We start from the raw sequence: 230686 nt of genomic DNA, 5'->3' as shown, positions 1-230686 counted from the left end.
AACGGCTGGGAAGTCGAGACCGACATCTCCCAAGTCCTGCCGCGATGGAACATCAATGTGGTCATGCCGGTCGGCGGCGAGTCCAGCTTCTATTCGGACTGGATTGCGGCGAGTAATACCAACGGCCAACAGCGGCCTTATGCCTGGGAGACCTTTCTCACCGACAACCTGCGCAACGCGCTGCGTGTGCGCCTCGGCTTCAATCCGCACGGCAACGGCGTGTTCGGCCTGTCCATGGGCGGCAGCGCCGCGCTCGCGCTGGCCGCATACCATCCCGACCAGTTCCGTTATGCCGGTTCGTATTCGGGCTACCTGAACATCTCCGCACCCGCCATGAAGGAGGGCCTGCGGCTTGCCATGCTCGACGCTGGCGGCTTCAACATCGACGCCATGTGGGGTCCGCCGTGGGATCCGCGCTGGTTACGCAACGATCCGTGCATGTTCGCGCCACTGTTGCGCGCCAATGGGACTCGGCTGTGGATCGCCACCGGCAACGGACTGAACGGGCCACGTGATGTGATCAACGCGCCGATCGACGTCTACCACCTCGGCAATGCGATGGCGCTGGAAACGATCGCGCTGGCCAACACCCGTGCGTTTGAAGCTCGGGTTAACAGTCTCGGTCCGAGCAACGCCGTGTTCGTCTACACGCCAGTGGGCGTGCACAGCTGGAACTACTGGCAAGAACAGGTGTTCCAGATGCTGCCCGACCTCAGCGCGAATTTAGGCTGAGCTTGAATTCGCGGCGCTCCCTTGGCCCTTCGTGGTTACGCCGCGCTGACTCCCTCGGGCCGGACGCTGTGCGCCGCAGCGGCTGACACTTCCGGCCATCAGGTGAAAATTTGGTGTTCCGGCACGACAATCACCGGGGGAACGCGATAGGGTCACCGCACCATCACAGATTGCGTACGGGCGGATTTCGGCCACCTGGTTGCCTCGGCCTTGCTAAGGCCACGGGTGTCGAATATCGTCCAGCGAGCGCAAGTGTGACCAGATCGTTGTTTCGCAGTCGCCTGTGCCGGAATGTCGGGGTCCGGTGCGCGGCGGTGTGCGTCTCGTTGGCAGCACTGGTGCGGTTGCGCCCCTCGCGGGGTCGCCGACGGCACCACAACAGGCAGAAAAGCAGAAAGAGAGCAGGATTCATGCGTTTCGGCAGGGCGGCCGCGCCGATGAGAACGAAGTCGGGACGGCGAGGCGCACCTCGTGGTTGGCGTAATCGAATTCTGGCTGTCGGTGCCGCGGTTCTGGCGCTACCGATCGCCGCCGGTGTGGCGGCCCCGATCGCCATCGCGGCGCCGGTGCAGACACCGGTATTGCGTACTCCCTCAGGTGGACTCGAAGATCTGATGGTCCCGTCCAGCATGGGCCCGATCAAGGTCCAGGTGCAGTGGGCAGCGCGCGGCGGCAACGCGGCGCTCTACCTGCTCGACGGACTGCGGGCCCGCGACGACCGCAACGCGTGGTCGTTCGAGACCAACGCGCTGCAGCAGTTCGGCGGCGACAACATCTCGCTGATCATGCCGGTCGGTGGTCAGTCCAGCTTCTACACGGACTGGTACACCACCAGCAACACCAACGGTCAGAAGACCACCTACAAGTGGGAGACCTTCCTGACCAAGGAGCTCCCTGCCTTCCTGGAGGGCTACGGCGTTTCCCGCACCAACAACGCGGTCGCCGGTCTCTCCATGGGTGGCAGTGCCGCACTGGCGCTGGCCGCTTACCACCGCGACCAGTTCAAGTACGCCGCCTCCTACTCGGGCTACCTGAACATCTCCGCGCCGGGCATGCGTGAGGCGATCCGCGTCGCGATGCTCGATGCGGGCCGCTACAACGTCGACTCGATGGCCGCGCCGTGGAGCCCGCAGTGGCTGCGGATGGACCCGTTCGTGTTCGCACCGCAGCTCAAGGGTCTGCCGATGTACATCTCGGCGGCCAGCGGCCTGCCGGGTCAGTACGACTCGCCGAACTCGGCGGTCGGCGTGTTCAACACCGGCAACGCGATGGCGCTCGAGGCCCTCTCGCTGGTCAACACCCGCGCGTTCCAGGCTCGCCTGGCCTCGCTCAACATCCCGGCCCAGTTCGACTTCCCGGCCCAGGGCACCCACTCCTGGAAGTACTGGGAGGGCGAGCTCTTCAAGTCCCGCAACGGCATCCTGGACGCCACCAACTCCCGGTAACAGCCGATTGACCACTCAGGCCGTACCCCGCGGGGTACGGCCTGAGTTGCGTTTCGGGACAGGTGGTTTCAACGGGTGCCCGGTGAGGTATCTATGTACTCACAAATCATTTGTCCCGGTAAGACCGCTTCGGCGCCGCGGCTTCCAGCACGGAAGCGGTGGCGCCGGATGCGTTGTGCGGGCTGGCAAAACGAAGATGGCGGTTTTCTTATCGTGCGTGTCCTCCACCGAACATGGTGCGGACCGGGGTAGAAAGCTCTTGTGGCAGGGATTCGGCGCGGCAGATGGGGGAGACGCGAGCGTCGTGGCGCTCGTCCGGCTCGCGGGCGGTTAATGCTGTTCGCCACCGTCATGGTGCTCCCGTTGGCCGCCGGTATCGCACCGGCGTCCGCGCAGCCTGCCGTCGCCCCGGCACCACCTCCCGCCCCGGCACCAGCCTCGAGTGCGGCTTCAGCCCCAGCTCCTGCGCTCGGCTCCGCCCCGGCCTCAGCCTCTGTACCTGGCTCCGCCCAGGCACCAGCCTCCGGTGCGGCCTCGGCCTCGGCCCCTGCACCCGGCTCCGCACCAGCTCCCGCGCCCGGTGCTGCGCAAGCTCCCGCGTCCGGTGCTGCGCAAGCTCCCGCGTCCGGTGCTGCGCAAGCTCCCGCGCCCGGTGCTGCACCAGCTCCCGCGCCCGGCTCCGCTCCCGCTCCGGACGCCGTCGCCCCGGCGTCCATCCAGAAGGTGGTCTGGCTGACCGACCGCCGGGTCGCGCTGTGGATCAACTCGCCGTCGATGGCAACGCCGATCCAGGTGCAGCTGCTGCTCGCCAGGGACTGGAACACCCGCCCCGACGCGCGTTTCCCGGTGCTGTACCTGCTCGACGGCCTGCGCGCCGAAGACGACGAGAGCGGCTGGACCAAGGACGCGGGCGCCGTCGATTTCTTCGCCGACAAGAACGTCACCGTCGTGCTGCCGGTCGGCGGCCAGTCCAGCTTCTACTCCGACTGGATCCAGCCCGACAACGGCAAGACCTACAAGTGGGAAACCTTCCTGACCAAGGAACTGCCGCCGCTGCTCGAAGGCGACTGGCGGGCCACCGATGTCCGTGGCCTGGAAGGCCTTTCGATGGGTGGCACGGCCGCCATGTTCCTTGCCGCCCGCAACCCCGGTTTCGCAAAGTACGCCGCGTCCTACTCGGGCTTCCTCACCACGACCACGATCGGCATGCCGCAGGCCATCCAGTTCGCCATGCGCGACGCGGGCGGCTACGACGTCGGCGCCATGTGGGGCCCGCCCGCCAGCCCGGAATGGGCCGCGCACGACCCGTACACGCTGGCCGACAAGCTCAAGGGCGTCAGCCTCTACGTCTCGAGCGGCAGCGGCGCCACCGGTCCGTTCGACCAGGCCTCCGGCATTCCCGGCGTCAGCACCAACTACGCCGGCATGGGACTGGAGATCCTGTCGCGGCTCACCTCACAGAACTTCGTCACCAAGCTCACCAAGCTGGCGATCCCCGCGCAGGTGAATTACCGTCCGTCCGGCACCCATTCGTGGCCCTACTGGGACTTCGAGATGCGCCAGTCCTGGACGCAGGCCGCGCAGGCGCTCGGCGTCGATCCCGGCAAGGCCGCCTGCACCGTCGGCGGCCAGATCGCCACGGTGGCCGCCGCGAACACCTGGCTCGGCGACTGCCAGTCGGCCGAATACCCGGTGGCGGGCGGTGTGGCCCAAGACTTCAAATCCGGCCGGGTCTACTTCGCCCCCGGCAGCGGCGCGCATCCCGTCGGCGGCATGATCGGCGGCGGATATCAGGCCGCCCAGGCCGCAGCCGGCCCGCTCGGCCTGCCGACCGGCGACGAACGCGGCCTGCCCGACGGCAAGGGCCGCATGCAGACCTTCCAGAACGGCTCGCTCTACTGGACCCCACAGACCGGCGCCCAAGTAGTGCGCGGCGCGATCCTCGACGAGTGGGCCAGGCAGGGCTACGAGGGCGGCCCCGCAGGCTACCCGGTCGCACCCGAGGTGAAGACGCCGAACCGAGACGGCGCCGTACAAGCCTTCGAGAACGGCCCGTTCTACTACAGCGCCAAGACCGGCGTACACCGCGTCCAGGGCATGATCCTCGGCAAGTACGCCCAATTGGGTTACGAGAGCAGCTCGCTCGGCTTCCCCGCCACCGAGGAACAGCCGCTGAAGGACCTCGGCCGATACAGCCGTTTCGAGGGCGGCAATATCTATTGGAGCCCGCTGTCCGGCGCCTGGGCAGTGAAGAACGGCCCGATCATGGACGCCTGGCAGGTCCTCGGCTACGAGAACGGCAAACTCGGCTACCCGATCAGTGACGAGTTCCCAGTCCCCGGCGGCGTACAACAAAACTTCCAGGCAGGCTTCGTAGTCATCAAAGACGGAAAACCAGAAGTACACGGCCTCTGATAGTTTGGCCGCGCCCACCACTGGCTAACACCAACCGAGACTCACCCTCTCAACTCACACCCCAACGGAGCGAGTCTTACGAGCGACCCGTTCGCGGCCCGTCTCGTTGCCGAGTGGTCGAAGCGCATGCGCCGCAGGCGCGAGTCTCGACCGCTCGGCAACGAGACTAAGGGGGCCGCGAACACGCCGCGCCCGCGCGGCAAATAAGACAGCTATGTTGGGGGGGCGACCTCCCCCGTTTGCGAACAGATCGAGGACAGAATTCATGCAGAGGACCCGTGGCAAGGTATTCGGCGTTGTCGTGGCGATTGCCGCGACCGGCCTGCTCGCCGCCTGTGGCGGTAACGACTCGACCGCGTCGAGCACGCCGACGCTGACCCGCACCACGGCGGCGACGCAGCCGCCCGCCTCGTCGACCCCCGGTGCCGATACCGGCCAGCAGGCTCCGGCGCCCGCGCCGCAGCCCGAGCAGCAGCAGCCGTCGCCCGAGCAGCCAGCTCCGGAGCGTCCGCAGCCGATGCCAGCTGAGTCCGCGCCGCCTTCGGACAGCTCGAAGCTCAGCGACAAGGACAAGAAGTACCTCGACGCGCTGAAGCAGCAGGGCGTCACCCCGTCTACCCCGGATATCGCGCTGAGCGTGGCGAACTATGTTTGCCAGGGCACTGCGTCCGGGGCGTCCGATCAGGATCTGATGACCTTCGTGACCGCGATGGCCGGTTCCGATCCGTCCTTCGATCCGGCCAAGATGCCGGTGGAGAAGGCCGGGCAGGTTTATATCAGCGCCGCTAAGCAGACGTACTGCAAGTGAACGCGCGCCGGGGCTCGACATCTCGCCGGTCAAGGCCGGTGGGGTGTCTGCTGCTGATCGGGATTCCCATTCTGATCATCATCGTGGTGCTGCTGTTGTGGTACCTGCTCGCCGGTTTCCTGCGGCACCCGAAGCCGGGACCGACGCTGCCGAAGGAGCCGACCTCGCAGTCGGCGAGCTGTCCGGATGTGCAGATGATCTCGGTGCCCGGCACCTGGGAGTCCAACAGCAACGATGACCCGCACAACCCGACGGCGAACCCGAACTCGCTGATGCTCAACGTCTCCAATCCGGTCGGGCAGCAGTTCCCGAAGGAACGCCTGGACGTATACACAGTCCCGTACGTCGCGCAGTTCTCCAATCCGATCGCGCTACCGCCGGACGGCCAGGCGTCCTACAACGACAGCCGGTCCGAGGGCACCCAGCGGATGGTCGACGCGATGGCCGCGCGCTACCGGGACTGTCCGCTGACCACGTATGTGATCGCGGGGTTCTCCCAGGGCGCGGTGATCGCGGGCGACGTTGCCTCCGATATCGGCCAGGGCAAGGGGCCGGTGCCAGCGAACAAGGTGCTCGGCGTGACGCTCATTTCGGATGGTCGGCGCACCGGCGACACTGGTCCCGGCCAAGCCGTCCAGGTCGGCACGGTGCCAGCGGGTGTCGGCGCGGAGGTCGCGCTGAAGGGCCTCAACGTCCCTGGCATCACGATGACCGGCCCGCGTCCTGGCGGTTTCGGCGAGCTGGCCCCGCGTACCTTCACCATTTGCGCGCAGGGCGATCTGATCTGTGACGCACCGCGACAGGCGCTGAGCCCGTTCAACATCATGGGCAGCGTCGGCGCGCTGGTGCGCGCGGCGGGTAATCCGGTGCACGCGCTGTACAACGGTTTCGTCGTCGAGGACAACGGGGCGACCTCTACCCAGTGGACCGTCAACTGGGCGAACGGTCTCATCGAATCGGCGCCGCATCCGCCGCATTCGTAAAGCGTGCGAAACACCGACACAGCGCGTTTTCGCACGACAGAACCGGGCGTCAGCGAGGCGCGGTCGGGAGAAGTCACAGTCAATGTCCGGGTCGGCACGCAGTACACCCAGTACTGCCCCGACAAGCGCGACTCCTGTTGGGCAGCACGCTGTAAAGTGCCGCTGGTGATCGCGACGCAGGCAACACCGGCGCCATGTCCGGGGTCCGACAGTCCTGCACCGTCGCGCCAGAATTTCCTTACAGCCAGGAGCATGAGTTCATGACAGAAGCCGCCGCACCAGCCGGTGAGTTGACCGCGCTCGGTACGCCGCTGCGCAGCTTCCGCTTCGGGGCAGCGGGCGAGGGAAACAAGCAAGAGGGTGGCGCCCGCAAGTTCGTCCAGACGGCGCAGCAGGCCGAGGAGTACGGGTTCGACACCTTCTTCGTGCCCGATCACCTCGGTGACCAGATCGGCCCGATCGCCGCGCTCGGCGCGCTGACCCAGGCCACCGAGAAGATCCGTCTCGGAACCTCGGTGCTCGCCAACGGTTTCCGGCACCCCGTTGTGCTTGCCAAGGACCTGGCCACCATCGACGTGCTGTCCAAGGGCCGCCTCGAGGTCGGCGTCGGTGCCGGCTGGAAGCAGGACGAGTTCCTCGCCGCCGGCCTGCCCTACGAGACGCCGGGCGTCCGGTTGGCGAAGCTGGACGAGACGCTGACCATCCTCGACGTGCTGCTGCGCGGCCAGGAGTGCACCTTCGAGGGCAAGTACTACCAGGTCAATGGGATCAAGGGCACGCCTCGGCCGCGGCAGGGGCCGCGCCCGCCGATCTGCACCGGCGGCGGTGGCCCGAGGATGCTGCGGCTGGCCGCCAAGCACGCCGACATCATCTCGATCGTGCCGGTGACCACCAAGAACGGTAAAGGCCTCTTGTCGGGTATCACGCTCGAGAAGACGATCGAGAAGGTGAACCTGATCCGCGAGGCCGCCGGCCCCCGGTTCGCCGAGATCGAGCTGAATTGGGCCATCACCGCGATCGTCATCACCGACGATCGCGAGAAGACCGCTGAGATGGCACTTTCCGCGATCGAGCGTGGTCTGCACCCGGATCTCGAAGTGGACGTGAAGCTTTCGGTCGAGGACATCCTCGCGTCGCCCTACGTGGCGATCGGCAGCTTCGAGGAGATCGCCGAGCAGATCCGTCGTGTGCGCCAACTCACCTCGATGTCCTATGTCGGGGTGTTTCCCACCCAGATGGATGCATTCGCCCCCGTAATTCCCCTGCTGCGAGACGAGTGAGCCGGGCTTCTCTGTAACATGACTCTGGTTTGAGTACATCTAGCCGATAGCGGTCACCGCGCAGACCGCCCAATAACTGCAGGCTGACTCGGGCACTTGGAGCCACCCGCGGGCGAAAGCGAGTCGGGGCCTCACAGGTAACAACGGCGTTGTCGCCGTCTTGCTGCGTGTGCCTCGGAGGAGAAGAAGGAATGGAAGAGACTTTCGACGACTACCTGGACGAGACCGGGAACATCCGAATTCCCGAGGATCACACCCTGGTCGATCACGTCGAGAAGCACACCCGGAACGACGCGAACACTCTGGCGTACCGCTACATCGATTACTCGCGTGAGCGTGATGGCGAGGCGCACGAACTGACGTGGCGTGAGTTCGGCATTCGGCTGCGCGCGGTGGCCGCTCGACTGCAGCAGGTGACCAACCCGGGCGACCGGGTCGCGATCCTCGCGCCGCAGGGCCTGGATTACGTGATCTCCTTCTTCGCCGCGATCTACGCCGGCACCATCTCGGTGCCGCTGTTCGACCCGGACGAGCCCGGTCACACCGATCGCCTGCACGCGGTGCTCGCCGACTGCGAGCCCGCGGCCGTGCTGACCGCCAGTTCATCGGCGGCCGGGGTGCGGCAGTTGTTCCGCTCGCTGCCGTTCGGTCAGCGTCCGCGCATCATCGCGGTGGACGCGATCCCGGATACTGTCGGCGAAACCTGGGTGCGTCCCGATATCGCCATCGATGACATCGCCTACCTGCAGTACACCTCGGGTTCGACCCGTACTCCGGCCGGTGTGGAGATCACCCACCGCGCGGTCGGCACCAACCTGCTGCAGATGGTCGACGCGATCAACCTGGACTGGAACTCGCGCGGCGTCACCTGGCTGCCGCTGTTCCACGATATGGGCCTGCTGACGGTGATCCTGCCCGCGGTCGGCGGCAAGTACATCACCATCATGTCGCCGAGCGCGTTCGTGCGCCGCCCGTACCGCTGGATCAAGGAACTCGCCGCGCAGGCCGACGGCGCCGGAACCTTCGCCGCCGCACCGAATTTCGCGTTCGAGCACGCCGCGGCGCGTGGCCTGCCGAAGAACGGCGAGGCGCTGGACCTATCGAACGTGATCGGCCTGATCAACGGCAGCGAGCCGGTGACGACCACCTCGATGAAGAAGTTCAACGAGGCGTTCGCGCCGTACGGCCTGCCCAAGACCGCGATCAAGCCCTGCTACGGCATGGCCGAGGCGACGCTGTTCGTGTCGGCGACCAAGGCCGAGGACGAAGCCAAGGTCACCTACGTCGACCGCAACGAGCTCAACGCGGGCCGCATGGTCAAGGTCGAGCAGGGCGCGGAGAACGCCATCGCGCAGGTCTCCTGCGGCTATGTCGCGCTGTCGCAGTGGGCCGTGATCGTCGATCCGGAGACCGTCGAGGCCGACGGCGGGCACGAGCAGCCCGACGGCCGGGTCGGTGAGATCTGGCTGCACGGCAACAACATGGGCATCGGTTACTGGGGTCGCCCGGACGAAACGTCCGCGACGTTCCAGAACAAGGTGCCGCACCGGTTGGCCGATGGCAGCCACGCCGAGGGCACCGAGCGCGACGCCAACTGGATGCGTACCGGCGACTACGGCGTGTACCTGGACGGCGAGCTGTACATCACCGGGCGGGTGAAGGACCTGGTGATCGTCGACGGCCGCAACCACTACCCGCAGGATCTCGAGTTCTCCGCGCAGGAGGCGAGCAAGGCGCTGCGGCCCGGCTTCATCGCCGCGTTCTCGGTACCCGCGAACCAGCTACCCGCGCTCGTCTTCGATCAGGGCAGCCATTCCGGCCTGAAGTTCGACGCCGAAGACGCCTCCGAGCAGCTCGTGATCGTGGCCGAGCGTGGTCCAGGCGCGGGCAAGGCCGATCCGCTACCGATCGCCGACGAGGTGCGCGCCGCGGTGGCGTCGCGCCACGGTGTCACCGTTCGAGACGTACTGCTGGTCCCCGCGGGTTCGATCCCGCGTACCTCCAGCGGCAAGATCGCCCGGCGGGCCTGCAAGGCCGCCTACCTCGAGGGAACGCTGCGGGGTGGTTACACCCAGCAGGCGTTCCCCGATGCACCGGAAGAGTAATTGCCCAGGGGTGGCCTCGGACTGCCGACATTCGCGGTGCGCCCGGTACGCAGACAGGTAGCTTGAGGAATTGATGGCTGACAACGAGGGCACGTCCACCACGACGACCGAAACCCTGCCCGCCGACGCGGACGCCGACCAGGCATCCGCGCAGGTGGCCGCTGCCTCCACCGAGGCATCCGGCGGGACCGACATGACGGTCGCCGAGCTGCGTGACTGGCTGCGCAACTGGGTCGCCGACGCGATCGGGCAGCCGGTCGAGCAGATCACGGTGGACCGGCCGATGGAGGAGTTGGGGCTCGCCTCGCGCGATGCCATCGCCCTCGTCGGTGACATCGAGGAACTGACCGGCGTCGTGCTCACCGCGACCGCCTACTTCCAGCATCCGACGATCGCCTCGCTGGCCGAGATGGTCATCAACGGCGAGCCGGAGACCGTCGAGGAGGCGTCCGGCGACGCCTTCTACACCGACGGCTTCACGCCGGGCGAGGCACACGACATCGCCATCATCGGCCTGTCGACCCGGCTGCCCGGTGCGGGCGACACTCCGGAGTCGACCTGGGAGTTCCTCATCGGTCGCGGCGACGCGATCCGCGAGTTGCCCGAGGGCCGGTGGGAGGAGTTCACCAGCAACCCGGCGGCGGCCAAGGCGATCGCCGAGGGCAACACGCTCGGTGGCTATCTGGACCAGGACGTGGTCAAGGGCTTCGACGCGGAGTTCTTCGCGATGTCGCCCTTGGAGGTCGAGCGGGTCGATCCGCAGCAGCGCCTGATGATGGAGCTGACCTGGGAAGCGTTGGAGCACGCCCGGATTCCGGCGAGCGAGCTCAAGGGCCAGCCGGTCGGTATGTTCGTCGGCTCGTCCACCAGCGATTTCATGTTGATCTCCGCGCTCGGTCTCGGCGCGGAGCAAGGCCCGAACGTACCCGCGTCCGCGCAGGCGTACGGAATCATGGGTAGTTCGAGCGGCATCATCGCGAACCGGATCTCCTATTTCTTCGACTTCCGTGGTCCATCGGTCACGGTCGACACCGCGTGCTCGTCGACCATCGTCGCGGTGCACCAGGCGGTGCGCGCGTTGCGTGAGGGCGATGCCGACGTGGCACTGGCCGGTGGCGTGAACATGATCCTGGCGCCGATGGCTACCCTCGGCTTCGACATGGGCGGAGGCGTCGCCAAGAACGGTCGGATCAAGGCGTTCTCCTCCGACGCCGACGGCATGGTCCGTTCGGAGGGTGCGGGGCTGTTCGTGCTCAAGCGCCTCGCCGACGCCGAACGCGACGGCGATCGAATCATGGCTGTGATCAAGGGTTCCGCGGTCAACAATGACGGCCGCTCCAACGGTCTGCTCGCGCCGAACCCCGAGGCCCAGGCCGACGTGCTGCGCCGGGCGTACCGGGACGCGGGCATCGTGCCGTCCACCGTCGACTACATCGAGGCGCACGGCACAGGCACCCCGCTCGGTGATCCGATCGAGGCCGACGCACTGGCCAAGGTGGTCGGCCGCGGTCGCGATGAGGACAAGCCGGCGCTGCTTGGTTCGGCGAAGACGAACTTCGGCCACCTGGAGTCCGGCGCGGGCGTGGCGAGCCTGGCCAAGGTGCTGATGGGCTTGCAGCACAACGTCATTCCGCCGAACATCAACTACGCGGGCCCCAACCCGTACATCCCGTGGGATCAGTCGCACCTGAAGGTCGTCGTCGAGCCCACGGAATTCCCGCGTTACAGCGGCACCGCCACCGTCGGCATCTCCGGCTTCGGCTTCGGTGGCACCAACGCGCATGTCGTTGTGCAGGAATACGTTCCGGCTTCGGCAAAGGTCGCGGCGGTCGAGCCGGAAGCTCCCCAGGCCGCGGTGGTCGATTCCGCCGCCGCGCTCGATGCCGACCTCGACGACGAGACGACCGATGTGATCGCGGAAGCGGACGCGGTTGTCGAAGAAGGCACCGAAATCGCCGCGCCTGCTGCGGAAGTCGCTGAGCCTGTCGCGGAAACCGTTGCCCCCGTTGCGGAATGGACCGCAGAGCGCACCGAACCACTGCCGGTGATCCTGCCGGTCTCCGGCTACCTGCCCTCGCGTCGCCGCCGGGCCGCCGCCGAGCTGGCCGACTGGCTGGAATCCGAAGCGGGCCGCGATGTTTCGCTCGAGGACGTGGCACGCTCGCTGGCCAAGCGCAGCCACTGGCGTTCGCGCGGCGTGGTGATCGCGAGCACGCACGACGAGGCCGTCACCGGCCTGCGCGCCATCGCGGCGGGCAAGCCCGGCGCCGGGGTGTTCACCGCGGACGCGCCCGCCACCATGGGCCCGGTTTGGGTGCTCTCCGGTTTCGGTGCGCAGCACCGCAAGATGGCCAAGCGGCTCTACCTGGAGAACTCGATCTTCGCCAAGGCCGTCGACGAGGTCGACGTGCTGGTCGAGGACGAGGCAGGGTACTCGATCCGTGAGCTGTTCCTCGACGACAGCCAGGACTACAACGTCGGCACCTCGCAGGTCGGCATCTTCACCATCCAGATCGGCCTCGCCGCGCTGCTGCGCGCACACGGCGCGCAGCCCGACGCGGTGGTCGGCCATTCGATGGGCGAGGTCGCCGAGGCCTACATCGCCGGTGGTCTGCCGCTCGAGGACGCGGTGCGGGTGATCTGCGCGCGCTCGCGGCTGATGTACGAGGGCGAGCAGATGATCACCGACGACGACGTGCGCAATATGGCGCTCGTCGAAAAGAGCGCCGAGGACATCGAAGAGCTGCTCACCGACTACCCCGACGTCGAGGTCGGCGTGTACGCGGCGCCGACCAACACCGTCATCGGCGGCCCGCAAGCCCAGGTCGAGGCGATCGTGGCGCGGGTCGAGGCGGAAGGCAAGTTCGCCAGGATCCTGCAGACCCGCGGCGCGGGCCACACCTCGCAGATGGACCCGCTGCTCGGCGAGCTTGCCGCGGAGCTGGCCGGTATCGAGCCGACCAAGGTGCAGGTCGGTCTCTACTCGACGGTGCACAAGGGCGAGTTCTACCGCCCGGGTAGCGATCCGGTGCACACCGAGGACTACTGGGTCAAGAACCTGCGCAGCAGCGTGTACTTCACCAACGCGGTGAAGCTCGCGGTGGACGCCGGACACTCCACCTTCCTCGAGCTCGCGCCGAATTCCGTCGCGCTGATGCAGGTGCTCGGCACCACCTTCGCGGCGGGCCTGCACGACGCACAGCTCATCCCGACGCTCAAGCGTAAGGAAGACGAGGCGAGCGGCGTGATCGGCGCGCTCGCTCAGCTGTACGTGCACGGCCACAAGGTCGACCTGTCGTCGCTGCTCGCTCCCGGCGCCTACGCCGACGTGCCACGAACCAGGTTCGTGCGCAAGGAGTTCTGGCCGAAGGTCTCGCTGGCCGCGACCGGAAACACCGGGGCGCCCGGCGCACACGTGGCACTGCCGGACGGCAGGCACGCGTGGGAGGTGCAGGCCGAATCGGCAGGCGATCTCGCCGCGCTGGTGAATGCCGCTGCGGCACAGGTACTCAGCGACGTGTCGCTGGGTGCGTCGATCGCGCACGGCGCTGTTCCCGCCGTCGGCACGCTGACCACCACGCTGACCCCGCACCCAGGTGGCGCGTCGGTGCAGGTGCACGCGAAGGAAGGCGCGACCTTCCGGCTGCTGTTCGACGCGGTGGTCACCTCCGGTGCGCCGCTGCCCGAATCCGTTGTGGCCGAGGTCGTTCCGGCCACCGCGGCGATCGAACCGACGGGCGGCACCGACCTCGAGGTCGTGGAGACCTTCGGTGATCGGTGGGACCCCACCGGCAACCAGTCGCTCGACGACCGGCTCGCGCTGATCGTCGCCGAGTCCATGGGCTACGCGGTCGAGGACCTCCCGATGGAGATCCCGCTGATGGAACTCGGCCTCGACTCGCTGATGGCCATGCGCATCAAGAACCGCGTCGAATACGAATTCGACATCCCGCAGCTGCAGATCCAGGCCGTGCGCGACGCCAACCTCCGCGAGGTCGGCAAGGTGCTGCGCTACGCCGTCGAACACCGCGAAGAGATGCGGGCGGTGGCCGAGCGGCAGGCCGCCGGCGAGGAGATCGTGGTCGACGGCGGGTTCATCGCCGCGGCGCGTGCCGCGGTCGAAGCCGGTGCGGATCCTGCCGACGCTGTCGCGAAAGCGGCTGCTGCCGAAGGTGTTTCGCTGGACATCGAGAGCACGTCGGTGGCGGCGGAGGCCGCGGAGATCGTCGCGGAGGCCGAGACGGCCGCTGGCATCACCGGCGCGGCGCCCGGTACCGCGACACCAGCACCGGTGTCGACCGAGCAGGCCGCCGCGGCGGACGCGAAGGAAGCGGCCATCGAGCAGTCGCTCGACAACGTGGACACCACCGCGGTGGGTGCCGCCGAAGCGGTTACCGCACAAGCGGCCCCGACGAAGCCGGTCTTCGGTGCGCCGTCCTCGGCCGACGAAGACGACGACGTACCACCGCGTGACGCCGCCGAGCGCCTGACCTTCGCCACCTGGGCGATCGTCACCGGCAAGTCGGCAGGCGGCATCTTCAACACCCTGCCGATCCTCGCGGAGGAGGTCGCCGAGAAGCTGGCGGACCGACTCACCGAGCGGGTCAAGGCAGAGATCACCATCGACGATGTGCTCGATTGCGAGACCATCGAGCAGCTCGCCGATGTCGTGCGCAACCTGCAGGACAGCGGCGCCGACGTGGACGGTTTCATCCGGCCGCTGCGGGCACGCGAAGACGGCTCGAACGCGGTGCCGGTCTTCGTGTTCCACCCGTCGGGTGGCAACACGCTTGTCTACGAGCCGCTGCTCAAGCGGCTCCCGGCGGGCACGCCCATGTACGGCTTCGAACGCGTCGAAGGCGACATCCTGGAGCGCTCGCAGCAGTACGTGACCGAGCTGCGCAAGATGCAGGGTGACGGCCCGTACGTCCTCTACGGCTGGTCGCTGGGTGCCGTGTTCGCGCTGCAGGTCGCGCAGTTGCTGCGGGCCGAGGGTGCCGACGTGCGCATCGTCGGTCTGATCGACCTGGCCATCCCGGTCGAGGACGAGGACAACAGCCCGGCCGAGCGAGTGCGCCGGATCGAGCGCTACCAGGTGTTCGCGAAGAAGACCTATGGCGTCGAGGGCGAACTCCCGCCGGAGCAGCTGCAGGAGCTTGCCGCGGCTTCCGATGAAGAGCAGTTCAAGATGATCAGCGATCTGGTCAAGATCAGCGGAACCAAGATTCCCGGCGGTGTGCTCGAGCATCAGCGCACCTCGTGGATCGAGGGACGGCACTTGGCCAAGACAACGCCGACGCAGTACGACGGCGATGTCGTGTTGTACCTCGCGGATCGCTACCAGGACGGCATGATCGAATTGGAGCCTCGTTACGCGGATCGGCGCCCGAATGGTGGTTGGGACGAATACATTCCAAACCTCGAGGTCATCCACATCCCAGGCGACCACCTGCAGATCGTCGATGAACCGCGGATCGGAAAGATCGGAGCCGACCTCACCGCGAAGCTTGCGGTGATTGCCCCCTAGGGGTGACTGACGAAAGGGGCCACGTGAGCGAGCGTCGCGAGCGAACCATGGGCACAGCGCCCGTGGGCACGGCGGAGCCGAGCGCTAGCGAGGTGGAGTCGTGAGCACTACTGCTGAGAAGCTTGCCGACCTGCGCAAACGGATGGATCTCGCGCAGGAACCGGCGGGCGAAGCGGGAGTGGCGAAGCGGGCGAAGAAGGGCATCCCCAGTGCCCGCGACCGGATCAATATGCTGCTCGATCCGGGCACCTTCGTGGAAATCGGTGCGCTGGTACGCAAGCCGGGCGATCCGACCGCGCTCTACGGCGACGGCGTCGTCACCGGGCACGGCCTCGTCGAGGGTCGGCCGGTGGCGGTGTTCTCGCATGACCAGACCGTGTACGGCGGTTCGGTCGGCGAGATGTTCGGCCGCAAGGTCGCCGGGATCATGGAGTACGCGGCCAAGGTCGGCTGTCCGGTGGTCGGCATCAACGATTCCGGCGGCGCGCGCGTGCAGGAGGCGGTGACCTCGCTCGCCTGGTATGCCGAGCTCGGTCGTCGTCAGGAGCCGTTATCCGGTCTGGTGCCGCAGATTTCGATGATCCTCGGCAAGTGCGCGGGCGGCGCGGTGTATGCCCCGATCAACACCGACGTGGTGGTGGCGACCGAAGAGGCGTACATGTTCGTCACCGGCCCCAAGGTGATCCGCGAGGTCACCGGCGAGGACGTGAGCCTCGAGGAGCTCGGTGGCGCGCAGAGCCAGGCCGAGTACGGCAACATCCATCACGTTGCCCCGGACGAGAAGTCGGCGTTCGAGTGGGTGCGCGACTACCTGAGCTTCCTGCCGACCAGCTGTCAGGAGCTGGCGCCGATCGTGAATCCCGGCATGGAACCGGAGCTCACCGATAGCGACCGGGAACTGAATTCCCTTGTGCCGGACTCGGATAACGCCGCCTACGACATGCACGACATCCTGCTGCGCATCTTCGACGACGGCGGTTTCCACGAGATCGGCGCCACCGCGGGACGCAACATCATCACCGGCTTCGCCCGCGTCGACGGTCGCCCCGTCGGCGTCGTCGCGAATCAGCCGATGGTCTACGCCGGTGCGTTGGATGCCAGGGCCTCGGACAAGGCGGCGCATTTCGTGCGCCTGTGCGACGCGTTCGAGATCCCGCTGGTCTTCATCGTCGACACCCCCGGCTTCCTGCCCGGCGTCGAGCAGGAGAAGATCGGCGTGATCAAGCGCGGCGGCCGGTTCCTGTTCTCCTTCGTGGAGGCGACCGTGCCGAAAGTTACTGTGGTGATTCGGAAGTCGTACGGCGGCGGTTACGCGGTGATGGGCTCCAAGCAGCTCGGCGCCGACGTGAACCTGTCCTGGCCGACCGCGCGCATCGCGGTGATGGGCGCCGAGAGCGCGGTGAGCCTGATCGGCGGCAAGCAGATCGAGGCAGCGCCGGAGGAGCAGCGGGCGGCCGTGCGCCAGCAGATGATCGACTTCTACAACGCCACCATCGCGACGCCGTGGGTTGCCGCCGAGCGCGGCTACATCGATGCCGTCATCGAACCGGCAAGTACCCGGCTGGAACTGCGCAAGGCCCTGCAGTTGCTGCGCGACAAGTCGCTGGCGCGCAATCCGCGCAAGCACCATCTGCTGCCGCTGTAAAACCGGAATCGGGCCGCATCCTGTTGTGGCGCGGCCCGATTCACCCGAGTCGGGCTACCTCAGCCGAGGCTGGCGGATTCGATGATGACGTCGTCGCGCGGCACGTCCTGGTGGCCGCCGGTGGTTCCGGTGGCGACACCGGCGATCTTGTCGACCACCTCGCTGCCCTCGATCACCTTGCCGAACACCGTGTAGCCCCAGCCGGAGGGGGTCGGCGCGGAGTGGTTGAGGAAGGCGTTGTCGGAGACGTTGACGAAGAACTGCGCGGTCGCCGAGTGCGGGTCGTTGGTGCGCGCCATCGCCACGGTGTACTTGTCGTTCTTCAGGCCGTTGTTGGCCTCGTTCTGGATCGGCGCCTGCACGCCCTTCTGCCGCAGGCCGACCTCGAAGCCGCCGCCCTGAATCATGAAGCCGGGAATGACACGGTGGAAGATGGTGCCGTTGTAGTGGCCCGCGTTCACGTAATCCACGAAGTTCTGCACCGTGTTCGGCGCCTTCTGGTCGTCAAGTTCCAGGACGATCGGTCCGTAATTCGTCGAGAGATTCACCTTGGTCATACCCACACCTTGCCAGCCCGCCTTCGCGCGCCTTTTGCCGGTCTTCGGATGCGGCGCGACTTTCGTCGGCGGCCTACGGCTTGGAACGGCGGCCGTACCGGGCGTGTCCGGCGAGTCGTCCGCGTCCGCGCATGATCAACTGTGACGTTTGTCCAGGTCGGCAGCCCTAAAGTTCATTTCGCATTTCAAACCATTTCAAATGGTGGAGAAACCGACAACTGATCTTGCGGACACCCTGGTAACTCGATGGGTACGCCGACAACGGGACTCGACACTTATCCGGCGGACGCCGACGAAACTTACCGCGCGACTAAGTCGACCTAAAGACTCGGGGCGGCGGACGCGCCTGGCCTGAAGACGTGACGGGGCCGGGGAGCTAGCATTGCCAATCGTGCCCGACGCCGCTACTGCTGTCCTGACGAAACCGCCCGCCGTGCCAGCGGCCTCTTCGGCCGATTTCCGCACCGCGCGAATCATCGCGCTGGTCGCCGGACTGCTCGGCGCGCTGTTCGCATTGGCCACCCCGTTCCTGCCGGTGACACAGACGACCGCCGCACTGAACTGGCCGCAGAGCGGGACGCTCGGCAATGTGCAGGCCCCCTTGATGTCTCAGGTCCCGATCGACCTGAGCGCCACCATCCCGTGCAGCGCGGTCGCGCAGCTGCCGGAACGTGGCGGCATGCTGTTGGCCACCGCGCCGCCGCAGGGCGACCGGGCCGCGCTGGAGGCCATGTTCATCCGGGTGTCGGACACCACGGTGGACGTGATCGACCGCAATGCCGTTGTGGTGTCGGCGCCGCGCTCGGACATGGGCCGGTGCTCGGCGATCGAGCTCACCTCCGACCACGACCGCACGCACGCGGAGTTCACCGGGCTGACCACCACGGTGACCAAGCCGGTCGAGGGCGCGGCGCCCGGGACCGAGCAGCAGGTCGAGGTGCCGCTCGAGGGCGCGCTCAACGGTGACCTGCGGCCGCAGGTGGTCGGCGTCTTCTCCGACCTGAAGGGCGCCTCGCCCGCCGGTCTGAACTTCCACATGACCGTGGACACCCGCTTCTCCAGCAGCCCGACCGTGATCAAGCTGATCGCGATGATCGCGGCGGTGCTGTGCACCCTCGTCGCGCTCGCGGCGCTTTCCCGGCTCGACGGCAGTGACGGGCGCGGGCACCGCCGGTTCCTGCCCGCGAACTGGCTGAAGCCGACCTGGGCCGACGGCGCGGTCATCGGCACGCTGCTGGTGTGGCATTTCGTCGGCGCCAACACCTCCGACGACGGCTACATCCTGAGCATGGTTCGGGTCGCGCCGCACGCGGGCTACATGGCCAACTACTTCCGCTGGTACGGCGTGCCGGAGGCGCCGTTCGGCTGGTACTACTACGTCATCCAGCTGTTCGCGGAGTTCTCCACCGCGAGCCCGTGGGTGCGCCTGCCCGCGCTGGCCTGCGCTGTCCTCTGCTGGATGGTGATCAGTCGCGAGGTGGTGCCGCGCCTCGGGCGCGGCGTGCGCAACAGCAAGGTCGCGCTGTGGACCGGCGGTCTGGTGTTCCTCGCGTTCTGGATGCCGTTCGACAACGGCCTGCGGTCGGAGCCGATCGTCGCGCTCGGCGCGCTGCTCACCTGGGTGTCGATCGAGCGGGCCATCGCGACCGGACGACTGTTGCCCGCCGGTGTCGCGGTCCTGGTCGCGGCGTTCACCCTTGCCGCCGCGCCCACCGGATTGATGTGTGTTGCCGCGCTGCTCGCCGGTATTCGGCCGCTGGTGTGGATCGTGGTGCGCAGGCGAAGGCAGTTCGGTTCGGCGGGGGCGAAGTGGTGGTCGACGTTGCCACTGCTCGCTCCGATCGCCGCGGCCGGTTTGCTGGTGTTGACCGTCGTCTACAGCGACCAGACCTTCGCGGCCATCCAGGAGGCCAACCGGGTGCGTCAGGTGACCGGGCCGAACCTGGCCTGGTACGAGGACTACCTGCGCTACTACTACCTGTTCGTGGAGACCGTTGACGGCTCGCTCGCCCGCCGGTTCGCGTTCCTGGTGATGCTGCTGTGCCTGTTCACCACCATGCTGGTGTTGTTGCGGCGCAGGCGGGTTCCCGGCATCGCGAGCGGGCCGACCTGGCGGTTGATGGGCGTCGTCTTCGGCACCATCTTCCTGATGATGTTCAACCCGACCAAGTGGACGCACCACTTCGGCGCGTACGCGGGCATCGCCGGTTCGCTGGCCGCGGTGACCGCGGTCGCGGTCTCGGCGTCGGCGTTGCGCGCACGGAAGAACCGCGCGATCTTCCTGGCCGGACTGTTGTTCGTGCTCGCGCTGTCGTTCTCCGGCATCAACGGCTACTGGTATGTGTCCAGCTTCGGCGTGCCGTGGTTCGACAAGCGGATCTCGCTGCACGGCTACCAGTCCAACACCCTGATGCTCGGGCTGTTCGGTCTCGCGCTCGCCCTGGTCGCCTGGCACTCGTTGCGCGAGGGCTACGCCAAACCGGAGGCCTCGCCGAAGTCCGCGCGCGGCAAGCGGATTCGTAAGTTCGCCGCGATCCCGCTGACCGTCGTCGCGGCGCTGATGGTGCTGCTCGAGGTGTTGTCGCTGGTCAAGGGCGCGGTCGCGCAGTACCCGGCGTACTCGCTGGCCAGGTCGAACTTCGACGCGCTCGGCGGCAGCAGCTGCGGGCTCGCCAATGACGTTCTGGTGGAACCGAATCCGAACGGCGGCACGCTGCAGCCGATCGTCGATCCCGCGCATCCGCTCACCGATCCCAACGACCCGCTTGCTGGCACCGACCCGGTCGGCTTCGATCCGAACGGCGTGCCGAACGATCTGTCCGCCGACAGCGTCGAGGTGAAGCCAGGCACCGGTAACACCTCGACCCAGTCGGTCGGCGCCGCGTTCGCCGAGGGGCAGAGCGCGGGCACCGGCGGTGGTCAGGGTGCGCGCGGCGTGAACGGCAGCACCGTGGCGCTGCCCTTCGGGCTCGACCCGGCGACCACGCCGATCCTCGGCAGCTACCAGAACAATGTGCAGCAGCCCGCGCACGTCACGTCGAGTTGGTACGGGCTCGCGCCGCGCTCGGCGGACAGCCCGCTCGTGGTGATCTCCGCCGCCGGTCGCATCCTGTCGGTCGACGACACCGGCGACACCAAGTACGGCCAGTCGCTCACCGTCGACTACGGCAAGCGGCAGCCGGACGGCAGCATCGAGAAGCTCGGCACCTACCTGCCGCGCGATATCGGCCCGTTCCCGTCCTGGCGCAACCTGCGCGTCCCGCTCGCCGAGATCGCGCCGGACGCCGACGCGGTGCGCATCGTCGCCAACGACCCGATCCTGATCGGTGACCAGTGGCTGGCGTTCACCCCGCCGCGCATGCCGAAGTTGCAGTCGCTCAACACCTTCATCGGTTCCGAGCAGCCGGTCCTCGAGGACTGGGCGGTCGGCCTGCAGTTCCCCTGCCAGCGTCCGTTCGACCACAAGAACGGCGTCGCCGAGGTTCCCGGCTACCGCATCCTGCCCGACCGCCCGCTGGCCATCAGCTCAACCAACACCTGGCAGGCTCAGGAATTCGGCGGCCCCCTCGGCTTCACCCAGATGCTCGCGAGGTCGGTAACCGTCCCCACCTACCTCAAGGACAACTGGGCCCGCGACTGGGGCTCCCTGGAGCGCTACGAGCAATACGACCGCACCGCCCAGCGAGCAAACCTCGACACCGGCACCGCCACCCGCTCCGGCTTCTGGACCCCAGGCCGCCTCCGAGTGTTCTAGTACACAGCGAACGACCGCAGGCCCGTCGCGAAGGTATCCAGCCTTCCCGACGGGCCTGCGCTCGTTGGTGGCTAGACCGATTCGCCGTCGTAGCGGGACTGGGCTGTGAGGACGTCGTTCATGCGGTGTTCGGCCCAGGATTTGATGGCGCGCATGACGGGTTCGAGACTGTGGCCTAGTTCGGTCAGTTCGTAGTCGACGCGGACGGGGACCGCCGCGGTGATGCGGCGTTCGAGGAGGCCGTCGCGTTCGAGGGTGCGCAGTGTTTGCGTGAGCATTTTGGGGCTGACGCCCGCGATCGTGCGGCTGAGTTCGGCGTAGCGGAGGGGGCCATCGGCGAGCGCGGCGAGGACGAGGCTGACCCACTTGTCGCTGATGCGGTCGAGCAGGCGGCGGGCGGGGCAGTCCGCCATGAAGGCGTCGTACTGCTCTTTTGCCTGTTCTCGACGTTGGGCCGCGGTTGTTGTCGGCACTAGCTCACCTCGCTGTTCGGTACGCACTCGTAGGTAACTACTACCTATTGGATAGTAGCTCGGCTTACGTTGGTCGAAGTCGAACAGGTAAGGAACATCATGCGTGCAGTGGTCGTCCGTCAGCCAGGTCCTGACGGTGTCGTCGAGATTGTCGAGGTGCCGACGCCGGAGCCGGGGCGCGGCGCGGTCCGGGTGAAAGTCGCCGCGGCGGCGGTCAATCCGGTGGATCTGCTGGTGCGCCGTGGCGTGGGCGGCACGGCATTCGCCGCCGCGCGGGACCAATGGGGCATCGGCTGGGATGTCGCGGGCACCGTCGACGCCGTCGGCGCGGACGTGCTGGGTTTCGCGCCGGGGCAGGCGGTGATCGGGATCAGCGACCGGCTCGACGTATCGTTGGCGGCCCAGGCGGATTACGTCGTGCTCGAGGCCGGAAACATCGCTCCCGCACCGACTTCGGTTGCCGCCGTCGCGGCCGCGACCATTCCGCTCAATGGGCTGACCGCGGTGCAGGCGCTCGCCGCACTCGGGCTGCGGCGGGGCGAGACGCTGCTCGTGACCGGCGCCGCCGGTGCGGTCGGCGGTTTCGCTGTCGAACTCGCTGCGGCGCAGGGGGTTCGGGTGATCGCGTCGGCGGGTGTCGCTGACGAGTCGGTGGTGCGTGCCCTCGGTGCGACCGATTTCGTGCCCCGCACGCAGAATCTGCCGGACGCGGTTCGCGAGATAGCCACCGGTGGTGTCGACGCGGCCTTGGATGCGGCGGCGCTCGGTCCGGCGGCGTTGGCCGCGGTGCGCGGTGGTGGCAGGTTCATTTCGGTGAGCGTGCCGGCGACCCCGATTCCGTTGCGCGGCACCACGGTAACGACCGTTCTGGTGCGCGCGGATCGTCGCCAACTGGATGAGCTGGTTGCCAGGGTCGATGCGGGCGAGCTGACGCTGCGGGTCGCCGAGACGCTGCCGTTGGCCGCGGTGGCGACCGCGCAACGGCGGTTGGCGGCGGGCGGGCTTCGTGGTCGGCTCGTTCTGGTGCCGTGAGGTGCCGGGCGTGACCTGCTCGGTGCGGATCAGGCGGCGCGGACAGTCGCCGGAGGTTTGCTCAGACCTTTGTCATACGCAGACCGAGTTCGCGGCGGAGGACCTCCTGCGAGGGGAGGCGGTCGAGTACGCGCAGGATCGCTGGGCGCAGTTCGCGTTGCTCATCCGCGGTGAGCAGACCGACGAGGTCGCGCAGATCCATGTGGTCGAAAGCCGACGTCATAGTGCACAGGTTACGGATTTCTGTGGGTTTCGTCCTGCGATCCTGCGGTGTTTTTGCCGTCCAACCGGTCTGTTTACAACATCTTTGCGGCCCCGCAACACCGAACCGGCTGGTTCGGTGTCGCGGAACGGCAACGGCGCCTAGCGAACCCGGATCGGATCGTCCTTGGCAAGGCCGGTCCGGCTCTGCACGGTGACACCGATCTCAGCGGGTGCGGATTTCGTGTCATAGGGGGTGAACTTCTCCAGCGAACCCCAGTCGCGCGACCAGTCGTGATCGAGGTAGCTGGGGATGGTTTCCGACTTCAGCAGCAGCCCGGTCCAGCCGAGCGGACCGCCGCCGATATCGTCCTGCCACGCGTTGGACGCGTCCGAACCGACCCGGTCGGGCAGGATGCGCCAGTCGGGCACCTCGGCGACGCCGTCGTGGTGGTTGAACGGGCGCTGGCACGGGAACGCGAGCCCGACGTGCCAGTCGAGCAGCACCGGATTGTCCGAGCCGACAACGGAATTCAGCGTGGCCAGCTTGGGCAGCCGGGGCGGCGTCACCGCGAGCCACTGCTTCGGGGTGATGTCGTTGTCCACCGCGACCAGCCGCACCGCGTTCGCCTCGATCGGCAGCTGGCTCAGCGGCACCCGCAGGTTGCGCCAGGACGGCGCGGGCCCGATATCGATCGGGTCGACCGAGCCGAGCTTGCGCACCGACCCGTCCGCCTCGTGCACGCCGTACTCCAGGTGCAGCTCCTGCCCGTAGGTGACGACGCCGTCCGCGTCGACGTGCCGGATCCGGCCCGCCGCGGTGAGCGCGAGCACCTGGTAGGCGGGGTCGTTGCGCATGCTGTCGGTCAGGTCGAGGTGATACCACTGGGAGGTCAGCGAGGCCTGCTGCTGCTCGCCGTCCTGGTAGCTGCCCATGATCGGCGTTGTCGCCGGGTCGAGGCCGAACGGCAGGGCGACCGCGCTGCCGTTGACGCCGGTCTGCGTGGTTGTCCCGCCGCCAGTACCGGCGCCGGTGGTTTTGGTGGTCTTGTTCTTGGCGTCGGAGTTGACCGAGTTGGCCCCGCCTGCCACGGTCTCATCCGCGTCGGCGGTGAGATCGCTCGCGACACCGTTTGGCGTGAATCCCTTCGACTCCGCGGCCAATCCGTCAGCTGGCGAACCCGAGTAGGGCAGCAGCAGCGAGTTCTTCGTGTCGGTCTCCACCAGCACCTCGTTCGCGAGCGCGCACGAATCTCCCTGCAACGACTGGAGATTCGACTTGGCGACCGAGTACGCCGGGTACTGCGCGACCGCTGCCTTGGCCAGCGACGCCACTTCGAACAGCACGAGAATCGCCGCGGCGATGGTCAGCGGCGCGGTCGCGAACCGATCGAAACGCTTTGGCGTAGTGCGTGGTCGGCGATACGGCTCGCGATAGTGCAGCCACACCGCGACAACCAGCGCGACCCCGCTGAGCCCGAGGAACAACGTGGAGAAACCCTTGCCGGCGAACAGCGGCGCCTTGTCCCACCACGGCACGCCGTAGCTGGACACGTACCACCAGCCGTTGGACCCGGTGAACGTAATGGCGAGCAGGAAGAGCACCGCCGCCGCGAACAGCGACCGGTTGCGCGGCGAGCGAATTCCCTCGCCGCCCACCGCAACCGCCGCGAGCGCGGCCAGCGACCCGGCCAAGCCCGCGTACACACCGAAGTGGTGCGTCCACTTGGTCGGTGTGAACATCATCAGCACCAACGAACCGAAGACGATGCCGAGAATCCGCACCGACGGCCCGCGCGACGTGCCTGGAATGCGTCCCTTGCGCAGCACCTGCAGCACGCAGACCAGCAGGCACAGCAGCATCACCAGCACACCGAACCGGCGAGCAAGCGACCCGTCCGGCGAGAGCATCAGCAGCGAATCCCACCGCGTGCGTTCATCGAACCAGGCCACGTTCGGCCCGACGATCGTGCGCACCCGGGTGGCTTCCAGCACGGTCGACAGCGTCTGATCGGCGAAAACCACTACCAGCACCAGGGTTCCGGCGGACAGGCCCGGCGCGAGCAGTGCCAGATAGCGGAACAATGTTGTCGCCAAGGACGGTCGACGCGCTGCGGTATTCGTTGCCGGTCCGTCCTCGTCAGCGGTATCGAGTCCCATTGACCCCGAAGGACTTTCGGCCACACCGCCGCCGATCGCGGGAACAACTCCGCGCGCCCGCTTGATGATGATCTGCAACACCGGCCGCGAGCCCGCGATCAGCGCCGCGATGCAGATGAGCCCGGTCGGCCCGGCGGCAAGCGAGAACCCCGCGATCAACACCGCGACGGCGGCGGGCAGCAGCCGCCCGGTGGCGATGGCACGTTCGATCGAGCACCAGGTGAGCAGCGCGCCCGCCGCGATCAGCGGCTCAGGGCGCAGGCCGTTGTCGTAGGGCAACCAGAAGGCGAGGAATACCAGCCCGGCCGTCCAGAGCGCGACCTTGTTGCGTCGAACCCGAGCACCCAAGCGCGGCAACACTTCCCGGCTGATCACCAGCCAGCAGGCGACGCCGGCGAGCACGGCGGGCAGCCGCATCCACGGGCTGGCATCGGAGATCCTGGTCATCCAAGCGAGCACCTCGTACGACCAGCCGAACGGCGCCTCTGGCACGCCGAACCAGCGGTAGTAGTTCGCCATGTACCCGGCGTGCCCGGAGGCACGCGCCATGTTCAGGATGTAGCCGTCGTCGGAGGTGTTGGCGCCGATGAAATGCCACAGCGCAAGCGTCCCGAGGACCGCACCGTCGGCCACCGTGAACCGCCACCAGTGTGCGGGTAGGAATCGGCGGGCCCGCCGCCGGTCGCTGGTGTCGAGCAGGTGCAGCGCGAGCAACGCGATGATGGTGCAGACCACGGCCGCGATGATCGCGGCCAGCTTCAGCGCCGTCGGCGACGAGGAGAAGCGCGAGTCGATGTCGGCGTGCAACCGCGCACCGTCCAACCGCCCGGCCTCTAGATCGGTGAACACGCCGACCACCTGCGGGCGGATATCCCGAGTCACGGTGTTACGGAACGGCGTTCCGTCCTTGCGGACCGCGCCGGTGATCTCGGTGGTGGTCGCTGCGGCCGTCGAGTCGATGGTGAGCGCGCTACAGCCCGCCGCGGTGATCTCGGCGACCGGCGCGGACAGCAGCGGAACGTCGCGCAGCACCACCGACAGCGTTCCGTCGGCGACCGCGACAACGAGCCCCTTGGTGGCCGCCTGTCCCGACGCCACGGGCACGGTGGACAGCACCGTGCCCGATCCCACCGCTTGCACCAGCGAGCACGGCAGCGTCGCATTCAGCCGCAGCGGCTGATACGACACCAGCGGCGCCTCGACGCTGCTGACGCCCGCTTGGGGCCAGTCCAGCGTTGCCCGGTCCTGCCGCACCGGCAATAGCGGTGTCAGCAGCGCCAGCACGAATCCGAGGAGCCCGGAGACGAGGGCGATCAGGCGGTAACGGGTGAACGCTCGAGTTGATCGGTCCGGTCGCACGGGGGTTGATGCTAGCTACCCGGTGCGCCGGAGCCGGTGATCACCACTATCGCCGACCGCTTCGCCCGATTATCGCAGCGCGTGAACGTCCCAAACCCACACGTCAGCCACCCGCTTCGGCTCGAAGCCGAGCAGCTGAGTCACGGTGGTGCGCAGCGTGTCGCCGTTCCAGGTGGTCGGCAGCACCAGCACGTCGGCCCGCCAGAAGGCCAGGTCGGTCCGGAGCTGTTCGCGCGCCTCGTCGGTGATCGGCGGCACGTTGCCGGTGTTCTGCGCCTCGACGAGCAGCGCGGTGGTCGGCCGGAACTCTGGGCCGTAGATGCCCTTCTTCTGGGTACTGGTCGGGCCGACGAAATAGCCGCCGGCGAGCGGGAAGTCGAAGTTCGCGTCGGCCTGCCAGCGCAGCGCGCCCGCGTCCATCGGCCGGGACGGCGGCACCATCACCACGGACCCGTTGTGGACGTAATCGCGCACGGTTCCGTCCGCGAAGAAGGCGGGCGTCGGCGGGCGCTGCACCACCGGAAGGACGGTCGGTATCAGCGGAAGCAACGCGAAAAGCAGTGCGCCGAACCAGGCAAGCGGTCGCCAATCGACCGGCGACTCGCGCCACCAGCCGATCGCCCGCTGGGTCGCCAGAGCGAGCACCGCGGCAATGGCCGGGATCGCCGCCATGGTGAGCCGGGTTTCCAGCACGGTGTTCAGCAGCGGGACGTGTTCGGCCCAGCGCCAAGGCAAGGTGATGCCGGTGTCCTGCTTGCCGACCATGGCGACCGCACCGAGCGACAGCACGCCGAACACCGCGATCACCACACCGGCGGCCCGCACCACCCGGTCGCGCCAGAGCAGCGCGATGGTGGCGGCGAGCACCAGCAGCAGTGGCCAGCCGAAGTAGGCGTTCTGCTCGGTCTCGTTGATCGCCACGTACTGTCCTGGCGAGAAGATCCCGCCGAGCGACTCGGACGGGAACTGCGTGATCGCCTTCAGGTCGTTACCCATCGGGCCGTGATCGATCGAGTGGTAGCTCTGCGGCCCGAAGAACTGCCACCACAGCGGAATCACGGTGCACACCAAGGCGATCGACCCGGCGAGCATGATCGCCGGTGCGATCCCGCGCAACACGCGCAGACCCTGCCGCGGTGTGTGCAGGTAGTACACAACGGTGAACAACCCGAACGACAGCGCGAAGATCAGCAGCGGTTCCTCGCCGAGCGCGATCTGCAGTGCCACAAGGAATCCCAAGAGGACGGCATCGCGGACACGCCAGCGTCGCCGGTCCGCGGCGCGGACACCGGCTCGCCTGCCCATCCGGATCAGCAACCCGGCCATGATCGGAAGCAGAAGCAGCACAACGAAATTCGGGTGCGCGTTGGCGTGGGAGATCATCGCGGGCGCGAAACCGCAGACCAGGCCGCCGATTACGGCCGCTACCTTGGACTCGACCAGTTCGCGGGAGAAAAGCCAGTACCAGGCCAGCGCGGTGGTGCCGAGCCCGAGGGTCAGCACCAGCACGAACGTCACGGTCGGCCCGAACAGCAGGGTGATCGGCGTGAACGGCACCCCGACCCCGAACATGGCCGTATTGGCCATCATGTTCACCCCGGCCGGGAAGTTCTGCAGGGTCGTGCCGAGCGGGTTCTCCAGATGCGCCACCGAATGCGCGGTGACCGCGAAGAACCATTCCCACATCGTCTGGTCCTGACCGCTCTTGATCAGGTATCCGCTCTGCGTATTGCGCCACTGCCCGGACAGGACGACGACTGCCAACGCCAGGTAACCGAAGGCGGGGATCAGATCGACCGGGTTGACCCGGATGCGGGGGAGTCTTCGCTTGCGAACCGGGGTCGTGGTGAGCACTCCGGTCGCGGTGGCTTCCCGGTCCGCGACCCCCACCGCCGACCCGTCCAGCCTGTCCAGATCGACCTGTTGCGCCCGTACCACCTGCAAACTTCTCCTATAACTAGCTTCAACTCAGTCGCCCACGCTACCCAAAGACACGGTGTCGCGCCTGGCAACGGGAGCTGTCGGCCGAGCAGGACACGGCAGCGGCGCAGGTCGGGGCGCGCTTCTGCCGTATTCGATGCAAAGCTGCTATCGGTGGATGGTGACCAGGGTGAAGGGGCCGATGTCGGTGCTGGTGAAGTGCGGGTCGGCGAAGAGTGCCTTGGGGAAGGTGACGGTGTAGCGCTGCACGTTGGGATCGTTCGGGTAGACGTCCTTGGCGAGGCGCAACGTGTAAGCGTCGCCACTGTCGCGGAACAGGATGGCGTCCGGAGCGCGCCACGGGCTTGCCGTCAGCGCGTCGAGCAATGCGCCGGAGGACTTCAGCTTGCTCCAGCCCTCGATGGTCGCCGCCCGGCCGGCGAAGTCCGCGAGCGGGTTCGCGTAGTGCGAGGTGAGCGCCTGGAAGCCGTAGTACGGGTAGAAGGACAGGAAGCTGGTGTCGGCGGTGAGGACCACCGTGTCCGAGCGCGGCCGTCCGGTCTGCGCGGTGAGTGCCGCGTCCACCTCGCCGTAGTGCGCGACGGCTGAGGGGGCGCGCTGGTCCGCACGGTTGCCGTTGCCGTCGGTATCGGTGTACGCGGTGGTGATCTCCGGCGCCAGGATGTGCGGGATGTTCTGGGTGAACGCGAGCGCGCCGACGATCGCGACCGCAACGGCCGCGAGCCGGAACCGGCTCGGCTCGCCGAGCGCCTGATAGACGGCCCTGGCACCCTCGACGAAGCCGAACGCGCCCGCCGCCGCGAGCAGCACGAGCAGGACCGGCTCCAACCGGAACGACAGCAGCGTGGTCCCGGCCGCGGTCGCGGCCATCGACAGCAGCGTCCAGAGGTAGATCGCCAGCACGCCGATGCCGAGCGCCTGTGCCCGTCGTGACGAGGCCGCGCGTACAACCAGCCATATGAGTCCGACCAGGCTCAGCGCACCGGTCAGTGAGAACTCGGCCATCGGCAACGGCAACTCGGAACCGGACTCCGGCAGGTAGTGGAACGCGGAACCGGAACTCGTGGGAATCCCGTGCAGTGCCTTCAGCAGAATCGGCAACCACACGATCAGCGCGACCAGCCCGGCGATCGCCGCGATCACCACCAACCGCACCAGCGGTGCGATCGCCGCCCGCCACGCCGGACCCACCGTGTCATCGGCGGTGCGTGCGCGCCGAGGATGACCGGCGACATACCGTTCCCGCACCGCGAGCGCCGCCGCCACCAACCCCATCAGGCCGACGGCGAAGGCCGCGACACCGAAGTACAGGGTGTAGAAAGTCGCCGCCAGACCGAGGAACAGCCCGGTGCCGATCACCGCGCCCCACCCCCGGGCGGTGCCGCGACCGTTCTCATCCGGCCGGTGCAGCGCGCCCCACGCGAGAACCAGCGCGGGCGGCAACAGCAGCACGATCACCGAGCTGTACGCCTCCGGTGACGCGTACGCGACCGTGAGCACGGTGCCGGCCGCCGCGACCGCGATCGCCCAGTCCGCGCGAATCAGCTTGGACCACAGCACAAGTGCGATCACCGCCGCCACCGCGATCGATCCGATCGCGTACGGCTTGAACGCCTCCCACCCGTCCATCCCGAGCACCGTGGCGACTCGCCCGCCGATCCAGAACCACCCCGCCGGATAGAACGGCGGCAGATCCGCATAGGTCATATCGTGCAGCGACGCGGAATCGGTGAGCCGAGTCAGGTATTCCGTCCGGAACTCCTGATCCACCGAGACACCGAGCAGGTACAGCTTGGTCGCCGCCAACGGCATACCGAGCGTGAACGTGACGAACGTCGAAATACCAACCCACGAAAGAAGTTTCGCGACCCACGGCCGAGTGAACCACTTGCCGGGCCGCGGCCCGAACCGCACCAGCGCGATCGCCGCGATCAAGAACACCGCCGCGACGACCTGTCCGACCGTCGTCAACGCTCGAGTCACGTTGGAGGAGTTGAACGCGGGCCACTTCACCATGGCGAACGCCACCAGGCCCACCGTGGTGACCACGATGGCGACCACCGTAGCCAGCGCGGCCTCACCGACTCCGGACCCGATGTGCCTGGCCAGCAGCGAACCTCGCCCACGCGTCGGGGCAGGCGTTTCGCCACGCTCGACGACCGTGGCGGTCATCGACCCGCTCCGGCGGCCTCGACGTGCGACGGGCACTGGCCGGTGCGACGTTCTCGGGCTACTCGCATGGCATCTCCGGGTTCACTCGCGTCGGCGCCGCGCCGACAGTTGCGCGGACGATCGGCGATCATGCTGCCAGGTCCGGCTTCGGATGTGGCGGCACGTAGCCGGTCGTGGCGAAACGAAAACCGCACCTCGCCGACCCACGCAGCGAATGCGGGGTCGGATCGAGGTGCGGCCAGGGGCAAAACTCAGATAGGGAGCTTGCGGAAGATCGGGCGCGGGATGTGGCGCAGGATCATCATCACGTAGCGGAAGGTGCCCGGCGCCCAGATGAGCTCCTTACCCTTCTGCGCGGCCGAAACCGCAAGCACCGCAATGTCTTCCTTGTCCACGGTGAGCGGCGCCTCTTTGACGTGCGCGGAGAACTTGGTCCGCACCATGCCCGGCCGGATCACCAGCACGCGCGGGCCGTGCGGGCGCAGCGCCTCGCCGAGTCCGAGGAAGAAGCCGTCCAGGCCCGCCTTGGTCGAGCCGTAGACGAAGTTCGAGCGGCGGACCCGCTCGCCGGCGACCGAGGACATGGCGATGATCCGCCCGAAGCCCTGCGCCTTCATCTTCTCGCCGACCAGCACGCCGACGGAAACCGATGCGGTGTAGTTGATTCCGGCGACCTGCACGGCCTTGCGCTGGTTCTGCCACAGCTCTTCGGGATCGCCGTCGAGTGCGAACGCGACGATGGCGATATCGATGTCGCCGCCGTCCCATGCCGCGTCGATCACCTTCGGGTGGCCGTCGGTATCGAGCGCGTCGAAGTCGATGAGATCGACCTGGCTCGCCCCGGCCGCCGTCATCTGGGCGACCGCTGCTTCGCGTAGCGGGTCATTCGGCAGTGCGGCAAGGACGATCCGCGCGGGACCCTTCTTCAGGTATTCCGCGCAGATCGCAAGGCCGATCTCGGAGGTCCCGCCGAGCAGCAGGATGGCCTGCGGGTTACCTACGGCATTGATCACTGCAGCTCCAGCCTTCTCGCCATATCGGACATGAAAACGCCTGTGGGATCGACACTTCGGCGGATCTTGATCCACTCGTCGATCCGCGGGTACATCTGGTGGAACGTCTCGGCGGTGGTCCGCGAGTCCTTCGCGGTGTACAGCCGCCCGCCGAACTCGAGCACCCGCCGGTCCAGCTCGCTGACCAGCTCGTTCAGCCCCGGCTTGATCGGGAAGTCGACGCAGATGTTCCAGCCGGGCATCGGGAAGCTCAGCGGCGCCGGGTTGCTCGCGCCGAAAAGCTTGAACACATTGAGCGCCGAGTAGTGCCCCGACCCCTGGATGTCGATGATGATCCGCTTGAATTCCTCGACCGCCTCGGTCGGCACCACGAACTGGTACTGCAGGAATCCGTTGGAACCGTAGCCACGGTTCCACTCCGCGATCATGTCGAGCGGATGATAGAACTGCGTCAGGTTCTGCACCTTGCCGGTGTAGTTGCCGCCCATCGCGTAGTACGCCTCGCCGATGGAACGCAGCGTCAGCTTGTTCATCGTCCAGTTCGGGAAGATGTCGGGCACCGTCATCAGTTGCGGCGCGTCGAATTTCAGCGGCTTCGCGCGCAGCCGCTTCGGCAGCTCGTCGACCTTGGCGAGGCGGCCGCGGGTGATGGTGGCGCGGCCGAGCTTCGGCGCCGGGCTGATCACGTCGAACCAGGCGCTCGAATACGTGTAGTTCGCCTCGCTGCCGTCGCTGTGTGCCGCGATCGTCTCGTCGAGCGTGGTGGTCTTCACACCGTCGTTGAGGAAGTACGCCGACTCGGTCGGCGTCATCTCGATGGTCGCGCGCAGGATGATGCCGGTGAGCCCGTTGCCGCCGACGGTCGCCCAGAACAGCTTGGCGTTGCGCTTCGGTGTGATGTGCTGCACCTGCCCATCGGCGGTCAGCAGATCGATCGAGCGCACGTGGTTGCCGAAGCTGCCCTCGCTGTGATGGTTCTTACCGTGGATATCGGAGGCGATGGCACCGCCGATCGTCACCTGCCGGGTGCCTGGCAGCACGGGAACCCACAGCCCGAACGGCAGCGCCGCCTTCATGAGCTGGTCCAGGCTGACGCCGCCGTCCACGTCGACGATCCGCGTATCGCGGTCGATCCGATGGATGTTGTTCAGCGCCGTCATATCGATGACGAGGCCGCCCGCGTTCTGCGCGTGGTCGCCGTAGGAGCGGCCGAGCCCGCGCGCGATCACGCCGCGGCGCAGATGCGGTGGCTTCGAGTCATTGTCCTCGGCGACCATGGCGACGGCCCTGGCGATCAGTTCGGGATCGCTGGTCGAGAGCACTTCGGATGAGGTTGGTGCGGTGCGACCCCACCCGGTCAACGTGCGGGTGTGCGTCGGCAGTGCGAACGCGTTCCCGGCGGCGGCCCCATCGTTTGTGACGGTGGTGCCGCTCTCGTTACCGGTTGTCGTGGTGGCGGTCGGAGCTTTCGTGGACATCGGCATAGAGGCTACAGGTATGACCGGACATCGGCGTCGATGTCTCTTACTCCGGAGTAGTGATCTACATATCGGTTTAGCGACCGCTACGCTCGTCGCGTGCATGCCGAACCCCACCTGCCGCTCCCGGCTGAGCTGCCGCTGGTCGATGAGCCGGGCGGTACCGACGTCGACCTGAAGACGCAGATCGTCCGGTTCACCCTGACCGGCGGCCTGTCGGCGATCGTCGACTTCGGGCTGTACAGCCTGCTGTTCAACCTGATCGGGCTGCCGCGCGAGGTCGCCAAGTCGCTCAGCTTCATCGTCGGCACCACGACGGCCTACCTGATCAATCGCCGCTGGACCTTCCAGGCGGCGCCGAGCCGAGCCAGGTTCGTCGCCGTCGTGATCCTCTACGCGGTCACCTTCGCCGTTCAGGTCGGTATCAACGCGGTGCTCTACGACGCACTGCCCGACGCCGCCTGGCGTCAGCTGCTCGCCTTCGTCATCGCCCAGGGCACGGCCACCGTCATCAACTTCGTCGTCCAACGCCTGGTGATCTTCAAGATCCACTGACACCGGTTGGTCAGCGCGGGACCAGCGCCGCGGTCCGGTCGCCGGTGTCGGCTTTGGCGCCGAAGTAGTCGCCGCCCTTGGCGCGGACGTTGTCGGTGCCCCAGTCGCGGCGCTCGCGGTCGGCGGGCACCAGGTGCGGAATGTGCTTGCGGCAGTGGATGTATGCCTCTTCGATGTCGACGACGACCCAGCGTTCGGCGGTGCGGCCCTTGACGTTCTCCGGCAGGCCGGGAGTCGCGTTGCGCAGGGTGGCGTCGGGGATGATCCGAGCCGAGCCGTTGATGTGCAGGCCGATCAGATCGCGCACGAAATCGATGAGCAGGATGCCGACGTGCGGGTTCTCCAGGATGTTGCCCAGGCTGGCCAGCACGCCGTTGCCCCGGTATTCGGGGTACGCGATCGTGCGTTCGTCGATGACGTGCAGAAAGCCGGGCTCGCCTGCGCGGAAGCTCGAATCGCATTCGCCGTGCTTGTCCGAGGTGGCGATGAAGGCCATCTCCATCCGGCCGATGAATTCGATCATCGTGGGATTCAGCTGTGCCAGCACCTGGTCGTGATAGAAGCGCGCGGCTCTTTCCTGCGTGCCGAACCGATCCTGTAGCTCGTGCTCACCGTCGCTGCCGCACTGATCACCGGGCATCTTCGCCACCCTCTGGTTGCCGGAGTCCGGATCCTTCGAGGGTCGACTTTGCGCCCGCGACTAAACCGAAATCCTGTCCATTTTAGTCCGTTTCGGCCTGGCAAAACTACGAAATCAACGTTGAGAATGCACCGAATGCGTAGTTAGCGCAAGGGTTTCCGTGCCTCGGCTACAAGCCGACCGGCCGGGATGATTGGCGTGCTCGGCCGGGTCGGAGCGCCCCGCGTCACACCGGGTTCAGTGTCACCGGGACGCCGTTGAAGACGGCGTTGCCCGACGGCACATCGACCATCGAATCATCGGTCAGCACATTGGCGTTGACTCCGGCATGCGCCTTGGCGACCGTCTGCGTGCTGTCGGCATGCCCCCAGCCGTGCGGCAGGCTCACCACCCCGGGCATGATCGTCTCGGTCGGCTCCAGCGGCACCGTCAGCATCCCCGCGGCCGACTTCACCACCGCGTGCTCGCCGAGCCCGAGCCGCGCCACATCGACCGGATTGATGTGCAGCGTACAGCGATTGGACCCGCTCACCAGCTGTCCGATGTTGTGCATCCAGCTGTTGTTCGACCGCAGCTGGCGCCGTCCGATCAACACCACGTCCGGCGCGATATCGGCGAGGCGGGCCCGCATCCTGGCCACGTCGTCGAGTAGCGGCGCAGGGGCGAGTTCCACCCGCTTCGACTCGGTCCGCAGCGCGCCGGGTAGCTTCGGCCGCAACGGTCCGAGGTCGATGCCGTGCGGATTGTCAAGCAGCGCTTGCAGATTCAGCGTTCCGCCGGTCCACTCGCCGTACGGGCCGAGGCGAAGCATCATGTCGATGCGCTGCTCGGTGGTGTCCCTGCCGACCAATTCGTCACGCCGGTCGGCCATTCCGGCCTTCTGTAGGGTGCCCGCGATGATCAGTTCATCGACGCCGGTGAGCGGGTCGATCCCGTCCGCGCTCTCGTGCGGCATGCCGGAGACCGCTGCGGCGAGGCGCGCAAGCACCGCCGATTCCGAGGGCCGATCGCCGAGCGGGACCAGCGGACGGGAGTAGCGCGCGTAGTTGTGCACCGCGAACTGCAGCAGAGCGAAGTCGTAGTGCGGCGACTGCACCGGCCGCGGCGGCGGCAGGATCACGTCGGCGTGCCTGGTGGTTTCGTTGCGATAGCGGTCGACGCTCACCATGAAGTCGAGTTGCGCGAAGGCCGCGTCGAGGCGGGCGCCGCTCGGCGCGGACAGCACCGGGTTTCCGGCGACCGTCACCAGCGCGCGGATCTGTCCCTCGCCCGGGGTGAGGATCTCGTCGGCCAGCGTCGCGACCGGCAATTCGCCCATCGCCTCTGGCAATTCGCGGACCCGGCTTGTCCAGCGCCCGAGCCGGAACGGCCTGCTGCGGGTGACGCCCGCCGCCGCGGTGGCGAACATCGCGCCGCCTGGGGAGTCCAGGTTGCCGGTCAGCGCGTTGATCGCGTCGACGAGCCACTGCGTGATGGTGCCGAATTCCGCTGTGCAGGTACCCATCCTGGCGTACACCGCCGCGGTCGGCGCGGCGGCGAGCTCGCGGGCCAGCCGAATCACCGTCGCCGCTGGCACGCCGGTGCGCAACGCCACCGAGTCCGGGCTGAATGCCGCTGCGGCCGTACGCAGTTCGTCGAGACCGGCGACCTCGACCCGAACGTCGGTGAGCTGCTCGGCGAACAGCGTGTGCACGATGCCGAACAACAGATACGCGTCGCTGCCCGGCCGGATGAACAGGTGCTCATCGGCCAGCTTCGCGGTGCGGGTGACGCGCGGGTCGACCACGACGAATCGGCCGCCCCTGCGCTGCAAGGCCTTCAACCGGCCGGGGAAATCCGGTGCGGTGCACAGCGATCCGTTCGACTCGAGCGGGTTCGCGCCGAGCATCAGCAGGTAGTCGGTGCGATCCAGGTCCGGCACCGGCACGGTCAGCGGATCGCCGAACATCAGCCCGCTCGCCACCTGTTTCGGCATCTGGTCGGCGGTACTTGCTGAGAAGATGTTTTTCGTACCCAACGCGCGCAGCAGCACGGGTACATACAGCGCGCCGGCGACGGTGTGTGCGTTCGGGTTGCCCACATATGCTGCGGCGGATTGTTTTCCGTATTCGGCGATTACCGAGGGGAAACGTTCGGCGATGAGATCGAATGCCTCGTTCCATGAGGCGGTGCGCCAGGTATCGGTCGCTCGATCTCGAATCAGCGGCTCGGTCACCCGGTCGGGATCCTCATCAAGATGGCCGAAACTCGCCCCCTTGGGGCAGAGAAAGCCCTTGCTGAAGGGATCCTGTTTATCGCCACGCACCGAGGTCACATGGTCATCGGCATCGAGGGTGATTTCGAGTCCGCACACGGCCTCGCACAGCGGGCAGGTGCGCAACAAGTTGCGAGATTCCGTGACATCGGCCATGCCCCATCCTCCCGCGCGATCGCTGATCTGAGAAGAGAACGAGCGATATGCGGTGGGGTGGCAACGACCGGTACCTGCGACGGCCGGCCAACGACAAAACGACCGATACCGCAGCGCCGAGGTTGTCGGCGCTGGTCGGGTATCGGTCGTGGTGGCCGGGCTGTGCGTATCAGCCCGGCCGTCGTTCAGTACCTCAGCAGGCGACGCTGGTGAGCGCCGAGCGCTTGCGTGCGGTGGCGGCCCGGACGGCCGCGCTGATCGCGACTACCGGCGGGACCCAGCGGGCCTCGGCGGGTGCGACGCTCCAGCAGGCCGAGCCGGCCGAGAGCTGGGTCGGCGGCAGCGGGACGCCCGCGCCGTCGGTGTACACGATGGCGCCGGCCGCGGTCAGCGCCTCGAGCGCCATCGCGGCCTTGCGGACGCCGGTGACCAAGTGGATCTCGCGACGCTCTGCGCCGGGCAGTTCGATGACCGGGCCGGACAGGTTGTTCGCCCGCAGGAAGCGGCGAACCTCGCCGGCCAGCTCGCCGCTGACCTCGATGGCGGAAAGGTCGTCATCGGTGATCAGGCAGAGACCGTTGGCCGTTTCTGCGACCGTCCATCCGCGCTGGGTGTAGTCCTGCGCAGCGGCGGTCATTGCGGCCGCCGAGACGGAAGTCGGAAACGTGGTGCGCACTGTTCTCTCCATTCCCCGGTAGATCTGGGTCCTGCATCTTCATGGGGCGTATCGGTGCCGGACATCCGGAGCGTTACGCGATCTTCAAAACTTCTTTAGGACTGTTGGCTACGTCTCTTTCAGATGAGCTTGAAAGCTAATTGCTATGACGTTGCTCGAACTACTCTGGTCTTGTTGTCCCGCCGCTACTTTCGGCCGCTGACCTGTTCTTTCGCTGTGCCGTTCCTGCGAGGCTGCTGTGGATGGTGGGACTCGTGTGGTCTACACAACGTCCCGGCTGGCCCGGATGTGGGATTACAGGGAGGATTTCGAGCATGAGTGATGAGTCCAACGGCACCGGCAGGGGAACTCCGCTGCCGGACCCGGAGGAGTATGAAGCCGAATCGCGGTGGATCACTTGGAAGGAGTCGGCGGCGCGCCGGTTCTCCCGCACCACCCCGGTCGCGGACGAGCAACCGCCGGAACCGTTCGAGAGTCCGCGCGCCTTCGGGCAGTGGAGCGTCGAGGCGGCGCGCGGTCTGCTCGATGTGCAGTTCCGCCGCACGGCGACGCGCACGCTGCTGCCGCTGGTCTACATGCTCGGGCTGGTGTTCGCCTTCGCGGTGCCGATCGCGCTGACAGTGTCGCTGTGGCGGGTCTCGGCGGTGCTCGGGGTGCTCGCGGCGCTGATCGGGGTTCCGCTCGGGTTGACCATCGCGGCCGCGGTGCGTCTCATCCTGGAATTCCTGGCGAACGCGTCCCGCCTGGCGACCAGGATGGAGCACATCAGCGAGCTGGCCGACGATCTGTTCCAGGCGCTGTCCGATGTCGCCGAGCCGGTCAACCAGCTCTCCGAAGACGTTCGCGCGGTGCAGTTCTGGCGTTTCCGCAAGGGCGGCTCGCGCAGGTAGTTGGCGCCGAACCGCGCTCGTCAAACATGTTTGGCGTCGTGAGGCCATCGGCCTAGCTGAGCCACTGATCGTGACCTATGTCCGATTTGCTGTGAAACAATGCTGTTTGGATGCCGGGATACCGAACCGGGCATCTGGTTAGGGATGGTCGCGAGGGCGAATCCGCGTGGGTTCTGGAGTGCGGCCGGTGCACGGCAACGAGGGGGGAACACCTATGGCTTTACCGCAGGGGACGACTGGATCGACTATGCCGAGGCGCCAGCTCGGACGCCAGCTGCGCGATCTGCGCAACCGGGCGAGGATGACGACCAGGACGGCGGCCCAGCAGCTGGAGTGGTCGGAGGCCAAGATCTGGCGGATCGAGACCGGGCAGACCTCGCTGCGCAGCCTCGATGTGGAGGCGATGTGCAAGGTGTACGGCGCGCCCTCCGACCTGATCGGTCCGCTCACGGCGTTGGCGCGCGAGACCAAGGCTCGTGGCTGGTGGACCGCGTACGGCGACGTGATCGCCGAGGGTTTCGAGGTCTACATCGGCCTGGAGGAGGCCGCCGCCCGGCTGTCGACCTACGAGAACGAGCTGGTGCCCGGCCTGTTGCAGACCGAGGCCTACACCCGCGCGATGCTGATCGCGGCGCGGCCCGAGATGCCTGTCGGCGAGCTCGATCGCCGGGTGCAGCTGCGCATGGCGCGGCAGGCGTTGGTCACCCGTGCCGATTCGCCGTTGCACCTCGACGCGGTGATCAGCGAGGCGGTGCTGTGGCGGCGCATCGGCGGTGCCGAGGTGGCCGCCGCGCAGCTGGAACATCTGCGGCACATGTGCGACCTGCCCAACGTCCGAATCCGGGTGGTGCCACCGGATTCCGGCTATCACGACGGCATGGATTCGGGCCGGTTCGTGCTGCTCGAGTTCCCCGAGTTGCGGGTCGGCGAGCAGCCGGAGCCGCCGGTTGTCTACGTCGAGGCGTTCACCGGACCGGTGTACCTGGACAAAGAGAACGAAATCGACCGGTACCGAAAGGCTTTCGCGAGCATTGGGTCGGTGGCGGTGGACGCGCGCGAAGGCATCGAGGAAGCGCGCGGCAGCTGTACGGTCTGAGCCGCGGCTCCGTTACGTGGCCGAGCGACCTTGGGCCTCAGCACTTTTGGCCGGGCGTACCCCAGGTCTCGCTCAGCACGGAGCGATGGGTCGGCAGCGCCCGTTCGTAGACCTCGCGACCCTTCTCGGTGAGGCAGACGAACACGGCGCGACGATCGTCGGTGCACATGGTGCGTGACACAAGTCCATCGCGCTCGAGCCGTGCCACCGCACGTGAGAGCGCGCTCTGACTCAGGTAGATGTCGTTGGCCAGATCGCTCATTCGATAGTCGCCGCAGTTGGCGTCGACCAGCCGGTCCAGCGTCTCGAACTCGCTGAGTCCGATCTCGTGCTGTCCCTGTAGCGCTTTTTCCAGTGCGCAACTCACCGTCGCGTGCCGGTCGAGCAGCTCACGCCACTCGCCAATCAGCCCGGTCGGCGCGACGGTGCGCCGGGCTGTCTCGATTGCCGACGGGTTCGACATGGCCCCATCCTAGTGCTCCTCGATGGTCTATGCAACTGCATTAAATGTGTTGGCATTTAATGCGTGCGCATGTAACGTACCCCGCATGACTTCACCAGCAACCCTGGCGGCCGCTTCCGCGACCGATCCGACCAGATGGACTACCCGCCTTTGGGGCATGCTGATCACGCTGTGCATCGTGCTGTTCCTCGACGGCCTCGACGTTTCGATGATCGGTGTGGCGCTGCCGTCCATCGGCAACGAACTCGATCTCTCGACCTCAACCCTGCAGTGGCTGGTGAGCGGTTACATCCTCGGCTACGGCGGCCTGCTGCTGCTCGGTGGCCGCACGGCCGACCTGTTCGGACGCCGCAAGGTCTTCCTCATCGCGCTGGCGATCTTCGCCGTCGCCTCGCTCGCGGGCGGTCTGGTCAGCTCAGGCCCGCTGCTGATCCTCACCCGTTTCGTCAAGGGCCTCGCCGCCGCGTTCACCGCGCCGACCGGCCTGTCGATCATCACCACCAACTTCGCTGAGGGCCCGGCCCGCAACAAGGCGCTGTCCATCTACACCGTGTTCGGTGCCGGTGGTTACTCGTCCGGCCTGCTGTTCGGTGGCCTGATGACCGGTGTCGGCTGGCGCTGGACCTTCCTGCTGCCGGTTCCGATCGCGTTGGCCGCGTTGGCCGCCGCGTGGGTGCTCGTGCCGAAGGACAAGCCCGCCGAGGGCGGCGGTCACGATCTGTTCGGCGCGCTGCTGTCCACCTCCGCCATGCTGCTGCTGGTCTACACCGTCGTCACAGCGCCGGAGGCCGGGTGGGCCTCGGCCCGCACGCTCGGCTCGTTCGCCGCGGTGCTTGTTCTGTTCGCCGGGTTCATCGCGGTGGAGAAGCGGGTCAAGCACCCGCTGGTCCGGCTGGGCATCCTGCGTAAGGTGTCGCTGGTTCGGGCCAGCCTTGCCATCGTCGCGGTGGCCGGTTCCTACTTCAGCTGGCAGTTCATCGTGACCCTGTACATGCAGGACACCCTTGGCTGGTCGCCGCTGAAGCTGTCGATGGCGCTGCTGCCGGTTGGTCTGATGGTCGCGCTGTCCGCGGTGTTCTCCGACAAGCTGGTCGACCGGTTCGGCACCGGACCGATCATCGGCATCACCATGGCCGTGATGGCCGTCGGCTATCTGTTGTTCCTGCGGCTCGATACCGCGCCGTCGTACTGGACGATGCTGCTGCCCGCGATCATGCTGATCGGCATCGGCTGGGTTGGCTTCCCCGCCATCAACATTCAGGCGACCAACGGGATCGACGACGACGAACAGGGTCTCGCGGCGGGCGTGCTGCAGACCTCGATGCAGGTCGGTGCGGCCATCGTGCTCGCGGTGACCACCGCGATCATCGCGTCGGGCACCCACGGTGAGACCTCGCCCACCGCGATGCTCGACACCTACCGACCCGCCCTGATGTTCGCCGCCGCTGTCTCGATTGTCGGTGCGCTGGTTGCCCTTTCGGCCTTCTTCGGGAAGCGCAACAAGGTGGCGGCCGAGGTGACTCCTGACCCGGAGCTCGAACTCGTCGGCTGACCCTCGCCGTATAAAAGCCGACCGGCGCTACCGAAGGGTGGCGCCGGTCGGCTTTTCCCGTTGTTCAGGAGAAAGGCGGTGCCGCAGTGTCTTTGGCCGACCGGATGAAGGTCAGCGGGCGGCCGTCGCGGTCGACCGTCGGCCACTCGATGCCGAGTCGCGGGTCGAAAGCGTCGATGTCCCTGTCGAATTCGGGTGTGTACTCGAGCGAGCACAGGTAGGTGACGGTCGAGTTGTCGGCCAGCGAGAGGATCGCGTGCCCGAGACCCTCGGACAGGAACATCGAGCGCCGGTCGACATCGTCGAGCAGCACGCTGTCCCAGCGCCCGTAGGTCGGCGAGCCGGGACGCAGATCGACGACCACGTCGAGAAACGCGCCGCGCACACAGGTTACGTACTTCGCCTGCCCCGGCGGATCCTCGGTGTAGTGGATGCCACGCAGCACGCCGGCCGCCGAGACGGACAGGTTCACCTGCCGCAGATCGAACGGCCTGCCCGTCACCTTCTCGAACTCCGAAGCCTTGAAGCCCTCGAGGAACATGCCGCGCCCGTCGCCGAGCTGGCGCGGGGTGATCACCCAGGCTCCGGGCACGGAAAGCTCCCTGAACTCCACGTTCACCAGTCCCGGCCGCGTTCGAGGATATCGAGCAGGTAGTTCCCGTAGCCCGAACGGACGAGCGGCGCGGCGAGCTCGGCCAGCTGTTCGTCGTCGATATAGCCCATCCGCCAGGCGACCTCCTCGGGCACGCCGATCTTGAGGCCCTGCCGTTCTTCGATGGTGCGCACGTAGTTGGCCGCGTCGAGCAGCGAATCGAAGGTGCCGGTGTCGAGCCACGCGGTGCCGCGGGCGAGCACGTCGACCCGGAGCCGATCCTGTTCCAGGTAGGCCCGGTTGATATCGCTGATCTCGTATTCGCCGCGCGCGGAAGGCCGCAGCGTGCGGGCGATCTCGACCACGTCGTTGTCGTAGAAGTACAGCCCGGGGATGGCGTAGTTCGAGCGCGGGGTCTTCGGCTTCTCCTCGATGGACACCGCGCGTCCGTCGGTGAACTCGACGACGCCGTAGGCGGTCGGATCCGACACCCGGTAGGCGAACACCGCGCCGCCATCGATCTCGGCGAAGCGGTCGAGGCTGGTGCCGAGACCGGGGCCGTGAAAGATGTTGTCGCCGAGCACCAGTGCCGCGTTGTCGGTGCCGATGTGGTCGGCGCCGAGCACGAAGGCGCGGGCAAGGCCGTCCGGCTCGGGCTGCACCACATAGCTGATCGAGACGCCGAACTGCGCGCCGTCGCCGAGCAGCCGCCCGAACGCGTCGGCGTCCTCCGGCGTGGTGATGACGAGGATGTCGCGAATCCCGGCGAGCATCAGGGTGGACAGCGGGTAGTAGACCATCGGCTTGTCGTAGACCGGGACGAGCTGCTTGCTCACCCCGCGCGTGATCGGATGCAACCGGGAACCGGTGCCACCCGCCAAGATAATGCCCCGCATGCCGAGGAGTCTGCCATTTCCGGTCGCACTCGGCGTCGGCGAGGTTCCGAGTGCTCGTCGAATTGATTACGGAATCGGCATTCACGGTTTCGCGAGCCGCCGATTCGGTGATTCTGTTGCTTAGGTCACACAACGCATGGTGTTCTGAAACGACACTATGTGAGATGTCAGCGCCGACAGCTCGCCTGGGACCGCTCGGTCGTGAACTCGGCGCGCCAGTTGGTGAGGTAGGTGCGCGATGGCAGCGACCAGCGTCGGCGAGCCCGGCAATGTGATGAACCCGGAAAATCTGAGTGCGCCCGCGCGCCTGGTGCTTGCCGCCTGCCTCGGCGTGGTCCGGCCGGCCCTGCGCGCCGCGCCGATCACCCGCGCGACCATCCCGATCGGCGCGATGGCGATCGACACGCTGGCCAGGCTGCGGCCGGAGCCGCGCGGCATCGATCGGGAGCAGGTGTCGCTCAATGGTTTCCGGATGGAGATCCTGCGCCCGGCGGGCGCGGCACGAGCACTGCGGCACGGTGCCCTGCTGTACATGCACGGGGGCGGATTCGCGGTATGTGGACTCCGTACCCACCGGCCGGTCGCGGCGAGCCTGGCGCGGCGCACGGGGCTGCCCGTGGTGAACGTCGACTATCGGCAGCTGCCGAACAAGCGCATCACCAATTCGATCGACGACTGCCTCACCGCCTACCGCTGGCTGCTTCGCCACGGCGCGGACCCGAGCCGGATCGTCTTCGCCGGTGATTCGGCGGGCGGGTACCTGAGCTTCGCCACCGCGTTGCGCGCGATCGAGGTCGGCCTGCCCGCGCCCGCCGGGCTGGTCGGATTGAGCCCGCTGCTCGATCTGGACTACGCGGCCAAGCGAACTCACGTCAATGTCCGCAAGGATCCGTACATCCCGCTGCTCGCGCTGGAGGCGGTGGTCCGGATCGGCGCGGAGATCGACGGCAAGCTCGATCCGCTGCTGTCCCCGGTCAACGGGCTACTGGCGGGCCTGCCGCCGGTGCTGCTGATCGCGGCCGAGGACGAGGTGCTGCGTTATGACTGCGAGCTGATGGCGCAGCGGCTCACCGCGGCGGGCGTGCCGAACGCGGTGGAGCTGTGGCGCGGCCAGGTGCACGCGTTCATGAGCATCGCGCCGAACCTGCCGGAGAGCAGGGCGGCGCTGGCCAGGGTGTCGCGCTTTGTCCGTGCTCGGATCGAGGAGGGCCAGCAGGCGCGGACCGCGTAACCGGTCCGCCCTGTCCAGGCGAGCCCCGTTCCGCTTGTGGCCGGGACGGGGCTCGCGCATGCCGGGACAGCGACGGCCGCACAAGATTTCGATCGGCAAGGCCGAATCCGCTTGGCCGAGAAAGGCGGAGCTGCCTGGATAACGAAAACCCCGCCCGGCCAGCGGCCGAGCGGGGTTCTGTGGCGTATTCGGTTGTGCGCGTTGCCTACTTGGCGGGCGCGGGCGCGGGAACCGACGGCTGCGCGAGCGTGGCGAAGTACTGGATCGCCGCACCGATCGCGACCGGGGCGGTCACCAGGATCTGGCCCGCGACGGTGCCGAGGGCGCCGACCGCGATGATGCCGCCGAGGCAGCCGATGGCAGCGGCCGGGATGAACGGGCCGAACATGCCGACGATGGTGGCCGACGCCGCGGTGGCACCGAGGATGCCGCCGAGCACGCAACCGACGGCAGCGCCGCCGAGACCACCCACGAGGGTGCCGATGGTGGCACCCATCGAGATGGTGCTGGTCATCCGGCTCCAGGCCGCCTGCTCACGGTCGTAATCGGACTTCCACGGCGCCTTGTCCTCGAACGGAAGGGCAACCGGCTTGTAGGTCGCCTTGTCCATCTCGAACTGCGGGGTCAGCGTCGCGGTGTTACCGGAGATGTTGGCCGCGATCGGGTACTCGAACTCGTCGACGCGGAACTTCAGCGGGGTGCCCGCGACCGTGGTGCCGTTGGCGGCCTTGATCTTGAACACGCCGTCTTCGATGACCATCGAGCCCGCATCGGTCTTGATGATGGAGGTCGAGTCGACGGCCTGGGCGGTGAAGTTGATGGCCTCGTCGCCCTGGGGCGCGGGCGCCGCGTTGACGGTGCCAGCGGTGACACCGAGCGCGGCGATAAGTAGGGCCGAGGTAGCGGCAAACTTCTTGGCAATCATGGTTTTAGGTCCTCATCCAGGTGCTTTTGGCAGGGGGGTGGGGGCCGGAAACTGAGGTCGCAAACTATCAGTAACTCGGCGGGGCTCGAGGAAGCCCGCTCGACACAGGGTCGGGCGGGCTCCTGGCTCGTCTTTTTCAGTTGTGCGAATTCAGTTGTGTGTCGTGCGAATTCAGTTGTGTAAGAGAGCTTCTCGACGTTACTTCGGCGCGGTGAACGGGCCGGAGGTGGTCGCGAAGTACTGGATGGCCGCACCGATGGCGACCGGGGCGGTGATCAGCAGCTGGCCCGCGACGGTGCCGAGCGCGCCGACGGCGATGATGCCGCCGAGGCAGCCGACGGCCGCGGCCGGGATGAACGGGCCGAACATGCCGACGATGGTGGCAGCGGCGGCGGTGGCACCGAGGATGCCGCCGAGCACGCAACCGACGGCAGCGCCGCCGAGGCCACCGACCAGGGTGCCGATGGTGGCGCCCATCGCGATGGTGTCCTTCATGCGGTTGAACGCGGCCTGCTCGCGGTCGAACTCGCTCTTCCACGGAGCCTTGTCCTCGAAGGGCAGGGCGACCGGCTTGTAGACCGCCTTGTCCATCTCGAACTGCGGGGTCAGCGTCGCGGAGTTGCCGGAGATGTCGGCCGCGATCGGGAACATGAAGTCATCGACCCGGAACTTCAGGTCGGTGCCCGCGAGGGTGGTGCCGTTGGCGGCCTTGATCTTGAAGGCGCCGTCCTCGACGACCATGGAGCCCGCGTCGGTCGAGACGATGGTCTGGGTAGGGGTGGAGCTCGCCGTGAAGTTGACGGCTCCTTGGTCGGCCTCGGGGGCCGGAGCCGCGTTGACGGTGCCAGCGGTCACGCCAAGAGCGGCGATCAGCAGCGCCGAAGTCGCGGCGAATTTCCTCATCAGCATTTTGTTGAGAACCTCGATAGGAAGCGTTCGGAGGGGACTAGACGATCGAAATCTAGACCAGCTAACGCGTGGTGAACCGGTTGTGACCTTTTATTCAAATTTTGTTCACCAAAGAGACCCATGGCATGGTGGGGTTGCGGAAATATGCACGCCTGCCGGGGTTTTGGGCCGCGAAGCAGACTGGGCGTCCTATATCTCTCCGAGAGTATGAGACCAAGGTCACAGATCGCAACTATGGCGTATGGGCCGAGATCGCCTGCCGTTGCGCCGAATCCGCCTTCGCGCACCCGCCGACGTAGAGTCATGGCGTGCGATTGCTTGTGACCGGCGGAGCCGGATTCATCGGAGCCAACTTCGTCAAGCAGACCATTGTCGACCGTCCCGACACCACCGTAACGGTTCTGGACGCGTTGACCTATGCGGGAAATCGCGCCTCGCTCGACCCGGTGGCCGACCGCATCGATTTCGTGCACGGCGATATCGCCGATCTGGATCTGGTCGACGAGCTCGTCAGCGGTGTCGACGCGGTGGTGCATTTCGCCGCCGAATCACACAACGACAACTCGCTGGCCGAGCCGTGGCCGTTCGTGCAGACCAATATCGTCGGCACCTATTCGCTACTGCAGGCCGTGCGCCGCTACGACGTGCGCTACCACCACGTGTCCACCGACGAGGTGTACGGCGATCTCACGCCCGACGAGCCCGCGTTCACCGAGCGCACCCCGTACAACCCGTCGAGCCCGTACTCGGCCACCAAGGCGTCCAGTGACCTGCTGGTGCGCGCCTGGACCCGCTCGTTCGGCGTCCGCGCGACCCTGTCCAACTGCAGCAACAACTACGGGCCCTATCAGCACGTGGAGAAGTTCATCCCGCGTCAGATCACCAATCTCATCGACGGTGTCCGGCCGCGGCTCTACGGCGCGGGCCATCAGGTGCGCGACTGGATCCACGTCGACGATCACAACCGCGCGGTGTGGGACATCCTGGAGCGCGGGCGGATCGGGCAGACCTACCTGATCGGCGCCGAGGGCGAGCTCGACAACAAGTCGGTGGTGCGAATGATCCTGGAGGCGTTCGACCGCGACCCGGACGACTTCGACCACGTCACCGACCGGCCAGGCCACGACCAGCGCTATGCGATCGACGCGACGCTACTGCGCACCGAACTCGGCTGGGCCCCGCGCTACGCCGATTTCCGCGCCGGCCTCGCCGCGACCGTCCAGTGGTACCGGGACAACGAAACCTGGTGGCGCCCATACAAAGCCAGCACCGAGCGCGCCTACGTGGCCGCGGGCGAGCAGACCCTCAACTAGCCGCACCCCTTCAAGCGTGCGGCTGTGGTTCAGCCCCAGACGATGTCGTAGTACTTCCAGGCCGCGCCGATCAATGCGATGACGGTGGCGACGATGACGGTGACCGCAGGGCCGAGCGTCGGGGTGCGACCGGCAATGTTGGTCAGCCGCAACGGCATCCAGCGCAGCAGCACCGCGAACGCGACGATCGCCAGCGGCACGAAGTAGCGGCCCTGCACGCCGTCGATGATGTAGTAGCCGACCGGCGAGAACGACATGTACAGCGTCACATAGATCATCGCCACGCTGGCCGCGACGGTCAGCGCGACAAGCAGGGTGCGCCGGAAGGTGGCGGCGTTCATCCGATCGGCGATACCGATGCTCACCGCGAACGCGAACAGGCAGGCCAGCATCGTCAGCGCGGGAACGTCGATGTAGGCGAAGCCGAGCTCGCCGAAGAACTGGCTGAACCACCGCTCGTCGCGCAGCGCGATGCTCTCGCCGAACACGTTGATGAAATGGCCTGGGTCGGTGAGGATTCCGCGCAGCTGCTCGCCCGGCTTCACCGAATGCCACTGGTGTTCCGGCCGCATCAGGCCCATGCCGTCGCCGGTGGGCGACGCGATCTTCATCCAGACGGCGAAGACCAGGCCGCCCAATGCCGCGAAGGCCAACGGGATTCCGCGCTTCCAGCCGGTGAATCCGAGCCGGTCCGCGGGTACCACCACCACGAGCATCGCGAGCAGCACGTAGGTCGGCTTGCTCACCGGCAGCAGGATCGTCGCGGCGAGCAGCGCACCGGTTTCCACCCGGCCGAGCCGGTCGCCGAGGAACAGCGCCTTCACCAGCAGCGCCGACACCATGATGGCCAGCGCATTGGTCATCGTGTCCGCGGTGACGGTGCCCGCCTGGAACACCGCGATCGGCAGCACCGCGACGGTGAACGCCAGCCACTGCACCCGATGCTTGCGCAGCGCGTACAGGCCGAAGCCGACCACGGTCAGGTAGGCGAGCAGTCCGGCGACCCTGGTCAGCTCGATGGTGCCGCCGACGTCGAGGCCGAACAGCTCGGCCGCCCGAATGCCAATGGCGGCAGGGATATACGGCACCGGCGAGTAGGCGGCGGTATTGGTGAACCAGACGGGTTCTGTGGTGTCGGATACCGCGGCGCCGCCGAGCCGGTCGTATCCGGCGGGATCCTCGACCATCGAGCCCGGCTCTTCCGGATTGGTCGTGTAGTCGCGCAGCGCGTAGCCCATCAGCGCGGTGATGCTGGTCGGCACGTCACCGCCGTAGGCGACGCCGCGATCGTCGTGGATCTTGTGCGGCAGCAGTCCGCCGTGCGCGACCTGGTAGGCCCTGCCGAACTGGGTGATCTCGTCGTGGCCCCAGAAGGCGGGTGTGAGCACCGTGAACAGGCCGCCGAAGATCGCGACGAGCACCGTGAAGGCGATCGTCGCCCCGCCGAGACGCGCCACGATCCGGCTGCCGAGATCGCGCGCCGATCCGGTCGACGTGCGCTCAGTAGTCTTGTCCGGCAATGACTTCGGAGTTCCATTGGCCGACGCTGGCGCCGGGTCGGCCAGCGTCTGAGCCGAATTCGAGCCGTTGTCCTCGGTAGTGGCGGTCACGGCCTGTCTCCGCCGGTGCGGGCGTCACCGCCGTTGCCGTTCGGATGGAAGTCGTCCGCGCTCACCGCGGAGTAGCGCAGGTACACCAGCCGTGCGGCCTCGTGCCGCGAGCGCCGGATGCCGTCCAGGATCAGGCCCGCCGTCCACGCCAGGCTGCCGAGCAGCAGCAGCGTGAAGGCGAGGAACAGCGTCGGGAAACGCGGCACCGTGCCCGTGTTGTAGAACTCGACGACGATCGGGATGCTGAGGATGATCGAGACCAGCCAGCTCAGCGTGCCGAACAGGCCGTAGAACATGACCGGCCGCTCGTGCCTGGCCAGGCCGATGATCAGCGCGAGGATCTTGAGCCCGTCGTGATAGGTGCGCAGCTTGCTCTCGCTGCCCGCAGGGCGGTCGCGGAAATCGACGGGCACCGCGGTCCTCGGCACCCGAAGATGCAGCGAGTGCACGGTCAGCTCGGTCTCGATCTCGAACTCGCGGGAGACGGCGGGGAAGCTCTTCACGAACCGGCGGGAGAACACCCGGAAGCCGCTCAGCATGTCTTCGACGTTCTCGCCGAACACCTTGCCGACCACACCGTTGAGCACCTTGTTGCCGGTCTCGTGGCCTGCCCGGTACGCCGAGCCGCTCTCGTCCTGCCTGCGCACGCCGAGCACGTGATCGTAGGGGCCGTCGAGCAGGGTCTTGATCATCAGCGGCGCGGCCGACGCCTCATAGGTGTCGTCGCCGTCGATCATCAGATAGACATCGGCCTCGATGTCGGCGAAGGCGCGGCGGACCACGTTGCCCTTGCCCTTGGTGGACTCGTGGCGCACGATCGCACCGGCCGCGCGGGCGCGTTCGGCCGTCTGGTCCGTGCTCAGATTGTCGTAGACGTAAACGACGATCCCCGGCACAGCGGCCTGTAGGTCGGCGACGACCTTGGCGACGGACGCTTCTTCGTTGTGGCACGGCACCACGGCGGCAATACGAAGCTCGGTGGAGTCCACCCGGGTCAATCCTCGCGATCGGTGGTGAATGTGGGAACACCGGGAGGGTACAGGGAACTCACAGTGGACGCGTGGCCGACCTCACCGCGTCGACGGGGGAATTTCCGGTCGAGCCATGCCGCGCGCGGGCTGCGGTACCGTCGGGCCGTGCCAACCAGTGAGTCGACCGCGCGGACGGGCGAGACCGTGCCGCCCGTCGAGGGATCGATCGTCCGCAAGGTGCTCACCGCGCTGCGGCAGGGCAGCGCGTTCCTGGTGGTCGGGGCGATCGGCTTCCTAGTGGACGCGGGCACCTACAACCTCCTGGTCTTCTGGGGCGGCGAGGGTCTGCTCTATCACTACCCATTGCCCGCCAAGATCATCGCGATCGCGGTGGCAACGGTGGTCACCTATTTCGGTAACAAGTGGTGGACGTTCGCGCACAAGAAGACCGACAACCCCGGGCGCGAATACCTTCTGTACGCGGTCTTCAATATCGTCGCGATCGGCCTGCAACTGGGTTGCCTAGGCTTCTCCCGGTACGTGCTCCACCTGTCCTCACCGCTGTCGGACAACATCTCCGGCACGCTCATCGGCCAGATCGTGGCCGTGATCTTCCGCTACTGGGCCTACGACAAGTTCGTCTTCATCGGCGCGCGCGAGAGCGGCGACGCGGCCGCTACCGGCGCGCCAGCGAACGATCAGCAACAGTAAAAGACACGGCGGCACCACGGCTGAGCAGGCAGCTAGCCACGGTGGTTGATATCCTCACCCCCGCCGCGAACGGCATCCAGGGGCAGTCTGTCCCGTCCGGCACGATAACGATTTCGAGGACTTCATGGATCAGTCGGCTACCCAGGCCGTTACCGAAACGAACGATCGAGCGCCGGCCGTTGACGCCCCGGCCTCGCTGCGCGCCGACCACCAGGCCCCGGATCGGCTGGTGTTGCAGCGCGGCATCTTCACCGGTCCGTCGGCGAAGGTGAGCGACGAGCTGTACGCCGTTGTCAAGGGTCGCGCGCATCGGGAACGCCAGGCGCTGCGGCTGGAGAAGGGTACGGCCGCGCACACCAACACCTACTTCGGCCGATTCGCCGCGAGCTACTGGCAGCGCTGGACCACCGTCACCGAGGTGCGGGTGGCCATGGTGCTCGACGTGACCAAGAAGGCGAGGGTCCGCCTAGTAGCCTCCGATATCGCGGGGCATCGGCGGATCATCGACACCGCGCAGGTCACCGAGAGCGGCCCGCTGACGCTCGCCGCGCCGCTGGATCAGTACGTCGACGGCGGTGCGATCTGGCTCGAATTCGACGCCATCGGCGGCGACCTCGGCATCACCGAGGTCAGCTGGACCACCGCGGCGCCGGACCACATTCGTCCCGTCGCGATCGCCATCTGCACCTTCAACCGGGCCGAGGACTGCGCGCACACAGTCGCGGCGCTGGCCTCCGACGAGGTCGTGCTCGCCGCGATCGACGCGGTGTACGTGGTCGACCAGGGCACCGACCTGGTGCAGAACCGGCCGCGCTACCAAGAGGTCGTCCCGGTCTTCGGCGACAAGCTGCGCTACATCCGTCAGCCCAATCTCGGTGGGGCCGGCGGCTTCACGCGCGGGCTCTACGAGGTGTCCGCGGCCAACGAGCACGCCGACGTCATCCTGATGGACGACGACATCCTGTGCGAGCCGGAAACGGTGTTGCGGCTCAACGCCTTCGCCAACATGACGGTGGAGCCGACCCTGGTCGGCGCGCAGATGCTGTTCCTGCTCAACCCCGACTACCTCAATGTCGGCGCCGAAGAGGTGCATCTGCAGCAGCTGCGGCACGGGCAGAAGGTGCCGAAGGCGTTGCGCAACACCAGCATGCTCAAGAAGAACCAGGAACGTCGCGTCGACGCCGGATACAACGCCTGGTGGACCTGCCTGATCCCGGCCGAGGTAGTCGCCAAGATCGGGCTGCCCGTGCCGATCTTCTTCCAGTGGGACGACGTCGAATACGGCATCCGGGCCCGCGAGAACGGGTTCGTCACGGTCACGCTGCCCAACGCGGCGGTCTGGCACGCGGACTTCTACTGGAAGGACTACGACGACTGGGCGCGCTACTTCAGCACGCGCAACTCGTTGATCGTCGGCTCGCTGCACACCGATCTGGACGCAAAGGCGATCACCCGCAAGCTGTTCCGTGAACTGGCCGAGCAGCTGGTCGCCATGCAGTACGGTCTGGTGCACACCACGTTGCAGGGCATCGAGGACTTCTTGCAGGGCCCGAAGGTGTTGCGGGACGGCGGCATCGACGCGCTGGCCGCCGCGCGCGGCACCCGTGCCGACTATCCGGAGACGATCAAGCATCCGGCCTCGACTCCGCCGGTGCGTTCCGGTGACATCCAATTACGCCGTGCCACCGGCGAACCGAGCCGTCCGGTGCTCGTGCTGATCAAGCGAGCCATCAACCAGTGGTTCGGCCGCACCCAGCACGGCGTCATCGGCGTCACCCGCGAAGACGCGTACTGGTGGCATGTTTCGCTGTTCGACCACGTGGTTGTCACCGACGCCTCACAGTCAGGCGTCCGAGTCCGGCAGCGCGACAAGGCCCGTGCCCGCCAGCTCCTGCGCCGCACCATCCACGTGCTGCGCCGCCTCCGCGACGAACTGCCCGCTCTCCAGCAGGAGTACCGCGCCGCGGTTCCGGACCTGACCAGCCGCGCCAACTGGGAACGGCTCTACGGCATCAAGCCGGAATAGGTTGCCGCGCGGGCACTTACCGAACAGCGACGGGCCACCTCATTCGATGAGGCGGCCCGTCGCTGTGCTGTGGTTCAGAGAAACAGGTCGGTGGTGAGTTCGCCGTCACCGGGGACGACGCGGTACTTGTCGAGGTCGGTGATGCCGTGGGCGGCCAGCACGTCGTCATCGATGAAGAAGTTGCCGGAGGTCGCCTTGGCTGGGGAGGTGAGCACCAGGTAGGCGGCGTCGGCGTAGATGTCGGGGGTGCGCGAGGTGGCGACCATCTCCTCGCCGCCGAGCAGATTCTTCACCGCGGCGGTGGCGATGGTGGTGCGCGGCCACAGCGAGTTGACGCCGATGCCGTCGCCCTTCAGCTCCTCCGCCAAACCCAGTGTGGTGAGCGACATTCCGTACTTGGCGATGGTGTAGCCCAGCGAGCTGCCCGCCCACTTGGGGTCGAGGTTCAGCGGCGGGGACAGGGTGAGGATGTGCGGGTTGCGGTCCGCCGCGGCCGATGCGCGCAGGTGCGGGATGCTCAGCTTGGACAGCAGGAAGCTGCCTCGGCAGTTGATGTCCTGCATCAGGTCGTACTTCTTCATCGGCAGCGTATCGGTGGGGGACAGATCGATCGCCGAGGCGTTGTTCACCACGAGATCGATGCCGCCGAACCGCTCGACCGTCTGCCGCACGGCCTCGGCCACCGACTCGTCGCTGCGCACATCGCCGAGGAACGGCAGCACCTGGCCGCCGGCCGCCTCGAGCTCCGCCGCCGCGGTATGGATGGTGCCGGGAAGCTTGGGATGCGGCAGATCGGTCTTGGCGATCAGCGTGATGTTCGCGCCGTCGGCGGCCGCCCGCTTGGCGATTTCCAGACCGATGCCACGGCTACCGCCGGACATGATCAGCGTCCGGCCCGCGAGCGGCTTTGATCCCGATTCCGTCATTGACCTGCTCCTGTCGTCAGCGCCGCAGGCAAGACCCCGCAGCCTTCCACCGTGTGCAGAATAAGCGTAAACCCTCGTCATATGCAACGGGTTGCATAGGGGGTCCGTCGCGCGGGGCGGGCGGTCGCTGATCGCCAACCGCGTGCCACCCGCTCCGCGCTTCTGGTTCAGCGGCGCGAGCTCCGTTCCCGGTAGCCCTGCCGCTGCTGTTTGGTGATGGTTCGCCAGTCGCGTTTGCGCTCGGCCTCCAGACGCTTGTCGGCGCGAGCGGCCATCCAGGCGTTCTCCTTGGCCAGCTTGCGGTAGCTGTCGAGGCGCCGCCGGGCGAGTTCGCCGGTATCGATGGCGGCCAGGACCGCGCAGCCCGGCTCGCCGTTGTGCGCGCAATCGCCGAATCGGCATCCGGCGGCCAGGGATTCGATGTCGCTGAAGGTCTTCTCGATCCCTTCGGCGGCGTCCCACAGCCCGATCCCGCGCAGTCCCGGCGTATCGATGAGCGTGCCGCCGTTGGGCAGCGGCCGCAGCTCCCGATGCACCGTCGTGTGCCTGCCCTTCTTGTCCGCCGCACGAACGGCGTTGGTGGCGAACACTTCCTGACCGAGCAGGGCGTTGGCGAGGGTGGACTTTCCGGCGCCGGACGGGCCGATCAGGGCGACCGTCCCGTCGAGCACAGCGGCGAGCACGTCAAGCCCGGTACCGTTGTTCGCGCTCACCGCGAACACGCTCGCACCCGGCGCGACGGACCGTACGTCGTCGATCGGAATATCCACTGCCGCATCGGCTTTGGTCAGCACTACGACGGGTTGCGCATTGCTCTCCCAGGCCAGCGCGAGCAGCCGCTCTAGCCGCCCGAGGTCGACATCCGCGTCGACCGCGGTGCAGATCAGCACCGTGTCGACATTGGCGGCGAGCACCTGCGCCTGCGACCGCCCGGACACCGATGACCGCATGATCGCCGACCGTCGCGGAAGCAGTTGCCGCACAGCGGGTTCGGCATCGATCGTCACCCAGTCGCCGGTGCACAGCCCGCTGATCTCGGAATCGACCCGGGGACACCGGGCCCGGACGACCCCGGTCGGCGTGGCGACATCACATTCGCTGCGATCCATCCGGATAACCCGGGCTGGTACCCAGGTTTCCTCGATCATCGAGGCATATTCGTCAGCTACGGCTTCGGTCCAGCCGTAAGGAACAAGAAGGTCGTACTCGACCATGATGGAAGAAGTCTTTCGTTGGGCACCGAGCCCAAGGCGGACTCAGCGACGGAAGAATGAGGTGGCGTCCCGTGTGGCGGCGTGCACAAGCACAGCTCGTCCGAACACGACAATCCGAAGGTTCCTAGCCACGGTCAACACCTCCTCGCCTCTCTCGCAGTTGCCCAACTTTGACATGGCTGCGCCACCCGCACAACCGATTTATTACCGCTACGGACGCTGGTCGGGTTTGCCGAATTGCTCGTGGCGGCCGAGGGAGCGCAGGTGGAACCATTCGCGCAGGCCCGCAGGGTCGCGGCGGGTGACGAGGAAGAACCAGGAGAAGCGGATCCATTCCTGGGGCAGCAGCTTGCGCATGCCGGGCTGGGACATGAGGTAGCCGCGGTTGCGGTAGGTGAAGTAGCGCTTTATCGGGTCGTCCGGGTACTGGGTGTGCATGCGGCCGCCGAGGATCGGCTTGAATTCGTCGGCGCCATTGGGGTGCAGGTACGCGGTCCGCAGGCAGGTGCCGAAGGGCAGGCCGGAGCGGACCAGCCTGCGATGCACCTCGACCTCGTCGCCGCGCACGAACAGGCGCAGGTCGGGCACGCCGATCACGTCGACGACCTTGGCGGAGATCAGGGCGCCGTTGAAGAGCGAGGCGATGCCTGGCAGGAAATCCTCGTCGCCGAGCTCGGAACGCCGCCGCCGCCACACCACGCCGCGGCGCAGCGGGAAGGCGAGCTGGTCGGGTTCATTGATGTCGCAGACCACCGGCGACACCTCGACGAGCCCGTGTCGTTTCGCGCAGTCCAGCAGGGTGGCAAGCACATCCGGTCCCTCGGGCCTGCCGTCGTCGTCGGCCAGCCAGACCCAGTCCGCGCCGAGGCTCAGCGCGTGCAGCATGCCGAGCGCGAAACCGCCTGCGCCGCCGAGGTTGTGCGCCGAACCGAGGTAGGTGGCCTCGATCGGCTGATCGCGCACCAGGTCCGCGACCTCGGACTCGTTGGCATTGTCGACCACGATCAGGTGATCGACCGGACGAGCTTGGGACGCAATGACTTTCAAGGACTCCGCGAGCAGCTCGCGCCGCTTGTGGGTCACCACGACGGCTACGATGCGCGCCCCGGGACCGGTCTCCGTTGCCACCTCGTCCGCTTGCGGCACTACGGATTTCGAGGCGGTCGCGGAATCGCCGACGGGCCCCGCCGCGCCACCCTGCTCCGGCGCGGAGTCGACCTGGGCATCCGCCCCGGTCTCGATCGGGGTGTCCTGCCCGGTCGGCTCACTCATGCCTTATTCCGCTCCAGTTCTCGTTCAGTGCCCATGGTCTTCTCGGCTTCCAATTCGCGCTCGGCTTCCAACTCACGCAGCACCGTCGCGACATGGTTGCCCGCGTCCGGACCCTCGTAGGCGCGCACCACTTCTTCGATACCGCCGCGCTGGCGGATCCGTCCGTGATCGATCCACAGCGCGGAATCGCAGAGCTGCGCGAGAAATTCGTTGGAATGACTGGCGAATACCAGGATGCCCGATCGGGCCACCAATTTCTGCAGGCGCAGCCGGGCCTTCTTCATGAATTCGGCGTCCACCGCGCCGATGCCCTCGTCAAGCAGCAGGATCTCCGGGTCGATCGAGGTCACCACGCCCATTGCCAGGCGAACCCGCATACCTGTCGAGTAGGTGCGCAGTGGCATGTACAGGTATTCCTCGAGATCGGTGAAATCGGCGATCTCGTCCATCTTTGCCAGCATGGCCTTGCGCGTCTGCCCGAGGAAAAGGCCGCGGATGATGATGTTCTCGTAACCGGAGATCTCTGGGTCCATGCCGACGCCGAGATCGAAGACCGGCGCGACCCGGCCGCGGATGCGCGCACTTCCCCTTGTCGGTTCGTAAATGCCGGCGAGCAGCCGCAGCAGCGTAGATTTGCCCGCGCCGTTGTGCCCGACCAGGCCGACCCGGTCGCCTTCCTTCAGCGACAGCGTGATGTCGTTCAACGCCTCGACCACAACGACATCGGACTGGTTGCGCCCGATCGCGCCGCCCGCCTTGCCGAGGAACGCTTTCTTCAGCGACCGCGATTTGGCATCGAAGATCGGGAATTCGACCCAGGCCTGACGGGTTTCGATACTCACATGGTCGGTCATCGATCCCCTCCTAAACCCAGTACGGCACGCGCGAACGGAACTGCTTCATCGCGAAGATCGCGACGAGCCAGCCGACCACGGTAATAGAGCCGACGATCACCCAGTGATACAGATGTTGATCCTCGCCGAGCAACGGCGCGCGGATGATCTCCAGGTAGTGGTACGTCGGGACGATCTCGGCCAGCTTCGCGCGGTCGCTGACCTGGCCACCACGATCGGTAAGGCTCTTCGCGCTCCACATCACCGGGGTCAGCACGAATAGCATCAGCGTGAGACTGCCGAGGATCGGCGCGATATCGCGGTAGCGGGTGCTGAAGATGCCGAACACGATCGACACCCACATCGCGTTGAGGAAAAGCAACCCGAGCGCGGGGATGGCGAATATCGCGGTCCAGTGCAGCTTCTCCCACACACCGAATGCGACGAGCACCACGAAATAGATCACCAGGTTGTGCGCGAAGAACAGCAGTTGTCGCCAGACCAGGCGATAGACGTGCACGCTCAACGCCGAGGGCAGCTGTTTGATCAGCCCCTCGTTGGCGATGAAAACATCGGCGCCCTCGAGAATGCTCGCGTTGATCACATTCCAGACGATGATGCCGACTGCCACATAGGGCAGGTATTCCTTGATCGGCTGGTTCAGCAGTGCGGCGTACAGCAGGCCGATCGCCGCGGCCTGCACACCGGTCGCGATGGTGATCCAGAACGGCCCGAGCACCGAACGCCGGTATCGCTGTTTGATGTCCTGCCAGCCGAGCGACAACCACAGTTCCCGCTGCCCGAAACCGATGCGGAAGTCCTTGAACGCGCGCCGGTAGGTCTGCGAATCCGAGGGAAGGGGTTCGGTGTCCACAGGTTCGGCAAGCACGGTTGCCGTCGAGGTCTCGCTTGGACTCACCGGATCCTCTTCCGCCGCGCTGTCATCGGCGCGCACCGCGCTGGGGTTGTCCGAGCGCACCGCGCTGTCGTCGGAGGGATCGTCCTCCGAGCGCGCGGATTCATCTGAGCTGTCATCTGAACGCACTGAGCTCTCTTCAGGACGCCCCGAACCCGTGTCCGAGTCGGGGCGAGCGGCAGCGGCGGGCACGGTGCTCGACACTACCCTTGGACATTCCTGCGTACCCGCCTGGCACACGCGGGTACGCACCTCACAAATACTGCCCGGAGCCGCCCGTCACATGGTTGGCAGGGCCGCCGCGGGGGTCGGCGGCATGGATGCCGGGTGGTAGCGCGCCCTGGCGCATCTGCTCGAGCTGCGCCCGCGCGGCCATCTGCTGCGCGAACAGCGCGGTCTGGATGCCGTGGAACAGGCCCTCCAGCCAGCCGACCAGCTGCGCCTGCGCGATCCGCAGCTCGGCGTCGGACGGAATCGCGTCGTCGGTGAACGGCAGCGTGAGCCGCTCGAGTTCGGCGCGCAGTTCCGGGGCAAGGCCCTGTTCCAGTTCGCGCACCGACGACTTGTGGATTTCCTTGAGCCTGCTGCGGCTCGCGTCGTCGAGCGGAGCCGCGCGTACCTCCTCGAGCAGCTGCTTGATCATGGTGCCGATGCGCATGACCTTCGCGGGCTGCTCGACCATGTCGGCGAGCGATTCGCCGGTATCGTCCCGGTCGTCCGACTCGTCCTTCTTGTCCTCATCGGTCACCACCTGCGCGGTGAAGGGCGCGTCCGCCGCGGCCTCCGCTGGGATGACCAACGGGCGGCCGTCCGGTCCGACAACGACGATGTGGTCCGGTGCCTCATCCGATTGCGTCATGGTCACTATCATGTCGCGTGACTGTCGAACGCGCTAAGTCGGTGTTCACCCCGCCCGCGGATAACCGGCTGCGGCCAGGTTGCCCGGTCCCCGTCATGGCGACCGGCCGGCGTTCTATTCTGTTCGGGTCGTGTGGTTCGGATTTGCTGAAAGTCGGTTGCCATGCTGAGTCCCAGGTCGCTGTGCCCCCGCTATGAAGCGGAGGGGAACGCGGTTACACAGGCTCGCCCGCTGCCCTTAGAGTGGCCAACATGACTTACGACGTCGCGAGGGTTCGGGGCCTGATACCGTCCCTCGGCGACGGCTGGATCCATCTCGACCCGCAAGCGGGCATGCTGGTGCCCGATGCGGTATCTCGCGCCGTCTCAACAGGATTCCGAACTTCCTCTTTTTCGCATATCGGTCGTAATGGTGCGGCGGTGCGCAGCGCCGCCATTCTGGACGCGGCCCGCGAGGCGGTGGCGGATCTGGTCGGCGGCGATCCGGCGGGCGTTGTGCTCGGCCCGGACCGGGCCGTGCTGCTCGCCTGGCTGGCCGAATCGTTGAGCTCGCGGCTCGGCCTCGGCACCGGCATCGTGTTGTCCAGGCTGGACGACGAGGCGAATGTCGCGCCATGGTTGCGCATTGCCAATAGGTACGGCGCGCACGTGCGCTGGGCCGAGGTGGAGATCGAGACCTGCGAGATGCCGTCCTGGCAGTTCGAGGAGTTGATCGGGCCCACCGCGCGGCTGGTCGCGCTCACCGCCGCCTCGCCGATCGTCGGCTCCGCGCCCGCGGTCCGGGTAGCCGCGGACCGGGTGCACGAGGTGGGCGGCCTGCTCGTCGCGGACGCCTTCGGCGCGGCGCCCTACGCGCTGATCGACATCGACGAACTCAATGCCGACGTGGTCGCGCTCAGCGCGCCCGCCTGGGGCGGTCCGCAGATCGGCGCGCTGGTGTTCCGCGATCCGGCCTTCCTCGACCGGATTCCCTCGATGTCGTTGAACCCCTACGCGAAAGGTGCCGAGCGGCTCGAGGTCGGCGGCCACCAGTACGCCCTGCTCGCCGGGCTGACCACCTCGATCGACTTCCTCGCCGGACTCGACGAGCGGGCTCGGGGCAGCAGGCGCCAGCGCCTGGAAATGTCGATCACCTCGCTGCAGGACTACCACGATCAGCTGTTCGAGCACCTGATGGACGTGCTGGACAAGATCGCGAACCTGACCGTGATCGGCCGCGCCTCCACCCGAATCCCCACCGTCAGTTTCACTCTCGCTGGCATGCAGGCCGAGAAGGTCGCCGCCAAACTCGCCGACAACCGCATCGGCACCCTCAGCGGAGTGCACGGCGGCAGCCGCCTGCTCGACGCGCTCGGCGTCAACGACGAGGGCGGCGCGGTCACCATCGGCCTTGCGCCCTACACCACCAAGTTCGAGATCGACCAGCTCGGCCGCGCCCTCGGAGCTTTGGAGTAAACCCCCACTGCCGCAGGGGTTTACGGTGTTCGGGTCAGAGATCCCGCACTCGCAGAACAACTTTGCCGAAGGCCTCGCTGGATTCCAGTAGGCGATGGGCCTCGCTTGCCTCGGCGATCGGCACCTCAGCGTGGATGACCGGCACAATGCTGCCGTCGGCGACCAGCGGCCACAGGTTACCGCGCACTTCCGCGATGATCTCGGCCTTGCTGCCGTGGCCGGTGACCGGCCGGTTGCGCACGTTGGTGGCGTGCACGGTGCCCCACTTGCGCAGCAGCGCAGCGACATTCAGCTCGCCGTTGACGCCGCCCTGCATGCCGATGATCGCCAGGCGCCCGAAATTCGCCAGTGCGTCGACATTGCGGGACAGGTAGGCCGCGCCCATGTTGTCCAGGATGACGTCGGCGCCGCCCTCGGCCTGCACCGCGGCGACGAAATCGTCCTCCCGGTAGTTGATCAGCACGCTCGCGCCGAGGTCCTTGCACCGCGCCAGCTTGTCGGCCGAGCCAGCGGTGACCGCGACCCGCGCGCCGAGGCTGCGCGCCACCTGGATGGCATGCGTGCCGATGCCGCTGCCGCCTCCATGGATCAACAGCAGCTGGCCCGACCGCAGCCCCGCCGTCATCACCAGGTTCGACCACACCGTCGCGGCCACCTCGGGCAACCCGGCGGCCGCGCCGAGATCAAGGCCCGCCGGTACCGGCAGCAGCTGCGTCGCGGGCGCGACCACCTTCTCGGCGTACCCACCGCCGGACAGCAGCGCGCAGACCCGATCGCCGACCTGCCAGTCGCGCACGCCGTCACCGAGTTCGGCGATGACACCGGACACCTCGAGGCCGATGATCTCGCTGGCACCCGGCGGTGGCGGATAAAGCCCTTGGCGTTGCATCGTGTCGGCCCGGTTCACCCCGGCGGCCGCCACCTCGATCAGCACCTCACCATGTCCGGGCACCGGATCTGGCGCGTCCGCCAACACCATCGCCTCGGGCCCGCCGGAACCATTCAGCTTGATTGCTCGCACGAGCTCCATAGTGCTCCCGCCCATCCCGCCGTGCGCCGCGGGGCCCTCGCGGGCGCGTGTCGGCGAGCGCGCCGAAGACACAGCGCGCCCTCGCGAGCGTCTTGCCCAATCCGGGCCCGCCGCCTTCCGCTGAGTGATACTTCTTTCCCCACAGGGAATTTCCGCAGTTGAGACCGACATAGAATGAGCACCGTGCATCCCGAACCGAGCAGTCCCGTGGCGGCCGAACCGAGGTGGCTCACCCCGGCGCAGCAGCGGGCCTGGCGGGCCTACATGGATGGGCACCAGCGCCTGATGACCGCGCTGAACCGTCAGCTACAGCGCGACAGCGACCTGAGCGTCGCCGAATACCGCATCCTGGTTCTGCTGTCCGAAGCCCCGGGCCGCGCCCTGCGGATGAGCGAACTGGCCGACGGCGTGCTCTCCTCCCGCAGCCGCCTCACCCACCAGATCCGGCGCCTGGAAGCCGAGCGCATGGTGCGCCGCAACACCTGCCTCGAAGACGGCCGCGGCGTCCTCGCCGAGCTCACCGAGGAAGGTCAGCGCCGCCTCGAAGCCGCAGCTCCCGGCCACGTCGAAGCCGTCCGCCGCGACTTCGTCGACCTGCTCACTGCGCACCAGCTAGAGGTCATCGCCGAAGTCTTCGCTCGCGTCGATGAGGAAATCGGCACGCGCCCCGCCTGAGCCGTCCGCTACCATCGTGATTCTGGAGACGTGGCAGAGCGGCCGAATGCACTCGCCTTGAAAGCGAGCGTCGAGAGATCGACCGGGGGTTCAAATCCCTCCGTCTCCGCTGAGAAGACCGCAGGTCGAGGCTGATTCTGCGGTTGGCGAGCAACGGAACCCGTTGTGTTCGAACGCTTTACCGGGCAGGATCCGGTCGTGTGATGAAAAGACGAATCCATGGAGCCATCCTGCTGGCCGCGTCCGCTACGGCCGTGACGTTCGCCCCCTTTACCGCAGCCCCCGCCCTCGCGGCCTCGCCGTTCCGGGCCCCCGATGTCACCTTCGAGGTCACCGCACCGGGCACGGTGACGGCGACGCTGCACAACCCGAACGACCGGGGCCAGTGCTGGGCGGAGGCCGGCGTCGGCCCCGACAAGAACCACGTCTTCTTCGGCGAGGGCAAGCTGGAATCGCTGGCCCAGCCCAATCAGACGATCAAGACCTCGCTGACCGGTCTCGAGCCGGGCTCCACCATCACGGCACGGGGCGGGTGCGCCGACACCAGCTCCGCGGGCGGATACGAGTTGGGTGATGGAGTCGACATCGTCGTCACCCCCGCCGCCCCGAAGCCGCCGACCGGTAGCTTCGGGAGCTAGCCTCCCTGGCTGACCGCCACGACGAGCGGCGCGGGCTCCGGCGGTGTCCATCGCCGACCCTCGCGCCCCTCGTCGGCGCTCGCCGCTTGCTGAAAACAGCCGCGCTGCTGGCAATCGGCGAGTTTGTCGCTCGCGACGTCGGGTAACCGGCCGTCGACTGGGCGATGTCGGGCTCCCCATGCGTCGAGCGTGACATCGAAACCATCAAGGACGGGAGACGCCGATGAGCGACGAGGAACATCGCGCCGACGACAGGACCGATGCCGACAAGCCGATCGTGCGCGGGCCGATCGACGAGGAGGCGCTGCGCGCGGATCGTGGCGAGGCCAGAGAGCAACTCGGGCAACCGGTTTCGGAGTCGATCGACAAGGGCCGGGCGGCGGACAAACCGAACGATACTGCGGATGCCGGGCGCGAGAAAGTACGCAAGGCCGTCGACTCTGCGCGGGAAACGGCCACTGAGACAACCGAAGCCGCCGCCGAGAAGGCCGGGCAGGCAAAAGAAGTTGCGAGCCGGACAACGGCCGAGACCAAGGCGGCCGCAAGCAAGAAGGCTGCCGCGACCAAGCAGGCCGCGAGTCAGAAGGCTGCGGAGACAAAGGAATCCGTGAGCCAGAAGGCCGCGGAGACAAAGGAATCCGCGAGCCAGAAGGCCGCGGAGACAAAGGAATCCGCGAGCCAGATCGCCGCCGAGGCCAAGGACTCCGCGAGCCGTAAGGCGGCCGAAGCGACGGAAGCCACCAGCCGCGACGCGGCCGAGGCAGCGGCGGCCGCGCGCGAGCAGGCCGCACAGGCGAAGGAATCCGCGAGCCGATCAGCGGCCCAGGCCAAGCAGGTGCTCGAGGAGAAGACCGAGCAGGCCAAGGCGCAGACGCGTGAGCTGGCCGACAAGGTCGAGGCCGCGACGCCCGAGCCGGTCGCCGAATACGGCAGGCAGGCTGCGGCTGTGGCCCGCCGACAGCCCGCCGCAATCGCCGGAGCCGCGGTGCTTGCCGCCCTGGTCGTCTGGTGGATCCTGCGCAGGCGGCTATCGTGAAGACGCGCTAGCTACGGCGGCAACCGCCTCAGTCCTGCGCGTCTCCGCTGAAATCCCGGCGGACGAAGTTGGGGCGGATATCGAGATCCGGCGGGTCGTAATACCGATGGAACGTCGGCGTCAGACCCGAGGAGATCGGCGGATTGATCCAACTCCAGTCGGTGGGGCAGGTGCGCCCCGCGGTCTCCTCCCGTTTGACGTGATCGCAGAACTGTTTGGCCACCGTGTGGTGGTCGACGATGTACACCCCCGCCTTACGGAAGCTGTGCAGCACCGCGCGGTTGAGTTCGACCAGGGCCGAGTCGCGCCACAGCGTGCGCTCGGATCGCGTGTCGAGGCACATCATCTCGGCGATCAGCGGCAGCATGTTGTAGCGATTGGTGTCGCTGAGATTGCGTGCGCCGATCTCCGCGCCCATGTACCAGCCGTTGAACGGCGCGAACGGGTAAGTGACGCCGCCGACTTCGAGGTTCATGTTGGAGACCGCGGGCAACGCGTGCCAGCGCAGGCCGAGTCCGGCGAACCACTCGAACTCCGGATGCTCCAGCTCCACCTCGCGGGCCAGCTCCGGTGGCACATCGAACCAGCGGATCGGCTCGTCCGGCGTGCTGATCAGTAGCGGCAGAATGTCGAATGGTGTTCTGGCACCGCGCCATCCGAGCTTCATGGCGAATTCGGTGAGCGCCACATTGGCCGCGTCGCCGATGACCGAGCCGTCGCCGTTGCGATATCCCGCGTATCGGATGAGCTGCGGGCTGACGACCCGGAATTCACGCCCGTCGGCCTGTCGCGGCGGCCCGACGGTGATCAACGATTGAATGGCGCCGCCATTGGTTGCCATTTGCAGATGCTGCCAGCAGACCTCGGCAAGCTCGCGTGCGGACCGCACCCGCCGCGCGTCGAGCAATTTCAGTGAGCGCCAATGTTTTCGGCCGACGCAGCGGGCGTGATTACGCCACGCGAGCTTGGCTCCGATCAGGATCTCCTCAGCGGTCTGCAGGTAGCCGCCGGTTTGTTCGAGTTGCTCCAGCGCGGTGCGGCGGCGCTGGGACGACAGGTGTGCCAATTCCGGCATGCGGAAGAATTCATCGCACTCGCGTAGCCGACGTTTCAGGTCGGTGCTGAAAGGCTTTGTGTCAGGTGAGTTTTCGAACGGTGGAACAGGTAACACAGGATTCACGGTTTTCTCCGGTCGGGCATAGGTACTGCGGTGAAACAGACGAGTTCGAGCGGGAGAATTCGCGCAGGCGCACGGCCGACACCGGCACTCGGCGGGGGGCCGCGCGAGCGGGTCGGCACTGTAATGCCGCGAAATAGCTTCGGCTCGACGATGAGTGCGATTGCGCCGGGTCTGTCCCGACTCCGTACCGAGCGGCCGGTCTGCTTGCTGTGCATACGCGCAGCGAGGTGACCTTGGTGCCGATGGTGCGGATCCACGATCATGCTCGTCCTTGTTCATGCCCGGAAAAGGCCCGGAGAGTAGCGTACGGCGGGTGTGCTGGCAGTGTGCCCAGATTTGCTGGATTTGCTGGGTTGGCCCAAGTCGCGGACTGAAATCGGGTGTCGTCGAGTCCCATTGACGACGAATATGGTTCGGGTAGCCGGGGTTTGCTGCGCGCGGAACGGCCATCGATATCGCGCCGCACAAGATCGGCAGGGCCGCGCGTGCCGGTCGGTCGGCTTATTGGTGATCTCGGCTACATCGGTGACGAACTCGTTTTGTCCACTCGGCGATCGCATTCGCGGTATCCAGCTCGGCTGGAGTGCAACGGCACTGGCAGCGGCGAATTACAGACCAAACGTGGTGCTGGTCACACCTGATGACGACCCGCTATTGCTGAACGGTTGATCTCCGCATTTCTGGCAGGATGGGTCGCATGCTGTCTCGGCGTGGGGTGCGGCGCTGGGTTTCCGGCGTCTTGGTCAGCGCGGCACTGGTTTCCGGTGCTGTGGTGTTCGGCGCTCCCCAGTCGTCGGCGACACCCTCGGACCCTTCCAAACCAAGCACCGGCTCCTCCGACGGCCCAGGCCCGGCCGAGCCGACCACGGACCGACCCGCGAAACCGGCGATCGACCACATCGAACCGATCAACGATCGGTGGCTGCGCGTCTTCGTCGACTCGCCCGCCATGAGCCGCACCGTCGAGGTGCAGGTGCTGCTGCCGAGGGACACGTCGAAACCGCGGCCGACCGTCTACATGCTCGACGGTCGCAGCGCGAACCCGACCAGCAACAACTGGACCGACCAGGGTCACGCGGACCGCTTCTTCGAGGACAAAGACGTCAACGTCGTGCTGACCGTCGGCGGCCCGGCCAGCTTCTACACCGACTGGAAGAAGCCCGATCCGGTACTCGGCACGAACATGTGGGACACCTTCCTGGCCCGCGAGCTGCCGCCGCTGATCGACGCCAAGTTCAAGGGCAACGGGCGCAACGCCGTGATGGGTGTCTCCATGGGCGCCGAGGCCGCGATGATGCTGTCCATCCGGCACCCGCAGCTGTACACGGCGATCGCGGCGCACAGCGGCTGCTTCTCCATGGGCACCGACCTCGGCCAGGCACAGGCAAGGGCCGTGATCGCCACCTATCAGGGCGAGCCGGACAACATGTTCGGCCCGCAGGACGACCCGGCCTGGCTCGACCATGACGTGACGCTGCACGCGGAAGCGCTGCGCGGCAAGACGATCTACATGTCCGTCGGCAGCGGTGTGCCAGGCATCCACGACGTGCCGGGCGAACCGGACGTCGACGTGCCGACCGCCATCAGCTTCGGCGGCCCGCTCGAGGCCGCGACCAATGCCTGCACACGTCGGCTCACCGATCGACTGCACGCCCTCGGCATCCCGGTGACCGCGGACTTCCGGGCGACCGGAACCCACTCGTGGCCCTATTGGGCCGACGAGTTGGTCCAGTCGTGGCCGGTCATCGCTGGCGCCCTCGGCACCCGCGGCTAGATCCCACGGCGCTCGGCGGCTAGATCGCTCGGCGCTGAATCGCTCGGCGTCCGCGGCTAGATCGCTCGGCCCTCGCGGCTAGATCGAGAAGCGTTCGAGCACAGCGGGATCGGTGGCGAAGCTCAGGAACAGATCGTTCTCGTGCGGGTCGCCGGTGGTGACCCGCACCCCGTCGGCGCCATAGGGACGCACCAGCACGCCCGCCTCCGCGCTCGCCTCGCCGAACTCGGCGCTGCGCTCGCCGAGTGGCAGCCAGACGAAGTTGGTCTCGCTCGGCGGCACCTGATAGCCCGCCGCCAGCAGCGCGTCGCGCACGCGGTCCCGTTCGATCACGAGAGTGTGTGTGCGGTCGAGCAATTCGTGCCGCGCGTCCAGCGAGGCGATCGCCGCGGCCTGCGCGATCCGGTTGACGCTGAACGGGATGTGCACCTTCATCAGCGCCGTTATCACAGCCGGATCGCCCACCGCGTAACCGGCGCGCAGCCCGGCCAGCCCGTAGGCCTTCGAGAAGGTGCGCAGCACAACGACATTCGGCCGGGTGCGACCGAGCTCGATGCCGTCCGGGTAGTCCTCGGTCGCGAGCCGCATGTACTCGAAGTACGCCTCATCGAGCACGATCAGCACCCGTTCGGGCACCGCGTCGAGGAAGCGGGTCAGCTCGGCCTTGCCGAGCGCGGTGCCGGTCGGGTTGTTCGGGTTGCAGACGAAGATCAGCTTGGTCCGCTCGGTGACCGCCGCGGCCAGCGCGTCGAGGTCGTGCGCGTAGTCCGGGGTGAGCGGCACCTGAACGGCGGTCGCGTTGCCGACCTTGGTGACGATCGGATACGCCTCGAACGAGCGCCAGGCGAACAGCACCTCGTCGGTCGGCGCGTCGCAGGTGATCTGCACCAGTTCCTGGCACAGCGCGACGCTGCCGCAGCCGACCGCGACGTTCGCCTGGGTGACGCCGAGGAAGTCGGCGAGCGCGTTGCGCAATTCGACGGCCTGGTTGTCCGGATACCGGTTCGCCAGCTCGGCCGCCTCGGCGATGGCCTTGGCGGCGGCGGGCAGCGGACCGAAGGTGGTCTCGTTGCTGGCCAGCTTGACCGCGCCGGGATGGTCGCGGCCGGGGACATACGCCGGAATCGAGTCGAGGTCCGGCCGGGTTGACGCTGTCACACACCAACCATAGGTGGCGCGTCACAAAGCATGGATCGCGTACCGGAATTTCTGCGGCGGATAGGCCCCCAACAGCAATTTCTACCGAAGATCACGAAGTCGCCCTACGCTGGTTTCATGTCGGGCACCTACAACGATCTTGCCCCTTTACGCTGCGACGAGCTGTCGCCCGAACTCGAGACCGACGCGAAACGCCGGGCCGCCGATACCCAGGTGCCCATCATCGTGGTCGAACCCGAGGGCAACGCCCGCGGCGGGATCGTGATGCTGCACGAATCCCGCGAGTTCACCGGCGCGCTGCTCGCCCTGATGAGCGCGCTCGCCTCCGAGGGCTGGACGGTCGTCGCGCCCAATCTGTTCCATCGGACCAGCCGCGACCCGGTCCGGGCGGTGTTCGGCGACGAACTCTTCGACGACTTCGACGCCTGCTTCGACTGGCTGACCCGGCACGGCGTCTTTCCCGACACCATCGGGGTGCTCGGCTTCGACTCCGCTGGCACCGCCGCGTTCCTGGTCGCCACCAACCGCCCGGTCGGCGCGGCGGTCAGCGTCGCGGCACCCGGCATCATCGAGCCACTCACCGAGCAGGCCGACGCCCTCGTCCGGGTGGCCCCGCACCTGCAGGCGCCATGGCTCGGCCTGTTCGGCGCCGACGACCCGGCCACCCCGCCCGTCGAGGTCGAGCGGCTGCGCGACGCGACCGGCCGTGCCGCCGTGGCGAGCCTGGTCATCAGCTACCCGGGCCTGCGTCATCGAGCCGACCATCCGGCCATCGAAGACGAGTACGGTCTCGTCGACTCACATACCCGGATTTTCGACTGGTTCGACAGCAACTTACGCTGATAACCAGCCGTTTTGCGATCTGGACAACGGCTACTGTAATCTTCATGCTCGGCGGTTCGAAAGGACCGGTGCCCTCGAAAGAGAAGGCTCCAGGAGGCGTGCCAGAGCGGCCGAATGGGACTCACTGCTAATGAGTTGTCCCTTCACGGGGACCGGAGGTTCAAATCCTCTCGCCTCCGCCACAACCCGGGAAACCGGTACACAACTGAATGACCATGCGGCTGTAGCTCAACGGATAGAGCATCTGACTACGGATCAGAAGGTTAGGGGTTCGAATCCCTTCAGCCGCACAAGATGAAAGCCCTGGCGATCCAACTGCCAGGGCTTTCGTCATTTCATGCAACATCGGCGTCGCCGAGAGCGGGCGCAATTTCGCCGTCATCCCGCACTTTCCCCGCAGTTGGATGCTCACCGGCGAACCGTTCCAAGGCCGGCGTCGAGTCGGGCACCAGCAGCTCCCGCTCGACGTAGCTCTCCTCGGTCACCTTCGAACCGCGCCGATGTCCCAGCTGCAAGCCCGCCTGACCGACACCGTATTCGCGGGTGATCACCGTCGCCACCGTCTTGCGGAACGTCTTCGGTACCACCCACGCGTAGGTCTCGCCGCGGGCATCGCGCCACGTTCTACGAAAGTTCGCCGGACTGCGCCAGGTGCCTGCACGAGACGGGAAGATCGGCGATTCGTCGTCCTCGCCCCAGTCCTCGGCACCCATCTCGATCAGCACCGTCACCGCGAAACCCGGAAGGACTGCCGAACGTTTCCCATCGTCTCCGGTTTTCGTGTGTGCTTGGCGAAAAGCGCCTACCCCTTTGCCGCCCTGTTTGACGGTGCCGAAGATGTCGATGGTCCACCGTTCGCCGGGCCGCTTCGGACGATGGACATCGCATTTGCGGAACCCCAGGGCTTCACTGGGGCGTGCACCGGAACCCAGCATCAAGTCACCGATCCGGACAATGTCAGGATCACGCGCCGGTCCATGGGTGTAGGCAGGTGTACCCGGAATGGCTTCCCCGCGTAGCCATGTGCGCAACTGGGCGCGCAGCCCTTCCAGCTGATCCTGTTTGAGCGATACCGGGTTGGTTCGATCGCGTCGGATGGGCTTTGTCCCGGAGACGGGATGATCACCGGGCTTGATCGCACCATGACGAATCGCCAGGTCCATCATCCCGGACACGATCACCCGATGAAACCGCGCCTTCTGCTTGAATCCAGCAGCCAGGATCGCCTTCTCGTGCTGGTCGTAGCGAGGTGCGGTGAGATCCTTCACCGACAGGTTCGCGAAAACGATCTTCACCCGCAGTGTGCCGGGCTTGTACCTGGCATCCGGCGTGCCGTCCTTTCGCAGACGCGGTGTCGACGGCTCGATCTCCTCTCGATACCGATTCACCGTGTAAGTGTCGATACCGTCGTCGGCCTCACATTCCTTCAGCCAGAGATCGGCCAGATCCGGGATCTTCGTGTCCGGGGTAATGAGGTTGCTGCCGCCGCCGACCTGCTCGTTCAGCTCCTTGATGTAGTTCTTCAGCGCTGCTTTGGCCGCTGCCTTGCTCGTGCCGGTCTTCTCTCGCTGGAGAATTACGCCGTCCGAGGGGCGACGCCAACGACCTCGGGCGCGATAACCCACGATCTTGCCGTTCTTCTTGATGGCGGTGTAGCTGATATCGCCAAGATCGCCCAACGGCATTTCTGGTCTGCCACCACGGGTACTCATCAGGCAGCTGCCTGGTACTGGGCGTCTTGCCAGGCGATGACGTCAGTCTCGCGGTAGCGGCACTTCCCACCGACCTTCACGAAGCGTGGCCCCTTCGGCGGTACCTCGACAGCCCAATTTGCCAGCGTCTTCACCGAGAAGCGCGTCCGTGCAGCGACCTCCGCGCGAGTCAGCCAGCACAAACCCGATAGTTCGCCCGCTGCGTTCACCGAACCTACTGAATTGCTCATGATCGCCTCCTACGCTGCTTGCCGAGTTGCCGAAGTTTCTGGCGGCTGTGGTGGACCGGCCGCTATCTGGGCTTTCAGTAATTCCGCGCGCCAGGTGGTGCGTTTGGCGATCGCGCCCATGATCAGGTGCTCACGCAAGGGCCGGGACTTGTCGCCCGGTTCGACCGGTGTCACGCGCAGGTGCGAGGTGTCGGGCTTGGTGATTCCGGCGTCGGCGAGCAGTTGCCGAACGAACTCGACACGGTCTTGCTTGTGATCCGGGAGGGTCTTGCCGGACCACTTGCGCGAAACCAGGACCCGCCGACCCGGCAAGCCCAAGGTGTCGCGGCGGTGTGCTTTGCCCCGGCAGCGACCTGGCACGGTTTTGTCGCTGGCGCCCTGGGGGACGATGCCGTATTTCAGCCAGACCGCGCACCGGGGCGAGCACGGGGTGTGCTGCAACTGGGCGTGCAGCCGGTCGTAGTGCTCTGCGGCACGGTCGGATTGCGGTTCGACGATTTCGGCGATGGACTTGACCAGGTATTTGGTGACGTAGCCGATGGTCCGGCCGGCCTTTTCTGTCCCGGCCGCGATACCGGTGATCTGCTTGCGGTCCATCTGCGACCCGAACCGCACTGTATGCGCAGGCTCGAGGTCATCGACAGCGTCGAGGATGTCCAGAGCGTCATCCCAATACGTCAGCGCCCGAACGGTTTCCGGGTCTACGAAGGTGGCCTTCTTGTGATCCCACACCGGCAGGTGCTTGCCGCCGTAGACCTGGTTCTCGGCATCGAAGCGAGGCCACCACACCTGGTGATAGGTAGCCGCGGTGACCTGCTTGAGAATCTCGCGGGAGATAACACCCCGGATCAGGATGTGCAGGTGCGGGGCACCCCGACGTTGCGGTTCCACGGTGGCGAAGTACTGCACGTCGTAGCCGACGCAGCGGCGCAGGTTCTGAATCCAGCGATCGACCAGCCGGGAGAAGAACACGATATCGCGTGCGGCACTGGGATAGTCGTAGCTGTCCGGGTCGACCGGGGACCCATCCGAGCAGGCTTGCCCCTTATCGTTGACCGCGCCGTCCGCATGGATCTTGCCGTAGCCGGGCATGGTGAGCGTGACGAACATCGAGGACAAGTGACCACCGATCGGAGCGCCGACCGTGCGTTTGGCGACCTTGCGCCGTGGCAGATCCGGCACGTCCTGGCGGCGACGAGTGGAGCGTCGACGCCGGTCCTTGCTAGTGGCGTCCAGGGCCGGGAGACGACCACGCAGCCCCGTTTCTCGCAGCTCGACGTCGAGGTCCCGGATCACCTCTACGATGCCGGCCGCTAGCTCCTCATCACCCTCAGCGACGGCTTGCCGGTATTGGGCGACGAGATCAGCTCGGGCGGTGAGCAATTCGACCTGAACGTCGGTCGGGTCACTGGACGGCTCGACAGGTTCGGTCGCAGCGTGCCAGCCCTCGCGGCACTGGGCGATCCGAAGCAGACGATTGGCCTTGGCGCAGGCGGGGCACACCGATTCGATGGTGGACTTACACGGCGAACCTTCGTAGGTGACCGTGCCCGTACGAGGGTCTTCTACCCGCATCGCGATCGGGCGTTTGCACACCTGGTACTGATCGGCCGCGGCTTGGGCGACCTCGTAGAGGTTGGGTAGGGCGCGGCGCTGAGCCGCTGTCCCCCCGTTCTTGGGTTCGGTGGTGGTGTCGGTCATCAGGCGGCGTCCTTCCGGAAGCGAGCGGCGTCGAGGGAGGGCACTTGGATCGGTTCGGCCAGGACATCGGCGTAGCGGAACACCAGCTCGATCACGCCGGGGCCGATGACGGTGGCGCGGCATTCCAGGGCTTCGAAGGTGTGGGCCAGGCGCTCGACGCGGTTTTCGTAGTCGGCGGGACATTGACCGTCGAGCATCCGCACCCGTATCCGGTCCACGCTGGGACCGATCTCGACCGAGGCAAGCCGCGGAACGACCGTCGACGCGGGACCGGGCAGGGTGAGTTTGCAGGCGTCTAGTCGCTTGTCCCAGCGCAGGCGGTAGCGCCACCAGAACAGGAACCGGGCACGGGCGCGGCCGGTGAGCCACCGCTCGAAGGTCTCCGGACTCCTACGGCGCCAGAGCACCATCCCCGCGATGAACACCACGACCACCACGACCGCCCACGGCCAGCCGAGGAAAAGGCCGGCCACGACAGCCAGCCCGATCGGGATCGAGACCATGGGGAACAACAGCGCCCACCACACCATCACCACAGCCAGTTTCAGGGTGTGCCAGATCAGCATGAGGAGGGCTTCGAGGACGACCTCAGCCGGGTCTTTGTGTGTGTCAGTGGTTTTCGGGGCCATCACGAGGTCTCCTTGTCGTACAAGTCCAGTGCCAGTTGGGTCGGCACCGGGGTTTCATCGATCCATTTGCGCCACGTCTCGGTATCGGAATCCCGGTACACGACCGCGGTTTTCGCCTTCCTGCGGGCCTTGAGGTTGCACACGTAGAGGACGGCGTCGGTGACGTTGCGGGCCTTGGGCAGCGGGCGCACCGCGTGACCGATCAGCACGCCCCACTGCACCGATGTCCGGGCGGAATCAGCACCCATCGGAGCGTTTCCCGCCGTCAGGACGCGGCCAGGTGCCGCAGCGTTCGCACTCCGGGTCGCCGCAGTAGTGCGGGTCGTCTGACTCCCAGGGCTCCCAGTGCCCGCACTCGTAGCAGTGCATGACCTCCCCGTCAGGCCACACGCTGACTCGTTCGATAGCCATCGGTGTGCCGCAGCACAGCGGCCCCGCAGTGGTATTCATGCTGCCCAGTCCCAATCGGAATCATCGGCGTCGTCGGCCTGGTCCAGGGCGTCGTCCCAGCCGGGAGCTTCACCGGTTTCGGCGAGCAGGTGGATGGCGATAGTGACCGAGTCCAAGCCGCGGCGTTCGAGGTGGCAGCGCCGTACCGAACGCAGGTGGGTGGCGGCGTCGATGTCGTCACGATCGAAGCCGTCAGCGAGGTCATCGATGAAGTGAATGGTCATGGCATGGCCTCGATTTCGGGGATGCCGCACACGATGCAGGTGCGCAGGCGAGTGGAGATGCCGAGCAGGCGTTTGGTGGCCTGCCAGGTGTCGGGGAATTGGTGGCCGTTGCGGTCGCAGTGATCGGCGGCGATGCAGCCGTCGCACCAGATCCGGTCACCGTCATAGATCCAGCCGACACCGGCCGCACGGAGCTGGATGTAGTCCACGGCCTGCTGCACAGTGTCGAAACAGATTGATTCGCCAGTGTTTTCGGTATAAACGTCCCCGCACATGTCGCAGTAGACGACCACATGAGCTTCGGTCACGAACCCTCGCTTCATGGTGCTCACCGCCCTTCGGAATCGGTAGGAAGCCACCGCAACGGACGCAGCGAACGCGGGGCGATCGAGGCATAGACGCGTACCTCGCGGTGGGTGTGGCGAGCCAGATAGTTGCTCTCCACGGTCAGGTCGAACCCGAGGGCTTCCAGCGCCGCCAGCAGGTCATTGACGAACGTCGCCGACCCGTTCAAGCGCAGGCCCACTGCCGGGCGTTCCGGGATGTCGCGCATGCTGGTCATGCCGCCACCCCATCCACGCCTTCGTCGCCGAGGTCATCCGGGTCGAAACCGCTGTAATCGGCTGTAGGACCGGTGATTTCCGGCGCCGGGGAGAACTCGTCCACGATCGCGTCGGCAGCGTCGTCGTTGACCCAGAACGCCCGCACCCGCACGAACCCGGTCGTGCCGTCTTCTCCGACGTAGCCGACACCGGGTGTGTGTTCGTTGATCTCGTCGCAGCGCGCACCACGATCCCGTGCACCCTGGCCGTGGACCATGGCGGTCTGGTTCGGCTCGTCCAGGCGCAGCCCGATCCGGGTCGGGAACAGCTGCCGGTTGGGCATCGTCTCTTTCGACGGGTCCTGCAACGCCGCGATCACCGACACCCCAGCCGCACGGCCCTTGGACAGCAGCAGTCCGGTCTGCTGACGGAACTCCTCCTGCTGAGCACGATCGGCATAGGACGACAGCGAGGCAGCCTCATCGATGATGACCAGGATCAGCGGCTCATCGGTGGTGGGCACGAGCTTGCGCAGCCCGGCACGACGCATCCGGACCAGCCGCTCATCCATCTCCGCGACAGTTTCTTTGAGCATCCCCAGGATCGAGTCGGTATCGACAGCGAAGCGGGTGAACAACCGGTCCTCACCACGCCCGAACTCCGCACCACCCTTCGGATCAGCCAGCCGCACGTCCACCAAACCGGCGAGGATCGCCACACCGAGACCGGCCAGGATCGACCAGATCACCGAGCCCTTCCCCGAACCCGTGGCACCGGCCAGCAGGATGTGGGAGTAGAGGACCTTGAGCCGCCAGGTGTCGTAGTCCTCGGTGATCCCGACCGGGACCGCCTCCAGGTCCACCACGTTGTGAACCGCGCCCGGCATCGTTGCCGGGGCAGCGAGGGTGTCGAACACCCGCACCTGAAGACGGACCCAGGACGGCCCCGGTGACGACGCTGTCACCTTCGGCACCCCCAGGTAGGTAGCGAACTGGTTCAACGTCTCGTCATCGGACCAGTCCTTGAGTGACTGGCCGCCGAGCATCAGTACGTCGACCTCGAGGCCGGAGCGGGAGTAGTCGTAGCGTTCGAGCTTGGGGAACCCGCCCTGCACCGAACCCAGATCCAGCGCGGCGAACATCAGATTCGTTTGCAGCGGATCGGCCAGAACCGAGACAGCGGTACGCAATTCGAGCGGAGCAGCTGCGGCGATGTCGGCAGCAGTGGCCGGCCGGGTACCGGCACCACGCGAACGCAGCCACCACAACCCACCCCCGCCCAGGACCGCGCCACCTCCGAGAACAGCGAGATCAGCCAGCATCACACCAACCCCCGCAACGGCTCGAACGACAGCGACACCGAATGCTCAGCGAGCACGTTCGGCAGCACCTCCGACAACACGCGGGCATCCTCGATGGACAGCCGGACTTCGGTGCCGCCGACCAGGAACGACATCCGAGCCGCGGACTCAACGGATTGGAACGGTGACGCCGCAACGTATTTCACGTGCCGCAACCCGCCGATGATCGGAGTACTCATCACCGTGTCCCCTTCGGCTTCGGGGTCTCGATGGGCTTGCACTCCCACAGGGTGAACCCGATCAACGGCGGCCCATCAGGGCAGTTGGCGTCACGGAACGACGCCTTCGGGACGTCCTCGCAGAACATCACGCACCCGTCCGGGCGAGGGCTCGCCTGATAGGACACCGGCGCCGGAGAACGGCCAGCGGTCAGCAGCACCGCTGTCGCCATGATCGCGACCGCAGGCACACCCAGCACGGCCACCAAGAACGGCGGGTGGACAGCGAATTTGGTAGTCGTGGACATCACGCCACCGCCTTCACATCAGCCACGGCCGCGTCATTCAGCGAGCGCAGATGACGAGCCATCATCACCAACGCGGCAGCCATTTCCGGATCACCATGCGCCGCAGCATGTTCGGCCAACACCGCGGGCAGATTCACCAGAACCGACTGAGCATCAGCGATGGACAGGTTCAGCCACGCTTGCCCTGAACCAGTCAGATCGATATCAACCGAAGCTGGTATCGATCCACCGCCGAAGCCCTCATACGGGCGGGACGGGCGATATCCGACCTTGACGCCGTCGGTGTCGACAGAACTCGTGGATACGCTCATGAAGGACATGTCAGTTACCCCCAACCGGGACAGCGATCGGCAGCAACTGTTGCTGCGCGGGTCGCGAAGAGTGAATGGATTGCACCGACGCCACCGAGGCAGCAGCCGGAGTCGGCGGGCGAGACTCGGCCGCCGTAGTGGCAGATTTGGGTTTGGACGCGTAGTTCGCTGCGGTGCGAGGCGAAACATCAAGCGCCTTACCGATTTCGGCGTAGGTCTTGCCCTCGGCGCGCAGCGCGGCAGCCCGAGCCACTTTGGCCGGATCGCGCCGCGGAGACACCGCACGACGCCGAGAAACGGAACGATTAGGGGCCTCTTGCGAGACCGGAACGGCAATTGGCTCGGAGGCCGGTTCCGGGATCGGTTCAGGCATCAATTCCGGCGCCGGGGCCGAATCGTGTTGTGCGGCACGGAACAACACCGCCAGCCCATGGGTGTCGACCAGCAGGGATATCGGGGCGATCGCCGCGACCAGGGCTGAGGCCCACCACGGCAGGATTCGGCCGGCCGCGACCGCGTGTAGCGAGTTGCCTGCGATCGAGACCATGGCTCCGGTGCCGAGCACCCACAGGAACCAACGTCGCTCCGGGGACTTCGCCAGTACCAGAGCCGACACCGTGGCCTGAATGATGGTGCCGTCCACGATCACCGGGAACAGCCACGCCCACCGCTTCGGAGTGTTGGCAAGAATCGCCAGATCGCGCAACGCAGCGAAGGACAGTACGAACGCAGCCGCCCCGATGATCACGATGATGACCACGGCGGACCAGCGCGCCCAACGCATCCCCGCCGACTGATCCGCCGCACTCATCAGCGTGCCTCGCAGCCGAACTCGAGGCCCCGAATCGGCAGCCGCGACGCCAGCGTCCGAATCTCTTCCGGGGTGTCCCGCAGTAGCATCCGCACCGCTCCGTCACTCGCCGCGAGGAGGTAATTGCCGTCCACTCCCAGGTCGGGATATTCGAGCGCGAACCCGCCCAACATCCCCAACTGGCTAGACAGCACCTCCAACTCCAAGCAGATCCGGTCCAACCGATCCAGCGTGCTCGACGCGACATCGGCCATGTGCTCAGCGGGAGTCCGATCGTCGGTCATGACTACGCGGCCTTAGACGGGCGCGACGCACCCGGATCAGCCGGAGCCTGCTTCGACCCGGAGTTGTCTCCCTTAATGCCGGTCGCACGGATGTTCCAGCCGATGCTCTTGAATTCACCCGAACCCGCAACCTTCGGCTTGATCTGCAAGCCCTCCAACTCAATTGGAGTCATGCCGGGCACAATCTCGGCCACCGCAGGCACCGGCTGCACCGGCGACGCGAAGATCACGTCGAAACTGGCGTTCCTCGCGTTCGCCGCATCCGGGTCGGTAACCGTCCCCTTCCACAACCGCCGGCCAGTCCCGTTGCCATCGGCATCCAGCTCCTGCTTCTGGATCTTGGGCGCGTTGCGATCGCTGCTGAACTCCGTCACCGGCGAAATCTCACCCAGCAGGAACAAGCCCCTGGGGAACGCCTCATGAAACTCCGGCGTGAACCACACATCCTTCAAAGCCATTTTCTTCTCCCTTGTCCGGCAGTACCTCTGCCTGTGTATACACAACAGCGTATCCGCAGTTGTGTATACACACAAGGGTTTGCGTATACACAGCGCGAGAATGGGGCTTGACGTGGGGATTTGCTGCATCGCGGTGCGTGTACGCTATGGCTTTGCGTATACGCAACTGTGTATACTGAATATCGTTGTCAACAACGAACGGCACGACTCGGAGGACTGAGCCCATGTCAGAACCGGCCTACGTTTCCATCGCGGGCGAGATTGCACGGGACATTCGCAGCGGTGTGCTCCGTCCGGGGACGCAGCTACGGAGCTACTCTGAGCTGGCCAAACGACACGGCGTGTCCGAAATCGTCATTCGACGGGTGGTGGATTTGTTGCTGCGCCAAGGACTCGTCTACACAGTCGAGCGGCGCGGGACGTTCGTCGCTGATCGGCCGACCCTGGTTCGTGTCTCCCCAGAGCGTCAGATGGAGGACCCCGAAGTCACCTTTGGCAACGAGTCGAGCGACGAAGTCCAGATCGAGCGTGACACCTCTCAGATCCAGGCCAACGCCGAACTCGCAGAGTCCCTCGGCATCGCTCCGGGTGACGGGGTGACGTACGTGGTCACGAGGGCTACGGAGGGAGGCCGGCCGATCTCCATCTCCGACACCTACCAACTGCCCGAGGTGGATGTAGCCGCGGCCGATATCTTGGAAGAGACCGTCGCGGACCGTCCCCCGGTGCCAGCACACGCCGAATGGCTGGGCGTCCCCTCAGGCGGGCTCGTAAAGACCGTCCACCAACGGTTTCTCGCGAACGACGGCCGCGTTCTCATGATCTCGGACGTGTCCTACCCGAAGGACCGCTACGACGCATTCGTGTTCAGGATGGCGCTCGACGCACAACCCTGATCGTTCACGAACCTGCTTCGCGCCTGGTCGGCCATTACCTTCGGAACCGACCAGGCGGAACAGGATCGCTACAGCTTGAGAACCCAGCCTTGCGCTACATCGGCGAGGTTCCACCACGAAACATGCTGCGCATCTTCTGATTCCAGCACCCACCGCTCTCCGAGGCGGTCGAAGAAGGCGTCATCGCCAGTCTTCCCGCCTTTCGGTTCGCCGATGAAGACCAGCCGACTGCCGCCCCTCGCTTCGAATTCCAACAGCGCCCGCGATGCCATCGATTCGCCCCACCCCGGCGGCCAGCACAGAAACAGCACCCCGTCACCGGTGAGTTCAGCCTCGAACGTCTCCAGTCCTGAGACCGGGTGCCATACGTCCAGCTGTCCCGCCGCGCCCGGAAACGACACATTCGTCGTACTGTCCGGTGGCTCTACGTCGAAGGCCGTGACGTCTACGCCTTGGGCGGCCAGTTGCCCAGCCCAGTACCCGCGTCCAGCACCAAGTTCGAACACCTGTCGCCCGCGGCTGAACTGTGTCATCCAGTCGATCGTTTCCGGCGAGGGCACTGCGTAGGCGTACGCCGCTTGCAGGATCGTCTGCGCAAACGCAAGCCGTGCACTTCCCTTCTGCCGGCCTCCGTTGACGACCCGCCGTCCATCGGCGTCGCCAACAGACGGCCCGACGATGTCCCAGTACGGATTCCCCGACTCCGACTCGCCACCAGTCATGTAGTGCACCAACCGCAGATCGAACGCCGCATCCGCAGCGGCATCATCCGTCCCCGGCAACATCGGAGCAGTATCGAGGTACTCCGCGACCTTCGGATACTCCAGCCGAAGCCGCTGCTCATCCTCCAGCAGAGCAGCAAGCTCCGTGCGTCGCTCGGTCGTCAGCGTCAGCCCAGTCATGGGCTCGATTCTCCTGGGTCTCCGGCGCTTTTGGGCTTGGTTGTCGTTTTCCAGCCATCCTTGATCAGCAGGCTCTACAGGCAGTCGGACCGGCTTTCGGGCATCCGGAGAACGCGCGGTAATGCCGAATTGAGTGCGTCCGACTGGTGCAAGACAGCGGTCAAGAGTGGTATTTTGCCGCCGATGCAGCAGCCGCCCCCTTCAGGAACCGGCCCGCCCAGGACCTGGAAGATCGACCAGGATTGCCGGTCCGGGGCCAGGCAGTACCTGCGGCGCTGCACCGCGACACGCGCTACCTCGTCAGCGATTTTGCCCGACCACGCAGTCGGCCGATGTGACTTTGTCCGGGACCGACACCTTAGCCCCCTCACACGTCCAGAAGTCGTCGCCGTCCTTGGGCCCGACGCTGAGTTCACCGGTGAGTGTTCCCTGCTCGGGGTTCTGGTTGTGCACCGCGCAGTTCCCGGTGCCAGTCAGTGTGTAATGCTTTGGTTTTCCGCTGATCTTTTTCACCTTGACTGTGTCGCACACGTAGTCGAACTCCGTTGGTTGCTGGGGTGCGGCCTGGGCCGCCGGAGCCAGGATGGCGAGGCCCACGGAGGCGATGACGCCGGAGGCGATCACCGCGGCGGCTCGAACTGGGCTGAAAGACATCGAGACTCCTATTCGTCGAGGGCGTACCAGCCAGTCCGGTTCACCGTACGACCATGTATTCGGACCCGCGAGGATTCCGGATGGGAACGTCGGCCGCGACCCTGAACGTCCGCTTTTGCCGCTGGGCGCGCGTTAGTCAGCCACCCCAGCCGGAACCGTTGGAACGCAGCCTTTCCACCGTCCGGAGCCGCGGCGATGTCTGATCAGGCTGCGCTAGTTTGGCCGGTCCAGGCTCCCGCACGCGCCTCACCAACAACGGTTGCTGCCGAATTCCGCCATTGAGGATCAAGAGCGGCGCTGCGCGCCGCCAGCGCGGCTACCGCCGCGCCGCGCCGCGCGACCGCCGGCCTCCGCAAGCTGCGGCAGGCGGGCGCGTCGGCACGTCGGTAACCGCGCTTGCGCTCACAACTGCCACTCCAGGACACTCTTGGTCGCTTTGGGCATATCCGAGTAAGTGTGGGCACGACGTGAGCCGTCCCCGACCTACCTCCGCCGCCGATCACGAGACGGCCAGCACTGCACGGGGTGACTGGCTGTGGTGCCGATCGTCGGAGGTGAGTACGGGATGCAAGCCGCGGTGAGATGGTGGCCATGGGTTACGTAGATCCCTGCCTCCTCATGGCCCAATTGTCTGACCTCACTCGGACGAGTCAAGGGAAAGAGCGCCCTTGACACGCCCTCCCTCCGCTCAGGGATGGCCAGTATGAGGAAGCGGGGGATGAAGTCACCTGCGTGGTAACTATCTCGAGGCAACCCCCGATTATCCAGTTATGGCAAATGAGCATGAGAAGGGCGAACAGGAGATCCGCATCACTCCCATCGTCGGTAGCGAAGAAACCGAGGGCATCGCGTCGATCCGCCATCTGACCGCTGGGGACCTTGATGAAACGCACGTCGGAAAGTACATGGGCTGCCACGACGCGCAACGCGGCGTGAACTATCAGGCCAAGATCATGAAGATCCAGCGTTACGAGACCGGCAAGGCCCCCTGGAGTCTCCATCTGGGTCCGCCACCCGGAGGTACTCGATCGTGCCGCGTACAACGACAGGATGCATTTGCCGTTCGACTCGGCGATCGAGATCCTGGAACTCACGGCCATGTAGCAGATGGGCTTCGGTCTTGGATCCGGTGCCCAGGGGAGAGCAGAAGCCCCATTATGGCGACGGCGATTCGAACCACTCCCACATTCGTCCCGCAGTTCACCATGGATTCGGCCGTACTCGGCGGGATTCGCCGGGAACCTCACACATCCGAAAACCGCTGTATCAGAGCGCCTTTCAGTGTCCGCGGGAAGTAGCGGGAATCGTCCGCCCTAGAACAGAAGGTTAGGGGTTCGAATCCCTTCGGCCGCACAGAGATAGAAGGCCCCTCCCGGTAGTTCGGGAGGGGCCTTCTCGTATGAAACCCGTAGCGCGCTAAGTGATTCCACGTGTCCAGTGGTTAGCGCGAGTCGGCTCGGAACGCCCTGCGGTAGGCACCAGGAGTCGTGCCGAGGGCGCGGAGGAAGCGCCTGCGGAGGTTGGTGGCCGAGGAGAGGCCGGTGCGGCGGGCGACGGCGTCCACGGGGAGGTCCGAGGTTTCCAGCAGTTCGCGCGCCGCGGCGATCCGCTGAGCGAGCAGCCACTGCCCGGGGCCGATGCCGAGCTGGTCGGTGAACCGGCGGGCGAGCGTGCGCGGCGAGAGGGCCGCCCGCGCGGCCAGGTCCTCGACCATGAGCGGTTCGTCGAGCCGACCGGTCACCCACTCCAGCAGCGGCGCCAACGAACCATCGATCTGCGCGGGATGCGGCGGCGCCGCGTACTGCAACTGCCCGCCCTCGCGATGTGGCGGCATGACCATGCTCCGCGCGACCTGCGCGGCGTATCCGGCCCCGTGATCCGTGCGCACCAGATGCAGGCACAGGTCGATGCCCGCTCCGGCGCCCGCGCTGGTTGCCACGTCGCCGTCATCGACATAGAGCACGTCGCGATCGATGTCGACGGCCGGAAAACGTGCGGCGAGTTCATCTGCGCGGGCCCAGTGCGTCGTCGCCCGACGTCCGTCCAACAGACCGGTGTGCGCCAGCGCGAAGGCCCCGGTACAGATGCTGACCAGCCGCGCGCCGCGGTCGTGTGCGCGCCGCAGGGACCGGATGACGGCCGGTGACGGTGCCTCTCCGACGGGCAACCACCCGGGGACGATCACAGTGTCCGCCCGATCGAGCGCGTCGAGTCCGTCGGTCACGAGCATCGCGTATCCGGCGTACGTCTCGACGGGTCCAGGATGCTCGGTGCACACGCTGAACGTGTACCGCGTCGGAACTCCGGGCCGCTCGAGCCCGAACACCTCTGCCGCACAACTGAGTTCGAAGGTCGACTGCGGTGGGTGGGCAAGGGCGACGACTCGATGCATGGCAGAAAAGTACCCTGAGACGTCATCATTGACACTCGGCTCTGGTGCGGCAGGCGGGAAGGCTGGTTGCATGACGACCAACAACATGTCCGGCTATGAATGGTCCACCGCGAAGGACGCCCCGGTTCGCGAGATCTTCCCCGGCATCCGCTCACGCTCGCTGTGGGCTGGGGACAACGGTGCGAAGGCATACGTCCTCGAGATGGATCCGAACAGCTGCTGGCAGGGCATCGACGTGCATGAACCGGGCCCCGAGGAGGTCTTCGTCGTCTCCGGCGTGTTCAACGATGGTGACCGCGACTATCCCGCTGGCTCGTTCATCCACGCCCCAGCTGGCTCCTCGCACATCCCACAGACGACGACCGGCTGCACACTGTTCGTCTTCTATCCCGAGGGTTAGGCCTCGGCCATCGCCACGGACGCTCGGCTCCACGAGACCTTCCGCTGACCCCGGAGACACGCGCCCGCCGACAACGAACAGCCCCTCCGATCGAAGGGGCTGTTCGCTTTTCAGCGACCGAGGCGAGTTACCCCGGCAGGCTTGGCCGGAACTGGACGTCCTTGCCCTTCTTGCCAGCGCCCGACTTACCCGACGCGGGTGGTGCAGCCGGGGACGCCGGTTTACCAGTAGCGGAGTCCGGCTCAGTCCCGCCCGGCTGCCGCATCATCAGGTCGAACATGCTTGGTGTGATCGCGGTCCCGCGCTTCTTGTCGGAGCCACCCTGTCCCGTGTTCATGCACAGCTCGAGTTGGAAGTTCTTACCCGATGAACTCGAGCACTGATCCGTAGCCTGGTCACCCTTGGTTGGCGTAGCCTCAGCGACCGCACTCGACAAGGCCACTGCCGCAAGCGTTCCGACGACTACTGGAAGAAACCGGTGAAGCACCTCGCGCATATCTATCCCCAATCACCACACTGGCCGATGGCACAGCGCGGAAGGTCTCGATAAAGCCGGACGTATCCCTGCTAGTTCGGTGCGGACGCACCAAAAGATGTGTGCACAAAGTCGGCCAGGTCGACTACTTCGGCTGAGTGGCAAGCGCGTCGTAGTCCAACCACGGGTTCTGGAGGAACTCGCGCCAGCGTCGGTCATGGCCGGTGCGCTTGACGCGGAAGTAGACGGCTCGGCGGGTCTGCTCTGCCGTGTTGCCACCGATGTTGTGGCCGAGCAGGTAGTGCGCGAGCAGCAGGTCACCGGCTCGGCCGCGGATCTGTACTGGTTCCGGTAGTGCGACAGGGGGATAGCCGCGTGCCTCGAAGAACGCGTGGGGTCCGTGCTGACGGAAGTACTTCGCGTGCGTCAGGTGAGTTCCGGGCCAAGCCCACAGGTTTCCCGCGTCTTCCTCGACCTGATCGGACATCAAGACACCGGCGAGCAACGTGAAGGTGCCCGGTCGGCCGTCCCGCTCGGGTGGGAACCCGTCGATGTGCGGTCCGCCCGGTCGATGGGCGTAGGGCGGAATGTTCAAGGCCACCTGCACCTGCTCCGGCACCACCAAAGTGCCTGGCTTGGTGAGTGATTCGGCCAGCGCGAACGCCGGACTGTCCGTCAGCAACGACAACAGCGCGGGCACCCGCCGCGCACGCGGCCAGTAGAAGTGCGGACCACGAACCTCGGTGCCTGGCGGTGCGGCGTCGATCAACCTATCGATCGATGTCGCCGCATCGGCGATCAGCTCGTGCGGAACCACCTGCGGCACCACGAGGAATCCTCGCTCGGCGAAGGTACGTAACTCCTCCTGGTCCAACACGGCCACCACGCTAGGCCCGGACAGTGGTCGCGCGCGAACCCTTTTCGGCGATTGGCCCCGCCTTCGGGCGGGACCAATCGCGCAGCGCTACTTCCAGGCGGGGAGGGGCGGAAGGTCGCCGGTCAGGTCGGCGCCGGGTGAGCGACCGAGGAGCCAGGCGGCGAGGGCGGACGAGGTGCCGGTGATGGTGTTGGTGGGGGAGCCGGTGCCGACGACACCGGTGAAATCGGTGTCGGTGGCGCGCAGTGCGAAGGCGGGGATCGGTTCGGGTGCGGCGGCGGTGATTCGGTTCATGTCGACGGTTGCCTGGCCGAGCACGCGCGCGACGAACGGGGCCGGCCAATCGGCGGGGGCATACCCGGCGCTCAGGTCGACGTGGTGGATCTCCACCTCCTGCAACCGCATCCAACACGCTTCGCTGGCCGGAATCGGGCGCCCTTGGCGGGTGCGGACTTCCGCGTGCCAGGTGGCATCGGTCAGCGAATGCGCCAGTGCCAGCAACCGTTTCGTCGCGGCCTCGTTGTCGATGAGTTGTTCGGCGGCGGGCCGAGGGGCACCGGCCTCGATGTCGAAGTCGCGCAGGAACATGCTCGCGTACTGGGTGATTTCCACGCCGGTGTGCGCCCACAGCAGCAGGTTGAGCATGCTGTCGGCATTACGGGCCACGTGCGCGAGCACATGCCCTCGGGTCCAGCCCGGCAGCAGCGACGGTTCGGCCACCTCGTCGTTGCTCAGCTTGCGGATGGTGTCGAGGAGACGATCGGTCGCCTCGGCGAGGGTGTCGAGTGAAACGGGATCTTCCGAAACAGCACTGGTCACCGCACCGACCCTAGCGACCTCGTTCGCGCCGCGCCGGACTTCGCGAAGCCCTACTCGCCGACGATGGCGTCGGCTTCGATTTCGACGAGCAGTGCGGGGGTGATCAGCGCGCTGATTTCGTACATGGCGGTGGCGGGGCGGATGTCACCGAAGACCTCGGCGTGCGCCTTGGCCACCTCGGGCCAGCGCGCGATGTCGGTGACGAAGATGCGGGTACGGACGACGTCGGCCAGGCTCGCACCCGCGTCGGCGAGGGCGGTGTCGATGCGGCGCAACGTTTCCCGGGTCTGTTCGCCGATGTCGTCGCCGCCGACCGCGGTGCCGCCGGTGACCGAGGCGGTGGTGCCGCTCACCGCGATGGTGTTGCCGACCCGGACGGCGCGGCTGTAGCCGACGATGTCCTCGAACTCGGAGCCGGAGGAGATGTTCACGCGCGCGGTCATGGCGACAGCATCGCACGGGGCTGATCTTGGCGCCAACGCCGTGAACTCGGCGCGGAGCGGCACCGAATTGTCACCTGCGCGTCGGCCAGAAGTCGGATCGGCGCGGTAGGCAGACCCGGTGAAAGCTCTTTCTCGTCCTCGCGTCACCGCCGTCGCCGTCCTCTGTGTCGGCGTACTGGCCGCAGGCTGCTCATCGTCGGACTCGACCGCGGACTTCACCGCGACCATGGACCAGCCGCTGGTGATCTCCCTGGATGACCTGCTCGCCAAGACGGGCGGCAGCGCGGCCGTCCGCATCGCCGATCCGGAACACGGCAAGCTGAGCCGTCGGGTGGACGGTGCGCTGGTCTACACGCCCGACGCCGGTTACATGGGATCGGACACCTTTAAGGTGACCACCACCGACGCGGTTCGCCTGTACACCACCGACATTCCGCCGATCGGCGAGTTCGGCGGAACAACGGTGCAGGGCAGCGGTTACGGCTCGGCTTGGGCGCCGGTGCCTGGCAGCAAAGACGAGTTCTACGGGCTGACCGATCGAGGACCGAACGTGGACGGTCCCGGCAAGAACGAGAAGCTGTCGCCGACACCGGGTTTCGTGCCGAAGATCGGCCGGTTCAAGCTGGTCGGCACCCGTGCGGTGCTGCAGTCCAGCATCGACCTGCACACCGCGGCGGGCGTTCCGTTCAACGGTCAGGTCGACGTCGCCGCGAGTACCGGCGAAACCATCAAGGACCTCGCCGGAAATGTCTTGCCGCCCACCGACCACGGCCTCGATCCCGAAGGTCTGGTCGCACTGCCCGACGGAACCTTCTGGGTCTCCGACGAATACGGCCCGTTCCTGGTGCACTTCGACGCCAAAGGTGGCGAGCTCGAGCGCCTAGCCCCGGGATCCGGCCTGCCCAAGGAACTTTCGCTGCGCACCCCGAACCAGGGCATGGAGGGCCTGACCATCACCCCCGATGGCAGCACCCTCGTCGGCCTGGTGCAGAGCGCGCTGAACACGCCCGGTCTCAGCGGATCCGCCAAGGACGTGCCGCTGACCCGCATCGTCACCGTCGACCTGAAGACGAAGGCGCAGCGGGAATTCGTTGTCCCGCTGGAGAATCCGAAGACAACCAAGGTCGCCGATTCGGAGATCACCGCGCTGAGCGCGACCACCTTCCTGATCGATGAACGCGACGGTAACTTGGCGCCAAAGGCGGACAAGAAGCTGTGGACCGTCGACATCGCCAACGCCACCGATGTCGGTCCTGACGCAAAGGTGCCCGGCGCGCACTACGATCCGGACCACGGCGGCCTCCAGGTCGACGGCAAAGCGCTCGAAACTCTGGTCGGCGCGGTCTCGACCACCGACGCCGTCGCCGCGCTGACCAAGGCGGGCGTCACCCCGGCAGCCAAGCCCAAGAACCTCGACCTCGCCGGCCTGGTCAAGGATCTCGACGCCGACGGAAAGTTCTTCGGCCACGACAAGATCGAGGGCGTCGCCACCCTGGACGGCGGCAAGACGCTCTACATCTCCAACGACAGCGACTTCGGCCTGCTCGCCAGCACGGGTGAGCAGCCGCCGTTCGGTCTGAAGCCCAAGACGCTGCCCAACGGCGTGCAGGACAGCGGCGAGATCCTCTTCGTCGACACCACCAAGCTGCCCGCGAAGACCGACGAGCACACGGTCAAGCTGAACGTGCAGTAGCTAGTCGCCAGGGTCGATCCATTCCCGGCCTTCCAGGATCACCGCCGCGGCCAACGTGATCAGCCACAGCGACATCGAACCGACCTGGATCCGCTGGGCGATCCCGAGCGCGTAGTCGCCGGGCAGGTTGTCGGCGACCAGCATCCACACGGTCGCCGACGACCCGACAACCAGCACGACGAGCCCGGCCTCGCGCAGGATCCGCCAGCGGTGATAGCGGAACGCGGCCAGGCTGAACGCGAAGGTCGCGACGGCGATCGAGGTGACCGCGATGGTGCTCGACAGTGCGTGCGGCTGGTGCAATTGCGGGAAAAGCTCGCTGCCGCCGCCGCACGCGCTGTCGTTCGGCACGCAGTCTTTCAATGGCAGCAACACATCGGCGATCGTCGCGGCGCCGAAGCAGAACAGCGCGACCCAGCCGATGGTTGTGAACCGGCGACGGGGGAACACCAGCAGTCCGGCGAGCGCGGCGGGGATGAGCATGGCACCGACGATCTTGTCCGCGGTCGCGAACACCGCACGATATGGCTTGCCCTCGGCGTCCAGCTCGCTGAGGAACGAGTTGACCGGGTCGACGTCGATCTTCAGTACGAACTCGAGCAACCAGGACGAGTAGCAGACTCCCGCGATCAGGATTGCCGCCGCGATCACCAAGGACGCCACCCGCACGCGCCGATCGGCGATCTTTTGGCTATCTGTCACGGATCCATTCTCCTACCTAACACTGGACCGATGATCAAACCGTAGGTCAGTGCGTCGGCAGAGTCATGGGATCACCTCCCGATGCGATCAAACACACGTCATTGCCAACCAGTGCACAGGCTGCTGTCAGGTTCGACGGACAAGCTGTCAGGGAAGCGTTCCCAAGGAGGTCCCCATGATCGGCTTCGCAACAGCCGCCGCCGGAGTAGCCGTGATGTCGGTGATGGTGGTGTCGAGCTACCTCGCCGCCCACGCGCCGCGCACATTGGTCCGGGTCAAGTCCCGCTAGATCGCAAGGCGGCCTGCACGCGATCGGCCGCCGCGACGGCGTCCTCGTGCTCCCACACCCGGATCACCCGCCAGCCCGCGTCGACCAGCGCGGCATCGGTCGCCCGGTCCCGCGCCACATTTCCGGCCAGCTTGGCGGCCCACCACTGCGCGTTGTTGCGCGGGTCGGTCGCGTGCCGCGGGCAGCGATGCCAGAAGCAGCCGTCGACGTAGACAGCCACCCGTAGCCGAGGAAATACCAGGTCGGCGCGCCGCCGCTGGCCGCGGATCGGCGCACGGTCGACGAAGTAGCGAAGCCCGCGTCGATGCAGTTCCCTGCGTAGCGCCAGCTCCGGTTTGGTCCCGCTGCGCCGCTGCCGCGCCATCCGCGCGCTCGTCGCCGCGTCGGTGGTCGGGCGTCGACTAGCGCGAGCGGATTCTTCGTTCGGAAATCGTTGTGCACCGTCGGGCGCGTCGTCGGGTGGTCCCTGCGCGGCACCCGTCGGTCCACTCATGCCGCCCAGCCACCCATCCGATGGAGATGACTCTCCACATCGTCGAGAAACCCCGGCGGAAACCGCAGGCTGCCCATGCCGGTCCGGCGCAAGAACCCGGCGGTCGCGCGCGCCGACAGCAGCCGCGAATCGGTGAGGAAGTTCCGCAGATCCTCGTACGGTTCGTGCACGGGCCAGGTCGACACCGGAACCCGATAGGCCACCCCGGCCCGCCCCCAAGCCGCCACCGGCCACGGCGTTCCCGCTGGTAGCGGCTGGTCGCCCGGGATCGGATCCAGCGGAGCGGCCAGCCGGGAGCCGACCCAGTCGGCCATCCGCACGCTCACCGCGTTGCCGACCAGCTTCCACCGATGCCCCTGCCGGATGCCGGGTACCTCACCAGCTGGCGCGGTCCAATCGGCAGCGAAACCTTGCAGCCGTTCCACATCGACGAGACCGGGCGTGACGATCTCCCCTGACGGCAGCCGCACCGCGGGCGGACTCGCGATACCGAGCGCCGACCCGCCCTTCACCGTCGGCACCGCGTTCACCGCCCAGCCGAGCCCGCGCACCCCCTCGGTCCAGTAGAACCCGCACGGATCGCTGTCGGCATCGCCGACGATCCTCGGCCCGGCGTCGTCGCCGAACAACACCCCGCGCGGGTCCTCGGTCCGGGAAGCCAGCATCAATACCCGCTGACGGCGCTGTGGCAGGCCGAACGCGCGCGCGTCCACCACCCGATAGGCCCAGGTGTAGCCGAGCTCCTCCAGGGCCGTGGTGATGTGCCGCATCGCGGCGCCGCGACCGAGCTGCAGCATGAACGGGACGTTCTCGATCAGCAGCCAGCGCGGCCCGCGCTGCCGGCGCACCAGCCGGAACACCTCGTCGACCAGGCCCGACCTTTTCCCGGTGATGCCGGCGGTGCGCCCGGCCTGGGACAGGTCCTGGCAGGGAAATCCGGCCGCGACCAACTCGGTGCCCGCGGGTAGCGCGCGCAGGCTGGTGATGTCGGAATGCAGTGGTACATCGGGGAAACGGGCGGCAAGCACCCCCTGTGCGCCCGCGTCGATCTCGCACAGCAGCTCGGTCTGCCAGCCGTTGCTGCCGAGGCCGAGCTCGAGCCCGCCGATCCCGGCGAACAGCCCGACCATCCGCGCGCCCGTCACCGACCGTCCCTTCCTCGCGTTATCGGCCGAGACGCCGCCGACGTCGCGCCCCGTGCCCGGGGAGAGGTTACTCGAGTTGCCGGGTGCCGTCCGCGCACAACGCCATGACGGCGCGACGCGGCGATCGCGACGGTGGCCTGGTAGCGTCCGCGTGTCAGCAACATGATCGGTCTGCTGCTGCTCGATAATGCTCATCGGCCGATCAATTCGCGGCCCTGATGACAGGCTCGGCAGGCTGATTTGCCTGCGCTCCAGCGCTATCCGCGCGGATGCCGCCCCACATGCTCGGCGGCGCGTCCGCATGCGAAACGTATTTGCTCCACAAATGTTCCACCGGGTTTTCGGCTCGACAAATTTCTTAGTCGTCACGCTAGGGAAAGTGAGCGAACATGCAGATACCTTCGAAAAACAGGAGCTTTCCCAACGTCGTCGTGACCAGCCTGGCCGCGACGACCTCGATCGCTGGCGACGTCGACTCGACCTGGAAGGGCCTGCTCAACGGCGAGAGCGGCATCGACGTCCTGGAAGACAGTTTCATCGAGCAGTTCGAGCTGCCGGTCCGCATCGGCGGGCACCTGAAGGTCTCGCCCGCCGACAGCCTCACCAGGGTCGAGGCGCGCACGCTGTCCTACGTCGAGCAGATGGCCACGGTGCTGAGCCGCGAGGTGTGGCGCAACGCCGGCAGCCCCGAGGTCGACAAGAACCGGCTCGGGGTCGCCATCGGCACCGGCCTCGGCGGCGGCGAGTACATCATCGACGCGCGGGACCGGATCAAAAACGGTGGCTACCGCAAGATCTCACCGCTGACCGTGCAGCGGATCATGCCCAACGGCTCGGCCGCCTGCGTCGGCATCGAACTCGGCGCCGGTGCCGGCGTCGTCACGCCGGTGTCGGCCTGCTCGTCGGGCTCGGAGGCGATCGCCAACGCGTGGCAGATGATCGTGATGGGCGACGCCGACATGGTCGTCACCGGCGGCGTCGAGGGTTCCATCCAGGCGGTGCCGATCGCGGCGTTCACCATGATGCGCGCGATGAGCACCCGCAACCACGACCCGAAGAGCGCCTCGCGCCCGTTCGACAAGGACCGCGACGGCTTCGTGTTCGGCGAGGCCGGCGCGATGATGATCATCGAGACCGAGGAGCACGCCAAGGCGCGCGGCGCGACGATCCACGCGCGAATCATGGGTGCTGGCATCACCTCCGACGCCTTCCACCTGGTCGCCCCCGACCTAGCGGGCAAGGGCGCGGCGCGCGCGATGACAAGGGCGATCGAGAAGGCCGGGTTGTCCAAGCGCGATGTCACCCACGTGAACGCGCACGCCACCGCCACGCCGATCGGGGATACCGCTGAGGCACAGGCTATTTCGTCGGCAGTGGGCAGTCACACCTCGGTCTACGCGCCGAAGTCGGCACTCGGACATTCGATCGGCGCGGTCGGCGCGCTCGAGTCCGTGCTCACCGTGCTCTCCATTCGGGACAGCATCGTCCCGCCGACCCTGAATTTGGACAATCAGGACCCTGAAATCGACCTCGACGTTGTCAAAGGCCAGAGTCGGCCGGGTCGAATCGATTACGCCGTGAACAACTCGTTCGGTTTCGGCGGACACAACGTAGCGATCGCCTTCGGGCGGTACTGAGCGCCGGAAGGCTGCGCACCTGCTAGCCTTCCCGACGCTTCGTTATCGACCTGTGTTCGGTGTAACTGCACGGCTGTGTGCGTGCTTTGGCAAAAGGATAAGGCGATGATCGACGAGACCTTCGACGACTATTTGGACGACCAGGGCAATATCAAAATCCGCGGTGACAAGACCCTGATCGACTTCGTCGACAAACACAGCGCGGAGAACGGCGACGACCTCGCCTACCGCTATATCGACTATTCGCGGGAACGCGACGGCGAGTACCACGAGCTGACCTGGCGGCAGTTCGGCGTACGGCTACGGGCCGTCGCCGCGAGGCTGCAGCAGGTGACCAAGCCCGGCGATCGGGTGGCGATTCTGGCACCGCAGGGACTCGACTATGTCGTCTCCATTTTCGCCGCCGTCTACGCGGGCAATATCGCGGTCCCGCTGTTCGACCCGGAGGAGCAGGGGCACACCGACCGGCTCACCGCGGTGCTCGGCGACTGCACGCCCTCGGCGATCCTCACGGTCGGCGCCGCGGCGGGCGGTGTGCGGAACTTCTTCCGTCATCTGCCCGCGGCGCAGCGGCCGCGGATTATCGCGGTGGAAGCGATTCCGGACAGCGTCGGCGCGACGTGGGTGCGGCCCGATATCAATATCGACAGCGTCGCCTACCTGCAATACACCTCCGGCTCGACCAGAACCCCCGCCGGCGTGGAGATCACGCACCGGGCCGTCGGCACGAATCTGTTGCAGATGATCGATGCCATTGGTGTCAAAGAGAATTCGCGCGGCGTCACCTGGCTGCCGCTGTTCCACGACATGGGCCTGCTCTGCGTGATTCTGCCGACCGTCGGCGGCGGATTCATCACCATTATGTCGCCGAGCGCGTTCGTGCGCCGCCCGTACCGGTGGATCAAGGAACTGGCCGCCGCCTCCGATGGCGCCGGAACCTTCGCCGCCGCACCGAATTTCGCCTTCGAGCATGCCGCTGCGCGCGGCAAGCCGAAGCCGGGCGAGGAGCTCGACCTTTCGAATGTGATCGGGCTGATCAACGGCAGCGAGCCGGTGTCGGTGTCGTCGATGAAGAAATTCAATGACACGTTCGCGCCGTATGGCCTGCCGAAGACGACGATCAAGCCCTGCTACGGCATGGCCGAGGCGACGTTGTTCGTGTCGGCGACCAAGGCCGAGGACGAGGCGCGGGTCGTGTATGTCGATCGCGCCCAACTGAATTCGGGCCGGATGATCGAGGTCGAGCAGGACGCCGAGAATGCCATCGCCCAGGTGTCCTGCGGGTATGTCGCGTTGTCGCAGTGGGCGACCATCGTCGATCCGGCGACCGGCGTCGAGCGCGCGGACGGCGAGGTCGGCGAGATCTGGTTGCACGGCGAGAACATGGGCATCGGTTACTGGGGCAAGCCCGCCGAAACCGCGGCAACCTTCCGGGCCAAGCTGGCCGCTCGTCAGCCGAAGGGCAGCCACGCGCAGGGCACGGCCGAGGACGCCAACTGGATGCGCACCGGCGACTACGGCGCGTACCTCGACGGCGAGCTCTACATCACCGGGCGGGTGAAGGACCTGGTGATCGTCGACGGGCGCAATCACTACCCGCAGGATCTCGAGTTCTCGGCACAGGAATCGAGCACGGCGCTGCGACCAGGCTTCGTCGCGGCGTTCTCGGTGCCTGCCAACGAGCTTCCGTCGCTGGTCTTCGCGAAGGACAGTCACTCCGGCCTCAAGTTCGACGCCGACGACAATTCCGAGCAGCTGGTGATCGTCGCCGAGCGCAACACCGGTGCTGGCAAACTCGAGACCGAGCCGGTCGCCGACACCGTGCGGGCGGCCGTTTCGCAGCGGCACGGCGTCACCGTGCGCGATGTGCTGCTCGTGCCGGCGGGTTCGATCCCGCGCACCTCCAGCGGCAAGATCGCCCGCCGGGCCTGTCGCACCGCGTATCTGGACGGCACGCTGCGCGGCGGATACCAGCAGCAGGCCTTCCCGGACGCGCCCGTCGAGCGGGAGTCCGAGAGCGCGGGGATTCGCTAGCGGCGCACGCACCTCTGAATTCACTGACCTCGGCGCCCACCATGTGGGCGCCGAGGTCGTTCGCGTCCCGGCAGGCTTGACCTCGAGATAACTCGAGGTTGTTGGCTGTACTCATGAAGGTGGACGCGACCTGCGAGCAAGCCGTGATGTCCGGCACGAACACGGGCAAGGGGGAATCGTCAACCCCGGAAAACCGGTTGGCTGATCGGGGGAATGCTGCCACCCTGAAATGTCGGACCTCAGTGGGAACATCACCGAGTATCCCGCTTCTCGACACCGCCATCCACAGACCTCTAGGGGGAACTATGTCAGTTGCACTGGACGTCGCAACGGCCGATCCGGAGGCCGACAGACCGCAGCGGCCCGACGCCGCCGCGCCGGGCCGCCTGCAATCGCTGCGGCGTTTCTGGCCGTACGTGCGCCCGTACCGGCGCGCGCTACTTGCCGCGACCACCCTGGCCGTCCTCTCCGCGCTGACCGCGATCGTCATCCCGCTGCTGATCGCCAGGATCATCGACGGACCGATCGCCCGGCGCGATTTCACCGGCGTTGTCGCGCCGGTGCTGCTCGTCCTCGCGCTCGGCCTGCTGGAAGCCATCGGTGTGTGGGGTCGCCGCTGGCTGGTATCGAAACCGGCGACCATGGTCGAGATCACCATGCGCGCCAAGATCTTTCGCAAGCTGCAGACGCTGGCGATCGGGCGCCACGACGCCTGGGAATCGGGTCAGCTGCTCTCGCGTGCGGTCGACGACATGGCCACCCTGCGCCGCTTCGTCTCGTTCGCCGGACCGTTCCTGATCATCCACCTCGTCCTGATCCCGGTCGGCCTGCTCGCGCTGATCGGATTGAGCTGGCAGATCGGCCTGATCTTCGCGATCATCGCGATTCCGTTGACCTACATCTGCGTTCGCTTCGAGCGGGAGTACGCGGTGGCGTCGCGGCGTTCCCAGGATCAGTCCGGCGACCTCGCCACCACCGCCCAGGAGTCGGCGCAGGGCGTGCGGGTGCTGAAGGCATTCGGGCGCGGTGTGTTCTTCGGCGGCCGGTTCACCGCGCAGTCGCGTGAATTGCAAAAGACCGAACTGCTCAAGGTGCGCCTCGACGCCAGGCTGTGGTCGGCCATGACCGGCATGCCGCAGCTGGCGATCGCGTTCGCGCTCGGCTACGGCGGTTACGCCGTGGTGCAGGGCTCGATGACGCTCGGCACCCTGGTCGCGGCGATCACCCTGGCCAACTTCCTGCAGTGGCCGATCATCTGGACCGGCTTCCTGCTCGCCGAGCTGAACGACGCACGCACGGCGGGCGACCGGTACTGGGAGATCATCGACACCCCGGTCGACATCAATGATCCGGCCGATCCGGTGCAACTGCCGGAGACGGTGGTCGGCGAATTGCGTTTGGAGGGCGTGAAGTTCGCCTTCCCTGACGCGAAAGAGGAGGTGCTGCACGATGTTTCGCTCAAGGTGCGTCCTGGCGAGACCGTCGCCCTCGTCGGCGCGACCGGTAGTGGAAAGACCGCGCTGCTCAACCTGATTCCTCGGCTCTACGACCTGTCCGGCGGCGTGATCACCATCGACGGCATCGACATCGCGTCCATGCGGCTGACCGATCTGCGCTCGCTCGTCTCGGTCGCGTTCGAGGAGCCGGTGCTGTTCTCGGCGAGCGTGCGGGAAAACGTCGCGCTCGGCGACCCGGCCGCCACCGACGCCGACGTGCGCCGGGCGCTGGATGTCGCGCAGGCCACCGAGTTCGTGGACAACCTGCCGTGGGGACTTGACACCAGGATCGGCGAGCAGGGACTCAGCCTGTCCGGCGGTCAGCGCCAGCGGCTCGCGCTGGCCCGCGCCGTGCTGAGCGGGGCGAACACCGGCAGCCACAGCCGGATCATGGTGCTCGACGACCCACTGTCCGCGCTCGACGTGGAAACCGAAGAGCGGGTGCAGGACCGGCTGCGCACCGTGCTCGCCGGTGCGACGACGCTGCTCGTCGCGCACCGGCCGTCGACGGCGGCGCTTGCCGACCGGGTCGCGGTGCTGGCCGATGGTCGGATCGTCGCCGAGGGCACACACGATCAATTGCTGCGCAGCAGCAGCCGATACCGCGAACTGATGGGAGGTGAACAGCAGTGAGCACGGAAACAGTGGCATCGAAAGACGCGGTGACAACCAAGGATTCGCCCGCGATCGACAACAAGCGCGACGAGGCCGCCGACTGGCGCGGCATCGCCAGCGAGGACAAGGAGGTCACCGAGGCCGGAAACCTGGCGCTGGCCGGGCGATCCCGGCGACTGCTGCTCGACCTGGTCCGGCCGTACCGCAAGCTGGCCGCGCTCGCGCTTGTGCTCATCGTGGTCGACAACGCCGCGATGGTCTCCGCGCCGCTGTTCATCGCGCACGGGCTCGACAACGGGATAGGCGAAGGGCGCAAAGGGAATTGGACCCCGCTGATCTGGGCGGTCGGCGGGTACTTCGGCGCGGTGCTGATCGGCGGGGCGACCACGTTCCTGTTCCTTCGGGTGTCCGGCAAGCTCAGCCAGAGCGTGCTGTTCGACCTGCGGGTGCGCTCGTTCACGCATATGCAGCGGCTCAGCGTCTCCTTCCACGAGAAGTACACCTCGGGCAAGGTCGTCGCGCGCCTCACCGGCGATATCGAGACACTGCAGGAACTGCTGGAGGGCGCGCTGAATCAGGCGCTCAGCGCGATCCTTTCGGTGCTGACCATCGCGGTGCTGCTGATCTATTTGGATCTGACGCTGGCCGCGATCGTGCTGATCGGCTTCGTGCCGCTGGTGTTCGTCACCCGCTGGGCGCAGCGCAGGCAGCGAGCGGGTTACCGCCGCACCCGCGGTGCCATCGCGAAGGTGGTCGTGCAGTTCGTCGAGTCGATGGGCGGCATGCGCGCGGTGCAGACGTTCCGGCGCGAGCAGCGCAACGAGTCGGTGCTCGCCCACGAGGACACCGAGTACCAGCAGGCGACAACCACCGCCATGCGTGGCATGGGCGACTACGCGGGACTGACCAGGCTGCTCGGCAACCTGACCACGGTGATCGTCATCGTGGTCGGCGCATGGCAGGTGATCGAGGGTCATATCGCGGTGGGCATTCTCGCCGCATACCTGTTGTACCTCAACGAGTTCTACGGTCCGCTCGACGAACTCGCCCAGGTGTTCAACTCGTATCAGTCCGCGGCCGCGGCGCTGGAGAAGATCTCCGGCGTGCTCGAGGAAGAGCCAACGGTGGCGGAGCCGACCGACCCGACGCCGCTGGCCAAGGCGAGCGGTGCGGTGCTGCTCGATCAGGTGTCGTTCGGTTACGGCGACGAGCGTGAGGTGCTGCCGGAGTTCACGCTGGACATCCCGGCGGGACAGGTCGTCGCGCTGGTCGGCGCCACCGGCGCGGGCAAGTCGACGCTGGCCAAGCTGCTGACGCGGTTCTACGACCCGTCGGCGGGCACGGTCACCCTGGACGGGGTCGATCTGCGCCGGATCGCCGACGCCGACCTGCGCCGCAATGTCGTGATGGTCACCCAGGAGTCCTACCTGTTCTCCGGTTCGGTGGCCGACAACATTCGGCTCGGCAGGCCGGACGCGACCGACGCCGAGGTGTTCGCGGCGGCCCGCGCGGTCGGGCTGTACGACTTCGTGCAGGCGCTGCCGGAGGGCTTCGGCACCGACGTGCGCAAGCGCGGCGGCAGGCTGTCCGCTGGTCAGCGGCAGCTGGTCGCGTTCGCCAGGGTTTTCCTGGCTGATCCCGCGGTGATCGTGCTCGACGAGGCCACGTCCAGCCTGGACATCCCGAGTGAGCGGCTGGTGCAGCGGGCGCTGGAAACGGTGCTGCGCGATCGCACCGCGGTGATCATCGCGCACCGGCTGTCCACCGTGGCCATCGCCGACCGGGTGTTGGTGCTGGAATCGGGGCGCATCGTGGAGGACGGCACCCCGGACGCGCTCATCGCGGGCACCGGCCGGTTCGCCAGCCTGCACGCGGCGTGGCGGGAATCGCTGGTGTGATGCGGGCTGGTGTGGTGCGGGCTACAGCTCGGTGTCGCTTACGGTAGATAGGTGACGATCCCAGCCCCCGAGAGCCAAGCCTCTGGCCCCGAGACGCCACCGGCCTCGCGTTGGCCGGCGATTCTCACCTGGCGCGCGCACAACGCGTCGCGGATGGAGTCGGTCCGCGTGACGTTGAACGGCAATCGCATCCGCGCCGCCGGTCGCATGATCGGCGGCGCGTGCGACGACCACCCGGCGTTCAGCGCGTCCTACGACCTGGTCACCGACGAGAGCGGCGCCACAAAGCGCCTCTCGCTGCGGACAACGACGGCCGCGGGCGAGCGGCACGCGTCCATCGCCAGGGACGAGGAGAACTACTGGCTGGTCGACGCGGGCGGCAGCCACGTTCGCTCCACCTTCGCGGGCGCGCTCGATGTCGACGTGGTGCTCAGCCCGTTCTTCAACACGCTGCCGATCCGTCGCTTCGACCTGCAGCACGCGGTGCACGACGTGCAGGTCCCGGTCGTCTACGTGCGCCTGCCCGACCTGCTGGTGCAGGAAGCGAGCCTCACCTACAGCGCGGCCGCCGACGGCATCAGCGTGCTCTCCCCGGTTTCCAGCGCGACCGTCACCGTTGACGCCGACGGCTTCCTGCTCGACTACCCCGGCCTCGCCGAGCGCATCTGACAATTCGCACGCTCAGTTCAACCGGGTGATAACCCCGCCGCGCTGTCCGGCATCACGCAAGTTCGCCAGCCAATTGTGGTCACCGGGGTGGATATCGGTGATTTCCCATCGCCGCGCGGTTTCGTAGCGTTCCCGCGCGTCATGTCCGGCCTCGACGAGATCGGCCAGGGAATTGTCTGCGCGCAGGCTGTCGCGGGCGGCGGCGAGCACCGTGAGCGTTTCCTCGAGGACCGCCAACAGGGCCGCGGAATTCGGTTCACAAATGGCGCGCACGAGCTCGGGGGCGGTCGCGGCGACGCGGGTGCCGTCGCGGAACGAACCCGCCGCCAGCCCGAGGGCGAGCTCGCCGCCCGCCGCACCGGTCGAGGCAAGCGCCTCGGCGAGCACATGCGGCAGATGCGAGATCCTGGCCACCGCGCGGTCGTGCTCGTCCGCGACGACCGGGACGACCACCGAACCGCAGTCAAGTGCCAGTCGCACCACCCGTGTCCACGGCTCGACATGGCTGCCCTCGTCGACGCCGACCGCCCACACGGCGTCGCGGAACAAGCCGGAATCGGTGGCGGCCCACCCGGATTCGGCGGTACCGGTCATCGGATGCCCGCCCACATAGCGGGCCGACAGGCCTTCCTTGCGCACCGCCTCGGCCACCGGCGCCTTCACACTGACCACGTCGGTCAGCACGCAGTGCGGCGCGAACGAGGCGATGGCGGAAAGCATGTGCCCGACCGCGGGCATCGGCACCGCGATGACGATCAGCGCGTCCGCCTCGGCGGCCCTGGTCAGTGCGGCCGACAGGTCCTCGGTGACGTCGAAGCCGTCGTCCCGCGCGGCCAGCGCACCCGCCGACGATCGGTTGAACCCCCAGGCGGCATAGCCCGCGCCGACGGCGGCGCGCAGCAGGGAACCGCCGATCAAGCCGGTTCCGAGGACGCAGACGGACGCTTTCGCAGCAGAAGTCACCCGAACAGATTCGCATACGACTTCAACATTTCGGCTCGGGCAGACTACCGTTGCGGCCATGGCAGCACAGCGCTCGGGCACGAATAGGGCGGCGTCGGATGATTACGACGACGTAGAAGGGTTCGCAGTGGCGGTTGTCCGCGAAGAAGGCAAATGGCGGTGCAGCCCGTTGAGTCAGGCAGCGCTTACGGATTTGTCCGCAGCGGAAAACGAACTGAAGGCTTTGCGCAGCTCGGGTGCCGTGTTCGGCCTGCTCGACATCGACGACGAGTTCTTCATCGTGGTCCGGCCCGCGCCGAGCGGCACCCGGATGCTGGTATCGGACGCGACCGCCGCCATTGATTACGACATCGCCGCGGACGTACTCGACGCCCTGAATGTGGAAATCCCGGACATCGACCCGGATGAGCTCGACGACATCGAGCCGTGGGAAGAGGGCGACCTCGGTGTGCTCGCCGATCTGGGTCTGCCCGAGCCGGTGCTGAGCGTCATCCTCGCCGACACCGACCTCTACCCGGACGAGCAGCTCGGCATGATCGCCCAACGCCTCGGTTTCGCCGACGAACTATCGGCGGTGCTGGACAAGCTGCCCCACTGACGTGCCCCTCCCTTCGGACACCGATATGGTGCGTGCCGCGATTGCCGCGGCCGCCGAAGCGGACCCGCGCGACGTTCCCGTCGGTGCCGTCGTATTCGACTCCGCCGGAAGGGAACTCGCGCGCGCGGCGAACGCGCGCGAAGCACTCGGCGACCCCACCGCGCACGCCGAAGTCCTCGCCCTGCGCCGCGCCGCCGAGATACACGGCGACGGCTGGCGCCTCGAAGGCGCCACCCTCGCCGTCACCCTGGAGCCATGCACCATGTGCGCCGGCGCCCTGGTCCTCGCCCGCGTCTCCCGCCTGGTCTTCGGCGCCTGGGAACCCAAAACCGGCGCCGTCGGCTCCCTCTGGGACGTAGTCCGCGACCGCCGCCTCAACCACCGCCCCCAAGTCCGCGGCGGCATCCTCGAACCAGACTGCGCCGCCCTCCTAGACACCTTCTTCCGCACCCAGCGCTAACCCACCCCCGCCCCTTGGTCGCGCCCACATCACACCACCCCCGGCCTATCCAGCCGATTTAACGATCAGCCCCCACTCCGGTATGGTTGTCGGCGGTGGCGTGTCCGAGCGGCCTAAGGAGCACGCCTCGAAAGCGTGTGAGGGGTAACCCCCCTCCGAGGGTTCAAATCCCTCCGCCACCGCCACGGCCCCCGACCTGCTAAGACCAGGTCGGGGGCTATTTTTATGCAGCGAGCGACGTTCCGGCGGCCTGATCTGCAACATTTCCGCAACGGGTAGCAGCAGCGTACTTGTTGTGCATGGCCTCAGCGATGTTGTTCAGGTCCGTGTTGAACAGGTCGGCGTAGTCGTTCAGAGTCACAGATGGGTCCTTGTGCCCGAGCATCTTCGAGAGCACGAGAACGTTCGCGCCTGCCGAGATGGCCAACGAGGCGCAGGTGTGTCGAAGGTCGTGCGGGGTGATGCGCTGCACCTTGGCCCCCTTGACCGCGCCAGTGAACCAGCCGTCTTGGGTTTTGGAACGGCGTAGGTACTCGGAGGCATCCTCGAGATTCGGGAACACCAGCGCATCTGCCTTCAGCCCCTCCATCCGATCGCGTAGGAGATCCAGAACGAAGCCCGGAACTGGCACCTCTCGGTTCTCCCGGCCCTTGGTCGGCCCAACCTTGAATCCCGTTTCCTCCGTTACGGTCTTGGTGATCAACAGCCGTTTTCGTGTCAGGTCGATATCCGAGACCCGCAGTGCGATGGCCTCTCCCCAACGAGTACCGCAGTACGCAAGCATGAGAACAAGAAGGCCATGGCCGTGAACGTCCGCCTCCTTGGATAGTCGGCCCACGTCTTCAGCGGTCAGATAGATGTGCTTCTTGCGGATCTTCCTCGGCATGATCTTCGAGACCTGCTTGCCGCGTGCCAGGTTCTTTGGGAGCAGGCCCCGTTCGACGGCCATGTCGAGAATGCCAGCAAGGACACCATAGGCGCGGATGATGACGGTTGCTCCGGCATTGTCGTCCGGTTCGCCCTTGGCCTCGGCCCGCTGCTGAGCGGCCAACCGCATGTCCACGATCCAGTTCTTCACGTCCTCCTGGTCTACGTCGCCGACGCGTACGCCAGACCAGCGCTCTTGCACGTGGTTTCGCCAGGATGCTTCCAGAGGCGTGTAGTTCGTCTCTGCGGTCGTAGCTCGCTTCTCCTTCAGCCAGTCCGGGGCGATTTCGCTGATCCTGGTACGTGCAGCTGAAGGGGCGATGTATTCGCCTGTCGCCTTCTTGGTTTCGGTCTCGGCTTGGAACGATTTCGCGGCACCGAGCGTCTTGAAGCCGGACTTGGAAGTCTGCTTGCCTGCCAGTGTCCGATACACGACTCGATATCGAATCCCCTTGTCCTTGGGTGTCTTTCGAACGTCGTACTCGTAGATGCCGGGGTAGTTGGTGGCCCTCTCCTTGGTAGGGGTTGCCATCTAGCTAGTTCTCCTTGATCTCATTGAGTAGCAACACGATCCGACGAAGCGCTTCCGCCTGCTGCTTCGGTGTGAGGGCCGCGTACATGGGGCCGATCACGTCGGCGAGGATCTGCACAGGATCGGCGGGCCAGTCGGCTGTGACTACAGGTTCTGGATTGGCCGCCCCCTTGGCGGTGGTGATGCCGTCCCAGAGTTTGAGCAGGTTCGCGAGCTGCGGCACGGTGGGCGTGGACGCCTCCATGCCCTTGATCGTGCGCACGGGGACGCCTGAAAGTTCAGCCAGTCGAGCTTGAGTCAGATTCAGGGCCTGACGTTCCCGCATGATCTTGGCCGCGAACTGTGCCCGGTCCTCGATGTCAAGCCGCTCCCCTTGATGCAGCCGGTAGAACACCTCTGTGCCCACGTCGAAGTCTTCGTCGTGCGATGGATCGACCTCATCTGGACAGTCGCTGTAGTAATCCCGGTCACTTTTGTCATCCACAGCGGTCAACTCCTTTCACTTCTCGCCCCTAACGCAGGGCGAGAATAGCATGAAATAGCCATGGATAAGCGTAGCGAGGCGTGAACATCCTGGATCCCGTAGTGTACCGTGTGGCTGAAGGGGCGAGATATTGAGATTCTCGCCCCTTGATGTTGCCGATAGTTCCGACAAGCAAGGAGGGGAGTGGTTGTGACCACACCCATGAGCCCGGCTGAAGCTGCACGCGCCGCCGGGTGCCACCAGAACAGCATCTATGCCGCCCTACTGGCCGGTGAACTCAAGGGCTACCAGCGTCGCGCACCGAAAGGCCGCTGGAGGATCTTCCCCGAAGACCTGGACCACTGGCTTCGTGGTGGTGCGGCGGCATGATCATGGACAAAAACGCCATCCGCGCACTCCTCACCGGCGACATGCCCGCAGAGGAACGAATCCGCGCCACCCTGGCCGCGCTATCAGGCGAAGGTGCCGTGACTCTCCGTGCGGGACAAGGAATGAAGATCAAGCCCGGCTCAGTCGAGTTCCTTCGAGACTTCCTGGGTGCTGGTCCCCTGCCGCGTCAGCATGTTCTGAAGGCTGCTGCCGCCTGCGGATTCAGCGAGGCCCATATGACTGTTACTGCTGGATGGCTCGGTGTGAAATCCACTCGATACGAGTCGAATCGAGTCCTGTGGTCCTTGCCGGAGGTGAGCCCGTGATCGGTACCGATACCAGCCAACTCCCGGGGGCTGCCGGTACTGGTACTGGCGTCCTGCTGCGCCCGGACCTGTACACGAACATGGATTTCGACGGTGCGGACACGGCTCCGGAGCCGACTATGTGCCGACGCATCGACGGGCAAGCGCTTCTGTATCCGAATGCGGTGAACGCGATCTTCGGACCGCCGGGCGAGGGTAAGACGTGGCTGATGCTCGCGGTGGTCAGCGAGACACTTAACGATGGTGGCCGGGTCCTATTCATCGATGTGGATGACAACGGGCGCGGCGCAATCCGTTGGCGACTCGAGGCATTCGGCACACTGCGTGAAACCATCGCTGACAAGGGCAGGTTTCTGTACTGCACGCCTTCGGCGACTGATGACCTGGAAGCCATCGTGGATGACATGAAGCGGTGGCGTCCGTCGCTGGTGGTGATCGACTCCATCGGGACCGTGGTCACCATGAGCGGGGGTTCGGCCAACGATGCCGACGACTTCAACCGTGTGAACTTCCGGGTGATGGTTCCGATGTCGCAGACCGGCGCAGTGGTGGCCTACATCGATCACGTATCGAAGAATCCGGACAGTGCAAGGCATGGCGCGCAAGGGTCTTCGGCGAAGCTGCAACGAATCAGCGGCGTGTCCATCCGGGTGACAGGCAAGGAGCCGTTCATCCCAGGCCAGGGCGGGCAATCTGTGCTCACCGGGAACAAGGATCGGCATGGGACCGTATCGCGGAATTGCGTTCCAATGGACGACGGTTCGGCTGACAAGTTCATCGTCGGGACGTTCGTCATGAACGAGACAGAAGATGGGATTGCGTGGGAGATCAGCCCTGAAGGTCGGGTGGCTCCCCAGAAGGCTGGTCAGACTCGCCGCGATCGGTTAGCGGAACTGAAGACTTTGACCCCTGCCCCGAGAACGGGCAACGAGGCGTGCGAGCGCCTGGGCGGCAATCGGAAAGCGGCCCTGAAGGCGTGGGACGAGTTCAAGCAATGGCAGGCGGAAGGTGGTTCCGATACCACCCCACCCCTGGGATTACCCGGTACTGGAACCACTCCGGAGGCAGAGGAGCAGGCGGCATGAGAAAGCCTCCCGTATACATCGACCAGCGGTACAAGTGCATCACCCTCAATGGTCCCTACGAGTACAACGTGGTCTGAACCGGTGCACGGATTACCCGTCCATTCTGGGTTGGGCGGCGCACTTGTCCGCGAAGTCGTGGGCCGACGCTGCCATGGTGAACGCCTTCATTTCGGCGGCGCTGGAAGCCCATGGACTACAGCGGCCTGGGTTCTGACTGCGAATTCCGCGGGTGCTGCCTCTCATCGCGCTGAACGCTTCTACCCGGCGGGACCTCCGAGAACCATCCTCTCGGTCGTCCCGCCGATCAGTCAAAGGGGATATCGCTGTGCGTGTCTGATGGTCGCCAAGCGAACCCGTGTGGTCCTCCCATGGGCTCGAACTGGAGTCCACCTAACTTGAGGGCGAACCAGGAAACACCTGTTCAGACCAGCCCGATTAACGAATATGACAAACGATCATGAACAAGCGAATCAAGATGCGAAGCCTGCACCGAAGGAGCAGCCTCCGAAACCGCCGCCGACAGACAAATCCTGGCTCAAGACCGAGAACATCCGTGAGAAGAACACTCGGCCTCAGGAGCGTCGCGGTGGCTGAGCAGGGCAGAACCTATGCGGCGTTCATCGAGACGGAACTGAAAACCGAACGTGAGCGACCTACAACCTACGATGCGCGCGGCCAGGCGCTAGTTACGACGTCAAGCGCACTGTTCACGCTCTTCGCCGGCGTGGCTGCGCTGGTCAAGTCGCCTACGACTGCGCATTTGCCCTCGGTGGTGCTACTGATGGGCACCGCCACGTTGATGTTGTTCGTTGGGGCCGCAGTTTGCGGTGCCATCGCGGGTTGGAATCGGGGATACGCGGTGGCAGAAGCGGACACCCTCGACGACATGCTGTCAGCAGACCACTGGATCGATGATGAAGAGGATGCCCGCAACTGTGTGTCTACCCTCGCCGTGGAGACGCTGCGGACTCTTCGGGCATCAACCAGGTTCAAAGCCCAATGCGTCGCAATCGGGCTGTGGGTTCAAGTCGTCGCGTTGGTTACGCTTGGAGCAACGGTGTTCGTAACGATCACGCACGGTTAGCTAGGTCAAATCGTCACGTCTAGGACGAAGGGGCCGCTTTTCGGGAAAGAAGGCGTTCGGCCATGTGCCAGGGCGTTTCCCAGCCCGCTGCCGGTCCAAGGTGTCTAGTTCATCGAACTGGCGCAGCAAGGCGATGCCGTCCAGCGCGGTCTGACGGTGTTCGTCAAGGATGTCCTTGAATCCCACACGCGCTGCGCCGTTGCGAAGGATCTTCGCCGTCTGATGCATTGCACTGTTGCGGGTCTTTGCCCAGCCCTGAATCTCGCCGATTACAGCACGGAACTGCGGATCAACCTCGATCGGCGGGTTTACCACCTTGGGCGGGCCATGGAGCAGCACCTTGCAGAGTTGGCCTACTGCGGGGCGAACGCTGGGTTCTGTCCGCCGGACGTAGCTGTAGCGGCTGGCGAGCCGATCCCCAAGCAAGGAGTCCAGAACGGCGATCGCTTCAAGGTAGTGACCGGTGTCTATGCATTGCACGGCCCAGTCGTAGGCTGCGGTGTATCGGTCTAGTCGCAGGTGGCCTAGCTCGTGTCCCCGCGCCTTCTCCCGCGTTTGATCGACCACTTCTCCCCTAATTCTATTGTGGCAGTTGATCATCGAGATGGTACTAGGACGGGCGCTGTGAAGCTGACCCGGGAAGCTCCTGCTGGTCGGGAGATATCGGCAGATGGGCTGATGGTTCGCTGCCAAGCCTGTCGGGGTTGCCACCAGCTGGAGGTTCACGAAGTCGCATCCCCCGCCCCCCGCTGCGCGTGAAATTGGCGTCTGTGCCTGAGGGTGCGTGCAGAACTGCCACAGAGGGGTGGCCCCCCTGGTCTGAAGTCCGAAAATCCTTGCACTGTAGTCGAACTCACAGCAGGATGGCGAGTGTGCACAAGCCGGAGGACTGGAGTGGGATCCGAGACGAAGAAGCCCGCATCTGGGAAGGTATCAAGCCATTCGTAGACGGCTTGCGGGTAAATGCCCGCGCCTGGGCTGCCGTGATGAGCAGACTCGCAGAGGAACGGAGGTCGTCCTACCCCGGCAATACGAGCGAGCAACTAGTTCAGCTTGACCTCTGCGCTCTATGGCTACGCGACGTGCAGCCAGAATGGAGGCGTTCGATTTGCGGATTGACGCCGACATATCCGCCCGACCTCGGGCAACATTCGGTGCACAGCCTCCTATCCTACGAGGATTGGGATATAGAGGAGATAGATGTCCGCGAGCTTGAAATGCGCTTCGATGAGCTCCTGAAATTTTTGGACGAATTTGTTGGGAATCGGCCGTTGTTTCATTCGCGGGGTGAATACTATCCCGACTCGGCACCTCGATATGCGCGGTTGCGTGACGGGATATCATTTAAGCATTTCTCCGACGACCTTCTGCGCTCGATAAACCTGGGTGAGGCGGTTAAGGACATCCTTCGCCTCAAGGTATCACCAGGTAGTCGTACTCGCGGCAATCCGCTAGGGCGAATCGACAACGCCGAAGATCGGGCATTCGTGGAGCATTTTATCGAGCATTGGATTGAGCCTGCTGTGCAGTTGCTTCGAGGAATGCAAATTTCCGAGTATTCACCGGATTTTAAGCGAAATCCACCAGATGATTTCCGCCGCACGGTACAGGGATGGATGGCGTACAAGAATCCTTTCACCGTTAAGCCCGTAGAACTTGCCGAGACGTTTATCGGTTTCGGGATCGATTATCTTAGAGAGGTGCAGAAGAATATGCCTGACTATTTGGAATCATCGGGAGTGAATCCAACTTCGCAGTACTCGATCAATATTCACGGCAGTACAATAAATGGCCCTGTAGCTATGAAGTTGGATGCGATCAACTCGACCATCGCGGGCGTATTGAACCAGGGTTCCGCAGACCTCGGAAAGGCGTTGGAAACGCTCAAGGAGGCTATCCTCACCGACACGACAGATGATCCGGAGCTGCGGCAAGACTTGCTCGACAACCTTGAAACTGTCGCTGGTGCAACACAATCACCGCTGGCATCCCGGGATCGGGCTGGCCTCAAAGCCATCTTCAAAGTATTCAGGACTGCCGCGCTGTCCGGACCTGAGGTCGCCAAGGCAATGGAAGCCTGGGGGCACGTGCTAGCGGGTCTGACTGCCTGAAACCTGGGCTTTGGAGGAGGGTAGTAGCAGAATCTTGCGCCGGTGGTCTTCCGGTCAGCCCCGGACTATGCCCCGATCTGGCAGGTTGTAGATCCGTTGCGGCCTCATCGCCACGCCGAGACGCCGCCAGATCGGCAGACGGCCGAATTTCTGTGCGGTCGTAGCCTCCGGCCGCGGAGGGGGCGTGGTGTACCGCACAAACAACGGCGATGCGATGACCAAACGCAGCTCGCGTTCTGGTGCATGTTCGGGGTCGTGATATGGCAGGTCGAGAACCCTAGCAAGGCCAGTCATCATGCCGCAGCCCGACTCTCCGCCGTCCATCAACATGTCCCACACGGCTTCGTAGACCGGGTGAAATCCGCCGTAATCTCGCCTGAACGTCAGCGGGACGGCTTCCTCGTTCCCGGCGTTGTGCTCGCTCCACCACTGCCAGATCTTGTCGGTACCCGATCCTGAGCGGTTCCCGTTCTCGACCGGTACCGATGAAATGCGGTGATGTGACGATCCGAGCATCAATAGCTGTCAGCCGTCAAGTAATTCCCCCAGGTGAGGGGTAGTTCCGTCACGGAATTCCCCCACTGTCCGTCACTCAATTCCTCCACCGGCCGTCACGTAATTCCCCCACCTGGCGGTGTGTCGCCGGTCGGCGTGTCTCGCACACATGTTCGCTTGTCCTCGACGGTTGTTCCGGCGAGGAGAGCGAGAAAGAGATGGCGAGGAGGAGTTTCTCGATGTTCGATCTTGTCGAGCTCTACACCCACTGGCAGGCCGGTCGCGGACAACGCGAACTGGCGGCATCGCTGGGGATCGACCGGAAAACGATCCGGAAGTACGTCGCGCCAGCGGTTGCCGCTGGCATAACACCGGGCGCGAGCCCACCCCTTTCTGCTGAGCAGTGGGCCGAGCGAGTCGCGGAATGGTTTCCCGCACTGCATGATCCGGGCGCGCGGGCAGTGACATGGTCGTTGATCGACCCGCACGCTGAGCGGATCAAGTCCTGGCTGGGTCACCGTGTCACGGTCGCCACGATCGCGCAACGCTTACGCGACGACCACGGGGTGGACGTATCGGAATCATCTGTACGCCGTTGGATAGCAACACATTTCGCTGACGAGGCCGCCCGGGCCAAAGTGACGGTGATGCGCCCGCCGGTGCCACCGGGCAGCGAAGCCCAGATCGATTACGGCCGGCTCGGGTCGTGGTTCGATCCGACCTCGGGGCGGCGGGTGACGGTGCAGGCGTTCGTGATGGTGCTCTCGTGCTCGCGGATGCCGTTCCTGCAACCGGTGCTGTCGATGGATCAAACATCGTGGTGCGCTTCCCATGTCGCGGCATTCGAGTTCTTCGGCGGAGTCCCCGCCCGGCTCGTGATCGACAACCTACGCACCGGCGTCGACAAACCCGATCTCTACGACCCGAAACTCAACCGCACCTACGCCGAACTCGCCGTCCACTACCAGACGTTGATCGACCCGGCTCGGGTCCGCAAACCGAAGGATAAACCACGCGTCGAACGTCAAATGCAGTACATTCGCGATTCCTTCTGGCGTGGAAGGGAATTCAGCACCCTGGCCCAGATGCAAGGTGAAGCCATCCGGTGGTGCTGCGACGTCGCGGGGTTGCGGAATTCGCGGGCGCTCGACGGTGGGCAACCGTTGCCGGTGTTCGAAGCGACAGAACGCGACGCGCTGATGCCATTGCCGGCGGCGCCGTTCGTGTTGTCGGTGTGGTCGACCGGGAAAGTCGGGCTCGACACCCACATCAAGATCGGGAAAGCGTTGTATTCGGTGCCGTGGCGGCTGATCGGGCAAACCCTGCACGCCCGCACCAGCGGTGACATCGTGCAGATCTTCCGCGACCAGCACGTCGTCGCGACCCATGTCCGCCGCCTGGCGGGGCGGGCGACGAATATGGAGCACTATCCGCCCGAGACCATCGCGTTCCACCTGCAAGGCCCGACCTGGTGCCGCAAGATCGCCATCGATGTCGGCCCGGCTTGCGAGCTGGTGATCGGTGATCTGTTGTCACCCAACGCGATCCACCATCTACGCGCCGCGCAAGGCATCCTTCGGCTACGCGAGAAATACGGTCTCGACCGCCTCGAAGCGGCCTGCTCACGCGCGATCGAGGTCGGCGACCCGTCCTACCGCACCGTCAAAGGCATCCTCGCGGTCGGCACCGAGACCGAAGACCCATTCGGCGGCACCGCTACCAGCGATATCGCCGAGGTCCCGGCGTTCCTGCGCGGTCCCGACCAGTTCGCCAATAACTGACCCGCCCGCCACCCGGCCAACAATTCTTTCCTAATTCTTCACTCCAGCAAGGAAATACACACTCATGTCCATCAGCGACCCCGCCCTGCGCGATGTTCTACGCGCGCTGAAACTCACCGGCATGCTCGACACTCTCGACGCCCGCCTGGCCCAAACCCGCGACGGGAAACTCGGGCACCTCGAGTTCCTGCAGGTCCTCTGCGAAGACGAGATCGCCCGCCGCGAAACCAATGCCCTGACAAGGAGGATCCGGCGAGCGAAGTTCGAAGAACAAGCCACTTTCGAGGACTTCGACTTCGCCGCGAACCCGAAACTCCCCTCGGCGATGATCCGCGACCTGGCCGCGCTGCGCTGGCTCGATTCCGGGGAATCGGTCATCCTCTACGGCCCGGTCGGAGTCGGGAAAACCCATGTCGCACAAGCACTGGGCCATGCCGTCGCCCGCCGCGGCGGTGACGTCCGCTTCGCGAAGACCAGTCGCGTTCTGGCTGATCTGGCCGGTGGTCACGCGGATCGGTCCTGGGGCAAAAGGATTCGTGAATACACTCGCCCGCACGTGTTGATCCTCGACGACTTCGCGATGCGCGAGCACACCGCCCTGCACGCCGATGACCTCTACGAGTTGATCAGCGAACGCGCGCTCAGCGCCAAGCCGCTGATCTTGACCAGCAACCGCGCTCCGAAGGACTGGTATGCCCTGTTCCCGAACCCGGTCGTCGCCGAAAGCCTGCTCGACAGACTGATCAACACCAGCCATCAGGTCTTGATGGACGGACCCTCGTTCCGGCCCCGCAAACGGCCAGGCCGACCCGCCAGCTGACCACCTCGAAGCGGCTCGCTACGCTCGCAGCGAGGCACGTCTACTGGAGGAATTCCGTGACGGCAGCCTGGGGGAATTGCCTGACGGTCGACAAATAGCCGACAGGCTGGTGGCTCGTCTGGCATGTCGATGAAGTACAGCGCCTCCGGCTCGCGCTCGCGAGGCCCAGCGTCGGCGAAGGCTGCGCCAAACGCCATCTGCCGCGAGAACTTGAACCACGCACCACGTTTCAGGCTGTCGGCGGATTCTCCGTCCAGATCGACGACGTCGCCGTTGCGAAACAGCTCAGCCTCAAGCCGCTTGACGACGGCAGCGTTGATCTGCACGGCATATTCTCTGGGCTGCACGCTCGCGGACGCCTTGAGTACCCCAACGCTGCCTTCGAGGGTCGCCTTTTCGAACTTGAGCCCACGAGCGAGCTTCCCGTTCGAGGCAAGCAGACCCTGAGCCTTGGTCTGGGAGAAGTAGATCAGCTCGTCGTTCATAGTCCCCCGTCGTGACGATCCAACCGGTCCTCGGCTGGATACCTGACTGTGATTGTCCCTGAGAACCGTTGTACCGCAATGGAATGGCCGTCGCCGTAGGGTCGGCCGAACCGAGTCCGCCGCGAGCGGCTGGAAGTGTCTCAATAACGATCGGTTGTTGAGACTGAGACGCGAGATGAGCTCAGCGTCAGCCACTCTGGGCAAACATGATCAGCAACTGTCTTGAAACCGCGTCTCAAAACCTCTAGTCTCAAAATCGGCAAAGCGACGGGATTATGAGACGGGAAGCGGTTCAGTGGTGATCATCGGGTACGCACGAGTCAGCAGCAACGACCAAGACCCTCAGCTGCAACTTGACGCGTTGAAGGTTGCTGGCGCGGAGCGCATCTACACCGACCATGGCGTGTCTGGCGCGAAGACTGAACGGCCGGAACTGGATCGGTGCCTGGATCACCTTCGTGAGGGCGATGTGCTGGCAGTGTGGAAGCTGGACCGATTGGGCCGCAACACGGTTCACGTCCTCCAACTGATCGAGCACCTGACTGAGCGCGGGATTGGCTTCCACAGTCTCACCGAAGGACTGCACACGGACGGGCCGATGGGTAAAGCGATGCTCACGATCATGGCTGCTTTCGCGCAGTTGGAACGAGACACGATGATCGAACGAACTCGTGCTGGACTGGCAGCAGCAGCGGCGAACGGCCGCAAGGGTGGCCGTCCTCGCAAGGTGGGTGACGCGGACGCAGAGAAGGCGAAAGAGCTGAAGGCGAAGGGAATCAACGCACCGGACATCGCGAAGATGCTCGGGTGTTCCCGAGCGACCGTCTACCGCTATTTGTCCGGACAATGATCGACCGCACCAAGAAGGCAAGGCCCTGGCGCACAGACCGAGGCCTTTTCTGTTCCGGAGGTACTAGCGCGCCGCCAGCGAAGATCGGGTGCGCTGGAGAGCTGTCATGCCTTCATCGGCGAGGTCTAGCATCCCTGCCTTGGTGGTTGCTCGGATCGCTCGCTGAATTTGATGTGGTAGCCGATGGCGTTCCGCAGACCTGATTGCTTCAGCGAAAGCGTCCGCGGCACCCTCGGCGTCCCGGTTGGCTACGAGAACTTCGCCGGTGGTTACTCGTTCGATGATGTACCACTGCGGAGCGGCAGGACTACCCGCCTGGCGATAGACCAGTTGGCATGCTTCCGCCACTCGTCCGGTGCCCATGAGGCCGCGTAGTTCGATCTCTCGCAAGGTGAACGGCTGGAACAGTAGACCGCTGCATGCGTTCTGGTCGAGCAGGTCACGGTAAGCGCTGAGCGCAAGATCGAATCGTTCCGTGTCTCCGAGTTCGCCTGCGGCTCGGCACATAAAGGCGAGAGATCCTCCCTGGTCGGCTGGATCGCTCGACAGCCGTAGGGAGTGGTCGAGTCGCGCGACTGCTGCGCCGGGATGCCCGGCCTTGCGCAATTCATTGCCGTGCATCCGAAGCGTATGGGCGTAGAAGTGTGAATCTTCGAGGTAAGCAGCGATTTTCACCGCTTGCCCAGTCCATCTAGCAGCTGAGGACAACCGCTCTTCGGGCAGGACGGTACCGAGCGAAACTCCGAGCGCTACGCGGGCTTGTGCCAGCAGGACCAGGCTGTCACGTTCCATGTGCTCTTCCGATGCTCGCGCTTCAAGCCGAGCGACCAGCGGCCACAACTCGTTGACGGCTTCCACTGCACGTCCGGCCTGTCTGGCGATTTCGGCGAGACGAACTGTGCTGTCACCGAATTGGAGCATTGCGCGATACTCGGCATCGTCAACGTCGGTCACGCCGAGCACATGCGCGGGTAGGGCCAGACGGGCAGCTATGTGCCTGCGGGTGCCTACATCACTGATCACCCGGCGTCCGGTCTCGAGCATCGACACGTACGACTTGTCGTAGCCGAGCAGGTCAGCCAGCGCTACCTGACTGGCACCGTTGATGCGCCGATAGGCGCGCAGGATTGTCGGCAGGTCCCTGGTCGCGATAGCGGTGGCAGCCTCCGGAGTGGCCCACAGCCAGACAGCAGAGGCGATCGGGGTAGCTCGGACAACAGACCGACCAACATTGCTGTTGGTGGCGCAGGTGGGGCACACAGGGTTTTCCGCGTAACGACTGATCGTTACCCCGCACGCCTGACACCTGCTGTCGGCCACCGCATATCTCCTAGACGTTCTCTGCCGCCCTCAGCTGCGCGAACCATGTCATGATCGAGCGCTTGTAACCATCGGGCATGTTCAGCCCGGCAATCTCATCCTCAGCGAACAGCCCAACCTCTTTGTGCTCGTGGGACAGCACAGGTTCGGCATCGGTGTCCGGATAGCAGCCATAGGTCACGATGAAGACGTTCTTCTCGACTTCGTTGATGTAGTACATCCAGCTGTCGAGAATCGGACCGGTCGTCACAGGCCACTGCGTCTCTTCGGTGATCTCCCGGGCTACGCACTCTTCCGGCGTTTCGTCGGGTTCGATCCTGCCGCCCGGCAGTTCCCACTCTTCGCGCTCGTTCTTCAGCAGCAGCACCTGCCCGTCACGAACGACTACGCCCTTGATCGAGATCGAGTACATCTTCGGCACGTATCCGGAGGTCATGCCCGCGACGCTAGCACCGCGCCGGCTGAGCATCCGGCCGCTTGACGTTGACAGTTTGTCAGTGGACACAGCAAATGTGCGGGGCGCACGGTTTGAGCCATGTTCGTTGACTTACAGCAGGATTGGGCAGCAGGGGTGGCGGCCGGGCTCGCTGCTGACGGGCTCGCCAGATTCGACAGAATCCGCACACGGGCGCAACTGGTCACGTTGGGGGCGTCTCTCGGGCAGATCGTCCCGCACCGCGACAGCGAGGGCGACGGGGTAACCACGCTGGAACACCGAGCGGGCCTCGCGCATCGGCTCGGGTTCGAAGGCTTCGGCACCGGTGCCCTACCGCCACACACCGACCGATCCGGAGTGCCGGAACCACCCGCGCTGCTACTCGTCGTCTGTGGGCGCAAGAGCACAACCGGGGGTGAATGCATCGCCATCGACGGACGCACTGTGTACGCCGATCTTGCCATGAACGAACCCGAAGCCGTGCAGGCTCTCACTCGACCTCGAACGGCCTTGTTCGGTGGTGCTTCTGGTCATCTGGGCTCGGTTTTCGAGCAGGCTCAAGGTGGTCGGATACGGGTCCGCTATCGGCGTGACAACCTGGCGAAGTACTCGCCGGAGATCACCCGATGGCTGCCGGTCCTCGATGCCGCTATCGACCGTCACACGGTTCGGTTCACCTTGGAGCCGGGGCAGGGCTACGTGCTGCACAACCACCGGTGGATGCACGGGCGGGCGGCCTTCACGGGCGAACGAGTCATGTACCGATTGAGCTTGAACCCTCACCCGGAGTTCGCCATACCGTCCGGGTTCGTGGTTCCTGACGTTCTGGGAGTGGCGTCGTGAACGTGGACTACGCCACCGTGCGGGTTGCCATCCGATTCGAGAACGGTTCCGACGATCCGAACGACTATCCGTACTACGACCACTGCGGGTTCGATCCCGGCCCGCTCACTATCGAACAGGCACACCGGCTTTCACAGATCCACCTGCACAGCGAATCAGTTCGGTGCAGGCAGAAGGAAGCTGCATTGGTGGCGCTCGAATCCGAGGGCAGGTTGCATCGTCCGCCACGTACGGGGGTGAGGCGGTGCAGTACTTGGTGAAGGTCCATTGCTGCGGCGCTCATTGGATCGCTCATGTGCCAGCAATCGACTGCTGGACCTTGATTCGAGATAAGCGCCAGATCGGGTCTACCACCCGCCTGATGATCGCGAATGTCACGGGGACGGCCACCGACTCGGTTGGGGTGGACCTGTCCGAAGGTCGGGCTGTGGCGGACGCTGAGGAGTTCGGCAATGCTGCGGTCGGCGCGGTGCGTTGGGTGCCGGGCGAAGGTGAGCAATCGGTGTCAGCCGCCCTGCGAAGTGCGTGCAGCCCAAGGGGGTGGTGCCAGCCGAGTTAGCCCTTTCGGATACCAGGAGACCCCCGGTCCTTGCTCGGGTGCCGGGGGTCTTCGGTCGCAACAAATCCGCAACAGACCGCGCGGAATGCGCTTGTATGTTCGAGAACCGGTGTGAACCTGAACGGGGTCCTACCTTGCTGTTTGCAATAAATCGCCTGGTGATGCTAGCGCCACAACAAGGGTTCAAATCCCTCCGCCACCGCCACGGCCCCTCACCTGTTAACCGGGTGAGGGGCTATTTTCTTCTCCGCACTAGGTGGATTCGGACTTGGCCATGTCGATCGGTGTGGGACTGGGCCTCTCGACCGGTGGCGCGGGCTGCAGCCGGCACCACGGTAATTTGTAGCACTCTGTACACCACGTAGCAGTTTTGGGTAGCCTTGTGGGTATGAAGACGATCCAGCAACGCGACCTCCGCAACGACAGCGGCAAAGTCCTCGCCGCGGTCGAAGCCGGTGAGAGCTTCACCATCACCCGTAATGGCAAACCTGTCGCCGAACTCAAGCCTCTGACACGGCGAACCTTCGTGCCCATCGCCGAACTCGCCCGCACCAGCGCCCACCTGCCGCGTATCGACTACAACGAGTGGCGTGCCGACATGGATGCGATGATCGACCAGGAGATCCCTGACGGTGAGTGAATCCACCGTCCCCCGGCACATACTGCTCGACACATCGGTCCTCATCGATTACGCCGAGGTGAAATCAGCGCTGCCCGAGGAGGCGGAAGCCGCCATCAGTGCGATAAGTCTCGCCGAGCTCGCCGCCGGACTGCACTCCACCAAAGATCCGCTGAAACAGGCCCAACGCCAACTCCAGTTCCAGTGGGTCGCGAAGTCATTCAACCCACTCGCGTTCGACGCCGAGACAGCCAACGTGTATGGGTCGCTGGCTTTCCTTCTCGAGCAGATCGGGCGTAAACCGCGAGGGCGAGTGGCCGACCTCCAGATAGCCGCTACGGCAGTTCAGTACAGCTTGCCGCTGTACACCCGCAACCCGGACGACTTCAAGGGGCTCGGACCGCTGCTGAACATCGTCGCGATGTAGGCGGGTACCCGGCAGCGGACACCCGGTCCGGTGGGCGCAACGGGACCAGATCGGTGCGACCGAACCAATGTGAGTGAATATCGTTGCAGGGTAACAAAGTCGTCCCTACAATCTGCTTGTTCATTTCGCATACGTGGCTTGTTCATTCGCGCGGTCTGGGGGCCCATGGACATCAACGAGTACGCGTCACATCCGTTCGGCGAGCCAGCAGCGCCGTGGACCACATTCGATGACTTCCTGCTTTACACCTGCCACGTTGTTTCTGACGTGCGTCAAGACCGAATACCCAACCGGTCCCCAGTACCTACATCCGCTCGTCTCGAGGTAGGCGAGGTGTCATTGGTCGTAGGCCCCGCAGTCCGCTCGTCTTGGCGCGCAATCGGTGACGGCTCGTACATGCACAGGAACGTGATGGCCTTCGGCAGATCGGGTTTCGTTGTCGGCAGCCTCATCGGATCTGCTGTTGGCAACGCAGCTCGAAGGCGCCGGGCTGCAGCGGACGCACGTCAACGCTGGGTAACCGAAGGATCGGGCGAACTTACGGTCACGCCCTGGCGAGTCCTGTTCGGCGGGCTCGGCGGCCGCCTGCGACTCTGGTGGACGGGACTGGACACCATTGATCTCATCGCACCCCAGATTTTCGAATGCTCGTTCAATAATATCGATAACGGCCGGCATCATGTTTCGAGGCTCCAAACACCTTGGGCATCATTGATTTTCGCGCTTGCCGCACACGCGGCCTTCCCCGCACACCCACGATGGCTTAGTGGCAGCTGGCTACCGCCCGATTTCGAGAACCGTTGCGCGGCAATTGGTCGACCATGTCCGCTTGTCCGCTGAGGTCGGACAGCGGGTGCCCGCAGCTCGACTGTGCCGTCACGAATGCCCTAGCCGCTGCGGGTACGTGCCCGGGTTCTCCCGTTGGGCCGGGCAGGGCCGCGTAACAGATCCGTACCCGGAAATGCCCGGTCAGGCGTTGGCCATGCCAACGCCTGACCGGACGCTCATGATCGTCGGCGTACCCGAAACATGCTGAAATGCAGTGAGTTTGGCTCGATAGGCGATTGGCTTGCGGTTGCGGCGGGGGTCAAATCCCTCCGCCACCGCGAGTGCCTCCATCCGTTCGCACGGCTGGGGGCTATTTATGGGCAGTTCGGGTAGTTATCCCGTTTTGATGCAGGAACTTCCGGTGTCCAGGCCGGTCCCTTCGACGTCGACGGTGGTGAATTTCGTTGACGTGTACTGACCCGGCACGCTTTGGATGGCGGTGATGTTTTGCGGTCCGCTGCGGGTGGGGGTCCAGGTGGTGGTGACGGTGTTGTTGGCGGGGTGGTGGATGGGGTCGCCGGGGAGGCGTTCGCCGTTGCCGGGGATGACGCCGCCGGAGAGCCAGAAGAAGATCGAGCCGGGGTCGTCGGACATGTCGGTCACCGTGGCGGTGATGGTGTAGTGGCAGCCGGTCACGATGCCTTCGGAGCCCGCGGTGACGCTGACACCGGTCATCTCGGCGTTGGCCGGTGGACCGGTGAGCGCGGCGGTGACGGTGACGGCCGCTAGGGCCGCCGCGCTCGCTGCGGCTCGAGAGTGGGACCTGCTCATCGTGCTGACCTCCCTGACTGGAATTCACGATTGCCTCACCGTTGATGCTGACCCAGTCCAGCAGACCGTGCAATCGTTCCGTTACTTCCATACCCATCGGGGTCAGTGAGTATGTGACCTTCGGGGGAGTGGTCGGTCACGCAGCCTGTCCTCCTGGCCTGAGCTTACTTTGAGGTAGGTACTTACCAAAGGTTAGCCCGAGCTCGTATGGTGAGTTCATGGCTCAGATGAAGAAGATTCTGGTGATCGGAGCGACCGGTCACGTTGGCGGACAAGTTGTTTCGCAGCTCGCGGACACCGGGGTCGGGGTGCGCGCGTTGGCGCGTACCCCGGCGACGGCCTCGTTGCCGGCCGGTGTCGAGGTCGTACCAGGCGACCTGACCGCCCCGGAAACGTTGATCCCCGCGCTCGACGGAGTGCACGCGGTGTACCTGACCTGGCCGATGCTGCCGGGCGCCGCCGCGAACTCGGTGATCGAGGTGATCGCCGAGCACACGCACCGCATCGTCCTGCTGTCGTCCGGCGCGGTCCGTGACGACGTGGCCGAGCAGGGCAACCCGATCGGCCGGGCGCACGCGCTCGTCGAACAACCGATCCGCGATTCCGGACTGGAATGGACCTTCTTGCGCCCCTACGGTTTTGCGACCAACACCTTGGAATGGGTACCGCAGATCCGCGCCGGCGATGTCGTGCGCGGGGCATACGGCGCCGCGTCGAGCACCCTGCTGCACGAGGCGGATATCGCCGCGGTCGCGGTGCTCGCGCTGACCACCGACAAGCATGTCGGAGCCCGCTACGAACTGAGCGGGCCGACATCGCTGAGCCGGGCCGAGCAGGTCGCGACCATCGGCGCGGCCATCGGCCGCCCGCTGATCTGGGAGGAGATCACCCCGGCGCAGGCCAAGGCGCAGATGCATTGGGTATCACCGGAGTTCGCCGACTTCATTCTCGACGGCCTGGCCGCGATGGTCGACACACCAGGCCAGCCGACGGCCACGATCCAGGAGGTTACCGGCGCACCCGCACGCGGCTACGCACAGTGGGCAGCCGACCACGCCGCGGACTTCGCCTGACGACGGCCGACCGGGCTCATCGCCGCGCAGCACATCGTCGGCGACGGTGACCCGCACCGAAATCCGGTCGATGACAACGACAACGCCGCTGAAACGCACCGGCTACCTGTGGTTTCGAGCCGGCGAGCAATAGTTCGATCGCAACGGATATTTCGGGCGAACAGGGGTATACGCCGGATAGCAAAGTGCGGGAAGGACGTGGTGGCCCATGCGCCGTCGAACAGTCCGCTCGAGACCGATGAGCGAGAGAAACATGAGAATCGGAAGCATTATCGTCCTGGTCTGGTTGCTGATCGGTGTTGTCGCCGCGGCACAGCGGGATTACTTCGACAGCGGCCCGGTGAACTGCGCCGGGTTCGGCACCATCGCCGTCACCGTGATCGCGGGCCCGCTCAACTACATGGGCGTGAACCCCAAGATCGCGGATTGCAATGTGCCAAAACCGAGTCAGTAGTCGACGAAACCCTTGATCACGGACTGTGCACTGGCACAGTCGATTCGGTGACCTCGCACCCGGCAACGGGTGCGAGGTCCGCCGTCTGTGCGCGGCACGCAGGCGATCTTGTCGCGCTCGGCGCGTCGCGTCCGGCACCACATAATGATGTTGCTCAGTGGACGCCGACGAACGAGGCAGTATGCGACTTGGAAGCCTGATTGTCGTGGTCTGGCTGGTGCTCGGCGTGCTCGCCGCGGGCCAGCGCCATTACTTCGACAGCCGCCCGGTCAATTGCGCCGGATTCGGCACCACCGCGCTCACCGTGATCGCCGGTCCGCTCAACTACGTCGGCGTGAACCCGAAGGTCGACGACTGCAACGTTCCGCAGCCGAGCCAGTAGGATAAACCGTGCTCAGGCGGGTATTCCGAGGTGGGGAGCACGGAAAGGGAGCGATGACATGCGCGACCAGGAGATTCGCGACCGCGGCTTTCGCGGTCGAGCAGTGCGCCATACCGGCACCCGGCTGTTCAGCACGCTGCTGCTCATCTGGTTGGCCATCGGCTTGCTTGCCGCGGGTCAGCGCCACTATTTCGAAACCAGCCCGACGAACTGCGCGGGTTGGGGCACCATCGCCGTCACGGCGATCGCCGGTCCGCTCAACTACATGGGTGTGAACCCGAAGGTCGACGACTGCACGCTGCCGCAGCCGAGCCAATAAAGAACTCGCCCCCACCCGGAATCCGAGTGGGGGCGAATGCTTCGAATCAGCCGACGTCGGCGGGTTGCCTCGCATCGCCCGGCGTCGGCTGGCCGCGCAATGCGAACAGCTTGGCGCCCTCCACATCGATGTCCGGCACGATCTTGTCCAGCCACGCCGGCATCCACCACGCCCACTTGCCCATCAGCGCGAGCAGCGACGGGATCAACACCATGCGCACCAGGAAGGCGTCGAACAGCACGCCCGCCGCCAGCGCGAAACCCATCATCTTCGCGGTGACATCGGTCTCGAGCAGGAACGAGCCGAACACCGAGATCATGATGATCGCCGCCGAGGTGACCACCCTGGCCCCGTGGTGATAGCCGTGGATCATCGCCTCCTTCGGCGATTTACCGTGCACGAACTCCTCGCGCATGCGGGTCACCAGGAACACCTGGTAGTCCATCGCGAGGCCGAACACCAAGCCGATCAACATGATCGGCAGGAAGCTGACGATGGCCCTCGGATCCTTGATCAACCCGAGCTTGCCCTCCTGGAAGATCAGCACCGTCGCGCCGAAGGTGGCCGCCATCGAGAGCAGGAAGCCGAGCGCGCCGGTCAGCGGCACCAGGATGGATCGGAAGACCAGGATCAGCAGAATGAACGCGGCACCAGCCACGATCGCCATGTACGGCACGATCTTGCTGAGCAGCACATGGTCGATATCGGCGTAGATGGCGGTGGTGCCGGTGATGCCATATCTCATCCCGTATTGCGATTCGAGCCGCCCCTCGGCGGCGCGGGCGTCGTTGACCAGGTCCTTGGTCGACTGATCGTTCGGACCCGACTTCGGCACGCCGTTGATGACGGCGCCGAGCCCGTCCTGACTCAGGCGCGCCTCGGTCACGTAGTCCATGTCCGGCGAGGCGGCGAGCTCGTCATGCAGTGCGCTCAATGCCGCTGTGCGCTTCTCTTCCGGGACGCCGGTGAGGTCGACGGCGACCTGGAGGACACCGTTGCTACCCTCGCCGAACCCGGCCGTGCGCAGCTCATAGGCCTTCCGGACGGTGGAGGTCTTCGGCATGCTGTCCTCGCCGGGCAGCCCGAGATTCATATTGGTCGCGGGCAGGGCGAGCAGCCCGAGCACGACAACGCTGAGCACCAGCGCGACGGCGGGCGCCTTGCCGATGGCCTTGGCGAAACGCATGCCGTTGGTGATCGAGGTGTCGTCTTCCGGGTCGTGCTTGGCGATGACCGGCAGCTTCGGCTTGAACAGCGCACCCCCGAACGCACCGAGCAGCGCCGGCATCAGCGTGATCGCGGTGAGCACCGCGAACCCTGCGGCCACCGCCCCGCCAAGACCCATGAAGGTAAGGAATCGAACGCCGACGATGCTGAGTCCGACCAGCGCGATGATGACGGTCAGACCGGCGAACACCACCGCCGAGCCCGCCGTGCCGAGCGCGGTCCCCGCCGCCTCGTCCGGTGAATCCTGTACTGCCAGTTCGTGTTTGTATCGCGAGACGATGAAAAGCGCGTAGTCGATCGACAGCGCGATACCGATCATCGACGCCAGGAACGTGGTGAAGCTCGGGATGGAAAGGAACGAGGTGCCGAGGAAGATCAGCGAGGTAGCCGCGCTGAGCCCGACGATCGCCGTGATGATCGGCACGAACGCCGCGACGATCGCACCGAACGCCACGATCATCACCACCAGCGCGACGGCCATGCCGATCATCTCGGACTGACCGCTCGGCGCCTGCTGCTCCGTCGCGATGGTGCCGCTCAGCTCGACCGTCAAACCCGCGCCGCGGGCCTGGTCGGCCACGTCGTAGGCGGCCTTGCGGCTATCGGCGGTGACGTCGGTGAAATTCTTGATGCCGAACGGCACACTGAAGAACGCGACCGTGTCCCGGTCGGTCTTGTTGAGCACGTTCAGCGGTGCGCCGCTGCACTTCGAGGCGTCCGGCTCGGCGACGAGACAGCCCATCTGCTCGGTGGCCGTCACCGGGTTCGTGATCGGCTTGCTGTGGTCGACGATGCCGAGCTGGTTCAGCTTCTCGATCAGCGCGTCGATGGCCTGCCGGTTGACCGGGTCGGTCAGCTGCTGCCCCGCGGGCGCGCCGACCACGTAGGTCCCGGTGACGGCGTCGAATTTGAACGCCTCCGACATGCCGGGAAAGTGCTGGTCCAGGATCTGCGTCGCCCGCTCCGATGGCAGGTTGGGCATGCTGAAGTCGTCGCTCATCGGCTCCTTCAGCTGCGCTCCCAGACCGGCGAGCACCGCGAAGAGCACGATCCAGATGGGCAGCACCAGCCACTTGTGACGGAAGGCGAACTTGCCCCACCGGTATAGGTACACGGACACAGGGTTCTCCTCGCGGTGATCGAGTCGTGCCGGACCGAGCGACGAAACGCGGCGGGCCGACTGTGCCCCGCCGGGGAACTACCGAGCTGGAGAGGTCGAACTTCTCTGAGTCTGCTGTGGACTGCGCACAAGATCAAGAACCAGCCCCGGAAACGACTCGGCCCCGCACTCGAACATCGAGTACGGGGCCGAGCCAGGCGACGATCAGCTGACGCCGACCGGCACCTTCACCGTTTCCGCCGACTGCTGCCGCAGCTCACGCAGCTTCGCGCCCTCGACATCGATATCGGGCACGATCCGGTCCAGCCACTTGGGCATCCACCAGGCCCACTTGCCCATCAGCACGAGCAGCGACGGGATGAGCACCATCCGCACGATGAACGCGTCGAACAGCACACCGGCTGCCAGCGCGAAGCCGAACGACTTGGCTGTCACGTCGGTCTCCAGCAGGAACGAGCCGAACACCGAGATCATGATGATCGCGGCCGAGGTCACCACGCGGGCACCGTGGTGATAACCGGCGACGACCGCGTCCTTCGGTGACTTGCCGTTGACGAACTCCTCGCGCATCCGGGTCACCAGGAACACCTGGTAATCCATCGCGAGGCCGAACACCAAGCCGATCAACATGATCGGCAGGAAGCTGATCAGCGGATGCGGATCCTCGATCAGTCCGAACTTCCCGTCCTGGAAGATCAGCACGGTCGCACCGAACGTCGCGCCCATGGAGAGCAGGAAGCCGAGCGCCGCGGTCAGCGGCACCAGGATCGACCGGAACACCAGGATCAGCAGCACGAACGCGGCACCGGCGACGATCGCCAGGTACGGCACGATCTTGCCGAGCAGCACGTGGTCGACATCGGCGTAGATCGCGGTGGTTCCGGTGATGCCGTATTCGATCCCGAATTCGGCCTGCAGCTGGCCTTCCGCGTCGCGGGCGTCACTGACCAGGTCCTTGGTGGCCTGGTTGTTCGGACCCGACTTCGGCACGCCGTCGAGCAGCACGCCCTGCTTGTCCTCGCTCCACTTCGGCTCGGTCACATAGTCCATGCCCGGGTAGGCGGAGAGCTTGTCGCGCAGCGCCTTGACCGCGTTGTCCCGGTTCTCCACCGGCACCTTGGACAGATCGGCCGCCACGTTCAGCACGCCGTTGCTGCCCTCGCCGAAGCCCTCGGTGCGCAGCTCGTAGGCCTTGCGGATGGTGGAGGTCTTTGGCTGGCTGTCGTCGCCGGGCAGACCGAGGTTCAGTCCGGCCGCGGGCGCGGCGAGCGCGCCGAGCACAAGGACACTGAGCGCGAGCGCGAGCCAGGGCGCCTTGCCGATCAACCGGCCGAAGCGCATGCCGTTGGTGACCGAGTGCTCGTCCTCCGGATCGTGCTTGGCGACGACCGGCAGCTTCGGCTTGAACAGCGACCGCCCGAACGCGCCGAGCAGCGCCGGCATCAGCGTGATCGCGGTGAGCACCGCGAACCCAGCGGCGATCGCACCGCCGAGACCCATGAAGGTCATGAACTGCACGCCGACGATGCTGAGCCCGCCGAGCGCGATGATCACCGTCAGACCGGCGAACACCACAGCGGACCCGGCCGTGCCGAGCGCGGTACCGGCCGCCTCCTCCGGCGAATCCTGTACTGCCAGTTCGTGTTTGTATCGCGAGACGATGAAAAGCGCGTAGTCGATCGACAGCGCGATACCGATCATCGATGCGAGGAATGTGGTGAAGCTCGGTACCTCGATCACCGAGGTGCCCAAACTGATCAGCGAGATGGCCGCGCCGAGCCCGACGATCGCGGTGACGATCGGCACGAAGGCGGCCACGATCGCGCCGAACGCCACGATCATCACGATCAACGCGACACCCATGCCGATCATCTCGGACTTACCGCTCGGCGCCTGCTGCTTCATCGCGATCGAGCCGCTCATCTCGACGGTGAGCCCGGCATTGCGCGCGTCGGAGGCAACGGCGTAGGCCGCGTCGCGCTCCTTGTCGGTGACGTCGGTGAACTTCTTGATGGTGAACGGCACGTTCAGCACGGCCACCGAGTCGGGCACGGTCTTGCTGAGCACGTTCAGCGGCGCGCCACTGCACTTGCCTGGATCAGGGTTGGCCAGACAGCCCATCTTGTCGGCTGCCTCGACCGGGTTCATGATCGGCTTGCTGTGGTCGACGATGTCGAGCGCGCCGAGCTTGGCGATGAACGCGTCGAGGGCCGTGCGGTTCACCGGGTCGGTGAGCTTCTGTCCCGCCGGCGCGCCGACCACGTAGGTGCCGGTGACGGCGTCGAACTTGAACGCGGCGGAAGCGCCGGGAAAGTGCTTGTCGAGAATGTCATTGGCGCGCGCGGACGGCAGGTCCGGCATGCTGAAGTCGTTGGTCATCGGCTTGCTGAGCTGGCTGCCGAGCCCGAACAGGATCAGGAACAGGACAAGCCACGCGGGGACCACTATCCATTTTCTTCGGAAAGCGAACTTTCCCCATCTATAGAGATAAACGGACACGAAGGATCTCCTAGCGATACTTGGGGTGTGCTGATTCGGGCCGGTGACAGCACTCGCGGGGTGCCCTGCTCGTCCCCGCCTCCACGTGACGCTTTCTGCCTACCGTGCGGTAGGTAGACTATGTGAGGCCTAAGCGGAGGTGCAACCTCTATTTTGCCGACGCCGTCAGCTCGGCGCAGGAATGGTGAGAGGATCATCCGATGACCGCGCGTTCTACCCCCGGCAGCGTCGCCGCAGGTCGAGGCACGAAATCCGCGATCCGCGACGCCGCGGTGAAACTATTCGGCGACAAGGGATTCGAGCAGACGAGCCTGCGCGAGGTCGCGGATGCGGTGGGAATCACAAAGGCATCGCTCTACTATCACTACGCCTCGAAGCTCGATCTGCTGCACGCGATCATCGATCCGATCATCGATCACTTGCGTTCGGTGGTCGCCGATCTCGACAAGGCCTCCCGCGACGCCGACGGCATCCGGGACGTATTGCGTAACTATCTCCGCGGTCTGGTGCACCACCGCGATGCGGGCGCGCTGGTGCTGCGCGACACCGTGACCATCATCAACGCCATGGCCGATCGGCATCCCGATCTCGTCGACGACGACAAGACCCTGCGCGAATGGCTGGCCGGACCGGACGCCACCGATGCGGCCATCCTCCGCGCGAGCGCGGTACTGGCGATGCTCGGCGTCGCGCTGATGTCGCGGGAGTTCGCGCCGGGCGCCGACGACGCCCTGGTGGAAACCACGCTGCTCGATGCGGCGACCTGCGTGCTCACCGCGAGCGAGGGCGCGTAGATTGCAGCTACTCGACGGACCAACCGGAAAACGCCAGGAGAAGCTGTGCACATCACCGCGAAGGTCGACTACGCGGTGCGGACGTTGCTCGAGATCACCCGCGCACCGCAGCTGAACTCGGCCCTGCTCGGCCCCGTCGTGCAGGCCGCTCCCGTGGTGAAGGCCGAGGCCATCGCAACGGCCCAGCGAATCCCGCCGAAGGTGCTGGAGACGGTGCTCGGCGACCTGCGCCGCGCCGATCTCGTGATCAGCAGGCGCGGTCCGGACGGTGGCTACTGGCTGGCCCGCCCGGCCACCGAGATCTCCGTCGCCGATGTGATCAGGGCGATCGAAGGTCCGCTCGCCTCGGTACGCGGCGAGCGTCCCGAGGACGTGACCTACCAGGGCGCGGCCGAATCCCTGCAGCGTGTCTGGATCGCCTTGCGCGTGAATATTCGTGCGGTACTGGAGAATGTGTCGATCGACGACGTCGCCAACAATCGGCTACCCGAGTTCGTCGACGCGCTCACCAATGACCCGGGCGCATGGGCGCGTAGAGAGCGCCCGCTGAATTAGGCCCGCTGAATCAGACAAAGCACACCCGCTGAATCAGGTGCCAGGGCCGCTGAATTGGACGGCAGGCGCTGTCGAGCGCCTCGACGGGAGGGTATTTATGCTGGTCAGAAATGTTTGCGACGCACGTCACTGTTCGCCGGTATTCTGCGATTCATCATGCTGATTCGACTTCTGCGCACCTATCTGTACCCCTACCGCGCCCAGCTGGCGGGGGTCGTTGTGCTGCAGTTGATCTCGGTGATCGCGATGTTGTATCTGCCGAGTCTCAACGCCGACCTCATCGACAACGGCGTCACCAAGGGCGATATCGGATATATCTGGAGCACCGGGCTACGCATGCTCGGGGTCACCGGCGTGCAGATCGTCGCCTCGGCCTGCTCGGTGTACCTCGGCGCCCAGGCGGCGATGAGCGCTGGCCGCGATATGCGTGGCGCGCTGCTGCATCGGGTCGGCACCTTCTCCGCGCGCGAGGTCGGCATGTTCGGCGCGCCGTCGCTGATCACCCGCAACACCAACGACATTCAGCAGGTGCAGCTGCTCATCGCCATGTCGGCGACCATCCTGGTGATGGCGCCGATCATGTGCGTCGGCGGCATCATCATGGCGCTGCGCGAGGATCTCAGCCTGTCCTGGCTGCTGCTCATCGCGGTGCCGGTGCTCGGGTTGTCGATGGGTTTCATCATCAGCAGGATGGTGCCCGGCTTCCGGGATATGCAGACCAGGATCGACGAGGTGAACCGGGTACTGCGCGAGCAGATCACCGGTATCAGGGTGGTTCGCGCGTTCGTCCGTGAACGCCAGGAGACCTGGCGCTTCGGCGTCGCCAACTCCGAGCTGACCGATACCGCGTTGCGCGTCGGCAGGCTGATGGCGCTGATGTTCCCGACTGTCATGCTGATCAGCAATCTCACCGCCGTCGCGGTGATCTGGTTCGGCGGGCACGCGGTCGACGCGGGCACCATGCAGATCGGCTCGCTGACCGCGATGCTGTCCTACATCATGCAGATCCTGATGGCCGTGATGATGGCCTCGTTCCTGGCCATGATGGCGCCGCGCGCCGCGGTCTCCGCCGACCGGATCGGGGAGGTGCTGCAGACCGAGTCGTCGGTGGTGCCGCCGCCGCTGCCGCAGCCGTTCAAGGGCGACCCGGCCGATGTCGACTTCCAGTTCGCCGAATTCGCCTTCCCCGGCGCGGAGAAGCCGGTGCTGAAAGCCATTCGGTTCCAGGTGAAACCGGGCACGACCACCGCGATTGTCGGCGCCACCGGTTCGGGCAAGACCACGCTGCTCAACCTCATTCCTCGGCTGATGGACGTCACCGACGGTGCGGTCTACCTGGGCGGCACCGATGTCAGGCATATCGACCTCGAGCTGCTGCGCGCACAGATCGGCCTGATCCCGCAGAAGGCATACCTGTTCTCCGGGACGGTGGCCAGCAACCTGCGCTACGGCAATCCCGACGCCACCGACGAGGAACTGTGGCGCGCGCTGGAGATCGCGCAGGCCGACGACTTCGTCCGAGAGATGGCGCAGGGCTTGGAAACTCCGGTCGCCCAGGGCGGCACCACGGTCTCCGGTGGCCAGCGCCAGCGGATCGCCATCGCGCGGGCACTGGTGAAGCAGCCGCGCGTCTACCTGTTCGACGATTCGTTCTCCGCGCTCGACCAGGCGACCGACGCCAGGCTTCGCGACGCGTTGCGGCCGGTGACCAGGGACAGCGCCGTCATCATTGTGGCGCAACGGATTACCACCATCCGCGACGCGGACCAGATCGTGGTGCTCGAGGACGGCGAGATGGCCGGCGTCGGCAGTCATGAACAGTTGCTGCGCGACTGTAAGGAATACCAAGAGATCGTGTCATCCCAGCTGAGCGCGGAGGAGGTGCGATGAGGCCAGGAATGCCGGGACCCGGTGCGCCGGATACCAAGGCGAAGTCGTTCGGCCCGTCGCTGAAGCGGCTGCTGCGCAGGCTCGCTCCGGAGAAGAAGTTCGTCTGGCTGGTCGTGCTGCTCGCCATCACCTCGGTCGTGCTGAACACGCTCGGCCCGTACATGCTCGGCAAGGCGACCAACCTCGTCTTCGACGGCGTGGTCGGCAAGCAGCTGAAGTTCCCGCCGGGAACCAGCAAGGACCAGGCGGTCGAGTACCTGCGGTCCAAGGGCGACAACACCTTTGCCGACATGCTCAGCGCCATGAACGCCGTCCCCGGCGTCGGCGTCGACTTCAGCGCCGTCGGCCGGGTGCTCTCGGTGGTGCTCGCGCTCTACATCGGTGCCGCGGTGTTCGGTTGGTTACAGGCCTTCCTGCTCAACATGGTGATCAACCGGACGGTCAAGCGGCTGCGTAGCGACATCGAGGACAAGATCCATCGACTTCCGTTGCGCTACTTCGATTCCCAGCCGCGCGGCGACGTGCTCAGCCGGGTCACCAACGACGTCGACAACGTCTCGCAGAGCCTGCAGCAGACGATGAGCCAGCTGATCGTCTCGGTGTTCACGGTGCTCGGCATCCTGATCATGATGTTCTGGATCTCGCCGCTGCTCGCGCTGATCGCCCTGCTCACCGTGCCCGCCGCCATCACCGTCACCGCGCTGATCGCGAAACGCTCCAAGCCGCACTTCGTCGACCAGTGGAAGAACACCGGTCTGGTGAACGCGCAGGTCGAGGAGGCCTACACCGGACACGAGATCGTCACCGCGTTCGGCCGCAATCGCGAGGTCGGCGCGGAGTTCGACAAGCGCAACGAGGAGCTCTACCAGTCGAGCTTCAAGGCGCAGTTCATCTCCGGGCTGATCATGCCAGCGATCATGTTCCTCGGGAACGTGAACTTCGTGCTGGTCGCGCTGGTCGGTGGCCTGCGGGTCGCGACAGGTCAGCTCTCGCTCGGTGAGGTGCAGGCCTTCATCCAGTACTCGCGTCAGTTCAGCCAGCCGCTCACCCAGATCGGCGCGATGGCCAACCTGCTGCAGTCCGGCGTCGCCTCGGCCGAGCGGATCTTCGAGATCCTCGACGCCGAGGAGCAGAGCCCGGACCCGATCATGGCCGACACCAGGCCGGTCGACCGAGGGCAGGTCGAGTTCGAAGGCATCTCGTTCCGCTACGAACCGGAGCAGCCGGTGATCGAACGGCTGTCGCTCATCGCGGAGCCTGGCCACGTGGTCGCCATCGTCGGCCCGACCGGCGCGGGCAAGACCACGCTGGTCAACCTGCTGATGCGGTTCTACGAGCTTGACTCCGGCGCCATCACCATCGACGGTGTCGACATCACCCGGATCACCCGCGACAACCTGCGGTCCCGCATCGGCATGGTGCTGCAGGACACCTGGCTGTTCAAGGGCACCATCCGGGAGAACATCGCGTACGGCAACCCGAACGCCAGCGAGGAAGACATCATCGCCGCCGCGCGGGCCGCCTATGTCGACCGCTTCGTGCACGCGCTGCCCGAGGGTTACGACACGGTCATCGACGAGGAGGGCTCCGGCGTCAGCGCCGGCGAGAAGCAGCTGATCACCATCGCGAGGGCGTTCCTGGCGAAGCCGTCCATCCTGATCCTGGACGAGGCGACCAGCTCGGTGGATACCCGCACCGAACTGCTGGTGCAGCACGCGACCGCGGCCCTGCGCCGCGACCGCACCAGCTTCGTCATCGCACACCGCCTGTCCACCATCCGCGACGCTGACCTGATCGTCGTCATGGAACAGGGCCGCATCGTCGAACACGGCACGCACGAACGCCTGCTCGAGGAGCGCGGCGCCTACTACCGCCTCTACAACGCCCAGTTCGCGGCGGCCTCCGCCGAGGTGTAAACCGCGCACCCGAGAGCCGCTTCGCCGACCACGGCGGGGCGGCTTTCGCCTTGCTGAGAGGATGTTCGGGTGTCAGACCCTGGTTCCTTCTCGTTCACCGTCGGTACTCGCCTCGACGGGCGGCACGGCCGATCGGGCGTGATCAACTCACCGCACGGCGCGATCGCCACGCCCGCGTTCATCCCGGTCGGCACCAAGGCGACGGTGAAGGCGGTGCTGCCGGAGACCATGCGGGAGATCGGCGCGCAGGCGCTGCTGGCCAACGCCTACCACCTCTACCTGCAGCCTGGCTCCGACATCGTGGACGAGGCGGGCGGGCTCGGCACGTTCATGAACTGGCCGGGGCCGACCTTCACCGACAGCGGCGGCTTCCAGGTGATGTCGCTCGGCGTCGGCTTCAAGAAGGTGCTCGCGATGGAGGCGGTGGACGTTCGCAGCGACGACGTGATCGCCAAGGGCAAGGAGCGCCTGGCCACCGTCGACGACGACGGCGTCACCTTCCGCTCGCACCTGGACGGCTCGAAGCATCGGTTCACCCCCGAGGTGTCCATGGGCATCCAGCATCAGCTCGGCGCCGACATCATGTTCGCCTTCGATGAGCTCACCACGTTGCTCAATACCCGTGGCTACCAAGAGAATTCGCTGCAGCGCACGCACGAGTGGGCGCAGCGCTGCCTCGACGAGCACGAGCGACTGACCGCTGCCCGCACACATCGTCCGTACCAGGCGCTTTTCGGCGTGATCCAGGGCGCGCAGTACGAAGACCTGCGGCGCAAGGCCTGTCGCGGCCTGGAATCGCTGCGCGGCAGCGAGGGAACCAGTTTCGACGGCTACGGCATCGGCGGCGCGCTGGAAAAGAGCAACCTCGGCACCATCGTCGGCTGGTGCTGCGACGAACTGCCCGAGGCAAAGCCGAGGCACATGCTCGGCATCAGCGAGCCAGAGGACATCTTCACGGCGGTGGAGAACGGCGCCGACACCTTCGACTGCGTGAACCCGTCCAGGGTCGCCCGCAATGCCGCCATCTATGTCGCCGAGGGCCGATTCAACATCAACACCAGTCGTTTCCGGCGCGACTTCACCCCGATCGACGACACCTGCGACTGCTATACCTGCGCCAACTACACCCGCGCCTACCTGCATCATCTGTTCAAGGCCAAGGAGATCCTCGCGGCGACCCTGTGCACAATCCACAACGAGCGCTACACGATTCGGCTGGTCGACCGGATCCGCGAGAGCATCGAGGGCGGCTACTTCGATGAGCACAAGGCCGAGACGCTCGGTCGCTGGAAGGGGCGCGTTCCGACGCCGTAGTTGCGTGCCGCCCGCGACCCTGACCTGTGCCGGATCGCGGGCGGCAGCGAATCAGCTGACCAGCGCGGGTGTTTCGCGCGGAGCGTAGGTCGGCTCGTTCTTTTTGAGGAAGGCGATCACCCGATAGGTGATCGGGAGCACGATGACCTCCGCGAGCGTCTTCCACAGGAAGCCGACCACCACGTAGTTCACGAATTGTCCCCAGGTGTCGATGCCGATGGCGCTGGCCGCGATCGAGCAGAACAGCAGGGTGTCGCCGAGTTCGCCGACCACGGTCGAGCCGATCAGCCGCGCCCACAGGTGCCGCTCCTTGGTCCGCTCCTTGATCAGCACCAGCGTCGCCGAGTTGAGCATCTCACCGACGAAGTAGCCGACCAGGCCCGCGGCGACGAGTTGCGGTGTGTGCCCGAGGACATCGTGGAACGACTGCTGGCCGTCATAGAACTGGGCGGCGGGTAGCCAGATGGCGATCTCGAGGCAGACCACCATCAGCAGCAGGATGCCGAAGCCGAAGTAGATGGCACGGCGGGCGGCGCGGAAGCCGTAGACCTCACTGAGCACGTCGCCGATGATGTAGGCGAGGGGGAACAGGAACCAGGCGCCGTCGGTGGTGATCGGCAGGATCTCGATGGGGCCGAGCTTGACCGAATGGTCGGTGAAATACTGCACACCTTTGGTAGCGCAGATATTCGAGATGATCAACGTCGCGGTGAACAACGCCACGACCTGCGGATAGTACCCCCGCGCCACCTGGGCGAATGCCGCATGTTCCGGCGCGGGGTGCCCAGGTTCTGGGACTTCGGGTTTCGTCGTCTGACTCACGCGCTTCATCCAACCAGGTTGTGGAATACCCTGTAGCAATGACGAATCCCGGCGATTCCGACGAATGGTGGAAACAGTACGGCGGCCAGGGCGTATCGCCGGAATCCGGTGCGCAGAGCTCGGTTCCGCAATACCCGAACGCTGAACAGCCATCGGGGTACCCGTCGGCACCGCAATACCCGCAGCAACCCGCCCAGCCCATGACACCGCCGCCGCAGCAGCAGTACCCGGGCTACCAGCAGCCGCAGCAACAGTATGCGCAGCAACCCCAGCAGCCGTATGGCCAGCCGCAGCAATCGTTCGGCCAGCAGCCGAACTACGCCTACCAGCCCGCTTATCAGCCGTACGGGATGCCGCAGCAGCAGGGCACCAACGGCCTGGCGATCGGCGCGCTGATCTCCTCGCTTGCCGGTTTCGTCACCTGCGGTCTCGGCACGATCGTCGGGATCATCCTCGGCGTCATCGCGTTGAACCAGATCAAGCAGTCCGGTCAGGAGGGTCGCGGCATGGCGCTCGCGGGCATCTGGATCGGTGTCGGCGCGATCGTGCTCGCGGTCCTGTGGTTCGCCGTGGTGATCATCGCCGGATTCTCCAGCTCATAGCGACCGCTGAAAACACCTGAGGCGCACCCGATACCGGGTGCGCCTCGTGTTTATTCGGTCCCCATGTTGTCAGTGCCGTAATTCACTTAAATGCCGAACGCTATTAACGTCCGAATGCCATTGCCCCGAGAACTGGGGACTTGCGGTTCTTTCTTGGAAATGCAAAGTGGGTGTGCGCTGAAAAGCGCACACCCACTTGATGTTTGGAGCTCGAAGACGGTCAGCCCTTGACGACCTGGGTGCCGCCGGCGAACTTGTCGTGCCAGCCCTGCTTGTTCGGGTCCTGCTCGATGGTCACCGCGATGTAGATCGCCAGGAAAAACGAGGCGATCGCGCCGATGCAGTAGACGATGTTCAAAGCGACGAACAGGTTGCGCTTGAGCGAGGTCACCGGGTCGATCTTCGCCGCGCCACCGGGCGCGAGCACCTTGAGGCCGAGGATCTTCTTGCCGAGGGTGGCACCCTGGGACGTCTCCATCAGCACGTAGTAGCCGGTCATCAGCGCGTAGGCGACGACGGTGCCGAGGATGGCACCGGTGACGCCGCCGATCCCGATGGTGATCACCCAGTAGATGATGCCAGCCGGGATGCCGCTGATGATGCCGTCGATGACGCGGGCGCCGAAGCGGGTCAGCAGGTCAGCGGGCTGGCCACCGTAGTTGTTGAAGCCGCCCGGCTGCTGCGGGTACTGGCCGTACTGGTCCTGCGGCTGTCCGTACTGCGGCTGCTGGCCGTATTGCGGCGGCTGCTGCCCGTACTGCGGGGGCTGCTGTCCGTACTGGGGCTGCTGTCCGTACTGCGGCTGGCCGCCCTGCGGGAATTGCTGGCCGCCCTGCGGGAACTGTTGCCCGCCCTGCGGATACTGCTGACCGCCTTGTGGATGTTGCTGGCCGCCTTGGGGGTACGGCTGCCCATACGGCTGCCCGCCCTGCGGATATTGGTTGGGGTCGTACCCACCGCTTGTCATAGTTGTTTGTCCTCGTCGAGTGATCAGTAGTTGGACGAATGCGTACGTTACGGACATCGACTGCGTTGCAACAACCCATTCCCGTCGAGTATCCACGGTTCGCGTGGCAGATGTGCCGGGTCGAAGCTGTCGAGCAACTCCGCCGCCGAAGTTGCCGCATAGCCGAGTGAATGGGCGAGTGCGGCGACCACCTGGTCCGGCGTGTTGCCGAGCGCGCGTTGATCGGCGAGGGTCACCGCGCCGTCGCGCTTTGCCAGACGTTGGCCTTCAGCGTTGAGTACCAGCGGAACGTGCGCGTAATGCGGTACCGGAAGATCGAGCAGCGTAGCGAGATAGGCCTGACGCGGGGTGGACGGTAGCAGGTCGTCGCCGCGCACCACCTGGTCGACGCCCTGCGCCGCGTCGTCGACCACGACGGCGAGGTTATAGGCGGGAATGCCGTCGCCGCGCCGCAGCACCACGTCGTCCACCGGGGCGCGGTAGCGTCCGTGCAGGTCGTCGACGATCTCGAATTCGGTTGCGGCGGCGAGCAAGCGCAGCGCGGCCGGACGGCCCTCCTCGCGAAACTTGACGCGCTCCTGGTCGGTCAGGGTGCGGCAGGTGCCAGGGTAGGCGCCGAGCGGACCGTGCGGCGCCGTCGCCGCCTGCTGGATTTCTCTTCGCGTGCAGAAACATTCATAGGTGTGCCCGGCGGCGGTGAGCCGATCGATGGCGGCCTGGTAATACGGGAGTCGTTCGGACTGCCGGAACACGGGACCGTCCCAGTCGAGCCCGATCGCCGCCAGATCGTCCAGCTGTCGCTGCTCGGCGCCCGGTCGCACCCGATCCAAATCCTCGACCCTGATCAGGAAGCGCCGCCCGGTCGAGCGGGCGAACGCCCAGGCGAGCAGCGCCGTGCGCAGATTGCCAACGTGCAGATCCCCGGACGGGCTCGGCGCGTACCGTCCCGCGCCGAGTTCAGGCACGGGTCCGGCGCGGGCGGGATGACATCGACACGGTGCCCATCGTAGATATCAGGCCCGCAGCCGCGGCGTCAGCTCCGTCGGCGAGATCGGCGTCTGCGCGTCCAGGGCGTCGACCAGTGCCTGGGAGTAGGCGATCAGTCCGGTGCGGTCGATGCCGTAGGGCGCCTGCGTGCCGTCCTCCGGTTGGTACTCGGTCAGCCGGGTGACCGCGCGGGTCAGCAGGGTGCGCGCGCCCTTCGGATTACCGCGTTGGATGTGTGTGACACCGACAGCGAGTTGGGCGAGCGCCTGCCACAGCATCCGTTCGGCGAACGGCCCGTTCTTCCACGCGGCCTCTAATACCTCGTGCGCGTTGAATGCCAAACCGTCGTCCAGCAGTTGCTGAGCGAAGGTGAGGGTTTGCCGCGGTGACAGGTCCAGATCGTCGGGAATTCGGGCAACTCCGGCACTGCCTGGCGGTAGCGGACGGCCCAATCGGTCACGCGGACGAGAGTTAAGGGCGCGACCTGCGTCGTCGCGATCGCGGTCAACCATGACTTCCATCATGCCCGGCCTCGGTGGTGGCGTCGATGGGTCAGTGTCCGCGGCAGGAAACAATCGCTGATCACAGAGCAATCACATCGGCCGAAAAGTTTGCGGTTGACCGATCAACGGAATGGTCTCTAGCTGCTGGCAATGTTTCCGCAACATTTTAACTTCGCAACCTTGGCAGTTGCGATGATTTAATAAGCAAGAGACGGGCAAACTTTCGATAGAGCTGCTAGTGTTTATCGCGCGGGGGCAACCTCGTGGGGTGAATTCGCCCCGACGTACAGTGCGATAACGACGCACCGTGTGGTTGCGCGCTTCCGATAGGCGCACAGGGGATTCGGCGTTGCTTGGCCGGGTGCCGGTGCTAGTTAGAACGATGTCAGAAGAAATCTCGTTCTCGACGCAGCAAAGGAGCTAGTGCCGTGGAGGTTGATTTGACGGATGCTGTGTGGCGCAAGAGCACATACAGCGGCCCCGATGGAAACTGTGTGGAAGTCGCCTTTCTAGTCGACGGCAAAATCGCGGTCCGTGACACCAAGGACAACGGATATGGCCCGGTGCTGGCGTTTGCCCCGGGTCAGTGGGATGCATTTCTAACCGGAGTAGCGCAGGGGGAGTTCGGGCGCGCCTGATAACAGCAGGTCGCCTGAACAGGCACTACGGGCCCCGGGTCGGCACGGACTCGGGGCCTTCGCAATATTCGGACACCGGGGTTTCCGGCGTCCGAATACTTGCGTGTAGAGATAATGCGCGCCCGTCAGCTATTGGTCGTCGGCTATCGGGCTGAGCCGTTACCGCCCGAGCCGTTACCGTCCTGGCTATCGCGTTCCTGGTAATTGCGCAGCACCGCGAGCTGCCGACGCTCTTCCCTGTGGTCGGCCTCGTGATTGCCCTCGGACTCCTGCCACGGATCGGCACGGAAGAAGCTGCCGGTCCCCGGCTTACCCGCCAGGCCGAGCTTGCTCATCTTCTTCGGCACCGGTGCTCCCTGGTACTCCAGCGGGACCGGGTGCCCGTGCTCGTCCACCGGGCCGAGCGGCTGATGCAGCTCGATGTACTCACCGTGCGGCAGCCGCCTGATCACGCCCGTCTCGACGCCGTGCTCCAGCACCGCGCGGTCACTGCGCTGCAGGCCAAGGCAGATTCGATAGGCCACGAAGTAGGCGAGCGGCGGGATCACCAGAATGCCGATCCGGCCGGACCAGGTCGTCGCGTTGAGCGAGATGTTGAACTTGTAGGCGACGATGTCGTTCACGCACGACAGCGTGAGCACCACGTAGAACGCGATCGACATCGCACCGATCGCGGTGCGCACCGGCACGTCACGCGGGCGCTGCAGCAGGTTGTGATTCACCGCGGTGTCGCCGGTCAGCCGTTTCTCGATCCATGGATAGGTGATCAGCACCGTGAACACCAAACCCATGATCAGCGCACCCCACACCGGCGCAGGCACCGTGTAGCGGCCCAGATACAGCTCCCACGGCGGGATGAGGCGCATCATGCCGTCGGTCCACATCATGTAGAAGTCCGGCTGCGAACCCGCGGAGATCTGCGAGGGGTTGTACGGCCCCATGTTCCAGATCGGGTTGATCTGCAGCAGACCGCCCATGAGGGCCACGATGCCGAGGGTGAACGCGAAGAACGAGCCCTGATCCAGCGAGAACACCGGCACGATGCGCGCGCCGACCACGTTGTTCTCCGTGCGGCCAGGGCCGGGGAACTGGGTGTGCTTCTGATACCAGACCAGTGCGACGTGCGCCGCGATCAGCGCGAGCATGATGCCGGGGAACAGCAGCACGTGTGCGATGAACAGTCGCGGAATGATGATGATGCCCGGATAGTCGCCGCCGAACATCAGCCAGTGCATCCAGGTGCCGATCACCGGTAGGCCGAGCGTGATGGACGAGAACGCCGCACGCAGGCCGGTCCCCGAGAGTAGGTCGTCGGGCAGCGAGTAGCCGAAGTAGCCCTCGAACATCGCCAGGATCAGCAGCAGCGAGCCGATCACCCAGTTCGCCTCGCGCGGCTTGCGGAACGCGCCGGTGAAGAACACCCGGAACAGGTGCACGATGATCGACGCCGCGAAAAGTAGTGCGGCCCAGTGATGTACCTGTCGCACGAACAACCCGCCACGCACCTCGAACGAGATGTTCAGCGCGGTCTCGTACGCCCGCGACATGGTCACGCCGCGTAACGGCTGGTAGGAGCCGTTATAGACGACCTCGGTCATCGACGGATCGAAGTACAAGGTCAGATACACGCCCGACAGCAACAGGATGATGAAGCTGTACAGCGCGATCTCGCCGAGCAGAAACGACCAGTGCGTCGGAAAGACCTTGTTGATCGACCGCTTCAGAAAGTTCGCGGCCTGATATCGCTCATCGGCAGAATTCGCCTGCGCGCTGACCTTGCGACCGAGTTGAGTTGACATGGTCGACACCCCGCCCCTGGAGAGTGGTATGCGTTCTACTACAGACGGTAGCAAGGACTTCGGCCCGAATCGATAGGATTTCCCCGATTCACTTGCGGATCAAGATCATTCGGCTCGGCCGAGTCCCTCGAAATGAGGCCCTCGCCCGCCGCCCTCAACCCACCCAACCTGGGCCCGCCGGATTCGATACTGTCGGATGGTGAGTTCGATGCAGCCGCAGGACGCGACGATGTACTGGCTATCGGCCCGTACTCGCAACGACCTGTTCCTGCTCTACTGCTTCACCGACACCGACCGCCCCACCGCCGACCTGCGTGTCTCCGTCGCCGAACGCAGCGCAACCATCGCCGACCTGCGCGTCAGGGCGCGCAACGTGCCGCGCGACCTCGACTACCCGGCATGGGTACGATGCGATTTCGCCGCCAACCAGTTCATCGAACACGTACTGCCAGAACCAAATTGGGCACATTTACAGACCGCACTCGGCGAATTGACCAACACCGGCGTGAACGCAGCCGACCGACCATGGCGATTACACGTGTTCCGCGGCATCGTCGATGCGCCCGCGCCCATGGGGCCTGCGCTGGGCGCGACCGACCCGGGACTCCCGTTGGAACAGGGCGCAGGAGGGCTTACGTCCGGACAGGACGGCCCGGGAAGTACATCAGCGGAGGAGCGCGGGGGATCTGCGCTGAGGTCGAGCGGATCAGACCTGCCGCTGGAGCAGGGACTTACGCCAGAACCAGACGGCCCCGGATGTGCAGGGCAGAAGCGCGTGGAACCTGCGCTGGGCGCGACCGACCCGGGGATTCCGCTGGAGCAGGGCGCACAAGGGCTTACGCCCGGACGGGACGGCTCGGGGAGTACGGCAGGGCAAGAGCGCATGGGATCTGCGTTGGGGGCGAGCGGATCGGGGTTTCCGCTGGAGCAGGGCGATGTGCGGTTTACGCAGGAACCCGACGACCTGGGAAGTTCACCAGGACAGGATGATTCGGGCCCGGCGCTGGTAGTGGTTCTGCAGATGTCGCACGCTCTCGCCGATGGGCGGCGTGCCGCCGAGATCGCCCGGACACTGTTCGCCGCGGCGAACCTGGAGGCCGCACCGAAGTCTGTGGTGGGTGCACCTCGTACCGGTCGTCTTCCCGGCGCCCGTGCGCTGACCGCATTGGTGACGTGGGCGGGGTCGCTCGATGCCGAGGCGGTCGAATCGAGACCAACTGCCGCACTATCGGATTCGGCGCCGTCCGCCGTTGGCCTGCTGAAATCGACTGGCGCTGATCCCATCCTCAGGTTGGCGAGGCGGGCACGGGCGCTCGGCCTCCACGCATTCGATATGGGATCGGCTGCCAGGATTGGACATTCGGCAGTTCGCGTTCCGACTGGGTCGGTGATGCCCTCGCCGGTTGCTGTGGCGTTGGCGTTGCCTCTGCTGCCGATTCGGCTGGCACGGACGGCTGTTCGTGGCTACCAGGCATTTCGAGCCCAGCGGGAGCTTGCCGAGCGCACGGCGGCGGGGGAGCTGCCGCCGCCTGGGCCGGACTTTCCGCCCTGCCTGGTCAATCAGGCTGCGATGGAGGCGAATTCGTCGCATCAGGTGCGGATGATCGTGTGCGAGGCGGCGGCATTGCGTGTTCCCGGACGCACGGTGACCGTTGTCGTATTGACCGCCGTGTCGCTCGCGCTCGCGCGTTACCTCGACGGGCGGGGTGGTTCGGTGCGGCGGCTCGGCGCGCAGGTGCCGATGGCGCTGTCCGCGACCGCAACGCCCAACGCGCGCAACAACTACCGCAGCCTCAGCGTCGACCTGTTCATCGACGAACCAGACCTCCGCCTACGTGCGGACAAAATCGCCGCGACCATGGCCGATCGGCGCGTGCGAGCGCAGCACCCGTTGCTGACGGCCCAGGATCGCGTCACCGCCGTCGTCCCCGCCCCGCTGCTTCGCCGCGATATCGCCCGCTACCCCCTCGACACGGTTCCCGACGCCATCGCCGGTCACACCGTCGTCTCCAGCGTCCACCGCGGCCCGGCGAACCTCACCTTCGGCGGCGGCCGAGTCCGCTTCACCGGCGGCTTCCCCGCGATCGGCTCGGTCATGCGCCTGACCCACGGCGTCCACGGACTCGGCGACACCGTGACGATCTCACTCCATGCCGACGCCGCGACAGTTCCGGATCTCGACGCTTACACCGAACTGCTGCGCGCCGCATTGAACGAGGCAGCACGAACCTTGAAGTGATTGCGCTACAGCCTAATTCGAACCTAACCGTCGGCGGGTCTGTGCCACACCAGCGAATACCGCCAGTAAACCCGCCGCCGCACCCGCGCCCCGGGAAGCATCGTGGTGGCCTGTTGCCGCACCTGACGAGTCGTCAGCGGCGGATCGAGTACGACCGGCATCGCATCATGGCTCGGCTCGTTGGCATGCCAATTCCCGCGCCCGAGTCTCCGGAGAACCGCGAACGCGACTCCGAGAGCCCGGTGACCAGCCGCCGCCAAGAGCTCGACCGGAAGTTCCCGAGGTAGGTCAGCTCGTGGCAGCGCGACGACGGCGAGAACCCCGCCTGGTCGCAGCGCTGCGGCCAACACCGGCAAGACCTTCTCTAGCGGCATATGGTGCAGCGTGCTGATCGACACGATCGCGTCGTAGCTCGCCGCGGGCAGCGACTGCTCCAGTACGTCCCCCAGAATGCAGGTGACATTGCCAGGCGTCGCCTGCTTCGCGGCGTCGATCATCACCGGTGACCGATCGATGGCATCGACCTGTTCGGCATGCCGCGCCAGCTCGACCGCGAACGCACCTGCCCCACATCCGACATCCAGCACCCGCGCGCACGGGCTCGGCAACTGTCGCAGGAGAAACCGGTGGTAGAAGCTGTTGTGCTGCCATTCGATTCCAGCCATCAAGCCCACTCTGCCACAGCATTTCCGAACACCAACAGCACTACTCGAGGTCTAACGTCGCCGTGACCGTGTCACCGCTGACCGTCGACGCCGCCGCCCCGAGCAGCCTGCGCGCCGCCGAATTCTCGACCGTGGTAATCGCGACAACCCGACGCGCACCGATCGCCGCGGCAACCGCCCGCAGCTGCTCCGCCACCGCCCGACCCACACCACGCCCACGATCCGAGCGCCCGATCCACACCCCCGCCTCGAACCCATCCGCATCAGGCTGCAACCGGGCCGCCCCCCACAACCCGGCCACCCACCACGATCAGATACGTGTATTCCACCGGCGCGTCCACCAACAGCGCCCGCCCGCGATGAAATTCGAGAAACGCCCGCTGACACTCCGCATTCCACCCCGGCTCACCACCCACCGGCGGCATCACCTCCAGCGGATCCGCGTCGGCAACCGCCGCATCGAGTAGCAGCCCGAGGTTGTCCTCCGTTAGCGCCTCGAGCCTGACCGACTCCGTATTCCTGTGCACCGCAGCGAGCCTCCCGGACAGCTAAGCCCTGGTCAACGGAATTCGCAGGCGCGACCCTGTCCAGCTCCCGCGACCCCGTTGTCACCCAGCTCGCCAGCGACCGCCCGACTCTCAACGGCTCCGCAGCTGGAAAAAGTACGGCCCGAACAGCCGCCTCCGCACTGTCGTTCGTCGAGAGGGACATGGTGGCGGCGTTTGTCGAGAGACCTCCGCCACCATTTCCCCCTCGACAGCGCGCGGAGAGGTGGCGGGAAGAGCCGCCGGAATTAGTTCGGGGCCCCGCCGTCGAGACATCCGACGATGCCATGCTGATCGACCGGATCGTCGCGATCACCGGCCGCAACCCAAACTGGTCTGAGACTGTCAGTTCGCGCTGACCGATGGATTCCACTGTGGCCCCTTCTGTTTCGGTCAGCACCGATACCGCAGAAGGATCGGAGCTGCGGCGAACTGCTGTCGAGAACCAGCTGGGTCGTTAAGCATTCGTAGATTCCGTCCTACTCGGACACTGAACTAATCCCTGGTAGCGCAACCTATTCGCGGCTCCGCAACACCTGAAACCTGTTGCCACATAGAGAGAGACTTTGTCTCAATACTGCTACCGTGGGTCAGCCGTCATATCCTGGACGGCTGGCAGGGCCTACCGGCTTCGATCGGCGTTCGACCGGCGAAAACGCGTGTCCTGCAGGGACTGCGAGGGGGCGACGGTGAATCCACGGTTGCCGCACAGCGTTCCGGTCCTCGACGTGCACTCGTTAGCAGTGGTCACCTATGGTCGGGTGAAACCTGATACACCTCCGACCTTTCCCGAGGCACGAGACCGAGCCGCGTGCCCGCGCACCCACCGTCTGGAGTCACGTCCTTGACCACGTCATCCTTCGCCGCATCCGACACCGCCGCGCCCGGGGTCTGCCCCGTCCAGCACGGGTCACCCATCGATACCGATGGCCCCCGAGTGCTGCTGCACACCCCGGAGTTCGCCGCCGACCCGCATCGCGCCTACGCCGAGATGCGCCGTCAATACGGCTCGCTGGTGCCGATCGAGCTGGCCCCGGATGTGCCAGCCACCTTGGTGGTCGGCTACCAGGCTGCACTGCGAATCCTCAACGACCCCGAACACTTTCCGGCTGACCCACGCACCTGGCAGCAGCACATCCCCGACGACTCACCCATCAAACCGATGATGGAGTGGTACCCGAACGCACTGCGCAACAGCGGCGCCGCGCACGCGCGCTATCGGCAGGCCTACACCGCGGCCATCGACGGAATCGACTTGCACGCCCTGCATTCCACCGTCGAGCAGATCGCCATCCCGCTGATCAACACCTTCTGCGAGACCGGCTCGGCCGACCTGGTCACCCAGTACGCGTTCCCGCTGGTCTTCGAGGTGCTCAACCAAATGGTCGGCTGCTCAGCGGAACTGGGCCAGCGGGTCGCGACCGGCATGGCCGCGCTGTTCGACACCGTCAACGCCGCGCAGGGCATGCAGATGCTCAGCGAGGCGCTGTTGGAACTGATCGGCCTGCGCCGCGCGGAGCCCGGCGACGACGTCACCTCCCGACTAGCGCATCACCCGACCGACCTCGACGACACCGAAATGCTGTGCCAGCTCATCAGTTTCTACGGCGCTGGCATCGAACCGCAGCAGAACCTGATCATCAACACCCTGTTGCTGATGGTCACCGACGATCGCTTCGGCGGCGACGTCCTCGGCGGCAGCCTGTCGACCCGCGACGCCCTCGACGAGGTCCTGTTCAACGATCCGCCGATGGCGAACTTCTGCACCTCGTACCCGAGGCAGCCGATCCTGATCGACAACAACTGGTTGCCCGCCCATCAGCCGGTCCTGATCAGCCTCGCGGGCTGCAACAACGACCCCGAGATCCGCGGCGGCGACCGCGCCGGCAACCGCTCGCACCTGGCGTGGGCCGCCGGACCGCATGCCTGCCCGGCCAAGTCCGTCGCGTACCTGATCGTGCAGGACGCCATCGATCAGCTGCTCGACGCCATCCCGGAGCTGGAACTCGCCGTGCCAGCGGCCGAATTGGATTGGCGGCCAGGGCCTTTCCACCGCGCGGTCGCGGCACTGCCGGTCGTCTTCCCCAAGTCCCCTCCGTTGAACATGATGTAAGGAGCGTCCGATGGAGCATGAACCGATAGTTCTGGACACGACCGGTGCCGACATCCAAGGCGAGTCCGCGCGAATCCGTGCGCGCGGACCCGTCGCCGTAGTCGCATTACCCGGCGGCGTGCCCGCGTGGTCGGCCACCGACGCCGCGGTGCTCAAGAGCCTGCTTGCGGATCCGCGCGTGTCCAAAGATCCTCGGCAGCATTGGTCTTCGTTCATCAACGGCGAGATCACCGAGGCGTGGCCGTTGCTGCCGTGGGTCGCGGTGGACAACATGTTCACCGCCTACGGTGCCGACCATCGGCGGCTGCGGAAACTGGTCTCGCCCGCGTTCACCCACCGCCGCACCACGGCGCTGCGGCCGAGGATCGAGGCGATCACCGAAAACCTGTTGAACGCGCTGGCGGCCACGCTGCCCGGCGAATCAGTAGACCTGCGTGCGGGATTCGCGTACCCGGTGCCGATCCAGGTGATCACCGAAATGATGGGTGTGCCGGAACATCTCGGCGGCGGCCTGCACAAATGCGTCGACGGGTTCTTCGACACCTCGTTCACTCCCGAACAGGCGCAAGCCAATTACCTCGAGATGTACCGGCTCGTCAGCGAACTCGTCGCCTACCGGAGCGAGCACCCCGGCGACGACGTCACCAGCGTATTGATCGCCACCCGGGCCGAAGAGGACGGCTCGAAGCTGTCCGAGAAGGAACTCGTCGACACCCTGATGCTGGTCATCAACGCGGGTCACGAGACCACGGTCAACCTGCTCGACCAGGCGATCTTCGCGCTGCTGACCCACCCCGAACAGCGTGCCGATGTGGTCGAGGGCCGGGTGCCCTGGTCGGATCTGGTGGAGGAGACGCTGCGCTATGAGGCGCCGGTCGCGCACCTGCCGCTGCGCTACGCCGTCGACGACATCGACATCGGCGACATCCGAATCCCCAAGGGGGAGGCCATCCTCGCCTCCTACGCGGGCGCAGGACGTGACCCGAACCTGCACGGCCCGACGGCCGACCAGTTCGACGTACACCGCACCAACAAGGACCACCTGTCCTTCGGCCACGGCGCCCACCACTGCATCGGCGCCCCGCTTGCCCGCCTGGAAGCGGCGATCGCGCTCCCCGCCCTCTTCGAGCGCTTCCCGAACCTGAGGTTCGCGGTAGATCCGGCGCAGCTACAGCCTGTCGGCAGCTTCGTCTCCAACGGTCACCGCCAGTTGCCGGTGTACCTGGGGTAGGTCCAACCAGCGTGGGGTGTCGACCAACGGCATCCCACGCAATTCCTGCTTGATCTCCGGCGATCGTGGTCCGGCGGCAAGGCTCCCCGGAACGCCAGATTCTACAGTGCAGCAGGCTATCTCGAAGCTAGTATGGGTACGACGAGCGATGATGCATTCGGGTCGGGGTCCGGCGGCTCGTCGGTGCTACCCGCGGTCGGCGTCGAACTCGGTCGAGCGGTGCCCGGTTCGGCGGACTCGACGGCTGAGGGGACTGGATGCTGCGCCCTGGTGAGGTTTTCGCAGGATATGTGATCAAGCGTCAACTGGGTCGCGGCGGCATGGGGGCGGTGTATCTGGCGCAGCATCCGCGGTTGCCTCGGCTGACCGCGTTGAAGGTGCTCGATCCGGAGCTGTATACCGACAACGAGGTTCGGGCGCGCTTCGAGCGCGAGGCGGAGCTGGTCGCGCGGCTGGACCATCCGAACATCGTGACGGTGTACGACCGCGGTGTCGAAGAGGACCTGCTGTGGATATCGATGCAGTACGTCGACGGCATCGACGCCGCCGCCCTCGACCCGAAGGTGCTGCCGCCCGAGCAGGCGGTGGAGATCATCGCCGAGACGGCGAAGGCGCTCGACTACGCGCATGCGGCGGGCGTGCTGCACCGCGATGTGAAGCCCGCCAACATCCTGCTGGCCAGCGCGACCGCGGGCCAGAGCGAGCGGGTCCTGTTGACGGACTTCGGTATTGCCCGCCTGCGTGACGAGTCACGGCACCTGACCGAGAACGGAACGGTGACCGCGACGCTGGCGTACGCGTCGCCGGAACAATTGTCTTTCGCTCCCGTCGACCACCGATCCGACCAATACTCGTTGGCGTGCAGCCTGTTCTGGCTGTTGTCGGGCAAGTCGCCGTTCGCGGCGGGCAGTCCGGCCGCGATGATTGCCGGACATCTGCAGCATCCACCGCCTCGGGTGCACAGCCTGCGACCGAGCGTGCCGCCTGGCGTTGACGCGGTCTTGGCGAAGGCGCTGGCCAAGCGCCCCGGTGAAAGATTCGAGTCCTGTACGGAATTCGCGGCGGCGGTGCGGCAGGCGTTGGTGGAGCCGCGGTTCGCATTGCCCGACTCGAGGGACGCCAGGTCAGCAAGCCGGACGTTGCGCTACACCGGTATCGGAGTGTTGACACTGATCGTCGTGATCGCGATCGTGGCAGCAACCCGCTGGGCGACCGCCGACCACGCCGAGCCGAAGACCGGCACCACCGGACCCGTCGCGCAGCAGCCCATCGATTGGTCCGGCGCCGTCGCGCCCGGAACCAGCGGCGGACCGGCACTCTTCCAGGCGCTGACCCAGATCGACGCCGACGGCAAAGAGATGGCAAGGCCGAGCGCCGCGGCCAGTGCGGGCGGCGACGGTAAGGCCGTGTGCAAGCCGGTGACCATCGCGACGACGGCGATTGTCAATGGAAAGCCCGGCCGCAGTCTGCCCGGTGCCGTGCAGTTGGCCGTCGACCAGTTCACCAAGGCGAACCCCGAATGTCAGGTCACCGTAAAGCAATTCGACACCGGCGGGTCCCCGCAGACCGCGGCCGACATCGCTGGGCAGATCGTGGCCGACCCGTCGATCGTCGCACTGATCGGCCCGCAGTCCGCCGATATCCAGGCCACCGGCGGGATTTTCGATAACGCGGGCCTGCCGGTCCTGTTTCCGGGATCGACTCCCGCCGACCCTACGAAGGCCTGGCGCGGCTTCTTCCGCGGTCAGCCGACCGACGGGGTCTATCGCCGCGCCGTGGCCGAATACCTGCTCGGCTCAGCACATTTCGGAAAGATCTGCGTCGTCCACGACGACTCGGGATTCGGCAAGGGGATGGCGCACGACATCGTCGCGACTCTCGGCGCCGTGGCCGACCCTGGCTGTCGGGCCGAGGTCAAGCAGGGCGATCGGGACTTCACCGCGGTGGTGCGCAACGTCGTGGCCGCCAAGCCCGACGCGGTGCTCTACTCCGGTTACAGCGCCGAGGCGGCCGTGCTCACCCGGCAGTTGAAACAAGGCGGCGTTACCGCGACTTTCGTCGCGACCGAAGGCGCACTCGGGGTGGATTTCGTTGCCCAGTCGGAAGGTGCGGCCACCGGTGCGATCCTGTCGTGCCCGTGCGGTCCGGTCGTCGGCAAGTTCTATCTCGACTACCTGACCATGAACGACCAAGGTCCGGGCTTGAACGCCGTGGAAGCCTACGACCTGACCACGATCGCGCTGAACGGTATCGCATCCGGCCGCGCCACCCGCGCGGACCTGTTGGACTATCTGCACGGCTATGCGGGCACCGGCCTGGCGCGCACGTATCGGTGGTCGGCCTCCGGTGAACTGACGAACCCGGGGATCTGGATATACAAGATCAACTAGCCATCCGGTGCACGGACGCGATGTGACGTGGTCAACACGATTCGACAGGCGGAATCCCCGGCCGTCATCGCTGGCAATCCGCGGGTCGCGTCGACGCCACGGACCGAGGCTAGGATCCCCGGAATGCCCGTACCGAAAGCCGAATTGCATCTGCACATCGAAGGAACCCTGGAACCGGAGCTGGCCTTCGCGCTGGCCGAACGCAACGGAGCCGAGCTGCCGTTCGCCTCGGTGGACGAGCTGCACCACGCCTACCGGTTCGAGGACCTGCAGTCGTTCCTCGACCTGTACTACCGGCTGACGGACGTGCTACGGGTCGAGCAGGATTTCACCGACCTGGCCGAGGCGTACCTGGTCCGCGCCCGCGCGGCGGGCGTCCGGCATGCCGAGATCTTCTTCGATCCGCAAGCGCACACCGCGCGCGGGGTCCCCTTCTCGACCGTTATCGACGGCTTGTGGAAGGCGCTGCGCGACAGCGAACAGCGCTACGGCATCTCGACCAAGTTGATCCTGTGCTTCTTGCGCGACCTGTCGGCCGAATCCGCTCTCGAAACCCTGCGCTCGGCCGAGCCGTACCTGGATCGGATCGTCGCGGTCGGACTCGATTCGGCGGAGGTCGGTCATCCGCCCGCCAAGTTCGCCTCGGTCTATCAGCGGGCCCGCGAGCTGGGGTTGCGGGCGGTGGCGCATGCCGGGGAGGAGGGTCCGGCGTCGTATGTGGCCGAGGCGCTGGATGTGCTCGGTGTCGAGCGCATCGACCACGGGATACGGGTGCTGGAGGATCCGGTGCTGGTCCAGCGGCTGGTGCGGGAGCGGATTCCGCTGACGGTGTGCCCGTTCTCCAACGTGCGGCTGCGCGTGGTCGACAAGCTGTCCGACCATCCACTGCGGAAAATGCTCGAACTCGGCCTGGTCGCCACGGTGAACTCCGACGACCCGGCCTATTTCGGTGGCTATGTGCACGAGAACTTCGACGGGATCCGGGACGCCCTCGACCTGACCGTTGATCACCTACGCACCTTGGCCCGCAACTCCTTCGAGGCCTCGTTCATCGACGAGCGCGCCCGTGCCCGCTACCTCGACGAGGTCGACGCCTACTCGTTCTGAATCGGCCTTCGGCCCGCCTTGCCGGTGCCGCAACGACATTCGGCGTCGTGCGCCCGCGCATCTCGGTTCGAGTACCACCGAGATGCGCGGCGACTACGCGCTGCGGGGCTCAGTGGCAACCCTTCTTGGCGATGCTGCAATCATCGGGGTCGTTGCCGGAGAATTGTGTCTTGTCGTCGATGTTCAGTGCAATGTTCGGTGAGTTGTCGTCTACGAATATGCCGCCACCGTAATTTTTGGCGCCGTCTTTCGTGGCGTTGGCAAGGTTGTCGATTATTTTGCTGTCGGCAATGGATGATTATTTTGCTGTCGGCAATGGATACGGGTCAGCCGCGCGCCTGGTCGAGCTGGATCCGCGCTACGCCGATGTCATCTGCCGCCGGTTCCAGGAGCACACACGCACGGTCCCGCACCGAAACGACGGCGAGGCCGTAGATTTCACGGCCTCGCACGGTTGATGTTCGATCGTCTGTTGGTCAGAATTCGGCCACCTGGGCGATCTGCTCGGGTTCTCGGTGTGGGTTGAGGTGCCCGTCAGTGCGGGCGGCTATCTGGTTGGGGTGGTCGACGGAGGGCTCGTGGTCGGAGTCTTCTGCGGTGTCGGTGTGCCGGTCACGTCCGAGGGAAGGCTTGCGGGGTCCGGCAGTTTCGGCCGTGTGTTCTCGTCTGCGAACGGTTTCTGATGGGCGATGGCGTCGCGCATGCGTTTGACGGCATCCGGTTCGGCCTCACGGTTTGCCCGGTTCGGGCCGGTCAGTTCAGTAGCACCGAGCCCGTTGGCGATGGTGAGCCATTTCTTTTCGGCGTAGTACCTGGCGATGAACAGGTAGGACTTCCCGGCGGAGATCAGCGGCATACCGTCGACGACGATGAGGTCGTGGTTGCGTGCGATGCCGCCGATCTGGTTTACCACTACTTTGGCAGGCAGGTCACCTTTGAGTTCCGTGACGACCGACACCTGGAACTGAGTCTCGGGCGTGCCGGACGCCGGGGCCTCGGTGTGCAGGTACTTCTCTACAGTTCCGACGAAGATGGCGTCGGCCCAGCCGGCGACTGCTTTGGGATCGCCCGGATCGAATGCTGTATCGCTGGTGACCTGGACGACATTCGGTGCCGGTGGTTCCGGTGACGGCTGCGGCCCTGCACAGCCTGCCACGACAGCTGTGGCGAGCGCGGCGACGGCGAGGTGAACGACTCGCGCGGCGGCAGATTTGATGGTTGCGTGCATGATCAGGACGCTCCCCACATCGTTCGGTAGGAACTGTTATCGATGACTCCGAAGTCGAGTTTTGGTGTGACACTGGCGAACATGATGTTGTTCTCGCAGCTGTGACGCAGCCCTAGCGCATGACCCATCTCGTGCAGGACGGTGTTTTTGTTCAGGTCGGGGCCGTATGTGTCCATGTAGTGCGAGTTGAGCCTGATGTCGGCGTTCTTGGTGTAAAGCCCGACGTAGGAGACGTCGGCACGATTTTCGTCGAACACATGGATGATGGGTTGCCGGTCACCGACCGACACCACTTTTACGCGCCCCTTGGAGTTCCACGACTGGATTGCGTTGTCGACTTCGCTCTTGTATTTGGACTGATTGAAGATGGTCAGCACAGGTGTCGGGTTCGTGGAGACCGATGAAAAGTTCTCGGGTTCGAGGTGGTCCATCTCCGCACGCACCACGCGCGGCAACTCGGTCTGCTCGCACGGGTTGGACGGGATCACTCCCCGACGGGCGAGCTTCTTGAGGATGCCGAACAGCACACCGTGTTTGTTCGCAATGGTTTTCGCGGCGTTGCCGACGTTCTCGGCGAGGTGGTTGATCCACCGGCCGATCACCGTCTCGCAGAACACCGTCACCGGGGAGAGGGCTCCGAAGAACGGCTCGATGTCGTTGACCAGCACGCGGCGGTAGCGATGCCGGGTGCCCGGCTTGACGCCGGTCATGCTGTCGATGATCTCGGTGAAGGCGTCGTGAATATAGGGCACCACCGAGGCGGCGTCGGTGTTCTCGGCTTCGGTGTAGAGGAAGTTCAGCGCCTCGACCGGACCGTAGAGACCCAGGACCGACTGCCAGCGCTCGGCCTCGTCGAGAGTGTCGAAGCGTTCGGAGCACTGACGTTTGTTGTGCCGGTAGAGGACTTGGAAATAAGAGGGGCCGCGCTTGGTGGTGCGTTCGCGGATACTCGACATCTGGTTACCTTCGGGTCGCGCCTACAGGGTTGTGGGTGCGCCGAATCGAGCCTCAGATGCAACGGTCGTGTTGACCGCATGTTGACCGCAACCCGGGGGCTATCCGAAAATAGCCCCCGACCTGCGTCTTCTCTGCGGAGGATAGGGGATTTGAACCCCTGAGGGCGTTAACCCAACCCGCGTTCCAGGCGAGCGCCATAGGCCACTAGGCGAATCCTCCGTGGAGCAGCATACCGGGTCGGGGAGGGTAGACGCCAAACGGGTCCGTTCGGACCCGTAAAGTCCCAGTTCGGCATGGTTTTCACCCGGTTTCGGGCACCCAGTGGAGGGGAATGGGCGGGGGAGCGGCTACACTGGCCGACGGATCCCGCGCGGCGCGCATCCTGTGAACTCCCCCAGGGCCGGAAGGCAGCAAGGGTCAATGGGCTCTGCCGGGTGCGCGGGGTCCCCTTAATTTCGAGGGGCCCCCGCACGGACCGAAGTCCGGCTGTCGAATAACGCCTCCAAATCCGAGCAACGCACGGGTAACGTGAACTACGGTCCGGCGACGCACGATGCGCTCGGCGGGCCGACTGTCCGGCCGCCGCACATCGGTCTGGCCACAACCCACGTCCCCGCTGTTTCGAAAGGCTGCCCAGGATGCCCCGGCAAACGCAGATCGGTTTGATGAGCCACGAGGAACTCGTGTCCGAACACGATACTCAGCACGCGAACTATGCGACGCTCAAGACCGAGAAGCTCACGCTGGATCTGACGAGGGGCAAACCCTCGCCGGAACAACTCGACCTCTCCCTCGACCTGCTCTCGCTGCCCGGCGACGGCGACTATCGCGACGGCTCGGGCACGGACTGCCGCAATTACGGTGGCCAGCAAGGACTTCCGGAACTGCGCGCGATCTTCGGTGAGCTGCTCGGCATCCCGGTGGACAACCTGCTCGCGGGCAACAACGCCAGCCTCGAGCTGATGCACGACGTGCTCGCCTTCGCGATGCTGTACGGCACCAACGACTCCGAGCGCCGGTGGGCCGCCGAGGACAAGCTGAAGTTCCTGTGTCCGACCCCCGGTTACGACCGGCACTTCTCGATCACCGAGGTGCTCGGCTTCGAGATGATCCCGGTCCCGATGCACCATGACGGCCCGGACGCGCACGCCATCGCCGAGTTGGTCGCGAACGACCCGCAGATCAAGGGCATGTGGGTGGTGCCGAACTACGCCAACCCCTCCGGCGTCAACTACTCCGAAGAGGTTGTCCGAGAACTGGTTTCGATGCCCGCCGCGGCACCGGACTTCCGCCTCATCTGGGACAACGCCTACGCCGTTCACCCGCTGACCGACACCGCGGCGCCCGTGTACGACGTGCTCGGCCTCGCCGCCGCGGCCGGAAACCCCAACCGCCCCTTGGTATTCGCCTCCACCTCGAAGATCACCTTCGCCGGTTCGGGCGTCAGCTTCCTCGGTGGTTCCGCCGCGAACCTGAACTGGTACCTCGGGCATGCGGGGAAGCGGAGCATCGGCCCGGACAAGATCAACCAGCTGCGTCATCTGCGTTTCTTCAAAGACGCCGACGGCGTGCGCGCGCACATGCAGAAGCACCGCGCCGTTCTGGAGCCGAAATTCGCCGCGGTACTGCGGATTCTGGAGGACCGGCTCGGCGCGTCCAAGGTCGCGTCCTGGACGGAGCCGAAGGGCGGCTACTTCGTCAGCCTGGATGTCATGGAGGGCACCGCGGGGCGGGTGATCGCCCTCGCCAAGGACGCAGGCATCGCGCTCACCGCCGCCGGTTCGGCCTTCCCGCTCCGGAATGACCCGGAGGACAAGAACATTCGGATCGCGCCGAGCTTCCCGAAGCTGCCCGAATTGGAGAAGGCGATGGACGGCCTCGCCACCTGCGTGTTGCTCGCGGCCACCGAGAAGCTGCTCGACAAGTAGACGAAACAGCGGGCGCGTACCTCGGTACGCGCCCGCTGTGGGTGTCCTTGATCAGTTCGGTTTGTGCGCGAGCACCGCGAACATCGTCACCGAGAGGTGGATATCGCCGCTGGCCGCGCCCGCCTCGAGGTCCTCGACCAGCCGCGCGCGCTGCTCCTCGGTGATCACGCCGCGTGCCACCGCCATCGCGGAAATGCGGGTGACCAGCGAGCCGACGCCGACCGTGCGGTCCTGCACCAGCGCGTGCGAGCCGATATCGTCGATCACCAAGCCCGCCTTGGTCAGCTGGCCTGGCAGCCTGCGACCGGAGAACGGGTTGGTCGTCGCGGAGATCAACGTGTCGACCACCTCGCGGACCACCTGACGCTCGCCCGGATGCATGATCGCGGTGCCCCAGTCGCTGTCAACCACCACGACCCGGCCACCGGGACGCAGCACCCGCGCGATCTCGTTGGCGGCGCGGGCCGGCGCGGTCAGATGCTGAAACACTCGCTCGCACAACGCGGCATCGAAACTGCTCGCGCCGAACGGCAGGCCGTAGGCGTCGCCGGAATGGAACTTGGCGGTCGAACCGGTCTTGGCGGCGCGGCGTTCCGCGGAGGCGAGCAGGTTCGGGTCCGGCTCGACGCCGACCGCCGCTCCGTCGGGACCGACCGCGTCCGCGAAGGTCATCACCTCCGTGCCAGTGCCCGAGCCGATATCGAGCGCGTGCTCGCCAGGCCGCAGTGCGAGCGCGTCGTGGGCCCAATCCCGCAACCTGCGGATACCGGGCAGCGCGGCTTGTAAGTCGCGAACGTCGACGAGTTGATCCTGGCCTGCTCGATCGAACCGATCGGGGCGCAAAGTGTAGGTGTCCATGGGCCCGTGTCCATCCCTAGCCGTGGCCACCTCGTGGGGTGCCGATGTAGGTACTGCCGTCTGCTGAGGCATGCGCAGGAGCCTACGCGGGGCCCTATAGCGACGCGCGCCAGGTATGTGAGGACCGTCACGAAATCGGGTTTCATGAGCAACGGGGACCGCGATGAGCAGGACGCCTTCACGCCGTGATGACAAGTGAGATGATCGAATCCGTCCGAGCAGGTTTGTCACGGTGGGAAGGAATGGCGATGAGTCGCAAGCTTTGCCTGGCGCAAGACGTCGAGGCGGACGAGCTATTGACCGAGGACCACTTCGCCACCCTGCTCGGCATGCTGCTCGACCAGCAGTATCCGATGGAGCACGCGTTCCGCGGCCCGAAGAAGATCGCCGACCGGATGGGCGGCTTCGACATCCACCGCATCGCCGAGGCCGACACCAAAGAATTCGAAGACCTCTGCGCCACCCCACCCGCCATCCACCGCTACGGCCGCTCGATGGCGCGTCGCGCCCAGGAACTCGCCCGCTACATCATCGAGAACTACGACGCGAAAACCGAGAACCTGTGGAAAACCGACAAACCCGACGGAAACGAGGTGCTGCGCAGATTGAAAGCCCTGCCCGGTTTCGGCGAACAGAAAGCCAAGATCTTTCTGTCGCTGCTCGGTAAGCAGCGCGGGGTGCAGCCGCCGGGTTGGCGGGAAGCGGCCGGTGCCTACGGCGACGAAGGTTCCCGCCGCTCCGTCGCCGATGTGACCGATGCCGAATCGTTGGCGCAGGTAAGGGAATTCAAGAAGCAGGCGAAGGCGGCGGCGAAACAGGGGTAGTGTGGAGGTACTCGGCGTGCGATATGGTCGCACGCCACCATATCTATTCCGGTACTGGACCGCACCGCCTATCCAGTGCTGCACCGATCAACGCCCGCGCCGGCTTGCCAACCAGCGCCTGCCTGGCGAGGATTTCGAACGCGCGGGTGTAGATCGCGATCTCTCGCGGTTGAGTGATAGCCAGCTAGAATGCGGAAGCGATGGTCGCCGCGATAGAGAACCTGTTGTCGCTCGACTTTCGATTGATGCCACCCCGCCAGCTCGGCGAGTTGGCGCCCGGACATCCCGGCGGTGCGGCGCATCTCTCTGAGCCGCTGCCCGAGCGCTTCCCTCGCTTCCTGAACGTTATTCGTCACTACTCGGTACTAGTGGCGTCTTGGTCGACGTACTGGGCGTACGGCGTCGCCAGCTCCCACAGACGCTGTTTCACAGAACGGCAATAGGCGGCGATATTCGGATCAGTGGTTATCGCCGCGCCTGCCGCCTTTCCGTTCTCATCAACTAGGTTGAAGGCAACCAGCTCGTCATCGAACAGCCACCAGTCATCGGGCGGCACGGCGCCGGCGTGCTGGCGAGGCAAGTACCGAATGTCCTCGCCCGCTCCGACATTGCGCGCGGCGACTGCTAGACACCAGCGCTGATAGTCGGAATGCGGAATAGTGACGACGCGGACCCGACTTAAGGTGACGCCCCGAGCAGTGAGCTCCCGCGCGCTGGCAGCCCAGTCCTGAAACCAGGCGTAGTCGTCGGGCTCATTGTCGAGAAAGCGCCGGAACGGCTCGGACTCGATCGGCACCACGTACTCGTCCCTGACCTCGAGGTGAAACGCTGCACGTCGGCATTCACGGAATAGGTCAGGCCAGGGGTTGGATTGCCGCAGTTGCACCGTAGAAGGTCCTCTCTGTCTTCGGTACCTCTATCGCCGTCTCGTCGTCGGCAAGGTGTAGCTGGTCGAGCGTTTCAGCGTCGGTGATCGGCCGCCCGGTGATTCTGAAGGTACCGCGTCCGGTGTCGGTGAGCGGGGCGCCGACAAATGTCCGTGATTCCGCGAATCCGAGTATCAGGTGCGGGATTTCGATGGTTCCGGGTTGTCCCGTTTGCCACCCCTGGATCAAGTAACTGCCGTGGTCAGTGGCATACAACGCCGGGCAGTCGTTTACCGTCGAGCCACCCTTACCGAGGAACGTCAGACGCATGGGTTTGCCCCCTGCTAGTGGGAAGCACTGGGATTCCAGCACTGATCCAATGGTCGCGCGCCGCCTCACAATTCATGTTCGAACAGCCGAACTCGGACAAGTTTGGGCAAGCTGATGGACCGCAACGGACGCCCGTTCGTAGCGTCGGAGCTGGCGCTTGGGACTGGTGGCATCGACCTGGTCCCGAGCCGCCTACCACTCACCACAGTTCAGTGCGTGCCGAATAACAGTGCAGTGGCGGGTTACTGGCAGTGGGTGGGCATTGCTGGGGATGGCGGTTTACCGGGATGGTTTTGGGCGGAAGGGAGTGGTCTGATGAGGCGACGTCCAGCGGCGGTCGGGTATTTGCGTCGAGATGTTTCCGGGGCGCGACAGCAGTGGGATGAGGTGCTTATCCGGAGTTTGGCGCAGCGGTTCGGGTATGACCTTGCCAAGACTGTGGTGTTCGGTGCGGAGACCGACGACGTCATCGGGCGGTTGATGACGGTGGCGCAGCGGCTCGACTCGGATGCGGTGATCGTGCCGAGCACAGCGCATTTCGGCGGCGATGTGCCCGAGGAACTGGTGCAGGTGTGCGATGTCATCACCGTGGCACCGGAGAACACTTACGCTCGCCGTCCGAGTTCCCCTTTTGCCGACGGGGCGTGAGAACTCCGCCCCCGTCGAGCCTCGCGGAATTGGTTGGCGCCGCACACATTCGACGTCTGATTGACCGATGGGTGAACAGTGGCGCAACAATGCGACGCCGACTAGCTCACGGCGGTGGCTGACGCGGTGAACGTATTGCACTGGGCGGCACGGTTTTTATCCAAACCTCGCTCGAACCATTGGCCGCCGTTGTCGGCGGTGCCGTGGTCGCGCATGTCGCCCGCTTGGTCGCCGCGCCCGTAGGCGTCTTTGCGGGCGAGGGTGATCTGGGAGTTGGTGAGTGAGCCAGCGCCGGAGGACGAGTTGAGGTACATACCGTCGAAGCAGTTGGCCTGCAACTCGACTCGGCGGGAGAGCTCGAGACCGCGGGTCGTGCGCGGGCCCGCGTCGGCGCGGTCGCTGTTGGCTTTGCGCAGGATGCCGGACATGGCTTGCACGTGGTGGCCGTATTCGTGGGCGAAGACGGACAGGTAGACGATCCAGTTGTCCTTGAAGAAGTCGGTCTGCAGCTGGCTGATCGGCATGTAGATGGTCTTGTTCGCCGGGCAGTAGAACGCGGCGAAGTTGCTGGTGGAGCCGGTGCACGGGGTGGTTATGCCGGTGGTGGTCGCGCTGACGTTGAGCGCGGGCGCGGTGAACGGCAGGTTCTGCTTCTGCAGTACGGGTTTCCAGGCCGCCTCGAGGCAGCCCGCGGCGCTCTCGAAGAACTTGCGCGCCGCGTCCACCTGGGTGCCCCACGGGGAGTACGCGCAGCGTGACGGGATGAGCGTCGTGCTCGGGTCGGCCAGCAGCGGGTTGGCGCCGGTCTCGGCCGGGCCCATCGCACCGTCGGGGGCGAAGGTGAGGCTCGGCGCGGGGCCGGACGGACTGCTGTCGTGCGTGCCGGTCGATATCGCGTTGCGCACCAGGCCACCCGCGACCAGGAACACCACGACGACCAGTACGACGATCCACCCGCCGCCACGGCCGGACCTGCGCCGCGGCTGATGCGGCGGACGTCCCGGCGGACCGTAGGGCATCGGCGGCGGCGCGCGATGTCCCGGCGGCGGACCATAGCCAGGCTGCGAATAGCCAGGTGGCGGACCATATCCCGGTGGGTAACCCGGCTGCTGCCCGTATCCCGGCTGCTGCCCATACCCGGGCTGCTGTCCGTATCCGGGTGGCGGCCCATAGCCCGGCGGCGGTCCGTATCCGGGCGCGGCAGGCTGCCCGTACCCAGGCGGGGGCGGAACCGGTCGCCCACCAGGCGGAACCGGTCCGTATCCGTACGGTGGTTGTGTCACGCCCCCGTACCCCCTCGTCTCAATGATCACCGACAGCCGATGACGCAGAATAGCAAGCTGTCTAAAGTAGGCAGCCATGCTGACTTTTCGGGGGGGCGCCGTAGGCGCGCTGCTGCTCGCCACCGTGGGATTGCTCGCGACCGCCCCGATCGCCCACACCCAGCCCGCCCCGAGCGGTGTCACCATCATCGCCGATCTGAAGCTCAGCCGCGAGGGCGTGCTCGAGGTGGTCGAACAGGTCGACGTGCCGGCGGACGGTTCCTTCCGGATGTCGCTGCCGTTGCGACTGAAGGTGAGCGACGACGTCGAGCGCTACTTCAAGGTCACCGATGTGGACACCAAGGGGGCCGGTACCGCGACGGTGGCGAACGATCAATTCACCATCGAGGCGAAACCAGGCGAGTCGACGTTCACCTATTCGGTGCACAACCTCGTCAACGACGCACCGGGCAGCCAGGTGTTCAACTGGCTCGGCGTGATGGGCACCGATATCGCGTCGATCAGCGCCACCTTGATCAGCCCGAGTTTCGAAATGGGCATCGTCGACTGCAAACTCGGTCCGCCCGGCAACACCAGGCCGTGCGCCGACGTGAAGACCGAGGTCGACGGTGTGCTGCATCTCGAGCAGACCGATCTGAAGAAGGGCGAGGCCATCGACCTCACCCTGCAACTGCCGCCGGGCAGTGTGCCGAGCAACGCCGATGTGCGCGACACCAGCGCGTCCGGACCGTTCGCGATCACCACACCGGTGCTCATCGCGTTCGGCGTGCTGCTGCTCGCGCTGACCGGTCTTGCCGCCTTCGTGTTGCGCGCGCGGCGCGAAAACGCCGCTGCCGGAACCGGATCGGAGACGCTCGATCCGCTGGTGCGTGACGGTGAGCGGGTGCAGTTCACGTCGCCGGACGGGGTACTGCCCGGCGAGGCGGGCCTGCTGCTCGACGAGCACGTCGACCCGGTCGACATCGCCGCAACGGTGGTGGATCTCGCGGTCCGCCGCTACCTCTGGGTCACGCCGCTCGGCGAGACCGACTGGCGGATCACCCGGGTCAACGCGCCCGACGACCAATTGCGTGACTACGAGAAGTCCGTCTATCGCGCGCTGCTACCCGACGGCACCGATGCCGTCACCATCACCGAACTGCGCGCGCCGGGACGGGTCGACTCCGGACCGGTGCGCACCGCCCTCGTCGCCGACGCGGTCACCCGCGGCACCTTCAGCAATCGCCGTCGCCCCGGTTTGCCGCTCTGGCTCGGTGCCGCGTTGATCGTCGCCGGTGTCGTCGCGACGATCGCGCTCGCCCTCACCTCGGGTCACGCACTGGTCGGCGTCGCGATCGCGCTGGCCGGTGTCGCCACCGTGCTGCTGCCGAAGTACCTGCCCGTCCGGACCACGCACGGCCTCGCATTGACCGGCCAGATTCGCGCACTGCAGCGCGGCCTGGAATCGACACGGCGCGAACAGGTTCCGCCGATCGATCAGGAGACCGTCTTCTCCCGCGCGCTGCCGTTCATGGTGATCGGCGGCCGCGCCGACAACTGGATCCGCGCCTTCCGCGACCTGAACCCCTCCGCCGACTCCCAACCTGGCCTCTACTGGTTCGGCGGTTTCGACCGCGACCGCAACCTGCAACGCTTCGCAGGCCACTTCCCGTTCTTCATCACGGCCCTCGAAGGTCTGTTCGCCACCGCGGGTGACCCACACCGCTAGCTCACCCGACTTGACGCACGGTGCGCGCTCTTGACGCAGGCCACACGTCTGGTTCGTACGTCAGGTCCTTGGGCCTGGCGATTCGATCCGATGGCGGCACTTGGTATTTCGACGGCAGCTGCCGGCACTCCGCATGGCGGTGAATGTCATTGCGGCGCAGCGTGATCAGCGGAGCGCCCATGCGCTGACTGCTCGGTGTTCACGATGGTACGCCGGAGCAGGTCGCGTGCGGTGGCTAATTCGGCTGCGCGACGGTCTAATTCGGCCAGGCGATCCTGGAGTGCGGGCAGGACTTGCGGGCAGGCGCGTAACGTGCCGTTCTCGCCGGTGCATGGCAGTAGCTGGCCGATGACGCGGGTGGGGAGGCCGACGGCGAGCAGGGCGCGGATTTGGGTGACGCGTTGCTCGGCGTCGGTGTCGTATTCACGGTAACCGTTGCTGCGGCGTTCGGGCGTGAGCAGGCCGACGCGCTCGTAGTAGCGCAGCAGGCGCTCGCTGATGCCGGTGCGGTCCGCCAGTTCACCGATCAGCATGATTTGACCTTCCCATGGTGTCAGGGATCAACACTCGGCGGCGTAACCCGATTCCTGAGGAGAACCGTTGATCATCGACGCACACAGCCACGTACACGACCCGGTCGAGCAGCACATCGCACTGCTCGACGAGGCAGGTGTGGACAAGTCCGTGCTCTTCATGTCCCGGCCGCATCCGGAACGGGCCCAGGATCTGGCCGCACTGCGGCAGGAGATGGACCTGCTGCACCGGGCGCTCGCCGGAGGTGGTGCCGCCGGTCGCGAAATCGCTTGGCGTGAACTGGATGCGGCGCTCACCGCGTACCCGGACCGATTCATCGGCTTCGGCTCGGTGCCGCTCGACGCACCCGATGTCGGCGCGCTCATCGAACGCGACGTGGTCGGCCGGGGACTGCGCGGTATCGGTGAGCTGACGCCACCGCCCGACCAGGCGGCACGGCTGGAGCCGGTCCTGCGTGCCGCCACCGACCACGAGGGGCTCCCCGTGGTCGTGCATGGCGCCGCACCCACCACCGCCGCCGATCTGCGCACTCTGGCCGATCTGGCACGGCGCTATCCGCGGGTGCCGCTGGTGGTGTCGCAGCTCGGCGGAGCGCACTGGATGGACGCCATCGAGCTGGTCCGCGATACACCCAACATGTATCTCGAACTGTCCACCGCCAGCATCGTTTTCGCCGTCCGCCTAGCCATTGCCGAGATCCCCGAGCGCACATTGTTCGGCTCGGACGCGCCCTATGGCGACCCGGTCATTGCCCGCCTGACCGTCGAACGCGCCACCCGCTCGTCACAGGTGCGCGAACTTGTCCTCGGTGGCACCGCTCAGCGACTGCTGAGTTGATACCGCGGCAACGCCGGAGTCGAGTGATGGCGAAAGCGCCTGTGCCACAACTCGACTCCGGTCGCGCCGGGGGTTGCGGTCGGATCGAACGACGAAACGTTCAGTCGGCCAGGTTCGTCCGGCGGATAGCGGCGAGCGGGTCCGCGTAGAGCACGCTCAGCGAGGTGACCACCGCCGCGAATTCCTGGACCTTGCCGCCGAATCCGCTGATCCGGATGTCGGTGGGCGGCAGCGTGGAACCCTGGTTGAAGGCGCGGGCCACGTGCGTGACGGCGGGGCGGTAGCCGGTGAAGGCCTGGCCGCCGAGGATCACCCGGTCGGGGTTGAGCATGTCGCGGACCATGGCCACGGTGTGGCCGAGGATGGTCGCGCGCTCGGCGAGCAGTTCACGGGCCGGTTCCGAGCCGGACTCGGCCGCGCGGTACAGGTCGAGGATGGTCGAGCCCGCGGTTCCATTGTGCGCCGGGATGATTCCGCGTCCGACCGCCCGCGAGTGCAGCGAACGGTCGCCGACGGTCGCCTCGAGGCAACCGCGCCTGCCGCAGGCGCATTCGACGTCCGAGCCGGTCGGCAGGTGCGCGATCGAGCCGGGTCCGTTGCTCGGCGTGTGCACGCGACCGTCTAAAGTCACCGCGACACCGGCGGTTTCGCGGACGTAGAAGTACAGGCTGCTGCCGCGTTCCGGACCGGCGACGCGGCCGTTGGCCGCATCACGCGATTCGATGGTCGGCAGCAACAACTCCGAGGCCGCCATCGCCTCGACGTGCGGCGCCACCGAAACGGGCAGCTCGAGCACCTCGCCGAGCACGGCGCCGATCTGCGCGCCCTGCCATTCCAGCTTGGGATGGTCGACGACGCCGGTCAGCGGGTCGACCCGGCCGCCGATGGCGACACCGGCCCAGAGCGGCTTGCGCCGATGCCAGCGCTGCAGGAACGCCTTGGCGCTGCGCGCGACGGTGGTGGTGGCGAACTCCTGGCCGGTCTGCGGGGTGGCGATGGCAAGGCCGCCGAGGATGCGGCCGCGCAGGTCGGCCGCGACGATCTTGGTGACCGCGGCGCCGATGTGGATGCCGAGGGTCAGGTACGCCTCGTGGTCGATCTCGAAGGGCACCCGAGGTCGGCCGACCGCACCCGACGCCGTCAGGTCGGGCCGCTCGCGCAGCAGGCCGGCGGCGAGCAGCGCGGACACCTGACGGTTGACCGTCGCGATGCTCAAACCCGTTGAGCGCGCGGCATTGTCGCGCGATACGGGACCACCGGTCGCGGAGCGCAGGACCGCGGCCGCCGGGTTGTCGGCGATGCGCAGTTCCGGGGCGACCACGGGACGCTGGACGCGGACGCGACCGCTGGCAACCCTGGTGACGGATCGTTCAAGGGTAGGAAGGGACATGGTGAAGATTCCTTGCCGAGGTCCCGCGACTGGCGGGACGTGCCTACATGGGCGACTAGGCAGCAAACGAGCCGAAAGAACAGCTCAGCTGCAGCAAGGGCGACAACACAGTTCGCGAGTCAGCGGCAACCGCAAACCGAGCGCAGCGGTCACATAGGTGACCCGCAGTGCGTTCGAGCGGCCAGCAGACATGTAAATGAAATTAACACCGGTGACCGCAACTCACCAAGCCTCAACCCGCCGCTGTGTTCTCGCACACACCGTTTCCCCAGGTCATGGCTCGAGCGTGCGGGGACATACGCCGCCGTCAGTCCACACCGGACCCCCAACGCAGGCTCGCCGCGCAGCAAAAGGCCCCGCCCAGTCAGGAGTGCTGGGCGGGGCCATTCGGCGGCGACAGCCGCTGCGGCTTACTTCGCCGGGACGAACGGCTGATTGATCGTGGTGAAGTACTGGATGGCCGCGCCGATCGCGACCGGTGCGGTCACGAAGATCTGGCCGGCGACGGTACCGAGCGCGCCGACGGCGATGATGCCGCCGAGGCAGCCGATCGCGGCCGCGGGGATGAACGGGCCGAACAGGCCGACGATGGTGGCCGAGGCGGCGGTGGCGCCGAGGATGCCGCCGAGCACGCAGCCGACGGCCGCGCCGCCGAGCCCGCCGACCAGCGTGCCGATGGTCGCGCCCGCGCTGATCGTGCTGGTCAACCGGTTCCAGGCGGCCTGCTCACGGTCGTACTCTGACTTCCACGGCGCCTTGTCCTCGAACGGCAGCGCGACCGGCTTGTAGGTGGCGTGCGCCAGGTCGACCTGCGGGGTCAGCGTCGCGGTGCGCTCGGAAATCTGCGCGGCGATCGGGTATTCGAAGTCGTCGATCCGCAGCTTCAACGGTGTCGCGGCGACGACGGTGCCGTCCGCGGCCTTGATCTTGAAGGCATCGTCCTCGACCACGAGCGACCCGGAATCGGTCGAGATGATCGATGACGTGTCGGTGGCGTGCGCGGTGTAGTTGACCGGGCCCTCGTTGGTCGGCGGTGCGGCGGCGGAAGTGCCAGCGACGACTCCGGTCGCCGTGGTCACCAGCGCCGCGACCACGGCAAGCTTCCTGATCCTCATGTACTTGCAATCCCTCATCTAGATGGTCCTGTCGAGGCAAAGCATCGAGGAGAAAGCCCAGGATAACGAGGAAAAAACGCAGGCAGATTCCAATGCGAGACGCCGCGTGCGACGCCGGTCAGAGTCTGCGGCGCAACTCGCTCAGCCAGTCGGCGACCGCATCCGGGGCCGGGTCATCGCCGATCATGTCCACCACCACATGGCCGACACACGCGGCGAGTAGCACCCGCCGCGCGGCCGCCTCGGTATCGCCCCACGGGATGAACGGCTTGGCGATCAACAGCGACCCGATACCGTGCGCGGCCGCCCACAGGTCGAGCACGACCGGCAGCGGGTCGCCAGGCCGGATCACCCCGGCGTCCATGCATTCCTGAACAGTCCGCGAGAACTGCTGGAACGCACCGCTGCCGAGCACCTGATCCACCGCGCCGCCGGACACCGTCGGGGTGGTCGCCAGCCGATACTGCTCGGGGTGCTCCCTGGCGAACCGGACGTAGGCCAGCCCCTGCTGATACAGCCGCGTGATCGGGGAGACGGTCGGATCGGTGACGGCGAGTATCGCGGCGTCCAGGTCCTCGAAGACCTGCGCGACCACGGCCTCGATGAGCTCGTCCTTATCGGCGAAGTGCCGGTAGATCGAGGGCGCGCTGACCCCGACCCGCTTGCTGATCTCCCGGATCGATACCGCGTCGGCGTGACCGGTATGGGCCAGTAATTCCCGTGCGGCGTCGAGGATTTCGGTGCGCAACTGAGCACCGGTGCCGCGGGCCGACCGCGACCTGCCCGCACCGATCATGCGCGCCCGGCCAGCACGCGATCGGCGGGCTCGGGATCGGCGTCCTCGCGCAACCCGATACGGGCATGCAGGCGGGCCAGCGGCGCGGGCGCCCACCAGTTCCAGGTGCCCATCAGCTTCATCAGGGCCGGCGCGAGCATGGTGCGGATGAGGGTGGCGTCGGCGAGCACGGTCAGCGTGAGGCCAAGGCCCATCAGCTGGATGAACGACACCTTCGAGCTGATCATCGCGCCCATCACGATGGCCATGAGAAGCGCTGCCGCGGTGAAGATCCGGCCGGTCTTGGCGACACCGACGGCGACGGCGTGCACGTTGTCCTTGGCGGTGCGCACGACGACGCCATCGACCACTCGACCGGAGGCGAGCCATTCCTCGCGGATACGGGAGAGCAGGAACACCTCGTAGTCCATCGACATGCCGAAGGCGAGGCAGAACATCAGGATCGGCATGGTCGGCGTCATGTAACCGACCGGGGTGAAGCCGAACAGGCCGGACAGGTGCCCGTCCTGGAAGATCCAGACCATCGCGCCGAACGCGGCCGCCAGCGAAAGTGTATTGAGCACAATGGCTTTCAGCGGCAGTATCAGGCTGCCGGTGAACAGAAACAGGACGACGAAGGTGGCGAGCGCGATGAGCGCGATGGCCAGCGGTAGCCGCTTGCCGAGCGAGTCGAGGGCATCGGCATTGACCGCCGCGCCTCCGCCGAAGAGGGCCGGCCCGGGGGCGGGCACGGCGCGCAGCTCGCGCAGCTGCGCCTCGCCAGCCGGGGAGAACGGGTCGACCTGCGTCGCGACATTGATGTATTCGCCGGTGCTATTCGCCATTCCGGCAGGGCCGTTGGCGACTCGCCCGCCCTTGATGAAGACACCGGCGCTGGACAGTACCGCCGAAACGCCGTTCGCCTTGGACAATCCCTTGGCGTAGTCGCCGATCGGCCCTTGGCCGCCGTGGTATCCGTCCAGCACGACGGTGGTGTTGTTGCCCGCGTTGGCCGCGGGGAATTCGGCCCGCAGCACATCGCCGACCTGGCGGGTGGCGGCGGAAGTCGGCAGTACCCGATCGTCGGGATAGCCGAATTTCACTGAGAGGAAAGGCGATCCGAGCGCGAGGAACAGCGCGACGAGCAACACCGCGACCGGGATGGAATGCCGCGTCACCCAGGTCACCATCCGATACCACCGGCTCCGCTCCGGCGCCAGCGGCGTCATCGGATCCGGCGCTGCGCGACCGAACAAGCGGCGCAACGGAACTCGGATGTCGAGCGCGTTCACCCGGTGCCCGAGCAACACCAGTGCGGCGGGCAGGATCAGGATCGCCGCCGCGGCCGCCGCGACGACCACCGCGACACCGGCGTAGGCGAACGACCGCAGGAAGTAGATGTCGAAGATGCTCAGCACGGCCAGCGAAAGGGCAACGGTCAGTGCAGAATACAACACTGTGCGGCCCGCGGTCTGCACGGCGCGAATGGTCGCGGCCACCGGCTGCAGGCCGTTCGCGAGCTCCTCGCGATATCGGCTGACGATGAACAGGCTGTAGTCGATCGCCAGCGCGAGTCCCATCGCGGTGGTCATGTTCAGCGCGTAGATGGACACGTCGGTGATCAGCGTGAACATCCGCAGGATCGCGAGCGTGGCGAGGATGGCGAAGATGCCGACCGTCAGCGGCAGCGCGGCGGCGATCAGGCTGCCGAACACCAGCACAAGCACGATCAGCGATACCGGTATCGCGACGCCCTCCGCGACGGCGAGGTCGTGCGTGATCTGCTTGTTCACATCGTGGAAGACGGCGGCGGTGCCGCTCTGTCGGACCGTGATGCCGTCGGTGGTTCCGGCGAGCTGTTCGGTGAGCTCGCCCGCGGTCTCCTGGGACTGCGTGTCGTCGCCGGTCAGATAGGCGAAGACCAGCGCTTGCTTGCCGCTGGTGCTGCGCAGTGCGGACGCCACCGCGGGCGGGGCGGTCCAGTACGACTGCACGCCCTTGACGTCGGCGCGGGCGCGCAGCGTGTCCGTCAGGTGCAGGCCGACGGCGCGGGTGGCCGGTGCGTCGGCACCCGCGTCCGCGTCGACCAGCAACACATAGTTCGGCGCGGCACCGTCGAAGTTGTCCGCGAGCAGCCGCGCGACCTGAGACGACTCGGCGTCGGGCGAGGTGAATCCGGCGGATTTCAAATGCGACGCCGCCGTCGCGCCGAACGCCCCGCAGAGGATCGCGAGCACGGCCGTGGCGAGCAGGATGGCCCGTGGGTATCGGGTGACGACCTGTGCGATCCGAGTCAGCACGCGCGGCTCCCTTGCTCGACGCAGTATGTTAACGCCGTTAGCGTAACGCCGTTAACCCTGCGCCGATAGAGGGAGCCGTCGCGCGATCAGTGATCCCGGTCACCTATCCCGCCCTGGCCGAAATGCCCTTGGCCCTGGCCGAAGTGTCCCTCGCCGAACCGTCGAGGGGCGTGGCCGTGCACGCCTTCGGCGTACGCCGTCTCGGCATGCAGCGCGAAGTCGATGCCCGCCCGCTCGTCCTCCTGGCTCACCCGGAAGCCGATGGTGCGATCGATCAGCTTGCCGAGCACGAAGGTCACCACGAAGGCGAACGCCGCGACCACGAGCACGCCGACCAGCTGCTTGCCGAGCTGCGCGAGCCCGCCGCCGAAGAACAGCCCTTCGACGCCGCCGGTCATCACCTGAGTGGCGAGCAGGCCGATCAGCACCGTGCCGACGATGCCGCCGACGAAGTGCACGCCGACCACGTCGAGCGAATCGTCATAGCCCGCCTTGAATTTCCAGCCGACCGCGAACGAACACACCACACCGGCGGTGAGCCCGACGATCAGCGCGCCGAGCGTGTTCACCGAACCGCAGGACGGCGTGATCGCGACAAGACCGGCCACCACGCCGGACGCCGCACCGAAGGTGGTCGGCCTGCCGTCGCGGATCTGCTCGACCGCGAGCCAGCCGAGCATGCCGAGGCAGCCCGCCACCAGTGTGTTCAGAAAGACCGCCGCCGCAACGCCATTCGCCGACAGCGCCGAACCCGCGTTGAAGCCGAACCAGCCGAACCACAGCAGGCCGGCACCCAACAGCACGAAGGGCAGGTTGTGCGGGCGCATCGCGTCGGTCTTGAAACCGATGCGCGGGCCGAGCACCAGCGCGAGCGCGAGTGCCGAAGCGCCGGAGGCGATCTCGACGACAAGGCCGCCCGCGTAGTCGAGCACGCCGAACGAGCCGAGCCAGCCGTCCGGACCCCACACCCAGTGCGCGATCGGGGCGTAGACCGCCAGTGCCCACACCGGCACGAAGATCATCCACGCTGCGAATTTCGCGCGGTCCGCGATGGCGCCGCTGACCAGTGCGGCGGTCAGGATCGCGAAGGTCAGCTGGAAGGTGGCGAACAGCAGTTCGGGCACCGAGCCGTGCAGGGTGGTCGGGTCGATATCGGCCATGGCGAGGTGATCGAGATTGCCGATCAGGCCGCCGCCCGCGTCGTCGCTGAAGGCAAGGGTGTAGCCGAACAGCAGCCAGGCGACGGTCACCAGCGGGATCGCGATGAAGTTCATCATCAGCATGTTGAGCACGCCGGTCGAGCGCACCATCCCGCCGTAGAACAGCGCGAGCGCCGGTGTCATCAGCAGCACGAGGGCGGTGCTGATGAGCAGCCAGGCGGTGGCCGCGGGATCCAGGGAACTGGACACGGAGAGCTCCTTCCACGCGAGATGCGTTGCAAGGAAATTACCGAATGCTCACCGCCGGATTTGCGCTGGTCTACGAGTCGCGCGCAAGTTCGGACATGGGATGTTTGTTGATCGAGGCTGTCGGGGCGTGCGTGTCAGGCGCGGGACTTGCGGGCTATCGCGCGCTGACCGCGCTTGCCTGGAACGGGCAGGTCGTCCTGGATGGTGACCCATTCGGCGGTGGTCAGCCACAGTTCCTGGACGCGGGCGTCGGCGGTGTTGTGGAAGATCCGGCGGCCGCGATCGTCGCGCAGTTCCTGGGCGACGGTTGACCAGCGCGGGGCGCGCTCGTGTTCGGTCAGGTAGTCGCCGAGGTAGGCGGCCACCGCGGTGCCGATCGTGTTGACCGGGCGCAGCGAGACCCGATTGCCGTACTGATCGGCGTGGAAACGCCTGCCCGCGCAGAGCGATCCGGCATTGGCGTTGGAGGCGATCCAGCCTGCCCGTTGCGCCCGCTCGATCAGCCAGAGGTGTTTCACCGCCGACGGGGCGATATCGCCGATGCGCGTCCGGATCAGTGACATGACCTGTTCGGAGGACAGCACATCGCGGCGGGTCGGACCGATGCCGTGCGCGGTCCAGTGGGCGTCGGCGAGGGTGGCGAGCGCGCGGCCGAAGTCGTCGATGCTGCGCTGGGCGCGGCGGCCGAGGCGTTCGATGCGCTCGGCCTCGCGGCGCATCTCGTTCTGCGCGGTGAGGGTGCGGATCGCGGCCATGGTTGGCACCTGGCCGCGTTCTAGCAGCTCGAGGATGGCGGTGGAGGTTGCGGGATCGGCCGCGGCGGCTACCGGGAGCGAGTCGCGTTTGATCGCGAAGTCCTGCGGGCTGATCGCGCGGCTCAGCAGGTCGACCGCGGAGCGGTCACCGGCGAAGTCTGTGCTGGAAAGCAACGCGGCGGCGATGTCATCAGGCGATTGCACGGTGAGAAGTTCCTCCGATGGATGTGGAACTCGGTTGCGCTGGAACTTTGGCGGTGCGCGGTGGGAACTTTGGTTGTGCCCCGGTCGGGATGAGGGACCGGCCGGGGCAACCAACCTGATGAAGGTTTGGCTACCGAAGTTGCCGATTGCCACGGTAGCCAGCCGATTGCGTCGGTGTCACCCTCGTTGACACTTTCGTTATCTCCACAAACCTGCGGTAAATCGGGGCGTGAGTACATATTTTTCGGTCTACAAGGGGGAATTGGGCGGTAATTTCCCGTGTTCGACCGGTGCTTCGTCAGCGATAGCTCACGCGTTGCCACTGTTCTTATCGGTGAGTGGGGGTTAAGAAGGGCTGTGGAATCTTGTGATTTGGATCACATATCGAGGGTTGTCGCCGCTCGGGTTTCGCCGCGCCGGGTGGGAATGTTCTTTGTCGGTGCGCGCCGGTAACCTCTGGCCGTGGCTCTGTACCGGAAGTACCGACCGGCAACGTTCGCTGAGGTAGTGGGTCAGGAGCACGTCACCGACCCACTGAGCATCGCCCTTGATACCGGACGGATCAGTCATGCCTACCTGTTCTCCGGTCCGCGGGGATGTGGCAAGACCTCGTCGGCGCGCATCCTCGCGCGGTCGCTGAACTGCGTGCAAGGTCCGACCTCGACCCCGTGTGGCGTGTGCCCGTCCTGCATCGCGCTCGGCCCGGGCGGGCCGGGCAACCTGGACGTGATCGAACTCGACGCCGCGAGTCACGGTGGCGTCGACGACACCCGCGAACTGCGCGACCGCGCCTTCTACGCGCCCGCCGAATCCCGCTACCGGGTGTTCATCGTCGACGAGGCGCACATGGTCACCACCGCGGGCTTCAACGCGCTGTTGAAGATCGTCGAGGAGCCGCCGGCCCACCTGATCTTCATCTTCGCCACCACCGAGCCGGACAAGGTGCTGCCGACCATCCGCTCGCGCACCCACCACTACCCGTTCCGGCTGCTCCCGCCCGCCACCATGCGCGGCCTGCTCGGCAAGATCTGCGACCAGGAGCAGGTGAGCGTCGAAGAAGCGGTGTACCCGTTGGTGATTCGCGCGGGCGGTGGTTCCCCGCGCGACAGCCTCAGCGTGCTCGACCAGCTGCTGGCCGGTGCGGGTCCGGAAGGCGTCACCTATCCCAGGGCGGTCTCGCTGCTCGGTGTGACCGATGTCGCGCTGATCGACGACGCGATCATCGCGCTCGCCGACAACGACGGCGCCGCCCTGTTCGGCACGGTCGACCGGGTGATGGAGGCGGGTCACGATCCGCGCCGCTTCGCCGTCGACCTGCTCGAGCGATTGCGCGACCTGATCCTGATGCGCGCGGTCCCCGACGCCATCGAGCGCGCCCTGGTCTCCGGCCCCGGCGATGTCCTCGATCGCATGCGCGACCAGGCCGGGCGCCTCGGCCCGGCCACCCTGGCTCGCTACGCCGAGTTGCTACACGGGGCGCTCGGTGAAATGCGCGGTGCCACCTCGCCACGGCTGCTGCTCGAAGTTGTCTGCGCCCGCATGCTGCTGCCGTCGGTGTCGGACGCCGAATCCGCCACGTTGCAGCGGTTGGAGCGGCTCGAGCGTGGGTTCGCGGGCGGGGCGGTCGCCGCCGCGCCCCCGGCACCGTCGGGCTCGGCGCCTGTCGCCGCGGCTCCCGCGGCGGCAGTGCCGAAGATCGCGCCAGCCAGCGGGTCGACCGAATCGACCCGTCGGCGCGGCGCGGAGGCGTTGGCCGCGATCCGTCGTGAGACCGCGGGATCGGGGGGTGCGTCAGCGGCCAACGCCAGCGCGGGTTCTGGCGGTCCGGCCGGATCGCGTGGCGAAACTTCCGCTCCGGCAGCTCCGGCAGCTCCGGCAGCTCCGCCAGCGACGCCCGCCAGCGACGCGGGTGCCGCCCGGGGTGGACATGCGGTGGTTGGCGAGGTGGCGGTTCGACCGGCCGATAGCCCGGTCGCATCGGGTGCTTCGACCTCCGGCGCGTCAGCCGTGAGCGACGCGGGTGCCGCGCGGAGTAGCCATGCGGTAATTGGCGAGTCGGCGGGAACCCGACCGGCCGAATCAGATGCCTCGACCTCCGGTGCGTCGGCCGCGAGTGCTGTGCACAGCGGCACTGCGACGGCCCGACCTGCTGACCGTTCGGTCGATACGGATGCCGCGCTGTCCGGCATGTCGGCGGCGAGCGGTGCACAGCCGCTGCGCGGCGACGAGACGGTGGGGGGAAACTCTGCCGCCACCATTGCTGCCGGTGCGGAGCCCACCGTCGCCGGATCGGACGCATCAGTCGATCCGTCGATCGAGTCGACTCCGGGCCAGCCCGAATCCGCTGTTTCCGCGCCGTCGCCCGAGTCGGGCCCGAGCGTTGCCGCGCCGGACCAAGTTTCGGCGAGTTCGGGTGCGCCGGTCCCCGCTGCGGATGTGACCGAAGGTGAAGCGGCACAGGCGGTTTCCGCGGATGAATCGGTTGGCGCAGAGGTTGCCGAACCGGCGCCTGCCGTTGCGCCGCCGGCTCCGGTGACTACCGCGCCGCCGGTCGCGCCGTCCGCCGATCCCGAACCGGAGCCGGTGCTGGCCGCTGCTTCGGCCCTCGTCGCCGCCGCGCGGCCTTATCCGGTTGCTGAACCGGAGCCGTCGGCTGCCCCGGCCGCGCCGAACGCGGATCTACTGCGTGAGGTCGAGGCCGCCTGGGCGGATATCCGAGCCAAGGTGCGCGAGTTCGGTGCCGCCGTGCAGGCGATGCTCGCCGGTGCCTCGGTGGCGCGCATCGAGGGCGACACCATCGTGTTCGCGCATCAGCACGCGCCGCTGGCACAGCGGCTCTCGGACCCGCGCAACCTCGACGCGGTGCGCTCGGCGGTCCATGCCGTGCTCGGGCGCGAGCACGACGTGCGCTGGGAAGCTGGCGGTGCCGCCGCGCGACCTGCGGCGACGCAGCGGGCAGGTGGAGCGGCGAAACCACAGCGCAGTGCCGCGCAGCCGGCCGGGCGTGAATCCGGCAACGCGGCCGAGCGCGGCACGGATGCCCCTGCGCCGCCACGATTCTCGCGGCCGAGTCAGGCCAAGAACGCCGCGGCGGAGAAGGCGGCGGGTGCGAACAAGCCGCGCTCGTTCGGCGGCGATGACGACATCCCCCCGCCCGACTTCCCCGATCTACCGGATGATCCCGGCCCTTTTGATTCGGCGCCGCCCGAGTCGGCGCAGCCCCAGGTCGGCAATGACGTAGGTAACGGCAATGGCTGGGCCGCCGACGGGGCGGTACCGGTGACCACTGCCGAGGACGAAGAGGAAATGATCCGCGCGGCCGCCGTCCCCGTGGCGCCCGAGGATCGCAAGGACCCCGACGAGGTCGCCCTCGAATTGCTGAAGAGTGAGCTGGGTGCCACACGGCTGAGTGGTTGACAAGCACCGCCGCCGCGACGTTAAGTTAACCGGAGTTCGCACACCACGGTAGTATGAACGGGTGGCCGTGAGCTCCGGTACGACGAGGTTCTATGGTATGCCCAGGCGTATGGGCGATCGGAACCTGCGTCCGCCGTCGCATGCCGCGTTTTGTACAGCGTCAGGACGGTCGGTCGCAGGGCCGGTCGGCGAGGTTACCCGCAGTGAAACCGCAGTACGCGGTGCCGTTGCACAGAGCGCTCGGACGGACGACGTCCGGCCGCCGCACCTTTAAGGAAGGAACACTCCGATATGACCACAGAGGCCTACATTTACGAGGCCATCCGCACTCCGCGCGGCCGCGGCAAGAAGAACGGCTCGCTGCATTCGGTCAAGCCGATCGACTTGACTGTTGGTCTGATCCAGGAGCTGCGCGGCCGCTTCCCGAACCTCGACGAAGACCGGATCTCGGATCTGATCCTCGGTGTCGTCAGCCCCGTCGGTGACCAGGGCATGGACATCGCCCGCACCGCGGTGACCGTGGCCGGCCTGCCCGACACCGTCGGCGGCTTCCAGCTCAACCGGTTCTGTGCCTCCGGCCTCGAGGCCGTCAACCTGGCCGCGCAGAAGGTGCGCTCCGGCTTCGACGACCTGGTTCTCGCCGGTGGCGTCGAGTCCATGTCCCGCGTGGCGATGGGCTCCGACGGCGGCGCGTGGGCGCTCGACCCGGCCACCAACTACGACACCTACTTTGTGCCGCAGGGTGTTTCGGCCGACCTGATCGCCACCATCGAGGGCTTCAGCCGCGATGACGTCGACGCCTACGCCGTGCGCTCGCAGGAACTGGCCGCCAAGGCCACCACCGGCGGCTACTTCGCCAAGTCGGTCGTCCCGGTCAAGGACCAGAACGGCATCATCGTGCTGGACAAGGACGAGCACATGCGTCCCGGCACCACTGCCGAGGACCTGGCCAAGCTGAACCCGTCCTTCGCCGTGATCGGTGAGATGGGCGGCTTCGACGCCGTAGCGCTGCAGAAGTTCTACTTCGTCGAGAAGATCAACCACGTGCACCACGGTGGCAACAGCTCGGGCATCGTCGACGGTGCCGCGCTGGTGCTCGTCGGCACCGAAGAAGCGGGCAAGGCGTCCGGCCTCACCCCGCGTGCGCGCGTCGTCGCGACCGCGACCAGCGGCGCCGATTCCACCATCATGCTGACCGGCCCCACCCCGGCCGCCAAGAAGGCGCTGGCCAAGGCGGGCCTGACGATCGAGGACATGGACCTCGTCGAGATCAACGAGGCGTTCGCCTCTGTCGTGCTGAAGTTCCAGAAGGACCTCAACGTCCCGGACGAGAAGCTGAACGTCAACGGTGGCGCGATCGCGATGGGCCACCCGCTGGGTGCCACCGGCGCGATGATCACCGGCACCATGGTCGACGAGCTGGAGCGCCGCAACGGCCGCTACGCGCTCATCACCCTGTGCATCGGTGGCGGCATGGGCGTTGCCACCATCATCGAGCGCGTCTAACCCCAACCGACAGCTGAGAATCAAGGGAGACACAGAGCTGTGACCAGCACCGAAACCAACATGATCGGTTGGGAGCAGGATTCGGACGGCATCGTCACGCTGACGATGGACGACCCGAACCAGGGCGCCAACACGATGAACGAGCTGTACAAGACGTCGATGACCGCGACCGTCGAGAAGCTCGAGGCCGAGAAGGACAACATCACTGGCGTGGTGCTGACCTCCGCGAAGAAGACCTTCTTCGCCGGCGGCGACCTCAAGAACATGATGAAGGTCGGCCCGGGCGACGGCCAGGCCCTGATGGACGAGCTCTTCACCATCAAGGACGCGCTGCGTCGCCTGGAGACCCTCGGCAAGCCGGTCGTCGCCGCCATCAACGGCGCCGCGCTCGGCGGTGGCCTCGAGATCACCCTGGCGACCCATTACCGGGTCGCCGCCGACGTGCCGGGTGTGCAGCTCGGCCTGCCCGAGGTCAGCCTCGGCCTGCTGCCCGCCGGTGGCGGTGTCACCCGCACCGTGCGCATGCTCGGCCTGCAGAACGCGCTGATGCAGCTGCTGCTGCAGGGCAACAAGTACCGCCCGGCCAAGGCCAAGGAAATCGGCCTGATCAACGAGGTTGTCGGCTCGGTCGAGGAACTGGTCCCCGCGGCCAAGGCGTGGATCAAGGCCAACCCCGAGGGTGGCGTGCAGCCGTGGGACAAGAAGGGCTACAAGATCCCCGGTGGCACCCCGTCCACCCCGGCCTTCGCGGCGAACCTGCCCGCGTTCCCGGCCAACCTGCGTAAGCAGCTCAAGGGCACCAACATGCCTGCACCGCGGGCGATCATGTCCGCCGCGGTCGAGGGCGCGCAGGTCGACATCGACAACGCCTCGCTCATCGAGTCGCGCTACTTCGTGCACCTGCTCACCGGCCCGGTCGCGAAGAACATGATCCAGGCGTTCTTCTTCGACCTGCAGTCCATCAACAACGGTGGCTCGCGGCCGAACGATGTGCCCAAGAAGGACATCAAGAAGATCGGCGTGCTCGGCGCGGGCATGATGGGCGCCGGCATCGCGTACGTCTCCGCCAAGGCGGGCTACGACGTCGTGCTCAAGGACGTCACCATCGAGGCGGCCGAGCGCGGCAAGAACTACTCCGAGAAGATCGAGGCCAAGGCCCTCTCCCGTGGCAAGACCACCGAGGAGAAGTCCAAGGCGCTGCTGGCCCGGATCACCCCGTCGGCCGACGCCAAGGACTTCGACGGCGTCGACTTCGTGATCGAGGCGGTCTTCGAGAACACCGAGCTCAAGCACAAGGTGTTCCAGGAGATCGAGGACATCGTCACCCCGGACGCGCTGCTCGGCTCGAACACCTCGACCCTGCCGATCACCGGTCTGGCCGCCGGTGTGAAGCGCCAGGAAGACTTCATCGGCATCCACTTCTTCTCGCCGGTCGACAAGATGCCGCTGGTGGAGATCATCAAGGGTGAGAAGACCTCGCCCGAGGCGCTGGCGCGGGTGTTCGACTACACCCTCGCGATCAAGAAGACCCCGATCGTCGTCAACGACAGCCGTGGCTTCTTCACCTCGCGCGTGATCGGCACCTTCGTCAACGAGGCCATCTCCATGCTCACCGAGGGCATCGAGCCCGCGACCATCGAGCAGGCCGGCCTGCAGGCGGGCTACCCGGCCGCGCCGCTGCAGCTGTCGGATGAGCTGAACCTCAAGCTCATGCAGAAGATCGCCAAGGAGACCCAGGAGGCCGCCGAGCACGGCGACACCACCATGGGCAAGAAGCGCCACCCGGCCCAGGACGTCATCGACTACCTGGTGTCCGAGGGTCGTCCGGGTCGCCTGGAGAAGGCCGGCTTCTACGAGTACGACGAAGACGGCAAGCGCACCGGCATCTGGCAGGGCCTGCGCGATCACTTCAAGACCACGGCGGACTTCACTGTCCCGCTGCAGGATCTGATCGACCGCATGCTGTTCATCGAGGCGATCGAGACCCAGAAGTGTTTCGACGAGGGTGTGCTCGAGACCACCGCCGACGCCAACATCGGCTCGATCTTCGGCATCGGCTACCCGGCCTGGACCGGTGGTGTGCACCAGTTCATCGTCGGTTACCCGGGTGGGCAGGCGGGCTTCGTTGCTCGCGCCGACGAGCTCGCCAAGACCTACGGTGAGCGTTTCGAGGTCCCGGCCTCGCTGCGTAAGTAGTCACCAACGGCAAAGCCCGCCACCGCGTTTCGCGGCGGCGGGCTTTCGCCGTTTCCGGGGCGGTTTGGGTGGAGTTCACTTGCTGGTATCGCGCGGTGGATAGCGTGGGGCTGGTGGGACTACGGGTGAGACGCGGGCAAGTGTTGGTTGGCGCCATCTTCGCGGTGGTGCTCGGTGTGCCACCGGCCGCCACGGCGGCGCAGGAGCCTGGGGCGGGGGTGCGGCTGCTCGGGGAGCAGGTGGTACCCAACGACCTCCAGTTCCATGGCACCGCGGTCGGCGGCCTTTCCGGCATCGACTTCGATTCGCGCACCGGCGATTACGTGCTGATCAGCGACGACCGCTCGGAGCGAAATCCGGCCCGGTTCTACACCGCGCGCTTCGGTGTGGATGAAAACGGGCTCGGCCCGGTGACATTCATCGGCACCAGTCCGCTGCGCACCGCCGACGGTTCGAACTACGGCCCGAAATCGGTGGACCCAGAAGAGATTCGGGTCGACCCGTGGACCGGCGACTACTACTGGACGCAGGAGGGCGACCGCACCGACACCGTGCTCGCCGACCCCTCGGTCCGGATCGCCCGTCCCGACGGCGCCTTCGCGGGCGAGCTGCCGATTCCGAACAACGAACGGATGCAGCCGAATTCGGGCCCGCGTCAGAACCTTGCCCTGGAGGGCGCGACGTTCACCGCCGGTGGGTCGCTGTTCGTGACGTCGGTGGAGGCGCCGCTGCTGCAGGACGGTCCGCTCGCGACGACGACGGCGGGTGCGACCTCGCGGCTCACCGTGCAGGCGCGGTCCGGTCAGCTGCTCGCCCAGTACGCGTACCCGATGGAGCCGGTGTTCGCCGAGTCCCGCCCGCAGCCCGACCTCGGCATGAACGGCATCGCCTCGATCCTGGCCGTCGACCCGGTCGACCCGGCGAAAATCCTTGTCCTGGAACGCTCTTTCGTCTTCGGTGTCGGCAACAAGATCAGGATCTACGAGGCCGACCTGAGTGCCGCGACCAACGTGCTCGACGCCCCGCTCGGCAATGCCCGCCCGGTCAGCAAGCGGCTGCTCGTCGATCTGGCCGACGTCGGCCTGCGCAATATCGACAATGTCGAGGGCATGACCTGGGGCCCGCGCCTACCCTCCGGCGAACGCACCCTGGTCCTGGTGAGCGACAACAATTTCGCCGACAACCAGATCACCCAGTTCATCGCCCTCGCGGTCCGCTAGGTCCGGCAGGTGACCGCGCGAACAATGGCGTGCGATGCGCCGTGCACCCGGCGTCGGACCGGTCGACTCCAGGATGCGCGCAGGCGTACGCGTCGTCACCGACTCGCCGGAATGGTCGCTGGGAAATTGCGTCCTTCCACAACATCGAGCGCCAGAATGTTATGGAGCGAATCTCGTTCCTGATCGCACCGGAGACCGGCCCGGCGGCGCAGCGCTGAGCAGGCAGAATTAGGGGGAAGGTTGAGGTGGAAAACATCCTGTTTCGAAACTTCTCCCACCGGATGCCATGCCCGCGCTACGTTGGAGTATGCGCAGACATATCGGACATCGCGCGGGGTTTCGGGTGATGTCCGTGCGTCGGCGCGCTTGCTGGTCGCCGGTGACGCCGATTCGATGTGAGTTCGAGGTGGTCACGTGAATCCACGGACGCGTTCGGGGGAGGTCGGCCCCGGCTCGACTCCGGTCGACTCGGATACCCAGCGCCACCCGCTCATCGGGATCGCCGACGAGCTGGAGGCGATGGGTCTTTCGGAGGCGAAGGAGATCGGCCGGGGCGGCTTCGGCGTGGTGTATCGCTGTATCCAACGGGCCCTGGAGCGGGTCGTCGCGGTGAAGGTGCTCTCCTCGGAGATCGAGCTGGAGAGCCGCGAGCGTTTCCTGCGCGAGGAACAAGCCATGGGCCGCTTATCCGGCCACCCGAACATCGTCGACATCCTGCAGGTCGACGTCACGCTGAGCGGGCTGCCGTTCATCGTCATGCCGTACTGCACCCGCGGTTCGCTGGAGCAGGTCATCCGCGATCAGGGACCACTCACCTGGGCCGACTCGCTGCGGGCCGGGGTGAAGCTGGCCGGCGCGATCGAGAGCGCGCATCGGGCCCAGATCCTGCATCGCGACGTGAAACCGGCGAACGTCCTGCTCAGCGGCTATGGCGAGCCGCAGCTGACCGACTTCGGCATCGCCAGAATCCCCGGCGGTTTCCAGACCTCCAGCAGCCTGATCACCGGTTCGCCCGCCTTCACCGCGCCGGAAGTGCTCAAGGGCGACGACCCGACCGTCCGCTCCGATGTCTACGGCCTCGGCGCGACGCTGTTCGCGCTGCTCACCGGGCATGCCGCGTTCGAGCGGCAGGCGGGGGAGAAGGTGGTCGCGCAGTTCCTGCGGATCACCACCCAGCCGGTGCCCGATCTGCGCGAGCACGACATCCCGCCGGATGTGGCCGAGGTGATCCAGCAGGCCATGTCCATCGACCCCGACGAGCGCCCGTCCTCGGCCTACGACTTCGGGCAACTGCTGCGCACGGTACAGCGCGACCACGAGCAGATGCCCGACGAGATGGCGCTGCTGGAAACCATCGCCGCGCCCGAGCCGATGGAACATCCCACCGAAACCTCGGCAACGTCGCGGCCTGCCGTGACCGCCCGGCGCAGCTGGCCACTGACGCTACGTCCCACGCCGTCCCAGCCCACCGGCCCCAGCGGATCGGCAGCCACGCTGCCACCGACCGCGGCCACCAAGTTCCGGCCGCCGACCCCGGCCCGCGACCCGGTGCCGCGCCCGCGGCTGCTCGACGTCCTGCGGGCGGGCGGTCGGCGCAGGCTCGCCGTGATCCACGCGCCCGCCGGATTCGGCAAGAGCACCGTGGCCGCACAGTGGCGCACCGACCTGACCGACCGAGGTATCCCGGTCGCCTGGATCGGCGTCGATCACGACGACGACAACGAGATCTGGTTCCTCGCCCACCTCATCCAGGCGATCCGCCGGGTCCGCCCGGACGTTGGCGCCGGCCTGGACCAGGCGCTCGAGGAGCGGCCCGCCGACGCGGCCGCCTTCGTCATCTCGACCCTCATCGATGAAATCCATGCCAGCGGCAGCACGGTCATCGTGGTCGTCGATGACTGGCACCGAGTCACCGACGCTGGCGCGCACCACGCGATGGAAGCGTTGCTGGACAACGGATGTCACCATCTGCGCTTCGTGGTGACCAGCAGGGAGCAGTCCGGCCTGCCGACCAGCCGGATGCGGGTGCACGACGAACTGGTCGAGATCGGCTCGACCGCGCTGCGGCTGACCACCGAGGAGACCAAGGAAATCCTGGTGCGGCACCACGGGTTTCCGCTCACCGACGACCAGGTCGAGCAGATCCACGCGGCCACCGACGGCTGGCCCGCCGCCATCCAGCTGGTCAGCCTGTCGCTGCGCGGCAATGCCGACCCGGCACAGCTGATCGCCAATCTGTCCGAGGGCAACCACGGCATCCGCGAGTATCTGGCCGAAAACGTCTTGGACACACTGGAACCCAGGATGCTCGACTTCCTGATGGCGATCTCGGTGACCGAGCGGGTGTGCGGTTCGCTGGCCGCGGCGCTGTCGGAGGACGCGGACGCCGAACAACTCCTGGAGCAGGCCGAGCAGCGTGAGCTGTTCCTGCGCCGGATCGTGCACGACCCGGAGTGGTTCCGGATGCAGCCGCTGTTCGCCGAGCACCTGCGGGCCCGGCTCGAACGCGCCCAGCCGGGACGGCTGAAGTCGCTGCACCGCAAGGCATCTCGCTGGTACGCCGAACATCAGCTGCTGCGCAAGTCGGTCGACCACGCGCTCGCGGCCACCGACTTCAAGATGGCCCTCGACCTGCTGGAGACCGGCGGCATGGACCTGATCGACCGGTCCAGGCTCGCGACGTTACTCGGCACGGTATCGAAACTGCCGATGCAGCAGGTGGCTTCGCGGTCCAAGCTGCTGATGGCGGTGGCGCGGGCCAATGTGAACCTGCAGCAGTCCGGGGCGGCGCGCACGGCGCTCGGCAGGCTGTCCAACATTCTCGCGCGCGGCTCGTCCACCGACGAGGACGTGAATCAGCAGCGCTGTCAGGCCGCCGTACTCGGCGCCGCCGACCAGATCGCGCGCGACCACACCGAGGGCGTGCTCGACCGGGTCGCGGACTGTCTGAAGAAGCCGGACGAGCTGCCCGCCTGGACGGTGTCGACCGCGGCGAACCTGACCTCGTACGTGCGGCTGTGCGAGTTCGACTTCGACGGCGCGCGCGAGATCCAGGAGTGGGCTGCGCAATATCACGCGCGGTCCAAGGATCCGCTCGGCGCGGTGTTCGGGCTGTGCGGGCGCGGTGCCGCCGCCTACGAGCAGCTCGACATCGCCACGGCGACAGAGTCTTTCCAGCAGGCGTGGGAGGTCGCCAATCAGCGGTCGGGCCCGCGCTCGCACGCGGTGCGGGTGGCCGCCGCGATGCTCGGCGAAGTGAACTACCGCCGTGGCGATCTCGATACCGCCGACCGGTTGCTCGATGAGAGCCACCAGCTGGCCGCCAGGGTCGGCCCGGTGGACTTCCTGATCTCGACGTTCGTCATCGGCGCGCGGGTCAAGGCGGTGCGCGGCGACCTGTTCACGGCCGCGACCCGGCTCGACGAGGGCGCGCGGATCGCCAAGGACAACAGGCTGTTCCGGCTCGCCGCGCATATCCGTGCCGAACGGCTGCGCATCGGTCTGCCGTTGGACGCCGCGGACGACCCGTTCGGCGGCCCCGAATCATCCTCCGCGCCACTGCACGCCGGCCATCGGATGACCGGTGCCGCCGTGCTCACCGCGGAGGCCGAGGAGGTCGCCGCGATCCGCGCCCTGCTTGCCAACGGCAGGATCGGCTCCGACGACCGCGCGGTCCGTCGCTCCCGCGCCCTGCACGGCCGCATGCTCGACAAGGGCCGCCCCCGAGCCCAATTGGACGCCTCCCTGCTGCTCGCCGAATGCCTCGCCGCATCAGGCTGGGTCGGCGAAGCCACCGGCCTGCTCCTCCCCGCGGCCGCCACCTGCGCCGAATTGGGTTGGACCAGACCCCTACTCGACGCAGGCCCCGGCGTCGTCTCCATCCTGCGCATCCTGCGCGCCGAAATGCCCTCAGCCGCAGCCCATGCCGGAGACATAGAACTGCCCGCCCTATTCCTGAACGAACTCCTGGACTAGGACGGGCAGCGCTGCGAAAGTTACGGCTGCCACCAGGGGCGCAGCGGGACCGTCCAGTCGCCGTCGGCCGGCAGTTTTACGCCGAGTACCTGGTGCAGTTGAACTACGTTGCGCTGGAAGCCGAGTCGGCAACCTGCCATGTAGAGGCCCCATACCTTCGCGGTGCCCTCGCCGACCTCGGCGACGCAGGCGTCCCAGTTCGCGACCAGGTTCTTGCACCATTCGTGCAGGGTCAGTGCGTAGTGCTCGCGCAGGTTCTCTTCGTGCAGCACTTCGAGGCCGGTGTTCTGGATCTCGGAGATGATCCGGCCGGAGCCGATCAGCTCGCCGTCGGGGAACACGTAGCGGTCGATGAAGTCACCGGCCTTGGTGGTCCTGGTGTTGTCCGGACGGGTGATGCTGTGGTTCAGGAACAGGCCGCCGTCGCGCAGCTTGGTCTTGATGTAGTCGAAGTAGTACGGGTAGTTGTGCACACCGATGTGCTCGGTCAGCCCGATCGAGGACACCGCGTCGAACTCGCCCTCCGGGATGTCCCGGTAATCGGAGTGACGCACCTCGGCGAGCTCGGAAAGACCCTGCTCGGCGATCTTCTCCTGCGCCCACTCGGCCTGCTCGGCCGACAGCGTCGCGCCGATCACCTTGACGCCGCGTTTGGCCGCGTAGCGGACCATGCCGCCCCAGCCGCAGCCGATGTCGAGCAGCCGGTCGCCTTCCTTCAGCCGCAGCTTCTCGAAGACGAGGCGGTACTTGTTCTCCTGAGCCTGTTCCAGCGTCCAGTCCTCGTCGCCGTAACACGCACAGGTGTAGGTCATCGACGGGCCGAGCACGTACTCGTAGAACTTGTTGGAGACGTCGTAGTGATGGTGGATCGCCTCGGCGTCGCGAGTCTTGGAGTGCCGCAGGCCCTCCAGCGCGATCCGGCGCCAGCGCGGCAGCGTCTCCTGCGGCGGCGGCGCGATCGGCTTGAGCCGCTCCCAGCCAAGCGAACGGGCGATGGTGACCAGCGCGAGCGCGGACGGGCGATGGAACTTCAGCCCGTCCATCGCCTGGAGGATCTCGTAGGGATCGCCGGGATGGACACCGCTGGCGGTCATGTCGCCCGAGATGTAGGCGCGGGCCATGCCGAGATCGCCTGGCGCGGTCGCCAGGTAGTTGATGCCGCGTGGGGTCTTGATGTCCAGCGCGTATTTCGAGTCCTCGGGACCGGTCGTGCTGCCGTCGTACGCGGTCAGCCGGATCGGTACCTCGCCGTCGATCAGCGTCTCGAAGATCTCGGCAATGCTGAGTTTGGTTCCGAGGTCACCTAAGACGTCGGAACGGTCCTTGAATGTCGTCATTTGCGTTGCACCGCCTTCGAATACAAATCCAGCAGCCGCTGGTCTGGGTCGTAGCGTTTCTTCAATTCGGTGTAAATGTTGCCGCCGTACAGCGCCGCGAACTCATCTTTGTCGTAGTAGGAATCGGAGTACAGCGACTTATGTCCGTCGAAGTCGGTCACGGTGCGCTCGATCGCACGGTTGGCCGCTCCTTCCTGCTGTCCGGGCACGGTGGGGACGGCTGACCAGAACCCGACGTTGACGTACGTCCGATTCGGCTCGAGGGGATACAGCGGCCAGGTGCGCTCGGTCGTCGCTGGCGCGTCGGTCGCGCGCAGCCGCAGCGGGCACAGCCAGAGCGGCTCGATCGGGATCTCGCGCAGGAACCACTCGACGAAATCGGCGGTGCGTTCTACCGGCACCTCGATATCCTGCACCACTCGCTCGCGCGGCGGATTACCCTGCCTGGCCTCGAGCTTGTCGGCGATGTTGTATTTGTGGTCGAGCGCGATGAGCTTCCAGTAGAAGCTGCTGCGCCGGTACTGCTTCGGCCAGAACCGGCGGATCTTCGGGTTCTGCGTGCCGAACGCGCGCGAGCACCAGAACCAGTCGGTGTCCCAGCGCCACAGGTAGTCGTGGATGGTCAGCCGGTCGCGTTTGGGTTGCGCCTGGTCGTGCTGGATGGACCGGTAGAAGATGTCCATGTCGGTGTAGTCGCTGACCGGGCCGGGTTCGTCGGTCTGACGGCCCAGCGTCAGGTAGCTCTCGTCGGCGGTGAACACCACGCCGTCGAGGTAGTCCACTCGCTCGCCGTCGTAGGTCTTCTCGTCGACGATCGTGGCGAGTGTGCGCTCCAGCTCGCGCAGGTCGTGGAAGCGCAGGTGCCGCATCGCCACATACGGCTGGACGGTCTCCAGTTCGATCTTCAGCCGGACCGAATAGCCGAGCGTGCCGTAGGAGTTCGGGAAGCCGCGGAACAGCTCGGCGTGCTCGTTGTCCGTGGTGGCGGTGATGATCTCGCCCGCGCCGGTCAGGATGTCCATCTCCAGCACCGACTCGTGTGGCAGGCCGTTGCGGAACGAGGTCGACTCGATGCCGAGACCCGTCACCGCGCCGCCGAGGGTGATCGTCTTGAGCTGCGGCACCACCAGGGGCGCGAGGCCATACGGGAGGGTGGCGGCGACCAGGTTCTCGTAGGTGGTCATCCCGGCGACGTCGGCGGTCTTCGCCACCGGGTCCACCGCGATCACCTGGGCCAGCCCCGATACGTCGAGGCCGGGCGCGGGGTTTTTAGCCCTGGCCCGGAACAAGTTCGACGTCTTCTTCGCCAGTCGCACATTGGCGTCCCCGGGAATCGCGCGATAACTCGCCAGGAGTCGGTCGACTCCAGCCCGATGCGCGGCAAACCCGGATTCGTGTGCGGCCGGAGCGCGTCCGGCTTTCCCCAACAGACTCACTGCCACCCCTCGACGCTAGTACGCACCTCAGTGTGAGACCACCGCGAGGGCGGGGTCTCGGGAGAAATGTCACGCATATGTTGCGAACCGGAATACCGACCGGCTCGGAGAAGTTCGCCACAGGACTCGACCGGTATGCGGTATGGCGGCCGCTACAGGGCAGGATGGACACCGGCCGACATACCGTACCCGGACAAGGAGCTCATTGTGGGACAGGTCAGCGCCAGCAGTTCGATCACCGTTGCGGCGGATCCCAAGCGCACCCTCGAGGCCATCGCGGACTACGAGACGGTGCGCCCGCGCATTCTGTCGTCGCACTATCACGACTACAAGGTCGTCGAGGGCGGCAAGGGCGCGGGCACCGTTGCCGAGTGGACGCTGCAGGCCACGGAGAAGCGCTCGCGCAACGTGCACGCCGTCGTGACCGTGTCGGATTCCATTGTCACCGAGCGTGATTCGAACTCGACCATGGTCAACACCTGGACCGTGACGCCGGACGGCAAGGGCGCGCAGGTCACCCTGCGCACCACCTGGCAGGGCGCGGGCGGCGTGGCCGGCATCTTCGAGGGCATCTTCGCGCCGCTCGGACTGAAGAAGATCCAGGCCGAGGTGCTCGGCAACCTGCAGCGCGAACTCGCCTGACGCACAACCGATAACGCAGCCCGACCCCGCGTGTCGGGCTGCGCTGTCGACACAGGCCCTAGGCCGCGCCGATATCGAACAGGTTGCCCTCCGGGTCGGCCAGCGTTGTCCACTGCGCGCCGTACTCGTCGAAGTCGCCGATTCGCTTGGCGCCCAAGCTGACCGCGCGCTCGATGTACTGATGCCAGTCCTCGGCGTGCAGGTCGAGGTGGATCACGTTCTTGCCAGGGTTCTTGTCGGGCACCTGGATGAACATCAGCGCCGGTGCCGCGCCGGCCGCCTTGCCGACGGTGGCGAATTGCGCGGACGCGCCCTCATCGACCGGCAGATCGAGCAGCTCGGACCAGAATCCGGCGAGGGCGGCGGCGTCGGCGCTGTCGACGGTGATGTGCGCGAGCGACAATGTCATGGGGTTCTCCATTTCTCAGAGCAGGCCGACAGGCCAGCAGATTTCGGTGCGGTAGGTGTTCGGGTCGTCGGTGTCGTCGGGGCTGAGCAGGTAGCGCTCCCGGACGGGCTCGGCGAGCGCGGTGCCGTGTTCGGCGACGTAGCTGCCGAGCGCGCCATAGGTGCGGTCGAAGTCGTCGAAATCGCCCTCGTGCAGCGCGACGGCGAACCGACGCGCCGGTAGCTCGATGACCGACACCCGGTCGGCCGATTCGATCCGGGCGGCGGCCGGGAGCGGGACGTAGGCGACCACCTCGCCGATGTCGTTCTCGAAGAAGTCCATCGAATAGGTGGCGCCGTCGACGCCGTCGGACTCGATGCCCGCCGTGCTCAGCGTCTGATGCAGCAATGGATAAGCCGCCGCGCACCACGGGCCGATGTCTGCCCTGCTGACCACCTCGGTGAGCGCCAGCGCGGGAAAGGCGGGGATAGAGCGGTATTCGACGGCGATCGGCGCGGCCGGGGTGAGCAGCGACCGCAGCGACGCAACCACCGACCGCGTCCTGGCCAACTCGGCCTCCATCCGTTCCAGGTGCGCGCGCAGCGCGGCATTGCGGACGTCGTCGTCGGGTGCGGCCAGCACGGCCTTGATCTCGGGCAGCGGCATGTCGAGTTGGCGCAGCCGCCGGATCAGATGCGCCTGTGCCACTTGGTCGGTCGAGTAGCGCCGATAACCGGAGCCGGTATCGATCTCGACGGGTTCGAGCAGTTCGATGTCGTGGTAGTACCGCAGCGTTTTCACGGGCAGGTACGTCAGCCTGGCGAACTCCCCGATGGAAACGGTCGCTGTCATGTCCCTCAGCGAACACCCTCCAGTAGCTGGAGTGTCAACCGCCTAGGTCAAGACGAAGGTCAGCAGGAGGGTGGTCTGGAAGAAGCCGCGCCACCAGGAGTAGCCGAACCAGACGCCGGGGGTGATCTCCCTGATCTCGTCGTAGACCTGCGGAGTGGGGGACGGGTCGTAGTCCAGTGCCCAGGCCGGCCTGCCGTCGAGCTTCGCGGGCGCGGTGTACACATACGCGGGCCAGGCCTCGTAGCCCGCGCCGGTCACGCGGTTGGTCAGCGTGCCGCCGTCCGGGCCGGTGTAAAAGGTCTTGCCGATCCAGAACGCGGGCGCGATGCCTTGAATCATCGGCGGCCTGGTCACCCAGCCGTCCTTCACGCCCATTGGCACGTCGCCGCGGTCCGCGTCCCGGAAGATGGCGTCCTGCTGCTCGGGCGAACAACGGAAGCGCAGCGAGTCGATGGTGGCCGCGCGGTTGTCCGGGGAGAGGACGCAGCCGCCACCGTAGTCGGCGGCCGCCTCGGTGACACCGGCGTCGGCGGTCGCCGTCGGCGCGGCAATGCCGAGGAAAAGACCGGGAACCCCCAGGGAAAGCACCGCGGTGCTCAGAAAACGTGCCCTCATCGTGCGCATACCGGTACTCCAGAACTCCCGACCTAATCTTTCGATGGTAGGTCGATCTTGGTGCGCTGAACCCCGACGTACTCAACCTGTTACCGGCCATGCATCAAGGACATAACGACCGGTCGGGAGCTATATCGCCGAACGGATTTCGCGCGCGCCGGTGCCGTGCTCGGTCGAGGCGGCGCGTCGCGGCCTGCGTGTCCGGGACAACTAGGCCCCGTGTCTCTCCGATTGTCGTCAGGCGGATTTGTCGGTGGCCGGTGAGATGCTGTCGTGGTGGTGCGGCACACGTCATTTCGGTTCTGCTTGGACCCCACGGTCGAGCAGCAGATGATGCTGTCGCGGCATGCTGGCGCAGCGCGATTTGCCTTCAATCAGTGCTTGCATGCGGTGAAGTCGGCGTTGACCGCCCGCAGGACCGATCCGGGGGTGGTGGTGCCGTGGTCGGGGTTCGATTTGATCAACTATTTCAACCGGTGGAAGGTCTCCGGGCAGGCCGGGCGAGTATTCGTCATCGACACGACCGGTGTGGCGGCGATGTCGGTGATCGGGTTGGTGTGGCGTAATCAAGTGCGCCAACAGGTCTTCGAAGAAGCGGCAGTGGATTGCGGACGTGCACTGGCGGCGTGGACGGACTCACGCCGCGGCGCTCGTAAGGGCCGTCGGATCGGGTTCCCTCGATTCAAGAAGAAGACTACTACCTTGCGGTCGTTTCGGTTGCGTAACAAGCGCTTTCGGGATGGTAAATCCTCGATCCGAGTTGGTGACAACGATCGTCCACGATCGGTAACACTGCCTGGAATCGGTGCTGTTGCTGTTCATGACGACACGCGGCGGTTGCGGCGGCTGCTTGCTAGTGGTAGGGCGAAGATCCTGTTCGCCACTATCGGTTCGCGGGCTGGGAGGTGGTGGGTCACATTGAATGTGGAGGCCACTGACCTGCACCCGAAGCAATGTCACCCGCCACGTGGGTCCACCGACCGCGGGGGTTGGGTCGGGGTGGATCGCGGGTTGTCCGCATTCCTGGTTGCCGCCACTGGTGACGGTACCGAAGTCGCACGTATTGGCGATCCGCCGAAACCTTTGGTTGCGGGGATGCGCAAGCAGCGCCGCCTCGCCAAATCCGTGTCCCGGAAGGTGAAGGGCTCCAACAACAGACGGCGCGCCGCCGCTCGTCTAGGGCGTCATCATGGCCGTGTCCACAACATTCGCCAGCATTTCCTGCATACGGTATCCACCGCGTTGGTCAAAACCCACGATCGGCTCGTGCTGGAGGATCTGAACACCGCAGCGATGCTGCGTAACCGCCGATTGTCGCGGGCGATCAGCGATGCCGGGTGGGCCGAGTTCGCGCGCATGGTCACCTACAAACAGACCTGGCGCGGCGGCTCGGTCGTCCTTGCTGATCGCTGGTATCCATCGAGTCAACTCTGTTCACGTTGCGGCGCCCGTAACACTGAACTGACCCTGGCTGACCGAACCTTCACCTGCGGCCACGGGCATCAGCTCGACCGCGACCACAATGCCGCGGTAAACCTCGCCGCCTGGGCGAGCGTAACTCCCAGGCCCCGGGAGCCCGAAGCACGAGCCCCGGTCACCAACGTCCGCCGACGGGAAGGCGCTGGCCCACACATTCGTGTGGGTGAAACCGGCCCGGAAGACGCGGAAACCAACACTTACGCCTAACGCGCGTAAGTTGAGGACGTCGGAGAACGACGGCGTCTCCCAATCTCACCCATTGGGAACGCGCTGTAGGCTGATCAGTGACACTTTCCAGAGAGGAATATGCCGTGCAGCCCGGTGGTCAGTTCGACATGCAGCAGTTACTCGCCCAAGCGCAGCAGATGCAGCAGGCGGTGATGGAGGCCCAGGCCGAGATCTCGGCGGCCGAGGTGGACGGCCAGGCCGGCGGCGGATTGGTCAAGGTCACCATCAAGGCGTCCGGCGAGGTCGTCGCGCTGACCATCGATCCCAAGGCGGTCGACCCGGAGGACGTGGAGACGCTGCAGGACTTGGTGATCGGCGCGGTCAACGACGCGATGGCCAACGCGCAGCAGCTTGCGGCCGACCGGCTCGGACCGCTCTCGGGTGGGCTCGGCGGCGGTTCGCTGCCCGGGCTGCCGGACTTCTGATAGCAACGAGGACATAGCCGTTGTATGAGGGTCCGGTTCAGGATCTGATCGACGAGTTGGGCAAGCTGCCCGGCGTCGGTCCGAAGAGCGCGCAGCGCATCGCTTTTCATCTCCTCCAGGTGGAGCCACCGGAGATCGACCGGCTGCAGGCCGCCCTGCAGAAGGTGCGCGACGGCGTGCAGTTCTGCGTGGTCTGCGGCACCGTCTCCGACGGCGAGAAGTGCCGTATCTGTGCCGACGCGCGCCGCGACCGCACCATGATCTGCGTGGTCGAGGAGCCGAAGGACGTGCAGGCGATCGAGCGCACCCGTGAGTTCCGTGGTCGATACCACGTGCTCGGCGGCGCGCTCGACCCGCTGAGCGGCATCGGGCCGGACCAGCTGCGGATCCGGGAGTTGTTGGGCCGCATCGGAAATCAAGAGGACGGCATCGACGTCACCGAGGTGATCATCGCGACCGACCCGAACACCGAGGGCGAGGCGACGGCCACCTATCTGGTGCGGATGCTGCGCGACTTCCCCGGCCTGAGCGTGACCAGGCTGGCGTCCGGCCTGCCGATGGGCGGCGATCTGGAATTCGCGGACGAGCTGACCCTCGGTCGCGCGCTGTCCGGGCGGCGCGTGCTCTAACCGCGCCGCAGGTCCAGCCCCGAATGTACGGGGGTTGTGGTGCGCTGAGCGCGGGTTACTGTGTGGGGGATGAGCATCGAATTCATGCTGACCACGCTCGTCATCGTCGCCACCCCCGGCACCGGCGCGCTGTTCACCCTGGCGGCGGGACTTTCCAGGGGAACGAAGGCCAGCGTGATCGCGGCGTTCGGTTGCACCCTCGGCATCATCCCGCACATGGTCGCGGCGATCACCGGCCTCGCCGCGCTGCTCAACGCCAGCGCGGTCGCGTTCCAGACGCTGAAGTACCTCGGTGTCGCGTACCTGATCTACATGGCGTGGAGCACGTTCCGGGACAAGGGCGCGCTCACCGTGCCGGAGGACACCGGCCAGGTCGCCCAGTCGGCGCGCAAGGTGATCACCTCGGCGGTGCTGTTGAACATTCTCAACCCGAAGCTGACCATTTTCTTCTTCGCGTTCCTGCCCCAGTTCGTGCCGAACGGATCACCGAACGCGTTGGCGCGCATGCTCGAACTGAGCGGGATCTTCATGCTCGCCTCGTTCGTGGTGTTCGCGATCTACGGTATCTGCGCGGCGGCGGTGCGCAACCAGGTCATCGCCAGGCCGGTCGTGGTGACCTGGATGCGCCGGGTGTTCGGCGTCTCGTTCATCGCGCTGGCCGGACGCCTGGCCGTGCAGAACCAGTGAGTCAGAGTTCGACGCGCGACCACGGCAGGGTGTGCATGCGGGTGCGGTCGTCGGTGGCCCAGTCCCAGATGACCGCGGACACCGTCGGGGCGTCGAGCACGGTGGTGCCGAAGTGCTTGTCCGGCGAGCCATCTCGGTATTCGAGGGTGAACGCGCCGGTCTTCTCCCGGTAGGTCTGCATGTAGATCTGTTCGTCGCGTTCGACCACCAGGTACGGATTCGGCGGGGCGAGTTCGGAAACCCATTGATCGGCAAGGGTTTTCGTCAGGTAGGGGAACTCGCCCGCGCCGCCGTGGGTGACCGTGGCAGGCACGTGCCCGGCCGGGTCGATCAGCCAGGCGAGCTGCGGATCGTAGATCGCGTAGTTCAGCGGTGTCGCGAGGGCGAACAGCAGCTGCCGGACGAAGCCGATCGCGTCGTACGGGCACGGCACCTGCAGCGCCGCGCCGGTCGCGACGCCACCGACCGGATGCACACTGAGGAAGCTGTCTTCCTCCGGAACCGCGGCGTTGGCTTTGTTCAGTTCGGCCGCGATCTGCGCGACCATGCCCGCCTCGGGGAGTCCCTGCTGAGTACTGAGGTAAGCGTCGACCTCGGAGATCGATGACGCGACACCGGATGGCAGCAACACGTGGTCATAGCTCACCCGGACAGGGTACGTACGGCGCGGTTCAGGCCCGGCGACGGGCCGTGTCGGGCTCGGCGCAGGCGCAGCCGCCCGCCACGTCGGCGCAGTCGACGACGAAGGTGTGCCTGACGTCATCGAGATCGACGCAGTCGGCCTCGGTGCATTCGGTGACCCTGCTCGGGTGCACGATCAGGGTGCCGTGACAGTGGTCGATGGCGGATTCGCAGGACGAACAATCCGGCGCGCGCATGTGACCTCCAGACGAGATCGGTTCGTTATCTTTGTCTACCACTCCCGTACCGCCCGCCGCGGGAGGTCGGTGACGCGTGTCGGAGGGCTTTGTCGTTTGCGTAGTTCCCACACCGCGCCGTCGTTGGGAACGCTGCGCGATTGTGTCTCACACCGCCTGCGGCATGTGGTGAACTTGCTGCATGGGCATCAAGGTGTCGCTCGAACACCGGACCATATACACCTTCGACCGGCTGGTCGAGATACATCCGCACGTGGTGCGACTGCGCCCGGCACCGCATTCGCGGACCACGATCGACGCCTACTCGATGCGGGTGACGCCCGCCGAGCACTTCTGTAACTGGCAGCAGGACGCGTTCGGCAATTTCCTTGCGCGCCTGGTGTTTCCGGCGCCGGCGCGGGAGCTGTCGATCACCATCGGGCTGATCGCCGACCTCGAGGTGGTCAACCCGTTCGACTTCTTCGTCGAGGACTACGCCGAGCACTACCCGTTCGGCTACAGCGCGGAACTGCTCGCGGACCTGGAGCCCTACCTGCGGCCGGTGGACGAGGCGGGACCGGGCTCCGGCCCCGGCGAGCTGGTCAAGGGCTGGGTACGCGCGCACAACGCGACGGATCGGCCGCGCACCATCGACTTCCTGGTCGCCATCAATCAGGCACTGCGGCACGACGTCGGCTACACGATCCGGATGGAAGCCGGTGTGCAGACGCCCGATCACACCCTGCGCGGCGCGCTCGGCTCGTGCCGCGACTCGGCCTGGCTGCTGGTGTCGATCCTGCGCGAACTCGGCTTGGCGGCCCGGTTCGTCTCGGGATATCTGGTGCAGCTCGCCCAGGATGTGCCGTCGCTGGACGGTCCGTCGGGTCCGCCCGCCGACTTCACCGACCTGCACGCCTGGACCGAGGTGTATCTGCCCGGCGCGGGCTGGGTCGGGCTCGATCCCACGTCGGGGCTGTTCGCGGGTGAGGGACACATTCCGCTGGCGGCGACGCCGCAGCCGGCGTCCTCGGCGCCGATCACCGGCGCGACCGGGCCGACCGGCGCAACCATGGAGTTCTCCAACACCGTCCGGCGGTTCCACGAGGATCCTCGGGTTACCTTGCCCTACACCGGATCCCAGTGGGAGCGGATCACCGCGTCTGGTGCCGCGGTCGACGCGCGGATGGCCGCCGAGGACGTGGGGTTGACCGTTGGTGGGGAACCGACGTTCGTCTCCATCGATGACCAGACCGGACCGGAGTGGACCACCGAGGCCGATGGGGCGCACAAGCGTGAGCGTGCGGTCGACCTCGCCGATCGGTTACGGCGGATCTACGCGCCGACCGGGCTGGTGCAGTACCGGCAGGGTAAGTGGTATCCGGGAGAACCGTTGCCGCGCTGGGAGATCGCGGTCGCGTGGCGCGCCGACGACGAACCGCTGTGGCACCGCCAAGATCTGCTCGCCGATCCGTGGACACCGTTCGGGCATTCGGCGGTTGAGCCGGATGCGTTGGCGGGCAAGCCGGACACGGGTCCTGGGCTCGCAGTAGGACACGACGTCGAAAGGTCAAGTACTCCAATACTTTCCACGGCAAGCGCGGGTGCGGCGCAGGCCACGCGGTCACCCGAGCCCGCTGGACAGGCCGCCGTGTTGTCGGATGGTAGTCCGCGGTTATCCGAGGCGGCCGTCCCGCCGCGCGAGTACGCACCCGCCGAACCCGATGCGGCGCACGCGGTGATCGCGCATGTGGCGGCAAGCCTTGGGCTGCCGGACGCTCAGGTCCGTCCGGCGTATGAGGATCCGCTGCTCCGATTGGCGGGGAAAGTCCGTGCCCCCGAAGGTGATCCGGTCGATCCGGGCGACGATCTCGGCCCGGATCTTGACTCGGCACAGGCGCGCGAGGAGCTGCTGACGCGACTCGACGCCGAGGTCACCGAACCGGCGGCCTACGTGCTGTCGCTGTATCGCCGCGACGACGGCTCCGGCTGGGCGAGCGCCGATTGGCGGCTGCGCCGCGGCGTAGCCGCCGAGCAGCCCGCCGGGCGAATCGTGTTGACCGAGGGCGATTCTCCGGCCGGGCTGCGGCTACCCCTCGACTCCGTCTCCTGGCGCACGCCGCGCCAGCGCCCCGACCGCGATCCACTGTTCACCGGACCGCTGACCGTCGACCGGGCCGAGCCGCCCGCGGTGGTCGAACCCGCCGACTGGGAGCCGACGACCGCGCTGGTCGGCGAGGTGCGCAAGGGACGGCTGCACGTATTCCTGCCGCCCGTCGAGGAACTCGACGACTTCCTCGACCTGGTGCGGCGGATCGAGGAAGCGGCGGTGGCGGTGGACCGGCCGGTGGTGCTGGAGGGCTATCCGCCACCCGTCGATGCCCGGCTGCGGACCCTCTCGGTGACGCCAGATCCCGGCGTGATCGAGGTCAACGTGCAGCCCACCGTCTCGTTCGCCGAGCAGGCCGAGCTGCTGTCCACCCTGTACGAGCAGGCGCGGCTGGCCCGGTTGAGCACCGAATCGTTCGATGTCGACGGCACGCACAGCGGAACGGGTGGCGGCAACCACATCACGCTCGGCGGTGCCACCCCCGCGCGCTCGCCGCTGCTGCGCCGCCCGGACCTGCTCGTGTCCATGCTGACCTACTGGCAGCGGCATCCGTCGCTGTCCTACCTGTTCGCCGGTCGTTTCGTCGGACCGACCTCGCAGGCGCCGAGGGTGGACGAGGGCCGCGAGGAAACCCTGTACGAACTGGAGATCGCGTTCGCCGAAATCGCCAGGCTCGCCAAGCCGAGTCAGGTTGCGCAGGTGGCGGATTCGGCGAGGCGTGCGGTGGGTTCGGCGCCGTGGCACATCGATCGCGCGCTGCGGCATCTGCTGACCGACCTCACCGGCAACACCCATCGCGCCGAGTTCTGCGTCGACAAGCTCTACAGTCCCGAAACCGCAAGGGGCAGGCTCGGATTGGTGGAAATGCGCGGCTTCGAGATGCCGCCGCACTTCCAGATGGCGATGGTGCAATCGCTGCTGGTCCGCGGCCTGGTCGCCCGATTCTGGTCGGAACCGTTGCGGGCGCCGCTGATTCGGCACGGCGCAAATCTGCACGGCCGGTATCTGCTGCCACACTTCGTGCTTGCCGATATCGCCGAGGTCGCCGCCGAACTGCGTGCGCACGGCGTCGATTTCGACGCGAGCTGGCTGGATCCGTTCACCGAGTTCCGCTTCCCGCGCATCGGCACGGTCATGCTCGGCGAGGTTGAGCTCGAATTGCGCGGCGCCATCGAACCGTGGAACACCCTGGGGGAGCAGACCACTACCGCGGGCACCTCGCGGTATGTCGACTCTTCGGTGGAGCGCCTGCAAGTGCGGGTGGTCGGGGCGGATCGCGGGCGTCACGTGGTGACCTGCAACGGCATGCCCGTCCCGCTGCTGGCCACCGACAAGGCCGACGTGCAGGTGGCCGGCGTGCGGTATCGGGCGTGGCAGCCGCCGAACTCGCTGCATCCGTCGATCACCGTCGACGTGCCGCTCGTCTTCGACCTGATCGATGCCGAGACCGGGCTGTCTCGCGGCGGCTGCACCTATCACGTGGCGCACCCGGGCGGCATGGCCTACGAGGAACCTCCGGTCAACGCGGTGGCCGCGCAATCACGCCGCAACCGGCGCTTCGAGGCGGCCGGACACACCACCGAACGGGTCGAACCAGGGGAACTACGTGCGAAAATGGCTGCACAATCCATGGACGGCGGTGTCGCGGGCATTCTCGATCTTCGCCGGGCACGGACCGTCTGGGGATTGGTCAGCGACCGTTAGACACGTCTGGCAGCGGAAGTGAGGTCGGCGCGGTGACCATGCGCGAGGCTGAGTCTGGGTGGCGGGGTGGACTGCGGGAGACGACCGCCGGCGCCAGCGTGCGCGAGCAGGTGGCCGAGCAGTTCGCGCGCTACCGGACCGGCGGCGTCGAGACCGCGCCCTACGACGAATGCGGCAGGCCGACCGAGGGCTACTACGACGAACTGGTCGACGCGGACGGCAAGGTGCGCCGGATGTGGTCGGAGTTGTCCGCCGATTTCGTCGAACTCGGCACCACCGGACTCGGCAGGCTCGATAGCCGCGTGCGCAGGCTGATCGAAGACGACGGCATCACCTACACCGAGCTCACCGGCGCGAGCGAGCAGGCGGTGACGACGCCGTGGCGGCTCGACCCGATCCCGCTGCTGATCTCCGCGGACGACTGGACCCGTCTAGAAGCGGGCTTGGTGCAGCGCTCGCGGGTGCTCGACGAGGTGCTCACCGATGTCTACGGCCCACGCCGCACGCTAACCAGCGGCCTGCTGCCACCCGAGGTGATCGTCGGCTATCGCGGCTATGTCCGTGCCGCACATGGCATTACGGTGCCCGGCCGGCATCAGCTGTTCCTGCACGGCTGCGATATCAGCCGCTGGAGCGACGGCCAGTTCCGGGCGACCGCGGATTGGGCGCAGGCACCGTCCGGCGCCGGATACGCGCTGGCCGACCGGCGGGTGGTGTCCACCGCGATCCCGGAGGCGTTCGAGCATTCCAATCCGCGCCCGCTCACTCCGTTCGCCAGGGCGATGCGGTTGATGCTGATCGAATCGGCGCAGGAGGGCGAGGCCGACGATCCGTTCGTCGTGGTGCTGAGTCCCGGCGTGCATTCGGAGACCGCGTTCGATCAGGCCAATCTCGCGTCCATGCTCGGCTTCCCGCTGGTGGAGAGCGCGGATCTGGTGGTGCGCGACGCCGCGCTGTGGATGCGCTCGCTCGGCACGCTGCGCCGGGTCGATGTGGTGCTGCGCAGGGTGGACGCCGAATTCTCCGATCCGCTCGACCTGCGGCCGGATTCGCGGCTCGGCGTGGTCGGGCTGGTCGAGGTATTGCGCAGAGGCGCGGTCACCGTGGTGAACACGCTGGGCAGCGGACTGCTGGAGAACCCGGCGCTGACCGGGTTCCTGCCGCGCCTGTCCCGGGCGCTGCTCGGGGAGGATCTGCTGTTGGCGAGCGCGCCGACGTATTGGGGTGGGGACGAAAAAGAGCGGGCGCACCTGACGAAGAACCTGCACCGGTTGATCATTCGGTCCGCGGTCGACGGCGCGACCCTCTTCGGTCCCGAACTGTCGATCCGGCAGCGCGCCGACCTGCGGGCCAGGATCGAGGCCAGCGGGTGGCAGTGGGTCGGCCAGGAACCCGCGCAGTTCTCGGTCGCGCCCGCCGTCGAAGGCTATGGCGGGTTGGCTCCCGCGCCCGTCGGTATGCGGTTGTTCTCGATGGCTCGTCGCAGCGGGTATACCGCGATGGCGGGCGGACTCGGCCAGTTGCATCAGCGGACGTTGCCCGACCGCGCGGTGATAAAGATTGCCGCCAAGGACATTTGGGTGCGGGCGGCGCCGAGTGCGGTGCCAGCGGTCGGCACCGAGGCGCCGCACGAGGAACGCGAACGGCGGGCCGCTCCGGCGGTGATGGCCATCAGCTCGCCGCGCGTGCTCAACGATCTGTTCTGGATGGGGCGCTACAGCGAGCGGGCGGAATCGGTTGCCCGGCTGCTCATCGCCACGCACGCCCGGTATCAGGACTACCGCTATCGGCCGTGGCTGGAGGGCGCGGATGCCATTCCGGTGCTGATGGCGGCGCTGGCTCGGACCACCGCCACCGTCGCTCCGGCAGCGGTGTTGTTCGGTATCGAATCCAATGATGGCGCGGCCGAGCTGGATTCGTCCGCGAGCGTCAGTACGGATGCGGTTTCGCGGTCTCAATCCGCTGGGAGTGCTACTTCGGCGCAGTCGAGTTCGGGTATGACGCAGTCGCAGTCGAGTTCGGGTCAGTCGCAGTCAATGGGGCGAACTACAGCGAAATCAGTGGGGGATGAATCTGATTCGGCCGATCAATCCGGCGCGGAGCCGAGTATCGCCGAGGAAATGAACGTGACGATACGACCTGGCGTGCTGCAGCGCGCGATTGTCGCCGCGGCGAGTGCCGCCGAGGAACAGGGCGTCGTGGCTCCCGGGCCGGTGGGGCCGTCCGCGGTGGCGGGTGCGTCCCGCGAGGGCTACGAATACCTGGCGGCGTTGACAATTGACCGTGCGCTGCCCGGATCAGTGGCCTTCGCGATCTATCGGTACGAGAACGCCGCCCGGGCCGTGCGTGATCAGCTGTCCGCCGATACCTGGATGATTCTGAGCGCCGTTGATCGGGCGCTCGCGGAATACCGTGGCACGCACGGTGATCAGGAGACCGCGCTGTCGGCGGTGCATTCGCTGACCTTGGCGGCGCTGCTTTCGCTGTCCGGCATCGGCGCCGAATCGCTGGTGCGCGACTCCGGTTGGTACGTCATGGATATCGGCAAACGGATCGAGCGCGGGCTGGCGCTGACCGCGCTGATGTCGGCGGCGCTGACGCAGACCTACCCGAACGAGGCCGAGCGGGTGGTCACCGAGTCGGTGCTGCGGGCCACCGAGTCGCAGGTGAGTTACCGTCGGCGGCACGGGGATTCGGTGCGCATCTCCGCGGTCGCCGGGCTGCTGCTCTTCGATACCGCCAATCCGCGTTCGCTGGCGTATCAGCTGGATCGGATCGACGCGGACCTGCAGGCGCTGCCTGGCGCGTCGGGATCGTCTCGGCCGCAACGCTTGCTTGCCGACGCGCAGCGGATGCTGCGCCGGGTCGACCCGGACGATCTGGACGTCACCGACGACGAGGGCAACCGCACCGAACTGCTCGAGCTGCTGGAGGGTGTGCACCTTCGGCTGCGCAAGCTCGCCGAATCGTTCGAGACGTCGAAACTGTCGCTGCCCGCAGGCTTCCAGCCGCTGTGGGGTAGTACGCGGGTGGTCGGATGACCGGGCGCAACGGTGCGGCCCGGCGCTATCGCGTTGCCCACCGCACGACCTACCGCTACTCCGACGAGGTCACCAGTTCCTACGGGCGCGCGTACCTGACGCCGCGCGAATTCCCTGGGCAGCGGCTGCTTTCGCACGATATCGCGATCGACCCGGTGCCCTCGGATCAGTCGGTCGGACCGGATGTGTACGGCAACACCACGTCGTATTTCCATGTGACAGCCGAACATCGGACTCTGGTGGTGACCGGCGAATCCTTGGTCGAGGTCGACCGTCCCGACCGGGTCAAGGAGGGTCCGGCGGTCCGGCCGTGGGAGCAGGCCCGCCCGACCGGCGCGACCGGCCCGCTCGCCGTGGAATTCACCCTCGATCTGCAACCGCCCGAGATCACCGCCGAGGTCAGGGCGTACGCGGCCGAATCGCTGAGACCGGGCCGCCCGCTGCTCGAGGCGGTGGCCGAACTCAATACCCGCATCCACACCGACTTCACCTACCGGTCCGGCTCGACCACCGTCTCCACCAAGGTCGCCGACGTGTTCGCGGCCAGGGCCGGGGTCTGTCAGGATTTCGCGCGAATCGGCGTGGCCTGCTTGCGATCACACGGCCTTGCCGCCCGCTATGTGTCGGGCTATCTGGCCACCGACCCGCCGCCCGGCAAGGAACGCATGGTTGGCGCCGACGCCACCCACGCCTGGTCGGCCGTGTGGATACCTGGCACCGACAACCAGGATCGGACCGGCCATTGGATCGACTTCGACCCCACCAACGACCAATTCGGTGACGAGCGCTACGTCACCGTCGCGTGGGGCCGCGACTACGCCGACGTGCCGCCGCTGCGCGGCATCATCTATACCGACGCCAAGGAGAGCACAATTACCGTCTCGGTCGATGTCTCTCCGGTGGAGGTGTAACCCGCGTGCGCGATTTCGCCTGTCCCAACTGCGGCCAGCAGTTGGCTTTCGAGAACTCGGTGTGCCTGTCCTGTGCCAGCCCACTGGGTTTCCGCCTCGCCGACCTCGCCCTGGTGGTGATCGGCGATCCGCCGGGTGGTGCGCCGAACGACTCGATGACCGGTGTGGTGGATGCCAGCCGCTTCCGGCTCTGCGACAACCTTCATGTGGCGCAATGTAATTGGCTGGTCGAGGTGCCGGAGGCGGGTATCGAGGCCACGGAGCAGGCCGCGAACGGCACCGGGAAACCGATGCTGTGCGAATCCTGCCGACTCACCAGGACCCGGCCCAATGACCTCGATGCCGCCGGGCTCGCCGCCTTCGCCGAGGCCGAAGCGGCCAAGCGCAGGCTGATCGTCGAGCTGACCGAGCTCGGCCTGCCCATCGTCGGCCGCGACCAGGACCAGAACCGCGGCCTGGCCTTCGACCTGCTCACCAGTGCCAGCGGCAAGGTCGTCACCGGCCACAAGAACGGCGTGATCACCCTCGACCTGGCCGAGGCCAGCGACCCGCACCGCGAACAACTGCGCATCGAAATGGACGAGCCCTACCGCACCCTACTCGGCCACTTCCGCCATGAGATCGGCCACTACTACTACATGATCCTGGTCGCCACCGACGAAGCGGCGCAACGTTTCCGCGAGCTCTTCGGCGACCCCGACGCCGACTATCAGGCGGCGCTGAACCGCCACTACACCGACGGCGCACCCCCCGGCTGGGAGTCCGCCTACGTCTCCTCCTACGCCACCATGCACCCCGCCGAGGACTGGGCCGAAACCTTCGCCCACTACCTGCATATCCGCGACACCCTGGACACCGCGGCAGCCTTCGGCATCGCCCCCGCGGGCGCCTCCCTCGACCGCCCCCAGGTAGGTCGCGCCGGCTTCGACAAGATCATCGATCTCTGGCTCCCCCTGGCCTGGTCCCTCAACATGGTCAACCGCTCCATGGGCCACCCCGACCTCTACCCCTTCGTGCTCCCCGACCCCGTCCTGGCCAAAATGCGCCTAGCCCACGACCTCTGCGCCACCCCAACCCGCTGACCATCGCGAACCGCGTTGCCTTTCCGCTCGATGGTGGACTAACCTGTTAGCTAAGGAGGTGGGCCATGGCGGGCAGCGCAGCGGAACAGTTCAATATCCACGACGCCAAGACGAACCTGTCGCGCATCATCGAGCGAGTCGAACGCGGCGAGGAGATCATCATCAGCCGCGCCGGTAAGCCGGTCGCCAAGGTGGTCCCGCTGAGTCGCGGCGTGAACCGGGGCGGCCGCGGTTCGTTGAGCGGGCGGCTGGTCCTCACCCCCGAGTGGGACTCCGACGAGACCAACGCCCAGATCGCAGACGACTTCGGGATGGTGCCGTGAGGTTGCTGCTCGACACCCACGTGGTGCTGTGGTGGCTGACCGACGATCCGGCGCTCGCCGACGACATGAAGGAACGGATCACCCACGACCCGGACATCCTGGTGAGCGCGGCAACGATCTGGGAGGTCGCCATCAAGCAGGCCCTCGGCAAGCTGGACGGGCCGGTCGGGCTCGCGGACTACATCGCGAACGGCGGGTTCATCCCGCTACCGATCGGCCTCGACCATGCGGCTGCGGCCGGTCGGCTGCCCCTGATTCATCGGGACCCGTTCGATCGAATGCTGGTGGCGCAGGCGCAATGTGAGGATCTCACGCTGGTCACCCATGATCCGTGGTGCCAGCAGTACGAGGTCGCGATCCTCGCCGTGTGAGGCGCTAGACGTGGGCGGCGTAGATGTGGGCGGAGACCTCGTCGCGCATGTGGATGAAATCGGGGTTGGCGCGCAGGGCGGCGAAGGTGGGGTCGGTCAGGGCCGTCTTGAAAGTGGTCGGCTCGTCGTAGATTACGCGGCCGGGGCGGGTACCCATGACCAGGACCCTGGTGCCGAGGAGTAGCGCCTCGTCGATGCTGTGCGTGACGAAGAAAACGGTCTTTCTTCGATCGCGCCACAGGGTGAGTAGTTCGCCCTGGAGCTTCTCGCGGGTCAGCGCGTCCAGTGCGCCGAAAGGTTCGTCCATCAGGATGATCTGGGGATCGTTGACCAGCACGCGGGCGATTTGGGCGCGTTGCTGCTGGCCGCCGGAGAGTTCGTAGGGGCGGCGGTTGCCGAGATGGTCGAGGCCGACCAGGGTGAGCATGCGTTCGGCATCGGTGGTGCGCTGATTACGCGGCACGCCACGGACCTTCGGGCCGAACTCGACGTTCTGGCGGACCGAGAGCCAGGGGTAGAGGTTGGGTTGCTGGAAGACCACGCCGCGGTCGGGATCGGGTCCGGTGATCGGGTGCCCACCCACCCGCACCGTGCCTTCGGTCGGCTCCAGGAATCCGGCAAGGATGTTCAGCAGCGTCGACTTCCCGCAGCCGGAAGGGCCTACGACGCAGACGAATTCGCCACTCTCGATGGTCAGCTCGGTCGGCGCGAGCACCTGTGTCGGACCGTCGTCCCCGGGGTAGCTCTTGCTCACCCCGGCGAGGGTGACCCGGAGCTCGCTCACGAGCTCGCCCCCTTGGCCGCATCAGCGTAAATGCCGGTGCGATAGGCGGATTCATCGCCGACCGCGTCGATTCCGCCCTGGCCCAACAGGAATTCGGCCGTCTTGTGCAGATCGCCGCCGAACCCACCGCCGAGGTACTTCGCGTCGGCCTGCTCGGCCGCGCCGAGGTAGGTGTACCCGGCCAACTGCGGCCCGACCAGCTTGGGCTCGATGCCGAGCTGCGCGCCGATCGAGACGGCCGCGTCCTCGGGCTTGGTCCGCAGCTGCGTCACCGCGTAGTCCTGCAGCTTCGCCCAGACCACCGCGAACCGCGCGTTCTCGTCAAGGAACTTCTTGCTCGCCACCGCCAGATCGAAGGTCGGCGCGCCGGCCGCCGCGGTATCGGCGCTGGAAGTGACGATGTGGCCGCCGGATTCGGCGAGCTTCGACAGGGTCGGATCCCACACCCAGGCCGCGTCGATCTGATCGCCGTTCCAGGCACCGGGAATCGCGTCGGGCGTCATATTGATCAACTGCACGTCACCGGCCAGCCCGGCCTTGCCGAGCGCGGCGAGCAGGCTGTAATGCGCGGTGCTGCCGAACGGCGTGGCGACGCGCTTACCGCGCAGCCCGGCCAGCGAGGTGATCGACTTGTCCTTGGCGATCAGCGATTCCGACTTGCCGATCACATCGTGGATCCACAGCACCCGCACCGGCAGGTTCAGCGGCGCGGACAGTGCCTTGGTCGCCGGACTCGACCCCATCGTGCCGATGTCGAGGCTGCCGGCACCGAACGCCTGGACCACATCCGCACCCGAGGAGAACTGGCTCCACGCGACTTTCGCGTTCGGCAGGCAGGCGGCGAGCAGTCCGCGATCCTTGACGAACAGATCGGCATTGGGGATCGCCTGGAACCCGAGCCGCGCCTGCGTGGTGACACCGGGATCCGCGGCGAACGGGCAGACAGCCTGCGCCCCCGCGCTTGCGGTATCGCCGCGGCCGGATTCGACGCATCCCGCGGTCGTCGCGACAACGGCCGTCACGGCCAGACCGGCCGTGACCATCCGGCGGACTGCGGATTTCATACTTTGCCTTTCCACGGAACTGCTTTGGCACCAATGAATTTGATGACCGAGTCGAGCACGAGTGCGGCACAGCCGATCACGATGATGCATGCGATGGTCAGCGGCGTATTCAGCTGCGTGCCAGAGATATACGCGAGGCCGCCGATGCCGGGGATGCCGTTGTTGAGCTCGGCGGCGACCACGGTGGTCCAGGCGAACGCGGTGGCGATCCGGATGCCGCCGATCACCTCGGGCAGCGTCGCAGGCAGCACAACGAGCGAAATGACCTTGGCGCGACCGGCGCCAAGCGAGCGGGCGGCATTGAGGTAGTCCTGCTTGACGCCGGTGACACCGCTCAGCGTGGCGATGGCGATGGGCGGGAACGCGGCGAGGAACAGCAGCCAGATCTTCGACATGTCGCCGATGCCGAACCAGACGATCAGCAGCCCGATATAGCCGAGCGGCGGCAGCGACCGCAGGAAGTTCAGGATCGGCTCGGTGACCAGCCGCACCGGGGTGAGCATGCCCATCACGAACCCGACCAGCGGGCCGACCACGATCGCGAGGCCGACCCCTGCGCCGATCCGCTGCAGGCTGGCCAGCAGATGCTCCCACAGGTAATAGTTCTGCTCACCGATCACCGTGCGATCGACGCCCGCCGCGATCTGATGCCGGGAGTTGGCCCGCACGAACGCATCCCACACCGCGTGCGGGGATGGCAGATACAGCGGATCGACCAGCCCGGCCGCCGTGATCACCGCCCACAGGCCGAGTACGAGCGCCAGCGCGCCGACACGCGTCAGCGCCGGGCCGAGCAGGCGGCGATAGTTCCGGCTACGCCGCGGTGCGCCGGCGGGCGCGTCCGCACCGAGTGCCGGTGCGTCCGGCGTGGTGGTCGCGGTCATTCGGCGCTCGGTAGCAATCCACGCCGATGCAGGCCCACGTCGGACACGGCACTCTCCTCAAAACTCGGCAAACCTCGACGCTATCCGCGGCGAGGCGGCCGAGGGGAGAGTTAGAAACGCCGTGAACTTAATTGGTCGCGGCCGCGCCGATCACCCTATTCCGTTGACACTTCCGTTCATGCCGACGTGCTCGCCGATGTTGCCGGCAAGCCACTGGTTCTGCGCCAATGTCTCGAAAACACAGATCAGCAACAGCTTTCGACTGCGCCTGCTGACCGAGTACTCCAGATCGGGCGCGGTTTCCGGACCGCGCAGCGCGCTGCTGATGCCCTTGCGCAGGTTCGGCTCCGACAGCAGCCAGAACAATTCCGGCCCGATCAACACCGATTGCCCGCCGGTCTCGTGGAACCAGCGACCGGCGAATTCGATCAACAGGTCGGTGAACGCGTCCCCGCTTTCCACCGACTCGGTGAGTTGGCTCAGCGCGCCCGATCGGTCGACACTGCTCTGGATCACCGAGGCGAGCCTGCTCGCTACTTCACGAAACTGATCGACGTCCTGGTCCTGCCAGACTGTGAGAGACACGTGTTTTCTCCATCGAAGTAGTCGAGCGTGGGTGAGTTATCGCCTGGACGTCGCCGCGGGATTATCGGTGGTTGACCAGCTTTCGGCCGTCGGCGTCGAAGGTGTTGAAGCGCATGGGGGTATTCGGTCCGGTGGCGAAGGGCACCGCTGCCGCCGGACCTGTCTTGACGAGATCGTGTCCGTTCGCCGGTACTTGCCCGTTGAGCTGCGGCGATGTCACCATCTCCGGCACCTCCTCGGCCATGACGAGTTGTTCGGGTTCCGCGACGACAACGGCAGCGACGGGTCGTTGCGCGGTGCTGCGCGCCAGCAGAATCAGCGTGAGGTGCACCGCGAACAGCAGGGTCAACGGCATTCCGGCGTAGATGATCACCGACACCGTTCCGCCGCCGATCTCACGTGCGTATTCGATATTCCCGGCCACCGAAACCAGCGTCGAAATGACGAAAAGCCCCGTCGCGTACCACCATCCCGCACTGCGTTTCGGGAATGACGCGGTGGCGACGATGGAGCCGACAACGAGGCCGTCGATGGCGATCGGCACATTCGACGCCAGATCGGCTTCCACCAGGTTGCGCACGGCCAGATGGTGTAGTGCGGCAAAAGACATCTCGAACGCCTTGAGCGCGACTACCGAGGAAACGATGAGCGATAGATACAACGGACGCGGCCGCAGGATGCTGCGCCAGCGAGTCCAGATCGGTGGACGGCGTGGCATTACCGGTTGCGCCATTGATTCGGCAGGCAACCCCGGCGTGATCGTCGTCATAGCGGCGAGCGTAGCGTGCCGATAGCTCAGCACCACGGAGCCGGTCGGTCGAGTCGCGTTTGTGAATCAAATACGAACGCGACCTCGCATTGTGTTATCTGGTGCCGGAGTACCTACGCGCGCAGACGTTCACGGCGGAGTTGCTCGACTTCCGGCATCGGCAGCGGCGCCAATTCGGTGACGCCGAGTGCCCGCGCGAGCAGCAGGTCGGCGAGTTCCGGATTGCGGGCCAGCGCGGGGCCGTGCATGTAGGTGCCGATCACCGAACCCTGCACCACGCCTTCGAGACCGTCGCCGACGCCGTTGCCGACACCGCGGGTGACCCGGGCCAGTCCGGTCGCCTCGCCGCCGAGTTTCGTGCCGCCACGGTGGTTTTCGAATCCGGTCAGCGCCGCGGTGAGCCCGGCGAGCAGCGGAGCGGTGGTCACCTCGCCGATCGCGCGCTTCGGCTGCGGCGAGGTGGTGACGTCGATCATGCCGACGCCGTCGACACGCTCGCCCGACGATGTCTCATACCATTGGCCGAGCACCTGGATGGCGGCGCAGATGGCAAGCACCGGAGTGCCTTTCGAGGCGGCCTGCTGCAGGCCGGGGTAGCGCTGCAGATGCCGGGTTGCCAGTCGTTGCGCCGAATCCTCGGCGCCGCCAAGGGTGTAGATGTCGAGCGAGTCGGGAACCGGATCGGCCAGGGTGATTTCGACGACCTCGGCGTCGTAGCCGCGCAGCCGCAAGCGCTGCCGCAGCACCAGCGCGTTGCCGCCGTCGCCGTAGGTGCCCATCACATCGGGCAGTACCAGCCCGATGCGGACGGTCGATTCAGTCATCACTTGGCCTCGAGGTCGCGGTTGAGATCCCGGAATGCGGTGTAGTTTGCCAGCACCTCGACGTGGCCCGCCGGGCAGGAGGCGATGGCGCGCAACGGGTTCGGCACCGTCGTGTGCTCGACTCCTGCGTAGGTGAGGCGCACGGCGAGATCGGTGGCTCGCTCACCGGCGGCGACCACCTGGACGCCTTCGAAATGCTCGAACCGCACGTCCCACAGCCAGGACAGATCCTCGCCGTCGGGCACCTGCCCGTTCACCGCGATCACCAGTCCGGCCGAGCCGGGTTCGATCATCGACAGCGCTTCCTGCCAGCCCGCCGGGTTCTTCGCGAGCAGCAGCCGCGCGGCGTGCTCACCGACCTGCACCGTCCGGTAGCGGCCCGCGATCTCGCGCACCGTGCCCGTCGCGGTGACGGCGGCGGCCGGATCCGCGCCGAGCGCGATCGCCGCGGCGACCGCCTGCGCGGCATTGCCACGGTTGGCCCGGCCGGGCAGCGCAAGTTTCAGCGGGAACCGCTGGTTGTCGGGGCCGACGAGATCTTCCCCGTCCAGCCACCAATTCGGTTCCGGCCGTTCGAAATCCGTGCCGGTGCTGCGCCAGTGCTCACCCTCCCACAGGATCGGCTCGCCGCTGCGCGGGCAGCTGGTCGCGTCCATCGCCCAGCCGCTGCCCGCGGCCACCCACACCACGTTCGGGTGGTTGTAGGCGATCGAGGTGACCAGCACGTCGTCGCAGTTGGCGATCACCACGGTGTCGGGGTGGCTGGCCAGGCCGGCGCGCAGCTTGCGCTCGATCATGTTGATCTCGCCGACCCGGTCGAGCTGGTCGCGGCTCAGGTTGAGCAGCACGACGGCGGCGGGGTTCAGCGCGTCGGTGACGTGCGGCAGGTGCAGCTCGTCCACCTCGATCGCGGCGATCCGCGCGGCACGGTTGGCGCTGAGCGCGGCCACGATGCCCGCGTCCATATTGGCGCCGTCGGCCTGGGTGGCGACCTCGCCGAGCGTGCTGAGCGCCGCGGTGGTCATCCTGGTCGTGGTCGACTTGCCGTTGGTGCCGGTCACCAGCACCGTGCGCCGACCGCGGCCGAGCTGGTCCATGATCGTCTTATCGATCTGCAGCGCGATGAGCCCGCCGATCATCGATCCCTTGCCGCGTCCCGCCCGCTGCGAGGCCCACGACGCTGCCGCCGCGGCCCGCAGTGCGATTCGCCCACGCACCGAAATGTCTGCCACGCCGCGAGTCTATGTTCGACGCGCGGCGGCGGCGCGGTCCGGTCCAGTGGCGTAGCCCACTTGCCCGGACTCAGCCCCTGGTAGAGCTTGGCGTTCGAGTTCTGGCTGCGGCCAGGGAGGACGAACAGCAGGCCGATGTGTGGATCGCGGGGAGATCGGTCACATCAGATCTGGACGTCGAACATGTTGGGCTGGCCTGCCGCGTAGCGACCCGCGTCGATCTGGCGCAGTGGTTCGAGTTCGGGCGCGCGATACAGGGTGAACGTCCGGCAGCGCTCCGCGTTCGAGCCCGCCACGTCGAGCAGCGCGTTCACGGCCGTTCGCGCGGATTCGTTGGCGCCCTCCATGGTGGCGAGGTCGATGTTGGTGCGCACGTAATCGCCTGCCAGGAACAGGTTTTCGAGCGCGCCGTGCGATTCCGGCCGGAAGTCCCACGAGCCGGCGGTATTGATGAGCAATGGGTCGGCGTTGGCGTTGCGGTGCTGGCTGTCCTGCCAGGTGATGCCGGGGTCGAGGAACCACGAGTGCAGGTCGGCGTCGTGCAGCACGTCGCCGCGGTCGTTGAGATGCGCGGCGATCTGCGCCCAGACCTCGCGGGCGATCTCCTCGTGGGTGCACTCCTTCGCCGGCTTGCCGTACAGCATGCCCGGCGAGTTCCAGTCGGAGATATCGACCGAAAGACAGTCCTGCACGGTGCCGTCGCCGAACTCGGTGAATTTGCGCGCCCACATCTGGTTCTGGTCGATCGAGGTGAGCGCCCACGGCGCGTCGATATAGGCGGTGTGGCCCTTGGAGATCTCGGCTGGCCTGCGCAGATAGAACTGGATGCCGTTCATCCAGTCGCTGAAAAGCCGGTTCATCGTGGCCAATTCGGGGCGAACGGCCAGCACGTCGGGCGACCACAGGGCGTTGGCCTGTGCGGCGGGCACGGCGACAACGAAGTAGTCGGCCTCGATGGTGCGTTGTGCTCCGGCGGAATCGACGACGCGGGCCGCGGTGATCCGGCGGTCGCGCATGTCGAGCCCGCGCACCTCGGTGCCGAGCTCGAACTGCACGCCGAGATCGCGCATCCGCTGCAGCCACGGCTCGATCCAGACGGCGTTGGTCGGCCCGTTCAGCACTCGGTCGAGGCCGCCGTCGTTGCCGATCTCGGCCGGGTTGCCGAGGAACTGTTCGCCCATGGTGCCGATGGTGCGGACGCTGGCGACGTCCTCCTTCGCGGCGACCATGATGCTGGTCAGCGTGCGGGACAGCAGGGCGCGGAACTCGTGTGAGCGCGCGTTGCCGCCGACGTAGTCGCGCCAGGAGGTGTGCTCCCACTGGCCGAGGCGGCGGGCATCGCAGCTGCTGTTGAACACCAGCAGCCGATCGGCGAAGTAAACGCCTTCGTTGGCAGGCATATTCAGCGTGGTCGCGAGCGCGGCGCCCATGGTCTCGCGGAAGCTGTCCGGGGTGAACGCCATTCGGGATCGGGGGCCGAGCGGCAGCCGGAAGTCGTCGCCGTCGCGCCGGGCGAAGCGCGCCTCCGACACCGTGACCAGGTTGTTCCACACGCCATTGGGGTTGTCCGCGAAGGGAATTCGGCGCATGGTGTCCGGCACGTGTTGGTAGAAGCCGGGGAAGAAGCGGAAGCCGTGCTCGCCGGGCAGATCCGGCCTGCCGCCGGAACCGGTGCCTGGCACCGGCACGCTGCGTGCCTTGCCGCCCCAGGCGCGGCGCTCGAAAATCGTTACCTGGAAGCCACGTTCGATCAGCTCGTGTGCCGCGGTCAAGCCCGCGACGCCACCGCCGAGTACCGCGACCCGCCTGCCGTTCGGACTACCCGCGGCAGGCCCCGATCTCAGCACGCCAGCTGTCAGTGCCCCCGCTGCCGCTACCCCCGCCACAGCCGTTCCGCGAAGCATTGTCCTCCGCGATACGGTCCACCGATTTTCTGCCATGCGCCGCTCTGTGCCTAGCCTCGGGACCTTTATTACACGTTGTCACTACTGTAAAGCGGCAGGTCCGCACCGGCGTACCCGCCCCGCGCCTGGCCCGAGGTGAAGGCTGATTCGGACGGCGATGTGAGCATAGCGATATCGGTGATCGGATAGGCAAACCTGTGACGACGGTTTCTCGAACCTTTTGGCACACATAAATATCCGTGCCACGCGACCCCACGCCGCGAACCGCGGTGCGGGGCCGCGCGCTCAGGCCTCGACCAGTTGCGGTGTGCCGGGTCGGCGCCCGGCGGCCGCGTCGAACTCGACGGCTTGATCCTCGGCGACCACCGGGCGCTTGCCCGAGGTCGCGGCGAACGCGCCCGCGATGACGATCACGCCGCCGACCAGCGACAGCGGTGTCGGGGTCTCGTCGAGGAAGGCCCAGGCGGCGGCGATGCCGATGATCGGGACAAGCAGGGTGAGCGGGGCGACGATGCCGGCGGGGTAGCGGCTCATCAGGTACGTCCACAGGCCGCTGCCGACGACGGTCGCGAGCACGGCGGTGTAGGCGAGCGCGACCAGCGCGGGCCACCCGGTGCTGGAGAAGGAATCGGCCAGTGCGCGCAGGCCGGTGGTCGGTCCCTCGGTGGCGGCGGACAGCAGGAACATCGGCAGCGGCGGGACAACGGCGATCCACAGCGTCAGGTGCAAGGTGTTGAGGCCGGGGGATTCCAGGGTGGCCCGACGCGCACCGATATTGCCGAAGGCCCAGCCGAGCCCGGCCGCCAGCGTCAGCAGCACCGGCAGCACCGAGGCGTGTTCGAGGCGGTCCCAGCTGATCACCGCCATGCCGGTCATCGCAACCGCGATACCGGCGACCTGCACCGGCCGGATCCGCTCGCGCAGGAACAGGGTGCCGAGCAGCACGGTGAACGGCGCGGAGGATTGCAGCACAAGAGAGGCGAGCCCGGTCGGCATACCGGCGCGCATCGCGGTGAACAGGAACGCGAACTGGAGGATGCCGAAACCGGTGCCGTACAGCAGCAGCCAGCGCATCCGCACCTTCGGGCGCGGGACGAACACCAGCACCGGTACCGCGATGACCGCGAAGCGCAGCGCGGCGAAGAAGAAGGGCGGGAAGTGGTCGACCCCCACTCGGAGGGCGAGGAAGTTCAACCCCCAGAGCAGGACGACGGTCAGTCCGAGCAGGCGGTCACGAGGGGTCATGTCCCCTATCGTGACGTTTGCGAATCATCAGGACTATCTAATTAATATGCACTATTGATGTAGTTTTACTTCATGATTTCAGCGGCGTCCTCCGCCCGGCAAAACCGTGATTGACCAGCAAGGGCCGCCCATGTCCGTCGAGCGACTCCGGGTGCTGCGCGAGTTCGCCGATCGCGGCACCATCGCCGCCGTCGCGGCCGCGCTCTCGATGACGCCCTCCGCCGTCTCCCAGCAGCTCAAGGTGCTCGCCAAGGAAGCGGGCGTCGCCCTGCTCGAACCCGACGGCCGCCGGGTCCGCCTCACCGACGCGGGCAACGCGCTGGTGATCCGCGCGGACGAGGTGCTCGCCGCGATGGATCGGGCGGTGGCGGAGATGGCGCACTATCGCGGTTCGCCGCGCGGGCGAGTTCGGGTCGCGGTGTTCCCGTCCGGCGGCGCGCTACTGCTGCCGGTGGTGTTGCCCGCCATGCTGGACAGCGGCGTCGACATCGTCGCGAGCGATGTGGACCTGCCGCCGAGCGAGGTGTCGCGGCTGCTCGCCGACTTCGATGTGGTGCTCACCCATCGCGACGAGCGGGCCGCGCCGATCGCCGACCCGCGTATCGCGGTGCGCGTGCTGATGCGCGAACCCATCGATGTCGTTGTCGCGCCGACCCATCGGCTCGCCGACCACGCCGCGGTGACGCCAGAGGAGCTGGCCGACGAAACCTGGCTGAGCGTGCGCGGCGGCTACCCGGTCGACGACGTGCTCCGTTCGATCGCCACCCTGACCGGCGTGCAGCCGCGAATAGCGCAGCGGCTCAACGACTTCCGTGTCATCGAAACGTTGGTCGCCAGTGGCTACGGCGTCGCGCTGATGCCGCGCTACTCGGTCGCGCACCCCGATCTGTCGGTGCTGCGGCTCACCGGCGTCCGCGCCGCCCGCATGTTCGAACTGGCCACCCGGCCGCGTGCCGAAAGCAGCCCGGCCATCGCCGCCGTGCTCGCGGCCTTCCGTGCCGCGGCGGCGAGCGTCACCGCCGAATAGCCGCGCGGCCTACCACCCGGTGCGGCAACTGATTTCGCCGAGGGGGCGGTTGTCGGCTTTCAACAGGCGATCTCGCCGCGATCGGCGGAGTATGTTGAGAAGGCGCTGGTACAGCCGTCAGCGCGGAGAGCTTAGGTGGCCGACCTCCGTTGCGTCGTTGGCACATTCCAACAACTCCGGGGTGTTTCCTGTGAGAGTTCCGTACATGTCGCGACCATGAGCCCGCCAAATAGATTGCAGGACAGGCCTTCCGACCCGGCATGCGGTGGGCGGCCTGCTGCCGAGGCAGTGCGCCTGCACCGGATGCGGCGCCGGTCTCGCGGCATTTCAGCGGTGCGGCTCTAGGAAAGGACACGCGACAGCAATGCGTGATATCACCGAGTTCTCCACTCGCGACGGTGGATTCCGAAGCGTGGTGGTGACCGCGGTAGAGGTCTCCTCCGCGCTCGGCGCGGATACGGCGTCCACCTGGAAGGGTCTGTTGGCGGGCGAGAGCGGTGTCCGGGTCCTCGATGATCCGGAGGTCGAGAGCAGGCAACTGCCGATCAATATCGGCGCGAAGTTCAGGAGCGACCCGACCGCCGAGCTCGATCGGGTCAAGAAGCGTCGCATGTCCTACGTCCAGCAGGTCGCCTACGTGATGGGCAAGCGAATCTGGGACACCCTCGGCACGCCCGAGGTGGACAACGACCGGCTCGGCATCTCGATCGGGACCGGCATCGGCGGCGTCGAGGTCGTCGTCGACTCGAATGACCTGCTGCGCGATCAGGGTTATCGCAAGGTCTCGCCGTTCGCGATACCGATGGCCATGCCGAACGGCCCCGCCGCGGTGCTCGGACTCGAACTCGGCGCGCGGGCCAGCGTGGTCACGCCGGTGTCGGCGTGTTCGTCGGGGTGTGAGGCACTGGTGCACGCCTGGCGCTCGATCATCCTCGGCGAGGCCGACATCATCGTCGCCGGTGGCGTCGAGTGCCGGATCAATGCCCTTGCGCTGTCGGGTTTTACGAATATGCGCGCACTGAGCTCGCGGGTCGATGAGCCCGAACGCGCGTCGCGTCCGTTCGACCGGGACCGGGACGGTTTCGTCTTCGGCGAGGCCGCGGCCTTGCTCGTGCTCGAGTCCGAAGAGCACGCGCTGGCGCGCGGTGCTCGACCGCTGGCCCGGCTGCTCGGGGCGGGCCTGACCGCGGACGGCTACCACCTGGTCGCGCCGGATCCGGAGGGTCGGGGCAATGCCCGCGCCATGCGTCGCGCGCTGCAGACCGCGGGTGTCGACGGGGCGGATGTCGACCACGTCAACGCGCACGCGACCGGAACGCCGTTCGGAGATCTGGCCGAGGCCAAGGGAATTGCCGCCGCGATCGGTAAGCATCCGGCGATCTACGCACCCAAATCGGCGCTCGGTCATTCGGTCGGCGCGGTGGGTGCGCTGGAGGCGGCGATCTCGGTGCTCAGCCTGCGCGACGGCGTGATTCCGCCGACCCTGAACCTGGACAACCAGGATGTCGACATCGATCTCGATATCGTCAGCGGTGCGGCGCGATACACCGATGTTCGGTACGTGATGAACAATTCGTACGGCTTCGGCGGCCACAATGCCGCGGTCCTGTTCGGCAAGTACTAGCGTCGAAATACAGTGCGGCCCGGCGCGAAATGCGCCGGGCCGCAACAGTTTTCGAATCTCTAGTGCCCCATCGGGCCGGGGTGCTGGTACTGCTGCGCGCCGACGTAACCGAAGTCGTCGGCGACCATCGCGGCCAGTTCGAGCAGGGCGCGCCTGGTCGGCTTGCTGACCAGTTCCAGGTCGATTTCCGCGCCTTCGGCGAGGTGGTCGTCGAAGGGCACCACCTGGACCGCGCGGGTGCGGTCGAGGAAGAGCTTGCGCAGCTGGTCGAGGTCGACGGTTGAGGCGCCGCGGCGGGAGGCGTTGACCACCACGACGGTGCGTTCGACGAGCTTGCCGTAGCCGTGGTGGTCGAGCCAGTCCAGGGTGGCCGAGGCGCTGCGGGCGCCGTCGATGGCTGGCGAGGTGACCAGCACGAGCGAGCTGGCCATATCGAGGACCCCGGCCATGGCCGAGTGCATCAGGCCGGTGCCGCAGTCGGTCAGGATGATGTTGTAGAACGACTGCAGGATGCCGATGGCCTTGCGGTAGTCGGCCTCGCTGAATGCCTCGGAGACCGCCGGATCCTGTTCGCTGGCAAGCACTTCCAGGCGGCTCGGCGCCTGTGAGGTGTGTGCCCGCACGTCGGAGTACCTGCTGATGTGCTGGTCCTCTAGCAGATTGCGCACGGTGGAGCGGGTCTGGCGCGGCACCCGGTGCGCGAGCGTGCCGAGGTCGGGGTTGGCGTCGATCGCGATGACGCGGTCACCGCGCAGCGACGCGAACGTCGAGCCGAGACCGACCGTGGTGGTGGTCTTGCCGACGCCGCCCTTGAGCGAAAGGATCGCGATCCGATAGTCGCCGCGCACCGGCTGATTCACCCGGTCGACGAGGTCGCGGTAGACGACGTCGGCCGCGGACTCGCCGGGGTTGAGCACGCCGCCGGTGGCCTTGTGCACCGCGCGCCGCCAACCGCTGCGCGGCGCGCGGCGGGCGCGCTTGAGCAGGTTCAGATCGTTGACCGAGTGGCCAGGCTGTCCCGGCGCTGGCACATGCTGCGGCTGGAACGGCTGCGACGGCTGGTGCGGATTCGGGCCGCCCTGCCAGCTCGGCGGTGGCACCTGCCCCATCATCGGCGGCTGCTGTCCCAACGGCGGGGGCGGCGGCTGATACGCGGGCGGCGGGGGCGGCTGGTGGGTCACCGGCGGTGGCGGCGGCGCCCAGCTGTAGATCGGCCCGCTCGGCTGATCCGCTTGCGGCGCACCGGCTTCGGCATGTTCCTGCGGCACCCGGCGGACCAGGCCGTCGGGGCCGATCTCCTGCCGGTATTCGCCGTAGCCCTGGTTCTGCTGCGGCTCGGGCGCGACCTGGTGGCTACCGCTGTGCGCGGCCACCGGCTGGTACTGGCCGGTCTGATACGGCTCATATGCGCCGGGTGGCGCGAACGGTCCGGCATTGGGCGGCGCGTAGCCGCCGTATTGCTCGGGCGGGCCGGTCGGCGCGAAACCCTCGGGCGGACCGTAGGACTGCTGCGGCATCGCCGCGTGCGGGTAGGACACGGTCTGGTCCGTCGAGCCGCTGAAGTCGGGCTCGGCCGATTCCTGCTCCGGCTTGTCCGGCTTCTCGGCTGCCTCGGACTCTTTCACTTCCACGTCGCCGGGCTGCTCTGCCGACGAATCGGCGGCCTGCTCCGACTCGGTGCCGTCGGCCGTGTCCACCGATTGACTCTGCAGCCAGGGCGGTGAGGTCGGGTTGTGGTCGTTTGTTGTCACAGTTCCCCCATCTGCTCGGGACTACGAGCAGAGAGCTCGGCGCTTGAGTGCGAAACCAACGCTAGCACGGGGTTCGCGGGCTCGCGTCGCGGTGTGCGGCCTCGAACGAGCACTCTCGCGGCCGCGAGCGATTCGCTCTCGCACGCTCTATGGATGGCGGACGCGCCCGGATGACACGCCGCCGATATCTGGTCTCCGACAGCAAGATCGAGAGCCGGGCGCTGGATCGATCAACGACCACCACGCCCGGCTCTACCGTACTCGACCTGCGTTATCAGCGTGCTCGGTTGGCCGAGGAGACCACCACACGGTCGCTGTCAGTGTGCGCGGTTCACCGCGGAGACCACGGCACGCAACGACGCGGTGGTAATCGATGTCGCGATGCCGACGCCCCACACCACCTTGTCGCCGATCGCGCACTCGACGTAGGCGGCGGCCTGCGCGTCGTCACCCGCGGACATGGCGTGCTCGGAGTAGTCAAGCACCCGCACGTCGAAGCCGACGGCGGCGATCGCGTCGATGAACGCGGCCAGCGGGCCGTTGCCGGTGCCGGTGATCTCCTGCTCTACACCGTCGACCTTCACCACCACCGCGATGGTGTCGGTGCCGCCGTCGGTCTCGGACGCGGTGACCTTCTGCCTGATCCGCTCCAGCGGCCGGATCGGGCTCAGGTACTCGTCGGCGAAGACGTCCCATATCTCCTTCGGGGTGACCTCGCCGCCCTCGCCGTCGGTGATCCGCTGGACCGCCTGGGAGAACTCGATCTGCAACCGGCGCGGCAGCGCCAGCCCGTGATCGGTCTTCATGATGTAGGCGACGCCGCCCTTGCCGGACTGCGAGTTGACCCGGATAACGGCCTCGTAGGTGCGGCCGACGTCCTTCGGGTCGATCGGCAGATACGGTACCGCCCAGATCATGTCGTCCACGTCGGCGTCCGCGTCGTCGGCCGAGACCTTCATCGCGTCAAGGCCCTTGTTGATGGCGTCCTGGTGGCTGCCGGAGAACGCGGTGTAGACCAGATCGCCGCCGTACGGGTGGCGTTCGGCGACCGCCAGCTGGTTGCAGTACTCGACGGTGCGGCGGATCTCGTCGATATCGGAGAAGTTGATCTGCGGGTCGACGCCGCGGGAGAACAGGTTCATGCCAAGGGTGACCAGGCAGACGTTGCCGGTGCGCTCGCCGTTGCCGAACAGGCAGCCCTCGATCCGGTCGGCACCGGCCTGGTAGCCCAGTTCGGCGGCGGCGACGGCGGTGCCTCGGTCGTTGTGCGGGTGCAGCGACAGCACGATCGATTCGCGGCGGGCCAGGTTGCGGCTCATCCACTCGATCGAGTCGGCGTAGACGTTCGGCGTCGCCATCTCGACGGTGGCGGGCAGGTTGATGATCAGCGGCTTGGCCGGGGTCGGCGCGATGATCGCGGAGACCGCGTCGCAGACCTCCTTGGCGTATTCCAGCTCGGTGCCGGTGTAGGACTCCGGGCTGTATTCATAGCGCCAGTTGGTGTCGGGGTAGCGCTGCTCGATGTCCAGGCACAGCGTCGCCGCGTCGGTGGCGATCTTCTTGACCGCCGCGCGGTCGGCCCGGAACACCACCTTGCGCTGCAGGATCGAGGTGGAGTTGTAGAAGTGCACGATCACGTTCTGCGCGCCGGCGCAGGCCTCGAAGGTGCGCTCGATCAGCTCGGCGCGACACTGGGTCAGCACCTGGATGGAGACGTCGTCGGGGATCGCGCCGTCCTCGATGATCTCGCGGACGAAGTCGAAGTCGGTCTGGCTGGCCGACGGGAAGCCGACCTCGATCTCCTTGTAACCCATCCGCACCAGCAGGTCGAACATGCGGCGCTTGCGGGCCGGGCTCATCGGGTCGATCAGGGCCTGATTGCCGTCGCGCAGGTCGACGGCGCACCAGCCGGGCGCGACATCGATGATCTTGTCCGGCCAGGTGCGGTCGGGCACCGTGATCGGCTCGACCTCCTCGGCGAAGGGCCGGTACCGGAAGGTCGGCATCGAGGAGTTCTTCTGCGCGTTCCAGGCGGCCTGGTCGGCGGGGGCCGGCTTGGACGGCGGCGTGATGGTGCGCGAGCCGGATACGAAGGAGTCAGCAGGGGACATGGCGATTTCTCCGATGGTGTGGTGTTTCCCAAAGGGTGGGTCGACCGGCGCGGCGAAACCCCGCGACGGGAGCCGGTCCGATCAGACCCCGTCGCGGCGGCCGAGAAGAAGTGCCCGCTGCATGATGTCGGCGAGTTTACCGTGTGGCAATACACCTGCGAAACCCCGGTCCCGTGGTCGAGTCATCCGACGTTGCGGCTAGCGTTCGGCCAAGAAGCAAACGCTTGTACGGACCTCAGGTCCGACGGGACGTCGAACGGATTTAGTTATGACTTGGCTGGAAATGCTGGCCGTCTTCGCCGCGGGTATCGCGGCGGGCGGCATCAATGCGATCGTCGGTTCTGGCACGTTGATCACCTTCCCGGTATTGCTCGCCTTCGGGCTGCCGCCGGTGACCGCGAATGTCTCCAACACGATCGGTCTAGTGCCCGGCGCGATCAGCGGTGTGCACGGTTATCGAAGGGAACTGGCCGGACAACGAGAACGATTGCTGCGCTTCGGCACCGCGTCGCTGCTCGGCGGCATCACCGGCGCGATACTGCTGCTCACGTTGCCCGCCAATGCGTTCAAGGCGATCGTGCCGGTGCTGATCATCGCGGCGCTGGTGCTCGTCGTCGTGCAACCGAGGCTGTCGCGCTGGGTCAAGCAGCGGCGCGAGAACGGTGACAGCCCCGCGCCGAAGCACGGTGGCCCGATCCTGCTCGTGCTGATCTACGCGGCCGGTGTCTACGGCGGCTACTTCGGCGCGGCGCAGGGTGTGTTGTTGATGGGGATGCTCGGTGTGTTCGTGCACGAGGACATGCAGCGACTCAACGGCATCAAGAACGTGCTGTCGATGCTGGTGAACGCGGTGGCCGCGCTGATCTTCATGGTGATCGCCGATGTCGACTGGCGTGCGGTGCTGTTGATCGCGCTCGGCTCCATCATCGGCGGACAGCTCGGTGCGAAGATGGGCAGGCGGATGCCGCCGACGGCGTTGCGCGCGGTCATCGTCGTGGTCGGCCTCATCGCGGTGGTCCGATTGTTGATGACTTAGGAGGTGGCGGGTGCGGTTGGTGTCCTCGGGGTCGACGCAACCTGAGATCTCAGGGTGCGGTTCATCCTTGGGGAGGACGACGGCCGTGTCGTTGCGGCACAAGATGATCGGTATGCGTGGGTGGAGGATCGTCGTCGTCGCGCTGGGCGCGACGCTGGCGCTGAGCGGCTGTGGCGCACCGAAGAAGCATGAGCAGGCCGTTGCCGACCTGGTCGCCCAGGCCGATGCCGCGCCGACACCACGGCTCGACTGGGCGCCCTGCCAAGAGAAAGCCCTGAGCCGACTGCAGTGCGCGACCGCGACGGTCCCGATCGACTACGCGCAGCCGGACGGTCCGACGCTCGGGCTCGCACTCGTTCGCCAACCCGCGACCGATCAGTCGCGCCGCATCGGCACCCTCTTCTCCCCGGCCGGCGGGCCAGGCAGTTCCGGCGTGCGGTGGGCCGGTCGCGGGGAGATGTTCGCCGGCGAGATCGCCCGCCGCTTCGATGTGGTGACCTTCGATCAGCGCGGCGTCGGACGCAGTTCGCAGGTGCGTTGTTTCGCCGATCCCCAAGCGGAGCAACGATTCTGGTCCGGGTCACGGATCCCGCCGGTGAATGCCGAACAGGAGGCCGAGCAGGCGCGCTTCAGCCGGGATCTCTCGGCGGGCTGCGCCGCGAACAGTCCGGCCCTGCTCGCGCATCTCACCACCGTCGACGCGGCCCGCGATCTGGATCTGCTGCGCCGCGCCGTCGGTGACAAGCGGCTGACCTACGAAGGTGGTTCGTACGCAAGCTATCTCGGCGAGGTGTACGGCGCGGTCTTCGGCGATCGCGTGCGTGCGCTCAGCCTGAGTTCGATGGTCGATCCGGACGCCTACACCTCCGACACCCGCACCGAGGTCGCCACCGCGGCCGCTGGCACCGACGAGGTGCTTTCGGAGTTCTTCCGGCTGTGTGCCCAGGCTGGTCAGCCGCGCTGCGCCTTCGCGGGCACCGGCAAGCCGCCCGGCGACCCGATCGGGCAGCTTCGCAATGACCAAAAGGCAAGCGGCGGTGACGATTTACAGGCCCGCGACGCCGCACTGCTCGACCGGCTCCGGCAGGATCCAGTGCTGGTCGGTGCCGGGGAACGCGCCCGCACGGTCACCTACGCCGACGTCATCGTGCCGCACACGCTGCTGCTGTACGACCCCGAGGACGGCTGGCCCGCACTGGCTCAACTCCTCGCCGAAGTCGAGCGCGGGGCCACCGGCAACCCCGATATCGTGCGCACGATCCTCGACGCGAGCGCGCCGTCGCCCGATTTCCTCGACTCCTACATCGCGATCTCCTGCGCGGACAACACCTTTCCCCGCGAGCCGGACCAATGGCCGGCGATGGCGACGGAATTGGGCGCGGACGGATCAACCTTCAGCTCGTTCTGGCTGTACCTGCGCCAGCCGTGCGCGTCATGGCCGACCCCGCAGGGCGGCTATCCGCAGCGCTACGCCGGTCCGTGGATCCTGCGCTCGGACGTGCCAGCGCTGCTGTTCAACAACCGGTTCGATCCGGTCACGCCGCTGTCTGCCGCGCGCAAGGCGCAGCAGGCCCTCGTCAACGCGCGACTCGTTGTCGTCGACGGCGGCTACGGCCACGACACCACCGTCGACTGCACCAGGCGACTGCAGGAGCGTTACCTCATCGACCAGCAACTCCCCGCGCCCGGCGCGACCTGCAAACCCGATGGGGCACCGTTCGCGGACTGAACCGCCGACCCCTGCTGTCCACCTGCCGCTGGCCTGGCGTGGCTTGCTCGTCACTGTGCCGTTCCCCGCACCGGGCGCGGGCGCTGGCCCATCCGGCGGGACAATGGAAGGGAGACAACGGATGACGGTCAGGCAACGACTGTTCAGCTAGCGGATATACCGGTAATCTGCGCTCGGCCATGCATGATGAGGGAGGTGGCTGAGTGCGCAGACGCGCCTTCTTCAAAGCTGCGGGTGCAGCCGCACTGTTCGGTGCCACGGCGGGAACGCTGTCGGTCGCACCTGCGTCAGCGGACCCCGTGTGGAACCTGCTGTTCCAGACGTGGGTGCCGGAGATCTTCGCCCCGCTACCCGACCCACCCGAGCATTCGCCCGCGATCGTGATCGGCTCCGGCTTCGGCGCCGCGGTCACCGCGCTGCGGCTTGCCGAGGCCGGGATCGCCAACACGGTGCTGGAGCGCGGGTCGCGCTGGCCCAACGATCCGTGGCGGGAGATCTTCACCGGCGACGACCTGCCGGACGGTCGCGGCTTCTGGCATCGCACCAACTTCACCGGTGTCAGCAAGGTGCCGATGTCGTTCGCCAGCTTCGGCGGCGTCCTCGACTGCACCACCTATCCGGGCATCGATGTGTGGCGCGCGGCCGCGGTCGGCGGCGGATCGGTGGTCTTCACCGGCGCGATGGTCGCGCCGGAACGCCGGTTCTTCGACCACCTCTTCGGCGGCACGGTCGACTACGGCGAGCTGGACAGCGTCTACTACCCGAGGGTGCGCGAGATGCTTCGGTTGAACGCGATGCCGGGAGACATCTACGCCGCCAAGCCGTTCGCGCATTCCAGGGCGTGGGACGACCAGGTGCGCAAGGCCGGCTACCAGCCGACGCCCAACGACTCGATCTTCAACTGGGACATCCTGCGCGCCGAGCTGGCCGGCACCAGCCGAGCGTCGGCCACCGCCGCGCGCAGCAATCTCGGCAACTCCAACGGCGCCAAGTTCGACCTCAATCAGAACTACCTGAAGTACGCCGAAGGCACCGGCCGCTCCGCGATCTTCCCCGGCCACCAGGTGGAGTCCATCGCACAGGAGCCGGGCGGCCGGTTCACGGTCCAGGTGACCAAGCTCGCGCCGACCGGCGAGGTGCTCGGCACCCGCACCCTGACCTGCGACCAGCTTTTCCTCGGCGCGGGCTCGGTCGGCACCTCGGAGCTGCTTGTCCGCGCCCAGGCGACCGGGGCACTGCCGAACCTCAACGAGCACGTCGGCGATGGCTGGGGCACCAATGGCGACGTTGTCCTCGGCCGCGGTGCGAGCGCGCTGGCCGGTTTCGGGCAGGGCGTGCCGAGCGCGAGCCGGATCTTCGACGAGTCGGGCCTGCCGCTCAGCTTGGAAAGCTGGTACATCCCCGGCATCCCGTTCGAGACGGGCGCGCTCGCCTCGCTCGGCATGGTCCTCGATCCGGCCCGCGCGCGATTCGGCTACGACGCGGCCGCGAACCGGGTCGGGCTGTCCTGGCCGAGCCAGAACCGCGACGAGATGGTGGCCGCGGCCCGCGCGGTCGACCACCGGATCGCCGAACGCGCCGACGCCGTCCTCGAATACGGCGCCCTCGGCTACGACGCCAACGCGCTGTTCACCGCGCACCCGCTTGGCGGTGCGGTGCTCGGTAAGGCCACCGACGGCTACGGCAGGGTGCACGGGCACCCCGGCCTGTATGTGATGGACGGCGCGGCCATTCCGGGCAGCACCGGCACGGTCAATCCGTCGCTCACCATCGCCGCGCTCGCGGAGCGCAATATCGAGGCCATCATCCGCACCGGGAAGTAGCGAGCGGTCCTGCCGTGACGCGGTCGTGCCGACTACTGTCGGCACGACCGTTCGGCGTTGAAGGGACACCCACAGGTGACAGCTGCGAGCACCACTCCGGTCAGCGAGGAACTCCCGGAGGGCGACTACCCGCGTAAGCCGCCTGCGTTGTGGACCGACTTCTTCATGTTGGCGCTGGCCATCGTGTCGGTGGCGCTTGTCGTGTGGATCACCTTCTTCGACGTTTCCGCGCACACCCATCACACGATCGTCATCGTCGACTGGACGATCTGTGGCGTGTTCGCCGTCGAGTTCCTGTGGCGCTGGCGCAGGGCGGGCTGGACCTGGACGTTCCCGTTCATCTACTGGTACGAGATCGTCGGCATGATCCCGGTGACCAGCCCGTTCTTCCGCGGCTTCCGGTTGCTGCGGATCGTGGTGATCGTGGTCCGGCTCGGTCGCGTCGCCGACCGGGTGTTCGGCGACCGGATCACCGCCGCGGTGGTCAACCGGTTCGTGCTGACCATCGTCGACACCATCAAGCGGCCGATGACCATCGCGGTGATGGACGAGGTGGCCTCGGTGATGCGCACCGGCCACTACACCCGCAATATCGCGGCGGCGCTACAGGAGAACCGCGCCGAGATGGACGCGATGATCCTCGAGCTGATCAAGAAGGATCCGCAGGCGGGCCGGGTGCGCTACATCCCGTTCCACGACGACATCATCCGGCTGATCGCCGACACCACCTTCCGCATCCTGTTCCAGGTGCTCGAGGATCCGCGCACCGACGAACTGGTCTCGGATGTGTTGCGCGAGAACATCGATCAGATCCGGCTCGCGGTGAAACACGATGTCCGGGTGCCGCCGTCCGCGTACGGGCCGACGCCCGCCGAACACAGCGTGCGCCATCACCTCAGTCAGATACCCCGTGCCTGATCGCTTCTCGCGGTTGTGCGAATTGGATTGTTTCCCACACGATCAGCACGACGAGCACCGCGCACAGGATGGCGAGTGAGGCAAGCGCGGGCAGTGCGGCCGCCAGTGGGATCAGCGCGAGCAGCAGCACGATGACGACCACCCGGGGCATGCTGACCGCGCCTGTCGCATAGCGTTTCGCGCCGACCAATGCGATGAGATACAGCACAACTCCGCCGTACAACGCGAACAACGGAATTCCGTACAGCGCGTCTTTCAGTGTGTGGTGTGCAGAGTCGCCGACATAGTAGAGAATTTTCTTCAAACCCAGTGAGAGCGCGATGATTCCGACGATCATCGGGAAATGCCAAAAGGTGTAGGCGCCTCGCGCGATCTTGATCTGCCGCGCACCGTCGGCATGCTTCAGCTCGTGTTCGATCGACAGCGCCGCGACGTCGAAATACGTCCACCAGAGCAGTCCGGATACCGCGAGCCCGAGCAGCGCGCCCACCGCGATCGGCCACGAGATAGGCAGTCCGGCCACGCCGATACCGATCGAAACGATCGATTCGCCGAGCGCGACGATAATGATCAGTCCGTATCGCTCCGCGAAGTGGCTCGCCGAATTCAATCGCCAGTCGTTGCCCGCGAACAGCGTCCACAGATAGTCACCCGCGATGGCGGCGATCCACAGCCCAATCTGCACCGCGCCGGAGGTCATCGCCGCGATCACGAGCAGCGTGGTGCCGAGGGTGATCGAGCCGAGCGACCAGCGCAGCACCTGACCGCGCAGCTGCGCGTCGTCGGCGCTGGCCAGCCAGAACATGCCGACGTGCACCAACCGCACGATCAGATACGCGATCGCGAAGACGAGGGGCCCGTACCAGCCACCCGGCAGATCGTGGAACGCCTCGGGAATGGCGAGCGCGGCGAGGAACGCACCGCCCATCGCGGTGAACATCGCGACCCTGGCGAATCCCTCGTCGGCGCGAACCACATTGCCGAGCCAGGAGTAGGCGATCCACAACCACCACATCACGGCGAGCACGAGAAACGCGCGCACGATGTTCTTGACGCTGGTCTCTTCCGCCGCCAGGTCGGTGACCATGGTGAACGCGAAGACGAGTACCAGGTCGAAGAACAGCTCGAGCTGCGTTACCGACTCACCCTCGGCGACTGGCCGCAGCCGAATCCGTTTGGCATCGCTCATGGTGCACATCGTCGCATCTCGACCCAGTCGCCGGGTGCTTGCTGCGCTGCGCGTCGCTCGATTTCGCTGTACGCGTGCCTCGATGCCGGTTATTCGTTATAGCTATACGGCTTCATGGTTTCCGCCTCCGGAAATCCCTCGGCGAACTCGATGAAATTCTGCACCGCGATCTCGTGCTGCTTGCGCACGGTGCGCTTGAGTAGTAGCCCCGGCACCGGGATGGGTAGGTAGACCTCCGCGTGGAACCAGACGTCGGTGCCGTCCGCGCCGTGCGAGAGCTCGAACCAGCCGCCGCCCTTCGCGCCCCGCGTGCTGTCGGTGACCTGCCAGGACGATCGGTTGGCTGTCCAATCGTATTCCAGCACTTGCATGTCCGAGCTGCCCAAGAGTTCGGTCTTGACGAAAACTCGAACCGGCCTTCCCGCGTCGTCGCGCGAGGCGACTCTGGCATCGGTATATCCAGGCGACCATTCCGGGAGCATTTCGACAGCGGCCAGCGCATCCATCACTTGCGCGGAATCGGCGTCGACGACGAATCGAATATCGGTTCTCGTGCGCATGCAAAACCTTCCGACCCCCGATGGACAACTGGGCCCGATTCTCTCTATCGGTTATCTGATTCGTCAACCTCGTCGCCGCGGTTGATAGTCCATGGGCGCGGCCTACATGGCCTTTTGGGTCCAAAAGCGGACATTGGTAAGCATCTGAACAAGTTCCATGCGGAAGATTTGGGACATCTCCAAGACCGTGTTCGGCACGGATGGCGCCGAAAGGCTATGCGCGGACCTCGTCGCCGAATCGCCGTGCGGGTGCCGGCGCGTCGGAGCGCGACGTTGGCACGCCCTGGCTCAGGTGGCCGGTGCGACTATCGCGTCGGGTCCGGGGTAGACCAGCGACTCGTGCCCGTCGGCGTAGCGCACGAGGTAGGGCGGCGCGCCTTCCGGTCCGCGCACCTCGATGATCTCCCCTTGGCGATCACCTTGGCCCACAACGTGTCCGTGCACGAGCAGTCGGTCTCCGACCTTCGCCATCATCGACTCATTATCGGGTGCCGGTGATGTGGGTCACAAGGATTCGGCACATGAAGACCACGCGGTCTTCATGTGCCGATGAGGCGATCGACCGCGGCCTCGATCAGCTCCTGGCTCTGCTCCTCGGTGAACACGCCGGGCAGGGTAAGTCGGTCGACGATCAACCAGTTCAGTGCCAAATAGAGCAGCAGCACGGACTTCTCGTCGCCCGGCAGTCCGGCATCGAGGTGGTTGCGCACGTTGAATTCGACGTCCGCGCGCACCCGATCGGTCAGCACGGCCCGCAGTTCCGGCCGCCGCGGCGCCTATGAGCCTGGCCTGTCCGCCGGTTATCCCAGCCCGTACGCGCACCTGCGTCAGTACGTGGTGTCGAGCACCTACGGCCGAATCGATGACCCGGCCGTCGAACTGGTCGATGCCGACCCGGTCGGCCTGGTGCAACGGCTCAAAAAGGAAGCGGGCCTTGACATCTGGCTCTGCGGCGGCGGCAATCTCGCCGCTCAGCTGCTCGGTGAGATCGACGAGATGATCATCAAGAGCCACCCGGTCGTCGCGGGTGGCGGCATCTCGGCCTTCGCCGGTGCGTTCCGGCCGACCCTGTTCACGCCGACCGCACGCAAGGAGTTCGGCAACGGCGCGCAGGTCACCTGGTTCACCCGCGCCTGATCGACCCGCACGAAAGAGGTTCTGCCATGCGAAAACTCGTCTACTTCGTCGGGATGTCGCTCGACGGCTACATCGCCGGACCCGATGGCGATATCGGCTTCTACCCGCTGCCCGAGGACTTCGTCGGATGGCTGGGTCAGCAATACCCGGAAACCCTGCCTACCCACGTGCGTACGCATCTCGGGCTGGCGGCCGATGCGCCGAATCGGAAGTTCGACACGCTGGTGATGGGCCGGGGGACCTACGAGCCCGCCCTGTCCGCCGGGCTGACCAGCCCGTACTCCCATATGCGGCAGTACGTGGTGTCGAGCACGCTCGGCCGGATCGACGACCCGACCGTGCAGCTGGACGAGCGGGACCCGGTCACCCTGGTGCGGCAGCTCAAACAGGAAGCGGGACTGGACATCTGGTTGGCAGGTGGCGGGAAGCTCGCCGCCGCCCTGCTCGGCGAGATCGATGAACTGGTGATCAAGAGTTACCCCGTCGTCGCGGGCACCGGCATCCCCGGCTTCGCCGGTGCGTTCCGGCCGACGCTCTTCGCGCCGACCACACGCAAGGAATTCAGCAACGGCAATCAGGTCACCTGGTTCACCCGCGCCTGACCCGATCATGCGACGGCCCAGCGGACGGCCCCGGTTAGTCACTGAGGAACGACAGCCGCACCTGACGCTCCGGGTTGTCGACATTGAGATCGACGAACGCGACGGACTGCCAGGTCCCCAACGCCATCGCCCCACCGATCACCGGAATCGTCGCGTAGGGCGCGATCAACGCGGGCATCACATGCGAACGCCCGTGCCCGCGCGACCCGTGCGCGTGCCGCCACCGATCATCGGCAGGCAGCAACTCGCCCAGCGCCGCAAGCAGGTCATCATCGCTACGCGCCCCCAACTCCATCACCGCGACCCCGGCCGTCGCATGCGGCACGAACACATTCAACAACCCGTCACCCCCACCAGAGGCCTCGCGCACAAACGCCACACACTCCCCGGTGATGTCCTGCACAACCTCGGCCCGCCCAGTCCGCACCATCAATACCGTGCTCTTCATCACCCCATCCTGCGTCATTCACCCACCTTCGTCGGCGCGCAGCGCGTCGCGTTTCCTCGCCGCCGATGTCGCGCTGGCGCACAAGCCCGACCAGCGCGACACCTCCGTCGCGGCCGTCGGCTGAGGAGGCAGGGGTGGTCGGCTGGACGGCGGCCGGTACGCTGGGTGGCTGTTAGCAGCTGGTAGTCGATCTTGGAGGACCCTGTCGTGGCTCTCGTTGTTCAGAAGTACGGAGGATCCTCGGTGGCTACCGCCGAGCGCATCCGGCGCGTCGCTGAACGGATCGTCGAGACCAAGAAGGCAGGCCACGACGTGGTGGTCGTCTGCTCGGCCATGGGCGATACCACCGACGAACTGCTCGACCTCGCCCAGCAGGTGGCGCCAGCGCCACCGGCGAGGGAAATGGACATGCTGCTCACCTCGGGTGAGCGCATCTCGAACGCGCTGGTCGCGATGGCCATTCACTCACTCGGTGCCGAGGCGCGTTCGTTCACCGGCTCGCAGGCGGGTGTGATCACCACCGGCGCGCACGGCAACGCGAAGATCATCGACGTCACCCCTGGCCGCCTGCGCCAGGCGCTCGACGACGGGCAGATCGTGCTCGTCGCCGGTTTCCAGGGCGTCAGCCAGGACAACAAGGACGTCACCACGCTTGGTCGCGGCGGCTCCGACACCACCGCGGTCGCGCTGGCCGCGGCGCTGGAGGCCGACGTCTGCGAGATCTACACCGACGTGGACGGCGTGTTCACCGCCGACCCGCGGATCGTGCCGGACGCACAGCGGCTCGATCAGGTCTCCTACGAGGAGATGCTGGAACTCGCGGCCTGCGGCGCGAAGGTGCTGATGCTGCGCTGCGTCGAATACGCGCGCCGGTACAACGTGCCTGTGCATGTTCGCTCGTCCTATACCGACAAGCCGGGCACCTACGTTTACGGATCGATGGAGGACATCCCCTTGGAGCAAGCAATCCTCACGGGCGTCGCGCACGATCGCAGCGAGGCCAAGGTCACCGTGGTCGGGCTGCCCGACGTCCCCGGCTACGCCGCCAAGGTGTTCCGCGCGGTCGCCGACGCCGAGATCAATATCGACATGGTGCTGCAGAACGTCTCCAAGATCGATACCGGCAAGACCGACATCACCTTCACCCTGCCCAAGACCGACGGCGCGCGTGCCGTCGAGATGCTGACCAAGCAGCAGGACGAGATCGGCTTCTCGCAGGTGCTCTACGACGACCACATCGGCAAGGTGTCGCTGGTCGGCGCGGGCATGAAGAGCCACCCCGGCGTCACCGCCACGTTCTGTGAGGCGCTGGCCGACGCGGGCGTGAACATCGATCTGATCTCCACCTCCGAGATCCGGATCTCGGTGCTGGTCAGGGACGTCGAACTGGACGAGGCCGTCCAGGTGCTGCACCGGGCCTTCAATCTCGGCGGCGACGAGGTCGCCGTGGTGCACGCGGGAACGGGGCGCTGACCCGATCGGGTCAAGCGCGGAGGCGGTAGCGCAGCGTAACCACGCAGCGCTCCCGATCAGGTCGAAAGGGACATTGCCATGGGCATTCGAGTAGGCGTTGTCGGCGCGACCGGACAGGTCGGCGCCGTCATGCGAAAACTGCTGGAGGAGCGCAACTTCCCGGCCGACGAGGTGCGTTTCTTCGCGTCGTCGCGCTCGGCGGGCACCAAGCTGCCGTGGCGCGGCGGCGAGATCGTCGTCGAGGATACCGAGCTCGCCGATCCGGCCGGGCTGGATATCGCGCTGTTCTCGGCCGGTGCCACCATGTCTCGCGTGCAGGCCCCGCGCTTCGCCGCGGCGGGTGTCACCGTGATCGACAACTCGTCCGCGTGGCGCAAGGACCCCGACGTACCGCTCGTGGTCAGCGAGGTCAATCCCGAGCAGACCCGCAACCTGGTCAAGGGCATCATCGCCAACCCGAACTGCACCACCATGGCTGCCATGCCGGTGCTGAAGCCGCTGCACGACCTCGCCGGTCTGCGCCGCCTCATCGTGTCCAGCTACCAGGCGGTGTCCGGTAGCGGCCTGGCCGGTGTGGAAGAGCTTGCGACACAATCGCGTGCGGTGATCGACGATATCGAGAAGCTCACCCACGACGGCAGCGCCGTCGACTTCCCCGCGCCGAACAAGTACGTCGCGCCCATCGCGTTCAACGTGCTGCCGCTGGCCGGTTCGCTGGTCGACGACGGCTCCGGCGAGACCGACGAGGATCAGAAGCTGCGCAACGAGAGCCGCAAGATTCTCGGCCTGCCCGAGCTTCTGGTGAGCGGCACCTGCGTGCGCGTCCCGGTCTTCACCGGCCACTCGCTGTCGGTGAACGCCGAATTCGACCAGCCGCTCTCGGTCGAACAGGCCAAGGAGATCCTGGCCAAGGCCCCGGGCGTCAAGCTCGTCGACGTACCGACCCCGCTGCAGGCCGCGGGCGCCGACGACTCGCTCGTCGGCCGCATCCGTCAAGACCCCGGCGTCCCCGACGGTCGAGGCCTGGCCCTGTTCATCTCCGGCGACAACCTCCGAAAAGGCGCCGCCCTCAACACCATTCAGATCGCCGAGGTTCTCCTCAGCAACCGCTGATACCGACATCCGACGCGGCCGTGGATCCAGTGTGGATCCACGGCCGCCGTCGTTTACTCCGCTTCGTAGTGGGTTGTCAGGCGGCGATCGGTGAATGAATGGGCCGCGTGGATTTCGTATGAGCCGGGTACCGAGCGCCACGTGTTCTCGTCCCAGATCTCGAAGGCGCGGTGCGGGATCGGGATCTCAGCGGTGACCAGCTCGCCTGGATCCGCTTCGACACGGGCGAAACCTGCCAGCCAGCGGGTTGGGCGGAGCACCGAATCCGCAACGGGGGCAAGGTATATCTGGACGACTTCAGCGCCTCGGCGGGTGCCGGTGTTGCGCAGGCGAACGGTCACCGTCGTGTCTTCGTTGGTGACCGACTCGTAATCCCATGTGGTGTAACCCGATCCGTGCCCGAACGGGTACGCGGGGGTAGTGCCCGCCCGCTCCCACGCGCGGTAGCCGATGAACAGGTCCTCCCGGTAGACGAGCTCACCGTCGGTCGGGGTGACCTGCGAGACCGGACAGTCGGCCAGCGTGGCGGGCCAGGTGGTCGGCAGTCGGCCGCCTGGCTCCGTGTTGCCGAGCAGCACGTCGGCCAGCGCCGCGCCGCCCTGCTGGCCGGGGAACCAGCTCAACAGGATCGCGGCGACCTCGTCGCGCCACGGCATCTCCACCGGCGATCCGGCGTTCACGACCACGACGGTATTCGGGTTGGCCGCGGTCACCCGGCTGACCAATTCGTCTTGGCGGCCGGGCAGTTTCAGGCTGGTGCGATCGAAGCCCTCGGATTCGACCTGTTCGGTGGTGGCGACGACGACCACCGCGACGTCGGCCGCCCGCGCCGCCTCGACGGCCTCGGCGATCAGCTCGTCCGGATCGCGGCGCGGATCGCTGTGCGCGAGGGTGCACAAGATCGCCTGGATCGGCATGTCCGCCATCTTCATCGGCGTATGGGTCATGGTCACCTCGACCGTCGTCCCCGCCGTGAGTTCGACCGTGCCGCGTTCGGTCGGCGTGCCGAAGAACGCCTCGAAAGGGTCGGCGCCGGTGAGTGTTTGGGCGCCGTCGAACAGCACGGTGTCACCGACGACGAGCCGGAAATCGCCGACTCCTTTGGTGCCGAACACGTGCGCGCCGGTTTCCGCCGGTGTGAAGGTGCCGCGCACCTCGACGGTGTGCAGCGCGTCGTAGTCGATGCCCTCGGGCAGTTTGCCGAGCCAGTTGACCATGCCGTTGGGCAGCGAACTTTCCCCGAGCAGGGCGCCGTCGGCGTCGAAAACGCGGGCGTGCAAATCGAATCCGCGATCCGCGGCGCCGAGAGCGTCGCTCGGGGCGGCGCCGATCGCGTAGCTCAGCGCGCCGTCCGGCAGCGCGGCGGTCAGCCCGTCGAGCGGGGACACCACGGACTCGGGGAAGACGGTGGCCGAGCCGCCGCCGAGAATGCGGGCGTCCCTGGCGGCGAGACCGATCAGCGCGACCTTGGTCCGACTCGCGTCGAGGGGGAGGGCTTGGCGCTCGCCGACCGTCCCATTGCGTACCAGAACGAAAGCGCGAGAGGCGATCTCGCGTGCCAATGCGATCCCGTCGAATCGCGCGGGCGGCGTGGTCACCGCGGGCTCGGCGCCGTCGAGCAGGCCGACGCGGGCCGCGAGCCGCAGCACATTGCGCACCGCCGCGTCGACCACGGACTCGTCCACCTCGCCATTGCGCACCGCCGCGACGAGCGCCTCCCCGTAAACCCCGCGTGGGCCCGGCATCGCGACATCAAGCCCGGCGGTGATCGCCGCGACCGTCGACCTCGCGGCCATCCAGTCGGAGACAACGATGCCGTCGAAACCCCATTCCCCGCGCAGTGTTTCGTTCAGCAACTCGCCGTGCTCGGTCATCGTCGTGCCGTTGACCTGGTTGTAGGCGGCCATGACACCCCACGCCCCCGCGTCACGGACGATCGCCTCGAAAGGCGCGAGATACAGCTCGCGCAACGCGCGCTGCGATACCACGTTGTTCACCGTAAAGCGTTCGGTCTCAGCATCATTGGCGACGAAATGCTTGACGGTGGTGCCGATGCCGCCGTCCTGCACACCGCTCACATAGCCGGTTCCGATGCGGCCCGTGAGGTACGGGTCCTCCGAGTAACTCTCGAAGTGCCGCCCGCCGAGCGGTGACCGATGCAGGTTGACGGTCGGCGCGAGCAGCACATGCACGCCCTTGCGTCGGGCCTCCTGCGCGAGCAGCCGACCGGCCCGCCTGGCCAGCTCCGGATCCCAGGTCGCGGCAAGCGCGGTCGGCGAGGGCAGCGCGATGGACGGATCGTCGGCGGTCCAGCGCACCCCGCGCACTCCGATCGGACCGTCGGACATCACCAGCGACTGCAACCCGATCTCGGGCAGCGCGGGCAGCGACCACATGTCCTGGCCCATCAGCAGCCGGGCTTTGGCCGGGAGATCGAGCTTCCCGAGGGCCGCCGTCACGGCTTCCTCGCGGGCGATGTCGGCTGGACTCATGATGAACTCCTTTGTCTACCAAGGTCATTGCGGGCGGGTCGACGGGTGCGAGTAGCGGGCGTCCGCAGCTCCGCCACACCTACCTAATCAATGGTAGGCGTTGTTATCTGCTCGTTATCTAACCGTCCGCTACCCGGCGGCGTCGTCAGCCCGCCCGAGCAAAGCCACGAAATCCCGAAACGCGGCACTCATATCGACCGCCTCCGGATCGAGCAGCCACTGCGTCTGCAACCCGTCCAGCACCGCGATCAGCAGCGGCGCCACCTGTTCCGGCGTCCGCCCACCCGCCAGCCGATCCCCGAACTCCGCCCGAAGCAACTCGGCCAACCGCACCCTGGCCTGCGCATAACGCTCGACGAAGTACTCCCGCGCCGGATGCCCCCCGGTCACACTCTCCCCAGCCAACGCCGTGAACGTCTGCACAACCCCCGGCCGCGTCGCGTTGTACTCGACCAGCTGCTCGAGATGCGACAACCGCCAACTACCCGACCCCCCACCCAGAAACGCCGCCGTATCCCAGCGATCCCGCTCCTCCAGCACCGCGACCAGCAAATGCTCTTTACTCGGAAAATAATGCAAAACCCCAGGCTGAGTAAGCCCAACCCGCTCCGCGACCGCCCCCAACGACGCCCCCCGATACCCCCGCTCAGCAATAACCTCCCGAGCCGCCTCGAGAATCGCCGCCCGCCGCTCGGCCCCCTGCACCGCCCGCCCACCCCGCCGCTCCTGAGTCACGCGATCGAGCGTAACGCTGCGTAATCCATCGACGGCGACGGTGAAGGTGTGGTGGCCCGAAATGCGGTCGCTCGATCCGGGCCGTGACTGTTAGCCTCCGCCGATGGCAAACCCCTATCCCCATGTGTATCTAGGTGACCGGATTGTTGCGGCCGAGGCGGCTACGGTCAGCGTCGCATCGTCGGCGGTGTTGTACGGGCTCAGCGTCTATACCGTTTTCCCGGTTCATGTGGCGGGGGCGGCGCGGACGGCGTTTCGGCTGGACGATCACTTTCGGCGGCTCGCGGAGTCCTGCAAGATCATCGGGATGGATCGGTTCGTGGCGGAGTGGGATTACGAACGGTTCTATGCCGCCGTCGTCGAGTTGGTCGGTAGCAATGCCCCGGCCGAGGATGTATTCGTCCGTGCCACAGTGCATGTCGTCGAGTCGATTCCCGGTACCAGGGTGCGCGGCTGCGCGATTCAGGTCAGCATGTTCGTCTATGACGCGGTGCCGATCGTCCCGCAGGACGGCATGCGCCTGAAATCGAGTCCGTGGCGGCGCATTCCGGATAACGCGATCCCGTCTCGTGCGAAAGTCAATGGCGCGTACGTGAATTCGGTGCTTGCCAAGCAGGACGCGATCGACAGCGGCTACGACGACTGCGTCTTCCTCGACGGCAACGGCCATGTCTGCGAGCTCAGCGCGGCCAACATCTTCCTCGTCCGCAACGGCACCCTGATCACCCCCGACGTGTCCTGCGACATCCTCGACGGCATCAACCGCAGAACCGTGCTCACCCTGGCGGCCGAGGACGGCATCCCGGTCATCGAGCGCACCGTCGACCTGACCGAGCTCTACATCGCCGACGAGGTCTTCGTCACC

Annotated in this window: 205 protein-coding genes, 5 tRNA genes, 1 other RNA gene and 2 pseudogenes (2 of these 213 cut by a window edge); 101 read left to right on the top strand and 112 right to left on the bottom strand. The window is 66.4% G+C overall.

Going from position 1 to position 230686, the window contains the following annotated elements; translation table 11 throughout:
* The 9 genes from OG203_RS24405 to OG203_RS24365 all read left to right on the top strand — a co-directional run.
* Nucleotides 1-732, top strand: the 3' portion of a protein-coding gene (locus tag OG203_RS24405) for an alpha/beta hydrolase (RefSeq protein WP_405159594.1). The gene continues 282 nt to the left of window position 1, outside the view; 732 of the gene's 1014 nt are visible here — the last part of the coding sequence; its start codon lies beyond the left edge, outside the window; it ends in the stop codon at nucleotides 730-732.
* Between the two features lie 437 nt (nucleotides 733-1169).
* The gene (locus OG203_RS24400; RefSeq protein WP_405159593.1) at nucleotides 1170-2177 is read left to right on the top strand and encodes an alpha/beta hydrolase; all 1008 of its coding nucleotides are present in this window, start codon (nucleotides 1170-1172) and stop codon (nucleotides 2175-2177) included.
* A 723-nt stretch (nucleotides 2178-2900) separates the two neighbouring features.
* Nucleotides 2901-4592 carry an alpha/beta hydrolase-fold protein gene (locus OG203_RS24395; RefSeq protein WP_405159592.1) on the top strand — a complete coding sequence of 564 codons (1692 nt, stop codon included), beginning with the start codon at nucleotides 2901-2903 and terminating at the stop codon, nucleotides 4590-4592.
* A 265-nt stretch (nucleotides 4593-4857) separates the two neighbouring features.
* Nucleotides 4858-5400, top strand: a complete 543-nt coding sequence (locus OG203_RS24390) for a DUF732 domain-containing protein (protein WP_405159591.1) — start codon at nucleotides 4858-4860, stop codon at nucleotides 5398-5400.
* Nucleotides 5397-6383, top strand: a complete 987-nt coding sequence (locus tag OG203_RS24385; RefSeq protein WP_405159590.1) for a cutinase family protein — start codon at nucleotides 5397-5399, stop codon at nucleotides 6381-6383. Before OG203_RS24390 ends, OG203_RS24385 begins: the two co-directional genes overlap by 4 nt.
* Nucleotides 6384-6643: 260 nt before the next feature.
* Complete coding sequence (locus OG203_RS24380) at nucleotides 6644-7663, top strand: LLM class F420-dependent oxidoreductase (RefSeq protein ID WP_405159589.1); 1020 nt, start codon at nucleotides 6644-6646, stop codon at nucleotides 7661-7663.
* Nucleotides 7664-7854: 191 nt separating this feature from the next.
* Nucleotides 7855-9768 carry a long-chain-fatty-acid--AMP ligase FadD32 gene (fadD32, locus tag OG203_RS24375; RefSeq protein ID WP_405159588.1) on the top strand — a complete coding sequence of 638 codons (1914 nt, stop codon included), beginning with the start codon at nucleotides 7855-7857 and terminating at the stop codon, nucleotides 9766-9768.
* Nucleotides 9769-9841: 73 nt separating this feature from the next.
* Nucleotides 9842-15295: a polyketide synthase Pks13 gene (gene pks13, locus OG203_RS24370; RefSeq protein WP_405159587.1), complete on the top strand. Its 5454-nt coding sequence runs from the start codon at nucleotides 9842-9844 to the stop codon at nucleotides 15293-15295.
* A 142-nt stretch (nucleotides 15296-15437) separates the two neighbouring features.
* Complete coding sequence (locus tag OG203_RS24365; protein WP_405167990.1) at nucleotides 15438-16940, top strand: acyl-CoA carboxylase subunit beta; 1503 nt, start codon at nucleotides 15438-15440, stop codon at nucleotides 16938-16940.
* A gap of 59 nt (nucleotides 16941-16999) precedes the next feature.
* Here OG203_RS24365 and OG203_RS24360 read toward each other — a convergent pair whose 3' ends face one another.
* On the bottom strand, nucleotides 17000-17497 hold the full coding sequence (locus OG203_RS24360) for a peptidylprolyl isomerase (protein WP_405159586.1): 498 nt from the start codon (nucleotides 17495-17497) through the stop codon (nucleotides 17000-17002).
* A 391-nt stretch (nucleotides 17498-17888) separates the two neighbouring features.
* Between OG203_RS24360 and OG203_RS24355 the strand changes: the two genes are divergently transcribed.
* Nucleotides 17889-21251, top strand: coding sequence for an arabinosyltransferase domain-containing protein (locus OG203_RS24355; RefSeq protein ID WP_405159585.1), 3363 nt, complete (start codon nucleotides 17889-17891; stop codon nucleotides 21249-21251).
* Nucleotides 21252-21322: 71 nt separating this feature from the next.
* Here OG203_RS24355 and OG203_RS24350 read toward each other — a convergent pair whose 3' ends face one another.
* Nucleotides 21323-21724: a winged helix-turn-helix transcriptional regulator gene (locus tag OG203_RS24350; protein WP_405159584.1), complete on the bottom strand. Its 402-nt coding sequence runs from the start codon at nucleotides 21722-21724 to the stop codon at nucleotides 21323-21325.
* Between the two features lie 99 nt (nucleotides 21725-21823).
* Here OG203_RS24350 and OG203_RS24345 point away from each other — a divergent pair, with 99 nt between their 5' ends.
* Nucleotides 21824-22756, top strand: coding sequence for a zinc-binding dehydrogenase (locus OG203_RS24345; RefSeq protein ID WP_405159583.1), 933 nt, complete (start codon nucleotides 21824-21826; stop codon nucleotides 22754-22756).
* A gap of 61 nt (nucleotides 22757-22817) precedes the next feature.
* Here the strand turns inward: OG203_RS24345 and OG203_RS24340 are convergent, their stop codons facing one another.
* The 6 genes from OG203_RS24340 to OG203_RS24315 all read right to left on the bottom strand — a co-directional run bounded on the left by OG203_RS24340 (nucleotide 22818) and on the right by OG203_RS24315 (nucleotide 33086).
* Nucleotides 22818-22979: a hypothetical protein gene (locus OG203_RS24340; protein ID WP_405159582.1), complete on the bottom strand. Its 162-nt coding sequence runs from the start codon at nucleotides 22977-22979 to the stop codon at nucleotides 22818-22820.
* A gap of 140 nt (nucleotides 22980-23119) precedes the next feature.
* Nucleotides 23120-26476 (bottom strand): arabinosyltransferase domain-containing protein, encoded by a 3357-nt coding sequence (locus OG203_RS24335; RefSeq protein WP_405159581.1) that lies wholly within the window; start codon nucleotides 26474-26476, stop codon nucleotides 23120-23122.
* Nucleotides 26477-26545: 69 nt separating this feature from the next.
* Entirely contained in the window at nucleotides 26546-28414 is a 1869-nt protein-coding gene (locus tag OG203_RS24330; protein ID WP_405167989.1) for a glycosyl transferase, read from the bottom strand.
* 150 nt (nucleotides 28415-28564) lie between these two features.
* On the bottom strand, nucleotides 28565-30589 hold the full coding sequence (locus OG203_RS24325) for a galactan 5-O-arabinofuranosyltransferase (protein WP_405159580.1): 2025 nt from the start codon (nucleotides 30587-30589) through the stop codon (nucleotides 28565-28567).
* Nucleotides 30590-30840: 251 nt separating this feature from the next.
* Complete coding sequence (locus OG203_RS24320) at nucleotides 30841-31602, bottom strand: decaprenylphospho-beta-D-erythro-pentofuranosid-2-ulose 2-reductase (protein WP_150400608.1); 762 nt, start codon at nucleotides 31600-31602, stop codon at nucleotides 30841-30843.
* Entirely contained in the window at nucleotides 31599-33086 is a 1488-nt protein-coding gene (locus OG203_RS24315; protein ID WP_405159579.1) for an FAD-binding protein, read from the bottom strand. Before OG203_RS24315 ends, OG203_RS24320 begins: the two co-directional genes overlap by 4 nt.
* Before the next feature lie 93 nt (nucleotides 33087-33179).
* Here OG203_RS24315 and OG203_RS24310 point away from each other — a divergent pair, with 93 nt between their 5' ends.
* A complete protein-coding gene (locus OG203_RS24310) occupies nucleotides 33180-33635 on the top strand; it encodes a GtrA family protein (RefSeq protein WP_405159578.1) in 456 nt (151 codons plus the stop codon).
* Between the two features lie 10 nt (nucleotides 33636-33645).
* On the opposite strand, the gene OG203_RS24305 is transcribed toward OG203_RS24310, so the two are convergent.
* The 3 genes from OG203_RS24305 to OG203_RS24295 form a co-directional block, all read right to left on the bottom strand.
* Nucleotides 33646-34275, bottom strand: coding sequence for a pyridoxamine 5'-phosphate oxidase family protein (locus OG203_RS24305; RefSeq protein WP_405159577.1), 630 nt, complete (start codon nucleotides 34273-34275; stop codon nucleotides 33646-33648).
* Nucleotides 34276-34501: 226 nt separating this feature from the next.
* The gene (locus OG203_RS24300) at nucleotides 34502-36685 is read right to left on the bottom strand and encodes a molybdopterin-dependent oxidoreductase (RefSeq protein ID WP_405159576.1); all 2184 of its coding nucleotides are present in this window, start codon (nucleotides 36683-36685) and stop codon (nucleotides 34502-34504) included.
* 193 nt (nucleotides 36686-36878) lie between these two features.
* On the bottom strand, nucleotides 36879-37361 hold the full coding sequence (locus OG203_RS24295; protein ID WP_405159575.1) for a hypothetical protein: 483 nt from the start codon (nucleotides 37359-37361) through the stop codon (nucleotides 36879-36881).
* Nucleotides 37362-37675: 314 nt separating this feature from the next.
* On the opposite strand from OG203_RS24295, the gene OG203_RS24290 reads away from it, so the two are divergent.
* Nucleotides 37676-38251 carry a DUF4282 domain-containing protein gene (locus tag OG203_RS24290; RefSeq protein WP_405159574.1) on the top strand — a complete coding sequence of 192 codons (576 nt, stop codon included), beginning with the start codon at nucleotides 37676-37678 and terminating at the stop codon, nucleotides 38249-38251.
* Between the two features lie 247 nt (nucleotides 38252-38498).
* A complete protein-coding gene (locus tag OG203_RS24285) occupies nucleotides 38499-39347 on the top strand; it encodes a helix-turn-helix domain-containing protein (RefSeq protein ID WP_405159573.1) in 849 nt (282 codons plus the stop codon).
* A 37-nt stretch (nucleotides 39348-39384) separates the two neighbouring features.
* Here the strand turns inward: OG203_RS24285 and OG203_RS24280 are convergent, their stop codons facing one another.
* Nucleotides 39385-39810, bottom strand: coding sequence for a MarR family winged helix-turn-helix transcriptional regulator (locus tag OG203_RS24280; RefSeq protein ID WP_405159572.1), 426 nt, complete (start codon nucleotides 39808-39810; stop codon nucleotides 39385-39387).
* An 85-nt stretch (nucleotides 39811-39895) separates the two neighbouring features.
* Between OG203_RS24280 and OG203_RS24275 the strand changes: the two genes are divergently transcribed.
* The gene (locus OG203_RS24275) at nucleotides 39896-41362 is read left to right on the top strand and encodes an MFS transporter (protein WP_405159571.1); all 1467 of its coding nucleotides are present in this window, start codon (nucleotides 39896-39898) and stop codon (nucleotides 41360-41362) included.
* A 64-nt stretch (nucleotides 41363-41426) separates the two neighbouring features.
* On the opposite strand, the gene OG203_RS24270 is transcribed toward OG203_RS24275, so the two are convergent.
* Both OG203_RS24270 and rfbA read right to left on the bottom strand, forming a co-directional pair.
* Entirely contained in the window at nucleotides 41427-41975 is a 549-nt protein-coding gene (locus OG203_RS24270) for a dTDP-4-dehydrorhamnose 3,5-epimerase family protein (RefSeq protein WP_405159570.1), read from the bottom strand.
* A 2-nt stretch (nucleotides 41976-41977) separates the two neighbouring features.
* Entirely contained in the window at nucleotides 41978-42850 is an 873-nt protein-coding gene (gene rfbA / locus OG203_RS24265) for a glucose-1-phosphate thymidylyltransferase RfbA (RefSeq protein WP_405159569.1), read from the bottom strand.
* A 238-nt stretch (nucleotides 42851-43088) separates the two neighbouring features.
* On the opposite strand from rfbA, the gene OG203_RS24260 reads away from it, so the two are divergent.
* A complete protein-coding gene (locus OG203_RS24260) occupies nucleotides 43089-44081 on the top strand; it encodes an alpha/beta hydrolase (RefSeq protein ID WP_405159568.1) in 993 nt (330 codons plus the stop codon).
* Between the two features lie 205 nt (nucleotides 44082-44286).
* Here OG203_RS24260 and OG203_RS24255 read toward each other — a convergent pair whose 3' ends face one another.
* Both OG203_RS24255 and OG203_RS24250 read right to left on the bottom strand, forming a co-directional pair.
* Nucleotides 44287-45006: a hypothetical protein gene (locus OG203_RS24255; protein WP_405159567.1), complete on the bottom strand. Its 720-nt coding sequence runs from the start codon at nucleotides 45004-45006 to the stop codon at nucleotides 44287-44289.
* A gap of 198 nt (nucleotides 45007-45204) precedes the next feature.
* Nucleotides 45205-45915: a hypothetical protein gene (locus OG203_RS24250; protein ID WP_405159566.1), complete on the bottom strand. Its 711-nt coding sequence runs from the start codon at nucleotides 45913-45915 to the stop codon at nucleotides 45205-45207.
* 308 nt (nucleotides 45916-46223) lie between these two features.
* Between OG203_RS24250 and rfbB the strand changes: the two genes are divergently transcribed.
* A complete protein-coding gene (gene rfbB, locus OG203_RS24245; protein WP_405159565.1) occupies nucleotides 46224-47228 on the top strand; it encodes a dTDP-glucose 4,6-dehydratase in 1005 nt (334 codons plus the stop codon).
* A 29-nt stretch (nucleotides 47229-47257) separates the two neighbouring features.
* Here rfbB and OG203_RS24240 read toward each other — a convergent pair whose 3' ends face one another.
* Nucleotides 47258-48838 carry a DUF2142 domain-containing protein gene (locus OG203_RS24240; RefSeq protein WP_405159564.1) on the bottom strand — a complete coding sequence of 527 codons (1581 nt, stop codon included), beginning with the start codon at nucleotides 48836-48838 and terminating at the stop codon, nucleotides 47258-47260.
* Nucleotides 48835-49827, bottom strand: coding sequence for a glycosyltransferase (locus OG203_RS24235; RefSeq protein ID WP_405159563.1), 993 nt, complete (start codon nucleotides 49825-49827; stop codon nucleotides 48835-48837). The genes OG203_RS24240 and OG203_RS24235 overlap by 4 nt, the downstream gene beginning before the upstream one ends.
* Before the next feature lie 147 nt (nucleotides 49828-49974).
* Between OG203_RS24235 and OG203_RS24230 the strand changes: the two genes are divergently transcribed.
* Both OG203_RS24230 and OG203_RS24225 read left to right on the top strand, forming a co-directional pair.
* The gene (locus OG203_RS24230) at nucleotides 49975-50520 is read left to right on the top strand and encodes a GtrA family protein (RefSeq protein ID WP_405159562.1); all 546 of its coding nucleotides are present in this window, start codon (nucleotides 49975-49977) and stop codon (nucleotides 50518-50520) included.
* A gap of 124 nt (nucleotides 50521-50644) precedes the next feature.
* Complete coding sequence (locus tag OG203_RS24225) at nucleotides 50645-52546, top strand: glycosyltransferase (protein WP_405159561.1); 1902 nt, start codon at nucleotides 50645-50647, stop codon at nucleotides 52544-52546.
* A 74-nt stretch (nucleotides 52547-52620) separates the two neighbouring features.
* Here the strand turns inward: OG203_RS24225 and OG203_RS24220 are convergent, their stop codons facing one another.
* The 6 genes from OG203_RS24220 to OG203_RS24195 form a co-directional block, all read right to left on the bottom strand.
* Nucleotides 52621-53472 (bottom strand): SDR family oxidoreductase, encoded by an 852-nt coding sequence (locus OG203_RS24220; protein ID WP_405159560.1) that lies wholly within the window; start codon nucleotides 53470-53472, stop codon nucleotides 52621-52623.
* 167 nt (nucleotides 53473-53639) lie between these two features.
* Nucleotides 53640-54686 carry a ribosome small subunit-dependent GTPase A gene (gene rsgA / locus OG203_RS24215; RefSeq protein ID WP_405159559.1) on the bottom strand — a complete coding sequence of 349 codons (1047 nt, stop codon included), beginning with the start codon at nucleotides 54684-54686 and terminating at the stop codon, nucleotides 53640-53642.
* A 210-nt stretch (nucleotides 54687-54896) separates the two neighbouring features.
* Nucleotides 54897-55958 carry a glycosyltransferase gene (locus OG203_RS24210; protein ID WP_405159558.1) on the bottom strand — a complete coding sequence of 354 codons (1062 nt, stop codon included), beginning with the start codon at nucleotides 55956-55958 and terminating at the stop codon, nucleotides 54897-54899.
* On the bottom strand, nucleotides 55955-56812 hold the full coding sequence (locus OG203_RS24205; protein WP_405159557.1) for an ABC transporter ATP-binding protein: 858 nt from the start codon (nucleotides 56810-56812) through the stop codon (nucleotides 55955-55957). Before OG203_RS24205 ends, OG203_RS24210 begins: the two co-directional genes overlap by 4 nt.
* A gap of 10 nt (nucleotides 56813-56822) precedes the next feature.
* Nucleotides 56823-57680 (bottom strand): ABC transporter permease, encoded by an 858-nt coding sequence (locus OG203_RS24200; RefSeq protein WP_405167988.1) that lies wholly within the window; start codon nucleotides 57678-57680, stop codon nucleotides 56823-56825.
* A gap of 280 nt (nucleotides 57681-57960) precedes the next feature.
* Nucleotides 57961-58566, bottom strand: coding sequence for a bacterial proteasome activator family protein (locus tag OG203_RS24195; protein WP_378718045.1), 606 nt, complete (start codon nucleotides 58564-58566; stop codon nucleotides 57961-57963).
* A 251-nt stretch (nucleotides 58567-58817) separates the two neighbouring features.
* Here OG203_RS24195 and OG203_RS24190 point away from each other — a divergent pair, with 251 nt between their 5' ends.
* Nucleotides 58818-60020 (top strand): cysteine desulfurase-like protein, encoded by a 1203-nt coding sequence (locus OG203_RS24190; protein ID WP_405159556.1) that lies wholly within the window; start codon nucleotides 58818-58820, stop codon nucleotides 60018-60020.
* Between the two features lie 34 nt (nucleotides 60021-60054).
* Here the strand turns inward: OG203_RS24190 and OG203_RS24185 are convergent, their stop codons facing one another.
* On the bottom strand, nucleotides 60055-61041 hold the full coding sequence (locus tag OG203_RS24185) for an NAD(P)H-quinone oxidoreductase (RefSeq protein WP_405159555.1): 987 nt from the start codon (nucleotides 61039-61041) through the stop codon (nucleotides 60055-60057).
* A 183-nt stretch (nucleotides 61042-61224) separates the two neighbouring features.
* Here OG203_RS24185 and OG203_RS24180 point away from each other — a divergent pair, with 183 nt between their 5' ends.
* From OG203_RS24180 to OG203_RS24165, 4 genes are all read left to right on the top strand, one after another.
* Nucleotides 61225-61725 carry a MarR family winged helix-turn-helix transcriptional regulator gene (locus OG203_RS24180; RefSeq protein ID WP_405159554.1) on the top strand — a complete coding sequence of 167 codons (501 nt, stop codon included), beginning with the start codon at nucleotides 61225-61227 and terminating at the stop codon, nucleotides 61723-61725.
* 24 nt (nucleotides 61726-61749) lie between these two features.
* Nucleotides 61750-61834: transfer RNA gene (locus OG203_RS24175), tRNA-Ser, on the top strand.
* A gap of 94 nt (nucleotides 61835-61928) precedes the next feature.
* The gene (locus OG203_RS24170; protein WP_405159553.1) at nucleotides 61929-62363 is read left to right on the top strand and encodes a hypothetical protein; all 435 of its coding nucleotides are present in this window, start codon (nucleotides 61929-61931) and stop codon (nucleotides 62361-62363) included.
* 223 nt (nucleotides 62364-62586) lie between these two features.
* On the top strand, nucleotides 62587-63399 hold the full coding sequence (locus OG203_RS24165; RefSeq protein ID WP_405159552.1) for a hypothetical protein: 813 nt from the start codon (nucleotides 62587-62589) through the stop codon (nucleotides 63397-63399).
* A gap of 28 nt (nucleotides 63400-63427) precedes the next feature.
* Here OG203_RS24165 and OG203_RS24160 read toward each other — a convergent pair whose 3' ends face one another.
* Nucleotides 63428-64513 (bottom strand): nitric oxide synthase oxygenase, encoded by a 1086-nt coding sequence (locus OG203_RS24160; RefSeq protein WP_405167987.1) that lies wholly within the window; start codon nucleotides 64511-64513, stop codon nucleotides 63428-63430.
* Between the two features lie 763 nt (nucleotides 64514-65276).
* Between OG203_RS24160 and OG203_RS24155 the strand changes: the two genes are divergently transcribed.
* Nucleotides 65277-66353: an alpha/beta hydrolase gene (locus tag OG203_RS24155; RefSeq protein ID WP_405159551.1), complete on the top strand. Its 1077-nt coding sequence runs from the start codon at nucleotides 65277-65279 to the stop codon at nucleotides 66351-66353.
* 78 nt (nucleotides 66354-66431) lie between these two features.
* Here the strand turns inward: OG203_RS24155 and hisC are convergent, their stop codons facing one another.
* A complete protein-coding gene (gene hisC, locus OG203_RS24150; protein WP_405159550.1) occupies nucleotides 66432-67511 on the bottom strand; it encodes a histidinol-phosphate transaminase in 1080 nt (359 codons plus the stop codon).
* A 117-nt stretch (nucleotides 67512-67628) separates the two neighbouring features.
* Between hisC and OG203_RS24145 the strand changes: the two genes are divergently transcribed.
* From OG203_RS24145 to OG203_RS24135, 3 genes are all read left to right on the top strand, one after another.
* A complete protein-coding gene (locus OG203_RS24145; protein WP_405159549.1) occupies nucleotides 67629-68354 on the top strand; it encodes a dienelactone hydrolase family protein in 726 nt (241 codons plus the stop codon).
* 92 nt (nucleotides 68355-68446) lie between these two features.
* Nucleotides 68447-68536: transfer RNA gene (locus OG203_RS24140), tRNA-Ser, on the top strand.
* A gap of 35 nt (nucleotides 68537-68571) precedes the next feature.
* Nucleotides 68572-68644: transfer RNA gene (locus OG203_RS24135), tRNA-Arg, on the top strand.
* A gap of 45 nt (nucleotides 68645-68689) precedes the next feature.
* Here OG203_RS24135 and OG203_RS24130 read toward each other — a convergent pair.
* From OG203_RS24130 to OG203_RS24060, 15 genes are all read right to left on the bottom strand, one after another.
* A complete protein-coding gene (locus tag OG203_RS24130; RefSeq protein WP_405159548.1) occupies nucleotides 68690-70066 on the bottom strand; it encodes a hypothetical protein in 1377 nt (458 codons plus the stop codon).
* On the bottom strand, nucleotides 70066-70296 hold the full coding sequence (locus OG203_RS24125) for a helix-turn-helix transcriptional regulator (RefSeq protein ID WP_405159547.1): 231 nt from the start codon (nucleotides 70294-70296) through the stop codon (nucleotides 70066-70068). The genes OG203_RS24130 and OG203_RS24125 overlap by 1 nt, the downstream gene beginning before the upstream one ends.
* A gap of 9 nt (nucleotides 70297-70305) precedes the next feature.
* Nucleotides 70306-71997 (bottom strand): replication initiator, encoded by a 1692-nt coding sequence (locus OG203_RS24120; RefSeq protein ID WP_405159546.1) that lies wholly within the window; start codon nucleotides 71995-71997, stop codon nucleotides 70306-70308.
* Entirely contained in the window at nucleotides 71997-72626 is a 630-nt protein-coding gene (locus OG203_RS24115) for a hypothetical protein (RefSeq protein WP_405167986.1), read from the bottom strand. Before OG203_RS24115 ends, OG203_RS24120 begins: the two co-directional genes overlap by 1 nt.
* Complete coding sequence (locus OG203_RS24110; protein ID WP_405159545.1) at nucleotides 72626-72874, bottom strand: hypothetical protein; 249 nt, start codon at nucleotides 72872-72874, stop codon at nucleotides 72626-72628. Before OG203_RS24110 ends, OG203_RS24115 begins: the two co-directional genes overlap by 1 nt.
* 198 nt (nucleotides 72875-73072) lie before the next feature.
* On the bottom strand, nucleotides 73073-73300 hold the full coding sequence (locus OG203_RS24105) for a hypothetical protein (protein WP_405159544.1): 228 nt from the start codon (nucleotides 73298-73300) through the stop codon (nucleotides 73073-73075).
* On the bottom strand, nucleotides 73297-73623 hold the full coding sequence (locus OG203_RS24100; RefSeq protein ID WP_405159543.1) for a hypothetical protein: 327 nt from the start codon (nucleotides 73621-73623) through the stop codon (nucleotides 73297-73299). The genes OG203_RS24105 and OG203_RS24100 overlap by 4 nt, the downstream gene beginning before the upstream one ends.
* Nucleotides 73624-73628: 5 nt before the next feature.
* Nucleotides 73629-73862 carry a hypothetical protein gene (locus OG203_RS24095; RefSeq protein ID WP_405159542.1) on the bottom strand — a complete coding sequence of 78 codons (234 nt, stop codon included), beginning with the start codon at nucleotides 73860-73862 and terminating at the stop codon, nucleotides 73629-73631.
* Nucleotides 73859-75163 (bottom strand): FtsK/SpoIIIE domain-containing protein, encoded by a 1305-nt coding sequence (locus tag OG203_RS24090; RefSeq protein ID WP_405159541.1) that lies wholly within the window; start codon nucleotides 75161-75163, stop codon nucleotides 73859-73861. Before OG203_RS24090 ends, OG203_RS24095 begins: the two co-directional genes overlap by 4 nt.
* Nucleotides 75163-75381, bottom strand: a complete 219-nt coding sequence (locus OG203_RS24085; protein ID WP_405159540.1) for a hypothetical protein — start codon at nucleotides 75379-75381, stop codon at nucleotides 75163-75165. The genes OG203_RS24090 and OG203_RS24085 overlap by 1 nt, the downstream gene beginning before the upstream one ends.
* Nucleotides 75381-75668, bottom strand: a complete 288-nt coding sequence (locus OG203_RS24080; protein WP_405159539.1) for a hypothetical protein — start codon at nucleotides 75666-75668, stop codon at nucleotides 75381-75383. The genes OG203_RS24085 and OG203_RS24080 overlap by 1 nt, the downstream gene beginning before the upstream one ends.
* A complete protein-coding gene (locus OG203_RS24075; RefSeq protein ID WP_405159538.1) occupies nucleotides 75668-75988 on the bottom strand; it encodes a hypothetical protein in 321 nt (106 codons plus the stop codon). Before OG203_RS24075 ends, OG203_RS24080 begins: the two co-directional genes overlap by 1 nt.
* Before the next feature lies 1 nt (nucleotide 75989).
* Nucleotides 75990-76790 carry a DUF2637 domain-containing protein gene (locus OG203_RS24070; protein ID WP_405159537.1) on the bottom strand — a complete coding sequence of 267 codons (801 nt, stop codon included), beginning with the start codon at nucleotides 76788-76790 and terminating at the stop codon, nucleotides 75990-75992.
* The gene (locus OG203_RS24065) at nucleotides 76790-77074 is read right to left on the bottom strand and encodes a hypothetical protein (RefSeq protein WP_405159536.1); all 285 of its coding nucleotides are present in this window, start codon (nucleotides 77072-77074) and stop codon (nucleotides 76790-76792) included. Before OG203_RS24065 ends, OG203_RS24070 begins: the two co-directional genes overlap by 1 nt.
* A 2-nt stretch (nucleotides 77075-77076) precedes the next feature.
* Entirely contained in the window at nucleotides 77077-77532 is a 456-nt protein-coding gene (locus tag OG203_RS24060; protein WP_405159535.1) for a hypothetical protein, read from the bottom strand.
* Nucleotides 77533-77756: 224 nt separating this feature from the next.
* Between OG203_RS24060 and OG203_RS24055 the strand changes: the two genes are divergently transcribed.
* The gene (locus OG203_RS24055; protein WP_405159534.1) at nucleotides 77757-78428 is read left to right on the top strand and encodes a GntR family transcriptional regulator; all 672 of its coding nucleotides are present in this window, start codon (nucleotides 77757-77759) and stop codon (nucleotides 78426-78428) included.
* A 68-nt stretch (nucleotides 78429-78496) separates the two neighbouring features.
* Here OG203_RS24055 and OG203_RS24050 read toward each other — a convergent pair whose 3' ends face one another.
* The 3 genes from OG203_RS24050 to OG203_RS24040 form a co-directional block, all read right to left on the bottom strand.
* Nucleotides 78497-79330: a hypothetical protein gene (locus OG203_RS24050; protein WP_405159533.1), complete on the bottom strand. Its 834-nt coding sequence runs from the start codon at nucleotides 79328-79330 to the stop codon at nucleotides 78497-78499.
* 300 nt (nucleotides 79331-79630) lie between these two features.
* Complete coding sequence (locus OG203_RS24045; RefSeq protein WP_405159532.1) at nucleotides 79631-79984, bottom strand: hypothetical protein; 354 nt, start codon at nucleotides 79982-79984, stop codon at nucleotides 79631-79633.
* Between the two features lie 1441 nt (nucleotides 79985-81425).
* On the bottom strand, nucleotides 81426-82376 hold the full coding sequence (locus OG203_RS24040) for a helix-turn-helix domain-containing protein (RefSeq protein WP_405159531.1): 951 nt from the start codon (nucleotides 82374-82376) through the stop codon (nucleotides 81426-81428).
* A 70-nt stretch (nucleotides 82377-82446) separates the two neighbouring features.
* On the opposite strand from OG203_RS24040, the gene OG203_RS24035 reads away from it, so the two are divergent.
* Nucleotides 82447-82776, top strand: coding sequence for a cupin domain-containing protein (locus OG203_RS24035; protein ID WP_405159530.1), 330 nt, complete (start codon nucleotides 82447-82449; stop codon nucleotides 82774-82776).
* Between the two features lie 127 nt (nucleotides 82777-82903).
* On the opposite strand, the gene OG203_RS24030 is transcribed toward OG203_RS24035, so the two are convergent.
* The 4 genes from OG203_RS24030 to OG203_RS24015 all read right to left on the bottom strand — a co-directional run bounded on the left by OG203_RS24030 (nucleotide 82904) and on the right by OG203_RS24015 (nucleotide 85390).
* Nucleotides 82904-83113, bottom strand: a complete 210-nt coding sequence (locus OG203_RS24030) for a hypothetical protein (protein ID WP_405159529.1) — start codon at nucleotides 83111-83113, stop codon at nucleotides 82904-82906.
* A gap of 283 nt (nucleotides 83114-83396) precedes the next feature.
* On the bottom strand, nucleotides 83397-84128 hold the full coding sequence (locus OG203_RS24025; RefSeq protein ID WP_405159528.1) for a phytanoyl-CoA dioxygenase family protein: 732 nt from the start codon (nucleotides 84126-84128) through the stop codon (nucleotides 83397-83399).
* An 87-nt stretch (nucleotides 84129-84215) separates the two neighbouring features.
* A complete protein-coding gene (locus OG203_RS24020) occupies nucleotides 84216-84947 on the bottom strand; it encodes a maleylpyruvate isomerase family mycothiol-dependent enzyme (protein ID WP_405159527.1) in 732 nt (243 codons plus the stop codon).
* Nucleotides 84948-84997: 50 nt separating this feature from the next.
* The gene (locus OG203_RS24015; protein WP_405159526.1) at nucleotides 84998-85390 is read right to left on the bottom strand and encodes a RidA family protein; all 393 of its coding nucleotides are present in this window, start codon (nucleotides 85388-85390) and stop codon (nucleotides 84998-85000) included.
* Nucleotides 85391-85508: 118 nt separating this feature from the next.
* Here OG203_RS24015 and OG203_RS24010 point away from each other — a divergent pair, with 118 nt between their 5' ends.
* Nucleotides 85509-87083 (top strand): esterase-like activity of phytase family protein, encoded by a 1575-nt coding sequence (locus OG203_RS24010; protein WP_405159525.1) that lies wholly within the window; start codon nucleotides 85509-85511, stop codon nucleotides 87081-87083.
* Here OG203_RS24010 and OG203_RS24005 read toward each other — a convergent pair whose 3' ends face one another.
* The 3 genes from OG203_RS24005 to OG203_RS23995 all read right to left on the bottom strand — a co-directional run bounded on the left by OG203_RS24005 (nucleotide 87084) and on the right by OG203_RS23995 (nucleotide 89697).
* Nucleotides 87084-87785, bottom strand: coding sequence for a DUF998 domain-containing protein (locus OG203_RS24005; RefSeq protein WP_405159524.1), 702 nt, complete (start codon nucleotides 87783-87785; stop codon nucleotides 87084-87086). It abuts the gene before it with no gap.
* Between the two features lie 275 nt (nucleotides 87786-88060).
* Nucleotides 88061-88567, bottom strand: coding sequence for a very short patch repair endonuclease (locus OG203_RS24000; RefSeq protein WP_405159523.1), 507 nt, complete (start codon nucleotides 88565-88567; stop codon nucleotides 88061-88063).
* On the bottom strand, nucleotides 88564-89697 hold the full coding sequence (locus OG203_RS23995) for a DNA cytosine methyltransferase (RefSeq protein ID WP_405167985.1): 1134 nt from the start codon (nucleotides 89695-89697) through the stop codon (nucleotides 88564-88566). The genes OG203_RS24000 and OG203_RS23995 overlap by 4 nt, the downstream gene beginning before the upstream one ends.
* A 404-nt stretch (nucleotides 89698-90101) precedes the next feature.
* On the opposite strand from OG203_RS23995, the gene OG203_RS23990 reads away from it, so the two are divergent.
* The 5 genes from OG203_RS23990 to OG203_RS23970 all read left to right on the top strand — a co-directional run bounded on the left by OG203_RS23990 (nucleotide 90102) and on the right by OG203_RS23970 (nucleotide 98061).
* Nucleotides 90102-91349, top strand: a complete 1248-nt coding sequence (locus tag OG203_RS23990) for a KasA/KasB family beta-ketoacyl-ACP synthase (RefSeq protein WP_405159522.1) — start codon at nucleotides 90102-90104, stop codon at nucleotides 91347-91349.
* A gap of 105 nt (nucleotides 91350-91454) precedes the next feature.
* Nucleotides 91455-93383, top strand: a complete 1929-nt coding sequence (gene fadD32, locus OG203_RS23985; RefSeq protein ID WP_405159521.1) for a long-chain-fatty-acid--AMP ligase FadD32 — start codon at nucleotides 91455-91457, stop codon at nucleotides 93381-93383.
* Between the two features lie 305 nt (nucleotides 93384-93688).
* Nucleotides 93689-95512: an ABC transporter ATP-binding protein gene (locus OG203_RS23980; RefSeq protein ID WP_405159520.1), complete on the top strand. Its 1824-nt coding sequence runs from the start codon at nucleotides 93689-93691 to the stop codon at nucleotides 95510-95512.
* Nucleotides 95513-95541: 29 nt separating this feature from the next.
* The gene (locus OG203_RS23975; RefSeq protein ID WP_405167984.1) at nucleotides 95542-97392 is read left to right on the top strand and encodes an ABC transporter ATP-binding protein; all 1851 of its coding nucleotides are present in this window, start codon (nucleotides 95542-95544) and stop codon (nucleotides 97390-97392) included.
* Between the two features lie 51 nt (nucleotides 97393-97443).
* A complete protein-coding gene (locus tag OG203_RS23970; protein ID WP_405159519.1) occupies nucleotides 97444-98061 on the top strand; it encodes a putative glycolipid-binding domain-containing protein in 618 nt (205 codons plus the stop codon).
* 12 nt (nucleotides 98062-98073) lie between these two features.
* Here the strand turns inward: OG203_RS23970 and OG203_RS23965 are convergent, their stop codons facing one another.
* A complete protein-coding gene (locus OG203_RS23965) occupies nucleotides 98074-99024 on the bottom strand; it encodes a prephenate dehydrogenase (protein ID WP_405159518.1) in 951 nt (316 codons plus the stop codon).
* Between the two features lie 58 nt (nucleotides 99025-99082).
* Between OG203_RS23965 and OG203_RS23960 the strand changes: the two genes are divergently transcribed.
* The 3 genes from OG203_RS23960 (at nucleotide 99083) to OG203_RS23950 (ending at nucleotide 100267) form a co-directional block, all read left to right on the top strand.
* Nucleotides 99083-99622, top strand: coding sequence for a tRNA adenosine deaminase-associated protein (locus tag OG203_RS23960; protein ID WP_405159517.1), 540 nt, complete (start codon nucleotides 99083-99085; stop codon nucleotides 99620-99622).
* A gap of 25 nt (nucleotides 99623-99647) precedes the next feature.
* On the top strand, nucleotides 99648-100082 hold the full coding sequence (locus OG203_RS23955; RefSeq protein ID WP_405167983.1) for a nucleoside deaminase: 435 nt from the start codon (nucleotides 99648-99650) through the stop codon (nucleotides 100080-100082).
* A gap of 94 nt (nucleotides 100083-100176) precedes the next feature.
* A tRNA-Ser gene (locus OG203_RS23950) sits at nucleotides 100177-100267 on the top strand.
* Nucleotides 100268-100305: 38 nt separating this feature from the next.
* On the opposite strand, the gene OG203_RS23945 is transcribed toward OG203_RS23950, so the two are convergent.
* Both OG203_RS23945 and OG203_RS23940 read right to left on the bottom strand, forming a co-directional pair.
* Nucleotides 100306-101541 (bottom strand): tyrosine-type recombinase/integrase, encoded by a 1236-nt coding sequence (locus OG203_RS23945; RefSeq protein ID WP_405159516.1) that lies wholly within the window; start codon nucleotides 101539-101541, stop codon nucleotides 100306-100308.
* Nucleotides 101542-101545: 4 nt separating this feature from the next.
* Nucleotides 101546-102025, bottom strand: a complete 480-nt coding sequence (locus tag OG203_RS23940; protein ID WP_405159515.1) for a helix-turn-helix domain-containing protein — start codon at nucleotides 102023-102025, stop codon at nucleotides 101546-101548.
* 189 nt (nucleotides 102026-102214) lie between these two features.
* On the opposite strand from OG203_RS23940, the gene OG203_RS23935 reads away from it, so the two are divergent.
* The 4 genes from OG203_RS23935 to OG203_RS23920 all read left to right on the top strand — a co-directional run bounded on the left by OG203_RS23935 (nucleotide 102215) and on the right by OG203_RS23920 (nucleotide 104889).
* Nucleotides 102215-102394 carry a helix-turn-helix domain-containing protein gene (locus tag OG203_RS23935; protein ID WP_405159514.1) on the top strand — a complete coding sequence of 60 codons (180 nt, stop codon included), beginning with the start codon at nucleotides 102215-102217 and terminating at the stop codon, nucleotides 102392-102394.
* A complete protein-coding gene (locus tag OG203_RS23930; protein WP_405159513.1) occupies nucleotides 102391-102720 on the top strand; it encodes a hypothetical protein in 330 nt (109 codons plus the stop codon). Before OG203_RS23935 ends, OG203_RS23930 begins: the two co-directional genes overlap by 4 nt.
* Complete coding sequence (locus tag OG203_RS23925; RefSeq protein WP_405159512.1) at nucleotides 102717-103805, top strand: AAA family ATPase; 1089 nt, start codon at nucleotides 102717-102719, stop codon at nucleotides 103803-103805. Before OG203_RS23930 ends, OG203_RS23925 begins: the two co-directional genes overlap by 4 nt.
* Before the next feature lie 586 nt (nucleotides 103806-104391).
* A complete protein-coding gene (locus tag OG203_RS23920; protein ID WP_405159511.1) occupies nucleotides 104392-104889 on the top strand; it encodes a hypothetical protein in 498 nt (165 codons plus the stop codon).
* Here OG203_RS23920 and OG203_RS23915 read toward each other — a convergent pair whose 3' ends face one another.
* A complete protein-coding gene (locus tag OG203_RS23915) occupies nucleotides 104890-105456 on the bottom strand; it encodes a hypothetical protein (protein WP_405159510.1) in 567 nt (188 codons plus the stop codon). It abuts the gene before it with no gap.
* Between the two features lie 305 nt (nucleotides 105457-105761).
* On the opposite strand from OG203_RS23915, the gene OG203_RS23910 reads away from it, so the two are divergent.
* The gene (locus OG203_RS23910) at nucleotides 105762-107000 is read left to right on the top strand and encodes a hypothetical protein (RefSeq protein ID WP_405159509.1); all 1239 of its coding nucleotides are present in this window, start codon (nucleotides 105762-105764) and stop codon (nucleotides 106998-107000) included.
* A 54-nt stretch (nucleotides 107001-107054) separates the two neighbouring features.
* Here the strand turns inward: OG203_RS23910 and OG203_RS23905 are convergent, their stop codons facing one another.
* Nucleotides 107055-107516, bottom strand: a complete 462-nt coding sequence (locus OG203_RS23905) for a hypothetical protein (RefSeq protein WP_405159508.1) — start codon at nucleotides 107514-107516, stop codon at nucleotides 107055-107057.
* 218 nt (nucleotides 107517-107734) lie between these two features.
* On the opposite strand from OG203_RS23905, the gene istA reads away from it, so the two are divergent.
* Complete coding sequence (istA, locus tag OG203_RS23900; protein WP_405159507.1) at nucleotides 107735-109276, top strand: IS21 family transposase; 1542 nt, start codon at nucleotides 107735-107737, stop codon at nucleotides 109274-109276.
* Nucleotides 109277-109340: 64 nt separating this feature from the next.
* Nucleotides 109341-110096 carry an IS21-like element helper ATPase IstB gene (istB, locus tag OG203_RS23895; RefSeq protein WP_405159506.1) on the top strand — a complete coding sequence of 252 codons (756 nt, stop codon included), beginning with the start codon at nucleotides 109341-109343 and terminating at the stop codon, nucleotides 110094-110096.
* On the opposite strand, the gene OG203_RS23890 is transcribed toward istB, so the two are convergent.
* On the bottom strand, nucleotides 110033-110581 hold the full coding sequence (locus tag OG203_RS23890; RefSeq protein WP_405159505.1) for a hypothetical protein: 549 nt from the start codon (nucleotides 110579-110581) through the stop codon (nucleotides 110033-110035). The genes istB and OG203_RS23890 overlap by 64 nt on opposite strands.
* A 295-nt stretch (nucleotides 110582-110876) precedes the next feature.
* Between OG203_RS23890 and OG203_RS23885 the strand changes: the two genes are divergently transcribed.
* A complete protein-coding gene (locus tag OG203_RS23885) occupies nucleotides 110877-111431 on the top strand; it encodes a recombinase family protein (protein ID WP_405159504.1) in 555 nt (184 codons plus the stop codon).
* A 63-nt stretch (nucleotides 111432-111494) separates the two neighbouring features.
* On the opposite strand, the gene OG203_RS23880 is transcribed toward OG203_RS23885, so the two are convergent.
* Together OG203_RS23880 and OG203_RS23875 are read right to left on the bottom strand one after the other, a co-directional pair.
* Nucleotides 111495-112751 (bottom strand): multiprotein-bridging factor 1 family protein, encoded by a 1257-nt coding sequence (locus OG203_RS23880; RefSeq protein ID WP_405159503.1) that lies wholly within the window; start codon nucleotides 112749-112751, stop codon nucleotides 111495-111497.
* 10 nt (nucleotides 112752-112761) lie between these two features.
* Nucleotides 112762-113187 carry an NUDIX domain-containing protein gene (locus OG203_RS23875; protein WP_405159502.1) on the bottom strand — a complete coding sequence of 142 codons (426 nt, stop codon included), beginning with the start codon at nucleotides 113185-113187 and terminating at the stop codon, nucleotides 112762-112764.
* A 99-nt stretch (nucleotides 113188-113286) separates the two neighbouring features.
* Here OG203_RS23875 and OG203_RS23870 point away from each other — a divergent pair, with 99 nt between their 5' ends.
* The 3 genes from OG203_RS23870 to OG203_RS23860 all read left to right on the top strand — a co-directional run bounded on the left by OG203_RS23870 (nucleotide 113287) and on the right by OG203_RS23860 (nucleotide 115635).
* Nucleotides 113287-114030 (top strand): TauD/TfdA family dioxygenase, encoded by a 744-nt coding sequence (locus OG203_RS23870; protein ID WP_405159501.1) that lies wholly within the window; start codon nucleotides 113287-113289, stop codon nucleotides 114028-114030.
* A 947-nt stretch (nucleotides 114031-114977) separates the two neighbouring features.
* Nucleotides 114978-115229 carry a type II toxin-antitoxin system Phd/YefM family antitoxin gene (locus OG203_RS23865; protein ID WP_405159500.1) on the top strand — a complete coding sequence of 84 codons (252 nt, stop codon included), beginning with the start codon at nucleotides 114978-114980 and terminating at the stop codon, nucleotides 115227-115229.
* Nucleotides 115222-115635, top strand: coding sequence for a type II toxin-antitoxin system VapC family toxin (locus OG203_RS23860; RefSeq protein WP_405159499.1), 414 nt, complete (start codon nucleotides 115222-115224; stop codon nucleotides 115633-115635). The genes OG203_RS23865 and OG203_RS23860 overlap by 8 nt, the downstream gene beginning before the upstream one ends.
* Before the next feature lie 1161 nt (nucleotides 115636-116796).
* On the opposite strand, the gene OG203_RS23855 is transcribed toward OG203_RS23860, so the two are convergent.
* Complete coding sequence (locus OG203_RS23855) at nucleotides 116797-117234, bottom strand: hypothetical protein (protein WP_405159498.1); 438 nt, start codon at nucleotides 117232-117234, stop codon at nucleotides 116797-116799.
* A 218-nt stretch (nucleotides 117235-117452) separates the two neighbouring features.
* Between OG203_RS23855 and OG203_RS23850 the strand changes: the two genes are divergently transcribed.
* The 4 genes from OG203_RS23850 (at nucleotide 117453) to OG203_RS23835 (ending at nucleotide 119462) form a co-directional block, all read left to right on the top strand.
* Nucleotides 117453-118307: an SDR family oxidoreductase gene (locus tag OG203_RS23850; RefSeq protein WP_405159497.1), complete on the top strand. Its 855-nt coding sequence runs from the start codon at nucleotides 117453-117455 to the stop codon at nucleotides 118305-118307.
* A gap of 253 nt (nucleotides 118308-118560) precedes the next feature.
* Nucleotides 118561-118761 carry a hypothetical protein gene (locus OG203_RS23845; protein ID WP_405159496.1) on the top strand — a complete coding sequence of 67 codons (201 nt, stop codon included), beginning with the start codon at nucleotides 118561-118563 and terminating at the stop codon, nucleotides 118759-118761.
* 181 nt (nucleotides 118762-118942) lie between these two features.
* Entirely contained in the window at nucleotides 118943-119143 is a 201-nt protein-coding gene (locus OG203_RS23840; RefSeq protein ID WP_405159495.1) for a hypothetical protein, read from the top strand.
* 124 nt (nucleotides 119144-119267) lie between these two features.
* The gene (locus tag OG203_RS23835; RefSeq protein ID WP_405167982.1) at nucleotides 119268-119462 is read left to right on the top strand and encodes a hypothetical protein; all 195 of its coding nucleotides are present in this window, start codon (nucleotides 119268-119270) and stop codon (nucleotides 119460-119462) included.
* Between the two features lie 46 nt (nucleotides 119463-119508).
* On the opposite strand, the gene OG203_RS23830 is transcribed toward OG203_RS23835, so the two are convergent.
* Together OG203_RS23830 and OG203_RS23825 are read right to left on the bottom strand one after the other, a co-directional pair.
* Nucleotides 119509-121809 carry an MMPL family transporter gene (locus OG203_RS23830; RefSeq protein WP_405159494.1) on the bottom strand — a complete coding sequence of 767 codons (2301 nt, stop codon included), beginning with the start codon at nucleotides 121807-121809 and terminating at the stop codon, nucleotides 119509-119511.
* Between the two features lie 204 nt (nucleotides 121810-122013).
* The gene (locus OG203_RS23825; RefSeq protein ID WP_405159493.1) at nucleotides 122014-124308 is read right to left on the bottom strand and encodes an MMPL family transporter; all 2295 of its coding nucleotides are present in this window, start codon (nucleotides 124306-124308) and stop codon (nucleotides 122014-122016) included.
* A 200-nt stretch (nucleotides 124309-124508) separates the two neighbouring features.
* On the opposite strand from OG203_RS23825, the gene OG203_RS23820 reads away from it, so the two are divergent.
* The 5 genes from OG203_RS23820 (at nucleotide 124509) to tgt (ending at nucleotide 130777) form a co-directional block, all read left to right on the top strand.
* Nucleotides 124509-125102 (top strand): TetR/AcrR family transcriptional regulator, encoded by a 594-nt coding sequence (locus tag OG203_RS23820; RefSeq protein WP_405159492.1) that lies wholly within the window; start codon nucleotides 124509-124511, stop codon nucleotides 125100-125102.
* A gap of 45 nt (nucleotides 125103-125147) precedes the next feature.
* The gene (locus tag OG203_RS23815) at nucleotides 125148-125657 is read left to right on the top strand and encodes an RrF2 family transcriptional regulator (protein WP_405159491.1); all 510 of its coding nucleotides are present in this window, start codon (nucleotides 125148-125150) and stop codon (nucleotides 125655-125657) included.
* Nucleotides 125658-125813: 156 nt separating this feature from the next.
* Nucleotides 125814-127547 (top strand): ABC transporter ATP-binding protein, encoded by a 1734-nt coding sequence (locus OG203_RS23810; protein ID WP_405159490.1) that lies wholly within the window; start codon nucleotides 125814-125816, stop codon nucleotides 127545-127547.
* Entirely contained in the window at nucleotides 127544-129463 is a 1920-nt protein-coding gene (locus OG203_RS23805; protein ID WP_405159489.1) for an ABC transporter ATP-binding protein, read from the top strand. The genes OG203_RS23810 and OG203_RS23805 overlap by 4 nt, the downstream gene beginning before the upstream one ends.
* 69 nt (nucleotides 129464-129532) lie before the next feature.
* Nucleotides 129533-130777 (top strand): tRNA guanosine(34) transglycosylase Tgt, encoded by a 1245-nt coding sequence (tgt, locus tag OG203_RS23800; RefSeq protein WP_405159488.1) that lies wholly within the window; start codon nucleotides 129533-129535, stop codon nucleotides 130775-130777.
* A 51-nt stretch (nucleotides 130778-130828) separates the two neighbouring features.
* Here tgt and OG203_RS23795 read toward each other — a convergent pair whose 3' ends face one another.
* Nucleotides 130829-131608, bottom strand: a complete 780-nt coding sequence (locus OG203_RS23795) for a queuosine precursor transporter (protein WP_405159487.1) — start codon at nucleotides 131606-131608, stop codon at nucleotides 130829-130831.
* 29 nt (nucleotides 131609-131637) lie between these two features.
* Between OG203_RS23795 and OG203_RS23790 the strand changes: the two genes are divergently transcribed.
* Nucleotides 131638-132201, top strand: coding sequence for a DUF4190 domain-containing protein (locus tag OG203_RS23790; protein ID WP_405159486.1), 564 nt, complete (start codon nucleotides 131638-131640; stop codon nucleotides 132199-132201).
* Nucleotides 132202-132421: 220 nt separating this feature from the next.
* Here the strand turns inward: OG203_RS23790 and OG203_RS23785 are convergent, their stop codons facing one another.
* From OG203_RS23785 to OG203_RS23775, 3 genes are read right to left on the bottom strand one after another with little or no spacing between them, the layout of a single operon-like run.
* The gene (locus OG203_RS23785; RefSeq protein WP_405159485.1) at nucleotides 132422-133168 is read right to left on the bottom strand and encodes an RDD family protein; all 747 of its coding nucleotides are present in this window, start codon (nucleotides 133166-133168) and stop codon (nucleotides 132422-132424) included.
* Between the two features lie 47 nt (nucleotides 133169-133215).
* A complete protein-coding gene (gluQRS, locus tag OG203_RS23780; RefSeq protein WP_405159484.1) occupies nucleotides 133216-134133 on the bottom strand; it encodes a tRNA glutamyl-Q(34) synthetase GluQRS in 918 nt (305 codons plus the stop codon).
* A gap of 48 nt (nucleotides 134134-134181) precedes the next feature.
* Nucleotides 134182-134667 carry a DUF309 domain-containing protein gene (locus tag OG203_RS23775; RefSeq protein WP_405159483.1) on the bottom strand — a complete coding sequence of 162 codons (486 nt, stop codon included), beginning with the start codon at nucleotides 134665-134667 and terminating at the stop codon, nucleotides 134182-134184.
* A gap of 419 nt (nucleotides 134668-135086) precedes the next feature.
* Between OG203_RS23775 and OG203_RS23770 the strand changes: the two genes are divergently transcribed.
* Complete coding sequence (locus OG203_RS23770; RefSeq protein ID WP_357379921.1) at nucleotides 135087-135296, top strand: DUF397 domain-containing protein; 210 nt, start codon at nucleotides 135087-135089, stop codon at nucleotides 135294-135296.
* 143 nt (nucleotides 135297-135439) lie between these two features.
* Here OG203_RS23770 and OG203_RS23765 read toward each other — a convergent pair whose 3' ends face one another.
* A complete protein-coding gene (locus tag OG203_RS23765; protein ID WP_405159482.1) occupies nucleotides 135440-137095 on the bottom strand; it encodes a cytochrome bc complex cytochrome b subunit in 1656 nt (551 codons plus the stop codon).
* 208 nt (nucleotides 137096-137303) lie between these two features.
* Between OG203_RS23765 and OG203_RS23760 the strand changes: the two genes are divergently transcribed.
* A complete protein-coding gene (locus OG203_RS23760) occupies nucleotides 137304-139334 on the top strand; it encodes a WS/DGAT domain-containing protein (RefSeq protein ID WP_405167981.1) in 2031 nt (676 codons plus the stop codon).
* Between the two features lie 23 nt (nucleotides 139335-139357).
* On the opposite strand, the gene OG203_RS23755 is transcribed toward OG203_RS23760, so the two are convergent.
* Genes OG203_RS23755 through OG203_RS23745 form a run of 3 tightly spaced genes read right to left on the bottom strand, consistent with a single transcriptional unit; the run spans nucleotide 139358 to nucleotide 140526 of the window.
* A complete protein-coding gene (locus tag OG203_RS23755) occupies nucleotides 139358-139999 on the bottom strand; it encodes a class I SAM-dependent methyltransferase (RefSeq protein ID WP_405159481.1) in 642 nt (213 codons plus the stop codon).
* Between the two features lie 40 nt (nucleotides 140000-140039).
* Complete coding sequence (locus OG203_RS23750) at nucleotides 140040-140240, bottom strand: GNAT family N-acetyltransferase (protein ID WP_405167980.1); 201 nt, start codon at nucleotides 140238-140240, stop codon at nucleotides 140040-140042.
* A 22-nt stretch (nucleotides 140241-140262) separates the two neighbouring features.
* Nucleotides 140263-140526: a hypothetical protein gene (locus OG203_RS23745; protein ID WP_405159480.1), complete on the bottom strand. Its 264-nt coding sequence runs from the start codon at nucleotides 140524-140526 to the stop codon at nucleotides 140263-140265.
* Between the two features lie 862 nt (nucleotides 140527-141388).
* On the opposite strand from OG203_RS23745, the gene OG203_RS23740 reads away from it, so the two are divergent.
* From OG203_RS23740 to OG203_RS23720, 5 genes are all read left to right on the top strand, one after another.
* Nucleotides 141389-142657 carry a cytochrome P450 gene (locus OG203_RS23740; RefSeq protein ID WP_405159479.1) on the top strand — a complete coding sequence of 423 codons (1269 nt, stop codon included), beginning with the start codon at nucleotides 141389-141391 and terminating at the stop codon, nucleotides 142655-142657.
* Nucleotides 142658-142667: 10 nt separating this feature from the next.
* Nucleotides 142668-143888 carry a cytochrome P450 gene (locus tag OG203_RS23735; RefSeq protein ID WP_405159478.1) on the top strand — a complete coding sequence of 407 codons (1221 nt, stop codon included), beginning with the start codon at nucleotides 142668-142670 and terminating at the stop codon, nucleotides 143886-143888.
* A 257-nt stretch (nucleotides 143889-144145) separates the two neighbouring features.
* Nucleotides 144146-146278: a bifunctional serine/threonine-protein kinase/ABC transporter substrate-binding protein gene (locus OG203_RS23730; protein WP_405159477.1), complete on the top strand. Its 2133-nt coding sequence runs from the start codon at nucleotides 144146-144148 to the stop codon at nucleotides 146276-146278.
* Between the two features lie 123 nt (nucleotides 146279-146401).
* Nucleotides 146402-147385, top strand: a complete 984-nt coding sequence (locus OG203_RS23725) for an adenosine deaminase (RefSeq protein ID WP_405159476.1) — start codon at nucleotides 146402-146404, stop codon at nucleotides 147383-147385.
* Nucleotides 147386-147675: 290 nt separating this feature from the next.
* Nucleotides 147676-147843, top strand: coding sequence for a hypothetical protein (locus OG203_RS23720; protein WP_405159475.1), 168 nt, complete (start codon nucleotides 147676-147678; stop codon nucleotides 147841-147843).
* 89 nt (nucleotides 147844-147932) lie between these two features.
* Here OG203_RS23720 and OG203_RS23715 read toward each other — a convergent pair whose 3' ends face one another.
* The 3 genes from OG203_RS23715 to OG203_RS23705 form a co-directional block, all read right to left on the bottom strand.
* The gene (locus OG203_RS23715) at nucleotides 147933-148613 is read right to left on the bottom strand and encodes a hypothetical protein (protein WP_405159474.1); all 681 of its coding nucleotides are present in this window, start codon (nucleotides 148611-148613) and stop codon (nucleotides 147933-147935) included.
* A gap of 2 nt (nucleotides 148614-148615) precedes the next feature.
* On the bottom strand, nucleotides 148616-149569 hold the full coding sequence (locus tag OG203_RS23710; protein ID WP_405159473.1) for a M12 family metallopeptidase: 954 nt from the start codon (nucleotides 149567-149569) through the stop codon (nucleotides 148616-148618).
* A gap of 135 nt (nucleotides 149570-149704) precedes the next feature.
* Nucleotides 149705-149789, bottom strand: a tRNA-Ser gene (locus OG203_RS23705).
* 139 nt (nucleotides 149790-149928) lie between these two features.
* Here OG203_RS23705 and ffs point away from each other — a divergent pair.
* Nucleotides 149929-150023: signal recognition particle sRNA small type (ffs, locus tag OG203_RS23700), an RNA gene on the top strand.
* 185 nt (nucleotides 150024-150208) lie between these two features.
* Nucleotides 150209-151498, top strand: coding sequence for an aminotransferase class I/II-fold pyridoxal phosphate-dependent enzyme (locus OG203_RS23695; protein WP_405159472.1), 1290 nt, complete (start codon nucleotides 150209-150211; stop codon nucleotides 151496-151498).
* A gap of 51 nt (nucleotides 151499-151549) precedes the next feature.
* Here the strand turns inward: OG203_RS23695 and OG203_RS23690 are convergent, their stop codons facing one another.
* A complete protein-coding gene (locus OG203_RS23690) occupies nucleotides 151550-152356 on the bottom strand; it encodes a methyltransferase domain-containing protein (protein ID WP_405159471.1) in 807 nt (268 codons plus the stop codon).
* A 248-nt stretch (nucleotides 152357-152604) separates the two neighbouring features.
* Between OG203_RS23690 and OG203_RS23685 the strand changes: the two genes are divergently transcribed.
* Nucleotides 152605-153180: an HhH-GPD-type base excision DNA repair protein gene (locus tag OG203_RS23685; protein WP_405159470.1), complete on the top strand. Its 576-nt coding sequence runs from the start codon at nucleotides 152605-152607 to the stop codon at nucleotides 153178-153180.
* Between the two features lie 68 nt (nucleotides 153181-153248).
* On the opposite strand, the gene OG203_RS23680 is transcribed toward OG203_RS23685, so the two are convergent.
* Genes OG203_RS23680 through OG203_RS23670 form a run of 3 tightly spaced genes read right to left on the bottom strand, consistent with a single transcriptional unit; the run spans nucleotide 153249 to nucleotide 154418 of the window.
* Nucleotides 153249-153536, bottom strand: a complete 288-nt coding sequence (locus tag OG203_RS23680) for a helix-turn-helix domain-containing protein (RefSeq protein ID WP_405159469.1) — start codon at nucleotides 153534-153536, stop codon at nucleotides 153249-153251.
* Entirely contained in the window at nucleotides 153536-154066 is a 531-nt protein-coding gene (locus OG203_RS23675) for a DUF6879 family protein (RefSeq protein WP_405159468.1), read from the bottom strand. Before OG203_RS23675 ends, OG203_RS23680 begins: the two co-directional genes overlap by 1 nt.
* Nucleotides 154035-154418: a hypothetical protein gene (locus tag OG203_RS23670; RefSeq protein ID WP_405159467.1), complete on the bottom strand. Its 384-nt coding sequence runs from the start codon at nucleotides 154416-154418 to the stop codon at nucleotides 154035-154037. The genes OG203_RS23675 and OG203_RS23670 overlap by 32 nt, the downstream gene beginning before the upstream one ends.
* 273 nt (nucleotides 154419-154691) lie before the next feature.
* Between OG203_RS23670 and OG203_RS23665 the strand changes: the two genes are divergently transcribed.
* Nucleotides 154692-155024: a hypothetical protein gene (locus OG203_RS23665; RefSeq protein ID WP_405159466.1), complete on the top strand. Its 333-nt coding sequence runs from the start codon at nucleotides 154692-154694 to the stop codon at nucleotides 155022-155024.
* A gap of 101 nt (nucleotides 155025-155125) precedes the next feature.
* Here the strand turns inward: OG203_RS23665 and OG203_RS23660 are convergent, their stop codons facing one another.
* The gene (locus OG203_RS23660; protein ID WP_405159465.1) at nucleotides 155126-156307 is read right to left on the bottom strand and encodes a neutral zinc metallopeptidase; all 1182 of its coding nucleotides are present in this window, start codon (nucleotides 156305-156307) and stop codon (nucleotides 155126-155128) included.
* A 76-nt stretch (nucleotides 156308-156383) separates the two neighbouring features.
* On the opposite strand from OG203_RS23660, the gene OG203_RS23655 reads away from it, so the two are divergent.
* On the top strand, nucleotides 156384-158015 hold the full coding sequence (locus tag OG203_RS23655) for a DUF2207 family protein (RefSeq protein ID WP_405159464.1): 1632 nt from the start codon (nucleotides 156384-156386) through the stop codon (nucleotides 158013-158015).
* Nucleotides 158016-158161: 146 nt separating this feature from the next.
* Here the strand turns inward: OG203_RS23655 and OG203_RS23650 are convergent, their stop codons facing one another.
* On the bottom strand, nucleotides 158162-158548 hold the full coding sequence (locus OG203_RS23650; protein ID WP_405159463.1) for a MerR family transcriptional regulator: 387 nt from the start codon (nucleotides 158546-158548) through the stop codon (nucleotides 158162-158164).
* Nucleotides 158549-158615: 67 nt separating this feature from the next.
* On the opposite strand from OG203_RS23650, the gene OG203_RS23645 reads away from it, so the two are divergent.
* The gene (locus OG203_RS23645) at nucleotides 158616-159386 is read left to right on the top strand and encodes an amidohydrolase family protein (RefSeq protein ID WP_405159462.1); all 771 of its coding nucleotides are present in this window, start codon (nucleotides 158616-158618) and stop codon (nucleotides 159384-159386) included.
* Nucleotides 159387-159486: 100 nt separating this feature from the next.
* On the opposite strand, the gene OG203_RS23640 is transcribed toward OG203_RS23645, so the two are convergent.
* The 6 genes from OG203_RS23640 to OG203_RS23615 form a co-directional block, all read right to left on the bottom strand.
* Entirely contained in the window at nucleotides 159487-160776 is a 1290-nt protein-coding gene (locus tag OG203_RS23640) for an ROK family protein (protein ID WP_405159461.1), read from the bottom strand.
* 410 nt (nucleotides 160777-161186) lie between these two features.
* Entirely contained in the window at nucleotides 161187-161891 is a 705-nt protein-coding gene (locus OG203_RS23635; RefSeq protein WP_405159460.1) for a hypothetical protein, read from the bottom strand.
* A 118-nt stretch (nucleotides 161892-162009) separates the two neighbouring features.
* Nucleotides 162010-162639, bottom strand: a complete 630-nt coding sequence (locus OG203_RS23630; RefSeq protein ID WP_405159459.1) for a TetR/AcrR family transcriptional regulator — start codon at nucleotides 162637-162639, stop codon at nucleotides 162010-162012.
* Nucleotides 162640-162683: 44 nt separating this feature from the next.
* Entirely contained in the window at nucleotides 162684-164966 is a 2283-nt protein-coding gene (locus OG203_RS23625) for an MMPL family transporter (RefSeq protein WP_405159458.1), read from the bottom strand.
* A gap of 86 nt (nucleotides 164967-165052) precedes the next feature.
* Nucleotides 165053-166375 (bottom strand): ammonium transporter, encoded by a 1323-nt coding sequence (locus OG203_RS23620; protein ID WP_405159457.1) that lies wholly within the window; start codon nucleotides 166373-166375, stop codon nucleotides 165053-165055.
* A gap of 134 nt (nucleotides 166376-166509) precedes the next feature.
* Nucleotides 166510-167334: a hypothetical protein gene (locus OG203_RS23615; RefSeq protein WP_405159456.1), complete on the bottom strand. Its 825-nt coding sequence runs from the start codon at nucleotides 167332-167334 to the stop codon at nucleotides 166510-166512.
* 462 nt (nucleotides 167335-167796) lie between these two features.
* On the opposite strand from OG203_RS23615, the gene OG203_RS23610 reads away from it, so the two are divergent.
* From OG203_RS23610 to OG203_RS23590, 5 genes are all read left to right on the top strand, one after another.
* The gene (locus OG203_RS23610) at nucleotides 167797-170751 is read left to right on the top strand and encodes a DNA polymerase III subunit gamma and tau (protein WP_405159455.1); all 2955 of its coding nucleotides are present in this window, start codon (nucleotides 167797-167799) and stop codon (nucleotides 170749-170751) included.
* A 291-nt stretch (nucleotides 170752-171042) separates the two neighbouring features.
* A complete protein-coding gene (locus OG203_RS23605; RefSeq protein WP_357379893.1) occupies nucleotides 171043-172257 on the top strand; it encodes an acetyl-CoA C-acetyltransferase in 1215 nt (404 codons plus the stop codon).
* 60 nt (nucleotides 172258-172317) lie between these two features.
* Nucleotides 172318-174453: a 3-hydroxyacyl-CoA dehydrogenase NAD-binding domain-containing protein gene (locus OG203_RS23600; RefSeq protein WP_405167979.1), complete on the top strand. Its 2136-nt coding sequence runs from the start codon at nucleotides 172318-172320 to the stop codon at nucleotides 174451-174453.
* A gap of 125 nt (nucleotides 174454-174578) precedes the next feature.
* A complete protein-coding gene (locus tag OG203_RS23595; protein WP_405159454.1) occupies nucleotides 174579-175673 on the top strand; it encodes an esterase-like activity of phytase family protein in 1095 nt (364 codons plus the stop codon).
* Nucleotides 175674-176087: 414 nt separating this feature from the next.
* The gene (locus OG203_RS23590) at nucleotides 176088-179648 is read left to right on the top strand and encodes a protein kinase domain-containing protein (RefSeq protein ID WP_405159453.1); all 3561 of its coding nucleotides are present in this window, start codon (nucleotides 176088-176090) and stop codon (nucleotides 179646-179648) included.
* Between the two features lie 20 nt (nucleotides 179649-179668).
* Here OG203_RS23590 and OG203_RS23585 read toward each other — a convergent pair whose 3' ends face one another.
* Nucleotides 179669-180985, bottom strand: coding sequence for a class I SAM-dependent methyltransferase (locus OG203_RS23585; protein WP_405159452.1), 1317 nt, complete (start codon nucleotides 180983-180985; stop codon nucleotides 179669-179671).
* A complete protein-coding gene (locus tag OG203_RS23580; protein ID WP_405167978.1) occupies nucleotides 180982-182421 on the bottom strand; it encodes an FAD-binding oxidoreductase in 1440 nt (479 codons plus the stop codon). Before OG203_RS23580 ends, OG203_RS23585 begins: the two co-directional genes overlap by 4 nt.
* A 207-nt stretch (nucleotides 182422-182628) precedes the next feature.
* Here OG203_RS23580 and OG203_RS23575 point away from each other — a divergent pair, with 207 nt between their 5' ends.
* Entirely contained in the window at nucleotides 182629-183063 is a 435-nt protein-coding gene (locus OG203_RS23575; protein WP_405159451.1) for an SRPBCC family protein, read from the top strand.
* Between the two features lie 58 nt (nucleotides 183064-183121).
* Here the strand turns inward: OG203_RS23575 and OG203_RS23570 are convergent, their stop codons facing one another.
* The 3 genes from OG203_RS23570 to OG203_RS23560 are packed head-to-tail and all read right to left on the bottom strand — an operon-like array spanning nucleotide 183122 to nucleotide 184927.
* The gene (locus OG203_RS23570) at nucleotides 183122-183472 is read right to left on the bottom strand and encodes a VOC family protein (protein WP_405159450.1); all 351 of its coding nucleotides are present in this window, start codon (nucleotides 183470-183472) and stop codon (nucleotides 183122-183124) included.
* Nucleotides 183473-183487: 15 nt separating this feature from the next.
* On the bottom strand, nucleotides 183488-184303 hold the full coding sequence (locus OG203_RS23565; RefSeq protein ID WP_405159449.1) for a MerR family transcriptional regulator: 816 nt from the start codon (nucleotides 184301-184303) through the stop codon (nucleotides 183488-183490).
* Nucleotides 184304-184345: 42 nt separating this feature from the next.
* A complete protein-coding gene (locus OG203_RS23560; protein WP_405159448.1) occupies nucleotides 184346-184927 on the bottom strand; it encodes a hypothetical protein in 582 nt (193 codons plus the stop codon).
* Nucleotides 184928-185191: 264 nt separating this feature from the next.
* Between OG203_RS23560 and OG203_RS23555 the strand changes: the two genes are divergently transcribed.
* The 4 genes from OG203_RS23555 (at nucleotide 185192) to OG203_RS23540 (ending at nucleotide 188366) form a co-directional block, all read left to right on the top strand.
* Nucleotides 185192-186604, top strand: a complete 1413-nt coding sequence (locus OG203_RS23555; protein ID WP_405159447.1) for an RNA-guided endonuclease TnpB family protein — start codon at nucleotides 185192-185194, stop codon at nucleotides 186602-186604.
* Between the two features lie 104 nt (nucleotides 186605-186708).
* A complete protein-coding gene (locus OG203_RS23550; RefSeq protein WP_405167977.1) occupies nucleotides 186709-187050 on the top strand; it encodes a YbaB/EbfC family nucleoid-associated protein in 342 nt (113 codons plus the stop codon).
* Nucleotides 187051-187070: 20 nt separating this feature from the next.
* The gene (recR, locus tag OG203_RS23545; protein ID WP_405159446.1) at nucleotides 187071-187679 is read left to right on the top strand and encodes a recombination mediator RecR; all 609 of its coding nucleotides are present in this window, start codon (nucleotides 187071-187073) and stop codon (nucleotides 187677-187679) included.
* A 69-nt stretch (nucleotides 187680-187748) separates the two neighbouring features.
* Nucleotides 187749-188366 (top strand): LysE family translocator, encoded by a 618-nt coding sequence (locus OG203_RS23540; RefSeq protein WP_405159445.1) that lies wholly within the window; start codon nucleotides 187749-187751, stop codon nucleotides 188364-188366.
* Between the two features lies 1 nt (nucleotide 188367).
* Here the strand turns inward: OG203_RS23540 and OG203_RS23535 are convergent, their stop codons facing one another.
* Both OG203_RS23535 and OG203_RS23530 read right to left on the bottom strand, forming a co-directional pair.
* A complete protein-coding gene (locus OG203_RS23535; protein ID WP_405159444.1) occupies nucleotides 188368-189012 on the bottom strand; it encodes a hypothetical protein in 645 nt (214 codons plus the stop codon).
* A 25-nt stretch (nucleotides 189013-189037) separates the two neighbouring features.
* Nucleotides 189038-189244, bottom strand: a complete 207-nt coding sequence (locus OG203_RS23530) for a hypothetical protein (protein WP_405159443.1) — start codon at nucleotides 189242-189244, stop codon at nucleotides 189038-189040.
* A 181-nt stretch (nucleotides 189245-189425) separates the two neighbouring features.
* Between OG203_RS23530 and OG203_RS23525 the strand changes: the two genes are divergently transcribed.
* The 6 genes from OG203_RS23525 (at nucleotide 189426) to OG203_RS23500 (ending at nucleotide 198762) form a co-directional block, all read left to right on the top strand.
* Nucleotides 189426-193034, top strand: coding sequence for a DUF2126 domain-containing protein (locus OG203_RS23525; protein WP_405159442.1), 3609 nt, complete (start codon nucleotides 189426-189428; stop codon nucleotides 193032-193034).
* Between the two features lie 38 nt (nucleotides 193035-193072).
* Nucleotides 193073-196075 (top strand): circularly permuted type 2 ATP-grasp protein, encoded by a 3003-nt coding sequence (locus OG203_RS23520; RefSeq protein ID WP_405167976.1) that lies wholly within the window; start codon nucleotides 193073-193075, stop codon nucleotides 196073-196075.
* Complete coding sequence (locus OG203_RS23515) at nucleotides 196072-196986, top strand: transglutaminase N-terminal domain-containing protein (protein WP_405159441.1); 915 nt, start codon at nucleotides 196072-196074, stop codon at nucleotides 196984-196986. Before OG203_RS23520 ends, OG203_RS23515 begins: the two co-directional genes overlap by 4 nt.
* A gap of 5 nt (nucleotides 196987-196991) precedes the next feature.
* Entirely contained in the window at nucleotides 196992-198068 is a 1077-nt protein-coding gene (locus tag OG203_RS23510) for a putative zinc-binding metallopeptidase (protein ID WP_405159440.1), read from the top strand.
* A 65-nt stretch (nucleotides 198069-198133) separates the two neighbouring features.
* Nucleotides 198134-198391, top strand: a complete 258-nt coding sequence (locus OG203_RS23505) for a type II toxin-antitoxin system Phd/YefM family antitoxin (protein WP_405159439.1) — start codon at nucleotides 198134-198136, stop codon at nucleotides 198389-198391.
* Nucleotides 198388-198762: a type II toxin-antitoxin system VapC family toxin gene (locus OG203_RS23500; protein WP_405159438.1), complete on the top strand. Its 375-nt coding sequence runs from the start codon at nucleotides 198388-198390 to the stop codon at nucleotides 198760-198762. The genes OG203_RS23505 and OG203_RS23500 overlap by 4 nt, the downstream gene beginning before the upstream one ends.
* Before the next feature lie 4 nt (nucleotides 198763-198766).
* On the opposite strand, the gene OG203_RS23495 is transcribed toward OG203_RS23500, so the two are convergent.
* The 9 genes from OG203_RS23495 to OG203_RS23455 form a co-directional block, all read right to left on the bottom strand.
* On the bottom strand, nucleotides 198767-199546 hold the full coding sequence (locus OG203_RS23495) for an ABC transporter ATP-binding protein (RefSeq protein WP_405167735.1): 780 nt from the start codon (nucleotides 199544-199546) through the stop codon (nucleotides 198767-198769).
* Complete coding sequence (locus OG203_RS23490) at nucleotides 199543-200610, bottom strand: ABC transporter substrate-binding protein (protein ID WP_405167734.1); 1068 nt, start codon at nucleotides 200608-200610, stop codon at nucleotides 199543-199545. The genes OG203_RS23495 and OG203_RS23490 overlap by 4 nt, the downstream gene beginning before the upstream one ends.
* Nucleotides 200607-201494 carry an ABC transporter permease gene (locus OG203_RS23485; RefSeq protein ID WP_405167733.1) on the bottom strand — a complete coding sequence of 296 codons (888 nt, stop codon included), beginning with the start codon at nucleotides 201492-201494 and terminating at the stop codon, nucleotides 200607-200609. The genes OG203_RS23490 and OG203_RS23485 overlap by 4 nt, the downstream gene beginning before the upstream one ends.
* 150 nt (nucleotides 201495-201644) lie before the next feature.
* Nucleotides 201645-202079, bottom strand: a complete 435-nt coding sequence (locus OG203_RS23480; RefSeq protein ID WP_357379871.1) for a hypothetical protein — start codon at nucleotides 202077-202079, stop codon at nucleotides 201645-201647.
* A gap of 61 nt (nucleotides 202080-202140) precedes the next feature.
* Nucleotides 202141-202848: a DUF2637 domain-containing protein gene (locus tag OG203_RS23475; protein ID WP_405167732.1), complete on the bottom strand. Its 708-nt coding sequence runs from the start codon at nucleotides 202846-202848 to the stop codon at nucleotides 202141-202143.
* Between the two features lie 113 nt (nucleotides 202849-202961).
* Nucleotides 202962-203672, bottom strand: a complete 711-nt coding sequence (locus OG203_RS23470) for a type 1 glutamine amidotransferase (protein ID WP_405167731.1) — start codon at nucleotides 203670-203672, stop codon at nucleotides 202962-202964.
* Nucleotides 203672-204904 (bottom strand): MurT ligase domain-containing protein, encoded by a 1233-nt coding sequence (locus tag OG203_RS23465; RefSeq protein WP_405167730.1) that lies wholly within the window; start codon nucleotides 204902-204904, stop codon nucleotides 203672-203674. Before OG203_RS23465 ends, OG203_RS23470 begins: the two co-directional genes overlap by 1 nt.
* Nucleotides 204905-205068: 164 nt before the next feature.
* Nucleotides 205069-206808, bottom strand: coding sequence for an FAD-dependent oxidoreductase (locus tag OG203_RS23460; RefSeq protein ID WP_405167729.1), 1740 nt, complete (start codon nucleotides 206806-206808; stop codon nucleotides 205069-205071).
* A gap of 285 nt (nucleotides 206809-207093) precedes the next feature.
* Nucleotides 207094-208053, bottom strand: a complete 960-nt coding sequence (locus OG203_RS23455; RefSeq protein ID WP_405167728.1) for an EamA family transporter — start codon at nucleotides 208051-208053, stop codon at nucleotides 207094-207096.
* A 130-nt stretch (nucleotides 208054-208183) separates the two neighbouring features.
* Here OG203_RS23455 and OG203_RS23450 point away from each other — a divergent pair, with 130 nt between their 5' ends.
* Together OG203_RS23450 and OG203_RS23445 are read left to right on the top strand one after the other, a co-directional pair.
* Nucleotides 208184-209080 (top strand): LysR family transcriptional regulator, encoded by an 897-nt coding sequence (locus OG203_RS23450; RefSeq protein WP_405167727.1) that lies wholly within the window; start codon nucleotides 208184-208186, stop codon nucleotides 209078-209080.
* Nucleotides 209081-209444: 364 nt separating this feature from the next.
* Nucleotides 209445-210704, top strand: coding sequence for a KasA/KasB family beta-ketoacyl-ACP synthase (locus OG203_RS23445; RefSeq protein WP_405167726.1), 1260 nt, complete (start codon nucleotides 209445-209447; stop codon nucleotides 210702-210704).
* Between the two features lie 59 nt (nucleotides 210705-210763).
* On the opposite strand, the gene OG203_RS23440 is transcribed toward OG203_RS23445, so the two are convergent.
* Complete coding sequence (locus tag OG203_RS23440; protein ID WP_405167975.1) at nucleotides 210764-212221, bottom strand: AAA family ATPase; 1458 nt, start codon at nucleotides 212219-212221, stop codon at nucleotides 210764-210766.
* Nucleotides 212222-212772: 551 nt separating this feature from the next.
* Entirely contained in the window at nucleotides 212773-214566 is a 1794-nt protein-coding gene (leuA, locus tag OG203_RS23435) for a 2-isopropylmalate synthase (protein ID WP_405167725.1), read from the bottom strand.
* A gap of 268 nt (nucleotides 214567-214834) precedes the next feature.
* Here leuA and OG203_RS23430 point away from each other — a divergent pair, with 268 nt between their 5' ends.
* The 4 genes from OG203_RS23430 to OG203_RS23415 all read left to right on the top strand — a co-directional run bounded on the left by OG203_RS23430 (nucleotide 214835) and on the right by OG203_RS23415 (nucleotide 220072).
* Entirely contained in the window at nucleotides 214835-215602 is a 768-nt protein-coding gene (locus OG203_RS23430; RefSeq protein WP_405167724.1) for a sulfite exporter TauE/SafE family protein, read from the top strand.
* 112 nt (nucleotides 215603-215714) lie between these two features.
* The gene (locus OG203_RS23425; protein WP_405167723.1) at nucleotides 215715-217331 is read left to right on the top strand and encodes an alpha/beta hydrolase; all 1617 of its coding nucleotides are present in this window, start codon (nucleotides 215715-215717) and stop codon (nucleotides 217329-217331) included.
* 203 nt (nucleotides 217332-217534) lie between these two features.
* The gene (locus OG203_RS23420; protein WP_405167722.1) at nucleotides 217535-219154 is read left to right on the top strand and encodes a GMC oxidoreductase; all 1620 of its coding nucleotides are present in this window, start codon (nucleotides 217535-217537) and stop codon (nucleotides 219152-219154) included.
* 75 nt (nucleotides 219155-219229) lie between these two features.
* Entirely contained in the window at nucleotides 219230-220072 is an 843-nt protein-coding gene (locus OG203_RS23415; RefSeq protein ID WP_405167721.1) for an ion transporter, read from the top strand.
* On the opposite strand, the gene OG203_RS23410 is transcribed toward OG203_RS23415, so the two are convergent.
* From OG203_RS23410 to OG203_RS23395, 4 genes and pseudogenes are all read right to left on the bottom strand, one after another.
* On the bottom strand, nucleotides 220050-221261 hold the full coding sequence (locus OG203_RS23410; protein ID WP_405167720.1) for a low temperature requirement protein A: 1212 nt from the start codon (nucleotides 221259-221261) through the stop codon (nucleotides 220050-220052). The genes OG203_RS23415 and OG203_RS23410 overlap by 23 nt on opposite strands.
* An 89-nt stretch (nucleotides 221262-221350) precedes the next feature.
* Nucleotides 221351-221821: an SRPBCC family protein gene (locus tag OG203_RS23405; protein ID WP_405167719.1), complete on the bottom strand. Its 471-nt coding sequence runs from the start codon at nucleotides 221819-221821 to the stop codon at nucleotides 221351-221353.
* A gap of 288 nt (nucleotides 221822-222109) precedes the next feature.
* Complete coding sequence (locus OG203_RS23400) at nucleotides 222110-222295, bottom strand: DUF1918 domain-containing protein (protein ID WP_405167718.1); 186 nt, start codon at nucleotides 222293-222295, stop codon at nucleotides 222110-222112.
* 65 nt (nucleotides 222296-222360) lie between these two features.
* A pseudogene (locus OG203_RS23395) lies at nucleotides 222361-222597 on the bottom strand (TetR/AcrR family transcriptional regulator); the annotation flags it as partial.
* 58 nt (nucleotides 222598-222655) lie between these two features.
* Between OG203_RS23395 and OG203_RS23390 the strand changes: the two are divergent.
* Nucleotides 222656-222958, top strand: a complete 303-nt coding sequence (locus OG203_RS23390; RefSeq protein WP_405167974.1) for a dihydrofolate reductase family protein — start codon at nucleotides 222656-222658, stop codon at nucleotides 222956-222958.
* Between the two features lie 26 nt (nucleotides 222959-222984).
* A complete protein-coding gene (locus OG203_RS23385; RefSeq protein ID WP_405167717.1) occupies nucleotides 222985-223560 on the top strand; it encodes a dihydrofolate reductase family protein in 576 nt (191 codons plus the stop codon).
* A 34-nt stretch (nucleotides 223561-223594) separates the two neighbouring features.
* On the opposite strand, the gene OG203_RS23380 is transcribed toward OG203_RS23385, so the two are convergent.
* On the bottom strand, nucleotides 223595-224008 hold the full coding sequence (locus tag OG203_RS23380) for a secondary thiamine-phosphate synthase enzyme YjbQ (protein ID WP_405167716.1): 414 nt from the start codon (nucleotides 224006-224008) through the stop codon (nucleotides 223595-223597).
* Between OG203_RS23380 and OG203_RS23375 the strand changes: the two genes are divergently transcribed.
* From OG203_RS23375 to OG203_RS23365, 3 genes are all read left to right on the top strand, one after another.
* Complete coding sequence (locus OG203_RS23375) at nucleotides 223998-224132, top strand: hypothetical protein (RefSeq protein WP_405167715.1); 135 nt, start codon at nucleotides 223998-224000, stop codon at nucleotides 224130-224132. The genes OG203_RS23380 and OG203_RS23375 overlap by 11 nt on opposite strands.
* Before the next feature lie 83 nt (nucleotides 224133-224215).
* A complete protein-coding gene (locus tag OG203_RS23370) occupies nucleotides 224216-225481 on the top strand; it encodes an aspartate kinase (RefSeq protein WP_405167714.1) in 1266 nt (421 codons plus the stop codon).
* A 78-nt stretch (nucleotides 225482-225559) separates the two neighbouring features.
* Nucleotides 225560-226594, top strand: a complete 1035-nt coding sequence (locus OG203_RS23365) for an aspartate-semialdehyde dehydrogenase (protein ID WP_405167713.1) — start codon at nucleotides 225560-225562, stop codon at nucleotides 226592-226594.
* 53 nt (nucleotides 226595-226647) lie between these two features.
* Here the strand turns inward: OG203_RS23365 and OG203_RS23360 are convergent, their stop codons facing one another.
* From OG203_RS23360 to OG203_RS23350, 3 genes and pseudogenes are all read right to left on the bottom strand, one after another.
* Nucleotides 226648-229086, bottom strand: coding sequence for a glycoside hydrolase family 3 protein (locus OG203_RS23360; RefSeq protein ID WP_405167712.1), 2439 nt, complete (start codon nucleotides 229084-229086; stop codon nucleotides 226648-226650).
* Nucleotides 229087-229215: 129 nt separating this feature from the next.
* A complete protein-coding gene (locus OG203_RS23355; RefSeq protein WP_405167973.1) occupies nucleotides 229216-229665 on the bottom strand; it encodes a TetR family transcriptional regulator C-terminal domain-containing protein in 450 nt (149 codons plus the stop codon).
* An 18-nt stretch (nucleotides 229666-229683) separates the two neighbouring features.
* Nucleotides 229684-229791: pseudogene (locus tag OG203_RS23350) on the bottom strand (TetR family transcriptional regulator); the annotation flags it as partial.
* Between the two features lie 133 nt (nucleotides 229792-229924).
* On the opposite strand from OG203_RS23350, the gene OG203_RS23345 reads away from it, so the two are divergent.
* On the top strand, nucleotides 229925-230686 hold the 5' portion of the coding sequence (locus OG203_RS23345) for an aminotransferase class IV (protein WP_405167711.1). It continues 153 nt past the right edge of the window; the window shows 762 of its 915 coding nt (coding positions 1-762); the start codon lies at nucleotides 229925-229927; its stop codon lies beyond the right edge, outside the window.

The organism is Nocardia sp. NBC_01499, assembly GCF_045040275.1.
GTDB lineage: Bacteria > Actinomycetota > Actinomycetes > Mycobacteriales > Mycobacteriaceae > Nocardia.
Note: the sequence above shows the minus strand (reverse complement) of the source record. Positions and strands in the feature narration are given on the sequence as shown.

Excerpts from the sequence above, each read along its gene's own strand:
- OG203_RS24400 (WP_405159593.1), top strand. The coding sequence starts at position 1,170 with ATGAGAACGAAGTCGGGACGGCGAGGCGCACCTCGTGGTTGGCGTAAT.
- OG203_RS24390 (WP_405159591.1), top strand. The coding sequence starts at position 4,858 with ATGCAGAGGACCCGTGGCAAGGTATTCGGCGTTGTCGTGGCGATTGCC.
- OG203_RS24380 (WP_405159589.1), top strand. The coding sequence starts at position 6,644 with ATGACAGAAGCCGCCGCACCAGCCGGTGAGTTGACCGCGCTCGGTACG.
- fadD32 (WP_405159588.1), top strand. The coding sequence starts at position 7,855 with ATGGAAGAGACTTTCGACGACTACCTGGACGAGACCGGGAACATCCGA.
- pks13 (WP_405159587.1), top strand. The coding sequence starts at position 9,842 with ATGGCTGACAACGAGGGCACGTCCACCACGACGACCGAAACCCTGCCC.
- OG203_RS24365 (WP_405167990.1), top strand. The coding sequence starts at position 15,438 with ATGGATCTCGCGCAGGAACCGGCGGGCGAAGCGGGAGTGGCGAAGCGG.
- OG203_RS24360 (WP_405159586.1), bottom strand. The coding sequence starts at position 17,497 with ATGACCAAGGTGAATCTCTCGACGAATTACGGACCGATCGTCCTGGAA.
- OG203_RS24345 (WP_405159583.1), top strand. The coding sequence starts at position 21,824 with ATGCGTGCAGTGGTCGTCCGTCAGCCAGGTCCTGACGGTGTCGTCGAG.
- OG203_RS24340 (WP_405159582.1), bottom strand. The coding sequence starts at position 22,979 with ATGACGTCGGCTTTCGACCACATGGATCTGCGCGACCTCGTCGGTCTG.
- OG203_RS24325 (WP_405159580.1), bottom strand. The coding sequence starts at position 30,589 with ATGACCGCCACGGTCGTCGAGCGTGGCGAAACGCCTGCCCCGACGCGT.
- OG203_RS24315 (WP_405159579.1), bottom strand. The coding sequence starts at position 33,086 with ATGCCGATGTCCACGAAAGCTCCGACCGCCACCACGACAACCGGTAAC.
- OG203_RS24305 (WP_405159577.1), bottom strand. The coding sequence starts at position 34,275 with ATGCCCGGTGATCAGTGCGGCAGCGACGGTGAGCACGAGCTACAGGAT.
- OG203_RS24300 (WP_405159576.1), bottom strand. The coding sequence starts at position 36,685 with ATGGCCGATGTCACGGAATCTCGCAACTTGTTGCGCACCTGCCCGCTG.
- OG203_RS24290 (WP_405159574.1), top strand. The coding sequence starts at position 37,676 with ATGAGTGATGAGTCCAACGGCACCGGCAGGGGAACTCCGCTGCCGGAC.
- OG203_RS24285 (WP_405159573.1), top strand. The coding sequence starts at position 38,499 with ATGCCGAGGCGCCAGCTCGGACGCCAGCTGCGCGATCTGCGCAACCGG.
- OG203_RS24280 (WP_405159572.1), bottom strand. The coding sequence starts at position 39,810 with ATGTCGAACCCGTCGGCAATCGAGACAGCCCGGCGCACCGTCGCGCCG.
- OG203_RS24275 (WP_405159571.1), top strand. The coding sequence starts at position 39,896 with ATGACTTCACCAGCAACCCTGGCGGCCGCTTCCGCGACCGATCCGACC.
- rfbA (WP_405159569.1), bottom strand. The coding sequence starts at position 42,850 with ATGCGGGGCATTATCTTGGCGGGTGGCACCGGTTCCCGGTTGCATCCG.
- OG203_RS24260 (WP_405159568.1), top strand. The coding sequence starts at position 43,089 with ATGGCAGCGACCAGCGTCGGCGAGCCCGGCAATGTGATGAACCCGGAA.
- OG203_RS24255 (WP_405159567.1), bottom strand. The coding sequence starts at position 45,006 with ATGATTGCCAAGAAGTTTGCCGCTACCTCGGCCCTACTTATCGCCGCG.
- OG203_RS24250 (WP_405159566.1), bottom strand. The coding sequence starts at position 45,915 with ATGCTGATGAGGAAATTCGCCGCGACTTCGGCGCTGCTGATCGCCGCT.
- OG203_RS24225 (WP_405159561.1), top strand. The coding sequence starts at position 50,645 with ATGGATCAGTCGGCTACCCAGGCCGTTACCGAAACGAACGATCGAGCG.
- OG203_RS24220 (WP_405159560.1), bottom strand. The coding sequence starts at position 53,472 with ATGACGGAATCGGGATCAAAGCCGCTCGCGGGCCGGACGCTGATCATG.
- rsgA (WP_405159559.1), bottom strand. The coding sequence starts at position 54,686 with ATGGTCGAGTACGACCTTCTTGTTCCTTACGGCTGGACCGAAGCCGTA.
- OG203_RS24210 (WP_405159558.1), bottom strand. The coding sequence starts at position 55,958 with ATGAGTGAGCCGACCGGGCAGGACACCCCGATCGAGACCGGGGCGGAT.
- OG203_RS24205 (WP_405159557.1), bottom strand. The coding sequence starts at position 56,812 with ATGACCGACCATGTGAGTATCGAAACCCGTCAGGCCTGGGTCGAATTC.
- OG203_RS24195 (WP_378718045.1), bottom strand. The coding sequence starts at position 58,566 with ATGACGCAATCGGATGAGGCACCGGACCACATCGTCGTTGTCGGACCG.
- OG203_RS24190 (WP_405159556.1), top strand. The coding sequence starts at position 58,818 with ATGACTTACGACGTCGCGAGGGTTCGGGGCCTGATACCGTCCCTCGGC.
- OG203_RS24180 (WP_405159554.1), top strand. The coding sequence starts at position 61,225 with ATGAGCACCGTGCATCCCGAACCGAGCAGTCCCGTGGCGGCCGAACCG.
- OG203_RS24170 (WP_405159553.1), top strand. The coding sequence starts at position 61,929 with ATGAAAAGACGAATCCATGGAGCCATCCTGCTGGCCGCGTCCGCTACG.
- OG203_RS24165 (WP_405159552.1), top strand. The coding sequence starts at position 62,587 with ATGAGCGACGAGGAACATCGCGCCGACGACAGGACCGATGCCGACAAG.
- OG203_RS24155 (WP_405159551.1), top strand. The coding sequence starts at position 65,277 with ATGCTGTCTCGGCGTGGGGTGCGGCGCTGGGTTTCCGGCGTCTTGGTC.
- OG203_RS24145 (WP_405159549.1), top strand. The coding sequence starts at position 67,629 with ATGTCGGGCACCTACAACGATCTTGCCCCTTTACGCTGCGACGAGCTG.
- OG203_RS24130 (WP_405159548.1), bottom strand. The coding sequence starts at position 70,066 with ATGAGTACCCGTGGTGGCAGACCAGAAATGCCGTTGGGCGATCTTGGC.
- OG203_RS24125 (WP_405159547.1), bottom strand. The coding sequence starts at position 70,296 with ATGAGCAATTCAGTAGGTTCGGTGAACGCAGCGGGCGAACTATCGGGT.
- OG203_RS24120 (WP_405159546.1), bottom strand. The coding sequence starts at position 71,997 with ATGACCGACACCACCACCGAACCCAAGAACGGGGGGACAGCGGCTCAG.
- OG203_RS24115 (WP_405167986.1), bottom strand. The coding sequence starts at position 72,626 with ATGGCCCCGAAAACCACTGACACACACAAAGACCCGGCTGAGGTCGTC.
- OG203_RS24110 (WP_405159545.1), bottom strand. The coding sequence starts at position 72,874 with ATGGGTGCTGATTCCGCCCGGACATCGGTGCAGTGGGGCGTGCTGATC.
- OG203_RS24105 (WP_405159544.1), bottom strand. The coding sequence starts at position 73,300 with ATGACCATTCACTTCATCGATGACCTCGCTGACGGCTTCGATCGTGAC.
- OG203_RS24100 (WP_405159543.1), bottom strand. The coding sequence starts at position 73,623 with ATGAAGCGAGGGTTCGTGACCGAAGCTCATGTGGTCGTCTACTGCGAC.
- OG203_RS24095 (WP_405159542.1), bottom strand. The coding sequence starts at position 73,862 with ATGACCAGCATGCGCGACATCCCGGAACGCCCGGCAGTGGGCCTGCGC.
- OG203_RS24090 (WP_405159541.1), bottom strand. The coding sequence starts at position 75,163 with ATGCTGGCTGATCTCGCTGTTCTCGGAGGTGGCGCGGTCCTGGGCGGG.
- OG203_RS24085 (WP_405159540.1), bottom strand. The coding sequence starts at position 75,381 with ATGAGTACTCCGATCATCGGCGGGTTGCGGCACGTGAAATACGTTGCG.
- OG203_RS24080 (WP_405159539.1), bottom strand. The coding sequence starts at position 75,668 with ATGTCCACGACTACCAAATTCGCTGTCCACCCGCCGTTCTTGGTGGCC.
- OG203_RS24075 (WP_405159538.1), bottom strand. The coding sequence starts at position 75,988 with ATGTCCTTCATGAGCGTATCCACGAGTTCTGTCGACACCGACGGCGTC.
- OG203_RS24070 (WP_405159537.1), bottom strand. The coding sequence starts at position 76,790 with ATGAGTGCGGCGGATCAGTCGGCGGGGATGCGTTGGGCGCGCTGGTCC.
- OG203_RS24065 (WP_405159536.1), bottom strand. The coding sequence starts at position 77,074 with ATGACCGACGATCGGACTCCCGCTGAGCACATGGCCGATGTCGCGTCG.
- OG203_RS24060 (WP_405159535.1), bottom strand. The coding sequence starts at position 77,532 with ATGGCTTTGAAGGATGTGTGGTTCACGCCGGAGTTTCATGAGGCGTTC.
- OG203_RS24055 (WP_405159534.1), top strand. The coding sequence starts at position 77,757 with ATGTCAGAACCGGCCTACGTTTCCATCGCGGGCGAGATTGCACGGGAC.
- OG203_RS24050 (WP_405159533.1), bottom strand. The coding sequence starts at position 79,330 with ATGACTGGGCTGACGCTGACGACCGAGCGACGCACGGAGCTTGCTGCT.
- OG203_RS24045 (WP_405159532.1), bottom strand. The coding sequence starts at position 79,984 with ATGTCTTTCAGCCCAGTTCGAGCCGCCGCGGTGATCGCCTCCGGCGTC.
- OG203_RS24040 (WP_405159531.1), bottom strand. The coding sequence starts at position 82,376 with ATGCATCGAGTCGTCGCCCTTGCCCACCCACCGCAGTCGACCTTCGAA.
- OG203_RS24035 (WP_405159530.1), top strand. The coding sequence starts at position 82,447 with ATGACGACCAACAACATGTCCGGCTATGAATGGTCCACCGCGAAGGAC.
- OG203_RS24030 (WP_405159529.1), bottom strand. The coding sequence starts at position 83,113 with ATGAACACGGGACAGGGTGGCTCCGACAAGAAGCGCGGGACCGCGATC.
- OG203_RS24015 (WP_405159526.1), bottom strand. The coding sequence starts at position 85,390 with ATGACCGCGCGCGTGAACATCTCCTCCGGCTCCGAGTTCGAGGACATC.
- OG203_RS24000 (WP_405159523.1), bottom strand. The coding sequence starts at position 88,567 with ATGAGTGGACCGACGGGTGCCGCGCAGGGACCACCCGACGACGCGCCC.
- OG203_RS23995 (WP_405167985.1), bottom strand. The coding sequence starts at position 89,697 with ATGGTCGGGCTGTTCGCCGGGATCGGCGGGCTCGAGCTCGGCCTCGGC.
- OG203_RS23990 (WP_405159522.1), top strand. The coding sequence starts at position 90,102 with ATGCAGATACCTTCGAAAAACAGGAGCTTTCCCAACGTCGTCGTGACC.
- fadD32 (WP_405159521.1), top strand. The coding sequence starts at position 91,455 with ATGATCGACGAGACCTTCGACGACTATTTGGACGACCAGGGCAATATC.
- OG203_RS23980 (WP_405159520.1), top strand. The coding sequence starts at position 93,689 with ATGTCAGTTGCACTGGACGTCGCAACGGCCGATCCGGAGGCCGACAGA.
- OG203_RS23960 (WP_405159517.1), top strand. The coding sequence starts at position 99,083 with ATGGCAGCACAGCGCTCGGGCACGAATAGGGCGGCGTCGGATGATTAC.
- OG203_RS23955 (WP_405167983.1), top strand. The coding sequence starts at position 99,648 with ATGGTGCGTGCCGCGATTGCCGCGGCCGCCGAAGCGGACCCGCGCGAC.
- OG203_RS23945 (WP_405159516.1), bottom strand. The coding sequence starts at position 101,541 with ATGGCAACCCCTACCAAGGAGAGGGCCACCAACTACCCCGGCATCTAC.
- OG203_RS23930 (WP_405159513.1), top strand. The coding sequence starts at position 102,391 with ATGATCATGGACAAAAACGCCATCCGCGCACTCCTCACCGGCGACATG.
- OG203_RS23905 (WP_405159508.1), bottom strand. The coding sequence starts at position 107,516 with ATGCTCGGATCGTCACATCACCGCATTTCATCGGTACCGGTCGAGAAC.
- istA (WP_405159507.1), top strand. The coding sequence starts at position 107,735 with ATGTTCGATCTTGTCGAGCTCTACACCCACTGGCAGGCCGGTCGCGGA.
- istB (WP_405159506.1), top strand. The coding sequence starts at position 109,341 with ATGTCCATCAGCGACCCCGCCCTGCGCGATGTTCTACGCGCGCTGAAA.
- OG203_RS23890 (WP_405159505.1), bottom strand. The coding sequence starts at position 110,581 with ATGAACGACGAGCTGATCTACTTCTCCCAGACCAAGGCTCAGGGTCTG.
- OG203_RS23875 (WP_405159502.1), bottom strand. The coding sequence starts at position 113,187 with ATGACCTCCGGATACGTGCCGAAGATGTACTCGATCTCGATCAAGGGC.
- OG203_RS23870 (WP_405159501.1), top strand. The coding sequence starts at position 113,287 with ATGTTCGTTGACTTACAGCAGGATTGGGCAGCAGGGGTGGCGGCCGGG.
- OG203_RS23865 (WP_405159500.1), top strand. The coding sequence starts at position 114,978 with ATGAAGACGATCCAGCAACGCGACCTCCGCAACGACAGCGGCAAAGTC.
- OG203_RS23855 (WP_405159498.1), bottom strand. The coding sequence starts at position 117,234 with ATGAGCAGGTCCCACTCTCGAGCCGCAGCGAGCGCGGCGGCCCTAGCG.
- OG203_RS23850 (WP_405159497.1), top strand. The coding sequence starts at position 117,453 with ATGGCTCAGATGAAGAAGATTCTGGTGATCGGAGCGACCGGTCACGTT.
- OG203_RS23845 (WP_405159496.1), top strand. The coding sequence starts at position 118,561 with ATGAGAATCGGAAGCATTATCGTCCTGGTCTGGTTGCTGATCGGTGTT.
- OG203_RS23840 (WP_405159495.1), top strand. The coding sequence starts at position 118,943 with ATGCGACTTGGAAGCCTGATTGTCGTGGTCTGGCTGGTGCTCGGCGTG.
- OG203_RS23820 (WP_405159492.1), top strand. The coding sequence starts at position 124,509 with ATGACCGCGCGTTCTACCCCCGGCAGCGTCGCCGCAGGTCGAGGCACG.
- OG203_RS23810 (WP_405159490.1), top strand. The coding sequence starts at position 125,814 with ATGCTGATTCGACTTCTGCGCACCTATCTGTACCCCTACCGCGCCCAG.
- OG203_RS23805 (WP_405159489.1), top strand. The coding sequence starts at position 127,544 with ATGAGGCCAGGAATGCCGGGACCCGGTGCGCCGGATACCAAGGCGAAG.
- OG203_RS23795 (WP_405159487.1), bottom strand. The coding sequence starts at position 131,608 with ATGAAGCGCGTGAGTCAGACGACGAAACCCGAAGTCCCAGAACCTGGG.
- OG203_RS23790 (WP_405159486.1), top strand. The coding sequence starts at position 131,638 with ATGACGAATCCCGGCGATTCCGACGAATGGTGGAAACAGTACGGCGGC.
- OG203_RS23785 (WP_405159485.1), bottom strand. The coding sequence starts at position 133,168 with ATGACAAGCGGTGGGTACGACCCCAACCAATATCCGCAGGGCGGGCAG.
- OG203_RS23775 (WP_405159483.1), bottom strand. The coding sequence starts at position 134,667 with ATGGTTGACCGCGATCGCGACGACGCAGGTCGCGCCCTTAACTCTCGT.
- OG203_RS23765 (WP_405159482.1), bottom strand. The coding sequence starts at position 137,095 with ATGTCAACTCAACTCGGTCGCAAGGTCAGCGCGCAGGCGAATTCTGCC.
- OG203_RS23760 (WP_405167981.1), top strand. The coding sequence starts at position 137,304 with ATGCAGCCGCAGGACGCGACGATGTACTGGCTATCGGCCCGTACTCGC.
- OG203_RS23755 (WP_405159481.1), bottom strand. The coding sequence starts at position 139,999 with ATGGCTGGAATCGAATGGCAGCACAACAGCTTCTACCACCGGTTTCTC.
- OG203_RS23735 (WP_405159478.1), top strand. The coding sequence starts at position 142,668 with ATGGAGCATGAACCGATAGTTCTGGACACGACCGGTGCCGACATCCAA.
- OG203_RS23730 (WP_405159477.1), top strand. The coding sequence starts at position 144,146 with ATGCTGCGCCCTGGTGAGGTTTTCGCAGGATATGTGATCAAGCGTCAA.
- OG203_RS23725 (WP_405159476.1), top strand. The coding sequence starts at position 146,402 with ATGCCCGTACCGAAAGCCGAATTGCATCTGCACATCGAAGGAACCCTG.
- OG203_RS23720 (WP_405159475.1), top strand. The coding sequence starts at position 147,676 with ATGGATGATTATTTTGCTGTCGGCAATGGATACGGGTCAGCCGCGCGC.
- OG203_RS23715 (WP_405159474.1), bottom strand. The coding sequence starts at position 148,613 with ATGCACGCAACCATCAAATCTGCCGCCGCGCGAGTCGTTCACCTCGCC.
- OG203_RS23710 (WP_405159473.1), bottom strand. The coding sequence starts at position 149,569 with ATGTCGAGTATCCGCGAACGCACCACCAAGCGCGGCCCCTCTTATTTC.
- OG203_RS23695 (WP_405159472.1), top strand. The coding sequence starts at position 150,209 with ATGCCCCGGCAAACGCAGATCGGTTTGATGAGCCACGAGGAACTCGTG.
- OG203_RS23690 (WP_405159471.1), bottom strand. The coding sequence starts at position 152,356 with ATGGACACCTACACTTTGCGCCCCGATCGGTTCGATCGAGCAGGCCAG.
- OG203_RS23685 (WP_405159470.1), top strand. The coding sequence starts at position 152,605 with ATGAGTCGCAAGCTTTGCCTGGCGCAAGACGTCGAGGCGGACGAGCTA.
- OG203_RS23665 (WP_405159466.1), top strand. The coding sequence starts at position 154,692 with ATGAGGCGACGTCCAGCGGCGGTCGGGTATTTGCGTCGAGATGTTTCC.
- OG203_RS23655 (WP_405159464.1), top strand. The coding sequence starts at position 156,384 with ATGCTGACTTTTCGGGGGGGCGCCGTAGGCGCGCTGCTGCTCGCCACC.
- OG203_RS23650 (WP_405159463.1), bottom strand. The coding sequence starts at position 158,548 with ATGCTGATCGGTGAACTGGCGGACCGCACCGGCATCAGCGAGCGCCTG.
- OG203_RS23640 (WP_405159461.1), bottom strand. The coding sequence starts at position 160,776 with ATGTCCCTTCCTACCCTTGAACGATCCGTCACCAGGGTTGCCAGCGGT.
- OG203_RS23635 (WP_405159460.1), bottom strand. The coding sequence starts at position 161,891 with ATGAGGATCAGGAAGCTTGCCGTGGTCGCGGCGCTGGTGACCACGGCG.
- OG203_RS23605 (WP_357379893.1), top strand. The coding sequence starts at position 171,043 with ATGACCACAGAGGCCTACATTTACGAGGCCATCCGCACTCCGCGCGGC.
- OG203_RS23600 (WP_405167979.1), top strand. The coding sequence starts at position 172,318 with ATGATCGGTTGGGAGCAGGATTCGGACGGCATCGTCACGCTGACGATG.
- OG203_RS23585 (WP_405159452.1), bottom strand. The coding sequence starts at position 180,985 with ATGACGACATTCAAGGACCGTTCCGACGTCTTAGGTGACCTCGGAACC.
- OG203_RS23570 (WP_405159450.1), bottom strand. The coding sequence starts at position 183,472 with ATGACATTGTCGCTCGCGCACATCACCGTCGACAGCGCCGACGCCGCC.
- OG203_RS23565 (WP_405159449.1), bottom strand. The coding sequence starts at position 184,303 with ATGACAGCGACCGTTTCCATCGGGGAGTTCGCCAGGCTGACGTACCTG.
- OG203_RS23560 (WP_405159448.1), bottom strand. The coding sequence starts at position 184,927 with ATGCGCACGATGAGGGCACGTTTTCTGAGCACCGCGGTGCTTTCCCTG.
- OG203_RS23540 (WP_405159445.1), top strand. The coding sequence starts at position 187,749 with ATGAGCATCGAATTCATGCTGACCACGCTCGTCATCGTCGCCACCCCC.
- OG203_RS23530 (WP_405159443.1), bottom strand. The coding sequence starts at position 189,244 with ATGCGCGCGCCGGATTGTTCGTCCTGCGAATCCGCCATCGACCACTGT.
- OG203_RS23525 (WP_405159442.1), top strand. The coding sequence starts at position 189,426 with ATGGGCATCAAGGTGTCGCTCGAACACCGGACCATATACACCTTCGAC.
- OG203_RS23520 (WP_405167976.1), top strand. The coding sequence starts at position 193,073 with ATGCGCGAGGCTGAGTCTGGGTGGCGGGGTGGACTGCGGGAGACGACC.
- OG203_RS23515 (WP_405159441.1), top strand. The coding sequence starts at position 196,072 with ATGACCGGGCGCAACGGTGCGGCCCGGCGCTATCGCGTTGCCCACCGC.
- OG203_RS23505 (WP_405159439.1), top strand. The coding sequence starts at position 198,134 with ATGGCGGGCAGCGCAGCGGAACAGTTCAATATCCACGACGCCAAGACG.
- OG203_RS23490 (WP_405167734.1), bottom strand. The coding sequence starts at position 200,610 with ATGAAATCCGCAGTCCGCCGGATGGTCACGGCCGGTCTGGCCGTGACG.
- OG203_RS23485 (WP_405167733.1), bottom strand. The coding sequence starts at position 201,494 with ATGACCGCGACCACCACGCCGGACGCACCGGCACTCGGTGCGGACGCG.
- OG203_RS23475 (WP_405167732.1), bottom strand. The coding sequence starts at position 202,848 with ATGACGACGATCACGCCGGGGTTGCCTGCCGAATCAATGGCGCAACCG.
- OG203_RS23470 (WP_405167731.1), bottom strand. The coding sequence starts at position 203,672 with ATGACTGAATCGACCGTCCGCATCGGGCTGGTACTGCCCGATGTGATG.
- OG203_RS23460 (WP_405167729.1), bottom strand. The coding sequence starts at position 206,808 with ATGCTTCGCGGAACGGCTGTGGCGGGGGTAGCGGCAGCGGGGGCACTG.
- OG203_RS23455 (WP_405167728.1), bottom strand. The coding sequence starts at position 208,053 with ATGACCCCTCGTGACCGCCTGCTCGGACTGACCGTCGTCCTGCTCTGG.
- OG203_RS23450 (WP_405167727.1), top strand. The coding sequence starts at position 208,184 with ATGTCCGTCGAGCGACTCCGGGTGCTGCGCGAGTTCGCCGATCGCGGC.
- OG203_RS23445 (WP_405167726.1), top strand. The coding sequence starts at position 209,445 with ATGCGTGATATCACCGAGTTCTCCACTCGCGACGGTGGATTCCGAAGC.
- OG203_RS23440 (WP_405167975.1), bottom strand. The coding sequence starts at position 212,221 with ATGCCGCAGCAGTCCTACGGTCCGCCCGAGGGTTTCGCGCCGACCGGC.
- leuA (WP_405167725.1), bottom strand. The coding sequence starts at position 214,566 with ATGTCCCCTGCTGACTCCTTCGTATCCGGCTCGCGCACCATCACGCCG.
- OG203_RS23430 (WP_405167724.1), top strand. The coding sequence starts at position 214,835 with ATGACTTGGCTGGAAATGCTGGCCGTCTTCGCCGCGGGTATCGCGGCG.
- OG203_RS23425 (WP_405167723.1), top strand. The coding sequence starts at position 215,715 with ATGCGTGGGTGGAGGATCGTCGTCGTCGCGCTGGGCGCGACGCTGGCG.
- OG203_RS23410 (WP_405167720.1), bottom strand. The coding sequence starts at position 221,261 with ATGAGCGATGCCAAACGGATTCGGCTGCGGCCAGTCGCCGAGGGTGAG.
- OG203_RS23405 (WP_405167719.1), bottom strand. The coding sequence starts at position 221,821 with ATGCGCACGAGAACCGATATTCGATTCGTCGTCGACGCCGATTCCGCG.
- OG203_RS23400 (WP_405167718.1), bottom strand. The coding sequence starts at position 222,295 with ATGATGGCGAAGGTCGGAGACCGACTGCTCGTGCACGGACACGTTGTG.
- OG203_RS23385 (WP_405167717.1), top strand. The coding sequence starts at position 222,985 with ATGCGAAAACTCGTCTACTTCGTCGGGATGTCGCTCGACGGCTACATC.
- OG203_RS23380 (WP_405167716.1), bottom strand. The coding sequence starts at position 224,008 with ATGAAGAGCACGGTATTGATGGTGCGGACTGGGCGGGCCGAGGTTGTG.
- OG203_RS23365 (WP_405167713.1), top strand. The coding sequence starts at position 225,560 with ATGGGCATTCGAGTAGGCGTTGTCGGCGCGACCGGACAGGTCGGCGCC.
- OG203_RS23360 (WP_405167712.1), bottom strand. The coding sequence starts at position 229,086 with ATGAGTCCAGCCGACATCGCCCGCGAGGAAGCCGTGACGGCGGCCCTC.